Genomic DNA, 230,686 nt, shown 5'->3' with positions numbered 1-230,686 from the left:
AAGGCAATGGCGGCGGCATCCTGGCGCTAAAATGATCTTTACTGGCGCTGCGGCCTCAACCAATCCGGTCAGCAATGCTGCCGTAGCGGCGCGGGTTGCGATCTCTTTAGGCGTGCCGCCTGCGGATATTATCCAGCTCGATCGGCCACGGGATACGGACGATGAGGCGCTGGCGGTGAAGCGGATCGTTGGGCAACGCGCTTTTTTGCTGGTGACCTCGGCGAATCATATGCCGCGCGCCATAACCTTTTTCCATCATCAGGGCTTAATGCCGATTGCTGCTCCGGCTAATCAGATGGCGATCGACTCGCCGCTAAACGGGTGGGAAAAAGCACTGCCCGCGCCGATTTGGCTCAGTCATAGCGAACGCGCGGTTTATGAAGGGTTAGGCACACTGTGGCAGAGCCTGAATGGGAAAACCACGACGGATGAGACGACTTCGCAGCAGGCCGCGCCCTTAAGCGATCAACGCGAGTAGATGGCTGGCAAACCCCTCAGGATTTAATCACGCATTGCGCCCGGGTCGGTTAAGGGAGAAACCCGCAGGTTTCTCCCTTAACCGACAAGCACGATTTAACGTAACGCTTCTCGCACGCGGGCCAGATCTTCAGCCGTATCGACGCCCGCTGCGGGCGTGGTTTCCGCCACATCGACATGGATTTTTTCGCCGTACCACAAGACGCGTAGCTGCTCCAGCAGCTCGATCTGTTCCAGCGCACTGGGTTCCCAGCTGACATAGCGACGAATAAACCCTGCCCGATAGGCATAAATACCAATGTGACGCAGCAGGCTGGTGCCAATGCTGTCGCGCGACTGCGCAAAGCGCTCGCGATCCCAGGGAATAGTGGCGCGCGAGAAATAGAGCGCATAGCCCTGCGCATCGCGTACAACCTTCACCGCGTTAGGATTAAATGCCTCTTCCGCATCGGTAATCGGCACCGCCAGCGTAGCCATACCCGCCTCAGAACCGGCCAGGTTGTGTGCAACCTGACGGATAATGCCCGGCGGAATTAACGGCTCATCGCCCTGCACGTTCACGATGATAGCGTCATCGGCAAACTGGTAGCGCTCGATGACTTCGGCCAGCCGCTCGGTGCCGGACTGATGATCGGGGCGCGTCAGGCAGACTTCGCCACCGGCCGCCGTTACGGCTGCCGCCACGTCAGGATGATCGGTCGCCACTATCACACGATCGGCGCCGGATTGCAGCGCGCGCTCCATCACATGCACCACCATCGGTTTACCGTGAATATCAACCAGCGGTTTACCAGGTAAACGCGTTGAGGCAAAACGAGCCGGAATGATGGCGATAAAACTCATGGATGTATCTCGTCTGCGGATAGCGTGCGGGCTTCGTTTTCCAGCAGCACCGGAATGCCGTCGCGCACCGGGTATGCCAGGCCATCTGGCTTGCAGATAAGTTCCTGCTGCTCTTTGTTGTAGTAGAGCTTGCCGTTACAGACCGGACAAGCAACGATTTCAAGTAAACGGTGATCCATGTTTCCTCCGTAATGGACCGAAGCCTCAGGATGGCAAGCATAACACAGCCGCGGAATGGGCGATAACCTCAGGCGTCATTCCGCAGCGACCAGCGGCTGCCGGTGAGCGATAACAGCTTAGCAGGCCCTTTTTCGATGCTGACCTGCTCCGCGCCCTGCCAGCGGGCAAAGCGTTCGATGGCTTTACGCAGATCGCTCGCCAGCCCGGCGCCTACTCGGGTCGTCTCTTCCAGCCACAGATTTTTAATCTGCAGGCAGCCTTCGCGGCGCAGCATTTTTGCATCCAGCCGCGCTTTTAATGCGCCACGATGCAGCAGCGGCAAGGTGAAATAACCATAACGCCGCTTTGGCGCTGGCGTATAACACTCCAGCCGATAGTTAAAATCGAATAATGCCTGCGCACGGCGACGATCCCAAACCACCGGATCAAAAGGAGAAAGAATAGCGGTGTGTGTGGCATTAAGTGGCTTTTCCAGTAACGCCAGCCCGGCATGATGCAGCCACATCTCGCCCAAATGTTCTACGCTGACCGGGACGATAAAGCCCTCTTCCTGCCAGCGCGCCAGCACCGCTTTCAGCGCCACGCGTTTTAAGCGGTAATAGTCCGGCAGCCACTCGGCGCGAAACAGCCCCAGACTGCGGGCGCTGTTGCGCAGCATCTGTTCCTGCGCCGCCTCTTCGCTGAGCATGTGCAACGCATCATCCCACGCCGGCAGCACCCGCTGACGTAGATCGTAAATGCGCTGAAAATTTTGACGGCCAATAACCATCAGCTCGCCAGCGGTAAAGAGATTTTCCAGATGGCGCTTATGCGGCTTCCATGACCACCAGCCCGGTTGATGCCCGGGTGCCGTGGCGAAATCCGCTGAGCGTACCGGGCCGTGCGCGGCGATATGCTGCAACAGGTGCGCCACCTCGTCGGCATGCTCCGCCATCCATGCGGCGCTGTATTTCCAGCCCATTTTTTCCGGCTGCAGCATGCGGTGACGCAATAACGGGTAATCTTCAGCAGGAATAAAACAGGCTTCATGCGCCCAATACTCAAACAGGCTACCCGATGCCAGCGCCTGTTCCAGCCAGCCAGTGGGATAGTCGCCCAGACGACTAAACAGCACCAGATAAGGGCTACGTGCGACAACATGAATAGTATCGATTTGCAGCAGCGACATGCGTCTGATGGTCGCCAGCAGATCGCTGTAGGTGGCATGGCGTTTAGGCGGGTTTAGCAAGCCCTGCGCCGCAAGATGCAAATTGCGGGCGGTTTGTATGGAAAGAGAAACGGGTGCCATCAGCTTTTCCTTCTATTCAGATAGCACCAGTGTAGTGGCTGCGCTCAGCGCCGTTAAACCGCTAGCGGCACAGCGCAATAATTTTTTTCAGTAAAGGCTCGGCAGCGGCGGATAAGCGTGCTTCAACCGGTAAATACCACCAGTTGTCATGCGCAAAAGCCCGGCATTTTACCGCGTCTTTTTCCGTCATGATTAAGGGTTCATTGGCCGGCGTCAGCGCCGTTAAGCTTGCTTCGCTGTAAGCCTGGTGGTCGGCAAAAGGTACGGTCTGAGCCACCTCAACGCCATGCTGGCGCAGCGTGGCGAAGAAGCGCGGCGGATGACCGATGCCCGCCATCGCCACCACTGGCGATAAGGCGGACGCTGGAGAACTGACGCCCGTTTTCAGGTTTATCGCCTCGCCTGGCTGTAGCGCCATGGCAATTTCGCCTTCTGCCGCCGCGCCGCCGTTAACAATCACGGCATCAACCTGCTTCAGACGGCTGGCACGCTCACGCATCGGGCCAGCAGGCAGCCACCAGCCGTTGCCGAAGCGCCGCTCGCCATCCACCACGACAATTTCTGTATCGCGTGCCAGCGCGTAATGCTGTAGACCGTCATCGGTTACGATCAGATCCAGCGGCCCGGCGGCCAGCAGGGCTTTCACGGCATCGCTACGCACCGGCGCGACGGCAACCGGTGCGCCGGTGCGCTGAGCAATCAGCACCGGCTCATCGCCCGCTTCCTGCGTCGAGGTCGCCGCGTTCAACAGCAGCGGATAATGGCTGGACTTACCGCCATAGCCGCGGGAAACCACGCCCACGCGCAGCCCGCGCTGCTGAAGCTGCTCCACCAGCCAAATCACCACCGGCGTTTTGCCGTTACCGCCAGCAGTAAGGTTGCCTACCACCACTACCGGCACCGGCGCCCGCCAGGCGCGACGCAGACCCAGCCGATAGCTAAGCCGGATCAGGTTGGCGATAAGCCCATACAGCAGGCTGAACGGCAGCAGCAGCAGATACAGCGCCGAGCGGCCGCTCCAGATGCGCTCAATCATTGACCAAACTGCATCTTATGCAGCTGCGCATAGGCGCCGCGCTGGCTGAGCAGCTCATCATGCGTACCGCGTTCAATGATCTGTCCGTCTTCAACCACCACGATCTCATCCGCTTTTTCGATAGTAGAAAGGCGATGGGCGATAACCAGCGAGGTACGATTTTTCTGCAACTCATCCAGCGCCGACTGAATAGCGCGCTCAGATTCGGTATCCAGCGCCGACGTTGCTTCATCCAGGATCAATACCGGGCTGTCACGCAACAGCGCGCGAGCAATCGCGATACGCTGGCGCTGACCGCCTGAAAGCAGCACGCCGTTTTCACCAATAATGGTATCCAGGCCGTTGTCCATTTTGCGGATAAAGTCCATGGCATGCGCCATTTCAGCGGCTTTTTCGATCTCTTCGCGGCTGTAAACATCGTTACGCGCATAGGCGATATTGTTGGCGATGGTATCGTTAAACAGATGCACATTTTGCGAAACCAGCGCCACCTGATTACGCAGGGAACGCAGCGTGTATTCACGCAGATCGTGACCATCCATCAGAATTTCACCCTGCTGGATATCATAAAAGCGCGTCAGCAAGCTGGCGATGGTGGATTTACCTGAGCCAGAGCGCCCAACCAGCGCCACGGTTCTGCCTGCCGGAATATTAAGATTAATATTACGCAGCGCCGGAACATCACGGCCAGGATAGCTGAAGGTAACGCTACGGAATTCAATATCCCCTTTCGCCCGTTCAACTTCACGCGTACCGGTATCAACCTCCTGCTGGCTGTCGAGAATAGCGAACAGCGTCTGGCAGGCCGCCATGCCGCGTTGAAACTGCGCATTGACGTTGGTTAATGATTTCAGCGGGCGCATCAGCGCAATCATGGAAGAAAACACCACGGTAATGGTGCCTGCCGTCAATGTTTCCATTACGCTGGGAAAGCTGGCGGCGTACAGGACAAAAGCCAGCGCCAAAGAGGCGATCAGCTGAATAATAGGATCGGAAATGGAGGAGGCAGAAACCAGCTTCATTCCCTGGTGGCGCATGCGGTTGCTGACTTTATCAAAACGCTTTGCTTCGACATCCTGCCCGCCAAAAATCAGCACTTCTTTGTGGCCTTTCAGCATCTGCTCAGCGCTGGTGGTGACCTGCCCCATGGTGTTCTGCATATTCTTGCTGATGCTGCGGAAACGCTTGGAGACGGTACGAATCGCCATTGAGACAACCGGCGCCAGTACGATCAGAATCAGCGACAGCTGCCAGCTGTAATAGAACATCATAATGAACAGGCCGATAATCGACGCGCCTTCGCGTACCACGGTAACCAGCGCGCTGGAAGACGAAGAGGCAACCTGTTCAGAGTCATAGGTGATGCGTGACAGCAGCGTCCCGGTGGACTGCTGGTCAAAAAAGGAGACCGGCATTCCCATCATGTGTGAGAATAAACGGCGACGCATATTCATCACTACATTACCTGAAACCCATGAAATACAATAGCTTGAGGCGTAACTGGTGACGCCGCGAACCAGCATCAGACCAATAACCGCCAGCGGCATCCATATTAAGACCGACTTATCGGCTTTACCAAAGCCTTCATCCAGTAAAGGTTTCAGCAATGACAGCATGAGGGTATCGCCTGCCGCGTTGATGATCAGCGCTACGGCTGCCACAATCAGTCCCGCTTTATGTGGTGCGATCATCGGCCAAAGGCGACGAAAGGTCTGCCATGTTGAGAGATCTTTATCTTGATGCATTATTTAACCAGCATTGTTTGAAATAGCCGCTTATTTTACCTGGATTCACCCTCTACGCCAAACCACTGATGATACCAGCGGGGCATTATTTGTTCTCTTAACCCCTTGACTTGCCATCCATCACGATAAAAAGCCACGCTAAGCTGCCCGGAATGTGCGGTATCACGCCACTGATAGCCATTTTTACGGTAGCGCTCCATAACCTGGGCAGAGGGCAAACGCCAGGCGTTATAACGCGCTACCGAAGCCAGCGCCAGGCTGCCTTTAACGTTGCGTAACAGCACGGCAGTGGATGACGTTTTACTGCCGTGATGCGGCACCTGGATAATATCGGCCTGTAACGCTGCACGATCGCGGCGCAGTAAGGCTTGCTCAGCTTGCGCCTCTAAATCTCCCGTTAACAATAGTCGGTAGCGACCATCATCAATACGCAGCACACAAGAATCGTTGTTATGACCTTGCGGGCTGGTTTCCAGCGGCCAAAGTACCTTAAAATTCAGCGCCTGCCATTGCCATTGCGTACCTGCAACGCAGGGTTGATGAGCCAGATCGGCGAGCGCACTGCGTAACCTTGCTTCAGGCCAGGCGTGCTGCATATCGGTTAATCCTCCGATATGATCGAGATGCTGATGGCTGATAATGATTTCATCTACCAGCAGGCCGTGCCAGTTTAACCAGGGCAGCAGACTTTGTTGGGCGGCGCTCCCGCCCGGCCAGCGGTTGCCGGTGTCATAAACCATGGCGTGGCCGTTACGCGAGATAACCATTGCCAGCCCATGACCGATATCTATCATATCCAGCCGCCATTCAGGCTCCTCGCGCGTGAGATGCCACAATACAGGCAGGCAACAGGCGGCGATTAATGCTGTCGGCGTACGTCGCCACCCGTCCAGACGAAAGGCGATCAAAAGCAGCCATACGATAAGGCTGGCGACCAACGATGCCTTTCCCAGTCCTAACCACCCTTGCGGCAGCAATGCTAACAGCGAGAAGATCAGTGCCAGCGAGCGATCCGCTATCCACCAGAACGGTAAAGCAAGTCCGTTAACCGGCATCACCGTCGCTAACAGCAGCGCCGGAACCGTAATAAAAGAGACCACCGGTATGGCAAGGATATTCGCCGGAAGCGATGTCAGGCTTATGCCATGAAAAATAAAAACCTGGATGGGAATCAGTAACAGCATCATCCCTAATTGCAGATGGGCTAGCTGTAAAAGCATCCAGCGCTTTCGATAGCGCCAGCGGGCAGGCAAGGGAAACCAGCGAAACCAAAATAGCAAAATGGCTACGGCGCTGACTGAAAGCCAAAAACTGTCCGACAATACTGCTATAGGATCAATAAACAGAATGCCGCCAAGACAAATCAGCCAAATCTGCCAGCTGCTGCAGTTGATGCTCTGCAAGCGCACCAGCGCCCATAATGTTAACGCGGTCATCGCCCTGATGGATGGCGGACTGCTTCCCGACAGCCAACAATAGGCTGCGGCTACGCCAAGGCTAAACAATAACGGCAACGGATAACGTATACGCCATGCTGGCAACAAAAATTGAAATGCTCTTGCCGCCATCCATCCCAACGAGGCGGCCAGCCCGATATGCATACCGGAAATCGCCATTAAATGCGCAATGCCGGTATCCCTTAGCAGCGCGCGTGTTTCAACAGTCACTCCTTGTCGATCGCCAAACAGTAAGGCGGTCATGACGCTGTGCCAGGAAAAATGCTGATATTGCTGCTGAGCATAATTAATCAGCCGCTGACGCCATGAACAACTTTGACTGAGCGGGCTGGCGGCAAGCAGCCTGCCCTGCAACGGCGTGTTGTTCGCAAGGGCGAAACGCTGGGCGTCAAAACCGCCCTCATTTAACCGTGCATGTATCGGGCGCAGACGGAGCGTCATTTTCCACTGCTGCCCCGCGCACCATTTTTCCGCAAATTTTTCCGCCGTTAAGCTGGCATGAACTGGAGGAAACAGCCGCTGATTATCATGCTCAACTATTTTAACCACCAGCCGCCCCTTGTCGTGCAGCACCTGGGTAATTTCGGTACGCACGTCTATGGCCCTTGCGGATAAGGCAGCGATCGGTTCGATGGCCTGGCGCGCGGTCAACAATGCCCAGACCAGCAGCACGCCGCCGATACCTGTATAGCGCAAAGCCCGCTGCGGCAGCAGCGTCAATGCCAGAGCCGCAACAAGCACCATGACAAGGCTGCGGTGTTCTGGCAGCTGCGATAAAAAAAGCAAAGGAAGCGTCGCAAACGTAGTTAACAAAGCCAGTACGGGAAGAGGATATGGCATGAGTTCATCCTTAGAAACGAAGGACAAGTATGCCGAATGGATACGTTTAGCGCAGAGGTGGCGGAGGGTATCGGAAGCGATGGCGCAAAGAGATTTTATTGTTTACATGCGTTGGTATTTTGTTGTGAACAGGCGCGCATTCGCTGAATTTAAGGCAAAAAAAACGACACAGCGTGTCGTTTTTTATCTATCGTCATTTTGCCTTAGCCGTAAATATTCGCACGGTCGCGCAACTCTTTCCCAGGTTTAAAGTGGGGAACGTATTTACCTTCCAGTTCCACTTTATCGCCTGTTTTTGGGTTGCGACCTACGCGTGGCGCACGGTAATGCAAAGAGAAACTGCCAAACCCCCGGATTTCGATGCGTTCACCCTGAGCCAACGTAGTGGCCATATGCTCAAGCATCTCTTTTACCGCATCCTCTACGGCTTTCGCCGGGATATGAGTTTGCTGGCCCGCAAGTCTTTCAATAAGTTCTGACTTGGTCATTAGTCCTCCGGTTAATCCCTGTGGGAATGGTCTGACAGCTTGCTACGGGCGCCGGGCGCCAAAAGGCAGCCCGGAGCCCAAAGACGATTATTCGCCTTTAGCGGCTTTAAATGCTTCAGCCATAGCGTTAGAGAAGTTGCTTTCTTCCTGTTTGTTGTTAACAGTAGCAATAGCATCTTTCTCGTCAGCTTCGTCTTTAGCACGAACAGACAGGCTTACAACGCGGTTCTTACGATCAACGCCGGTGAATTTGGCTTCAACATCGTCACCAACATTCAGCACCTGAGTCGCGTCTTCGATACGGTCGCGTGAAGCTTCAGAAGCACGCAGGTAGCCTTCAACGCCGTCTGCTAATTCAACTGTAGCACCTTTAGCGTCAACTGCAGTTACTTTACCAGTAACAATTGCACCTTTCTTGTTCAGAGAGATGTAGTTGTTGAACGGGTCTTCTGCCAGTTGCTTAACGCCCAGGGAGATACGCTCGCGCTCTGCGTCAACCTGCAGAACCACAGCGGCGATTTCGTCACCTTTCTTGTACTCACGAACCGCTTCTTCGCCAGTCGCGTTCCAGGAGATGTCAGACAGGTGAACCAGACCGTCGATGCCGCCTTCCAGGCCGATGAAGATACCAAAGTCAGTGATTGACTTGATTTTACCTTCAACACGGTCGCCCTTGTTATGGGTTTCCGCAAACTGCTGCCACGGGTTGGATTTGCACTGTTTCAGGCCCAGAGAGATACGACGACGTTCTTCGTCGATATCCAGAACCATCACTTCTACCACGTCGCCAACGTTAACAACTTTAGACGGATGGATGTTTTTGTTGGTCCAGTCCATCTCAGACACGTGTACCAGGCCTTCAACGCCTTCTTCGATTTCAACGAAGCAGCCGTAGTCAGTCAGGTTGGTCACGCGACCGGTCAGTTTAGTACCTTCCGGATAACGTTTAGCGATAGCTACCCACGGATCTTCGCCCAGCTGTTTCAGGCCCAGAGATACACGGGTACGCTCGCGATCGAACTTCAGCACCTTAACGGTGATTTCGTCGCCAACATTAACGATTTCGCTCGGATGCTTAACGCGTTTCCATGCCATGTCGGTAATGTGCAGCAGGCCGTCAACGCCGCCCAGGTCAACGAAGGCGCCGTAGTCAGTAAGGTTCTTAACGATACCTTTGACTTCCATGCCTTCCTGCAGGTTTTCCAGCAGCTGGTCGCGTTCTGCGCTGTTTTCAGATTCGATAACGGCACGACGAGAAACAACAACGTTGTTGCGCTTCTGATCCAGCTTGATTACTTTGAACTCAAGCTCTTTGCCTTCCAGGTGCAGCGTATCGCGCACTGGACGCACGTCAACCAGGGAACCTGGCAGGAACGCACGAATACCGTTCAGCTCAACAGTGAAGCCGCCCTTGACTTTGCCGTTGATCACGCCAGTTACAGTTGCAGCTTCTTCGTAAGCTTTTTCCAGCATCAGCCATGCTTCGTGACGCTTCGCTTTCTCACGAGACAGCAGGGTTTCACCGAAGCCGTCTTCTACTGCATCCAGAGCAACGTCAACTTCGTCACCAACCTGGATTTCAAGCTCGCCCTGTGCGTTTTTGAACTGCTCCGCCGGAATGGCAGACTCAGATTTCAGACCGGCGTCAACCAGTACGATATCTTTGTCGATAGCAACAACAACACCGCGAACGATGGAACCCGGGCGGGTTTCGATTTCTTTCAGGGATTCTTCAAACAGTTGAGCAAAAGATTCAGTCATATTTAATCTTTAGATAGGTAAATTTAACGTCCACCTGACTTCCTGTTGGATGGGGTTGTTTAACATGCCTGATGACGTTCCTTATCACCAGGTTATTACATCTGTTCTGCCGCTGGCCTACGATAATGCCAGTTTTTCGCGGGCATAATTGAGCGCGGTATCAATTACCTGCTCAATACTCATGCTGGTTGAATCCAGCACTAGCGCATCTTGCGCGGGCACCAGCGGCGCAATAGCCCGATTACGGTCACGCTCGTCGCGTTCCTTTATCTCGGCTAAAAGGCGTTCAAAGTTAACACTAAAGCCCTTCTCCTGCAACTGTAGCATACGTCGGTGCGCACGCTCTTCGGAGCTGGCGTCGAGAAAAATCTTTACTGGCGCATCGGGGAAAACCACCGTGCCCATATCGCGACCGTCGGCAATCAGGCCTGGCGCATCGCGAAACGCGCGTTGACGACGCAGTAAAGCTTCGCGCACGCGTGGAAATGCCGCCACTTTTGACGCTGTGTTGCTTACTTCCTGCGTACGGATTTCGCCCGTTACGTCTTCGCCTTCAAGAATGACCGCCATTTCACCGTCGGTTGAAATAAAACGTACATCCAGATGCGCGGCAATAGGCACCAGCGCTTCTTCTGACTCGATATCTACCTGATGGTGAAGGGCCGCCAGTGCTAATACGCGATAAATAGCACCAGAATCAAGCAGATGCCATTGCAGCGCCTCAGCCATTGCCTTACAGAGCGTGCCTTTGCCCGCACCGCTTGGACCATCAATGGTAATTACCGGGGCTGTTGCCGTCATTTTATTCTCCTGTCGCTGCTGGTCGTTCTTATGGCTGCCTGCACTCATTTACAAGTCGCGGCATATTATACGCTGCAATTATTCAGAACGTTATCTTTAAGCGCAGGCCGCTGCCAAATATTCTTCTTTTTAAGAACTTCCGCTAAAAAATAAAATGCCGTAATGGATCAGCCGCTACGCTGTAAACCAGCAGTAGCGGCGTTTTTTCAGGCTAATGTGCTGATGGCCGCCAGACGTTCAAAGTAGTCCGGGAACGTTTTAGCGGTACATTTCGGATCCAGAATGGTGATGGCCGTATCCGAGAGCGCCACCAGCGAGAAACACATCGCCATCCGGTGATCGTTGTAGGTACCGATATTTGCTGAGGTCAGGTGTTGCGGAGGGGCGATACGGATAAAGTCATGCCCCTCTTCCACTTCAGCCCCAACCTTACGCAGCTCGGTAGCCATCGCTGAAAGCCGATCGGTTTCTTTAACGCGCCAGTTATAAATATTACGTAATACCGTAGTGCCTTCAGCAAAAAGTGCCGCTGTGGCAATGGTCATTGCCGCATCGGGAATATGGTTCATATCGAGATCGACCGCGTGCAATTCATCGCGCGTACACGCGATATAATCATCGCCCCACTCAATTTTAGCACCCATTTTTTCCAGCACGTCAGCAAAACGGATATCGCCCTGAACGCTATTACGTCCCACGCCGGTGACGCGCACCGTGCCGCCTTTGATTGCAGCGGCAGCAAGAAAGTAAGAGGCGGAAGAGGCATCGCCCTCCACCAGGTAGCTGCCAGGTGAAATATAACGCTGCTGCCCACGGATCGAAAAGCGCTGGTAACGATCGTTTTCTACCGTTACGCCAAAAGCCTTCATCAAATGCAACGTAATATCGATATAGGGCTTCGACACCAGCTCGCCTTTAATCACGATCTGCGTGTCCTGCGGCGCCAATGGCGCAGCCATCAGCAGAGCCGTCAGGAACTGGCTGGAAACGCTGCCGTCGACGCTGACTTCTCCACCGGTGAAGCCGCCGTGAATGCGTAATGGGGGATAGTTGTCCTGTTCCAGATACTCAATCTGCGCGCCGCCCTGACGCAGCGCATCAACCAGATGACCGATGGGACGCTCTTTCATACGCGGCTCGCCGGTCAGGATTATGTCATTATCGGCCAGGCAGAGCGCAGCAGCCAACGGACGCATCGCGGTTCCGGCATTGCCAAGAAACAGTTCCAGCGCCTTCTCTGCTTTTAGCGGCCCACCGCGGCCATTCACTTCACAGACGGTACGATCCGCTGACAGCTGATAGCCGACGCCTAATGCCTCAAGCGCATTAAGCATATGTTTAACGTCATCGCTGTCTAAAAGGTTAGTCAGACGTGTCGTTCCCTGCGCCAGCGCTGCCAGCAGTAAAGCGCGATTAGAAACGCTTTTTGAGCCAGGTAAATTTACCGTGCCGTCAACGTGTGCAATGGGTTGTAGTGTCAGGGATTCCTGCATGTAAAAACGTCTCTCCGTAAAGCCAGTACAATAAAACCTCGCGCCAGGGCGAGGTTTCTAAAAAATAGTAAACAGGGAATCAGCCGTGCCGACGCTCAAAATCAATCATAAATTCGGTCAGAGCTTTAACGCCCTCCAGCGGCATAGCATTGTAAATGGAGGCGCGCATACCACCAACCACGCGATGCCCTTTCAGAGCATGCAGCCCGGCGGCAAAGGACTCTTCCAGGAAAACCTTATCTAACGCGGCGTCGGCCAGCTGGAAAGGCACATTCATGCGTGAACGGTTGCTGGCGGCCACGTCATTACGATAGAAATCGCTGGCGTCGATAACGCTATACAGCAAATCGGCCTTTGCCTGATTGGTTTTATCCATTTCGCCGATTCCGCCGCGCTCTTTCAGCCACTTAAACACTAGCCCTGAAAGGTACCAGGCAAAGGTCGGCGGGGTGTTGTACATGGAGTCATTTTCCGCCAGTGCTTTATAATTCAGCACCGTTGGCAGCGCCTGCTGCGCTTTACCCAACAGGTCGTCACGTACAATCACCAGCGTCAGGCCAGCCGGGCCGATATTCTTTTGCGCTCCGGCATAGATAACGCCGTAGCGGCTGATATCAAGCGGACCAGAGAGAATAGTGGAAGAGAGATCGGCCACCACGACTTTATCGCCAAAGTCAGGTTGCTCATTGATGGCCAGGCCATCGATGGTTTCATTCGGGCAAAAGTGGAGATAAGCCGCATCGTCGTTTAATGCCCAGTCGCGCATAGGCAGTAACGCGCGTTTGCCGTCGATCTGGATTTTCGCGTCAAACACATTAGGCGTGCAATACTTATGCGCTTCCTGAATCGCGCTATGCGCCCAGTAGCCGCCATCGATATAGTCTGCGGTTTTCGCCGCGCCCAACAGATTCATCGGCACCGCCGCAAACTGCGCGCGCGCGCCGCCCTGGCAGAATAAAACTTTATAGTTATCGGGAATTTTCAGCAGATCGCGTAAATCTTTTTCCGCTTCTTCTGCAACCTGAATAAACTCTTTGCTGCGATGGCTGATTTCCATTACTGACGTACCCAGCCCATTCCAGTTGCAAAGCTCTTGTTCTGCACGACGAAGCACTTCTGCCGGCAGCATTGCCGGACCGGAGCTAAAATTATAAATCTGCGTCATTTCCCGTCACCACTGTCAGATCTGTTGATTATGAATAGGCTATCGGTTTTATCACTGCCCTTCGTATGCTGCAAACATTTATCCGGCCGCGCTCCCATTTTCTCGCGACCTGCCGCAACAGCTTGTATGGCGAAAGCAAAGCGGTACGATATTTTGTGAGGTTTCTCGCTTTACGAAATAATAGAACCAGAAAGAAAGCGACCGTTTTGCCACAATGCCCAATATCAATTCACTGCCCGCAGATAGCGCCAACGTTAGAAAATACGTATCATTGCGCGCTTTACGCTCAACCAACAAATAGTAGGCTACATGACTCAAACCTTTATCCCCGGCAAAGACGCCGCGCTGGAAGATTCCATCACCCGCTTCCAACAGAAGCTGCAGGATTTTGGCTTCAATATTGAAGAGGCCTCGTGGCTGAATCCCGTGCCCCACGTCTGGTCGGTGCATATTCGTGACCGCGACTGCCCGCTTTGCTTTACGAATGGTAAGGGCGCAAGCAAAAAAGCTGCGCTGGCTTCCGCGTTGGGTGAATATTTCGAGCGTTTGTCGACCAACTATTTCTTTGCGGACTTCTGGTTAGGCGAAACCATCGCCAATGGCGAATTTGTTCACTACCCCAATGAAAAATGGTTCCCGCTGCCGGAAGATGACAGCCTGCCGGAAGGCATTTTGGATCCCCGCCTGCGTCAGTTTTACGATGCAGAAAATGAGCTGAGCGCCAGCGATCTGATCGATCTGCAGTCAGGAAATGGCGAACGCGGCATTTGCGCATTGCCTTTTACCCGCCAGTCTGACGACCAGACCGTCTATATTCCAATGAATATCATCGGCAACCTGTATGTGTCCAACGGCATGTCAGCGGGTAATACGCGTAATGAAGCACGCGTACAGGGCCTGTCAGAAGTCTTTGAGCGTTATGTAAAAAACCGCATTATTGCCGAAGCGATTAGTTTACCGGCTATCCCACAGGATGTGCTGGATCGCTATCCAGGCGTGGTGGAAGCGATCAATAGCCTTGAAGCTGAAGGTTTCCCGATTTTTGCCTATGACGCCTCGTTAGGCGGCAAGTACCCGGTTATTTGCGTGGTGTTATTTAACCCGAGCAATGGCACCTGCTTCGCCTCCTTCGGCGCTCATCCTGATTTCGGCGTGGCGCTGGAGCGTACCGTGACCGAACTGCTGCAGGGCCGTAGCCTTAAAGATCTGGATGTCTTTACGCCGCCGACGTTCGATGATGAAGAAGTTGCGGAACATGCCAACCTGGAAACGCACTTTATCGATTCCAGCGGCTCTATCTCATGGGATCTGTTTAAAGAAGAAGCTGACTACCCGTTTGTAGACTGGCGCTTTGATGGCAGCACGGAAGAAGAGTTCGTCACGCTGATGGCCATTTTCAAAGATGAAGACAAAGAAGTTTACATCGCAGATTATGAGCATCTGGACGTTTACGCCTGCCGTATCATTGTGCCGGGCATGTCTGATATTTATCCGGCGGAAGATCTGCTGCTGGCCAATAACAGCATGGGCGCCGGTCTGCGTGAGACCTTGCTGGCGCTGCCTGACAGCGAGTGGGATCAGGCCGATTATCTGGCGCTGATTGAGCAGCTGGATGAAGAAGGCCACGATGATTTTACCCGCGTTCGCGAGCTGCTTGGTCTGGCTACCGGTAAAGATAATGGCTGGTACACCTTGCGTATCGGCGAGCTGAAAGCGATGCTGGCGCTGGCGGGCGGCGATCTCGATCAGGCCTTGATCTGGACTGAGTGGACGATGGAGTTTAACGGTTCAGTATTCACCGCTGAACGCGCAAACTACTATCGCTGCCTGCAAACGCTCCTGCTGCTTACACAGGAAGAAGAACGCGACCCAACCCAGTATTACCTCGCTTTCGTGCGCATGTATGGCGCTGACGCCGTTGAAGCCGCATCCGCTGCCATCAATGGCGAAGCGCCTTTCTATGGTCTGCAGCCGGTTGATCGTGAACTGAAGGCGTTTCCTGCCCACCAGGCCCTGCTTGCCGCCTATGAAAAGCTGCAACAGGCCAAGCGTCATTACTGGCAATAAATAATCTTACTCCGGTAAATTATAAGCCAGTTATTTAACCAGCTGGCTTTTTAGTTGCCCTAATGTTACCGACTAGTTATTTTATATTTCTTTTCGGTAACATTTAAATAAAAATATAACCTTTTATAATAATATTTCGTTGTGCATAAAATGCCACCTTCAATTTTAGATGTATAAATTAAAATAAATTTTATATAATAATATCAACAAGTTATTAGATAAAAACCACTTCCCACTCCCCTGCCGCCTTGTCAGGCACTTAGCAAATATGATCTAAATCAATTTTCGCTAAATACTCCTTTGTTAGTATCTCTACACGATATTTTATGGGAGCACGTTAGTATGAATACTGACAACCCTTTCAATTTATTACTACCGCATGCAACGGCGAAAGTTGCTGAAGAAGCCGGCGTTTATAAAGCGAATAAACATCCTCTCATAACCTTTTTTTTAGCCATTAACGCTGGCGTATTTATTTCTATTGCCTTCGTTTTTTATATCACGGTGACAACAGGCGCGGCGGATATTCCTTATGGCCTGGCGAAACTGATCGGCGGGATCTGTTTCTCTCTTGGCCTGATGCTGGTTGTCGTGGGCGGCGCAGATCTGTTTACCTCCACCGTTTTGATTGTTGTGGCGAAAGCCAGCGGGCGCATTAGCTGGGGCCAACTGGCACGCAACTGGATCAATGTTTATATCGGCAACCTGTTCGGCGCGCTGTTTTTTGTCGGCCTTATCTGGTTCTCCGGCGAGCATGAAGTGGCTAATGGCGCATGGGGATTAAATGCCTTACAAACCGCCGACCATAAAATGCATCACTCTTTTATTGAAGCCGTCTGTCTTGGCACGTTGGCTAACTTAATGGTTTGCCTGGCCATCTGGATGAGCTACTCAGGCCGCAGCCTGACCGACAAAATGCTGGCTATGGCTCTGCCGGTTGCCATGTTCGTGGCCTGTGGTTTTGAGCACAGCATCGCCAATATGTTCATGATTCCGATGGCAATTGTTATCCGTGATTTCGCTTCGCCGGAATTCTGGCAAGCCACAGGCGCTACCGCCGCTCAGTTCCCTAACCTGACGCTGAGTCATTTCATCATGGATAACCTGATCCCCGTCACCATCGGCAACATCATCGGTGGTGGCCTGCTGGTAGGGCTAACCTACTGGGTCATCTATCTGCGTGGTGACTATACGCACTAGCAACCATTGCACAAGAATTCGAACCCGCAGGCGTTTCCCTGTGGGCTCTAAAAAAGAACTTTTATCAGAAGGTAGGTATATTATGACCGAGCTCAATGAGAAACTGGCTGCCGCCTGGGAAGGTTTCACCGCAGGTGAATGGCAGAAATCAGTTAACGTTCGCGATTTTATTCAGAAAAACTATACGCCGTATGAAGGGGATGAATCCTTCCTGGCCGGTGCTACTGATGCCACCACCCAGCTGTGGAACAAAGTGCTGGAAGGCATCAAAATTGAAAACCGCACCCATGCGCCGGTTGATTTCGATACCAGCGTTGCGGCAACCATCACTTCACATGATGCAGGCTATATCGATCAGAGCCTGGAAAAAATTGTCGGTTTACAAACTGACGCTCCGCTGAAGCGTGCTCTGATCCCGTTTGGCGGTATCAAAATGGTGGAAGGTTCCTGCAAAGCGTATAACCGCGAGCTGGATCCGCAGCTGAAAAAAATCTTTACCGAATACCGTAAAACCCATAACCAGGGCGTGTTTGATGTTTATACGCCGGAAATCTTACGCTGCCGTAAATCAGGCGTGCTGACCGGCCTGCCCGATGCGTACGGCCGTGGCCGTATTATTGGTGATTACCGTCGTGTCGCACTGTACGGTATCGATTATCTGATGCAGGATAAATTTGCTCAGTTCACCTCGCTGCAGGAAGATCTGGTCAATGGCGTGAACCTTGAAGCAACGATTCGTCTGCGCGAAGAGATTGCCGACCAGCACCGTGCGCTGGCTCAGCTGAAAGAGATGGCGGCAACCTACGGCTGCGATATCTCTCGTCCGGCAAGCAATGCGCGTGAAGCGGTACAGTGGACCTACTTCGGTTATCTGGCTGCGGTGAAATCACAGAACGGCGCAGCGATGTCCTTTGGTCGCGTCTCTACCTTCCTTGATGTCTTTATCGAACGCGATATGCAGGCAGGTAAACTGAGTGAGCTGGAAGCACAAGAGCTGATCGACCACTTAGTAATGAAGCTGCGTATGGTGCGCTTCCTGCGTACCCCGGAATATGATGAGCTCTTCTCCGGCGACCCGATTTGGGCAACGGAATCACTGGCAGGTATGGGCGTCGATGGCCGTACGCTGGTAACCAAAACCACTTTCCGTTTCCTGAACACCCTCTACACCATGGGGCCGTCTCCGGAACCGAACATGACCATTCTGTGGTCAGAGCAGCTGCCGATTAACTTCAAAAAATATGCGGCTAAAGTCTCCATTGATACCTCATCTGTGCAGTACGAAAACGACGATTTAATGCGTCCGGACTTCGATAACGACGACTACGCTATCGCCTGCTGCGTTAGCCCGATGATTGTCGGCAAACAGATGCAGTTCTTTGGTGCGCGCGCCAACCTCGCCAAAACGCTGCTGTACGCAATCAATGGCGGCGTTGATGAAAAAATGAAAATGCAGGTCGGTCCGAAAGAAGCGCCGATCATGGATGAGGTGCTGGAATTCGATACCGTGATGGCTCGTCTGGATCACTTTATGGACTGGCTGGCTAAACAGTACGTTACCGCGCTGAATATCATTCACTATATGCATGATAAATACAGCTATGAAGCTGCGTTGATGGCGCTGCATGATCGTGATGTTTACCGCACCATGGCCTGTGGTATTGCCGGTCTGTCCGTGGCGGCAGATTCACTTTCCGCTATCAAATATGCCAAAGTAAAAGCGATTCGCGACGAAGATGGTCTGGCAACCGACTTTGAAATCGAGGGCGAATACCCGCAGTTTGGTAATAACGATCCGCGCGTGGACGATCTGGCCTGTGACCTGGTTGAACGTTTCATGAAGAAAATTCAGAAACTGACCACCTACCGCAACGCCGTACCGACGCAATCCGTGCTGACGATTACCTCCAACGTGGTTTACGGTAAGAAAACAGGTAATACCCCGGATGGCCGTCGTGCCGGTGCGCCTTTCGGACCAGGCGCTAACCCGATGCATGGTCGCGATCAGAAAGGTGCCGTTGCCTCACTGACCTCGGTGGCTAAACTGCCGTTTGCTTACGCTAAAGATGGTATCTCTTACACCTTCTCTATCGTTCCGAACGCGCTGGGTAAAGATGACGATGTACGTAAAACTAACCTGGCAGGCCTGATGGATGGTTACTTCCATCACGAAGCGGCGACGGCGATTGAAGGCGGCCAGCATCTGAACGTTAACGTGATGAACCGTGAAATGCTGATGGATGCCATGGAGCACCCGGAAAAATATCCGCAGCTCACCATTCGCGTTTCCGGTTATGCGGTACGTTTTAACTCGCTGACTAAAGAGCAGCAACAGGACGTGATTACGCGTACTTTCACCCAGTCGCTGTAATGCTTCTTGCGCTAATGAAAGGCTCCTGCGGGGGCCTTTTTACCAACAGCCTGATTTGCCAGAGATCTGGACTGAGGTCTCTGGCAAAGCAGACTTAACTTAACGCAGCAGCCTTTAAAGACTGCGTCACCTGCCAGGCAGGCTCAACTGGAGAACTCATCGCAATGTCATCATCCGTCGGTCGTATTCATTCTTTCGAATCCTGTGGCACCGTTGATGGCCCAGGCATCCGTTTCATCACTTTCTTTCAGGGCTGCCTGATGCGCTGTCTGTATTGCCATAACCGCGATACCTGGGATACGCATGGGGGAAAAGAAGTCACGGTAGAAGAACTGATGAAAGACGTTCTTTCCTATCGTCATTTTATGAACGCGTCCGGCGGCGGCGTTACCGCATCCGGCGGTGAAGCAATACTGCAGGCCGCGTTTGTGCGCGACTGGTTCCGCGCCTGTAAAGCGGAAGGCATTCATACCTGCCTGGATACCAACGGCTTCGTACGTCGTTACGATCCGGTGATTGATGAATTGCTGGAGGTCACCGATCTGGTGATGCTCGATTTAAAACAGATCAATGATGACGTGCATCAAATCCTGGTGGGCGTCTCGAATCATCGCACGCTGGATTTCGCCCGCTATCTGGCGAAAAAAGGCATCCGCACCTGGATACGTTTTGTCATTGTGCCTGGCTATACCGATGATGATGACTCGGCGCATCGCCTGGGTGAATTTACGCGCGATATGCAAAACGTCGAAAAGATTGAGCTGCTGCCCTATCATGAATTAGGCAAGCATAAATGGATCGCTATGGGTGAGGAATATAAGCTGGATGGCGTCAAACCGCCCAAGGCTGAGACCATGGAACGCATCAAGCATATTCTGGAAGGTTACGGTCATAAGGTGATGTACTAATCTACAAGCAATAAAAAGGGCGACGGTATGTCGCCCTTTTTATTCTGATTACGCCTGCGCCACAGGCGTAATATGATGGTCGGCTTTGCGCAGCAGCATCACTAAATAGATCAGCGACACGGCAGCGATCATGACAAACAGTACCCGATCGGAATAGTTCTGCATAAGCATTGCCGTCATACTCGGTCCCGCCAGGCTGCCAATGGTATAACTCAACAGCAGCGCCTGATTCATCGCAACCAGCTCATGGTGTTTCACCGTCTCGCAGGCCCATGACATGGCAACCGGATAGAGCGTAAAGCCAGCAGCACCAAGAATAAACAGCGCCGGCATCATCGCCATATTGCTGAGCATGGCAATTGAACCCAGAATGACGATAAAGACCTGCACGCGTAGCACCAGCAAACGTCCGTAACGATCGGCCATGCGCCCTACCGGCCACTGTCCCACAATGCCCGCGCTGACCAGCAGCGCCATCCAGTAGCCTACGTTCGCGTCGCTGATACCCTGATGAGAGAGGTAAAGCGGCATCAGGCCATACAGCGAGCCCAGCACAATACCGGAAATAATGCAGCCGTTAATGCCCAGGCGTGAGCTACGACGACGAAGCATCGGCCACATGCGACCCGGCGCGCCCTCTTCCTCATGCGCAGCAGCGGTGATTTTCATAAAGATAATCGGCAGCACGCCAGCCACGATCACGGCGGTAACCCATGGCAAAACATTCAGCAGCTCGGTAGAGACTTTGCTCACCAGCAGCTGACCGGCAACCGTACCGAGGTAGTAAACAATCATATACGCTGCCAGCAGCTGGCCACGATTGCGCAGCGTGCCGCTACAGAGCAATGCGCTCTCTACCACGACCCAAATCCAGGCGCAGCCAATGCCTGCCACCAGACGCCAAAGCGTCCAGCTCCAGAAACCTTCATTCAGACCCAGCGCTACCGTGGCGACAGCAAAAACCAGCGAAGCAAAATAGAAGCTGCGATTAAAGCCGTAGTGCTTGATCAGCCAGCCCGCCAGTAATGTCCCGATAAGGTTACCGGTGTAATAGGATGAGCTTACTATGCCTACCTGCCAGGTGGGCAAGTTATCGTGGGTCAGCCACAAAGGAACCAGAGTATTAAGCACAGCAATAGAAACCGTCAGCAGCAGCAGGCCGCAGAGCAACAGCACAACGGGACGAGACCAGGTAAACATTGGCTAAATCACAGGAAAGAAAGGAGAAAGTGCGCGAATATTGCCACTCTTGTTTTTAAAGTCAATCGGCCCAATTTACGCGCCGCACAATTTGCCCCGCTCCGATTTAATATTTTTATCCTGGAAAGATGTTTACCGGTTAAATAGCAACCAGACAATATTTTTCTTATTTATAAATCATCACCTTAGATGCAGAGGCATGCTGAATAACGATATATTTATTTTAATAAAAAAAAAGCCCGCCGGGAATAACGGCGGGCTGACAGTGCATGAGGGTCATTAACCGATTAGGGTTAAGCCGCCCATATAAGGACGCAGCACTTCCGGCACTTCAATACGGCCATCAGCCTGCTGATAGTTTTCCAGCACGGCAACCAGCGTACGGCCAACCGCCAGGCCGGAGCCGTTCAGCGTATGCACCAGACGCGGTTTCTTATCGTTTTTACTACGGCAGCGTGCCTGCATACGACGCGCCTGGAAATCCCACATGTTAGAGCAGGAAGAGATCTCGCGGTAAGTATTCTGCGCGGGCAGCCAGACTTCCAGATCGTAGGTTTTCGCCGCACCGGCACCCATATCGCCGGTACAGAGCAGCACTTTACGGTAAGGCAGATTCAGCAGCTGCAACACTTTCTCAGCATGGCCGACCAGCTCTTCCAGCGCCTGCATGGAATCTTCCGGGCGAACGATCTGCACCATTTCGACCTTATCGAATTGGTGCATACGGATCAGACCACGCGTATCACGGCCATAGGAACCCGCTTCAGCACGGAAGCAAGGGGTATGTGCCGTGAGTTTAATCGGCAGCGATTCTTCCTCAACGATCTCGTCACGCACCAGATTGGTCAGCGGCACTTCCGCCGTTGGGATCAGCGCATAGTTACTGCTGTCTGACTCTTCTTCCAATGGACGGGTGTGGAACAGGTCCTCGCCAAATTTCGGCAGCTGACCGGTGCCCAACAGCGTGGCGTGGTTAACCAGGTAAGGCACATAGGTTTCGGTATAACCGTGCTGCTGCGTATGCAGATCGAGCATAAACTGGCCCAGGGCGCGATGCAGACGGGCGATCTGCCCCTGCATGACCACAAAACGAGAGCCGGTCAGCTTAACGGCAGCGGCGAAATCCAGCCCTTTTGCCATCTCACCGAGGTCAACGTGATCGCGCACCGGGAAATCATACTCACGGGGCTCGCCCCAGCGCAGGATTTCCTGGTTTTCGGTCTCATCTTTGCCCAGCGGCACTTCATCTGCAGGCAGGTTTGGCAACACCAGAGAAAAATCACGGATTTGCTGCTGCAAGACATCCAGTTCGGCTTTTGCCGCATCCAGGCGTTCGCCCAGCGCGTTAACTTCCTGACGCAGCGGCTCAATATCTTCCCCGCGTGCTTTAGCCTGCCCGATGGATTTGGATCGTGCATTACGCTCAGCCTGCAGGTTTTCGGTTTCTACCTGCAGCACTTTACGACGCTCTTCAAGCGAGAGCAGCGTTTCCACATCCAGTTTAAATCCTCGGCGTGCCAGTTTTTCTGCGACTGCGTCTGGCTCGTTACGCAGCAGATTGGGATCGAGCATGCTTATCCTGTGCTTACTGTGATTAAAAAAAGGTTTTGAACCAAAGCGTTCCTTCAGGGCCCACCTGGCTTTGCGCTAACCTTACCGCAACGCCTGGGCTAGCGGTAGCGTTTTGTCGGGCTATTTTGATCCTGTTCCATAAGCCAGGCGAGCTTTTCGCCAATTTTCCCCTCCAGCCCGCGGCTGGTTGGCTGGTAATAACGCGTTTGCGCCATCTCAGCGGGAAAATAGTCTTCACCGGCGGCGTAGGCGTTCGGTTCGTCGTGCGCATAGCGGTACGCTTTGCCGAGCCCCATCTCCTTCATTAACTTCGTCGGCGCGTTGCGCAGATGCTCAGGTACGTCAAAGTCAGGTTTTTCACGCGCATCGCGCATTGCGGCTTTAAAGGCGTTATACACCGCGTTGCTTTTCGGCGCGCAGGCAAGGTAAACAATCGCCTGCGCGATGGCGCGTTCGCCTTCCGCCGGGCCGACACGCGTAAAGCAATCCCAGGCGGCAATCGCCACCTGCATGGCACGCGGATCGGCATTGCCAACATCTTCCGAAGCGATGGCCAGCAGTCGACGCGCGACATACAGCGGATCGCCGCCTGCGGTAATAATCCGGGCATACCAGTAAAGCGCCGCGTCAGGCGCAGAACCGCGCACCGATTTATGCAGCGCGGAGATCAGATCGTAATAGCGATCGCCTTTATTATCAAAGCGCGCGGCGCGCTCGCCGGACACCTCATTCAACAGCTGAGGCGTGAGTTCCCGCTTGCCCTGCGCATCGCTTTCGGCCATATCCGCCATCATTTCCAGCGTATTCAGCGCCCGGCGCGCATCGCCGTTTACCAGCTCGGCGATCATCCGGCGCGTGGCCTCAGGCAGCACGATATTTTCTTTGCCCAGCCCGCGCTCTTTATCCGTTAACGCCTGCTGTAATACCGTTTCGATATCTTCCACGGTCAGGGATTTCAGCAGATAAACGCGCGCACGTGATAACAGCGCCGAATTCAGTTCAAAAGAGGGGTTTTCCGTGGTCGCGCCAATAAAGGTAATGGTGCCATCTTCGATATGAGGTAAAAACGCGTCCTGCTGGCTTTTGTTGAATCGATGCACTTCATCGACAAACAGAATGGTGCGCCGTCCGGCCTGACGATTCTGCCGCGCGCGCTCAATCGCCTCGCGGATCTCTTTAATCCCTGAGGTTACCGCCGAGATGCGTTCAACATCGGCATTGCCGTAACGGCCGATAAGTTCGGCCAGTGTGGTTTTACCGGTGCCGGGCGGGCCCCAAAGGATCATGGAGTGCAGATGGCCCGCTTCAATCGCGCGCGTTAGCGGCTTCTCCGGGGCCAGCAGGTGTTGCTGTCCGATATACTGCTCAAGCGTGGTTGGCCGCATACGCGCGGCCAACGGCTGAAACTGTTCGGACGAAAAATCAAGGGAGAGATTACTCAACTCAACCTCACTGACGTTGATCGTCTACCGTCACCCCTTTCGGAGGCGTAAAGGTGAATTTATCCGCGCTGACCGGCCCGTTGTTCTGGCTTTTCAACACGTAGCTGCTGCGCTGACCATCTTGCTCGATGGCGCTGAATTGATTAATGGTGCCGTTACCCGAAACATTAATCACAAACTGCTTCAGGTTACCGGCGTCCGTTTTTGGCGTCAGCTCAAAATTGTCGCCCTGCTGTTTCACATTGTACTGTTTCCAGTCGCTGCCCTGATTACGGGCAATCAGCATAAACGGCGTATTGCTGGTGGCGCTGTTCAGCCAGGTGGCACTGACCTGCTCAACAAAAGGATTGTAAAACCAAAGGGTTTTACCATCTGAAATAATAACGCTTTCATCCGGCGCGGTCATATGCCAGTTAAACAGGTTGGGACGTTTTACCCACAGTTCCCCTTCCCCTTCCTGCACATTCGATCCGCTGGTGTCGGTAACCTTTTGGTTAAAGCTGGCATGGAAGCTGCTGACTTTATCCAGACGCTGCTGTAATTCACTGGAAGCATCGGCCAGCGCGCCAGCGGAGGTCAACGCTGAAAGTAAACCGCAAGCAAGGACTAATTTTTTCATGACTACCGATTCCTTTTTAAGTCGTTATATTCCGCATCAGGCGGCCTTATTACACATTAGACTGACAGCGCGCTTCCTGACAGGAGAAAATACTGAAAGCGCCGCGGTTAGCCGCTACTGATGCTTAAATAAACAACGGGCCGGTAAATTCCGGCCCGTATAACATCTGACAGCGCAAACAGCGTTTTATAACCGTCATACTTCAAGTTGCATGCACGTTGGCTTTCCTCGCTCACCCCAGTCACTTACTGCAGTAAGCTCCTGCGGACTCCCTGCGTCGCCGCCTTCCTGCAACTCAAATTATTTAGGGTATATTACATTTCGTGCGGCGGCGGCGCCAAAACCTCACGGTTGCCATTATGCCCAGGCGGAGAGACGATAGCCTGCACCTCCATCTGCTCAATAATGCGGGCTGCGCGGTTATAGCCGATACGGAACTGTCGCTGTACGCCAGAAATCGACGCACGCCGTTTTTCCACCACAAACGCTACGGCCTGATCGAACAGCGGATCCAGCTCTTCATCGCCGCCGTCTAAGCCCAGGCCGCCACCTTCACCTTCGTCACCCGCAGTAATGCTTTCAATATACTGTGGTCGACCGCGCGCTTTCCAGTCCTGTACTACCGCATGCACTTCCTGATCGCGCACGAAAGCCCCGTGTACGCGCACCGGAATCGAGGAATTCGGCGGCATATAGAGCATATCGCCCATGCCCAACAGCGATTCCGCGCCACCCTGATCGAGGATGGTACGCGAGTCGATTTTGCTGGATACGGTAAAGGCAATACGTGTCGGAATGTTGGCCTTAATTAAGCCGGTAATGACATCAACCGACGGTCGCTGCGTCGCCAGCACCAGGTGGATCCCTGCCGCACGCGCCTTCTGGGCCAAACGCGCAATCAGCTCTTCCACTTTTTTACCTACCGCCATCATCAGATCGGCAAATTCATCGACCATGACCACGATATAAGGCAGTTTCTCCAGCGTCGGCGGCAGCGTATCCATACTGTCGCCAGGCTTCCAGAACGGATCCGGGATCGGTCGACCCATCGCTTCCGCCAGTTCGATTTTCTCGTTATAGCCCGCCAGATTTCGTACGCCAAGCGCAGACATCAGCTTATAACGACGCTCCATCTCGCCAACGCTCCAGCGCAAGGCATTCGCCGCATCCTTCATGTCGGTAACCACTTCCGTCAGCAGATGCGGAATGCCTTCATACACGGAAAGTTCCAGCATTTTCGGGTCGATCATAATAAAGCGCACCTCTTCCGGCGTCGCTTTATACAGCATGCTAATGATCATCGCGTTCACGCCCACCGATTTACCGGAACCGGTAGTACCGGCAACCAGCAGGTGAGGCATTTTTGCTAAGTCGGCCACCACCGGCTGACCGGCAATATCTTTACCCAGCACCACGGAGAGCGGCGAAGGATTGTCACGGAAGCTGGCGCAGTCAAGCACTTCACGCAGATACACGGTCTGACGATGTTTGTTTGGCAGTTCAAGGCCAACGTACGGCTTGCCAGGAATCACCTCAACCACACGTACCGCCACCGCTGAAAGCGAACGGGCTAAATCGCGTGACAGGTTAGAGATGCGCGCAGCCTTCACGCCAGGCGCTAAATCAAGCTCAAAACGGGTAATCACCGGACCGGGCGAAATGCCAACTACTTCCGCTTTTACCCGATAATCAGCAAGACGCGCTTCAACCAAACGGGCCGTCTGCTCCAGCGCAAACATATCTACCGGCTCTTCCTCTTCCGGCGGCGAGGTTAACAGATCGAGCGTTGGCAGCGGCGTCGTCGGCTTATAGGTTGGCTGCTCATGTCGCATCAGGAACGGATGAATCAGGCTCTCCGTCAGTGATTCATGGCTTTCAGGCTGTGGCGCAACAACGGCCGCCGCAGGCGCAGGCGCCGTGCTGTTTTGCCATTGAGACGCGGGCGGCTCGACGGCGCGTTGAACCGGCTCAATCGGTTGTGAAACCTGCGGTGCCGGAACCTCCGTCGGCTGAGCGGCATAGCGCGGCTCAGGCGTTGGCTGCTGCCACTGCGGTTCCGTAGCAGGCATTTCCGGCTCAGGCGTAGCGGCAATGGTAAACAATGGCTCGCTTGGGCCATCATCAACCAGATCGTCCATCGGCGAGAAATCGAACGCGGCAGCGGGATCGAGGGTAAACGCAGGCACGTCACGCGGCGGCGTGCTGTGAACGCGCACGTCAGCCTGCGGTTCATGGCGCGTTTGCGGCGCACTCTGCTGCGGCTGATGCTGATACGTTACATCGGGCTGCGTTGGCTGAACATAACGCTGCTGCACGGGAGTTTCCGCTTCGGCCACAGGCACAGCCTCTTCAGGATGCGCGTAACGCTGCTGAGCGCCGTTAATTTGCTCAGCATCAGCCGTTGGCGCTTCAGGAGTCGTGTAACGTTGCTGAGCGTAGCTGGTTTGCTCAGCATCAGCCGTTGGCGCTTCAGAAGCCGCATAACGTTGCTGCTGCTGTTGCGCAAACTGCTGCGCCAGCGCTGCCTGCTCATCCTGCTGCAAAGCGTGCTCGTCCTGTTGCAAGCGCTGGGCATCCTGCTGCTGTGCATGTTCCTCTTCTTCCGCAGCATAGTCTGCGCCATAGCGCGCCTGCTGCTGCGCCATAAACGCATTGCGTAACTGGCTTTCGTCTTCGGCCATGGATTGCTCATCAGCCGGCTGAGACAGCGTCTGTTGCTGAGCCTCAGCCTCCTGCTTCGCTTTTTCCTCTGCCAGACGCTGAGAAGGCAGTTTAATGCCAAAGGAAGCAAGTTCACGGCGCGTAGGCAACTTAACCGGTTTCGGGCGCGGAAGCTCAGGCCCAATGCCCTGTTTAATCTGCGGATTGGTCTCTTCAGGCGCGCTGGCAGGCATAAAGGAAACGGCATCGGTTTGCGCAGCCGCGGCCGCGGCAACCGTACCCAGCGCTGGCGCTGTGGTTGATGCCGCTTGCCAGTTACCCATTTGCGGGCCATCGTCCTCTTCCGGCGACGTAAAGGCGGCGGCATGCTCAGGCATTTCAAAACGATAAAGCGGCGGCGCGCTGGTTGCGCGCTCGGTTTGAGCGGCTGCGCTGGAAACCATCGTGGCCGCCGTGGTTGCCGTGGTTGCCGCGTTATCCTGCGTTGGCGCAGCTGACGGCGCACGGTTCTGCTGCTCCACCGGCATTGATGCCGCAGCGGCCTGCGCTGCAACGGCAGGCTGTGCCGCAGCAGCAGCAACGACAGAAGGCTGAACAGGCACAGAGCCGGCGGTGGTCGGCGGCGTCACCGCGGCGCTGTCAGCCCCCGGTGCGTTAGCAAACAGCGGATCGATCTCTTCCGCGTCATCCTCCACCGGCTGTAGCTTACGCGGCGGCGACAACAGAATGTCATCGTCCTCATCCAGCTGAACCGCACGTTTAATGGTGGGGGCCGAATGTGCCTCTTCGTCGTCTTCATGCCAGGCTTCATCAGCGCGCGAGCGATTGCTGGCAAAAGTCAGCACGCCCATCACCACCGCGCCGATTTTCTCCGCGATGGTCAGCCAGGACCAACCGGTATAGAGCGTAAGCCCGGCGGCCCACAGGCAAAGCAAGGCCAGGGTTCCGCTCGCGCCGTTCAGCCAGGGGGCCATGGCATTACTCACCAGGCTGCCGATTACCCCGCCGGACGCGAAGTACCAGATATCATCCGCATTCAGCGCGGCGAGGCCACAGGTGGTCACCACCAGCGCCAGCACGCCGATCAGGCGCAGGCCGACGGCGAAATAGTCGATATAATCCTGGCGGTCGCGCTGCTGAAAGGTTATCCAGCAAAGACCCAGGATCACCGGCGGAATGGCATAGGCCATAATGCCAAAAATAAACAGTAACGTATCGGCCAGCCAGGCGCCGACGTTGCCGCCCAGGTTATGGATGGGTTCATGCCAGGCGGTCTGAGACCAACTGGGATCGGAAGGATTAAAACTAACCAGCGCCACCATCAGATAGACAGCGAACAGCGCAACAAGAATCAGCAACGCTTCGAGCAGACGGCGACCACTACTAAGCGGCTTAAGTGACACTTCTTTATCTTCTGTATATTCCTGGCTCAAGAGAACTCTCCAGGTATCTGTAAACTATGAAGGAAACAGCGCCGGGGTAACCGACGCTGTGCCTGTATGAATTCACAGGAGTGTACCGAATACCACCAGGTTTTGCACCTGTCCCGTGTTATCGCGTTTTAATAACCAGGCGGTTACTCTGTTTGACTTCTTCCATCACCACATAAGTCCGCGTATCGTTAACGCCTGGCAGGCGCAGCAGGGTTTCACCCAGCAGTTTACGGTAAGCGGACATATCCGGTACGCGCGTTTTCAGCAGGTAGTCAAAATCACCGGAAACGAGGTGACACTCTTGAGTTTCCTCAAGTTTTTGCACGGCGGCGTTAAATTGTTCAAACACATCAGGCGCGCCGCGATTCAGAGTAATCTCAACGAAAACCAGCAACGATGCGTCAAGATAGTGAGGGTTAAGCAACGCGGTATAGCCTAAAATAAAGCCCTGACGTTCCAGGCGGCGTACGCGTTCAAGACATGGCGTAGGCGATAAGCCAACGCGTTTTGACAGCTCGACATTAGAAATACGGCCATCTTTTTGCAGCTCATTCAGGATATTTCTGTCGATTCTGTCGAGGTCTTTTCCGGGGCGTTTTTTATTGTCTACCATTATTATTGTCTCTCTTCATTCCTTCCCTTTACCTGCCATACCCTGAACCATATCAATGTGCAGGGTCTTTCGTCAGTGAAGACATAGAGCCTGTTGCTATTGCAGCGCCCATCCGCATGACGCATGCTGTCTGTCCACACCATGCGTCATTACGAATGACAGACTGAGTTTATTCGGCGTTGTACGCAAAAGCTGGTACGAAACTCTGTTTACATAGCCCAAATATTCTCTGCTTCCCACAATGTTTTCGCAAAAGCGCAGGCGATTGTCAAAGCAAAACATTGAAAATCAGGAGAACATGCCAGCTGCTTGCTGACGCGACCGGTTTTAACCGCTTTTTTTGCCCGTTTTACCTGCGATTTATTTTCTGCGGCGCGTTTATTGACGTGTCGTTAGCATCTGCCCGCCGTTATCGGTGCCGCCTGTTGCATCAATTGTTAACAAAATCGTAGAACGCTTTTTTTGCTGCGCTAAATTCCCTACAATCTTGCTCCATGTTGCCAGTTAACTAATGAGGATCTCATGGGCACGGCCAAACACAGTAAATTGCTTATTCTGGGCTCAGGTCCGGCGGGCTATACCGCAGCGGTCTACGCTGCACGCGCTAACCTGAATCCGGTAATGATTACCGGCCTGGAAAAAGGCGGCCAGCTAACCACCACCACCGACGTAGAGAACTGGCCTGGCGATCCCAACGATCTGACTGGTCCGCTGTTGATGGAACGGATGCATGAACATGCGGTGAAATTTAATACCGAAATCATTTTCGACCATGTTCATACGGTTGATTTGCAAAATCGTCCGTTCCGTCTGGTGGGCGACAGCGGGGAATACACCGCCGATGCCTTGATTATCGCCACAGGCGCTTCCGCTCGCTATCTGGGCCTGCCTTCTGAAGAAGCGTTCAAAGGTAAAGGCGTTTCCGCCTGCGCCACCTGCGATGGTTTCTTCTACCGTAAGCAGAAAGTGGCCGTGGTCGGCGGCGGCAATACGGCCGTTGAAGAGGCGCTTTATCTCTCTAACATCGCCTCTGAGGTTCATCTGATTCACCGTCGCGACGCTTTCCGCGCCGAGAAAATTTTGATTAACCGCCTGATGGAAAAAGTCAGCAGCGGCAATATCGTGCTGCATACCGACTGCGAGCTGGATGAAGTGCTGGGCGATCAGATGGGCGTCACCGGTGTGCGTCTGCGTAGCACGCAGAACAGCGAAACCACCAAAGAGCTGGATGTTGCAGGCCTGTTTGTTGCTATCGGCCACAGCCCGAACACCGCGATTTTCGCCGGTCAGCTGGCGCTGGAAAATGGCTATATCAAAGTGCAGTCCGGCCTGCAGGGCAACGCCACGCAAACCAGCATTCCGGGCGTGTTTGCCGCCGGTGATGTGATGGACCATACCTATCGTCAGGCGATCACCTCCGCCGGTACCGGCTGTATGGCCGCGCTGGACGCAGAACGCTATTTAGACGGTTTGGTTAAAAACGATAAGTAAGTTGTTAATTAACTGATCTTATTTGTCTGCGGCGGCAGGAGAACTGTCGCCTTTTTTCTGCCTGCCATGCTACATTGCCTGCGCCTTTAACGGCATACTCTCTGGCGATATCGGCCAGCCTGTTTTTTCTGCGAAACGGCCCCGAATGGAAAAGAAACGTCAACAGCAACTCACCCGCTGGCTGCGTCAGCAACGCCTGTACGCGCGCCCCTGGACCACCCTTTCTACGCTGCTGGGCTTACTCAGCGCCTTGATTATCATCGCTCAGGCCTGGCTGCTGGCCACGCTGATGCATCAGCTGATTAGCGCACAACAGCCGCGCGCGCAATGCCTCCCCCTGGTGGGCCTGCTCCTGCTCTGTTTCATGGCGCGCGCGCTGCTCAGCTGGCTCCGTGAACAGGTGGGCTGGCGGGCGGGCGAGCAAATACGGCGTACGCTGCGCAAGCAGGTGCTCGATCGTTTGCAACAGCGCGGCCCCGCCTGGATTCAGGAAAAGCCCGTTGGCAGCTGGGCAAGCCTGCTGCTGGAACAGATAGAAGAGATGCAGGACTATTACGCGCGTTATCTGCCGCAGATGATGTTAGCCGTTCTGATTCCTGGCCTGATTTTGCTGGTGGTTTTCCCGATAAACTGGGCTGCCGGATTGATTCTGCTGGCGACGGCCCCGCTGATCCCGCTGTTTATGGCGCTGGTGGGCATGGGTGCCGCCGATGCCAACCGGCGTAACTTTCTGGCGCTGGCGCGTCTTAGTGGCGATTTCCTCGACCGGCTGCGCGGCCTGGATACGCTGCGTCTGTTTCATCGCGGCGCGGCGGAAACGCGATCGATTGCCGCCGCATCGGAAGATTTCCGCCAGCGCACCATGGAGGTGCTCAGGCTCGCTTTTCTCTCCTCCGCGGTGCTGGAGTTTTTCGCCTCGATCTCGATCGCTATTGTCGCGGTTTATTTTGGCTTCTCCTATCTTGGCGAACTCAATTTTGGTCATTATGGCGCCCAGGTGACGCTGTTCGCCGGTTTTCTGGCGTTGATCCTGGCACCAGAGTTTTTCCAGCCGCTGCGCGACCTGGGAACGTTTTATCACGCCAAAGCCCAGGCGATTGGCGCGGCCGACGCGCTGCATGACTTTCTCGCTTCCCCGCACGACACACCGGTAACAGAAGATCGGCCGCTGCTGCCTCATCAGCCGTTGCACATCGAAGCAAGCGAACTGGTGATTATGGCGCCGAACGGCGCAGTGCTGGCGGGGCCGCTGAATTTCACGCTGCCGCCGGGCAAGCGTGTGGCGCTGGTGGGCCAAAGCGGTGCGGGCAAAAGCTCGCTGGTTAATATGCTGCTGGGCTTTCTGCCCTATCAGGGTTCACTGCGCATTAATGGCTTTGAGCTGCGCGAGCTGCAACGCGACGGCTGGCAACAGCTTCTCGCCTGGGTAGGCCAGAATCCGCATCTGCCGGAGCCCACCGTGGGCGATAATATTCTCAACGGGCAGCAGGTTTCTGCGGCGCGTTTACAGCAGGTGCTGGCGCTGGCGGGCGTTGAGGAGTTTATTTCCCGTCTGCCGCGCGGGCTGGAGAGCGAAATGGGCGACCAGGCGGCGGGCCTCTCAGTGGGTCAGGCGCAGCGCATCGCCGTGGCGCGCGCGTTGTTAAAGCCTTGCCAGTTGCTGTTGCTGGATGAGCCGGGCGCCAGTCTCGATGCGCATAGTGAACAGCAGGTTATGCAGGCGTTGCTGACCGCATCGCATCAGCAAACCACCCTGCTGGTTACGCATCAGCTCAATGAGCTGGCGCAGTGGGATGAAATTTGGGTAATGCGCGCGGGTCAGATTATTCAACAGGGCAGCTGGCAACAGCTCACCAGCCAGCCAGGGCCGTTTGCCGCCTTGCTGACGCACCGTCAGAGGGAGATAACGCAATGAGCAAACTGCGTCCTTTCCTGCGGCTCTATCGTCGCCATAGCTGGCGTCTGCTGTTAGGCGTGTTGCTGGCGATTGTCACGCTGTTAGCCAGCACCGGCCTGCTCACGCTTTCGGGCTGGTTTTTGGCTGCTTCATCCCTGGCCGGTACGGCGGGGCTTTACAGCTTTAACTATATGCTGCCTGCGGCGGGCGTACGTGGCGCGGCGATTATTCGCACCGTTGCGCGCTATTTTGAACGTCTGGTCAGCCATGATGGCACCTTCCGCGTGCTGCAACACCTGCGCGTGTTTACCTTTGGCCGTCTGCTGCCGCTCTCGCCCGCCGGGCTTAATCACCTGCGCCAGGGCGATTTACTCAACCGTTTCGTTGCCGATGTCGATACGCTCGATCACCTTTATCTACGGGTTATCTCGCCGTTTTGCGGCGCGCTGGTGGTGATTGTGGTGGTCACGCTGGGGCTGAGCTGGCTGGATCTCTCGCTGGCGCTGACGCTGGGCACCAGTATGCTGCTGACCTTGCTGCTGCTTCCACCGCTGTTTTATCGCGCCGGGAAACCATCAGGCAAGATCATTACCGTGGAACGGGCGCGCTATCGCCTGCAGCTGACCCAGTGGCTACAGGCGCAGGCGGAGCTTTCTCTGTATGGCGGCATTGACGCGCGACGTTCCCGGCTGGATGCGGTGGAGCAGCGCTGGCAGCAGGCGCAGCGCAGGCAGGCCAGCCTGACCGGGCTGTCGCAGGCGCTGTTGCTGCTGGTAAGCGGCGCAACGGTCACCCTGCTGCTGTGGCTCAGCGCGGGCGGCGTAGGCGACTGGCCGCAGCCGGGGGCATTGATCGCTCTGCTGGTGTTTTGCAGCCTGGCGGCCTTCGAGGCGTTAGCGCCGGTTGGCATGGCCTTTCAGCACCTTGGACAGGTTTTTGCCTCCGCGGAGCGCATCAGCGAGATTATCGATCAGGTGCCTGCCGTACGGTTCCCTTCCGTGCAAGACGTTGAGACGCCAGCCCCCGGCACGCTGGCGTTAGAAGCGGTGACCTTTTCCTATCCGAACGCGCCTTCCCCTGCCCTCCAGCGCCTGACGTTAACGATTAGCGCCGGAGAAACCGTTGCGCTGCTCGGCCCGACCGGCTGCGGCAAAAGCACGCTGTTACAGCTGCTGACGCGGGCATGGGATGCGCAGCAGGGCGAGATTTGGCTCCAGGGCCGTGCGCTCAAACAGTGGAGCGAACCGGCGCTGCGCGCAGCGGTTAGCGTGGTCAGCCAGCGCGTGCATCTGTTTAATCAGACCTTGCGCGACAATCTCGCGTTGGCCGCGCCGGGCAGCCACGACGATACCCTGATCGCCATACTGAAACAGGTTGGCCTGGAAAAACTGCTGGCAGGCGAAGGGTTAAATGCCTGGCTGGGCGAAGGCGGCCGTCAGCTTTCCGGCGGCGAATTACGTCGTCTGGCTATTGCCCGCGCGCTGCTGCACAATGGCCCCATTATGCTGCTTGATGAACCCACCGAAGGGCTGGATGCCGAGACGGAGCGGCAGATCCTCACTCTGCTGCATCAGGTCACCGCAGATAAAACGGTGCTGATGGTTACCCATCGCCTGCAAGGCCTGGATAAGGTCGATCGCATTTGTGTTATGGACCAGGGTGAGATTATCGAGCAGGGAACGCACCGGGAATTAATCGCAAAAGGCGGTCGCTACTGGCATTTTCAGCAGCGGTTTACGCTATAGTCATAGCTTCTGAAACTGCGGGACCTTTGAGAAATGCGACTGATTCAGCTGTCACGTGAATCGCTTAACTTTCCGCCGCCGGAGATGGCGCTGCGCGAACCGAATGGCCTGCTGGCTATGGGCGGCGATCTTAGCCCTGCGCGTTTACTCAACGCCTATCACCGCGGTATTTTCCCCTGGTTTTCGCCGGGCGATCCCATTTTGTGGTGGTCGCCCGATCCGCGCGCGGTGTTACACCCAAATGCGTTTCATTGCAGCCGCAGCATGAAGCGCTTTCACCGTCATTCCCCCTATCGCGTTACGCTGAATCGGGCCTTTGCGGATGTGGTTGAAGGCTGTGCCAGCGATCGTGACGAAGGCACCTGGATTACGCCAGAAGTCAAACGCGCCTGGGGGCGTCTGTACGATCTGGGCCATGCGCATTCAATTGAGGTCTGGCACGATCGGGAACTGGTCGGTGGGATGTATGGCCTGGCGCTGGGGCAGATTTTTTGCGGCGAGTCGATGTTTAGCCGCCGTGAAAACGCATCGAAAACCGCGCTGCTGGTGTTTTGCCAGCACTTTGCCCAACAGGGCGGCCAACTGGTTGACTGTCAGGTATTGAATCCGCATACCGCATCGCTTGGCGCGCAAGAGATGGCGCGTACCGATTATTTGCTGGCGCTTAGCCAACTGGCAAACGCCCCGGTGAGCGACGCCTGCTGGTCAACGGAAACGCTTTTTGCTCCCGAACCGATGTTTTACACGCAACGGTGAGGAATGATGGTATAATAGGAAAGTTTGGTATGTTGTCCGTTTATTGCGTAAGCGCATCGGAATTACCAGGCTGGGAATCACCACGCATCTTCAGAACTGTTTTCTGGCTGTGGCCGGTTAACAAATTCTTAGCCGCTATTCCCCCTCGCTAACGTCATTGTCATCAGACGACGAAAGTTATGCTTGTATGCTGCGCTACAGGTGCATGCCGGCGTTGGTATAATAACCAACAATTCTTTACATAATTCGTGGAATTCGGCATTATCTTGCCGGTTCAAAACTTGGAAGTCCACCCAGAGGATTCGATGGCCAAAGAAGACAATATTGAAATGCAGGGTACCGTACTTGATACGTTACCTAACACCATGTTCCGCGTGGAATTAGAAAACGGACACGTGGTTACCGCTCATATCTCCGGTAAAATGCGCAAAAACTACATCCGCATTCTCACGGGCGACAAAGTCACTGTTGAGCTGACCCCGTACGACCTGAGCAAAGGCCGCATTGTCTTCCGTAGTCGTTAATAACGTTCTGCGTTAATCTGCACATTAACGCCGACTGATAATAAAGGCCAGTTAAGCTGGCCTTTTGCTTTTACGATGCGCTAATGCGTGCGCTGTTTTTTATCACGATACGCTGAAAAAAAAGGCCGGATGCTTATCCGGCCTTTTGCTTTTCTGCGACGCTTACTGCACGGAACCTTCCGTTTTACGCTTCTCAGCGCTAACAAAATGGTAGGCCAGCTGGTTTTTATCTTTATCCAGCGTGACCGACACCGATCCGCCATCCACCAGCGAACCAAACAGCAGTTCGTTAGCCAACGGTTTCTTCAGGTTTTCCTGCACGGCACGCGCCATAGGACGTGCGCCCATCGCCTTGTCATAGCCTTTCTCTGCCAGCCATGCACGCGCTTCGTCGCTGACCTCCAGCGATACGCCTTTCGCGTCCAGCTGGGCCTGCAGTTCCACAATGAATTTATCCACCACCTGATGGATAACCTCGCCAGAGAGGTGATCGAACCAGATAATGTTATCCAGACGGTTGCGGAACTCCGGCGTAAAGATCTTCTTGATCTCTTCCATCGCATCGGTGCTGTTATCCTGATGGATAAGGCCGATAGATTTACGCTCGGTTTCACGCACCCCGGCGTTGGTGGTCATCACCAGCACCACGTTGCGGAAATCGGCTTTGCGTCCGTTGTTATCGGTCAGCATACCGTTATCCATGACCTGCAGCAGCAGGTTAAAGACATCCGGGTGCGCTTTCTCGATCTCATCCAGCAGCACCACCGCGTGCGGGTGCTTGATTACCGCATCGGTCAGCAAACCGCCCTGATCGAAGCCAACGTAGCCCGGAGGCGCACCAATCAAACGGCTAACGGTGTGACGCTCCATATACTCCGACATATCGAAACGCAGCAGCTCAATGCCCAATGCCTTCGCCAGCTGCACCGTCACCTCCGTTTTCCCGACCCCGGTCGGACCGGCAAACAGGAACGAACCTACCGGCTTACGCTCATGTCCCAGACCGGCGCGGCTCATTTTGATCGCTTCAGTTAAGGCTTCAATCGCGTTATCCTGGCCAAACACCAGCATTTTCAGCCGTTCGCCGAGGTTTTTCAGCGTATCGCGATCGGTAGCGGAAACGCTTTTCTCGGGAATACGGGCGATACGCGCCACCACCGATTCAATATCCGCTACGTTAACGGTTTTCTTACGCTTGCTCACCGGCATCAGTCGGCTACGTGCGCCCGCTTCATCAATAACATCAATCGCTTTGTCAGGCAGGTGGCGATCGTTGATATATTTTACCGCCAGCTCAACCGCCGCGCGTACCGCCTTCGCGGTGTAACGTACGTCGTGATGCGCTTCATATTTCGGTTTCAGCCCGTTGAGGATCTGCACCGTTTCATCCACGCTTGGTTCGGTCACATCGATTTTCTGGAAGCGACGCGCCAGCGCACGATCTTTTTCAAAAATATTACTGAATTCCTGATAGGTGGTAGACCCCATCACGCGAATGCGTCCGCTCGACAGCAGCGGTTTAATCAAATTAGCCGCATCAACCTGGCCGCCGGATGCCGCGCCTGCGCCGATGATGGTATGGATCTCATCGATAAACAGAATGCTGTTCTCATCCTGTTCCAGCTGTTTCAGCAGCGCCTTGAAACGTTTTTCAAAGTCGCCGCGATATTTCGTACCGGCCAGCAGCGAACCGATATCCAGCGAATAGATGGTGCAATCTTTAATGATTTCCGGCACGTCGCCCTGCACAATGCGCCAGGCCAGGCCTTCCGCAATTGCGGTTTTACCCACGCCCGACTCGCCCACCAGCAGCGGGTTATTTTTACGGCGACGGCACAGCACCTGAACGGTACGCTCCAGCTCCTTGTCGCGGCCGATCAGCGGATCGATACCGCCAACGCGAGCAAGCTGATTGAGATTGGTGGTGAAGTTTTCCATACGTTCCTCCCCGCCTGCTTGCTCTTCATTCATTTGATTTTCCGGCCCAGGAGACTGGCCCGGTTCATCTTTACGCGTGCCGTGGGAAATAAAGTTCACCACATCAAGACGGCTGACTTCATGCTTGCGCAGCAGATAGGCGGCCTGCGACTCCTGCTCGCTAAAAATCGCCACCAGCACGTTGGCGCCAGACACTTCGCTGCGTCCGGACGACTGAACGTGAAAAACCGCACGCTGCAACACACGCTGGAAGCTGAGCGTTGGTTGCGTCTCGCGCTCTTCTTCCGTAACCGGCAGCACCGGCGTGGTTTGTTCGATGAAGGCTTCGAGCTCCTGGCGAAGAGCCACTATATCCACCGTACAGGCTTCCAGTGCCTCTCTGGCCGACGGGTTGCTGAGCAAAGCCAGCAGCAGATGCTCGACGGTCATAAATTCATGACGGTGCTCACGCGCTCTGGCGAAAGCCATGTTTAAACTGAGTTCCAGTTCTTGATTGAGCATTAGGCACCTCCCCCAATTATCGCCCTACGGTTCATGCCGGAATAGCACAACGCCGATCAGGCTTTTTCCAGCGTACACAGCAACGGATGCTCATGTTCTTTAGCATAGCGATTCACCTGCGCGACTTTGGTTTCCGCCACTTCGGCAGTAAACACGCCGCAGATCGCTTTGCCTTGATAATGCACTCTGAGCATCAGTTGCGTTGCACGCTCAATATCATAAGAAAAGAACTTTTGCAGAACGTCAATAACAAATTCCATTGGTGTGTAATCGTCATTGTTGAGTATAACTTTATACATCGAAGGCGGCTTCAGACCTTCGCGCAGTTTCTCTTCTGCAAGATGTTCAAAGTTAAGCCAGTCGTTAGTGTTTCCCATAATGTTCCGTCGTAATCTGTGTTGCGCACTGGCACTCAAGCCGCATGCCATCTTATCAGTGTAACACGCACCTCATCCGGCTTCGTCGCAGGTAAAAAATATCCATTTCGCTCCAGGCGCGACCGCTATCACAAATTTGGCAATAGCGTTAACTACCTCAAAGTTTAGCGATTTTCTTAATGCCTGAACCGGCCGATGGCTTGACGCTTACCCTTGTTTCTCTACATTCTACAAGCACAAGCTGATGGAGTTTTAAACAACTCACTACAGCTTCCACTACCTCACCTACCAGTAAAAAAACGTCTTGCGAGGGAACCAGAAGTATGGAGAAGGGTACAGTTAAATGGTTCAACAACGCCAAAGGATTCGGCTTTATCTGCCCGATCGACGGCGGCGATGATATCTTTGCCCACTATTCCTCAATCCAGATGGAGGGATACAGGACGCTCAAAGCCGGACAACAGGTGCAGTTTGATGTTCATCAAGGCCCGAAAGGCAACCATGCCAGCCTCATTGTGCCGGTGGAGGCAGCCGAAGCCATTCACGCCTGAACCTGTGTTAACACATTCTGTACAACCCGACTAAAAAATGCCAGCTACGGATGCTGGCATTTTTATTAAACAATTTGGTCACCGGTAAAAGATGGGGCTGACGAGCCTTTTTTCAACCCTGCGCAACGAGAATCGCTTCGCGATTAAGGCACGAAACCAAGAATAATCGTTGTACCATTTCCGGCTAAACCATTTGTGCCGCGCGGCATTAACCCGCTGTTGCCTATGATTTTTTAATTGCCTGGGTAAAAACAGCAAAAAGCCTGCGGGTCAGGCAGGCTTTTTCAGCGCAAGGGCTTAGCAGTTACTTATCGCCACGCAGCGCGCGTGGGTACAACAGATTGTTTTCTAAGTGGATATGCTGCATTAAGTCTTTGATAAACTGGTCGGTACCGCTGTAAAGCGCACGCCATGTGGTGCAGGCGCCTTCAGGCGGCGTCAAATTGTTGGTCAGCGATTTAATCACCTCCAGCTGCTCGCCCGCTTCATTATGTTCAAATTCCATCACGGCGATAGGATTACCGGCATGGGCGCCCATTCCCTGCTCAATCATCGGGAACAGCACACGCTCCTCTTTCATCATATGCTCGCTGAGATGCTGCCACACGGCCTGCAGAGTGCTGGCCATGCCGTGCGGACAGGTTGGTTTCGCGCCATGCACGCGCTCGACCTTTTCAGCCATCATAATCAGGTCAGGCAGCTGCTGGCGATGCACATTATGGTAACGCGTAATGATATGCTCAATCAGCGCAGCAAGCGGTGCGTCACGCCAGCTCTCTTGATTATTTTCCTGCTGCGTCAGCTGCTGTAACGCCTGTTCCAGCTGGTCGATATCCAGGCCGCGCTTCGCCGCCATCTCTTCCAGCGTATGTTTACCGCCGCAGCAAAAATCGAGATCGTATTGATGAAACAGCGCCGTTGCGCCAGGGATAGTGATAACCAGATCACCTAAAGACTGAGTGCGTAGGGACATTGCTTTTACCTTTTGCAGAAATCATAAGATGCATTTTAAATACATCTTTTAATGCAGGCCACTCTATTTTGTGTTTCGCTGTGAGAAAAGCTCTTATGGGAAAATAACGGGTTAACTTTTGCTCTGGCCAAATCCGTCGTTTTCTGCATCGCCAACAACAAATTACGCGTCGGGCTTTACGCTGTTATCTTTTTTGGTTAGCGTGAGGTTCGTTAAATTTATTTATGGATTTTACAAGGATATGTATTCAGGGCTGCTGATCATTCTTTTGCCGTTGGCTTTTGGCTATCTGTTACCGCTTAAATCTCCCGTTTTACACCGCCTGGTTAACCGCCTGCTGAGCTGGATGGTTTACGTGATTCTATTTTTTATGGGCATCAGCCTGGCATTTCTGGATAACCTGGCGGCTAACCTGCTAACAATTTTACATATCGCCAGCGTCAGCGTGATCGCCATTCTGGCCTGTAATCTGCTGGCGCTGCGCCTGCTGGAAAAGCGTCGCCCGTGGCAACATCAGCACCAGCAGGAAGCACTGCCTTCGCGTCTGCATATGGCGCTGGAATCGCTAAAGCTGCTTGGTGTAGTGGTGCTGGGTTTCCTGCTGGGTCTGACCGGCTGGCGCTTTTTACATCATGCCACTGAAGCGAGTGAATATGCGCTGTTTCTGCTGCTGTTTCTGGTGGGTTTGCAGCTGCGCGGCAGCGGCATGACGCTGCGTCAGATTGTATTGAACCGACGCGGCATGATCGTCGCCTTTGTGGTTTGCATCAGCGCCTTTGTTGGCGGCATTTTGGCGGCGCTGCTGCTTGGCCTGCCTTTAACTACCGGACTGGCGCTGGCCAGCGGCTATGGTTGGTACTCACTCTCCGGCATTTTAATGACAGAAAGTTTCGGGCCGGTTATTGGCAGCGCGGCATTCTTTAACGATCTGCTGCGCGAACTGCTGGCGATTATGCTGATCCCGCTGCTGATTCGTCATCATCGTTCGAGCGCGCTGGGCCTGTGCGGCGCCACCTCAATGGATTTTACCCTGCCCGTTTTGCAGCGTAGCGGCGGCGTTGAAATTGTGCCCGCAGCTATCGTTCACGGTTTTGCCCTTAGTCTGGCTGCGCCGGTATTAATCGCGCTTTTCTCTTCATAACCTGATGGCGGCGCAAAATCGGCCGCCTTGCGTTATCTTTTGCTTTAGATCAAGCGTCTCTTAATTAATTCAGGCGGTACTTGCCTGCCTGCCAGGCTTCTCTTTAAAGTTGCATTTAAAATACAACTTATAAAGGGTTACTACTATGTTTTGTGTACAATGTGAGCAAACTATCCGCACCCCGGCGGGCAACGGCTGCGCCTGGGCGCAGGGTATGTGCGGCAAGACCGCGCAAACGTCTGACTTACAAGATCTGCTGATCGCCGTGTTACAAAGCCTTTCCGCATGGGCCTTGCATGCGCGCGCCGGTAGCATTATCGATCATGAAATCGACAGCTTTGCGCCGCGCGCTTTTTTTTCCACGCTAACCAACGTTAACTTCGACTCCGACCGCATCATCGAATACGCCATGCAGGCGCAGCGCTATCGCGACAATTTAAAAGGCCGCTGTGCGGTGCTGGGCCTGGGCGAACCGCAGCATCCGCTGAGCGATTTACAGCTCAACGGCAGCTATGCTGACGTTTTACAGCAGCAGGCCTCCGCCTTTGCGCTCAACGCCGGGGACGATCACGAAGATGTCGTCGGCCTGCGCCTGCTGTGCCTGTATGGCCTGAAAGGCGCCGCCGCCTATATGGAACATGCGCATGTGCATGGCCGCTACGATAATGAAATCTACCAGCAATATCATCAGATTATGGCGTGGCTCGGTACGCGTCCGAATGATATTAATGCGCTGCTGGCGGAAGCGATGCATATCGGCAAAATGAATTTCTCGATTATGGCGATGCTGGATGAAGCGCAAACCACCACCTATGGCGATCCGCAGCCGGTTAAAGTCAACGTGCGTCCTACCGCCGGTAAAGCGATCCTGATTTCTGGTCACGATCTGAAGGATCTGCAACTGCTGCTGGAGCAAACCGTTGGGACGGGCATTAATGTCTATACCCACGGCGAAATGCTGCCCGCGCATGGCTATCCGGAACTGAATAAATATTCCCACCTGGCAGGCAACTACGGCAGCGGCTGGCAGAATCAGCAAAGCGAATTTGCCCGCTTCCCCGGCCCGATTGTGATGACCTCCAACTGCATTATCGATCCCAATCCAGGTGATTATCAGCAACGCATCTGGACGCGCAGCATTGTGGGCTGGCCGGGCGTGAACCATCTGGATGGCGATGATTTCGCGCCGGTGATTGCGCAGGCGCAAACCATGGCTGGCTTCCCGTGGAGTGAAATTCCGCATGAAATTACCGTGGGCTTTGGCCGTCGCGTGCTGCTGGATGCCTGCGATTCAATTATTGAACTCGCTACGCAGAAAAAATTGCGTCATGTCTTTCTGATTGGTGGCTGTGACGGCAGCCGCGACCAGCGCAGCTACTATACCGACCTGGCGACGGCGGTACCGGAAGACTGCCTGATCCTGACGCTCGCCTGCGGTAAATATCGCTTTAATAAACTCGACTTTGGCACGCTGGAAGGGCTACCGCGTCTGCTGGACGTCGGTCAGTGTAATGACAGCTACTCGGCGATTATTTTAGCGGTCAAACTGGCGGAAAAACTCAACTGCGGCGTAAACGATCTGCCGCTGTCGCTGGTGCTTTCCTGGTTTGAGCAAAAAGCGATTGTGGTGCTGCTGACCCTGCTGGCGCTGGGCGTGAAAAATATCCGCACCGGCCCGACCGCGCCGGCATTCCTTACCGATAACCTGATTGCCATCCTGGAAAAAGAGTTTGGCATGATCCCGGTTACCACTGTTGAAAACGATCTTGCTGCTATTCTGCCGCCACAGGAGTAATCAATGAACAGTACAACCCTTTGCCCCTGGCGCATGCAGGTTCACCACATTACCCAGGAAACGCCGGATGTCTGGACGCTGGCGCTGATCGATCACGATTTTTACCGCTGGCAGGCCGGTCAGTTTGCGTTGGTGCGCATCGGTAACAGCGATGAGGTGCGCGCCTACACCCTCTCCTCAACGCCGGGCCAAAGCCGTTTTATTACCCTGACGATTCGCTATATCGAACAGGGCAAAGGCTCCGGCTGGCTTACCCAACAGGTGAAGCCCGGCGACTTTGTCTGGTTGTCCGATCCGCAGGGCAGTTTTAGCTGCGAACAGCATCCCGCGTCGCACTATCTGCTGCTGGCGGCGGGCTGCGGGATTACGCCGGTGATGTCAATGGCGCGCTGGCTGCACAGCCATCGCCCGGAAACCGATGTACACCTGCTTTACAGCGTGCGCTCGCCGCGCGACGTTATTTTTGCCGCCGAATTGCAGGCGCTACGCCCCTGGCTGAAGCTGACCATTATTGCGGAGCAGCAGCCGCAAGCGCAGATGCTGGCAGGACGCCTGAACGCTGAGATTCTGGCGCAGCAGGTGCCGGACCTGGCGCAACGCACGGTAATGATGTGCGGCCCACAACCTTACATGGATCAGGCGGAAAGCGACGTACGGGCGCTGGGCGCGGTAAATATATTACGCGAACAGTTTACCGCCGCCGCGCCTGCCGAGGTAGAGGATAACGGCGTGCGTTATCACCTGAACAGCGCTGCGCATCCGCTGAAAAACGCAGCGTTTCCCGCGGGCTGGTCGCTGCTGGCGGCGATGGAGCAGCACCAGCTGCCGGTTGACGCCGTTTGCCGCGCCGGGGTATGCGGCTGCTGTAAAACGCGCGTGCTCAGCGGCGAATACCAAACCAGCAGTACGGTTGGCCTGACCGAAGAAGAGATCGCGGCAGGCTACGTTCTGGCCTGTAGCTGCCAGCCAGCGGGCGATATTGAACTGGCCTGACACTCTGTCAATCGCGGCAGAAACTCTCTGGCCTATGTCGGGCGGCGCGATCTGCGGTCTGGCATAAAACCCCAGGCTGCGGTAAAACATCCTTAAGTTATTTTCACGGGCGGCACGGCTGCCCGTTTTCTTAAGGAGCGTCTGAATGATAGATCTGCGCAGTGATACCGTCACCCGCCCATCCCCTACCATGCTATCAGCCATGGTTTCTGCCCGTACCGGCGATGACGTTTACGGCGACGACCCCACCGTTAACGCGCTGGAAGCGGAAGCTGCACGGCTTGGCGGCAAACAGGCGGCGCTGTTTTTACCGACCGGCACGCAGGCTAACCTGGTTGCCCTGCTTACCCACTGCCAGCGCGGCGAGGAATATATTGTGGGTCAGCAGGCGCATAACTATAAATATGAAGCGGGCGGCGCGGCGGTGTTGGGCAGCATTCAGCCCCAGCCGATAGAGACGGCGGAAGATGGCTCATTGCCGCTGAAGAAGGTGGCAGCAGCCATTAAACCTGACGATATTCACTTCGCCCGCACCCGCCTGTTAAGCCTGGAAAATACCATCGGCGGTAAAGTTTTGCCGGTGGAATATCTCGCTGAGGCCTGGCATTTTACGCGTCAACATCAGCTGGCGCTGCATATCGACGGCGCGCGTATTTTCAACGCTGCCGTGGCGCTGGAACTGCCGCTGGAATCCCTAACTCGCTATTGCGATACCTTCACTATTTGCCTGTCGAAAGGGTTAGGTACGCCGGTCGGCTCACTGCTGTGCGGCGATGCGGAATATATTGAGCAGGCACGACGCTGGCGTAAAATGACCGGCGGCGGGATGCGTCAGGCAGGCATTCTGGCGGCGGCCGGGCTGTATGCGCTGGAACATAACGTGATGCGTCTGAAAGAGGATCACGACAATGCCCGCTGGCTGGCGGAGCAGCTTGGCGAGCTGGATATTAATGTCAGTCAGCACACCAATATGGTATTCGCCCAGCTGCCGCCGGAACAGGCCGCGCCATTAAAAGCCTGGATGCAGGCGCGCAATATCCTGATATCAACCGGGCCGGTCACGCGACTGGTAACGCATATGGATGTCGATCGCGCCGCCCTGCAGCAGGTGGTTAAGCAGTGGAAAGCGTTTCTCGCCGCCCGCTAAGCCACACCGATCGCCTTAGCGCCCATACTTCTCTACCAGCGCCTGGGCGATCGCCAACGTTTCTGCATCTGCGGTGCCGCGATAATCCGCCGGGCGGAAGTGCATCTGAAAGGCGGCGATTAATCGGCGCTGCTGCTCAGGCGTTACCGCCGCCTTCACCTCATAACCATAGCGCGCCAGCAACGCGAGTACCGCCTCCGGCTGCACCGGCTGAAAACGATCGCGTCCCTGCAAACGCGTTTCTACCCGCAACGCATCGGGCCAGGCACCGATGCCCTGTGCGGCAAGCTGCGCCCAGGGAAAGCGCGGCCCCGGATCCTGCTTACGCTGCGGCGCGATATCGCTGTGTCCGACAATGTTTTGCGGCTGAATATGGTAACGGCTGATGATATCGCGCAGCAGCGGCACCAGCGCGTCAATCTGCGCGGCCGCAAAGGGATAAAACTGGCGCCCCTGCGGCGTGTTGCGGTAGCCGGGATTCACCAGCTCGATACCAACAGAGGTATCGTTAAGCCGCGTCGTGCCGCGCCAATAGCTGATTCCTGCATGCCACGCCAGCTCGCTCTCCGGCACCAGCTGCGCAATCAGCGGCGTACCGCGATGCTGCGGCGGCTGCATGGGAATCAGATAATGAACGCTTACATCTTTATCGGTGAGCGTCGCCAGCGAGGTAGGATAATCTTCCGCGGTATAATGGATCACAATGGTTTTCACGCGCGGCCTGGCGCCCTGCGCCGCCAGGCGGGTATCAACGCTATAGCCCTGCCGCTGCTCCAGACCCGACGTACAGCCTGCTAACAGCAACAGCAGCAGGCTGAGTCCGAAACGCGCCTTCACCGGGTTTTCACCGCCGTACCGCTGACGCTGACCATCAGCATGCTGCTATCTTTGCCTACGGTTTCGTAATCGATATCAATGCCGACTACCGCATCAGCGCCCAGCGCTTTCGCCTGCGCCTCCAGCTCGGCAAAGGCGATTTCACGCGCCTTGCGTAACTCTTTTTCATAGGCGCCGGAACGCCCGCCAACAATGTCACGAATACCGGCGAAGAAATCGCGGAAAATATTCGCGCCGAGGATCGCTTCGCCGGTAACGACGCCGCAATATTCAGTAATGGTTTGACCTTCCAGCGTAGGCGTAGTGGTTAATTTCATTCTCTTCTCCTGTTCCGATTCAGCGATAGTTTAGCCCGTGCAGCTAAAAAGCGCGGCTATACTTTATGCTAAAACAAAGCGTTACCCGTTGACCATAAGGAAAATGAGATGAAAAACCAAGCGTTTGCCGCCCTGCTACCGGCGGTTCTGCTACTGAGCGCCTGTACCACCGTGGAGCCTGCCTATAAAGATATCGGTACGCGCGTAGCCCCTTGTGTGGATGGCGGACCCGATACGGTAGCGCAAAAGTTCTACGATCTTCGCATCGCGCAGCCCAGCCAGGGTCTGCCGGACAGTCAGCAGCTGGCGCGTTATCGTCCCTGGCTGAGCGAGAAACTTTATCAAAGCCTGCTGAAAGCCAATGCGCAACAGGATAAACCGGCCGAATGGCGTCAGGGCGATCTCTTCTCCAGCCTGGCGCAAGGCCCAACCGAGGCGAAAGTGGCCGATGCCTCGCGCATTCCTAATACCGACGCGCGCAATATTCCGCTGCGCGTTGAGCTAACGCGCGAAATGGAAAAAGATAAAAGCGTGAGCTGGCAGGATGAAGTGCTGATGGTGCGTGAAGGCACCTGCTGGACGGTGGATGATGTCCGCTACGTCGCTAACTGGCAGCGTGCGGGCGGCGGTGCGTTGAGTCAGCTGCTGGAAAAATAAGCGGCCAGGCCCGACATTCTTACGCGCTATGCATAGCACCGCACGCCTGCGGTGCTATGGTTATCCGACTGACCTCACATCTTCCTTCTTATTCACTTCTTCTGCGTGGCAGGCCAGGATCATGTGCTACGCTTTAGCCATTCTGCTATTCATTAATAAATTTTAACGCACAATGATTGCATAACTATTCTGTGGGCGTTAAGATTCGCGACATCAATTGCTATTCATTTTTGGCGCATGAGTATTCAACTTAACGGTATAAATTGCTTTTATGGCGCCCAACAGGCGCTGTTCGATATCCAGCTAACCTGCCCGCAGGGCGAGACGCTGGTGCTGTTGGGTCCCAGCGGCGCCGGTAAAAGCTCACTGTTGCGCGTACTCAACCTGCTGGAAACGCCGCGTTCCGGTACGCTCAGCATCGCCGGTCACGCTTTCGACTTCAGTAAAAAGCCCGGCGACGACGCGATCCGCGAGCTACGGCAAAATGTCGGCATGGTGTTTCAGCAATATAATCTCTGGCCGCACCTGACGGTTAAGCAGAACCTGATCGAAGCGCCCTGTCGCGTGCTGGGGCTATCGAAAGCGCAGGCCCACCAGCGTGCCGATAAGCTGCTGGAGCGTCTGCGTTTGACGCCGCACGCCGATCGTTTTCCGCTACAGCTCTCGGGCGGGCAGCAACAGCGCGTCGCCATTGCCCGCGCGCTGATGATGGAACCCGCCGTGCTGCTGTTCGATGAGCCAACCGCCGCGCTCGATCCGGAAATCACCGCTCAGATCGTCACTATTATTCGTGAGCTGGCACAAACCAACATCACTCAGGTCATTGTTACCCATGAGGTCGACGTCGCCCGTAAAACGGCCAGCCGCGTGGTGTATATGGAAAATGGCTATATTGTTGAACAGGGTGATGCCAGCCGATTTACACAGCCGCAAACCGAGGCGTTTGCCCATTATCTCTCGCACTGAGTAAGGCCATAAAGATGAAAAAAATTGTTCTTGCTGCTCTGTTAGCCGGTATCAGCCTGAGTGCTTCCGCTGCTGAAACCATTCGTTTTGCTACGGAGGCCTCTTACCCTCCGTTTGAATTTGTCGATGCCAATAACAAAATCATGGGCTTTGACGTCGACCTGGCTAACGCTCTGTGTAAAGAGATGAACGCCACCTGTACTTTCACCAACCAGGCGTTTGATAGCCTGATCCCCAGCCTGAAATTCCGTCGTTTCGATGCGGTAATGGCTGGCATGGATATCACGCCAGAGCGCGAAAAACAGGTTCTGTTCAGCAAGCCTTACTATGACAACTCGGCGCTGTTTATCGCCCAGAAAGACAAGGCTGCGGATGTCGCGGCACTGAAAGGCAAACGCGTTGGCGTACAGAACGGCACCACCCATCAGAAATACCTGATGGATCAGCACAGCGACATCACCACCGTGCCTTACGACAGCTATCAAAATGCGATTCTCGATCTGAAGAATGGCCGTATTGAGGCGGTCTTTGGCGACACGGCGGTGGTCAACGAATGGCTGAAGCAGAACCCGAACCTGGCGGCGGTTGGCGAGAAAGTGACCGACAAAGCCTACTTCGGTACCGGTCTGGGCATTGCGGTGCGTCAGGGCAACAGCGCGCTGCAGGAGAAATTCAACGCCGCGCTGGATAAAGTCAAAGCGGACGGTACCTATAAAACCATCTACAGCAAATGGTTCCAGCAGTAATTAAATGAACGAATTCTTTCCTCTTGCAAGCGCCGCCGGGATGACCGTCGGCCTTGCCGTCTGTGCGTTGCTGGTAGGCCTGGCGTTGGCGATGCTGTTTGCCGCCTGGGAATCGGTGCGCTGGCGGCCATTCGCCTGGGTTGGCACCGCGCTGGTGACGCTGATTCGCGGCCTGCCGGAAATTCTGGTGGTGCTGTTTATCTATTTCGGTGCGTCCCAGCTGCTGATTACCCTCTCTGACGGCTTTGTAATCGACTTAGGCATCGTGTCGCTGCCGATACAGATGCAGATCGAGAATTTCGACGTCAGTCCTTTCCTGTGCGGTGTGATTGCGCTGTCGTTCCTCTATTCCGCTTACGCTTCGCAAACGTTACGCGGCGCGCTGAAGGCGGTACCGGTCGGCCAGTGGGAATCGGGTCAGGCGCTGGGCATGAAAAAATCAGCGATTTTCTTCCGGCTGATTATGCCGCAGATGTGGCGGCATGCGCTGCCCGGCCTGGGCAATCAGTGGCTGGTGCTGCTGAAAGATACGGCGCTGGTTTCGCTGATCAGCGTGAACGATCTGATGCTGCAAACCCGCAGTATCGCCACACGCACCCAGGAGCCTTTTACCTGGTATCTGGTGGCGGCGGCGATCTATCTGATTATTACCCTGCTGAGCCAGGCGGTGCTGAAACGTATCGAGCTGCGCACCACGCGTTTTGAACGGGGGAATAGCTGATGCTGGCCTATCTTCCTGAACTATTGAAAGGGTTACAGACCAGCCTGACGCTGACCCTCGCTTCGCTGGCGGCGGCGCTGGTGCTCTCGCTGCTGTTTACCATGGTGCTGGCGCTGAAAACGCCGGTGATCAACCTGCTGGTGAAGGGCTATATCACGCTGTTTACCGGCACGCCGCTGCTGGTGCAAATCTTTTTGATCTATTACGGTCCGGGGCAGTTTCCCGCGCTGCAAAAAATCGACTGGCTGTGGCAACTCCTTTCCGAACCATGGCTTTGCGCCCTGCTGGCCCTGTCGTTAAACAGCGCCGCCTATACCACCTTGCTGTTTTACGGCGCGGTACGCGCTATTCCTGCCGGTCAATGGCAATCCTGCGCGGCGCTCGGGATGACGCGCCGTGACACCATGCGCATTCTGCTGCCTTACGCCCTGAAGCGCGCCCTCTCCTCCTGGTCTAACGAGGTGGTGCTGGTGTTTAAAAGCACCTCGCTGGCTTACACCATTACGCTGATGGAGGTGATGGGCCACGGGCAGTTGCTGTATGGTCGCACCTATGACGTGATGGTTTTTGCCGCCGCAGGACTGATCTATCTCTGCGTCAACGGCCTGCTTACGCTGCTGATGCGTCTGATTGAGCATCGCGCGCTGGCTTTTGAGCGGCGCAACTAGCGCTCGATGGTCACAACGCTGTTTGCTGAAAGGTGGGGAAACCCACCTTTTTTCATTATTTATCCACTTCTGTTGCATAATAATGCATTCGATGGCATCTTGTTTCTCGCCGCTGGGCAAAAATCATAATGAGAAACAGGAGCATTCCCGATGAAAAAATGGTTACTGGCCGCCGCGCTGGCAGGCATCGCGCTTAACGCAAGCGCAGCGGAAAAAATTCGTTTTGCCTCTTCGGCCACTTATCCGCCGTTTGAATCACTGAATAGCGAAAACAAAATCGTTGGCTTTGATATCGATTTAGCGCAGGCGCTCTGTGAGCAGATGAAGGCGGAGTGTACCTTTACCAATAACCCTTTCGATAGCCTGATCCCGGCGCTGAAGTTCCGCCGCTATGACGCAGTAATCTCCGGCATGGACATTACCCCGGAGCGCAGCAAACAGGTCGCCTTTACCCAGCCCTATTACGCCAACTCTGCGGTGGTGATTGCGGAAAAAGGAAAATATAGCGATATGGCGGCGCTGAAAGGGAAACGCATCGGGATGGAAAACGGCACCACCCATCAGCGTTATCTGCAGGATAAACATCCTGAAGTGAAAACCGTGGCCTATGACAGCTATCAGAACGCGATTCTCGATCTGAAAAATGGTCGTCTCGATGGCGTCTTTGGCGATACGGCGGTGGTTAATGAGTGGCTGAAGGCGAATCCGCAGCTGGGCACCGTTGGCCAGGCGGTGACCGATCCGCAATACTTCGGCACCGGTCTTGGCATCGCGGTGCGCCCGGACAATCAGGCGCTGCTGAACAAACTCAACGCCGCGCTGGCGGCGGTAAAGGCGAACGGCACGCTGCAAAAAATTAACGATAAGTGGTTTGCCCACTAAGTGAAAAACTGGCGGGTCGGAGAGGGGCTTTCCCGTGGGTTCTGCATGCTCCCGGGAGACGGGAAAGCTTCTCCGACCTGCTACTAACGTCGCTGTAACAGCGTCAGCACCTCGTAATGCGCGGTATGCGGAAACATATCAAACAGCTGCACCCGACGAATCGCATAATGCTCAAGGCGCGCAATATCCTGCGCCATGCTCTCAGCGTTACAGCTGGAATAGAGCAGCCAGGCAGGCGCCATTCGGTTCAGGTAATCGCACAGTTCAGCGCCAATGCCACGGCGCGGCGGATTAACCAGCACCAGTTCCGGCACCTCCCCTTCCCCGGTGGCAAAGCGCGTGGAGTCCAGCGCCGCAAACTGCACCTTTTCCAGCCCCAGCTGCTGGGCTGAACGCTGCGCGCAGGCGATCGCCTCGGCGCTGATCTCAATGCCGGTCAGCTGCATCTCCGGCGTCGCGCAGTGCAGGCCAAAGCCGCCCACGCCGCAGAACAGATCCCACATCGCCTTGACCTGTAGCTCGCTGACCCACTGGCGCGCAGTATCATACAGCCGCGCCGCCACCGCAGGATTAGTTTGAAAGAAACTGCGCGGCCGGATCCAGAGCGGCACATGGTTAAGCTGTTCCGCCAGCAGCTGGTTTTCCGTCAGGGCAATCTCCTCTTCCCCTTCTAGGATCGCCATCGGCACCGGCTGGATATTGGCGGAGATCACCGACAGCTGCGGCAGTTGCTGCTGGAGCCACGGCAGCGCGGCGCGCAGCTGTTGCAGTTTGGCGGTCGAGCGCAGCACAAAGCGCAGCATCAGTTTGCCGTCCAGCGCGCTTTCGCTGAGCAGCAGAAATTTTAATTCACCACGGCGGCGCGCCACATTGTAGGGCGTCAAACCGGCGCGGGCGATAAACGGCTTTAACAGCGCAAACACCGGCGCAAAGCTGGCGGGATAAAGCGGACAGGCGGTTAAATCCACCGGGCCGTCAGGCTGCATAATGCCCAGCACCGGACGCTCCACGCTGCCGCTGACCACCATTTTGGCTTTATTGCGAAACGCCTGCTGTGCGGAATCCACCGGCGGCTGCCAGTCGTCAACGGGAAAGGCCTGCAGCAGCGCCTGCAAATGCGTCTGTTTGTTTTGCAGCTGCTGCGGATAAGGGGTTGTCAGCCACTGACAGGAACGACAGCGGTCTGCATCGTAAAGTGCGCAATGCATGTTTTAGCCTGTGATGAAGTGTGGTGCCAATTGCGGGGCTGGATTGTAGCACCCGTTGCTCAGCGGCGCTGGAAAAATTGCCGACTGCTGACAGGCAGAAACAGCAACAGCAGCACCAGCAGATCGGGCAACTTATGCATGATCAGGCGTTGGAGGATTTCTATATTGTTCGCGCCGCTGATGCTGAAAATCTCTGGGTAGATCCAGCCAAAAGAGGCAGCCGCCAGGTAAAACAGCACGATAGCCTGCGTTAACGCATAGAGCAGGCGACCACGACGCGAGCCGCGCATCAGCGTCAGCGCGCAGCGCAGTTCGATAAAAAACAGCATCTGGCTGGCGACAAAAATAAGGGTCGAATCCCAGGCCTGAGCGCTACGATGCATAAAATCGGCCAGGCCATCATAGCCCAGCTCATTCACCAGCAGCAGCACGCTGATACAGCGCGTAGCAATAATTGCCTGACCGGCAATCATCACCGATACCGGAGCCTGCCGGGGCGCGCGCACCGCCGCCTTACCGAATCTGAACACGTCCGACATTCACCGTACCTCTCCCGTTGCGCCTGGGCAATAACCCAGGCGATTAGCCGGAGCGAAACTGCACCGAACCGGCTAACCGCCTGTGAACCCTGTAATAATAGTGGCAAAGGTTACGGAATTTAGCTACGTTTCGCTTTCTGAATCTCCCGCACGCGCTGCTTTTCCTTGTTTGCCATCAGCCGCCAGGCGATAAAGCCCACCAGACCAACCACAAACAGAATCAGCGACGCCAGCGCGTTGATTTCCGGATTGACGCCGCGGCGCACGGTGGCGAAGATCGCCATAGGCAAGGTGGTGGCGCCAGGACCGGTCACAAAGCTGGCGATCACCAGATCGTCCAGCGACAGGGTAAACGCCAGTAGCCAGCCGGTCACCAGCGCCGGTGCGATCATCGGCACGGTAATCACGAAAAAAACCTTCAGCGGCGTCGCGCCAAGATCCATCGCGGCTTCTTCTATCGAGCGGTCCAGCTCGCGCAGGCGTGAGCTAATCACCACCGCGACGTAGGCGGTACAGAATGTGACATGCGCCAGCCAGATGGTGAGCATGCCGCGATCGCTGGGCCAGCCGATAGCGTGTCCCATGGCCACAAACAGCAGCAGCAGCGACAGACCGGTGATCACATCCGGCATCACCAGCGGCGCGGTCAGCATAAAAGCGAAGCCGGTAGAGCCTTTAAAACGACCAAAGCGCACGATCACCACTGCGGCGATGGTGCCCAACACCACCGCCATGGTGGCGCTGAACGCGGCAATGGTCAGGCTAAGCGTCACCGCGCTTATCATCGCGCTATCCTGAAACAGCACCCGATACCAGTGCAGCGAGAAGCTCTCCCAGACGGTGACCAGCTGCGAACTGTTAAAGGAGTAGATCACCAGCAGCAGCATCGGCGCATAGAGAAAGCTAAAGCAGAGCAGCAGGATCACCCACCGCCACGGAGAGCGAACCGCGGGCAGATTACTCATGCCTTTTCTCCCAGAGTCTTATTTTGATGCTTATGGAACCAGATAATCGGCAGGATCAGAATCAGCAGGATAATCACCGCCAGCGCCGAGGCAACCGGCCAGTCGCGGTTATTGAAAAACTCCTGCCAGAGAATGCGGCCGATCATAATGCTGTCCGGCCCGCCCAACAGTTCCGGGATCACGTACTCGCCAACCGCCGGAATAAACACCAGCATCGATCCGGCAATAATGCCGTTTTTGGTCAGCGGCACAATCACGCTAAAAAAGGTTTTTAGCGGGCGCGCGCCGAGATCAAGCGAGGCTTCCACCAGCGAATAGTCGATACGCGTCAGCGCGGTGTAGATCGGCAGCACCATAAACGGCAGATAGCAGTAAACGATGCCGATATAGACTGCGGTATTGGTATAAAGGATCGCCAACGGATGATCGATGACCCCCAGCCACAGCAGAAAACGGTTAAGGATACCGTTGCTGTTCAGTAGTCCCATCCAGGCGTAAACGCGCACCAGAAAAGAGGTCCATGACGGCAGCAGCACCAGCAGCAGCAAAATATTGCGCATCGAGGGTTTGCTGTGCGCCACCGCCCAGGCGAGCGGATACCCTACCAGCAGGCAGATCAGCGTAGAGATGGCCGCCACCTTCAGCGACTGCAAATAGGCCTCAATATAGAGCGGATCGTCCGTTAACTGAAAGTAGTTCGCCAGGTTAAACACCAGCGTTAATTGATCGTCCGCCCAGGAGAGCAGCTCGGTGTAAGGCGGAATCGCACGTGCGATCTCCGCAAAACTGATTTTCAGCACGATCAAAAACGGCAGCAGGAAAAACAGCGCCAGCCAAAGGTATGGCAGCGCAATCACCAGTTTGCGTCCGTGAGCGGTTTTGAGCCGGGTCAGCGTACGGCTCAGATTGCCGGAATGCGCGGCGGCAGCGGGTTGTTTCATCTCTGCTCTCTCAGACTGTCAGCACGACGCAGCTATTGGCGTCCCAGCTCAGGCGGACTTCATCGCCCCAGGTCGGCGCGCCTTCCCGGAAGCGATGCGCGTTTTGCAGCTGCGCGCTGATCATCTGCCCGCTATGCAACCGCACATGATAAATCGACAAATCGCCCAGATAGGCGATATGCACCACCTCGCCCACGGCAAAGTTACAGCCGTCCGCGGGCACCTGATCGCACAGCATCACTTTTTCCGGGCGCAGCGCGATAGAGACCGGCACGTTATCCATCACCGAAACGTCAGACGCCACTTTCAGCGGATGCACCAGACCTGGGCTATCGATCACCAGGCCGTCCGCCCGTCGCTCACGCAACAGGCCTTCAAACACATTGACCGAGCCGATAAACTCGGCGCTGTAGCGGCTGGTGGGATGCTCATAGATCTCTTCCGGCTCGCCGATTTGCACGAACTTGCCGCGGTTCATAATGGCGATACGGCCCGCCATGGTCATCGCCTCTTCCTGATCGTGGGTCACCATTACGCAGGTCGCGCCGACGCGTTCCAGAATATCCACCACTTCCAGCTGCATCCGATCGCGCAGCTTCTTATCCAGCGCGCCCATCGGCTCATCCAGCAGCAGCAGTTTCGGTCGCTTCGCCAGGCTGCGCGCCAGCGCCACACGCTGACGCTGGCCGCCGGAAAGCTGGTGCGGCTTGCGTTTGGCAAACTCCTGCATATGCACCAGCGCCAGCATCTCCGCCACACGCTCGGCGATATCGCCCTTCGGCAGCTTATCCTGCTTCAGGCCGAAAGCGATGTTCTGCTCTACCGTCATATGGGGAAACAGCGCATAGGACTGAAACATCATATTAATCGGGCGCTGATAAGGCGGCACGTGCGAGAGATCCTGACCGTCCAGCAGAATCTGTCCGTGGGTCGGTGGCTCAAACCCCGCCAGCATCCGCAGCAGGGTTGATTTACCGCAGCCCGAGGCGCCCAGCAGCGCAAAAATCTCGCCTTTGTAGATGGTCAAACTGACATCATCGACGGCGTGCTGCCCTTCAAATGACTTGGTCAGGTTACGGATTTCCAGCAGCGGCGTCAGGGCCTTTGCGGTTTTATGGGGATGACGAGGGATCGCGTCGTTCACTAACATCTCTCTCCGGCACTTAGCACAAACGCGCGGCACGCGGCCGCACAAATGAGACAACAGAGGCCGATACCGCGCCTCTGTTGCTGTTAACCTGCAGGGAAATTCGCGTTAAACGAATTACTTACCGCTTTTCACTTTGGTCCATGCACGCGTACGTACACGATCAAGCTTAGGTTCCTGTACTTTCAGTACGAACAGTTTGGACATCGCTTCCGGCCCTGGGAAGATGCCGGGGTTATTGCGAATATCTTCACTGATCAGCGGCAGCGACGCCTTGTTACCGTTAGCGTAGAACATCTTGTCGGAAATGTGCGCAATCACTTGCGGATCCATGATGTTGTTCAGCCACTGATAAGCAGCATCCAGATTTTTCGCATCTTTCGGAATCGCCATCATATCGAAGAAGGCCAGCGCCCCCTCTTTCGGGATGCTGTAGGCGATATTGACGCCGTTTTTCGCTTCCGCCGCGCGGTTTTTCGCCTGCAAAATATCGCCAGCCCAGCCGATCGCCACGCAGGTATTGCCGTTCGCCAGATCGTTAATGTACTGCGAGGAGTGGAAATAACGGATATTAGGACGCAGCTTTAACAGCAGATCGGTCGCTGCGCCGGAGTAATCTTTCGCATCGCTGCTGTTCGGATCTTTGCCGAGGTAGTTCAGCACGGTGGCGAAAATCTCTTCTGGCGCATCAAGGAAAGAGACGCCGCAGCTTTTCAGCTTCTCCAGGTTTTCCGGCTTCAGCACCAGATCCCAGCTGTCTACCGGGGCATCTTTGCCCAGCGCCGCTTTGACCTTTTCGACGTTATAGCCGATACCGGTGGTGGCCCAGAGATAAGGAATCGCATATTTGTTACCCGGATCGTGCTGCTCTACTTTTTTCAGCAGCTCAGGATCGAGGTTTTTGTAGTTGGGCAGTTTGCTTTTATCCAGTTCCTGAAACACGCCCGATTGCAGCTGACGCGCGAGGAAGCTGGAGGATGGCACCACGACATCATAGCCGGTGCTGCCCGCCATGAGTTTGCCTTCCAGCACTTCGTTGGAATCAAAAACGTCATAAACCACTTTGATCCCGGTCTTTTTTTCAAAGTCCGGCACGGTATCCGGCGAAATATAGTCTGACCAGTTATAGACATGCAGGGTATTCTCTTCCGCCATCGTGCCAGCGGAAACCGCCATCAGCGCGCCAGCGATCACACCAGACAACCATTTTTTGCCGTGGTTGTTTAACATGTTTTCCTTCCTCCAGAAACGGGGTCAATCTTCAGATACGGAACCAAAGAAACCGAACGGCTTCCTGCATGTAAAAAAGAGAGAGTGCATGGTTATTCATCGTGCGCCCGAGCGCAAAAGCGGCCAGCTCCGACGCATTTACCGCATGCCTTATGCAGCCCCGCAAGCATAGCCGCAGCGCGGCATTCAGGCCAGACCTTAGCGTAAAAAACGCCTTTTATCGATTATTTATGCAGGTTTCATCTATGTGATACGCCAAACAGGGCATAAACGGCGAGAAATATCTGGCATTAAAGGGCAAAGTGCAGAATAAAAATGTGAATTGTGCCGCTTGCCCGGTAAAAGTATCGGGAAGCGGCGCACAAAAGGAAAGCAAGCGCGTGCAATGCGCCTTAGTGCAGCATCGGCAGGCGGCTGCCGGGCACCACCGGCTCTTCATCTTCCGCTTCGCCGTTCATCAGCAGGTTGTTGGCGAACGCTTCCATGATCACCATGGAGATCTGCTCTTCGCTCTGGCGCAGGAAGTGCGCAAACTGACCATAGGTAATCCCTGCGCTGACAATCAACGACTGGCAGACAATCAGCTTCGGCAGATTATCGTCCTGAATATCGAGAAAGGCTTTTACCGTTAACGACGCGGCGTTGATTTGTGAAAGATCGCCCACCAGCGGGATCAGCGCCGTCGGCTTAACTTCCGCGAGGGCGGAGAAAAGAATGACATTATCGACCAGATCGATTTTGGCATCGAAAACGCCATCGAAATTCTGCATGTGCGGCAGATGCAGCGCCTGACAGGCGTCACATTCAAACCAGGTAATGCTCTGCTGATCCAGCCAACGTCGTAATACGTCTAAGTCTGGAACGACGAGTGAATCCATATGCTACTGCCCTATACCGCGATGAAATAAGCGCAATAGCTTACGGAAAAAGCAACCTGAAAACCACGTCCGGGGATCAAAAACAGGGCTTAACCACCGGTTTTCAGACTGAAACCGGGACGGGCGTGTTGCTCTATCCATTCAATCATCATGGTGGCGATATTTAAACCGGTGGTTTTTTCAATGCCTTCCAGCCCCGGCGAGGCATTCACCTCCATCACCAGCGGGCCGCGCTGCGCGCGCAAAATATCCACCCCCGCCACATCCAGGCCGAGCGTGGCGGCCGCCCTGACCGCCATCACCCGCTCGCGCGGCGTAATCTCAACGCAGCGGGCACAGCCGCCGCGATGCAAATTAGAGCGGAAATCGCCCTCTTTTGCTGCGCGCTCAATGGCCGCCACCACCCGATCGCCGATCACCAGGCAACGGATATCGCGCCCCTGCGCCTCTTTAATAAACTCCTGCACCAGAATATGCGCATTCAGTCCGCGAAAGGCATCAATCACGCTTTCCGCCGCCTGCCGCGTTTCCGCCAGCACCACGCCGATGCCCTGCGTGCCCTCAACCAGCTTCACCACCAGCGGCGCGCCACCCACCATCTCAATCAGATCGTGGGTATCGTCCGGGGAATGCGCAAAGCCGGTTACCGGCATATCGATGCCCTGACGCGCCAGCAGCTGTAGCGAGCGCAGCTTATCGCGCGCGCGGGTTATCGCCACCGACTCATTCAGCGGATAGCTGCCGCACATTTCAAACTGGCGCAGCACCGCGGTGCCGTAAAACGTGGTTGCCGGGCCGATACGCGGGATCACCGCATCGAAATGCGGCAGTAGTTCGCCACGGTAATGCACCGCCGCCGAGGCGGGATTGATATTCATGTAACAGGAAAGCGGGTCGACGATCTCAACCTGATGGCCGCGCGCCAGCGCGGCCTCACGCAGACGCCGACAGGAGTAGAGCGTAGCGTCACGGGAAAGGATGGCAATTTTCACCCAACGGTCTCCGCGTCCCGTTATCGCGTTGCCCAGCCCTGTTTGTGCAGGTAATCAAGGATAAAGGGACGACTCTCACGCACAATAGTGCGACGAATATGATTACTGAAATTATCGCTGCGCTGATTGCTGTCGCGCTGCTGATAGTACGCTTCCAGCTGCCGATCGTACCCGTCAAGCTGTTGCTGATCCAGCGGCTGATAGCGATTTTCATGCACCAGCATGGTGGCGGGCATGCGCGGCTTGACATCCGGTTCCTGCTGCGGCCAGCCCAGGCACATACCAAACAGCGGCAGCACGTGCTGCGGCAGACCCAGCAGCTCGGTGACCTGCTCAATGCTGTTGCGGATGCCGCCAATATAGACGCCGCCCAGCCCCAGCGACTCGGCGGCCACCATCGCATTCTGTCCCAGAATCGCCGTATCGACGCAGCCTAACAGCAGCTGCTCCGCCAGCCCCAGCTGCGCCTCAGGGCAAATTTGCAGATTCCGCTGGAAATCAGCGCAGAACACCCAAAACTCCGCCGCCTGCGCGATATATGGCTGACCGCCGCTGAGCGTAACCAGCTGCTCACGCAGCGCTTTATCGGTGACACGAATAATAGAAGAGCACTGTAAAAAGCTGGAGGTGGAAGCCGACTGCGCGGCGGCGATAATCGCCTCACGCTGTTCATCGCTAATCGGTTGATCGGTAAAGGCACGAATCGAACGATGCGCACGTAACAGTTCAATGGTCGGCGTCATGTAAATCTCCGAAAGAGTTAATAAGGTGACGAGTGTAAAACGTAACGCGTGCATTAGCGCATAGCCTGTTTGGATTGTACCAACAGGCAGAGCCTTCTTTACAAGAGGGAAGGTTGCGGTTCATGATGCGTTTACTTAGCGTAAAAGTGTGACATAATTCACACAAAAATGTGACATAAAGGAGATAACAATGCTTGCAGTGATTTTTGGTCGCCAGAGCTGCCCTTACTGTGTGCGTGCAAAAGAGCTGGCGGAGAAGTTGACCGCAGAGCGCGACGATTTTAATTTCCATTACGTCGATATTCAGGCGGAAGGCATTACCAAAGCGGATCTGGAGCAAAAAGTCGGTAAGCCGGTAGAAACCGTGCCGCAGATTTTTGTTGATCAGCAGCATGTTGGCGGCTTTACCGAATTCAACGCCTGGAGCAAGGCCAACCTGGGCGTTGCGCTGTAATTCGCGCATGTAAAAAACCGGCACGCCGTCAAGCGCGCCGGTTTTTTTGTGCCTGCGGCTAGCGTGCAGTGCGCGAGGCGGCCAGCGTACGCCACAGCATCACCAACAGCGCGCCAAAGCCGCACCAAAAGATGGCGCTGGTCAGCCAGGCAACCTCCTGCCACGGCGTAAATGGCATAACCACACCGTTGATATCGATCAACAGGCAGCAAGGCGTGGCGGCGACCGCGCTCAGTAATGCCTGCACCAGCGGCGTCTGACGGTTAATTAACGCCGAGATGATGCCCGGCACCATAAACAGCAGCAGGCCGGTTTGCTCTGAGTTTTGCCCTGAAACAGCTTCAGCGCCGCTATAACGAGCCAGGAAAAAAGTTACGCAGTAAAGCGTCATACAAATCATTACGCCCGGCCAGCGGACGCTATACAACAGCATAATTTTTCCTCGTTTATTTCTACTAACCAGGAGAATCAAAAAAAATAACTTTCACGCCAGCGGCTGTTAAAGAATTAACGGTTAAAAGTTAATAAATATTTTGTTTTAACATGGCTTTCTGCTGGAGGTCTGTGGAATAAGTGAATAAAATGAAGCGCGCTCTATCCTGACTCCTGAATACATTTTTCCAGACGGTAACCTGACCAGCTTGCCATAGCAATTACAGGAATAAACGTTAGCCTGGAATTTCAGGTCTTTCAACAAGTTACTGGTAAACAAGAAGTTAATACGTGAATATAAACGTCGCAGATTTGTTAAGCCGGAATGATATATTGTTATTATTCGTTGTGCTGGCTTTAGGACTTTGCCTGGGCAAACTCCGGCTGGGTTCAGTGCAACTGGGTAATTCCATTGGTGTTTTAGTGGTTTCACTATTGCTGGGCCAGCAACATTTCTCCATTAATACCGATGCGCTTAGTCTGGGCTTTATGCTTTTTATTTTTTGCGTAGGCGTCGAGGCGGGTCCCAATTTCTTTTCTATTTTTTTCCGCGACGGTAAAAATTATCTGATGCTGGCGCTGGTGATGGTCTCCAGCGCCATGCTGTTAGCCCTGGCGTTAGGTAAAGCATTCGGCTGGGATATCGGGCTGACGGCGGGCATGCTGGCCGGGGCGATGACCTCGACGCCGGTGCTGGTCGGCGCCGGCGATACGCTACGGCAATCAATGAGCGACCCGGCTTTACTCGGTCAGATGCAGGATCATCTCAGCCTGGGCTACGCCCTGACCTATCTGGTTGGCCTGGTGAGCCTGATTTTTGGCGCACGCTACCTGCCGCGTCTGCAGCATCAGGACCTGCCGACCTGCGCCCAACAAATCGCGCGCGAGCGCGGGCTGGATACCGATAGCCAGCGCAAAGTTTACCTGCCGGTGATTCGCGCCTATCGCGTTGGCCCGGAGCTGGTCGCCTGGGCCGATGGGAAAAACCTGCGTGAGCTGGGGATCTACCGGCAAACCGGTTGTTATATCGAGCGTATTCGTCGCAACGGTATTCTCGCCAGCCCGGACGGCGACGCGGTGTTACAGCTGGGCGATGAAATTTCCCTGGTGGGGTATCCCGATGCGCACGCGCGTCTCGATCCCAGCTTCCGTAACGGGAAAGAGGTTTTCGATCGCGATCTGCTGGATATGCGCATCGTTACCGAAGAGATCGTGGTCAAGAATAACAACGCGGTGAATCGCCGCCTGAGCCACTTAAAGCTGACCGATCACGGCTGCTTTCTTAACCGCGTGATTCGCAGCCAGATAGAAATGCCGATCGATGAAAGCATTATGCTGAACAAAGGCGATGTGCTGCAGGTCAGCGGCGAAGCACGGCGCGTTAAAAGCCTGGCGGATCGCATCGGCTTTATCTCGATTCACAGTCAGGTTACCGATCTGCTGGCCTTTTGCGCCTTCTTTATTATCGGCCTGATGATCGGCATGGTGAGCTTTCAGTTCAGCGCCTTTAGTTTTGGCATTGGTAACGCGGCAGGCCTGCTGTTTGCCGGTATTATGCTGGGCTTTCTGCGTGCTAACCATCCGACCTTCGGCTATATCCCGCAGGGCGCGTTAACCATGGTAAAAGAGTTTGGCCTGATGGTGTTTATGGCGGGCGTCGGCCTGAGCGCAGGCAGCGGCCTTGGCAAGGGGCTGGGCGAAACCGGCCTGCTGATGCTGCTGAGCGGTCTGGCAGTCAGCCTGGTGCCGGTGGTGCTCTGTTATCTGTTTGGCGCTTACGTGTTGCGCATGAACCGTGCGCTGCTGTTCGGCGCGATTATGGGCGCACGTACCTGCGCGCCCGCCATGGAGATCATCAGCGATACGGCGCGCAGCAATATCCCGGCGCTGGGCTATGCCGGCACCTATGCCATCGCCAACGTTCTGCTGACGCTGGCGGGGACGCTGATTGTGATTATCTGGCCCGCACTGGGCGGTTAAAAAATATTTAATTCGGCTGCGAACTTCTCTCCTGAGGGGCAGTCTGAATAAGTGCCACTGCTTTTCTTTGAAATCCCAAATTGTGGAGCCCGTTAATCAATGATTAGCGGGTTTTTTTATGCCCGCCTGCCGCCTCTTAATGTTTCCTTAAGCGCCGCTTTGCACTATAGCGCCTCTGTCATACGCTATGGGAACGGTCATGCAATTGTCTTCAAAGTTAAACCAACGCGAAACACGCCCCCCGATTAGGATTAACGCGATTTACCCGTTATCCACGCGCTTTTACGCTATCCATGCTGTTTTACTGATGTTTTTTGGCCTGCTGTTTTTATGGCTCGCGCGTGACGGCAACCTGGATAACGCGCTAACCGGCTACTGGTTCGATCCGCTGACCCAGCGTTTTCCCTGGAAGGATAATCGCTGGCTGGATCTGATTAATCACCGTTTATTGAAGGATTGGGTGATTGGCGTCGGCGTAACGTTACTGGTTGCCGGGCTGGCGCGTCGCCAGCCGCGCTGGATCATGGTGGCGCTGTTGATCGGTATCGGCCCGTTGGTGGTGGGCGTACTTAAGGCGACCAGCGCGCACTCGTGTCCGTGGGATCTGGTCGCGTTTGGCGGCCAATCCCAGGCCTGGCCGTTGCTGGGCATGGAACCGCATGACAGCGGCCCGGGCCACTGTTTTCCTGGCGGTCACGCTTCAAGCGGCTTCAGTTTAATGGCGCTGTTTTTTCTTTACTGGCCAACGCGTCGCCGCCTTGCCTGGCTGTGCTGGAGCGGAGCGATATTGCTGGGCTTAGTAATGGGTTATGGACAGATGATGCGCGGCGCGCACTTCCTTTCTCATAATTTATGGGCTGGCTGGTGGGTTTGGCTGACGCAGCTGTTGACTTACGGATGCGTAACGTATCTGACGAACAAGATGAGGAAGAAATAATGATGGAAGAGTTGAACCGGACGCTGTTTCTCTGGATCAACGCCACGCCGCAGTCAGCGGCCTGGTCACTGGAGCTGGCAACCTTTATCGCCAAAGATTTAATTGCTATCGTGCCGCTGCTGATCGTCGGGCTCTGGTTTTGGGGGCCGCATAACGGGGTGCGGGCTTTGGTGTTAAAAACCGGTATCGCCCTGCTCTGTGCGATGACGATCTCCTGGGGCGTGGGCCAGCTGTTTCCGCATCCGCGCCCTTTCGCGATCGGGCTGGGCCATCAGTTTCTGACGCATGAGCCGAATGAATCCTATCCCAGCAACCACGGCACGGCGATTTTTACCTTTGCGCTGGCGTTTATCTTTTGGCATCGCGTCTGGTCCGGCCTTATGCTGCTGGCGATCGGTACGACAATTGCCTGGTCGCGGGTTTACCTTGGCGTACACTGGCCGATGGATATGCTGGGCGGCCTGCTGGTGGGCGTACTGGGCTGCCTGTTCTCGCAAATGGCCTGGCCGTGGTATGGCGAGCCGCTAATGAAATTACTGCATCAAATTTATCGTCAGCTCTTTTCCCTACCGATCAGAAAAGGCTGGGTGCGCAATTAATTTCCCCTTTCCCACAGGCCTGTTTATCAGGCCTTTTTTACGCCTTGTTATTTATTGCCTGTTTTTTCCAGACTGCGCTTTATTGCGCAAACCCGCTGCTTTTTAATTAAGGTGGTTGCGCAAACGGTATAAACTCCAGGCAGTTAAAAATTAATCCATTGATTTAAAACATAATAAAATTAGCGTTGATTAAAAATCAAACATAAACCCGCACTATTTACAACCAGCTAAAAAAGCAAATAACAGCCTTATTCACTATGATTTATAACAAACTTAGAGAATTAAATTATAAATAATTAAACATCCAGCTTATCAAACCTGATTTATTGTTTGGATTGTGATCGTTATCACCCGCCAGCGCGTTACGGGTACTTTTAACTTATTCGGATGGTGGTAGAGTGTGCCGCGAAAATGGAATATTCCAATATTCATTCTGTTTACCGGCGGCGGAAATTTCGTAGGTTTTAAGTGAGCGCTGACGGTTTGATATTCATACGTTACTCATGGAGATGGTAATGGCTTCACAGCAAACCGCAATCCAGAACGGCCAGGCGGCAACAGGCGTTAGCAGCTGGCGTAAAACCGATACCATGTGGATGTTAGGGCTGTACGGCACCGCCATTGGCGCAGGCGTACTTTTTCTGCCAATCAACGCAGGCATTGGCGGGCTAATTCCGCTGATTATCATGGCCCTGCTGGCTTTTCCCATGACCTACTACGCGCATCGCGGCCTGTGTCGCTTTGTGCTCTCCGGCAGCAAGCCGGGCGAAGATATTACCGAGGTGGTGGAAGAACATTTCGGCGTCGGTGCCGGTAAGATCATCACGCTGCTCTACTTCTTCGCCATCTATCCTATTCTGTTGGTTTACAGCGTGGCGATCACCAATACGGTAGAAAGTTTTCTCACTAACCAGCTGCATATCCAGCCGCCGCCGCGCGCGCTGCTGGCGCTGCTGTTGATTGTTGGCCTGATGATCATTGTCCGCTTTGGTAAAGAGGCGATCGTTAAGACCATGAGTCTGCTGGTGTTTCCGTTTGTGGCGGTGCTGATGCTGTTGGCGCTGTGGCTGATCCCGAACTGGAGCACCGCGATTTTCCAGCACGCGTCGTTAAGCGGCAGCGGTCTGGGAATGACGCTGTGGCTGGCGCTGCCGGTAATGGTTTTCTCGTTTAACCATTCGCCGATCATCTCTGCTTTTGCCGTGGCTAAACGCCAGGAGTATGGCGAGGAGGCGGAGGCGAAATGCTCACGCATTCTGGCGCTCAGCCATTTGATGATGGTGCTGACGGTGATGTTTTTCGTTTTCAGCTGCGTGCTATCGCTGTCACCGGCTAATCTGGCGGAAGCCAAGGCGCAAAACATTTCCATTCTTTCTTACCTGGCTAACCACTTTGATACGCCGATGATGGCGTGGATGGCACCGATTGTGGCTATCGTGGCGATCACCAAATCGTTTCTCGGTCACTACCTTGGCGCACGGGAAGGTTTTAACGGGATGATGATTAAATCGCTGCGCAGCCGTGGCAAAAGCATGGACGAGAAAAAGCTGAACCGCTTTACCGCGCTGTTTATGCTGCTGACCACCTGGCTGGTTGCGACCTTAAACCCAAGCATTCTTGGCCTGATTGAAACGCTGGGCGGCCCGATTATCGCCATGCTGCTATTCCTGATGCCGATGTACGCCATCAATAAAGTACCGGCGATGCGTCGCTACAGCGGTGCCCTGAGCAATATCTTTGTCGTACTCATCGGCGTGATCTCCATCTCCGCGATCCTTTTCTCTCTGCCGTTTTAACCCGCCGCACACAAGGCCAGCCACTGCTGGCCTTAACTCACACAGAACCCAAAGCGCAGGCAGTGCGGGCCAAGGCTATCCCCAACACGTAAGGCGCAGGCAGTGCGGGCCAAGGCTATCCCCAACACGCAAGGCGCAGGCAGTGCGGGCCAAGGCTATCCCCAGGACTAAAGGCGTGGGAAGTGCAGGCCACAACCATCACCAACACAACACGCAAGGCGCAGGCAGTGCGGGCCACAACCATCACCAACACGCAAGGCGCAGGCAGTGCGGGCTAAGGCTATCCCCAGGACTAAAGGCGTGGGAAGTGCAGGCCGAAGAGTAAAGCGTCCCGCGCCATGGATGGCGCGGGACGAGCTGTCAGGGATGACGTTGTTTGCGTCTTTACGATCGGCCTGCACTTCCTGCGCGGGCACCGTTCACTCGGTTTCTATGCGCGCAGAAACCGGCCCGCAATTCCTGCGCAAACACCGTGCAACATGCAAACATCAACCGGCCCGCAATTCCTGTGCGAGCACCGTGCAACATGCAAACATTAACTGGCCCGCACTGCCTGCGCGAACACCGTACAACATGCAAACATCAACCCGCCCGCAATTCCCGCGCAGACCCTTACGAAAACCACTGACCGAACCAGCCGTTCAGCTTCATCATCACAAAATCGAAAATCCGACTGAAAAAACTGCCCTCTTCCACCGGCTCCAACACTACCAGCGGCCGTTGCGCAATTGTCTTGCCATCCAGCTGGAAATCAATCGTTCCCACCGCCTGATCCTTCTTCAGCGGCGCTTCAAGCTGCGGCGTACTCAGCGTAAAACTCGCCTTCAGATTTTTCATCTGCCCTTTCGGAATCGTCAGCGAAACATCCTTCGCCACGCCAAGCGCCACCTCATCGCGATCGCCAAACCAAACGCGCTGACGGGTAAAAGGCGCATCAGCCTTAATCGGCGTCACCGTCTCAAAAAACCGGAAACCCCATGTCAGCAGCTTCTCGCTCTCACGGAAACGAATACTATCGGTCTCGGCGCCCATCACCACCGAAATCAAACGCATATCGCCTTCCGTTGCCGAAGCGACCAAATTATGGCCCGCGCCCGCGGTATGACCGGTCTTAATACCATCAACATGCAGATTACTGCTCCACAGCAGACGGTTACGGTTGCGCTGGGTAATATTATTAAACGTAAACGACTTCTCTTTATTTAGCGCGTACTCATCCGGCACATCACGAATCAGCGCCTGCCCCAACAGCGCCATATCGCGCGCGGTACTGTACTGCCCCTGCGCATCCAGGCCGTGCACCGTCTTAAAATGGGTATTTTTCAGCGCCAGCGCATGGGCGTAATTATTCATCAGCCCGACAAAGGCATCCTGACTGCCAGCCACGTAATCGGCCAGTGCAATACTGGCATCATTACCTGACTGAATCACAATACCTTTATTCAGCTCCGACACCGGAATACGGTCGCCGGGCTTGATAAACATCAGCGAAGAGCCTTTAAGAATCGGGTTGCCGGTCGCCCAGGCATCACGCCCAACGGTCACCATATCATCGCGGGTAATTTTGCCGCTCTTTAACGCCTGGCCAATCACATAGCTGGACATGATTTTCGTCAGGCTGGCGGGATCGAGCCGCTGGTCAGCGTTGGCTTCAGCCAGCACATCACCGCTGGCGTAATCCATCAGCACCCAGGCTTTGGCATCAATCTGCGGCGCAGCAGGCGCCTGTTCGGCATTAACAACAACAGGAAGCAGCAACAGCGTGCCACATATCGCCAGCGAACCAACGCCGGCGTAAAAGCGCATTTTTTTCATGATTAAATCGGATAACCTGTGGAAATATCATAAGTTTCATAAAGATAAGAAACGCAGCGTCCTACGCTAACCTGTCAGGAGACTGATTAAAACGGCTGCATCGTAAAGTTTCTTAGAGTTTATTAGATAAACCTTAGCCCGCGCCTTAACGCAAATCATAGCGACTACGGCTGATTCTGATTTTGCGTAAATCAATTAAGACGATCACAAAACTCCGCTAATCTGAATAAACCCGCTCCGAGGAGAATCACCATGGATTTAGCGCTTTTCGATCTTGATGAAACGCTGATTTGTGCAAACAGCAACAGCCTGTGGATGTGCTGGCTGGTATCGCAGGGCTACGCGCCGGAGACATTAATCGGCGAAGAACAGGCGTTAATGGCGCAGTATCGCCAGGGGGAGATCCCGCTGGAAACCTATATGAACCGCACGCTGGCGCCGCTCACCGGGATGGCAACCCTGACGGTCAGCGGCTGGGTTCGTCGTTTTATTCAGCGTGATATTGTGCCGCGCGTCTATCCTGCCGCCCGCGAACGCCTTGCCTGGCATCAGCAGCGCGGCGACACCATTATGCTGATTTCCGCCGGTGGCGAGCACCTGCTAACGCCCATTGCTCAGCGTCTTGGCCTGCATGGCGCGCTGGCGATCGGCGTAGAAATTATTGACGACCGCTACAGCGGCCAGCCCTGCTGCTCGCTCAACGGACAAACCGGCAACGCGTCGCACCCGGCTGACTGGCAAGCGCTGCGGCAGGAAGCGCGTTTTCATCACACCTGGGCCTACAGCGATTCCATCAGCGATCTTTCGCTGCTCGAACAGGCGGATCACGCCTGCGCCATCAACCCTGACGCACAGCTGTTGCAGGAAGCGCGACAACGTGGCTGGGAAGTTTCCCGCTGGGTAAGATAACCGGCTCACCTGGAAAGTTTGCCGCTGGGTAAGATAACCGGCGTGCCTGGCCCGCGGTGTCGGACCAGGCGGCCTTTGTGGCTTAAGGCTGCAACCCCACCTTCAGCAGCTTGCCGTTACGCTCGTCGGTCAGCACATAGAGATAACCGTCCGGCCCCTGACGCACATCACGAATACGCTCGCCGCGATCCTGCAACAGACGTTCTTCTTCAATCACCTTATCGCCGTTCAGGCTCAAGCGAATTAAATTCTTCTCTTTCAGCGCGCCGATAAACAGTGAATTTTTCCACGGCTGAAAACGTGCGCTGTTATAAAAAGCCATGCCGCTAATGGCCGGGGAATTTTTCCACCAGTACACCGGCTGCTCGGTGCCCGGCGCTTCGCCGCCCTGCGCTTCCGGCACCTTGTCGCCGCTATAGTCAACGCCCCAGGTCGCCAGCGGCCAGCCATAATTTTTTCCTTTGCGTGGAATATTCACCTCATCGCCGCCGCGCGGGCCATGCTCGCTTTCCCACATCTCCTGCGTCCAGGGATTCAGCGCCAGCCCCTGCGGATTACGCAGGCCGTAAGCCCAGATCTCTGGGCGCGCATTTTGTCGTTTAACAAAAGGGTTATCGTCAGGTACCGTGCCATCCTCTTTCAGACGCAGCAGCTTGCCCGTCAGCTTATTGAGATCCTGCGCGCTGGCGCTGTGAAAGTTATCGCCAAAGGCGATCCACAAATAGCCCTGGCGATCGAAGGCCAGGCGGGTGCCCAGGTTTGCGCCGCCGGAGAGCTTCGGCTGCTGACGCAGCACCACCTTAAAATCCGCCAGCCGACCGCCATCCTCGCTTAGCCTGCCGTAGCCCACCACCGCGCCAGCACGGCCGCTGCTATCCGCTTCGGTATAGCTGAGCCAGACGCGGCGGCTTTGGGTAAAATCAGGCGCCAGCGCCACATCCAGCAGGCCGCCCTGACGCTGATCCCATACCTTCGGCACGCCTTCGACCGGCGGCGACAACCCTTTATCCGGCTGCCACAGGCGCAACGCGCCTGAGCGCTCGGTCAGCAGAATAGTTTTATTATCCGGTAAGAAAGCCAGTGACCAGGGGTGATCGAGCTTATCCTGTAGCTGCTGCACCGTTACCTGTAGCGCCTGCGATGAGGCGGAAAACAGCAGCGCCCCGCTCAGTACCAGAGAAATTAATGGACGAGACATCACACACTCCTTCAGGAAACAGAAAATAAATTCAGACGGCTGATATGTCTCAAAGGCGGAGGAGATGGACCAATGAGCAAGGCGTCCCACGCCAGGGAGGGCATGGGCCGAGCCGCAGGGACACCGTTTTTTGCGTCGTTGCGAATTGGCCATATCCTCCGACAGATCACGTCGTCTACAAGCTGAATCTGTGATTATTTTCACGCTTTCGCGCTTAAAAACGCTAAAAACTTGTCCGAAAGTCAAAGCAAACTAATCTATTAACAGGCGTTAACATTTAGTTTCCCTGGTGTTTGGCCCGTCTTGCTGACGGGCTTTTTTTTGTCCTACTCCTGCTCCGCCGCTAAATTAGTACTGACGCGCAGCTTATATAAATCGATCGCTTTATCCCGAATCACATTCAGTTTGGCTTCAGCCGCCACCAGCGGCCATATGCTGCCCTGCTGCTGCTGATAAAACGTGGCGATCGCCTCATTGTAGCTATCGCGGTAGCGCAGCCAGCTACGCTGCGCGGAGACGATTTTTTGCCTGACGCTTTTCGGCTGTTCGTTAAGCAGCAGTTGATATTGCTGATTTAATTCGCTGTCCCACTGCTGTATCGCGCTGCTGTAGCACTGCGTATTATCAAGGGTGCTGTTGGCGTGCAGCTTGCACGCCTGTAGCTGCTTATCGATCTGCTCGCCCGGCGGTGCCGCCAGGCCGATAGCGGGAAACATCAGCGGCAGCAGCAATAACGCGGTTGGCCTCATGTCGTGTCCTTAATGATTGCGGCGCAGCCCGAAGCGAACCCGCCCGCGCGAATGTCAGGATTCAAAGGGAAAACGGATGCCCCAGCGCTGGCGAATAGCGGTCATCAGCGCCACAACATCATTGGTCAAATAGTGCAACGGATTAGTGCCGTTGGCGGCATACTCCTCCAGCGCCAGAATCTCATACTGCAACGCGCGGTCGGTTTCGCCCGCTCTAATGGTTTCCGTGCTGCCGTCCGTCCAACTGAGCTGCGCCTGCTGCGCCCGCGGGAAGTCATCAACGGTGATAAAGCCCTTTTCGCAGGCGACGATGCCGCGCTTCGGCATTTTGGCGCGAAATGCCAGCGAAATGGTGGCCATTTCGTTATGGCTATTTTGCAGCAGGATGCCGCACTGCTCGTCAACGCCGGTGCTGAATTTACTCACCGTGGTGAAAAGTTGATCAGGCTGTTCGCTGAGGAAAAAGCGCGCAAACGAGAGCGCATAGGTGCCGATATCCAGCAGCGCGCCGCCCGCCAGCTCTGGATTAAAGAAACGGTTGGTGGGGTCATCTTCTTTCAGGGTGCCAAACGAGACCTGGATCATTTTCAATTTGCCCAGCCTGCCGCTGTCGAGCAGCTGCTTCAGCTGCCGGAACAACGGCATATGAAACAGCGTCATCGCCTCAGCCACGATCAGCTGCTTTTCCGCCGCCAGGCGGTTAATCTCATTCAGTTCGTCACTGCTGACGGTAATCGCCTTTTCCACCAGCAGATGCTTGCCCTGCTCCAGCGCCTGTTTCATCCAGCTGAAATGGCTGGCGTGCGGCGTAGCGATATAGACCGCTTCTACCTGCGGATCGGCCAGCAGCTGAGGAATATCATCAAAAACCCGTTCAATCCCGTAGCGTTGCGCAAACGCCTCGCCTTTCTGGCGATTTCGGGCGCCTACCGCGTAGATTTGTCGGCCCAGCGCGCCTTGCGCGGCGGCAAACTGATGCGCAATCGCGCCCGGTCCAATAATTGCCCATGTTAACGGCTTCATTTTCCCTCCCTTTTCGCTCGGTGAAGGGTAAGTGTAGACAGCGAAAAGGCGTGACGGGTAAATTTGCCCGTCACCCACGGCGTTAACTTTTTAGTTTCGGATCGAGCGCGTCGCGCAGACCGTCGCCCAGCAGGTTAAAGGCCAGCACCGTGAGAAAAATCGCCAGGCTGGGGAAAATCGCCACGTGCGGCGCCATCACCATATCCGCTCGCGCCTCATTGAGCATCGCGCCCCACTCCGGCGTCGGCGGCTGCGCGCCTAACCCCAGAAACGACAGGCTGGCGGCGGTGATAATCGAGGTGCCGATGCGCATGGTGAAATAGACCACAATCGACGAGACCGTGCCGGGCAGAATATGGCGCACCATCAGGGTCCAGTCCGATGCGCCGATGCTGCGCGCCGACTCAATAAAGGTTTGATGCTTCAGCACCAGCGTATTGCCGCGCACCAGGCGGGCAAAGGCGGGCACGCTAAAAATCGCCACCGCCACGATAACGTTGGACATGCCGCTGCCCATGATCGCCACCACCGCAATCGCCAGCAGGATGCCTGGAAAGGCAAACAGCACATCGCAGATGCGCATAATAATGCGATCCCACCAGCCCTCGTAGTAACCGGCCAGCAGGCCAAGCACGGTGCCGATCGCCCCGCCGATGGCCACGGAAACAAAACCCGCCAGCAGCGAAATGCGCGTGCCGACCAGCACCCGACTAAAGATATCGCGACCAAGGGAGTCGACGCCAAACCAGTGCATGGCGGAAGGGCCTTCCGTCAGCCGGTCATAGTCGAAGTAATTTTCCGCATCGAAGGGCGCCAGCCACGGCGCAAACGCCGCCAGCACAATCAGCAGCAGCACAAAAACGCCGGCCGCCAGCGCTACATGCTGACGGCGAAAGCGACGCCAGAATTCTCGCCACGGCGTGCGCACCCGATCGCGCTGTTGCAGAGGCATTGCTTTCAACGCGGCCTCGCGTCGCCAGTTTTTCATTGCCGCTCCTTATTTGTAACGTATCGCCGGGTTAATGGCGGCATACAACATATCCACAACCAGATTGATCAGGATAAACTCCAGCGAAAACAGCAGCACTTCCGCCTGTATCACCGGGTAGTCGCGCATCTCCACCGAATCCACCAGCAGGCGTCCCAGGCCTGGCCAGTTAAACACCACTTCCACCACAATCGAGCCGCCCAGCAGAAAGCCAAACTGCAGGCCCATCATGGTCACCACCGGGATCATGGCGTTGCGCAAACCGTGCTTGATGACCACCAACGATTCGCGCACCCCTTTGGCGCGTGCGGTGCGCATATAATCTTCCTGCATCACCTCAATAAACGAGGCGCGGGTAAAGCGCGCCATAATCGCCGCCACCGCCGCGCCCAGCGTGATCGACGGCAAAATATAGTGCTGCCAGCTCGCGGCACCCACGGTGGGCAGCCAGCCCAGCTCCACGGAAAAAACCTGCATCAGCAGCATACCGAGCGCAAAGGCGGGAAAAGAGATACCCGATACCGCCAGCGTCATGCCAATGCGATCCGGCCAGCGGTTACGCCACACGGCGGAAACGATGCCGATCGCCATACCAAAAATCACCGACCAGACCATGCTGGAGAGCGTCAGCCACAGCGTAGGCAGAAAGCGCGAGGCGATCTCCTGCGCAACCGGCCGTTTCGAGACCATTGAGGTGCCAAAATCGCCGCGCAGGGCGTTGGTGATAAAATGCAAAAACTGCTGCGGCAGCGGCTTATCGAGTCCTAAGTCCTCGCGCACCAGCGCCACAACGCTGGCATCCGCTTCCGGCCCGGCCACCAGCCGCGCCGGATCGCCCGGCAGTAAATGGACAAACAGAAACACCAGCACCGCCACAATCAGCAGCGTGGGAATTAACCCCAGCAGACGTTTTAGGAAATAGTTCAGCATGCGTTTCCCTGCGCCGCAGACGCCAGCCTCAGCGGCTGGCGACGCGGACATTACTTCAGATCGGCTTCATCAAAATTAAACGAGGTATCGGGCATCATGTAAAAACCGCTCAGCGATTTGCTGTGCGCCGATACCAGTTTCTCGACCACCAGCGGCGCCCAGGGGCGATCGTTCCAGATCCGATCCTGCGCATCCTTATACAGCTGCGCTTTTTTCGCCGCATCGGTGGTTTTCAGCGCATCGTTCAGATCTTTATCCACCTGCTCATTGCTGTAAAACGCGGTGTTAAAGATGGCTGGCGGCCAAGAGGCGGTGGCGAACAGCGGCGTCAGCGCCCAGTCCGCTTCGCCGGTCGAGGCGGACCAGCCGGTATAGAACATGCGTACGCCGCTCTCTTTTTGCCCTTTACCTTCCACTTCCGCCGCACGCTGACCGGCATCCATCGCCGTGACCTTCACTTTGATGCCCACCTGTGCCAGCTGCTGCTGGGTAAACTGCAACACTTTCTGCGCGGTGCTGTGGTTATGAGAAGACCAGAGCGTCGTGCTGAAGCCGTCAGGGAAACCGGCCTCTTTCAGCAGCTGGCGCGCTTTTGCCGGATTATATTCGATCGCCGGATAGCTCTGCGCATACTCAATAGAAGGCGGCACGATACCGGTGGCGGGGGTGGCGTAACCGGCAAAAGCCACTTTGCTCAACGCCTGGCGGTTGATGGCGTAGTTGATCGCCTCGCGCACTTTCGGGTTATCGAACGGCTTCTGCGTAACGTTGAAGCTGATATAGCGCTGCATAATCGACGGCGTGCTGACCAGATCGAGCTTGCTGTTTTTCTCCAGCCGTTTTGCCTGCTCATAAGGGATCGGGAAGGCAAAGTTGGCTTCGCCGGTTTGCAGCATCGCCGCGCGGGTATTGTTATCCACAATCGGACGCCAGGTAATGCTGTCCAGTTTCGGATAGCCCTGTTTCCAGTAGCCTTCCCACTTTTTCACTTTGACAAAATCGGTCTGGTTCCAGGTAACAAACTGATAAGGCCCGGTGCCGACCGGATGGAAACCGATCTCTTTACCATACTTTTTCAGCGCGGTAGGCGAAATCATCGCCGCCGCCGGATGCGCCAGAATATTAATAAAGGCGGAGAACGGCTGCTTCAGGGTGATTTTCACCGTGGTAGGATCGACAACTTCCGTGGTGGCGATATGTTTAAACAGGTTATAGCGCTTCAGGTGATTATTTTCATCGCTGGCGCGATCGAGGTTCACCTTCACCGCATCAGCGTTAAAATCGGTGCCGTCCTGAAATTTCACGCCGGAGCGCAGTTTGATGGTCCAGGTCAGGCCGTCGGGACTGGCGTGATAACTTTCCGCCAGCACGTTGACCAGCTTCATATCCTTATCAAAGCCAAACAGCCCCTGATAGAAAGATTTCGCGACCGCCTGCGACAGCGTGTCGTTGGCATCGTAGGGATCGAGCGTGGTGAAGTTAGAGCCCACGGCGATAACCGCATCCTTTGCTGCCCAGCCGGGCGCAGCGGCGAAACTGCTGAGCAGACCGGCGGCGATCAGCCATCTGCGGGTGGTGAGGGTAGTCATATTGCTGTTCTCCTTAGTCCCTTACGGGTTATGCAAAAGCCGGACCGTCAGGCACCGCTGATGGTATGCCGGGCCACGTAGTGATCGGTGCCAACCTGAACCAACGGCGCAACGGCGGGCTCATCGCCGGGCGTGCGCAGCGGGCTGGGTAATTCATCTACCAGCAGCGCCCGCTCGCGGCGGCGGTGGCCCGGATCGGCAACCGGCACCGCTGACATCAGCTTGCGCGTATAGGGATGCTGGGGGTTTTCAAATACCGCCTGGCGCGGACCGATCTCCACAATCTGCCCCAGGTACATCACCGCCACGCGATGGCTGATGCGCTCTACCACCGCCATATCGTGCGAGATAAACAGGAAAGCGATGCCGAATTCGCGCTGCAAATCGAGCATCAAATTGATAATTTGCGCCTGAATCGACACATCCAGCGCGGAAACCGACTCATCGGCAATCACCACTTTCGGGTTCAGCGCCAGCGCGCGGGCGATACAGATGCGCTGACGCTGGCCGCCGGAAAACTCATGCGGATAGCGCTGGGCATGCTCCGGCAGCAGCCCCACTTTCTCCAGCAGCCAGGCGACGCGCTTTTCCGCTTCGGCGCGCGGCATCACCTTGTGGATCAGCAGTGGCTCCATAATGGAAAAACCAATCGTCAGGCGCGGATCGAGCGAAGCGTAAGGATCCTGAAAGATAAACTGAATATCCCGCCGCAGGTGCGCCAGCTGATGCGCCTTCAGCCGATCGATACGCTGGCCGTTAAAGGTAATGCTGCCGCCCTGGCTCTCTACCAGCCGCAGCAGCGAGCGGCCAGTGGTGGATTTGCCGCAGCCCGACTCGCCGACCAGCGCCAGCGTTTCACCGGCATGCAGATCGAAGCTCACCTTCTCTACCGCGTGTACCCGCCACTTCACGCGGTTCAGCAGACCGGCGCGAATATCAAAGCGCGTCACTAAATCACGTACTTCCAGAATCGGCGCCTGCTGGCGTTTTACCGTATCCGTTAGCGTTTCGCTGCTCTCCTGCTCGCCCGGCAGCGGGAACTTACGCGGCGCAGGCTGGCCGTGCATCGCGCCCAGGCGCGGCACCGCCGCCAGCAGCGCGCGGGTGTAAGGCTGCTGCGGCGCGCTGAACAGCGTGGCGGTATCCTTGTTCTCCACCACTTCGCCGTGGTACATCACCTGCACCCGATCGGCCATCTCCGCCACTACGCCCATATCGTGGGTAATAAAAATCACCCCCATCGCCATCTCTTTCTGCAGCACGCGGATCAGCTGCAAAATCTGCGCCTGAATAGTGACATCCAGCGCGGTGGTGGGTTCGTCGGCAATCAGCAGCGCCGGGCGGCAGGAGAGCGCCATGGCGATCATCACGCGCTGCCGCATACCGCCGGAGAGCTGATGGGGATAGCGCGTCATTACGTTTTGCGCTTCGGGAATACGCACCAGATCGAGCATGCGCCGCGCCTCCGCCAGCGCCTGCTGATGGCTTTTGCCCTGATGCAGCCGCACCGATTCAGCGATCTGCTCGCCCACCGGAAACACCGGATTCAGCGAGGTCATCGGCTCCTGAAAAATCATCGCCATATCTGCGCCGCGAATGGTACGCATCTGTGACTGACGCAGCTGCGCCAGATCCACCAGCGAATTATCGCGCCGCCGCAGCCATAGCTCGCCGCTATCCAGCTGGCCGCCGCTCTGCTCAATCAGGCGCATCAGCGCCAGCGAGGTCACCGATTTGCCTGAACCCGATTCGCCCACCAGCGCCAGGGTTTCACCGCGCCGCACCTCCAGCGATAGCTGACGTACCGCCTGGGTCACCTGATCCTGCTGGTGAAAACTCACGCTGAGGTTACGTACCGCCAGCACGCACGCGTCGTCGATGGGCGGAGAAGAAGGCTGTTGCATGCTGGCTCCTTAAGCTTGCCGGTAGATCTCTGCTACCGGCGGTTCATCCAGATAACCGTAGCCGCGATACATGCCTTCGGTATTGAACGGCAGCACGATGTTGCCTTCGGCATCGATAGCGATCAGGCCGCCGCTGCCGCCCAGCGCCGGGATCTTCTCGAAAATAACGCGATCGCTGGCCTGTTGCAGGCTAAGCCCGCCATACGCCATCAGCGCGGCAACGTCACCGGCCGCCAGCGTACGCATAAAAATTTCACCGGTGCCGGTGCAGGAGACTGCCACGCGCCGGTTGCTGAAGCAGCCCGCGCCCGGTAACGGCGAATCGCCAATGCGTCCGACCCGTTTATTGGTCATGCCGCCGGTGGAGGTGGCGGCAGCGAGATTGCCCGCAAGGTCGCAGGCCACCGCGCCAACCGTACCCAGCTTGCGGTCGGCATCCAGCGGAGCGCCTTCCTGCGCCGCGCCATCATGGTCCAGCAGTGTCTGCTGGCTGGCCCGCGCGCGCGCCAGCTGTTGCCAGCGCGCATCCGTGGAGAAGAAATCCGCCGCCACCGGCGTCAGGCCCTGCTCTTCAGCAAACTGCTCCGCGCCGCTGCCGCACAGCAGCACGTGCGGGCTATGCTCCATCACCGCGCGCGCCGCCAGAATCGGGTTGCGAATATGCGCCACGCCCGCCACCGCACCGGCATCCTGGCTGCGTCCATCCATGATGCAGGCATCCAGCTCGTGCGTGCCCTGTTGGGTAAAAACGCTGCCCTTCCCGGCGTTGAACAGCGGGCACTCTTCCAGCAGGCGCACCGCTTCGGTAACCGCATCTAACGCGCTGCCGCCCGCGGCAAGTATCGCCTGTCCGCAGGCAACAATGTCGCGTAGCGCCTGCAGGTAATGTTGCTGCTGTTCCGTGCTCAGCGCCGAACGTGCAATCGCGCCTGCGCCGCCGTGAATGGCAATGGCTGCTCTGCCCATCATGATTTACCCTGTGCTCTGAATCCGCCGGAAACGGCTGAATAGATGTGATGTTATGATTTTATGGCGATTTTTGACTATAGGTAGCGGCAGAGACGATGTAAAGCGTAAAGCCCGTTAAGGCTTAATAACAAAGCGTTATATCTCATAACCAAAAACGTCGCCTTAACCGCAGGTGCGCGCGTAGGATGATCGTTACCTGATTTCGCGCCATAATAGGCGTCATCTGTGGTAGCTGGCCGGAGGCCAAATGGAAAGTTTTACTGCGGGACTCATCTCCCTTGAAGAAGCCCGGCAAAAAATGCTGGATCAACTCTCTGCGCTGAGCGAGCGCGAAACCCTGTCAATCTACGCGGCTGCCGGACGGATTACCGCCGCGCCGGTGATCTCGCCGCTTGACGTGCCGCCGTTTGATAATTCGGCGATGGATGGTTATGCGGTGCGCATGGCCGATATCGCGCACGGCGAGGCGCTGCCCGTCGCGGGCAAAGCCTTTGCCGGTGCGCCCTTTAGCGGCGAATGGCCTGCGGGCAGCTGTATCCGCATTATGACCGGCGCGCCGGTGCCGGAAGGCGCGGAAGCGGTAGTCATGCAGGAGCAAAGTGTCGAGGAAAACAGTGGCATTCGCTTTACTGCTGAAATAAAAGCCGGACAAAACATTCGCCGCGCCGGAGAAGATATCCGTCAGGGCGACAACGTACTGGCGGCAGGCGTGCGCCTCGGTGCGGCAGAGCTGCCGCTGATCGCCTCGCTGGGCATTGGCGATGTCGAGGTGGTACGTCGGCTGCGGGTTGCCGTTTTCTCTACCGGCGATGAGCTACAGCCGGTCGGTCAGCCGCTGGCGGCGGGCCAGATTTATGATACCAACCGCTTTACCGTACGCCTGATGCTGGACCAGCTGGGCTGCGAGGTGATCGATCTCGGCATCATCCGTGATGACCCGCAGGCGCTGCGGGCTGCCTTTGTGCAGGCCGACCGTGAGGCGGATGTGGTGATCAGCAGCGGCGGTGTCTCGGTGGGTGAAGCGGATTACACCAAAGCGATGCTGGACGAGCTGGGTGCCATCACCTTCTGGAAACTGGCGATCAAGCCGGGCAAACCGTTTGCCTTTGGTCGCCTGAGCAACAGCTGGTTCTGCGGCCTGCCGGGCAATCCGGTTTCCGCCGCTGTGACCTTTTATCAACTGGTGCAGCCGCTGCTGGCGAAGCTGAGCGGTCAGCAGCATGCCGCCCTGCCGCCGCGCCAACGCGCACGCGCCGCGACGCGCCTGAAGAAGACGCCAGGGCGCCTTGATTTTCAGCGCGGCGTGGTCAGCCGTGGCGCCGATGGCGAGCTACAGGTGGTCAGCACCGGTCACCAGGGTTCGCATGTGTTTAGCTCGTTCAGCCAGGCCAACTGCTTTATCGTGCTGGAGCGCGAACGCGGCCACGTGGAGCCGGGCGAATGGGTAGAGATCGAGCCGTTCAATACTTTGCTGGGAGGCTAAGATGCTGCCAGAGCTGACCGACAACGAAACCCTGCGTTATAACCGACAAATTGTGCTGCGCGGCTTCGACTTTGATGGTCAGGAGCAGCTGAAGGCCGCCAGCGCGCTGGTGGTGGGGCTCGGCGGGCTGGGCTGCGCCGCCAGCCCTTATCTGGCTTCGGCTGGCGTCGGCACGCTCACGCTGCTGGATTTCGATACCGTTTCCCTCTCTAACTTACAGCGTCAGGTGCTGCACAGCGATGCGGAAATTGGTGAGCCGAAGGTAGAATCGGCCCGGCGGCGGCTGGCGCAGATTAATCCGCTGATCCAGCTGCGCGCCGTTAACGCGCAACTGGATGACGCCGCGCTGGATGCGCTGATCGCCGAGCATCAGGTGGTGCTGGACTGTAGCGATAATGTCGCCACGCGCGAACAGCTGAACCGCCTCTGTTATCAGCGGCGTATTCCGCTGGTCTCGGGAGCGGCCATTCGCATGGAAGGTCAAATCAGTGTCTTCAGCTGGCAGGATGAACAGATGCCCTGCTATCGCTGTATCAGCCGCCTGTTTGGCAGCGAGACGCTAAGCTGCGTCGAGGCGGGCGTGATGGCACCGCTGGTTGGGGTGATCGGTACGCTACAGGCGATGGAAGCGATTCGCCTGCTGACGCACTACGGCGCAGCGGTGAGCGGTAAACTGCTGATGTATGACGCGATGACGCTGCAGTTTCGTGAAATGAAAGTGGCAAAAGATCCCGGCTGTGAAGTATGCGGCCACCCATGCGCTTAACAGCTGATTATTCAGCAACTTCCCTTTCCCTGGCTATAGTTGAAACATGGAAAATGGAAAAGCGCCTCAGGCGCAGGCGTTGAATAAAGCAGAGAGCGAGAGCCGCGCTGCAAAACCGATGCTGCGTCAGATGATGCTGGTGTTTCTGTGCGTCATCAGCAGCGCGGTGATTGCAATCAATGGCTGGAGCCTGTGGAGCAGCTGGCAGCGAACGCTGCATCTGACCGAAGAAAATGCGCGCAACCTGTCGGTGTCGCTTTCACGTCAGGCAGAAGATACTTTTTTGCAAATCGACCTGACGCTGCAGGATGTGCGCGACCGCATTAACCAGAACGGTATTGAGCAGCAGGCCGATAATCTGCATCAGCTGCTGATGGCGCGAAAGGCCGCCCTCTCGCCGCTGGACAGCATGGTGATTTATCACGCTTCCGGCTATCCCGCCATCTCTTCATCCAGCGCGCCCTTAATCGCCACCAGCGTCGCCGATCGGGAATATTTCCGCTTCCATCAGCGCTCAGAAGATAACCAGTTGCATATCGGCGACGTCATCCGCAGTCGCGTTAGCGGCAATATGGTGATTCCGGTATCGCAACGCCTGAGCCGCCCGGACGGCAGCTTTCTTGGCGTGGTAATGGCCTCCATTCGTCTCGACTATTTCCGCCAGGTTTATGATTACTACAACCTGGGCGATCGCGATCTGATGGCGCTGATGAAGGCAGACGCAAAACTGGTTTATATCCGGCCTTACAGCGAATCACTGATTAACCGCAGTATCTCGCTCAGCCCGTTATTTACCCAACTGTTGACCACCTCCGCCAGCGGCGCCGCCATCTATCGCGCCGCCGTTGATGGGCGACCGCGTATTTTCGGCTACGCCAGTCTGCGAAGCTATCCGCTGGTGGTGACCGCGGGCTACGACTTACAGGAAGTGCGGCAGGCGTGGTTCGCCGATTCGATCGGTTTTGTGCTACTCAATCTGGTGCTGCTGGCGCTGCTGTTTTTGCTGGGCTTTATCGTGCTGCACCATATCCGCCTTAACCTGCGTAATCAGCTGGAGCTGACGCGGGTACACGATCAGCTCACCCATATGAATCGTACGCTTCAGGGGTTGGCGCTGATGGATGGGCTAACCGGGCTGGCTAACCGGCGTCAGCTGGACTGGTTTATGCCAAGGGCGATGGAACGGGCGATTAAGCTGCGTACGCCGTTAACCATTCTGCTGATCGATGTCGATTCGTTTAAGCCCTATAACGATACCTATGGTCATCTGGCGGGCGACGAGTGCCTGCGTAATGTCGCGGAATGTTTAAAACGGCTGCCGCTGCGTCATGAGGATCTGATTGCCCGTTACGGCGGCGAGGAGTTTATGGTGGTACTGGCGGATAAAACGCAGCCGGAAGCACAGCTTATCGCCCGGCAGGCGGTGCAGGCGGTCGCGGCGCTCAGAATGCCGCATGAAACCAGCAGCGTGGCGGAAAAAGTGGTTACCATCAGCGTGGGTATGCACTGGCAGCCGCGGGTGACGGCGGGCACGGCGCCAACAGCATTTATCGATAAAGCGGATGCCGCGCTCTATCAGGCGAAGCATCAGGGTAAAAACCAGGTCTGGTTGAGTGACCAGGCGCCTGCTACTGAGTAACAACAGGGCCGCCATTGCGGCGGCCCTGAGTGGCACAACGTCGTAAGCGCTGCGGCCTGATTACTGCACGCCTTTGCTGCGCAGGTAATCTTCATAGCTGCCGCTGAAGTCGATGACCTTCTCCGGCGTGATTTCCAGCACGCGCGTCGCCAGCGAGCTAACGAACTCACGGTCGTGAGAAACAAAGATCAGCGTGCCCGGATACATCTCCAGCGCCATGTTCAGCGCCTCAATCGATTCCATATCCAGGTGGTTGGTCGGCTCATCCATAATCAGGATATTGGGGCGTTCCATCATCAGCTTGCCAAACAGCATGCGGCCCTTTTCGCCACCCGATAACACTTTCGCTGGCTTTTTGATCTCATCCTGACCGAACAGCAAACGGCCCAGCACGCTGCGTACCGCCTGCTCATCATCGCCTTCCTGTTTCCACTGGCTCATCCAGTCGAAGACGTTCAGATCGTTATCGAACTCTTCGGCATGATCCTGGGAGTAGTAGCCGATACGCACGTTTTCTGACCACTTCACCGTGCCGCTGTCAGGCTGCAAATCACCCACCAGCGTTTTCATCAGCGTGGTTTTACCCACGCCGTTGGTGCCCAGCACCGCCAGCTTTTCACCCACTTCCAGCAACAGGTTCATATCGCGGAACAGCGGGCCATTATCAAAGCCTTTGGTCAGCGCTTCCACTTCCAGCGCGTTACGGAACAGTTTTTTGTCCTGCTCGAAGCGAATAAACGGATTCTGACGGCTGGAGGCTTTGACCTCATCCAGCTTGATTTTATCAATCTGTTTGGCGCGCGAGGTCGCCTGACGCGATTTCGAGGCGTTGGCGCTAAAGCGGCTAACAAAGGATTGCAGCTCGGCAATCTGCGCTTTTTTCTTGGCGTTATCGGAAAGCAGACGCTCACGCGCCTGGGTAGCGGCGGTCATATATTCGTCGTAGTTGCCCGGATAGATACGCAGCTCGCCGTAATCGAGATCCGCCATATGGGTGCAGACCATGTTCAGGAAGTGACGGTCATGCGAAATGATGATCATGGTGCTGTTGCGGTCGTTCAGCACCTGCTCCAGCCAGCGAATGGTATCGATGTCCAGGTTGTTGGTTGGCTCATCCAGCAGCAGGATATCCGGGTTAGCGAACAGCGCCTGGGCCAGCAGCACACGCAGCTTCCAGCCCGGCGCGACTTCGCTCATCAGGCCGTAGTGCTGCTCCAGCGGAATACCCACGCCCAGCAGCAGTTCACCGGCGCGCGCTTCGGCGGTATAACCATCCATTTCGCCATACAGCACTTCCAGATCGGCGACCTTATAGCCATCCTCTTCGCTCATTTCCGGCAGCGCATAGATGCGATCGCGCTCCTGCTTCACCTGCCACAGCTCATCATGTCCCATGATGACGGTATCCAGCACGCTGAATTTTTCAAATGCGAACTGGTCCTGGCGCAGCTTACCGATGCGCTCATTGGGATCACAGGAGACGTTGCCGGCGGTCGGCATCAGATCGCCGCCCAGAATCTTCATAAAGGTTGATTTACCGCTACCGTTCGCGCCGATCAGACCGTAACGGTTGCCGCCGCCAAACTTAACGGAGATATTTTCAAACAGCGGTTTGCTGCCAAACTGCATGGTAACGTTGCTGGAAACTAGCACAGGGATTGCCTTACTTATGCGGGGAATGTTCCCGTTATAGTTCAATTAACAGAGACATTAACGCTGGGCGCTTACCGTGGCCGGAACCTGCGAGGCGCGCGTCTGTGGTCTTGCTGCGAATTGAATTATTTTAGGGGATAACGAAATTTGGCGGGCATTGTGCCATAAAAAAAGGCTGGCGAATACCGCCAGCCTGACGTAATCCTGTTAGCTGCCGTGCTGTTCCGCTTTCTGCTTCAGCGCCGCAGGGCGTGGCGGCGTGTCCCGATCGGGCGAGAGCCAGTCGCGCAGATAGTGTTCAATCTGCTCCAGGCTACGGTTGCGCGTTTCCGGCACGCATTTAAACACAAAGAACGCGCCGCCGATGCCGATAGCGCCAAAGATAAAGAAAGCGCCCGCCAGGCCAACCGAGGCCAGCATCATCGGGAACATCAGCGAGATAAGGAAGTTGGCGATCCACATGGCGAACACCGCGCCGCCCATAAAAATACCGCGCAGGCGCGTCGGGAAAATTTCCGACAGCAGCAGCCAGGTCACCGGCGACAGCGCGCCCTGCTGGAAACAGAGAAACATCAACATACCCAGCAGCACCATATAACTGCGCAGCATATCAGGCTGACCGTTTATCGTTTCAGGCATCAGCCAGCTTATTGCGCCGATAAAGAATAAACAGGCGGTACAGCCAAACTGCCCGATCATCGTCATGGTACGGCGGCCGATTTTGCCCAGCAGCCAGATGCCGAAAAAGGTCATCAGCACCGAAATAACGCCGTTGGCGATGGTGGCGAACAGCGCGGCGCTGTTGCTCATCCCGACGCTGGTTAATACTGTCGGCGCGTAATACATAATGGTATTGACGCCGGTCAACTGCTGAATCACCGCCACGCCGATGCCGATCAAAAACAGCTTAAACAGCCAGGGTTTTTTCAGCTCGGCAAGCCGTGGTTTCCCCTGGTTTTCCTGCTCTTGCAGCGTCTCTTCAATTTCTGTGAGTTCCCACTCAACATCATCTTTGGCGCGGGTGCGTTCCAGCACGCGGCGCGCCTCCGCCAGACGGCCTTTCATGGCATACCAACGCGGCGTATCGGGCATAAACATCATGCCGAACCACAGCAGCACCGCCGGTACGGTCGCCACCACCAGCATCCAGCGCCAGGTATCTGCCCCGCTCCAGATCGCATTAAACGAGGCGTTAGAGATATAGGCCAGCATCTGACCGGAGACGATCATTAACTCTTGCAGGGTCACCAACTGCCCGCGCTTGTTCGCCGGGGCGATTTCCGCGATATAGACCGGCACCGTTGCTGCCGCGCCGCCCACCGCCACGCCCAGCACCAGGCGGAAAAACACCATCCAGTGCACGTCAGGCGCCAGCGACGTGCCCAACGCACCAACGGCAAAAATCACCGCCAGCACCATAATAATTTTTCGCCGTCCGGCGGCGGAGGCGAAGTGACCGGCAAGCAGCGCACCAAAGGCGGCGCCGAACAGCAGCGAGCTGGTCACCAAACCGGTGGTAAAGGGAGTGAGATGCAGTTCGTCGCCCATAAACAGCAACGCGCCGGAAATCACGCCGGTATCGTAGCCAAACAGCAATCCGCCCAGCGTGGCGACCAGCGCGATCACTTTAACGAAGGGTTCAGCGGGTGTACTGCTGTTTGGCCCGGAGGCTTTGCTCAGCGTAAGGTATTGTTCTTTTGTCATGATGACTCCAGCAACCTGGTTGAAATGAAAATCGGAGCTGTACGCTGCTGCCAGCGCACAAACCGTTCACTGCACAACATAGATTATTTTTTTCATTTTCAATAATAGTGAAATATCAATTTTGTGTTGATGGTCATAATATTCTGCTTAAAGCCTGACCATTATCACACTATTCTGTTTTCAGGGTTGTTAAACAGGCCGGCACGCGCTTAATAGTCATCAGCGTGCTGAGTTTCATTTTATGAATAAAAGGAAATGTTAATTTCAAAAAGACCGCAAAAACAGAATGGCTTACCGGGCGGCAATAAGATCATAAAAAAGCCGTCGGTTGAGAGCCGACGGCCTGAAGAGAGCCAGGGATGCAGCGTTTTCTGCGGGCGTTGTTTGCGCCCTGGCGACGCTAACCGGCGGAGGTTGCCGGGCCAAACACCGTAAACTGCGGCAGCGTGACGTTTTGATAATTTTCCCAGCCGCCGCCAAGCGCTTTATACAGCGCAACCAGATCAAGGCTGCTTTGCACGCGCGCCTGCTCCGCCTGCTGTTTGGCCTGCGCCAGCTGGCGCTGCGCATCCAGCACCTCCAGGAAGGTGGAAAGGCCTTTTTTATAGCTGTCGCTGGCTAAATCAAAGCTGCTTTGCAAAGCGCTGACGGTTTCATCCAGCTGGGTTACCTGCTCCTGATCGGTGCGGTAACTCACCAGCGCATTTTCCACATCCTGCAGCGCGGTTAATACCGTTTGTCGATAGTTTAACGCCGAGCTGGCCTGTTCAGCGCGCGAAAGCTTCACGCTGGATACCAGCCTGCCGCCCTGAAAAATGGGGATCGAGAGCGCGGGGCCGTAGCTGTAGAAATGGCTGCTCCAGTTATCCAGATAGCTGACGTCGGTGTTGCGTACGCCCAGCTGGCCCGTTAATGAGAGGCTGGGAAACAGCTGCGCGACCGATACGCCGATATTGGCGGTCGCGGCATGCAGGTTCGCCTCCGCCTGGCGGATATCGGGGCGACGACGCGCCAGCGTTGACGGGATGCCCACCGGGACGGCGGAAGGCAGCGCGGGCAACGCTTTTTGGTTCATCAGCTCGCTATCCAGCGCGCCGGGTGTTTTGCCCATCAGTACCGCCAGCCCGTTCATCGCCTGACGCGCCTGCGCCTGATACTGCGGCAGCTGCGCGCGCAGCGAGCTTAACTGCGCACGGGCGTTTTCCACATCCAGCTGCGGCGCCAGGCCGTTACGCTGCTGGCTTTGCGTCAGTTCCAGCGTCTGCTGCGCCACCTCGATCTGCGTTTGCAGCGTGCGCGTTACCGACTGCGCGCCGCGCAGTTGCAGATAGGCGCGCGCCACCTCCGCTTCCAGCGAAACCAGCGCATCGTTACGGCTCTCGATCGACGCCTGCTGCTGCGCGTTGGCGGCTTCCGTCTGGCGACGTACTTTCCCCCACAAATCCAGCTCCCAGGCGGCGTCGAAACTGCCCTGGTAGAGGTTGATCGGCTGCGTCAGGCTATCCAGCGACGAACGCAGCTCCGGGGCTTCCTGATCCAGTCGATCGTAGGCTCCGCCTGATTCCAGCAGCCCTTCCGCGCCCAGCTGTTGACGTCGGGCAGAGACGTTACCATTAAGCGACGGGAACAGCCCGCCACGCGCCTGCGAGAGCTGCTCACGCGCACCGGCGATACGCAATACCGCCTGCTGTAGCGTCAGGTTACCGGCAATAGCGCGTTCGATCAGGCTATTGAGCTGCGGATCGTTAAAGCTGCGCCACCAGCTGGGCTGCGTGGCGCTGGTCTGCGGCTTTGACGCCGCCTGCGAAGCGAGATCGCGCCAGCTGCCGGGCGTTTGCGGCTTCGGCGGCTGGTAATCAGGCCCGACCGCGCAGCCCGCCAACAGCAGAGCCACCGCCAGCAGCGCCGGGCGCGAAGCGGTTATCCCTTTGGTAACGTTCATGTCAGTGTGCTCCTGCACTGCCTTCGCTTTTAACCGGCGAAAGCAGAAAACATAAAGGAATCAGAATAAAGGCAACGATACCCAGCCCGACAAAGACATCGACATAGGCCAGGATACGCGCCTGCACAATCATTTCCTGATAGAGCTGGCCGGTCGCCAGCGTCAACGGATCGCCTGCGGCCGAGGTAAAGTCACGAATACTCTGCGCCCAGCGCTCGACGGTGAGATTAAACTGTTCATTTAACGGCGTCATGTTATGCACCAAATGCGCGCTGCGCACCTGCTCGCGCTCGGTTATCGCCGCGGTAGAGAGCGAAATGCCTATCGATCCGGCGACGTTGCGGAACATGGTAAACAGCGCCGAGGCGTCGGCATTCAGCCGCTGCGGAATGGTGGCGAACGCGATGGTGGTGAGCGGTACAAACAGAAATCCCAGGCCGATAGACTGCGCGCTACGCATCAGCACCAGCGTAGTAAAATCCACCTGCGGCGTTAAACCGGAAGAGTAGAACATCGATACCGCCAGGCAGGTGAAACCAAAGGCGATAATCCAGCGCGTTTGCACCAGCGGCATCAGTTTCAGCACCAGCGGAATGGTCAGCACAATTAAAATCGCCCCTGGTGACAGCACCAGCCCGGACCAGGTGGCGGTATAGCCGAGATCCTGCTGCGCCAGCTGCGGCAAAACCACCGAGCTGCCATAAAGAATCATCGCCATGCCCGCCATCAACAGGCCGGATACCCAGAAATTACGATCGCGCACCACGCCGATTTCCACCACCGGCTTACGCGCGTAGATCAGCCAATAGACGGCGCCAACCAGGCCGATAAAGGTCATTACCGCAAAGAACTGAATAAAATGCGAGGCGAACCAGTCTTCATCTTCGCCGCGATCCAGCATCACCTGCAGGCAACCCAGCCCGAGGGTAATCAGGCTGATACCGATATAGTCGATAGTGAGTTTGCCTTTCGCCCAGCGTCGCTCCCAGGGCGGATCTTCCAGCAGCTGATAGATCGCCAGCGTGGCCAGAATCCCCACCGGCACATTAATAAAGAAAACCCAGCGCCAGCTGTAGTTATCGGTAATCCAGCCGCCAAGCGTCGGCCCAATCACCGGCGCAACGATGATGGCAATCGAAGAGAGGCCAAACGCCTTGCCGCGATCTTCCGCCTTAAAGTAATCCAGCAGCACCGACTGCTGTACCGGCTGTAGCCCACCGCCAAAAAAGCCCTGCATAATGCGGAACAAAATGATTTGCCACAGTTCGGTGGCGATGCCGCACAAAAACGAGCAGACGGTGAACATCACAATACAGATCAAAAAGTATTGTTTACGGCCAAACAGGCGGGAAAAGAAAGCGGAGATCGGCAGTACGATGCCGTTTGCCACCAGATAGGAGGTCAGCACCCAGGTGGATTCGTCGTAGCTGGAGGAGAGCGTACCGGCGATATGCGGCAGCGCCACGTTAACGATGGTGGTATCCAGGATCTCCATGAATACCGCCAGCGTTACCGTGATCGCCACCAGCCAGGGGTTACTGGCTGGCCGCCAGCTTTGGCTGTGGCTCATTCCACCGTAACCTTAGGCACCACGGAGAGTCCCAGCGGCAGAGGTTTGTTCGGATCCAGCCCTTTATCGATCACGATTTTAACCGGCACGCGCTGCACGATTTTCACAAAGTTGCCGGTGGCGTTTTCAGCCGGGAAAGTAGAAAAGCGCGAGCCGGAACCCATCTGGATACTGTCAACATGCCCTTCCAGCTCCATGTCCGGCCAGGCATCCACGCCAATCGTGACCCTGTCACCGGGCTTCATGCGCTCAAGCTGCGATTCTTTAAAGTTGGCGGTGATCCAGATATCAGGCGAAACCAGCGAAAAGAGCGAACTGCCCGCCTGCACCAATGAACCCGGCTGTACATTGCGTTTGGTGACAAAGCCGTCGTAGGGCGCGCGCACCTCGGTATAGGAAAGGTTCAGCTCCGCGACATTAAGCTGCGCCTGCGCCTGCTCCACCTGCTGGCGACGCGCTTCAACGTTGGTTTCCTGCTGACGAATTTGCAGCGCCACCTGCGAGGCCACTTCCACCTGCGCCTTTGCGCTTTGCAGCTGCGCCTGCGCGGAGCGCAGCTGTGCGTTGGCGGTATCGATATTACGTTGCGAGGTGGCACGCGGATCCACACCGCGCAACCGGCGATAGTCAGACTGGGCATTCAGCAGATTAGCCTCGGCCTGCGTCTGCTGCGCCCGCGCCCGATCACGCTGGGCCGGATACTCTACTTTCGCCAGCGCCAGCTGCGCCTCAGCCTGATGTAGCTGCGCCTGCGCCAGCCCCAGCTGCGCTTTCGCCTGATCGCGTTGCGCCTGGGTATCACGCGGATCGATCAGCAGCAGCAGATCGCCTTTTTTCACCCGCTGATTATCGTTCACCAAAAGCTTTACCGCGTAGCCGGAGGTTTTGGCGGCTACCGTAACCGCATTGCCTTCGGTAAATGCATCATCGGTGGTTTCTTCATTACGCGTGGTCAGCCAGAAGAAAAGCGCCACGACGATCATCACTACTACCACCGCTCCCAATATAATCAGCGGTTTTTTCCCGGGGCGTTTGCGTGGCTGTTCCTTTTCCTGTTCCTGCTGGCTTTCGTCCCGATCCTGATGCGCTTTATTATCATCGGTCGAGGGGTCGTTTGCATGAGTCATAGGTTCCATTTTCCTGCGGTATAGATCCTGAACTTACGATTTGAGATTAACCATAGAAGTAAAAATTACAAATGCCAGGGTTAATTGACAAATTGCCGCTAACGGGAAATGCATGAGAATTAAAGAAGGCAGGCAGCAAGTAACCTCGTGCAGAGGATGCAGCGGCCAGGCCCGACCACCTGCGGCGCGGAAAACGCGCCGCAGGTGTAACCTTGATCGGGAAGGCCGCAGCTAAAGCAAAAACGGGGGATGCCGCCTGGCTGGCCGTTATGGCGCGGTAACTATTGGCGGCTTTCGTAGAACTGGCGAAAAATGCTCAGGGTTTCATCGCTAACGTGATGCTCGATACCTTCGGCATCGCGCCGGGCGGTATCGGGGCTGATGCCCAACGCCAGCAGGAAGGTCTCAACCACGTGGTGGCGCGCGCGGCTCTCTTCAGCGAGCTTCTCCCCTTCGCTGGTAAGAAACACGCCCCGATAAGGCACCTGCTCCACCAGCCCAACGCTGCCAAGCCGCTTCAGCATTTTTGCCACCGTGGGCTGTGACACGCCCAAACGCGCCGCCATATCTACCTGACGCGCTTCACCAAACTCACGAATCAAATCTGAAATCAGCTCAACATAATCATCAATCAACTCACGACGATGCGCCTCGCGGACCTGTCGAAACCCTTCGACATGTTCTTCAATCTCTTTTAATGGCCCATTAATCCTGGCAGGAGCGGGCTTTGCGCGACGACTCATTCAGCTTCCTCTTATTCTTCAACCGGTCATTATCAGACATTGCCGGCGTGTTAGCGCCTCATTGTAAACCATCAGCAACGAAGCACAAATTTTAGCTGATTAGCATTGGCTAAAGGATATAGCCAGTGCTATATTTGTTGATAAAGTAGTCAGCCCAATCTCACAGCAACGGGCCAGCATCAACGAGCCTCGCCTGTTGTTGTTAATGTTTTTGCTACTATTACAGGGCTGTGTCTCTTCATCGTCAGACGTTAAACCGGAGGTTCACATGAGCACAATGAAACGCTGTCTGGACTGTGGCAAATGTGTTCAGCGCACGCGCCAGGCAAATGTTAGCTGGAGAGCGATCCTCTGCCTGTTGACCCTCTCGCCTTTTCGTCTGCGTTTGATGCTGCTGGAACGTCTGGCAGGTAGCTGCGCGGAAGGCGTGCACTGCCCACGCCTTATCTGGCGCGGTTAAACGCGCTTTTGCGGCGCTGAGCCATACGGGCTTTATCTGAAAAGCACTTTTCTGTTGGTAACAGCCATAAAAAAACGGCCCTTCAAAGGGCCGTTTTTGTTATCCTGCCGATGGCAAGATTAGAAGCTGTAGCCAACGCCTGCAACCCAGGTGCCAACGTCAACGTTGCGGATACGGCTCTGCTCGTAACCTACGTCGATAGCGAAGCTTTCATACGGGTTGAACTGCAGACCAGCACCGTAAGAGAAGCCAACATCGCTGGAGTCAGACTTGTTACGTACATCCTGCTCGTTCTGCTGGAATTTACCGTAGCCGATACCTACTACGCCGTAGATGCTGGCCCAGTCGTTCAGACGGTAAGCAGGACCACCGGTGATGCCGTAGTACTGGCCTTTGTTATAGAAGCCATCTTCGCTACGGTCTTTCTCGGTGTAGGTGAAAGAACCGATCCAACCCAGCGGGTTAGAGCCGTCTTCGTAACGGTATTTCAGGTTGAAGCCGTTAGCTTTGTTCGCAACGCCCTGCATATCGCTCTGAGCGTAACCGCCAGTAACGGTGCTTTGAGCCATTGCGGAACCGGCTGTTACAGCCAGTACACAAGCCAGTGCTGAAAGACATGCAATTTTTTTCATAACCACCTCAAATGTGATAATACTTCTCTCCTGACAACGCTAAAAATATAACAAAAGTTCGCGGGAAACTCTGCCTTGAAATGGTTGTCTAACTGCCTGTTTGGTGTAACAGAAAGTTAATGAATTTTCTTATGTCATTCTTTTTTCTTATGAAATTCCGCTTTTATTGCCACTGATTTATGGGATCAAAAAAAGGTTCATTAAGATTCTTCTTAAATAAATTTGACACTTCTTTACGTTAAAACCGCGTGATTGGTTAATTATTGCTCAGTTTTTTCTCATTGTTTTTTAGCTGACCGACAAAATATTCTCCCGCCGATGACTTTTTTCTGCCCCACGGTACACTGATGCTCCAATTTTTCCCGAATGGATAGTTAAGGCTGGTCACAGGATGTTGCGTATCTGGCAAAAAAAACTCTCATCTTCCCAAACGATTATGTCGGTTATGGTGCTTTTGATCTCCATGACCTCAATACAATGCGGCGCGGCGCTGGCCAAAACGCTTTTTCCCAGCGCTGGCGCAACCGGCATCACCGCGCTGCGGCTGGGTTTCGGCACGCTGATCCTCTGCCTGATTTTTAAACCCTGGCGGCTACGCTTTTCTCCTCAGCAGCGCAAGGCGCTGATTCTTTATGGCATTGCGCTGGGAGCGATGAACTATCTCTTCTATCTCTCTATACGTACCGTTCCGCTTGGCGTGGCAGTCGCGCTGGAGTTTACCGGCCCGCTGGCGCTGGCGCTGTTTGGCTCGCGTCGCGCGACCGATTTTATCTGGGTACTGCTGGCGGTGCTGGGGCTGTGGTGGCTGCTGCCGCTGGGTCATAGCCTGAGTCATGTTGATCCGCTGGGCGCGGCGCTGGCGGTTGCCGCCGGGGTATGCTGGGCGATCTATATCCTGGCAGGCCAGCGGGCCGGTGCCGATCACGGCCCGGCAACGGTAGCGATGGGCTCAATTATCGGTTCGCTGATTTTTGTGCCGCTGGGATTGGTTTTTGCCGCTGAGGGCATTTGGCAGCTCTCTATTCTGCCCGTAGCACTGGCGGTAGCCGTGCTTTCCAGCGCGCTGCCCTACTCGCTGGAAATGGTGGCGCTGACGCGCTTACCGGCACGCACCTTCGGCACGCTAATGAGCCTGGAGCCGGGAATGGCAGCGATCTCTGGGATGCTGTTTCTTAACGAGTCGCTGACGCGGTCTCAGTGGCTGGGATTACTGGCGATTATTCTTGCGTCCGCCGGTTCCACTATTACCAGTCGCCCGCGCCAGGCAGTAGTAACAGAAAGCGGCAAAGCCATTGATTAGCTAATGTGAGAATAATCTTATTCAGCCAGCGTTAACTGGCTGAATAAGCATTCATTTATTTATTACGCTTATTTATCGGGCCAGGATATTATTGAGTTGTTTATATTTTGTTATATTTAATAAAACTTATTATCAATTATCGATCTCAAAAAAATAGCGCGACATTAATACCTTAAATTCAAGATGTTAAATAATATCAGCATGAGCCAGCTATTTCTCTACATCAGGTTCTCCTGCTTTTCGCGAAAATTTTTCTTATGCCGCAATGTGATCAACGCTATTTGTTCAATAGCCAGCAACTTTCCTGCAAACCTTAAATCCGGTGCTATACTTAATTTCGTGCTTAATTAGGACATACGACATTAGAGGATATTAATGATGAGTACCGCAAAACTGGTTAAAACGACATCTTCCGATCTGATCTATACCCGTAATGACGTGGCAGAGAGTGAGAAAAAAGCCACCATCGAGGTACTTAATCGTCTGGTTGTCGAATTCATCGACCTGTCGCTGATCACTAAGCAGGCGCACTGGAATATGCGTGGCGCAAACTTTATCGGCGTGCATGAAATGCTGGATGGTTTCCGTACCGCGATTACCGATCACCAGGATACCATGGCAGAGCGTGTGGTACAGCTGGGCGGCGTGGCGCTGGGTACAGCGCAGGTAGTGGTAGATAAAACCCCGCTGCAAAGCTACCCGCTGAATATTCACAGCGTACAGGATCACCTGAAAGCGCTGGCAGATCGTTATGGCCTGGTGGCTAACGACGTGCGCAAAGCAGTGAGCGAAGTCAATGATGAAGACACCGCGGATATCTTTACCGCCGCTTCACGCGACCTGGACAAGTTCCTGTGGTTTATCGAATCTAACATCGAATAATCGAGAGTTAGTCAGCAAACAGGCGGATGGTTACCATCCGCTTTTTTTTGCTTTTTTAACACCGCTTTATGACTTATTTAACAAATTAAACACTTCCTGGTTCACCTTCCCCGCTTTTTCTGGCTCAATCCCTGAGGCGTTCTGCACCAAATAATGGCAACGCACCAAAACGGATCACCCTTTTAGTGCATCGACAGAATTATCTGAATCTTTGCCGCTATCCTGTCCGTTAACTACTGGTTTCGTTTTGTTAAATAAAGTTGGCATAGATTTTTCATATGACTACCAGCAACAGCGGCGCATCGCGTGTCGCATCGGTAATAAGGATAAAATGATGAAGTCTGTTTTTAAGCTTTCCCTGGCTGCTTTAGCATTAACGTTTGCCGTTTCCGCCACCGCCGCGGAGAAAAAACTGGTGGTCGCCACCGATACGGCCTTCGTCCCGTTTGAATTTAAGCAGGGCGACAAGTATGTCGGTTTCGACATTGATTTATGGGATGCCGTCGCAAAACAGCTCAACCTTTCCTACAGCCTGAAACCGATGGATTTCAGCGGTATTATTCCTGCACTGCAAACGCGTAATGTCGATCTGGCGCTGGCGGGCATTACCATCACCGACGAACGCAAAAAAGCGATTGACTTCAGCGATGGCTACTACAAAAGCGGCCTGATGGTGATGGTGAAAGCCAACAATGATGAGGTCAAAGGCATCAACGATCTTAACGGTAAAGTGGTGGCGGTGAAGAGCGGCACCGGCTCGGTGGACTATGCCAAAACGCATATCAAAACCAAAGACCTGCGCCAGTTCCCCAATATTGACAACGCCTATATGGAGCTGGGCACCAATCGCGCAGACGCCGTGCTGCACGATACGCCAAACATTCTCTATTTCATCAACACCGCAGGCCGCGGACAGTTCAAAGCGGTAGGCGACTCGCTTGAAGCGCAGCAGTATGGCATTGCGCTGCCGAAAGGGAGCGACGAACTGCGCGAGAAAATCAACGGCGCGTTGAAAACCCTGCGTGATAACGGCACCTACAATACCATCTACAAAAAATGGTTCGGCAGCGAGCCGAAATAAACCTGACTGTTACGCGTTAACCACGACAGGGATGCCCGTGCATCCCTGCGTTTCGCTATTGCATTAATGACGGATTTTTTCCGGAGAAAACACCATGGAATTTGACTGGAGCGTGATCTGGCCAGCCGTTCCCCTTCTGCTGGAAGGGGCGAAAATGACCCTGCTGATCTCAGTGCTGGGTCTGATTGGCGGCCTGGTAATCGGCGTCATCGCCGGTTTTGCCCGCGCTTACGGCGGCTGGCTCACCAATAATATCGCGCTGGTCTTTATTGAGCTGATTCGCGGCACGCCGATTGTCGTGCAGGTGATGTTTATCTATTTCGCCCTGCCGATGGCGATTCCCGATTTACGCATCGATCCGTTCACCGCCGCGGTGGTGACCATTATCATCAACTCTGGCGCTTATATCGCGGAAATTACCCGTGGCGCGGTGCTGTCGATTAACAAAGGTTTCCGTGAAGCGGGTCTGGCGCTGGGTCTGTCGCGGCGGGAAACGCTGCGCTACGTGATTATGCCGCTGGCGCTGCGCCGTATGCTGCCGCCGCTGGGCAATCAGTGGATTGTCAGCATCAAAGATACCTCGTTGTTTATTGTTATCGGCGTTGCCGAGCTGACCCGTCAGGGACAGGAAATCATTGCCGGTAACTTCCGCGCGCTGGAAATCTGGAGCGCCGTTGCGGTGATCTATCTGGTTATTACGCTGGTGTTAAGCTTCGTGCTGCGTCGCCTGGAAAAGAGGATGAAAATCCTGTGATTGAATTTAAAAATGTCTCCAAGCACTTTGGGCAAACTCAGGTGCTGCACAATATCGATCTGAAGATCAACCAGGGCGAAGTGGTGGTGATTATCGGCCCGTCGGGTTCAGGTAAATCTACCCTGCTGCGCTGTATCAACAAGCTGGAAGAGATCACCAGCGGCGAGCTGATCGTCGATGGTTTGCAGGTGAACGATCCTAAAGTGGATGAGCGGTTGATACGTCAGGAAGCGGGTATGGTTTTCCAGCAGTTCCATCTGTTCCCGCAGATGACCGCGCTGGAAAACGTCGCGTTTGGCCCAATTCGCGTCCGCGGCGCCAAAAAAGAGGCGGCGCACGAACTGGCGAAAACGCTGCTGGCGAAAGTGGGGCTGGCGGAGCGCGCGCATCACTACCCTTCCGAGCTTTCCGGCGGTCAGCAGCAGCGCGTCGCCATTGCGCGCGCGCTGGCGGTTAAGCCGAAAATGATGCTGTTTGATGAGCCCACCTCCGCGCTTGATCCGGAGCTGCGTCACGAAGTATTGAAGGTGATGCAGAATCTGGCGGAAGAAGGCATGACCATGGTTATCGTGACGCACGAAGTCGGTTTTGCGCAGCAGGTGGCCTCACGCCTGATCTTTATTGATAAAGGCCGCATTGCGGAAGATGGCCCGCCCGATGCGCTTATCGCTAACCCGCCCAGCGAGCGTCTGCGCGAATTTTTACAACACGTTTCCTGATAGCAGGCGCGCCCCTGACGAACCAACGACTCAGACGCCAGGGCGCGGAAAGCCCAGGCAGAAGAGTAAAGCCTCATACCAGGCACAAACCTGACTAACCAACGACTCAGAAGCCAGGGCGCGGGGAGCCCAGGCAGAAGAGTAAAGCGTCCCGCGCCATGGACGGCGCGGGTCGAGCTGTCAGGGATGACGCTTTTTGCGTCTTTACGATCGGCCTGGGCTCCCCGCGCAGGCGCATTTCGTTAGCCACGCTCCCCACGCTGGCAACTTTTTGTCAGCCAGCCTCCCGATACAGGCACTTTTTCAGTTTTCTGTCAGCCGCCCCGCCCTTCCCGCACATTCAAATTATACGTTTTAGTATTAACGTCTATACTTTTTAGATGCAGCTGCCGTGCCGGTTGTGATTGGGGAACAACATGCTGGGAACAAACACTGTCTGGACTTGCCTGCGTCAGGGCATCCTTGGTTTACTCTTATTTGGCCTGCTCCCGACAGCGCAGGCCGTTTCTCCGCCCGCCGCAATAGCCAGCCAGCAGGCGCAAAAACCTGCGGACGAAACGGCGAAGCCAGAGCCATCGGTTGAAGACAGAAAAGCGGCCAGGCTGGCGCTGGCGACCATTCTGGAAAACGATGAATCGCGCCAGACATTAATCAAACAGCTGCGCGACACTGCCGCCAGCCCTTCCGCCACTGACGAGCCAACGCTCACGCCGTCAGAGGCGGTCGCCCAGAAAGATGAAAGAACCGTCCTGCAAAGCGTCACCAAAATCACGCGTGAATATGGCGGTCATTTCGCCGCCAGCGTCATGCGCCTCTATAACAACATCGTCTCGATGCCGCACAACGCTTTCAACAAAGCCGCCTTCTTCAACGCGCTAAATCATTTCATGATGTTGGCCGTTGCGCTATTCACCTTTTACTGGACGATACGCAGAATAATGGTGCCCTTTTATCGGCGTATGGGCTACTGGGCGCGCGAAAAAAGTAACCAGCCGGGCAACTGGCTGCATCTGCCGCTCACCATCCTCATCGCGTTTGTTATTGACCTGTCGCTGCTGGCGCTGGCGCTCTTTGTCGGCCAAATATCAAGCAATAACATGAACGCGGGCAATCGCACTATCGCCCATCAGCAGGGCCTGTTTCTTAACGCCTTTGCGCTGATTGAATTTTTTAAATCGGTGCTGCGGCTGATTTTCTCGCCGAATTTTCCTGAACTGCGCCCGGTTATCGTTAACGACGATCGCGCGCATTACTGGAATACCCGTCTTAGCTGGCTCAGCGGCGTCATTGGCTACGGTTTAATGGTGGTGGTACCGATTGTTTCTAACCGGGTAAACGTACAGACCGGTGCGCTGGTCAACGTTATCATTATGGCTCTGATGACCGGCTGGGCGCTGGTGCTAATATTCCGTAACCGCCGCATCGTCCAGAATAAACTGAATGAGCAGGCCAATCGTTCATTATCCTTCTTTGCCCTGTTTATTCGCGCTTTCTCCTTTGTCTGGCAATGGGTCGCCAGCGCCTACTTTATCGTGCTGTTCTTTTTGTCGATTTTTAACCCCGGCGGCAGCCTGCAATTTATGATGTCGGCGACGGTCAACAGCCTGATCATTATCAGCATCGGCGCGGTGATTTCCGGCATCCTCACGCGCTGGATCGATAAAACTATCACCCTTTCCCCGGAGACGCGCCGCAACTACCCGGAACTGCAAAAACGGGTCAACGGCTGGGTCTCCGTTATGCTGAAGGCGACACGTATTCTTACGGTGCTTTCGGTACTCCTGCTGCTGCTGAACGCCTGGAGCCTGTTCGACCTCCGGGCCTGGCTCACCGCGGGCGCGGGCGAACGGCTGGTGGACGTTTTGATCCGCGTCTTTATGATTCTGTTCTTCTCTGTCGTAGGCTGGACCTTGCTGGCCAGCCTGATCGAGAGCCGTCTTTCTTCCGATATTAATGGCCGCCCGATGCCCAGCGCCCGTACGCGCACGCTGCTGACGCTGTTCCGCAACGCGCTGGCGGTGGTCATCAGCACCATCACTATTATGATTCTGCTGTCGGAAATCGGCGTCAATATCGCGCCGCTGCTGGCGGGGGCCGGTGCGCTGGGGCTGGCGGTCTCGTTTGGTTCTCAAACGCTGGTTAAAGATATTATCACCGGCGTGTTTATTCAGTTTGAAAACGGCATGAACACCGGCGATCTGGTGACCATCGGGCCGCTTACCGGCACGGTAGAGCGCATGTCGATCCGTTCGGTCGGGATACGGCAGGATACCGGCGCTTACCATATTATTCCCTGGTCTTCGATCACCACCTTCGCCAACTTCGTGCGCGGTATCGGCTCGTTTGTGGCTAACTATGAGGTTGACCGCAATGAAAACAGCGACAACGCCAATGCCGCCTTGCGTGCCGCAGTGGATGAGCTGCTGGCGCGGGAAGATATGCGTGAATTTATTATCGGTGAGCCGAACTTTGCCGGGCTGGTTGGGCTAACCGAGCGCGCCTTTACCGTGCGCGTATCGATTACCACGCAGCCGCTGAAGCAGTGGACGGTGCGCTTTGCGCTGGATGAACTGGTGAAAAAACATTTTGATGCGGCAGGCATCAAGGCCCCACGGCAAACGGTACAGGTGGTCTCGCCCAGGGATGAATCCAACGACGCGGCAGTGCTACGCCTGCCGCCGCCGGAGACGCCTTAAGGGCGCGGTTTCATCAGCCGCGTACGCGCGGCGCTCTCGTGAAACGTCCAGGCGATAAAGCGGCTCTGCTTCTGTCCCTGCGCCATATCTACGATACGCACCTCAAGCGCGCCCGCGTCGGTTAACGCCTGACGCAGCGCGGGCAGATGCTCGCGGCGCGACACCAGCGAGGTAAACCAAACCACCTGCCGCGCATAGCTTACGCTTTCGCTTATCATCTGGCCGATAAAGGCTTTTTCACCGCCTTCGCACCACAGTTCCGCCTGCTGGCCGCCAAAATTAAGCGGCGCATCTTTCGCCAGCCCTAAATTGCGTACCTTACGGGCGCTGCCTTCGGCTGCCTGTTCGCTGGAGGCATGGAACGGCGGATTGCAGACCACCGCGTGATAGAACTCATTTTTATGAATAATGCCCTGAAACATACGATCGCTGTTGGGCTGACGACGCAGACGAATTGCGCGACGCAGCGTCGGGTTCGCCTCCAGAATGGCACCGGCGGCTTTCATCGCCTGTTCGTTCACTTCAGAACCGGTAAAACGCCAGCCATACTCACGGCAACCAATCAGCGGATAGATACAGTTCGCGCCGCAGCCGATATCCAGCACGTTAATATCGCGCGGCACCTGCTCGCCGTTGTCGCGCGCCAGCAGATCGGCCAGCCAGTGCAGATAATCAGCGCGTCCCGGCACCGGCGGGCAGAGAAAGCCGTCGGGAATATCCCAGCCTTCGATCTGATAAAAATATTTCAGCAGCGCCTGGTTCAGCGTCTTCACCGCCTGCGGCTCGGCAAAATCGATGGAGCTGTCGCCACGCGGCGTGGTGATAATAAAAGAGTGCAATGGCGGATGCGCCGCGCACAGCGCAGGAAAATCGTAACGCTCGCGATGACGGTTGCGGGGATGCAGTTGGTTTTTAGTGGCAGGCTGTTTCATCAGGCTCTCTCTTGGGTAACGGCGCGTAAGATACCCGCTCCGGAAAAAACCGTAAACAATTGACGCGCATTTTTTCACGCCGAAGCGGCTAAGATGAAGCTATCGCTTAACAACAAGGATTATTATGTCTCGTCAACGTTATTCCTATCAACCGCGCGCAGGGCACGGTCTGCCGCACGATCCCTTTAATGCCATTGTTGCGCCGCGCCCTATCGGCTGGATCAGTTCGCTCAGCGCCGCAGGCGTACCCAACCTGGCACCTTACAGCTTCTTTAACAGCTTTAATTACCAGCCGCCGATTATCGGCTTCGCCAGCCTGGGCAAAAAAGATAGCGTGCGGAATATCCTGGAAACCAAAGAGTTTGTCTGGAACCTGGTGACGCGTCCGCTGGCGGAAGCGGCTAATGAAAGCTCGGCTTCGGTGGCGCAGGATGTGGATGAATTTATGTTAGCGGGCGTGACGCCGGTAAAAGGCGATCTGGTACAGGCGCCGATGGTGGCGGAAAGCCCGGTTAACTTTGAGTGCCGCCTGACGCAGCATCTACAACTGCAAAATGCCGACGGCGCGCCGCTGGATAGCTGGCTAATTCTCGGCGAGGTGGTAGCGGTGCATATCGACGATGCGCTGCTGGAAGCGGGCATTTATCAAACCAGCAAGGCGCAGCCGGTGCTGCGTGCCGGTGGCCCCAGCGCCTGGTATGGCATCAGCGATGATCAACGCTTTGATTTGCAACGCCCCGACGCTCGCAACAAATAACCCGCAGCCGGGCATTTGCCCGGCCTGCTTTTCACCGCGCGCGCGATAAAACCATCCACACTCCCCTGCCGTAAAGCACAAGGAATTTTCCGGCATGGCCGATAGACTGCGCCGGTTCTCTCTTCTAGAGTGAAGTTATTCCGCCATGCACAGAGGCGTGGCCCGACGTGAGGATCGCTATGAGATTACCCGCAGCGTTAATTGAACAGGCGGTGCAATGGCGTCGCCAGCTGCACGCTCAGCCAGAGCTGGGCTATCAGGAACAGCTTACCGCTCAATTTGTTGCCGACCAGCTGCGCAGCTTTGGCTTGCAGGTGGCAACCGGACTTGCCAAAACCGGCGTTATCGGCACGCTGGAGTGTGGGCCAGGCCCCACCATCGGCCTGCGCGCCGATATGGATGCGTTACCGATCACCGAACATAGCGACGTCCCGTGGCAATCGCAGCGTCCGGGGGCGATGCATGCCTGCGGACATGATGGCCATACCGCCATTCTGCTGGCCAGCGCAAAATGGCTGGCGCAGACGCGCCGTTTCAGCGGCACCGTGCATTTTATCTTCCAGCCTGCGGAAGAGAACCTCGGCGGCGCACGTAAAATGGTGGAAGAAGGGCTATTCCAGCGCTTCCCGATGGATGCCGTTTATGCGCTGCACAACTGGCCTGGCCTGCCTTTAGGCACGCTGGCGGTCAACGATGACGCCATAATGGCCTCTCTCGATTCGTTTGAAATTACCCTTACCGGCAAAAGCTGCCACGCCGCTATGCCGGAGTGCGGCGCCGATCCGGTTGTGGCGGCGGCGCAGCTGATTCTGGCGCTGCAAACCATCCCGGCGCGGCGGCTGTCGCCGCTGGCCTCGTCGGTGGTCAGCGTCACCCAGATTCAGGGCGGCGAAGCGATTAATGTCATCCCGGAAGCGGTCACGCTGCGCGGCACGGTGCGCTGCTTACAGAGCGACGTCAGAGAGAAAGTGCGCGGGCTAATCGATTCGTTTGTAGAGGTGCTGCCACAGCCGTTGGGCGTCACGGGAAAAATCTGCTGGTATCCCGGCTATCCGGTTACCCGCAATCACGCCCAGCCAGCCGCACACGTGCGTGATTGCGCGACTGCGCTGTTTGGCGCGGAGCAGGTGCGCTGGCAGGTGAACCCGTCGATGGCCTCTGAAGATTTCGCCTGCATGCTGGAAGCCTGTCCCGGCGCCTATTTCTGGCTCGGTGCCGACGGCGACACGCCCTCGCATGCGCTGCACAATGCCAGCTATGACTTTAACGATGCGCTGATAGAGCCTGCTGTCGCCTTCTGGCAGCGACTGGTTGAAAGCCAGTTGCCGCTGCCGTTAAATCAACGCTAGCCGGGCAGGTTAGTAGCCTGCTGCCGCCAGCGCCGCCAGCCCTTCATCCAGCGAAGCGCTGCGCCCGCTGGCCTGATAGCAGCAGGCGATTTGCAGCCGCAACGATTGCGGCACCGGACGCGTTTTATCCAGCACCTGCTGGATCCAGGCGGCCGTCACCGCGGCCTCTTTGCTTGTCGGCAGATCGCAGGTGACCTCTTCCTGACGCGCCACCAGCTCTTGCGGCTCCGCGCCTGCGCCATCGATCAGGCTTATCGCCGGACAGCGCAGCGGATTGGCGTAAACTTCCCCTTCCGTGCCGTTCAGCAACAGCGCCTTGCCGCCCTGCGCGCTGAAAAATTTCGCCACGCGCGGAATATATTCGGGATGTGAAACGCTGGCAAAGCGCAGCGCCGCCGCCTCGTCAAAAGGGGTAATCAGCTTAGCTAACGTGTGCGCACTGTTGCGCACGCCCATGCGCCAGCGCAGCCCCAGCTGTTTCGCCAGCGGCGCGCAGAGATGATCGATGCTGATAAACACCGGCTCGCCCTGCTCCAGTTTCGCCTGAGCGCTGGGCGCATCGTTGACGGCGGCAACGCCCAACGCCTGAAAAACCGTTTCGCTGGTCACGCGTGTGGCATCTTCGCTGACGCCATGCACCAGCACCGGAAAACCAAGGCGGGAAAGCAGCAGCGCCAGCAGCGGCGTCAAATTGCCCTGACGGCGTGCGCCGTTATAGCTGGGGATCACAATCGGCAGCGGCTTGTCGGCGGGCGGCGTCAGCGACAGCACCCGCTCCTGCACGGCGCGATAGAAACCGCGCATTTCCCCCTCGCCTTCGCCCTTGATACGCATCGCAATCAGCAGCGTACCCATTTCCAGATCGGGCACCTCATCGTTGAGCATCGCGCGATAGAGCTGATACGCGGTCTCTTCATCCAGATCGCGCGCATGGTTTTTGCCACGGCCGACTTCTTTAATCAGTTTGTTGTACTGCAACATTTAACGCTTTTCCTTTTTTCGACGCCGCGCCGCCGGTGCTGGTTTGCTGCTTACCGGCGCTATCGCCCCTTCAGGCATCGGCGGCTGCTCTATGGGAAAAACCGGCAGGGCTTTTAACAGGCGCGCACCGTATGGTTTGGTGATCAGCCGCCGATCGTAAATGACAATCTCACCAAAGCACTGATGGCTACGGATCAATCGTCCCACCTGCTGGATCAGGCTAAATGAGGCGCTGGGCAAACTTTGCACCTCAAACGGGTAGCGCTTCAGGCTCTTCAGCCACTCCCCTTCGGTCAAAATTACCGGACTGTCCACCGGGGGAAAAGCAATTTTGTGAATATGTACCTGAGAAAGCAGCTCGCCTTTTAAATCCAGCCCTTCGGCAAAAGATTGCAGGCCCACCAGCACGCTCGCTTCGCCCTGTTCGACCCGCTTGCGATGCAGCTCCACCAGCCGGTAACGCGGCTGATCGCCCTGCACCAGCAGCATCAGCCGCAGATCGGTCAGATGGGTGAGAAACTGCTGCATGGCGCGATTGCTGGCGAACAGCACCAGCATCCCTTTATGTTGCCCCGCTTTCACCTGCTGACGGAAGAAATGCGCCATCTCCGCGATATGCTGCGCTTCATTGGCCATCAGCGGCTCATAGCGCATCTGCGGAATGATCAGCTTGCCCTGCTCCACATGATTAAACGGCGAGCCGAGCGCCACAAAGCGATCGCCTACGTTTTCGCGCAGCCCGGAAAGCTCCTGCAAACGGTTAAAACTGTTCAACGATTGCAGCGTCGCCGACGTCAGCACCACGTGCGGCACTTTCCGCCACAGCAATTTTTCCAGCTGTTCGCTTACGCGGATACCGGCGCAGTGGAAAAAGAGGTGCGGCTGGCCCTCCCGCAGTTCACGGCTGACCCATTTCGACACCGGCGCGCCGGAAGCCTGCTCCATCGCCGCCAGCCGCCACAGCTTGCTGATGCCTTCAAACCAGCCAAACGCACGATTCATCTGCAACATGGTACGGTGCAGGCGCACCACATCATACTGCCCGCTTTTTTCACTGAGATCGTTTAACAGCCCTTCCGCCAGCCCGCGCAGCCCGTCGCTCAGCTTAAACAAGCGGGCGCACAGCGTTTGCATCTCTTCCGGCAGCTGCCCCATCTCGAAACGGTATTCGCCTTCCTGCGGCTCCGGCGGCAGCCAGAGCGCCAGGATACGCGTCAGGCTGGCAAGATGCTCGCGCCATTCGTCGCAATGCGCTTTCAGCCGTTCGGGATTCGCCAGCGGCGGCGGCGATTTCGGCCGGAACTGCGCCATACAGGTTTCCACCAGGCGCACAAACAGATCGAGCTGCAGGCTGGTCCAGGCAACGGTGATCTCGCCGCTGGTTTCCAGCGCGTCGCGCGCGACCTCCGGCAGATGATGGCCCTCATCCAGCACCAGCAATAGCTGCTTCGCGGGCGGCAACACCGATTCGCTCTCCAGCGCCGCCATGACCAGCGCATGGTTAGCGACCACTACATCCGCCTGCTCGATCTCGCGCCGGGCGACAAAAAAGGGACATTCACGATACCAGTGGCAGTTACGCGCCAGGCAGTTGGCCTTATCGGTGCTTAAGCGCTGCCATAGCGTATCGTCGATCGCCTCTTCGCAGTGATCGCGCAGGCCGTCCCACTGATGCCGATCCAGCGATTTCTCCAGCTTCGTACAGAGTTTGCGCTCATCTTTATTCGCCACCAGGTTGTCATCTAGGAACAGCAGCAGATCGCCCTGCTTTTCGCTGTCGGTCGCCAGCGCATTCAGGTTACGCGGGCAGACATAACGCCCACGGCCAAAGGCGGCGGTAAATTTCAGTTCGGGAATAATTTTCTGTAGCAGCGGCAGATCTTTACTAAATATCTGGTCCTGCAGCGCCACGTTCGCGGTGCTGATCACCAGCGGTTTTTCTTCGGCACGACCAACGGCAATGCCGGGAATCAGATAGGAAAGGGTTTTGCCCACGCCGGTCGGCGCTTCAATCGCCAGGTGCCGCCCCTCATCACCGGCCAGGGTTTTCGCCACTTCGGCAATCATCTGCCGCTGCGGCGCGCGGGGAATAAAATCGGGAACCTGCTGTTGCAGCGCTTTATACCATGCGCCGATTTGCGCTTTTAACGCTGCGGTTAATGCCATCTTGCTCTCTTCCTGCGTTGATAACCTGTATTTTTACACAGTATGAGGCTGACGTCAGCCGCTTATCGGCGAATTTGGAAACAGGCTTCCGCTATTGCCATATCCGTAGCAAGCGGTGGCCTGCCGCCGCATCAGGCCAGCCGTTTATACATCACGGTAGTGGCATCCAGCGCGCCCTCGGTTGACTGCGCATAATAAGGAATGGCTCCGGCGATTTCCCAACCCAGCGACAGATAAAGCAGGCTGGCGATATCGCCGCTGCGGGTATCCAGCACCATCAGGCTGCGCCCTGCCTGTTTAACCTGCTGTTCCGCCAGCGCCATCAGCTGCCGGGCAATGCCCTGCCGCCGCGCCGCGGGATGCACCAGCAGCTTGCTGATTTCAGCGCGATGGCGTCCATTGGGCATCATGTTCCACAGCACCATCACCGTGGCGACGATACGCTGCTCCTGACGCGCCACCAGCAACAGCCGATCGCCCTGATCGAGCCCCGCCAGCGTATCCTGCCAGAAATTTCTCATCACTGGCCGGTCAGCAGGATCGATAAATCCTACGCTGGCACCCGCACTGACGCACCCCTGTAACACATCGGTTAATGCGTCCAGCTCGCTTAGCGCCTGTTGCCGGTTAAGAACCTGATATTCAATCATTGTTGCTCCCTTAGTCAGCGATATGCGCCTTGCGCGCAGCCCATGCAGAAACCAAAAACCGACCCCTGAGAGTTACCGGCTTTGCGGTCTGGATCAAGTTGTACAACTAAAAAAAGCATGTACAAGTTAATCCGGCTCCGCTAAGGTTAATGCAGATAATGTATCTACCAGGTAAGTTGAGGCAGCAAATGGCCCTGTACAGCATCGGCGACGTCGCCGAACGCTGTGGTATTAACCCTGTAACGTTACGCGCATGGCAGCGTCGCTATGGGCTACTTAAGCCGCAGCGCACCGAAGGCGGGCACCGACAGTTTGATGATGAAGATGTGCAGCGTATTGAAGAGATCAAGCGCTGGATAGAAAGCGGCGTGCCGGTCGGCAAAGTAAAAGCGTTGCTGGAAGGCGAGAATATTGACAGCCATGACGGCTGGGTCGCGTTGCAGGAAGAGGTAATGGGCGTGCTGCGTCACGTTCGGCCCGCAAAGCTGCGGGTTAAAATCGCCAATATCGGCCGTGAATATCCGGTGGATGCTCTGATCGATCATGTGTTTGTGCCGGTACGTCAACGGCTGGGGCTGGATCAAAACACCGCGAAAGCGATGTGCAGCCTGCTGGATGGCGCGCTGATCGATTACGTCGCCTTTTGTCTGACCGGCGCACGTAAAAAGGCAGGCAAAGATGCGCTGCTGATTGGCTGGGGCGTAGAAGATCGTACCCGTATCTGGCTGGAGGCCTGGCGGCTGTGTCAGCAGGGCTGGCGCATCGATGTGCTGGCGGAACCGCTGGATCACCCGCGACCGGAGCTTTTCCCCGGTCAGCAAATCTTTATCTGGACGGGTAAAAAACTGACCCGCCGTCAAATGGAGCAGTTTGCTCACTGGCATGAGCAGGGCTTCTCAATTAGCCTGCACGGGCCGAACTAAAAATGGCGCAAATTGTTTGGTCGCCAGAGAGGGATCGGGGTATGATCCGCTCTCTTGTTATCGTTACAGGCAGTATTATGAACTGGCAAAAACTTCTGTTTGGTACCCTCTTTTTCATCATGGCGGTCGGCGGCACCGGCGGTCTGATGTTGGTGGGTTACACCATTATTTTACACTCCCGCTAATTGCGCGCTGCAGGCGCTCAAACAGCCGGTCCACCACCAGCGCAAGTAGCGCCGTCAGCACGGCTCCCTGAATCACATACGCCGTATTAAACCCGCTCAGGCCGATAATAATCGGCGACCCAAGGCTTTTCGCGCCAACCGTTGAGGCGATGGCGGCGGTGCCGATATTGATAATCACCGAGGTACGCACACCGGCGATAATCACCGCTGCCGCCAGCGGCAGCTCAACGCGTATTAAACTCTGCCAGCGACTCATCCCCACGCCCTGCGCCACTTCTTTGACGCTGGCGGGCACCGATTCGATTCCAGCCAGCGTGCCCTGTAATACCGGCAAAATGCCATAGAGCAGCAGCGCAATAACCGCGGGCTGTTCGCCAAAGCCGATCACCGGCACCGCGACCGCCAGCACCGCCACCGGCGGAAAAGTTTGCCCGGCGGCGGCCAGCGTTTCCACCAGCGGACGAAACTCCTGTCCGGCGCGGCGCGTTACCGCGATACCCGCGCCAAGGCCGATCAGCGTAGCGCCCAGGCTGGAGATGGCCACCAGACGCAGATGCGCCAGCGCCAGCTGCAAAAAGCTCTCTTGCTGATAGACCGGGCGATCCAGCTGCGGGAACCAGTGAGCGAACAGCGGGCCGCTCCACGGCGTCAACAACAGCAGCGCGATAAACAGCGCAATCAGCCACAGCAGCGGATCGCGCGCCAGCTGTTTCATGCGCCCTCCCGCTGACGCAGCAGATCGCTGAAGTGCAGCACGCCCAGCGGCTCGCCCTGCGCATCGGTGACCGGCAGCTTATCGGTTTGCCGCGCGATAAACAGCGACAGCGCCTCACGTAGCGACATCTCGGCCGCGATCGGCGTTTCCTCCAGCCATTCGCCGCGCCGCGCCGCGCTGCCCGCGTTGCCCAGCGCCAGCAGACGTACGCCCAGCTCGCTGCGGCCAAAAAAGTCACGCACAAAATCATTGGCGGGACGGGTGAGCAGCTCCACCGGTTTCCCCTGCTGCACAATGCGCCCGTTATCCATCAGCACAATGTTATCCGCCAGCGCCAGCGCCTCATCAATATCATGGGTCACCAGCACAATGGTTCGTCCGGAAAGGCGATGAATGCGCAGCATCTCCTGCTGTAACGCGCCGCGGGTAACCGGATCGAGCGCGCCGAACGGCTCATCCATTAGCAGCACTTCGGGATCGGCCGCCAGCGCCCGCGCCACGCCGACCCGCTGCTGCTGCCCGCCGGAAAGCTGATGCGGATAGCGCTGTCGCAAGGTTTCATCCAGATTCAGCAGCGTTAACAGCTCGCTGATGCGCGCCTGTTTTTTCGCCTGCGGCCATTTCAGCAGCCCCGGCACGGTGGCGATGTTTTTTTCCACTGTCCAGTGCGGAAACAGCCCGATCGACTGAATGGCGTAGCCCATCCGCCGCCGCAGCGCCTGCGGATTAAAGCTGCGAATCTCCTCACCGGCAAACTGAATGGTGCCTTCATCGTGCTCAATCAGCCGGTTGATCATTTTCAACGTGGTTGATTTACCCGAGCCGGAGGTGCCAATCAGCACGGTAAATTCACCGGCGGCGATATGCAGATCGATGCTGTCCACCGCCGCCTTACCGGCAAAATATTTACTCACCTGGTTAAACTGAATCATAAGGCGTTCCTTTGCAGCAGGGAGATAGCGATTTTAAACAGGGCATCCACCAGCACCGCCAGCGCGATAACCGGAATAACCCCCAACAGCACCAGCTCCAGCGCGCTGCTGAGCAGTCCCTGAAAGATAATGGCGCCGAAGCCGCCCGCGCCGATCAGCGCCGCAATCACCGCCATGCCCACCGTCTGGATGGTTACCACGCGCAAACCGCTGAGCAGCACCGGCAGCGCCAGCGGGATTTCCACCTGCCAGAAAATTTGCCCGCGCGACATGCCCATGCCACAGGCGCTCTCGCGTACGCCGTCCGGCACCTGTTGCAGACCCGCCACCACGCTGCGCACCAGCGGCAGCAGCGCATAGAGCACCAGCGCAATCAGCGCCGGGGCCAGACCAATGCCGCTGATGCCAAGCCGTCCCAGCCAGGGAAACTGCGCGGCCAGCCCGGCCAGCGGCGCGATCAACAGGCCAAACAGCGCCACGGAAGGCACGGTTTGAATAATATTCAGCACGGAAAAAACCAGGCTTTGCCAGCGCGCGCGGCGATAACAGAGCAGACCCAACGGTACGCCCAGCAGCAGCGCGGGTAACAGCGTCGCCAACAGCAGCAGCAGATGACGCGACAGCGCCTGGTCAAACACCTCCTGACGGGTAGCGTATTCTTTCAGCAGGGAGAGCTGATCGAGCTGGCCGCCGAGCAGCAGCGCCAGCAGCGGCAGCCAGACCTGCGCATTCAGCAGCAACCGCAACGGCGCGCTGCGCGTCAGACGCATCACGCTGTCAGCGGCGATCAGCAGGCAAAGTGCGCCAGCCGCCCAGAGCCCGCTGCCAAAGCCGGTACGCGCCAGCGCGCTGCCCTGCCCGGCCAGCGTTTGCGCCGCATGACCGCCCAACGCCACCAGCAGGGCGAGCAGAATTTCGCTCAGCAAAAGGGTCAGGATTAGCGTGGGACGATGCAGCGGCTGCCAGGCCAGCAGCAACAAGAGCGGAAGAATAAGCAGAATCAGCCAGCCTGCGCCCTGTAGCAGCTCAGACAGCATAACCGGCTGACCAGATACCAGGCGGTTAGGCGCATAGCTAATAAAGGGCAAGGCGAACAGCGCCGCTAGCAGCAGCGCCGTCAGCAACAGCAGCACGCGATTGCGTGGAAACAGGCGCGGCACGGTTTTACTGCTGCGGATCACAACAGTTTTTGCTGTTGCAGCCATTCAGCGGCCACCTTTTTCGCATCCTGACCTTCCACCGCAATTTTGGCGTTTAGCGACTGCAGGGTTTTCTCATCCAGCGCGCTAAACACCGGCTTCAGCCAGGCGGCGATTTCCGGATACTGTTTCAGGGCTGCCGCGCGGATCACCGGCGCAGGCGCGTAAATCGGCTGTACGCCTTCCGGATCGCTGAGCGTTTGCAGCCCCAGTGCCGCAACCGGCCCGTCGGTGCCGTAGGCCATCGCCGCGTTCACGCCGGAGGTTTGCTGCGCCGCCGCCTTGATGGTAACGGCAGTATCGCCGCCCGCCAGCGACAGCAGCTGATCCTGCTCCAGCTTAAAGCCATAGGCTTTTTCAAAAGCGGGCAGCGCGTCGGCGCGTTCAATAAATTCGGCGGAGGCGGCCAGCTTAAAGGTACCGCCCTGCTGCAAATAACGGCTCAGATCCGCCAGTGAAGCAAGCTGGTTTTTCTGCGCCAGATCGCCGCGTACCGCGATAGTCCAGGTATTATTCGCCGGTGCCGGTGTCAGCCAGACCAGCTGGTTTTTCTGTGCGTCCAGCGTTTTCACCTTTTCATAGCCCGCCTGCGCGTTTTTCCATGCCGCATCGCCTGCCAGGTTAAAGAAGAATGCGCCGTTGCCGGTGTATTCGGGATAGATATCCAGTTCGTCTGCGGTAATCGCGCCGCGCACCACCTGGGTATTGCCCAACTGGATTTTGTTAACCGTCGGCACGCCATGCTGATTTAACACCTGCAAAATAATGTTGCCCAGCAGCGAACCTTCCGTATCGATTTTTGACCCCACGCGCAGCGCATCGGCGGCCTGCGCGGTGCCAGCCAGCGTCATCATTGCGGCAGCGACCAACAAAGCGCGACGCGCAGTAGCAAAAGCCATGGCAATTTTCCTTTTAAGCAAAGTTATTCTGTCAAAGCGTAGCGCAAATCCCTGCGCGCGCTGCACAAATAGCACATTTCTGCGAGACGCGACGCAAGCTTAAGGCAGATGGAAAGAATGGCGGGCGGCACTCGGGCGCAGAGCGGCGCACGGGCTACCGCCGTAAGCCTGGGCACGGCGGCAGAAGGCTAGGCTTTTAGCGCATCGGCCTGCTGAAGAAAACGCATAAGCTGCGCGCGAATGCGCGGGAAGGTGTGCAAAAACCAGGGGGTAAAGCGCGTCGGGTCGAGAGTTATCTCTTGCTGAATCCTCTCCAGCGAGAGCCAGCGGCACGCATCCGCCTCATCAGGATTCAGCTGCGGCGAGGCGTCGCTAACCGCGAAAAATATGTGGCCAAATTCATGCTCGATCAACCCGTTGCTCAGCGACAGGTTATAGCTCAGCGTAAACATCGGCGTCAGGGTTAAAGCCAGCCCCATCTCTTCGCGCAGGCGTCTTTCGGCAGCGTGCTGCGTCGCTTCATGGGGATAGGGGTGACCGCAACAGGTATTGCTCCACAGGCCGCCGCAGTGATATTTATCGTTAGCGCGACGCTGTAGCAGCAGCTGGTGTTGATGATTGAAGACGTAAACCGTTACCGCGCGATGCAGTAAACCTTTTTCATGCGCCTCCAGCTTTTCCATTTTGCCGATGGGGCGATCAAGCTGATCAACAAGGATAACTTCAATAGCGGACATACAGGTTCCTTCGGATTAATCTCAGCTATTGTGTCATATCCGCTGCGTCTTATGCCGGAAAAACCGTTGCTTATTCATCTCAATATGTACAAAAAAGTAACCTGATTCATTGCTTTGCTCTGCTGCCCGCTAAGACAGCAGAGCCTGTCGGCTTAACGCTTACAGTTTGAAACGGGTAACCACCTGCTCCAGCTGCACGCTCTGCTCTTCCATCGCCTGGGCGGCGGCGGAAACCTGCTGTACCAGCGCGGCATTCTGTTGCGTGGTGCTATCCAGCTGGTTAATCGCCACGTTCACCTGATCGATGCCCATGCTCTGTTCACGGCTGGCGGACATGATCTCGCTCATCAAGGTGGTTACGCTGCTGACGCCCTGCATCAGTTCATCCATGGTACGGCCTGCTTCGTTGACCAGCTGGCTGCCCGCATCAATGCTGGCTACCGAGGTTTCGATCAGCTTTTTAATTTCACGCGCTGAGTTGGCGGAACGCTGCGCCAGATTACGTACTTCACTGGCGACCACCGCGAAACCGCGCCCTTGTTCGCCCGCCCGCGCCGCTTCTACCGCCGCGTTCAGCGCCAGAATATTGGTCTGGAAGGCGATGCTGTCGATCACGCTGATGATATCCACCACTTTACGGGAGGAGGCATCAATTTCCCCCATCGTCGCGACAACCTGCCGCACGACGCCGGTGCCGCGCACGGCCACTTTCGCGGCTTCGCCCGCCAGCTGGTTGGCGTGGGTGGCGTTGTCCGCATTCTGCCGCACGGTGCCCGTTAACTCTTCCATTGACGCGGCGGTTTGCACAATGGAACTTGACTGATCTTCGGTACGTGAAGAGAGATCAAGGTTGCCGCTGGCAATCTGGCGCGAGGCGGAGGTAATCGCCAACGCGCTGTCACCCACCTGGCGCATCAGCCCCTGCAGATAGCTGATAAACTGGTTAAAGCTCTCGGCAACGGCGTTGAATTCCGGGCTGTTGCTGGCGGGCAGGCGCTGGGTTAAATCGGCACCGCCGGTAGAGAGCGCCAGAATGTTGTCGTTAAGCAGGCTCAGACGCTTCATCATGCTGCGAATAAAGCCCAGCAGCACCAGCAGCAGCACGACAGCTAACGGGATCTGCACCATGCCGAGGCGGGAAATCATCGCGTGCGTTTGCTGCGTCAGCAGGCTGGTCGGCACATCGCTGGCAAGGTACCAGGGGCTGCCGCTGATCGGCTGAACAAACAGCGTACGGTCGCCCTCTTCACTCTGGTACTGGCTCTCGACCGGCTGCTTACCGACATTTGCCAGCAACGCCTTCAGCGGCGCGGCCATCGGCAGGTTAAGCTCGCTGAGATATTGCAGCTTCGGCGTGCCCTCCACCAGCGCCGCATTGCCGACCACTTTGCCATCGGCCTCAACGATCAGCACGCGCCCCTGAATGGCGGCGCCCATTTCTTGCGCCAGATGGTTAAAGAATCCCAGCGTGACGTCAATGGTGGCGACGCCCCAGGCGCTGCCGTTGCGGTAGATCGTCATGGCGCAGTTGGTGCGCGGCTGCGGGCTGGCGGCATCCTGATAGGCGTTAGCCCAGGCGCACTGCCCTTTACTGGCGGCAAGGCCCGCCTTATACCACGACTGCTCGTAGTAGCGATCCGCTTCTGGCGAGTTCCAGAACGTGTTTACCTGGAGCTGATTGCTGGCGTCACGGGCAAAAAAGGTGCTGAACTTTTCCCGATCGGCGGCGCGCATGTTCGGCAACGGCCAGATGCCGCCGCCAAATACGTTACTGTCATTATATTGATTCACCAGCGTCGGCAGCAGGCTGTCGATGGCGTTACTCTCCAGCACGCTGACCGTTTCGGTGATGGTGCGCTGCTGGGCCTGCACGCGGTTCATCTGTTCGATGATGCGCGCAGCGAGCGAATCGACTTCGTAGCGCACCAGGCGCTCTTCATTGGTTTTTAGCTGTGGGGCAACAAAAAGATTGATGACCACCACGGTGATCGCCATCAAAACAAGAAAAAATGCCACGATTGCGGCGGTAAAGCGTGCCTGCGTTGTTTTTAACATGTCCACACCACGTAACAGGAAGGGCATTATTGCCCTTCTCGTGTTAACGGCATGTAAACGGTTTCCTTGAGGCGATCGCCATCACACTTTACAAAACTTACACGCGGCCTGGCGGATGCTATTAGCTGACAACAGAAAGCGTTACGAAAATTTCTACTCTTCCTGCTCGACTACCTGCTGACGCGGACGGAAGATATGATTTGCGCCATATTGCTGCAGGCGCGTAACCAGCTGAATCCCCCCGTCGTCATCGGCCTGAGCAAAGGCCTGTTCGGCGGCGGTCACCGGCGTGGTCCACAGTAAATTTACCCGCTCGCCTTCGCGTTTCGGCAGCGTAAACTGCCCGCCTTCCGCGCCCAGCGTGGCGGAGAGCAGAAAGCCTTCAAAGCCCACCGGCGCCACGGATGACGGCAGCGTATGGCCTTCGCCCAGCCAGTTCAAACTGCTCCAGGGATAGTGCGCGTAGTTTGCCAGCGCGCTGGCCATTTGAATCGCGTTGTCTTCCGTCATCACTTCCGCATCGATCGCCATCGCCAGTTCCGTACGCCGATACTGCGGCGCCAGATCTTCATAGAGAAAATCGACCCACGGCATCGGACGAATGCACATGCCAAGGGTAAAGAAATACCAGACGCCCTGATGATAATGCTGCGAAATCGCCATCGGCGGCCACTGGCCTTGATCGATCGAGTAATATTTTAGCGACGGACCGTAGTGGGATTCGTAACATTGCAGCAGATCGTGCTGCACCGGCTGCCAGAGATGGCCATCGTGCCAGTCGCGCCAGAACTGGCGATGCGCCAGCGCCTGAGCGTAATAGCTATTGGTCGAGGCGGAGCCAAGCGGCGCGGTCAGGCGGTTTTCCCTGATGCAGCCCGCCGAGAAACTGACCTGCTTGTTTTGATAAAGACTCCAGCCGGGGATCACCGCCAGCAGCTGTCCCTGATACCACACCGCCGCGCCATCGTCAGTCGGCTCCCAGATAATTTGCAACCCGGCCGCATCAAGCGGCGGCTCCGCCTCCAGCGTACGACAACAGTCGGCGCTCAGCAGCGGCGCGATGCCCTGCTCTATCGCTTCGCGATCTTCTTCAAACGGCGCAGGCAGCAGATTACGCAGCCAGCAGCCGCGCACCGCAAAACGAGAGCGGAATGGCTCGGTGGGCCAGATGTAAAAATAGGCGGCCCGCTCGGTCTGTTCGATGATGGCGGTTAACGTCTGTTGCTGATTAGTCACCTCAGCAATCAACTGCGAATATGTCATAGTGCCTCAACGCAACGTGGAGGAATCCAGCTTCCCCGAGAATAGAGCAGGATCCCTTTTATTGCGACACAGCGGCAAGGGTAATAATCTCAAAAATCGCGCCCTACGCGCCGCATGGCACGCGGCAAGGCCCCGCCAGGCGCCGCCCAACGCAGCGTTTTCGCCAGCAGGCGGATACGTCGATCGAGGGCCGCCTGACGCTGCGCGCTGATGGTCAGGTCGCTCATCTGCTGCGCCCACTCCGGCAGCAGCCCCATTCCCGCTTCCATCAGCGTGCCCATTACCAGCTTTGCTGGCCTGCTGGGTGCCGGTGCCTGCCGCAGGAGCCTGATGACCTCCTGCGTACGCGCATCGCAGCACAGCTGCGGCCGCATCTGTTGCAGCCACGCCTCTACCGCCTGCACGCTTTTCGGCACCTGACGCGCCCCCAGCGCCTCCGCCACCCGCGCCGCCTCGGCATAATAGCGATCCTGTTCGGCCAGGCTGAGCGCCGGGTTTTTATAACGCAGATGGGCAGCAAGAAAGCAGCTGGATTCGGCGACATGCACCCAGGTTAGCAGCTCAGGATCGCTGGCGGCATACGGCTTGCCGTAGGCGTCAACGCCGTTTACCTGTAAATGGATGCGCTTAACCCGTTCAATCAGCGTCAGCGCATCGGCGCGATTACCGAAGGTGGTGACGGCGATAAACTGGCTGGTACGGCGTAAACGGCCCAGCATATCCTGACGAAACGAGGAGTGATCCCAGACGCCCGCCAGCGCCGACGGATGCAGCATTTGCAGCAGCAGCGCGCTGATGCCGCCGCACAGCATTGAAGTAAAATCGCCGTGTACCGGCCAGACCACGCTGTCCGGCCCGAACAGCCCCGGATCGCCCGGCGGCTGCGACAGATCGAACTCATTGAGCGCCAGCCCGTTGACCCGAAAAACCTGCTTCTCAATGCGTTTGCGTAAAAATTCCATTACATATCCGTGGTTTCTTAAGCTGCCGCTGCGTTCTGCAATAAACAAACACACTCTTTTACGCAGAATTACCACTTCGCCAGTCTATTGATTAATAAGGTTAATATTTAATAAGCAAAGTACAAATGTGCATAAAGCGTTAACTTTCATCTACTTGTAAGCGAAACGCAGATTATTTGCCTGCTTTCACTCCTTCTACCAGGCTTTTATGGCAACCGCAGCACACCAACACCTAATTAATAGGGAGATAAGCGTTATGACTATGCAATCGTTAAACGATCTGTTTGTTCATACTCTATGCGATGTTTACAGTGCTGAAGTTCAGTTAACCAAGGCACTGCCGAAAATGGCCGAAGCCGCCACTGAAACTCAACTTGCCGAAGGGTTCATGCAGCATCTGGAAGAGACCAAAGGCCATATCGAGCGCCTTGATCAGGTTATCCAGGCGCTTGACGATGTGGAAATGGAAAATGTCACCTGTGTGGCAATGGAAGGGCTGATTAAAGAAGGCGAAGAGATTATTCAGGAAGTGGAAGAAGGGCCAGTACGCGATGCGGGCCTGATTGTTGCCGCTCAGAAAGTAGAACATTATGAAATCTCCACCTACGGCTCGCTGATGGCGTTGGCGAAAAATCTGGGCTACGACAACGTTATTTCTATCCTGCAAAATACCCTGGATGAAGAAAAAGCGACCGATGAGAAACTTACCATGCTGGCTGAGCAACAGGTTAATCAGCACGCCGCCTGACGGCGGCGATCATGAAGTGATCTTATTGGGCGTTTTGAACAGAGCATGAATGAGCCGATCGGTTGGCTGCCGATCGGTTTTTTTATGGGTCTCATAGCAGGCTACGGTTTTCCAGCAGAAATTCAATCAGCGCCCGACTTTTGCGCGGCAGCGGCGCACCGCCGGGAAACACCAGGCTAATCGGCTGCTCCGGCAGCGTCCATTCAGGAAACAGCACCGTTAAACGCTGCTGCGCCACCTCTTCACGAATCATCCACTCCGGTAACAGCGCCACGCCCAATCCGGCCAGCGCCAGCGCACGCACCGCCGCCGCATTATTAGCGCTATAGCGCGCCTTGCCCTGCACCCTTACCGCGCCATGCTGCGGATGCCTGAGCGTCCACTGAAGCGGCGAGGCGAGATGGCTATTGGCAATCCATTCCACTTCCGCCAGCGCCTGCACGTGGGTTAACGGATGCGCCTCAAGCCAGTCAGGCGTCGCCACCAGCTGAATGGCATAGCTGCCCAGGCGGCGACTTTTCAGCGATGAGTCACGCAGTGTACCCAGCCGCACCGCCAGATCAAGCCGCTCGGAGAGAAAGTCGTTGAGCGAGGAATCGGCATAGTAACTGACGTTAAGCTGCGGATGCAGCGCACAAAACTTCCCCAACAGCGGCAGTAAAAAATGGTTGCCGAATTCGGCGGTGGAGGTGATGCGCAAAGTACCCGCCAGCGCCTGCTGACGGCTGGCGGCGCGGTCGAGCGCCCGATCGACGCGCTGAAAAATGTCGCTAAAGTCATGATAAAGCGCCCGCCCCGCTTCGGTGAGCGCGACCCCTTTGGCGCTACGGATCAGCAGCGGCGCATTTAAGGCGGTTTCCAGCGCCTTTACGTCAATGCTTACCATGGCTTTACTGATAAACAGCCGCTCCGCCGCGCGGGTAAACGAGCCGCAGTCAACCACGGCCATAAAAGTGCGAATACGTCCAAGATGGTTTTGCATAAAGTTTAGTTTTGTTAAATTCCAGGTTTGATTTTATTAAATCGATTTATGGTCGTCACGCCTCTTACACTGCGCCACGGAGGAATGCCATGACCTATCGCTATCGTATCGCCCTGATTTTTCTTGCTGGTTTCTTTATCGACTGCATCAATATTTTTATGTCCACCATCGCCCTGCCTGATATTGCGCTGCGGCTGATGGTGTCGTCCGCTAACGTAGTCTGGGTTGCCAATAGCTATATCCTGGGCCTGACGCTGGTCATCCCCGTCAGCCCGTGGCTGGCTGGTCGCTTTGGCGCGCGTAACATTATCGTTGCCTCAATGCTGATTTTTTCCGCAGCGGCGCTGATGTCCGGGCTGGCCGGGCACTTTATTACGCTGACGCTGTGGCGTTTTTTGCAAGGTCTCGGCGGCGGGATGTTGATCCCGGTGGGCCAGGCGCTGGCCGTTAATTTATTTCAACAACAAGAACGCGCCCGACTCTCGACGCTGATTATGAGCGTAGCGTTGATTGCGCCAGCCATTTCGCCTGTTGTTGGCGGCGCGATAGTGGATAGCGCGTCGTGGCGCTGGGTAATGCTGGCGCCGTTGCCCTTTAGCCTGGCGACGGCACTGCTGGCGGCGCTTTGGGTAAAGCGCCCGTTTCCCGCCAGCGCCCGACCCGATTTGCTCGGCCTGCTGCTGGTGAGCCTGACGCTGGCGCTGATTTTGTGCGGTCTGTCGGGTTACGCCGACGCCGCAACAAAAACGCTGCCGCTGCTGACGCTGCTGGTCGGCATGCTTTGCGGCGTGGGCTACCTGCGTTACGCCCGATCGCGGTCTGATGCGCTGATTGATGTGCAACTGATGCGCTATCCGCGTATGGCCTTTTCACTGGTGGTTTATTACGCCATTCCCGGCCTGTTTACCGGGGTCAATGTGCTGGCCGCCTTCTGGCTACAGCACTATTTTGGCTGGTCAGCGGAAAAGACCGGCGCGCTGATGCTGCTTTACGCGGCGGGCGCGCTGGGGGCGATTCTGGCCTGCGGACGCGTCTATAACCGGCTCGGCGCGGCGCGTCTGTTTGCCCTCGGACTGCTGTTGCATGCGGCAGGCATCGCCTTGCTGGCGCTGGCGCATCCGCACGGCGGCGTGTTCTGGTTGCCGATGGCTTATCTGTTGATGGGCGTCGGCGGCGGCATTGGCGCCAATACAGCGCAAACCACCGCCCTGCTCGATTTTACCGGCGAGGCGCTTGCCCGCGCCAGCGTGATATGGAACCTTAACCGGCAGATTGCCTTCAGCTTCGGCGCGGCGCTGCTTACCCTGATTTTCAGCGTCACGCGGCACTATGGCTCGCCCACTACCGCCTGGCCGCTGACGTTTATTATCAGCGCGGCGCTGGGCCTGCTGCCGTTGCTGGCGCTGTTACCGTTAACAAAACAGAGGATCCCCCATGCAAACTGAAAACGAAGCCCTTGCCTGCCAAAGCGTCTATCTGCTGCACCAGTGGATAGAAACCGTTTTTACCCAGCCGCGGTCAGAGGCGGTTTTGCAGCAGCTGCTGACCAGTTTCCATCCGGCCTTCACTATGGTGACCACCGCGGGCAATACCGTTACGCTGGATGCGGTACAGGCGCTGTTTCATCAGCATGCTGGCAGCCGTGAGGGGTTACGCATTGAAATCGATGCCTGTACGGTGCTGGCTACTACGCCTGATAGCGTGCTGTGCCGCTATCGGGAAACGCATCATCAGGCAGGTATCGCTCAGGCGCGCTGGTCGGTGGCGCTGATAGAGGTGGTGCAGCAACAGGCGCGCTGGCGTTTTTTACAGGAAACGGCGATTGCCTGACGCCAGCGTTTAACCGCAGGCGATGGCACACCAGGCATAAGACCTTTATCAGACAGCGTCGCCCGGCCTGGAGATTATCGCTATGCTGTGAATAACGAAAACAGAGGCAAGCGCTTCGGGAGCATTGGATGAAAAACAGGATTACCTTGATTACCGGCGCAAGTCGCGGGATCGGGCGTGCCACCGCGCTGCTGCTGGCGCAACAAGGCCATACGCTCTGTATCAACTATCGCAGCCAGCAGGCGCAGGCTGACGAGGTGGTGGCGCTGATTCGGCGCAACGGCGGCAACGCTCTCGCCGTCGCGGCGGATATTGCTGAGGAACAACAGGTGGTGGCGATGTTTCAACGCATCGATCGCGACCTCGGCCCACTTACCGGGCTGGTGAATAATGCCGGCATCCTGCAACAGCAGGCCTCTATTGAGCAACTGGATGCGCAGCGTATCGCCACGGTTTTTGCCACCAACGTCAGCGGCAGCTTTATCTGCGCGCGCGAAGCGGTAAAGCGCATGGCGCTGCGCCATGGCGGACAGGGCGGCGCGATTGTTAATGTCTCTTCCGCCGCCTCGCGGCTTGGCGCGCCGCATGAATATATTGACTATGCCGCGTCGAAAGGGGCGATCGATACGCTGACCACCGGCCTGTCGCTGGAGGTCGCGGCGCAGGGCATCCGCGTCAACGCCGTGCGGCCGGGCCTGATTTACACCGACATGCACGCCGACGGCGGCGAGCCGGGACGGGTGGATCGGGTGAAGGCGCATCTGCCGATGAAGCGCGGCGGTCAGCCCGAAGAGGTGGCGCAGGCGATCGCCTGGCTGCTCTCCGATGCGGCTTCTTACGTTACCGGCAGCTTTATCGATATGGCGGGCGGCAAATAATCACGCCACGCAGGCATAAAAAAACCGACCCGGTTCAGGGTCGGTTCTGCGTGGAATGTCAGGAGGGCATCAGGCTTGCGCAGCGCTTAATACCCCTTTCCTGCGGCATCGCCTTTACAGATAGGTGAACTCCGCATCCTGCGTTCTCACTGAATCCAGGCCAATCATCACCTTAAATTTGCCTGGCTCTGCGACCTGCTGCATCTGCTGATTCCAGAACGTCAGCGCATCGACATCAATCGGGAAACGCACGGTTTGCGACTCGCCCGCCTTCAGCATGATGCGCTTAAAGCCGCGCAGCTCTTTTACCGGACGGCTGACGCTGGCGACTTTGTCGTTCAGGTACAGCTGCACCACCGTTGCGCCATCGCGCTTGCCGCTATTGGTCACCGTGACGCTGGCCTCAACCTTGCCGTTACGCGGCATGGTCGGCGAGGAGAGCGTGACCGGCGAAACGCGGAAGCTGGTGTAGCTCAGGCCGTAACCAAAGGGATAGAGCGGACCATTCACTTCATCATAATAGTGTGAAGTATATTTGTTCGGCTTCGCGGCATTATAGGGTCGACCGGTTGGCAAGTGATTGTAATAAATCGGGATCTGCCCTACCGAGCGTGGGAAGGAAACCGGCAGCTTGCCTGACGGGTTATAGTCGCCAAACAGCACGTCGGCGATGGCGTTGCCCCCTTCGGTGCCGCTAAACCAGGTTTCCAGCAGCGCATCGGCCTGCTGATCTTCATGCACCAGCGCGAGCGCGCGGCCGTTCATTAGCACCAGCACCAGCGGTTTGCCGGTGGTTTTCAGCGCCGCCAGCAGCTTTTTCTGGCTTTCCGGCAGCGTCAGGTTGGTACGGCTGGAGGCTTCATGCGCCATGCCCTGCGCCTCACCTACCGCGACCACCACCACATCTGATTTTTTCGCCGTCGCCACCGCCTCGTCGATCATCTGCTGCGGCGTACGGCTATCGACGCTCACCGCCTGCTCATAGAGGTTCAGGAAATCCTGAATCCCTTTATGATCGGTGATATTCGCGCCTTTGGCATACAGCAGCGTCGCTTTGCCCGCAGTGGCGTTTTTCATCCCCTGCAGCAGCGTCACCGACTGCTTCGCCACGCCCGCCGCCGACCAGCTGCCCATAATATCGCGCTGGCTGTCCGCCAGCGGGCCTACCAGCGCGATGGTGCCGGATTTTTTCAGCGGCAGCGTGTCCAGCCGGTTTTTCAACAGCACCATGCTGGCGCGCGCCACGTCACGCGCATCTTCACGATGCAGGCGGCTTTCCGCATTGGTATCCGCCGGATCGCTGCCTTTCGGCCCTAAATGACTGTAGGGATCGTTAAACAGCCCCATATCATATTTCACGTTCAGCACGTGACGCGCCGCGTCGTCAATCTCCTGCTGCGAGACCACGCCGCGTTTCACCAGCCCCGGCAGATACTGACTGTAATAGACATCGCTCATGCTCATGTCGATACCGGCTTTTAACGCAACCCGTACCGCATCCTCAGGATCGCTGGCGACGCCATGCTTGATCAGCTCTTTGATGGCGCCGTGATCGCTGATGGTGATGCCTTTGAATTTCCACTGGTCACGCAGCAGATCTTTCAGTAGCCAGCTGTTGGCGGTAGCCGGTACGCCGTTGATGGAATTCAGCGACACCATCACGCCGCCGCTGCCGGCGTCCAGCGACGCTTTATACGGCGGCATATAATCCTGGAACATGCGCTGCGGACTCATGTCCACGGTGTTGTAATCGCGTCCGCCCTCAACGGCGCCATACAGCGCAAAGTGCTTAACGCTGGTCATCACCGCATGGCGATCCGCCGGGCTTTTGCCCTGCATCGCCGCAACCATGGCGCTGCCCATTTTGGCCGTCAGGAACGTATCCTCACCAAAGCCTTCCGAGCCGCGGCCCCAGCGCGGTTCGCGCGTGACGTCCACCATCGGCGCCCAGGTCATGTTCAGGCCGTCGTCCGCCGCCTCATACGCCGAGACGCGCCCCACGCGGCTGACCGCATCAAGATCCCAGCTGGCCGCCAGGCCTAACGGAATCGGGAAAATCGTGCGCTGTCCGTGTACCACGTCATAGGCGAAAAACAGCGGAATTTTCAGGCGGCTTAGCTGCATCACCTGATCCTGCATCACGCGAATATCGGGACGGGTAACGGTATTGAAAATCGCCCCGACCTGCCCTTTTTCGATCATGTCGCGGATCGCTTCTTTTGGGTTATCCGGGCCAACGCTGATCAACCGCAGCTGACCAATTTTTTCATCCAGCGTCATTTTCGCCAGCAGATCGGTGACAAACGCATCGCGCGCTTCGGGCGTCATGGCATGGGGACCGAACAGATCGTCAGCGAAGGCGGGCTGCACCGCCAGAGAAACAGCAAGACTCAGGGAGTAAATCCATTTCATCAGATTGGGCTCTCAACAAAGACGCAGGACGGGTGTTATACCCTAAATAAGTGCGGATAACATAGCGAACAGGCGCAACAGCAACAGAATAGCAGGAAGTTTTACTATTGAACGCTTTTGTGTCGAAGCTGCTACAGTAAATTTGACTCACATAACAGGACAATGGATATGCACCCACATACTCACTCTGGCAGTCAACCTCTGATTAACGAACTGCGTCGCATCGTCGGCAGCAGCCATTTGCTGACCGATCCACGTAAAACCGAACGCTATCGTAAAGGCTTCCGCTCCGGCCAGGGCGAAGCGCTGGCGGTGGTTTTTCCCGGCTCGCTGCTGGAGCTGTGGCGCGTACTCAAAGCCGCCGTCGAGGCGGATAAAATTATTTTGATGCAGGCGGCCAATACCGGCCTGACCGAAGGCTCGACGCCGAACGGCAACGATTATGACCGCGAGATCGTGATTATTAGCACCCTGCGCATGGATCGGATTCAGCTGCTGGATAAAGGCAAGCAGGTGCTGGCGTTCCCCGGCAGTACGCTGTTTCAGCTGGAAAAAATCCTTAAGCCTTTAGGACGCGAGCCGCATTCGGTGATCGGCTCTTCCTGCATTGGCGCCTCGATTCTCGGCGGCGTGTGTAACAATTCCGGCGGCGCGCTGGTGAAACGCGGCCCGGCCTATACCGAAATGGCGCTCTATGCCCAGCTGGATGAGCAGGGGCAGCTGAAGCTGGTTAACCATCTGGGGATTGAACTCGGCAGCACGCCAGAGCAGATCCTTGGGCGGCTGGATGATGAAACCTGGCGCGACAGCGATGTGCGCCACGATGCGCGTCAGGCGTCCGATCACCACTATGTAGAGCGCGTGCGCGATGTCGAGGCGGATACGCCGTCACGTTTTAACGCCGATGCCAGCCGCCTGTATGAGGCTTCCGGCTGCGCCGGTAAGCTGGCGGTGTTTGCCGTGCGACTGGATACCTTCGAGGCGGAGAAAAAGCAGCAGGTGTTCTATATCGGCAGCAACGATACCGCCGCGCTGGAGGATATTCGCCGCCATATTCTTGCCCATTTTAAAAACCTGCCGGTAGCGGGCGAATATATGCACCGCGATATGTATGACATCGCGGAAAAGTATGGCAAAGACACCTTTATTATGATCGACCGGCTGGGCACCGATAAGATGCCGCGTTTCTTTACCCTGAAGGGGCGTATCGATGCGATGCTGAGCCATATTCCGCTGTTCAGCCCGCATTTCACCGACCGTATGCTGCAAAAGCTGAGCGCGCTGTTCCCAACGCATCTGCCCAAACGCATGAAAACCTGGCGCGATCGCTATGAGCATCATCTGATGCTGAAAATGTCCGGCGAGGGCGTAGAAGAAGCACGCGAGTATTTGAAAGACTTTTTCCGCGAAGGCGGCGGCGACTACTTTGAATGTACCGATGACGAAGGGTCGAAAGCCTTTTTACATCGCTTTGCCGCTGCCGGTGCGGCGGTGCGCTATCACGCGGCGCATCATGATGAGGTAGAGGATATTCTGGCGCTGGATATTGCGCTGCGCCGTAACGATCGCGACTGGTTCGAGCAGCTGCCGCCGGAGTTTGACGATAAGCTGACGCACCGCCTCTATTATGGGCACTTTATGTGCCATGTTTTTCATCAGGATTACATTGTGAAAAAAGGCGTGGATGCGCATGCGCTGAAAGAGCGGATGTTGGAGCTGTTAAACCAGCGCGGCGCAGAATACCCGGCGGAGCACAATGTTGGCCATCTTTATCAGGCGAAGCCGCAGATGAAAGCCTTTTATCAGCAGCTTGACCCGACCAACAGCTTTAACCCCGGTATCGGGAAAACCAGCAAGCTGAAGCACTGGGCTGGCTGCGGCTGCGATGAGCATCATCCGGCGGAGTAATCATTAAAAGCCGCCCTTCCCTGTGGAGAGGCGGCGTTGAGACCACTTAGCTCTGCTGCGGCTCCTTCACCACTACTTCGCCATTCTTTTGCTCGATAATCATGGTTTGCGGACGCGACAGCACAATGCCTTCTTTGCGCAGGCGCGTCAGAATATCAAACAGCAGATCGCTTTTCGCACCAGCAATTTGCCGTTGGTTAGAGACATTACCGGTGACGCTCAGCACGATACCCTGCGGCGTCAGATCCTTAAAGCTGACCGACGGCTCTGGCGTCTCGAGGATGCGTTCGTTGTCGTTATAAACCGACAGTAAAATCTCGCGCACCTGTACCGGATCGATATCCAGCGGGAAGGTCAGCGTAATGGTGACCACGCCCTGCGCGTTGCCCATGGTAGCGTTACGCACGTTTTGCGAGATCAGCTGCGAGTTCGGTACGATGACCGTGGATTTGTCGCCCAGCTGAATCTCCGTGGCGCGCACGTTGATACGGCGAATATCGCCCTCGATGCCGCTGATGCTCACCAGGTCGCCTACCTTAACCGGACGTTCGGTCAGCAGAATCAGGCCGGAGATAAAGTTTTTCACGATCTCCTGCAAACCAAAACCAATCCCCACCGACAGCGCGCTGACAATCCATGCCAGCTTGTTCCACTGCACGCCCATGGTAGAGAGCGTCAGCAGAATCACCAGCACGTAGCCGATATTGCTGAACAGCGTCACCAGCGACACGCGCATGCCGGTATCCATGGTGGTTTTCGGCAGGAAATCGTTATCCAGCCAGCGACGCACCACGCGCAGCACATAAATCCCTACCGCCATGCACAGCAGCGCATTCACCAGATGCGCCGGGACAATATTCAGCGATTCCAGCCCTTTGCCGCCCCAGAACTCCACCGCTTTTTGCAGCAGCTCAATCGGCGTCGAGGTCCCGAAGGTGCCATTCAGCACCGCCACCACCGCAAACAGCAGCAGAATGGTTTTGCCCAGCGCCGACAGCAGCGCCGCCGCCTGTGACAAATGCCGCTCATCAATGTTCAGCGAGGTTTGCAGCTGTTTGCCGGTTCGGCTGTTGACCGATAGCAGCGTTTCACAGCCGTCGCTGACCAGATGGCTAAGGAAATAATAAGCGCCACAGACAATACCAACCCAGATCAGCTCATAGCTCAGGAAGCGCGCCAGGGTAACGTAGCCGATAATCAACGACAGCATAATCGCCAACCCGATCAGCGTAATCGCCATCTGGATCAGGCCGACCAGGGTCGATTTCGCCTCCGGCACCTGTCCTTCCTGTACCAGTCGGCGGCGTACCCGGCTGGAACGGAAGCTAATAGAGAGCGCCGTGGCGCCAACCAGCAACGCCGTCAGGCCGTTCGCCAGAATGGTGGTGCCGACGCTGGTGCCGACGGTGCTGTTCAGCGCCTCGACCATCTGAAAGACAAAGACCAGCGACGCGGTGAGCGGCGGGTAAGGCTTCAGCGCCTGCGCCACCTCGTTGGAGATCGCTGGCAGCCGCCATGAAGTGCGACGCGTTGAAAGGAAGGCGCGTCCCAGCCCGGCAATCAGGCCGCAGAACACGCTAAGCTCGACCAGACGATCGACAAAGCCCTGCACATCATCTGAGACCGCTTCCCGACGGGTAAAGGCCTGGTCAAGAAAGTTAAACGCCAGCACCACCGCCACCAGCGTGGTCAGGGCGGTCGCGGCCGCCAGGAAGCTGCGCCGCAAACGCCCTTCCGGCAATTTGTGAATGCTGACCCAGGCGAGAAACTCTTCCCCGTAGCGACGGCCCAACGTAGCGACCAATGCTGCGGCAACCAGCCACAAAACGGTGCCGAGCCGCCAGCCTGGCTCCCACGCCAGCGCCACGGAATCCGCCAGCTCATCGCGGAAGTTAGCCAGCTTATCGCCATCCCGTTGCTGCATCCCAAACAGCGGCGACCAGAAGCGCGGGCCGAAAATGCTGCCGGAATTCAGCGCCAGCTGCGTTTTCAGATTATCGCGCCGCAGGTTAACGATCTGCGCGCTGAGGTTCAGCGAGCCGCTTTTGATCGTCTCCGCCTGTTTAATTTGCTCATCCAGCTTCTGCTTTTGGTTTTCCAGCGTGTTGCGCTTGCGGGTTACTTCCGGCGTCTCTTTAACGCCGCTGTCCGCTTGCGGTGCCGGCCCTAATACCGCCAGCTGCGCCAGTAGCTGCTGGCGCTGCGGAATCAGCGCCTGACCCAGCGTATCCGCATTGCCCGACAGTTCCAGCGCCATATCGTTGAGCTGAGAAAGCTGTGCGTCATTAGTGTCGCCGGAAATTTGTCCTTTGATTTTATCGAGGATTTTTTGCATCTTCGGCAGTTCAACCGAAGCATTCACTTTTACTACGGCCTCTTCACCCACCGCCGCGCTATCTTCCGCGTTTTCCGCCGCGTGAAGAGCAAACGGCGCCACTACCAGCAGCGCCAGCAGGCTTGCCCGCATTAATCGTAACCACTTTGACATCGAAAGTCGTTCCACTCAGTTTCTGTTCCACGGCCTCGCCGCGATCGCGCGCCAGTTTATGCTTTTGCCTACGGCTTCACTATAGGAAAGCGTGAAGAAAAATCCCCGATCGAAGATAAGAATAGGTGATGAGATGCGCCGCCGCCCGATGTGGCGGATATGCAGCGCGGGCCGGGCTGTGCGGCGCGCGCTGCGGAAGGATAACGCGTTATTCCACTGCGCTGTCGTTAAGGTTGTTGCTGGCGGTCAGGCCGGTTTTTTGCTTTTTATAGGCCAGCGCCGCCGCCGGAACCGGCGCGGATTTGCCGGTCTCCAGCCAGTCGCGCAGCCGCCTGGCATCGGCAAAGTGGGTATACTTGCCGAAGGCGTCCAGCACCACCAGCGCTACCGGGCGCTGTTTAATCACCGTACGCATCACCAGGCAGTGCCCCGCCTGATTAGTAAAACCGGTTTTGGTCAGCTGAATATGCCAGTCCGGCTTATAAACCAGATGATTGGTGTTACGGAACGGCAGCGTATAGTCCGGGTTGCTGAAGCGCGCCATCTCCTCATGCGTGGTACTGAGCTGGCCCAGCAGCGGATAGCGTTTGGTGGCGATCAGCAGTTTGGTCAGGTCGCGGGCGGTGGATACGTTATGAATCGACAGGCCGGTTGGCTCGACATAATGCGTGTTGGTCATGCCCAACGAACGCGCTTTGGCGTTCATGGCGCGAATAAATGCTTCATACCCGCCGGGATAGTGATGCGCCAGGCTGGCCGCCGCGCGGTTTTCCGATGACATCAGCGCCAGCAGCAGCATATTTTTGCGGCTGATGGCGCTTTTCAGGCGTACGCGGGAAAATACGCCGCGCATTTCCGGCGTATGGCTGATATCGACATTCAGCATCTCATCCAGCGGCTGATGCGCATCCAGCACCACCATCGCCGTCATCACTTTGGTTATCGAGGCGATGGGCCGTACCCGATCTGGATGGCTGGCGTACAGCACTTTATTGGTATTCAGATCGACAATCATCGCGCTGCCGGAGGCGATTTGCGGCTGAGAGAGCGGCGCGGGCGTGCTTAATGGCGACGCGGCAACGGCCTGCCCCACCATGCCCGGCGCAGAAAAAAGAAAAGCCAGGCTCAACAACGAATAACGAAATTTTGCGGGCATCGTTTAACAACTTACCGTTTCAGGATTGCGCGCTGTGCGTAACACAGGCTGCCGTCGCAAGAGTCAACAGGTGCGGCGGCTGGCAAGCAGCATAATACGCCGGGCACTCAGTAAATTCCTATCAGAGATTCGTTTCTGCGCGTAAACAGAAAGATGATCCATTCAGGGGAAAAATAGCCCAATGCACTTGAGCACAGTGCAAATGTGCGTTAGCATTATCAAACGGTGATTAACAAGGTAACAAGGGAATGTTAAATAGCATCGGAAGCTTTCGCGATCCCTGGCTGGCAGCGTTCTTTTATCACTCAACACCAGCCAGGAAAATACCCGCGGACATCCAGACTACGCTTGCACGCAAACTTGATATGATCAATGCGGCGGCCTCGTATCTCGATTTGCGCTCGCCCCCCAGTAACCGCTATGAAGAGTTGTCAGGGAAATTAAAAGGCTATTCGTCGATTCGGGTAAATAAAAAATACCGATTAATATTTAAATGGGTCAACGGAAAGGCAGAAGACCTTTACCTTGATCCGCATAATTACTAAAAATATTTTATTGCGCCCCGTTTTCCAGGCCGCTTTTCCTCTTAATGACCGGTTAATATGCAATGGGATTTAGCTATGAAACAAGCGACAAGAAAGCCAACTACCGTTGGAGATGTGCTTCAGTATGAATATCTGGAGCCGCTTAACCTGAAAATTAACGATCTGGCTGAAATGGTTAACGTTCACCGCAATACGGTCAGTGCATTAGTTAATAATAACCGCAAACTCACTACTGATATGGCGTTTCGCCTGGCAAAAGCGTTTGATACCACCGTTGATTTTTGGCTTAACCTGCAGGCGGCCGTCAACGTATGGGAGGTAGAAAATGATGCCCGTACTCAGGAAGAACTTAACCGCATTTGTACTGCACATGACTTTTTGGCCCGCCGTGAAGAGATGCTCAAAGACACCGCATAACCCCAGGCAACCTTGCCAGTAAGCCACCCGCAGGTGGCTTACTGAGGCCGCGCCCGTTACACAAAGCGCGCTTTATCCCATGCGGGAACCATAGCCCCACAGCAGCACCGTCAACGCCAGCAGCACTTCAAACAGCAGAATGCCGATGGCAAGCGTAGAGCCAGAAAAACGCAGGCTCTCGTCGCGGTCGATATTCAGCAACTGCGGAATGCCGACATAGAGCAGATAGCCGGTCCAGGCCAGCGCCACCGCGCCTGCCAGTACGCAGAGCCAGACCACCGGATAGAGCGCGATAACACCGCTCAAAAACAGCGGCGTGGCGACATAACCAGCAAATACCGTACAGCGCTGGATGCTGGGGCGCTGGGGATAATCGCGCGCCATCCAGTGGATCACGCGGCCCATCACCGCCACACCGCCCAGAATCAGCAGATAAAACAACACGGCCAGCATCAGTCCGGTAGAAAGCGCAAGCGGAACCGTGTGTCCTCCGCCGAGATACCAGCCCATTTGCGTGGTGCCGATCAGCGAGCAGATCACCGGAATCGCCGCCATCAGTAAAACGTGGTGAGTATAGTGGTGGGAAACGCTTTCATTTTCCCGTTCGATTGCGCGCATCTCCTGATTGGGATGCGCCAGAAGTCCCCAGACATGGTTCATGATAGAGCCCTCAGCGACCTGCCGCCGACCCGGCGGCGTTCACTCAAGTATACGTCACCTGGCTACTTTTCCACCAATCAGCGCCACAACCTTTTCTGCTTACGGCGTTTATTCGCAAGGCGCGGTTAACGGGGTGTACACTTACCCTGACGCTAAGGATAAAAGGGACGGTACGTTTTGCAATTTGATATCAACCAGTTCATTGAGCAGTATGGTTATCTGGCTGTGGTTATTGGCTGTATTGCTGAAGGAGAGACGTTCGCGCTGCTGGGCGGCGTCATGGCGCACGAGCAGCTGCTGCGCTACAGCGGCGTGGTGCTGGCGGTGATGCTTGGCGGCTTTGTGGGCGATCAAATACTTTTTTATATTGGCCGTCAGTTCGGCTCCCGTATTCTGCGCCGCTTCAAAAAACATCAGGGCAAGCTGAAGCGCGCCAATCAGATGATCCGTCGCCATCCGGTACTGTTTATTATTGGCGTGCGCTTTATGTATGGTTTTCGCATTATCGGCCCGGTGATTATCGGTGCCAGCCGCCTCAGCCCGCTGAAGTTTCTGATTTTTAACGCTATCGGCGCCTGTATCTGGGCGCTGGTGTTTGTCACACTCGGCTATTTTGCCGGTGAGGTCATCACGCCGTGGCTGCACCGCCTCGATCATCACCTGAAACATCTGCTGTGGCTGGCCGTGGCGGTGGGCTTTGTTTTGCTGTTGCGCCTGGCGTTTCGCCACTGGTCACGGCGGCATGAGGATTAAATCACCAGCTGCGCCCGGGCGTTGTAAAAGCGGCGATAGCCCAGCCAGGCGGCGATAATCGTCGAGATCGCCGCCGTGCCCAGCAGCATAAAGGTCACCATAATCTGATACTTAATCGCCAGCATCGGATCGATACCGGCAAAGATCAGTCCTGACATCATCCCCGGCAGGCTGACCAGCCCCACGGTTTTCGCCGCATCCACCGTGGGACTCATTGCCGCACGAATGCTGTCGCGTACCAGCGTCGCCGAAGCCTGTTTAACCGACGCGCCGAGGCTCAGCATCTCTTCCACTTTTTGGCGGTTATCCGCAAAGCGCTGATTCAACTGGGTATAGCACAGCCCCACCGCGACCATCGCGTTACCGGCGATCATGCCGGAAACCGGAATCACCTGCATCGGCACAAAGGCGATCGCGCCGCTCAGCACCAGGATAGTCAGCGTCAGCGCGGTGCCGGAAGCGATAGCGACAAACGAGATCACAAACGCGTTGCCGATGCGTTTACTGCGCTTGCGGGCGTGCAGCGCCGCGTTAACACAGATAAACAGCACCATTGAGAGCGTCAGCCAGCGGTTATTGAAATCGAACAGCGTGTGCAGCAGGTAGCCAACCAGCGTGAGCTGGATAATGGCGCGCACCACGCTCCATAAAATATCTTTATGCAGCCCCAGTTTCTCTTTCTGGCTGACGATCAGCGCCACCAGCACCAGCATAAAGGCCAGCGCCAGCGAGGTATTGCTGATTTCAGGATGATTCATTGTGCGGCTTCCGTGCGGGTTAAAGAGATAATGCGTGCGCCATCGTCAATTTCCTGCGGGTCGTGACTGATCCACAGCACGCTCATCGCCTGCTGCTGCGCCGTTTGTTGAATATGCTGTTTGACCCGCGCTTTGTTCTCACTGTCGAGCGCGCTGGTGACCTCATCAAGCAGCAACACCGCCGGAGGAAACTGTAAATTACGCAGCAGCGCCACCCGCTGCCGTTCGCCGCCGGAAAGCGCGGCGATAGGCTGCTCCAGCATCGCCGGCGCTAAATTCAGCTGCGCCAGGCTGGCACGCAGCGCCTGCTTGTCCGGCCGCTGTTGACGAATTTGCCAGGGAAACGCCAGGTTGTCATACACGCTTTCACCAAACAGCTGCGGCGTCTGGAAACAGTAAGCGATCTGCCGCCGCCAGGCTTCCGGCGCCATGGTTCCGATCGAAGCGCCGCGAAACGCGATGTTGCCGCTGGCGGGGGTTAACAGGCCCGCCAGGATTTTTAATAAGGTGGTTTTACCGCTGCCGGAAGGGCCGGTGAGCCAGGCGAATTCATGCTGCTGCAAAGTAAAAGAGAGAGGAGCCAGCAGAACTTTATCCGCCAGCCGATAGCTGACGTCACGTACCGCCAGCGCGGGAATATCCGTTGCCATACATGCTTCCTTTTTGATTGTGCGGCCAATCATAGCGCGGAAGGCGGCAGAACGGAAAAGCAAAACGGGGCGACGGCGGCCCCGTTAATCGCCTGAAGCAGCCAAACTGGGGTTACCGATCGTTCTGCTGTTGCGCAGCGGCAAACTGTGGGTTAGCGAGCATAAAGCCGCCATCGATCACAAATGATTGACCGGTGGTGTAGGTTGACCACTCGGAGCAAAGCCAGGCGACCATGCTGGCTATTTCGCGCGTGTCGCCAGGGCGACCGGCAGGAATATGCGGCAGCGAAACGTTATGCGCATCCTCATTATCCATGTCGTTCATCGGCGTGGCGATAGCGCCTGGTGCCACCGCGTTCACCAGAATCTTGTGCGGCAACAGGCTAAGCGCCATCGACTTGGTCAGTCCGCCCAGCGCATGTTTGGCGGCGGTGTAGGTCACCGACCCTGGCAGCGGCGTATGTTCATGCACCGAGGTGATATTAATAATGCGTCCGCCCTCGCCCTGCTTAACCATCTGGCGCGCGGCAATTTGTCCGCAGACAAAAGCGCCGTCGACATCCACGGTAAAGACCTTGCGCCAGTTATCAAAAGCGATATCAAGAAATTCGCCCTCAATATTCGTGCCCGCATTATTCACCAGCACATCGATGCGGCCCAGCTGCGCAATCAGCTTCTCCAGCGCCTGACCGCCCTGCTGCGGATCGGAAAGATCGAGCTGGATCAGCTGCGCCTGACGTCCCAGTTTGCGTACCTCTTCGGCGGTGCCCTGCGCGCCCTTTTCATCGGAACGCCAGGTAATGCCAATATCGTAGCCCTGCTGCGCCAGCATGATCGCGCAGGCTTTCCCGATACCGGAATCCGATGCGGTCACCACCGCCGTTTTGTTGCTCGCCATCGCTTCACTCCTCTGTTGCGCTTAATAAATGAACAGCAAGTATAGCGGTTTTGTCCATCTGCGCCGCCACGTCGGGTGAGGTTGACTATAGTAATAGTTCACACAGCGCAACCGGGGAACGGCATGGCTGAGATCAAACGACCTATCGGGAACCACGGCGTTATTGGCGATTTGCGCACCTGCGCGTTGGTCGCCGATGATGGCACCATCGACTATTTTTGCTGGCCCAATCTGGATAGCCCTTCCATCTTTACTGCCCTGCTGGACAGCGATGAGGCGGGCATTTTCAGCCTGACGCCGGAATGGAAAGCGTGTCGTCGCCAGCAGCTTTACCTGCCGGATACCAATATTCTGCAAACGCGCTGGCTGGCGGCCGAAGGCGTAGCGGAAATCACCGATTACATGCCGATCTGCCAGCGGGAAGATACCAAGCCGCGCATTATTCGTCGGCTGAAAATGGTGCGCGGCCAGGGCCGTTTTTCGCTGCGCTGCGCGCCGGTACATGATTATGCACGCGCCACCACTAAAGCCAGGCTGCGCGATAACGCGGCGCTGTTCAGCGCCGAGGGAGAGCCGGAGCTGCGCCTGACCTCCAGCGTACCGCTGACGATCGATCGCCATGCGGCGGTGGCGACGTTCACCCTGCAAACCGGTGAGCACGCGGAGTTTATTTTTGGCTGCGCGCAGGATGAGCATCTGGATAACCTGCAAACCGACGTCTGTTTTCAGGAAACGCTGCGTTACTGGCGCAACTGGTGCCATCAAAGCAACTGGCGCGGACGCTGGCAGGAGATGGTGAAACGCTCATCGCTGGCGTTAAAGCTGCTGACCTCATGGCAGCACGGCTCTATTGCCGCCGCCGCCACTTTCGGCCTGCCGGAAGAGCTGGGCGGCGAGCGTAACTGGGACTATCGCGCCTCCTGGATTCGCGACGCCTCTTTCAGCGTCTATGCGCTGATGCGCCTCGGCTATATCGACGAGGCGAAACGCTTTACCCACTGGGTGGGTCACTGCGTGGAGAACAGCCATCAGGACAAAGAGCGGCTACAGGTGATGTATCGCCTCGACAGCGCCACCGAACTGCATGAAAGCGAGCTGTCGCATCTTTCCGGCTATGGCGATTCGCGTCCGGTACGTATCGGCAACGATGCGTGGCGGCAGACGCAGCTCGATATTTATGGCGAGCTGATGGATGCGGTTTATCTTGCCAATAAATATGGCGAGGCGATCTCTGAGCGCGGCTGGCGCAACGTTTGCAGCACCATCGATTATCTCTGCGATCACTGGCAGGAGCCGGATGCCGGCATTTGGGAGATGCGCGGTGAACCGCAGCACTTTCTGCATTCGCGCCTGATGTGCTGGGTGGCGCTCGATCGCGCGTTGCGCCTCGGCGTCAAGCGGTCACTGCCGATGCCTTACGAGCGCTGGGATCGGGTACGCAGCGAAATTCGTCAGGAAATCTGGCAAGATTTCTGGGATGCTGACCTGGGCCATTTTACCGCTACGCGCCACGGCAAATCGCTGGATGCCTCTATGCTGCTGATGCCGCTGGTGCGCTTTGTCGGCGCGACCGACCCCGACTGGCTCTCTACGCTGGATGCGATTAAGGCGAAGCTGGTACGTGACGGCATGGTTTGGCGCTATGACCGCGAAGAGACGCCCGCCGATGCGCTCAGCGGCCGGGAAGGATCCTTTGTCGCCTGCTCTTTCTGGTACGTAGAGTGCCTGGCGCGCGCCGGACGGGTGGAAGAGGCGCATTTTGAGTTTGAAAAACTGCTGAGCTATGCCAATCCGCTAGGCCTCTACGCTGAGGAGTTCGATTTCCACGGTTTCGCGCTGGGCAACTTCCCGCAGGCGCTCAGCCATCTGGCTTTGATCAGCGCCGCCTTTTTTCTTAACCGTAAACTGGATGGCGACGATCCACACTGGCAGCCCTGACGATAAAAATCGCCTTCTGACCAGGCAAGATTGTGTTAAATGACATACAGTTATGGAAAGAAGGCGTGGTTCCGAAAATTCCTGGTTCCACAATCAGAGGTTATGCACATATAATGTGCAGCCGGTCACACTGACCGCACCTGGGTCGACTCTCTAACAAGCCATTTAATGGCATTAATCAATTGAAATAAGATGAAAAAGAGCATTCGCGCGATCGCTTCACTGGCAGTAGCACTGGTGGCATTTAGTCAACAGGCGCTTGCTGTGGTTTATCCTCTGCCTCCGGCGAACAGCCGTTTGACGGGAGAAAACCTGGAAATTACCATCCCGCAGGACAGCAAACTTCCTCTGGAAGCCTTTGCTGCGCAGTATCAAATGGGCCTGAGCAATATGCTCGAAGCCAACCCTGGCGTTGACGTTTATCTGCCCCAGGCTGGTTCAAAATTAATTATTCCTCATCAGTTGATTCTGCCTGACGCGCCGCGCGAAGGGATTGTGATCAACAGCGCCGAAATGCGTCTTTATTACTATCCGAAAGGCACCAAAACCGTGGTGGTGTTGCCTATCGGGATTGGTGAGCTGGGCAAGGATACGCCGGTAGACTGGACGACCACCGTGCAGCGCAAAAAAGCGGGCCCGACCTGGACGCCAACCAAAAAAATGCATGAAGAGTACGCCGCGCGCGGCGAGTCGCTGCCTGAGGTGTTCCCGGCCGGTCCGGATAACCCGATGGGGCTTTATGCGCTTTATATCGGCCGCCTGTACGCGATTCACGGTACTAACGCCAACTTCGGTATCGGCCTGCGCGTAAGCCACGGCTGCGTGCGTCTGCGTGCGGATGATATCAAATGGCTGTTCGATAACGTGCCGGTTGGCACGCGCGTACAGTTTATCGATCAGCCGGTGAAGGCGACGGTAGAGCCGGATGGTTCGCGCTATGTCGAGATCCATAACCCGCTTTCCACCACGGAAGAGCAGTTTAAATCGCGTGCGCCAGTGCCGATTACATTGACGCCAGCCGTCAGCAAAATTACCGCTGATGCCAGCGTCAATCAGGCGATTATCGATCAGGCGATGCGTACGCGTTCCGGTATGCCGGTGAAAATCAACGGACCTGCGGAAGAGACGCCGGTTGAGCCGATGGCGACGCAAAGCGCTGATGCTCAGGCGCCGAATCAGACGCTGCCGATGAATGCCGCCGAGCAAAACGGCAACCCGGCACCGGTTGACCAGGCGCAGCCTGCGGCACCGGTTGATCAGGCCCAGCCTGCGGCACCGATCGATCAGGCTCAGCCTGCGGCACCGGTTGATCAGGCTCAGCCTGCGGCACCGGTCGATCAGGCCCAGCCTGCGGCACCGGTCGATCAGGCCCAGCCTGCTGAAGAAAACAGCGGCTCTTGAGCGTCAGCCACGTAAAAAAAGGGCGATTTCTGTCGCCCTTTTTCTTTGTTACCACTTCACGCCCAGCCCGGTAGTAAAACGCCGTTCATTCAGCGTATCGCGCGTGCCGCTTACCAGGTTACGTCCGTAGCCGATATTCAACGTTGACCAGCTGGTCAGGGCATAACGCAGGCCCACCTCCGCATCCAGCGTAAAAATGCCATCGTCATCCAGCGAATGCCCGACTTCGCCATGAGTGAACAGAGTCACATCCTTACCGCGCAGATAGCGCTGATAATCCCAGCGCACGGAGGAGCCAAAATGGCTGTCAATCGTGCCGTCGCTGTAGCCATAGCTGAACGCGCCGGTCAGTAACGACAGCGAAAAAGCACCGCGCTCATCATCCCAGAATTGATAGCCAGGCCCGGTACCAATCAACGCCTGATGCGCCAAATCCTCAACCCAGTCGCGCTTGTAGCTGGCGCGTCCCTGCCAGAAAAACTGTTCGCGAAAGGTGTAATCGATCGCATAACGCAGGCTGTAATTATGGGTATTCACGCTGGAATCTTCTTTTTCCCGATTCCAGGCGGCACCAAAGTTGTGACGCCATTTGCCCTGGTTAATTTTATTGTTAAAGGCAACATGGGTATCCTGCGTTTCGGTTGAGGCGTGCTTCAGGTTGATGCCTACATCCACATTGCCGTTCCAGTCCAGGCGATCGTTTTTCACTTTCGCTTTCATAAAGTCATCGATATGGTCAACCGCGACCTTTTCTTCCTGTTGATTGCCGTCGATCACCGTCAGCCAGCCCGGCTCCGCCGCTGCCAGGCGCACGCTGTAATTTTCTCCGCTCTGACTATCGCGCAGGGTAATAAGATGCTTACTGTTCAGGGTACTGACGGCGTTCCAGTTTAGCGACAGCGTGCCGCCCCAATCGGTATCCACAATTAATTTGCCATCGTTCAGCGAACGTACCGTGCCGCTTAAGCGATCGCCATTTTTTAGCCAAACGGTATCCGCCGCCGCCGCGCTACACCACAGGGCAAGCAGCCAAACGGCGGGGAGAAAAAAACGGGAAATTTTAAAATAGAACATGGTCTGGTGTTTTGGTATTCCTGGCGGGCAAAGGAATAAGCCTGGCAGCGAACCGGCAACAGTAAAAGAGAAGATAAATCCGAAACTTACCCTGGCGGGCTCGCATTTTCTGGCCGCAGAAGAAGAGGAAACCTATGCCGAACCGTTTTAATATTGAAGCAGGTGATGATTTGAGTGCTGATTATTAAAATTAAAAACAGAATTAATTTATATATATTTATTAACTAATCATTTTATTGCTATATAAAACCCGCACTGTAACCGCAAAAATATATTATTATTGCGTTGACGTCCGATAAATTTTTATTAATAATCACGTTGTCATCTGAGCGGTAAACCATAAATACCTTCTGTTCTTTTTGCCACACCAGGGAATGTTATTCCGCTCCACCCCGCAGCCCGCCAAGGCGTAATCCGGCGGGCTGTACTTAATTCTCCCTCTTTTCATTGTTTTCTGCTGTCGCTATTTTTCCCGCTGGCGAATGCGCCGCTAATACGGTAAAGATGCCCGTAATGAAGCGTAATAATATAAAGCCTGCTTACTATTATTACCGTACCGCTGACAGGCTTGCCGATCTTGTTATTAATGCTGCGCACCGGCTTTTCCTGCGCGGCATGCGCCGCTATCCATAAATTGTGAGTACGTCGCACACGGTTATCAATGCCAACACGTCATTTATTTGTCATATAAAAAGCGTATTACCACCAAAGCATCCTTTCATTTTTCGGTGTGATATGAGTGATTACAGCACCTTCGCCCGCTACGTCTCGCGCTTTCCCACGCTTTATCCGGCGCGATCCGGTCGGCGACAGCGGCTGCTGGCGGCAATGCTCGGCCTGCTGTTATTGGTGGCTATCAGCTGGATGATGACGCAGCTGTCAGCAGAAATCAGCGCCAGCGGAAGTAACATTTCCCCGCCCTTGTTGCTGAGCTGCGCACTGCTGCTGGCGTTAGGCTTTGTTTTTGTCAACGGCATGCATGATACCGCTAATGCCGTTACAACAGTGATCTATACCGGCACGCTCACCCCGGGTCGGGCGGTGCTGATCTCCGCTATAGCGAATATGCTGGGCGTGCTGCTGGCAAGCGGCGTGGTGGCATGGGGTGTGATGTCGCTGTTGCCGCCAGAGGGGCTGCTGCACAGGGATGCCCGTGACGGTTATGCGCTAATTTATGCTCTGCTGCTGGCGGCGATGAGCTGGAATCTTGCCAGCTGGTACTTCGCGATTCCCTCTTCTTCTTCTCATGCGCTGTTGGGAGCGATGTTAGGCGTCGGTTGCGCCAGCAGCTTACTGAATGGCAACGGCGCACTGAGCGGAATCGACTGGCATCAGGCTTACCGGGCAGGCTGGGCGCTGCTGCTCTCGCCCATACTGGGTTTTATCGCCGCCGGGCTATTGCTGCTGGTGATGAACATGCTGTTAGCGAACCGCCAGCTTGTTCAGCCCGCTGATGTGCGTCGCCCTCCTCCGCTCTGGCTGCGCGGTATGCTGCTGCTGACCAGCAGCGGCGTCTCTTTCGCGCACGGTGCCAACGATGGGCAAAAAGGCATGGGACTGATCATGGTGATCCTGCTGGTGGCGCTGCCAGGCGCGTTTGCGTTAAACCGCACGTTGCCAGAGCGCGACCTGGCCTATTTAACGGTGCTGACCGCTCAGGCACAGGCGCAACTGCCGCAGCGCAGCGATCTTACCCTGCCGAAGGCGGAACAAACGCTGCAAGATTATTGCCAGCAACAGCGCTGGCAACCCACGGTATTGCCCGCGCTGGGTCGCGTCACCGGCAGCCTGCACCAACAGCTCAGCACGTTAACCCGTCTCGATCGGCTTTCACCCGGTGAGGCAACGCGCCTGCGCCTGCAAATGTCGCTGATCGGTCAAACCCTGCATCAGCTGTTAAGCCATCCGACGTCGCTGACGCAGAATGAACGCTCGCTGTTGACGGCGCTGGCTGAACAGCTAAGGCATGCCAGCAGCGTCATTCCCTGGTGGGTAAAAATCATGGTCGCGCTGGCTATGGGCCTGGGCACCTTAACCGGCTGGCAACGCATCGCTATCACCATCGGCGAACGCACCGGGAAAGCACCGCTTAGCGCGGCACAAGGCGCCAGCAGCGAGCTGGTAACCATGACAACGCTGGGCGTGGCGGAGCAGTTTGGCCTGCCGGTCTCCACCACTCAGGTGCTGACCTGTGGCGTCGCAGGCAGCATGGTGGCAAACCGCAGCGCGCTGCGATGGTCAACGCTGAAGCGCATGGGATTGGTATGGCTACTGACGCTGCCGGTTTGCGCGCTGATGGCCGCGCTGTTTTATATGCTGCTGGCGGCGTTATAACGCGCCTTTTGCCACAGCCCCAGCGTCAGCAGCATCGCCGCCAGCACCACCAGCGCAGCGGCGGGCCAGACAGAAGCGATGCCAACGCGGCTGATCAGCAGGCCCGCCAGCGGGCCGGTTAGCCCCAGCGCCAGATCGAGAAACGCTGAGTAAACGCCCAGCGCCGCGCCCTGGTTGGGCACCTCAACCTGTTTCACTGCCTCGACACCCAGCGCCGGAAACACCAGCGAAAAACCCGCGCCGGTGCAAAACGCGCCCAGATCCACCAGCCAGGCGCTCTCTGCCTGCCAAATCAGCAGCAGACCAACACACTCCAGCGCAAACGAGCAGGCTGAAACCGGCAAACCGCCGTAGCGGGTGATGGTACGACTAAAGCTCAGGCGCATCAGAACAAAACCGATGCTGAACAGGCTGAGCGCATAGGCCGCGCCCTGCCACTCCCGGCTGGCGAAATAGAGGGTAATAAAGGTAGCGATGGCGCCGAACCCAATGGTGCCCAGCCCCAGACCCAGCCCGTAGGCCCAGACTTTGGACACCACATGATGGAACGCAATGCGCGTGCCCACCGCAACGCTGACAGCAGGTTTGCGGCTGGCCAGCAGCAGCCCGACCACCGCCATCAGGGTAACCAGCGCCGCAAAGCCATGAATCCCCATCAACGCATTAAGCGCCACACCGGCTGGCGCGCCCAGCGCCATCGCCAGGTAAGTCGCTACGCCGTTCCATGAGATCACGCGCGCCGTCTGCATACTGCCCGCAATTTTCATCCCCCACAGCGTAGCGCCAGTGCTGCTGAAGCTCTCGCCGACGCCAAGGAAAACGCGTCCGGCCGCCAGCAACGCCAGACTTAGCACCGGCGTGGCCATGGCAAGGCCTGCCAGAATAGTCAGAACGCCGCTGAAACCGCAGCAGATCATGCCCAACATCACCACTTTTTTGGGCCCCAGCGCGTCAGCCAGACGCCCCGACTGAGGGCGACTCACCAGCGTGGCGAAATATTGCACGCTGATAATCAGTCCGGCCATAAATGAGCTATAGCCCAGCTGGTTATGCACAAAACCGGGCAGCACCGCCAGAGGCAAACCAACCGAGAGGTAACAAAAGAAGGTAAAAATGATAACGGAAAGTATGCGCCGGTTAAGCTGGGCATTGGTTAAAGCGGGAGTCATCGCGTCCATGAGCCTTTAAAAAACAGGAAAGAGACAAGCCTGCATCATACGCCAGCCCCATCAGCGAAGCGCATATATTATCATTATGTTACAAAACACCCGCCAGCTGACACTGACGGTCGATCGCCGCCGCAATCTCTGCAGAGCTTTTCAGCGTGCGGACGGTGGTAAACAGCGTGTCGGCCTGCGGGTAGGCCTTACGCAAATAGCCAAGCCACTGTTTGATACGTGCCACATGATACATGCCAGTATCACCCTGCTTTTCCAGCCGGGTATAACGATGCAGCAGCGCCATCACCTCTGTCCAGGGCATCGGCGGCGCGTTCTCTTTGATCACCCGGCTCAAATTCGGCACATTCAGCGCGCCGCGCCCAATCATTACCGCATCGCAGCCGGTGGCCGCCATGCACGCCTGCGCGCTTTGCCAGTCCCAAATTTCTCCGTTGGCGATCACCGGAATCGACAAACGCTGACGGATTTCCCCTATCGCCTGCCAGTTAATCGCCTCGGCACGGTAGCCCTCTTCTTTGGTACGGCCATGCACCGCCAGTTCGCTGGCGCCCGCCTGCTGTACCGCGTCGGCAATCTCAAAACGTCGATCGCCGGAATCCCAGCCCAGACGCACTTTTACCGTGACCGGCAGCGTATCCGGCACCGCCTCACGCATCGCTTTCGCCGCGCGGTAGATCAGCTCCGGGTCTTTCAGCAGCGTCGCGCCGCCGCCGCTACCGTTCACCAGCTTTGACGGGCAACCACAGTTGAGATCGACGCCCCAGGAACCCAGCTCTACCGCACGCGCCGCGTTTTCCGCCAGCCACTGTGGATGCTGACCCAGCAGCTGAATCCTGACCAGCGTGCCGGAAGAGGTACGGCTCTGGTGCTGTAGCTCTGGACAGAGACGCAGAAACGATTTTACCGGCAGCAGCTGATCCACCACGCGAAGAAATTCGGTGATGCAAAGATCGTAATCATTTACTGAAGTCAGTAATTCACGTACCAGAGAATCCAGTACGCCTTCCATCGGCGCCAGTAACACCCGCATGACAGATACCTTCCAAAAAATTGACGCGCAAGTTTACGCCTTTTGGCGAAAGGTGAGAATCACCTGAGCAGGCGTTTATTGCAGAAGCGGATAAAAAACCAGGGGAAGAAGCTAAGTCACCAAAAAAAACGGCCACCTCTGGGGGTGGCCGTTTGCAACAAAGCGAGATTAACGATTGCCGGAAGGCTTATCGCTGCGCGCCTGCGCCGGACGCTGACCGGCGGTACGACGCGGCTGATTGCCGTCGCCGGAGAGACGGCGCGGACGGTTGTTATCGCCGGAAGCGCGGCGCGGCTGATTGCCGTCACGCTCGCCCGAGGCACGGCGCGGCTGGTTGCCGTCACGCTCGCCGGAAGCGCGGCGCGGCTGGTTACCGTCACGCTCGCCCGAGGCACGACGCGGCTGCTCGCCGGAGGCGGCGCGACGCTGACCTGAAGGCTGGCGATCGCCGCCCTGAGCGCGACCGCCCTGGCTACGTCCGCCACCGCCACCACCGCGCTGCTGGCGACCGTTGATGATTGGCTCCGCTTTAATGCTTGGGTCCGGCTCAAAGCCCGGCTGCGCGATACGCGGGATCTCGCGCTTCAGCAGGCGTTCGATATCACGCAGCAGCTTGTGCTCGTCGACGCAAACCAGGGAGATTGCTTCGCCGGTAGCGGCGGCACGACCGGTACGGCCGATACGATGCACGTAATCTTCCGGCACGTTCGGCAATTCATAGTTAACCACGTGCGGTAGCTCTTCAATATCCAGACCGCGCGCGGCGATATCGGTGGCGACCAGGACGCGGATCTGACCACCTTTAAAGTCGCTCAGGGCACGGGTACGCGCGCCCTGGCTTTTGTTGCCGTGGATGGCAGCGGCAGTGATGCCATCTTTATTCAGCTGTTCGGCTAAATGGTTAGCGCCATGCTTGGTGCGGGTAAACACCAGCACCTGCTGCCAGTTGCCCTGACCAATCATCAGCGACAGCAGTTCCCGCTTGCGCTTCTTATCAACAAAATGCACATGCTGGGTAATCTGCTCAGAGGCGGTATTGCGACGCGCAACTTCCACCTGGCTTGGGTTATCCAGCAGCTTCTCCGCCAGAGATTTAATCTCATCGGAGAAGGTCGCGGAAAACAGCAGGTTTTGGCGCTTCGCCGGCAGGCGCGCCAGCACGCGGCGAATATCATGAATAAAGCCCATATCGAGCATGCGATCCGCTTCATCCAGCACCAGGATTTCCACCTGTGACAGATCGACCGCATTTTGCTGCGCCAGATCGAGCAGACGGCCCGGCGTTGCCACCAGCACATCCACGCCGCCGCGCAGTTTCAACATTTGCGGGTTAATGCTGACGCCACCAAACACCACCAGCGAACGCAGGCTAAGATATTTGCTGTAATCACGCACGTTTTCGCCCACCTGCGCCGCCAGTTCACGCGTCGGGGTGAGAATTAAAGCGCGTACCGGGCGACGGCTTTTTGCCGCCAGCGGCTTCGCGCTCAGGCGCTGCAGGATCGGCAGCGTAAAGCCTGCCGTCTTGCCGGTGCCGGTTTGCGCGCTGGCCATCAGGTCGCGGCCTTCCAGCACGATCGGGATCGCCTGGCGCTGGACAGGGGTAGGCTCGTTATAGCCTTGCTCGGCAACGGCACGCAAAATATCGGCGTTCAGGCCGAGAGAATCAAAGGACATAGGGGTTCAACTCCGGTTCCGCCCTGACCGTCGTTAACGGTGCAGTTTCCAGGGGGGAGATCATGACGCTTGTTGAGCAAGCGGTTGAAAGGGCACAAACTACGGTGCGTAATGAGATCAGTGTAACAGTTTACCGGACAGGGGGATAGCGGCGCGCCGCTGTGATGTAAAAAAGCGTCCGGCAGCAGAAAAAACCAGGGCCGCACGCGGCGGCCCTGACGATAGAAACAAACAAAGAACTAGCTGCGTTTCTTTTCAATGCGCGGCGGCGGCTCTTTCGCCAGCAGCGACACCAGCGCCGGACCCGCCAGCATCACCAGCCCCAGGCAGGCCAGCAGCAGATTGTTATGCAGAATACGTGAGACTAAAAACAGCAGCAGCATCGCCGCGCCGAAATAATAGGTGGTGGTTATCTCTTCCAGAAAATCACCGGTACGCCGCAGACGCGGGATACGCTGGGTCAGTAGCATAGCGATAAACACCGCGCCATAGGCCGCAACCAGTACGCTGCTCACTTCAACCAACGCCCTTTCTCGCCAGCCCCAAACCAGAGCGACAAACATCAACAGATGCAAAGAGATGTGCAGACAGGGTTGGCCAGTGGCAATCTGTATACGGTTAAACCATTTCATTCTTTTCTCCCGATCGCGTTTAAGGGCGATCCAAGTTGCCGGCAAAGCCAGCGACGAATGTCCATAATGTAACGCAGTTTTCAGACAATGCCGCAAAACGCGGCGGAAGTCAGCGCCCTTTTGTGACAAAGACTACACTTTATCGAAAATCAAAATCAAAAGGAGAGCGCCCCCAGTATGTCACAAAAAGCGCAAGGATTTTCCTTTAAAGTACTGACAATTAATACACATAAAGGTTTCACCACATTTAACCGACGCTTTATTTTGCCTGAATTGCGCGAAGCGGTACGCGCCACCTCGGCCGATATCGTTTTTTTACAGGAGGTGATGGGTACCCATATTACTCATCCGCTGCAGGTGGAAAACTGGCCGGACACCCCACACTATGAGTTTCTCGCCGATACCATGTGGAACGATTACGCTTACGGGCGCAACGCGGTCTATCCTGAAGGGCATCATGGTAACGCGGTGCTGTCTCGCTTCCCGATCCTCGAATATCAGAATCGCGATATTTCCGTCGAGGGCACCGAAAAGCGCGGTGTGCTGCACTGTCATTTACAGCTTCCCGACCGCGACCAGACGCTGCATGTGATGTGCGTTCACCTTGGCCTGCGCGATGCGCATCGCCATGCGCAAATGCAGATGATGTGCGAGATGATCGCCGCCCTGCCCCCGGATGCGCCGCTGGTGGTGGCGGGCGATTTTAATGACTGGCAGCTGCGCGCCAATAAAATGTTGAAGCGCTGCGCCAATCTTGATGAGGTGTTCAGCGTGAAACACGGGCGTCCGGCGCGAACGTTCCCGGCGCGTTTTCCGCTGTTGCGCCTCGATCGTATTTATGTGCGTAATGCCAGCATCAGTCACCCCTGGGCATTACCCATGCGGCCCTGGTCTCACCTTTCCGATCATGCGCCACTGGCGGTGGAGATTCACTTATGACGATGAGCTGGCGCGATGGTAACCGTATCCAGCTATTGGAAAACGGTGAACAATTTTTCCCGCGCGTGTTTGGCGCCATTCAGCGCGCGCAGCAGAGCGTGCTGCTGGAAACCTTTATTCTGTTTGAGGATGACGTCGGCAAAGCGCTGCACCGTGAGCTGCTGGCGGCGGCCCAGCGCGGCGTGAAAATCGAACTCATGGTTGACGGCTACGGCTCGCCCGACCTGTCGGACGAGTTTGTTTCCAGCCTGACCTCTGCTGGCGTGCGCTTTCTCTATTACGATCCGCGCCCGCTGGTGATGGGCATGCGCACCAACCTTTTCCGCCGGCTGCACCGTAAAATCGTGGTGGTCGACGGCGTCATCGCCTTTGTCGGCGGCATAAACTTTTCCGCCGAACACAATTCCGATTATGGCCCACAGGCCAAGCAGGATTATGCCATTGAGGTGAAAGGGCCGATTGTCGACGATATTGGCGCGTTTGTGCTGGAGGCGTTTGGCAGCGAAACGAATACGCGCCGCTGGTGGGGGCACCGCTCGCATCGGCCGGCGCATAATCAGCAGCCGGGCGATGCGCAGGCGCTGTTTGTTTTCCGCGATAATGACGAACACCGTGACGATATCGAACAGCATTATCTGGAGATGCTGCGCAACGCGAAACAGGATGTGATCATCGCCAACGCCTATTTTTTCCCTGGCTATCGTCTGCTGCGCGAAATGAAAAATGCCGCTCAGCGCGGCGTGCGTGTACGTTTGATCGTGCAGGGCGAACCCGATATGCCGATTGTTAAAGTAGGCGCAGAGCTGCTTTATAACTATCTGGTGGAGGGCGGCGTAGAGGTCTATGAATATATTCGCCGTCCGCTGCACGGCAAGGTGGCGGTGCAGGATCAGCAATGGGCGACTGTTGGATCCAGCAACCTCGACCCACTGAGCCTGTCGCTGAACCTTGAAGCTAATCTGATTATTCACGACCGGCAGTTTAACCAGACGCTGCGCGATAATCTGGAGCATCTGTTAGAACATGACTGCGTGCGCGTGCAGGAAGAAAAGCTGCCGAAGCGCACCTGGCTACAGCTGACAAAAAGCGTGTTCGTGTTCCACTTCCTGCGCCATTTTCCCGCGATCGCTGGCTGGTTGCCCGCTCATACACCAAAAGTAAAGCAGGTGCCGCCGCCGGTTCAGCCGGAACTGGAAACCCAGGATCGCGTAGATAGCGATAAACATGGAGTGAAATCCTGATGTCAAAAGCCCATCCTAAATGGAAACTGGCGAAAAAGATCCTGACCTGGCTGTTCTTTGTGGCGGTGGTTGTGCTGTTGGTGGTCTACGCGCGCAAAGTCAACTGGGAAGATGTCTGGCAGGTTATTGTTAACTATAACCGTATCGCGATCCTCAGCGCGGTAGGCCTGGTGATCCTGAGTTATCTCGCCTACGGCGGCTACGACCTGATTGGCCGCGCTTACTGCGGTCATAAGCTGGCTAAGCGTCAGGTGATGCTGGTGTCGTTTATCTGCTACGCCTTTAACCTGACGCTCAGTACCTGGGTTGGCGGCGTGGCGATGCGCTACCGGCTTTACTCGCGCCTGGGACTCAGCGGCAGCACCATTACCCGCATTTTCTCGTTGAGTATCGCCACCAACTGGCTTGGCTATATTCTGCTGGCGGGGATCATTTTTACCGCCGGAATGGTGCCGGTACCGCCGGGCTGGTTTATTGGCGAAGGAACGCTGCGGCTGATCGGCGGCGTGCTGGCGCTGCTGGTGATCGCCTATTTAGCCGCCTGCGCGTTCTCGAAACGGCGGCGCTGGACGGTTAAAGGGCAAAAGCTGGCGCTGCCTTCGTTGCGTATGGCGCTGTTTCAGTTTGTTATCTCCAGCGCTAACTGGATGGTAATGGGCGCCATTATCTGGCTGCTGTTGGGACAGGAAGTGAGCTATCCGGTGGTGCTGGGCGTGCTGCTGATCAGCAGTATCGCCGGGGTAATTGTGCATATCCCGGCCGGTATCGGTGTGCTGGAAGCGGTGTTCCTGGCGCTGCTGCGCGACGAACACGCCGGTCACGGGCAGATTATCGCCGCCCTGCTCGCCTATCGCGTGCTCTATTTTATTCTGCCGCTGCTGCTGGCGCTGGTGCTTTACCTGTGGCTGGAAAGCCGGGCGAAGCATTTGCGTGTAAAAAACGAGCAGAAAATGCAGCAGGAAGAGCATAACGATTCAACTGAACAGAAACAGCAACACAGCGACGAGACAGTGCATCAGCACAGTTAGCGGGTTCAGTGATAATAAAGCCCGGCATCGCGCTAATGATGTCGGGCTTTTTACTGCGGCGCTCATGCGTCTTCGGTTCAGCCTGAAACCGTTTTTATAAATCCGCAAACGTCCGCAGCCGATACCCCCGTTCGGCGATAGCATATTTCAACGACGGTGAAGTGAGCACCTGCAATTCATCCAGCCGGGGCCAGCAATAGGCGCTGTTAAGCAGGGTTCGATCGATAAAGGCGGGATGACACATCATCTCCAGCGATTGCACGCCCTGCGCGGTTGCGCGATCCAGCGTCTCCAGCAGCAACGCTTCGCTAATGGCTTCGCCGTAAAAATCGCTGGTGAAATCCTGTGTGCTTTTGGCACCCTGCAGGCTGATGCTGCGCGCTTTTACCACCTGACGATCGATGCGTATCGCCACACCTTTTTCTTGGGCGAACGCTTCAACCAGCGGGAAAATTTGCGGGATCATATGCACATGATGATGGCTGTCGATATGCGTTGGCGCCCGGCCAAACAGCGTAACAAAGCGCGCAAACTGCCAGACCAGCTCTTGCTGAATCTCCTCCAGCGGTAAGGTATTCGCCTCCGCGCGCTGCCATATTCCTTTATCCAGTTCGCCCTGGGCATTGACCAGATGCGGCATTGCCGAAAGCGGTTTTCCCAGCGTTAAAACAAAATGCATTCCCACGGCCAGCTTCGGATGCGCCTTGCTTAAGGCCGCGGCGTGTTCTGCTGCTGCCGCGTTCATCATCGCGGTGGTTGAGGTCACGATGCCGTGATTAAAGGCGTCGATAATGCCGTAGTTTTGCGCCTTGCAGAGGCCAAAATCATCGGCGTTGACGATCAATATTTTATTCATAAGCGCTTCCTGAAAGCGCCTTCCCGCAGGAAGGCAGCGGCGTCGGTTATTTCAGCCGGGCAATCGACTGCGCGAAGTTGGGCAGATACGCTTCATGCGCCAGCAGCAGATCGCGCGCCAGGTTTTCCGCGTCCTTATCGGAATGAATAAGCGGATTCAAATTCAGCGCCAGCAGCAGATCGTCAAATTCACCGCTCAGCGCCGCCTTGCTGGCCGCAACCTCAAAGCTTTTGATGGTGTAAATCAGCCCCAGCACTTTTTCGTCAAACTGGGTGATGCGCGGCGTAGGCGTGGCGCCATCGCGTCCAATGGTACAGGTCATCTCAATCGCCCAGTCGGCGGGAATATTATTGACATGGCCGTGATGCGGGAAATTAACGTAGTGCTCGCTTTGCTTGTCGTTATAGATAGCGCTAATCACTTCGCACGCTGCATCGGAATAATAGGCGCCGCCGCGCAGCTCAAGCTCCTGGGGCTTCACGTCCAGCTCAGGATTTTTATACAGCTCGAAAAGCTGCTTCTCAACCTGTTGCACCACCGTGGCGCGTGCGCCGCCCTTGTAGAACTCACCCATTTCAATCGCCAGCATCTCTTTTTGCTTAAAGTAGTAAAGCAAATAGGAACAGGGAATCAGTTTCAGCGAGCGGATCAGCCCGGCGCTGAACGGCAAATCGAAAATATTTTTTACGCCGCGCGCCTTCAGCGTGCCGGATGCCACCCCTTCCAGCAGTTCGGCAAAGCGCGAGGTGCCGTTAACCAGCACATCTTTGATAAACACCATATGGTTTAAGCCAAACAGATCGAGCGACAAACTCTCCTGCGGCGCAACATTCAGCACATCACGCACAAACATTTTCATCCCTACCGGGATATTGCACACGCCCAGAAAACGTTTAAAGCCGGTATGGCGGAATACCGCTTCGGTCACCATACCTGCCGGATTAGTGAAGTTGATCACCCATGCCTCAGGGCAAATCTCTTCGACATCTTTAATAATGTCGAAAATCACGGGAATGGTGCGCAGCCCCTTAAATAACCCACCGGCGCCGTTGGTTTCCTGCCCCAGATAGCCATAGCGTAGCGGAATGCGCTCATCCAACTCGCGCGCCTTTAACTGCCCCACGCGCAGCTGCGTGGTAACGAAATCTGCATTAACCAGGGCGGCACGCCGATCGAGCGTTTTATAAAGCATAATCGGCAACCCGGCGCGCTTAATCATCCGCTGGCAGAGATCGAAAATAATATCCAGTTTCTCTTGACCCGCCTCTACATCCACCAGCCATAATTCACTAATGGGTAGTTCATTATAACGTTTAATAAAGCCTTCAAGTAATTCGGGGGTATAACTACTGCCGCCACCAATCGTAACGACTTTCAGTTTTTTGCTCACAGCAACTCCTGTACAGTGGCGCAGCACTGCAAATTAAAGGGAAAGATATAAAGCGTTTAAGAAGATTCCTCTAACGCCAGGCTAATTCATACGACAAAGCTGTTTGCGATAATGTTTCGGCGTAAACGAGGTGAGCCGTTTAAAATTTTTAATAAAAAGACTGGGGCTGCTATAGCCAGATTCAAAAGCGATATCGGTAACGGAATAATTGGTTATCTCCAGCTGTTTTTTAGCAAAGTCGATGCGTATATCGTTAATGATTTGCATAGGTGTTTTGCCATAATAGCGCTGGGTGGCACGGGTCAAGTATTCCTGCGATTTCCCGGAAAGCGCTACCATATTCGCCAGCGCATTATCGCTGAACCAGGTTTTATCATGCATTTTCTCTACCGTTGCCTCCAGCCAGTCGGGAATATGCGTAATGACTTCCGTTTCGCGGTAGTGGCGCAGCCGGTTTATAATATAAAAGGTGACCATCTCCAGAAACTCACTGAATTCGCCGTTGCGGAAATTTAGCGAAGAGACCATTGCCTCGATATAATTAAGAAATTCAATTTTTATCGGGTAAGCCTGCGAAGCGACAAAATGAGGCGGCAGCAGGCGCAGATAATGGTCATCAAAAAAACGTTTACTGATGCCGACATTCAATATTCTGGCGGTGCCAAAATCATAAAAACTCTGATGGTTCGATCCCAGTGGAATAAATACAAAGTTGCCACGCTCTAACAGCACCCTTTTTCCGTTTATTTCCTGATAATAGCGCCCGGTAAGCACGATGGTAAATTCATAATAGTCATGCTGATGCAGCCCAGAGATACTTTCGGTTTTGTTGTAGATAAAAACGTGAAAGTTTTGCCCATCAAACAGTTGGCTTTCATGTGCTGTTTTAATTCCCATACCCACTACCGCTGGCTGCATCATCCTCTCCACACGTTATTTTATTTTTTCATGCAGCTCAATGAGTTCGGTCACAAGCTCACGCGCCAGCATCGCCGTCATGAGATGATCCTGCGCATGGACCAATACCAGACTGACGCGCGTTTTACCGCTCCCCTGATCCTCTTCAATCAGCTGGGTCTGTACCCGGTGCGCCTCGTTCAACGCCAGGCGGGATGAATCCATCAACGCCTGCGCCTGTTCAAACTTCCCGACTTTTGCCTGTTTTAGCGCAGCGTACGCCAGGCTGCGCGCCTGTCCGGCGTTAATAATTAACCCCATCACCACCTCTTCAAGATCCGACGTTTCATCTACGGCTTCGCTCAGGCTATTGGCATTAAACATGTTTACCTCGCAACGTTAAGGGAGTTGGCGCGGGCTGACGTCCTGTCAGCCCCGTTTGTCAGAATTTCAGGGCGTTAGCGATATCTTCTTCGCTCTCTTGCTCGGCAATCACGCTGTTCGCTTTGTTGGCAACCACCACAAATGGCAGATAAATCAACGTCGCCATGCCCAGGTTGAACAAGGCCAGCAGCAGAGCCGCAACACTGCCGTTGGTGTTAAAGAAAGCGCCCAGGCCTGTTGGCATGGTCCACGGCGCAATATTGGTGACTGGTGGGATTAACCCTACGTAGTAGGCCGCCAGCGTTATTGCCGCCAAAACCGGCTGAACCAGCATAAAAGGAATAAACATCACTGGATTCATGATAATCGGCAGGCCGAAAAGCACCGGCTCGTTAATCTGGAAGATACCGGAAGGCAGCGCCAGCTTTGCCACCTGACGATGATCGGCACGACGCGAGCCTATCAGGATAGCGATAATCAGGCCCAGCGTAGCGCCCGTGCCGCCGAGGAAGATATAGGAATCAAGCATCGGTTTAGCCCAAACATGGAAGGTTTTACCCGCCGCCAGCGCCGCCTCGACCGAACCATATTGGGTATAGATAGCCACGTTTTCCAGCGCCCACGGCGTCATGATGCCGCTGTCCAGCGCCGCCAGCGCCAGCGAGCCATGGACGCCAAAAAACCATAGCAGCGAGGTGAAAATAACATAGGCCCAGCCCACTACCGCCCCCATCGATGCCAGCGGCGTAGAGATGGAGTCCATAATAATTTGATGGAAATTGTTACCGTAAAGCGCCAGCGCCCAGGCGATAACGCCGAAAATAGACAGAATGATAAAGCCGGGAATTAACGCCGAAAATGAACGCGATACAGATTCAGGCACGCTTTCCGGCAACGTAATCACCCAGTTACGGCGGATGATGAAGGCAAACATTTCAGCGGCAACCAAACCAATAACAATGCCCGAAATAATATTCGCGCCGCCTAACCAGTTAGCGCCAACGGCATAAGCGCCGCCTGCGTTATAAGGCGTGACGGTCATAAAAGCCGCAACCGCCAGCACGCCCGCTGCCAGCGCATCCACTTTACGTTCTTCCGCCAGCGCGGCGCCGATAAAAAAAGGCGCCATCAGCGACATGATACCCAGCGTACCGTTATAAACATTACCGCCGATACCTTTTAACCCATTCAATGTCTCAATCGTGGCGGGATCCAGGCGAATACCCAACGAGTAAAAGAAAGAACCGGCACCAAAGCTAAGAAAGACGTTATTAATAAGGACAAACATTGCTCCGGCAAGGGTCAGCGGCATTAATTTAATAAATCCATTTTTAATCGCATTAACGTGCGGTTGCTTCCCCAGTTTTATGGCAAAGGGAAGCAGCGCCTTTTCAAGCGTACCAATGACTTTACTCATTTTTATATTCCTTGCACGCCGCCAGTCTGGCGGCCAGGTGTAGAAAGCCTTGCTTTAACAGAAAAGCAAACAAGAAAATAGCGCTAATGGGCAGCTGCTTTTTTGATAGACGCGACAGCAGCTTTCAGTACGCCTAATCCATCTATTTTGCCATACAGTGTTGAATCAATAACCTCGACCGGCTTATTGGGTAATATTTTTTGGATATCCGCCAACATCCAGGCTATTTGCGGCCCTAACAGGATAAGATCCGCTTCCGGGCCTTTTTCAGCCGCCAGCGACTCCGGGAAAGCTTCAATAACTACCGGAACCTCGTACTTCAGCGCCTGCGCCTTCATTTTAGAAACCAGCAACGAAGTAGACATTCCTGCGGAACAAAACAAGTAAATTATTTTCTTTTCCATAACAAACCCCTCATATTCGGAATAAATCCCAGACCGGAAAATGCCCTCTTTACCCGTTAATCTAAAGAAGCATGCGTTAAATAAATAAGCTTCATGTTGGCCGGAGAGAGTATACGCCATCACTTAATGAGGAAATATTTATTACGAATTAAAAATTGTCTCTCCTTGACCTGCCTTAATGACTCCCTTCACATTTTAGTGAATTAATCGGCAGCGATAGCGCAGAGCGGATTGCACTATTTTTGCGCCAAAAAATAAAGCACCGAAAAGAAGATCTTTCGGTGCTTTATTCCGTCTTCACACGGTAATCCGTTAAGGCGGGTTGTTACCTTACTAGCGACGGTTGCCGAAAATACGCAGCAGCATCAGGAACAGGTTGATAAAGTCCAGATAGAGCGTGAGCGCGCCCATAATTGAATAGCGGCGCAGATTCTCTTTATCACGCGTATCGATATTTTCCCCAATCGCTTTCAGCTTTTGCGTGTCATACGCCGTCAGGCCAACAAACACCAGCACACCAATATAGGTAATCGCCCACATCAACGCCGGGCTTTTCAGCCAAAAGTTAACCAGCGACGCCAGCAGCAGACCAATCAGCGCCATAAACAGAATGCTACCCATTTTACTGAGATCGCGTTTGGTGGTGTAACCCCAAAAGCTCATGGCACCGAACATACCGGCAGTCACAAAGAAAGTGCTGGCTATCGACGAGTAGGTATAGACCAGGAAAATACTGGCTAAGGTTAAACCGGTCAGCGCGGAATAGAGCATAAACAGCGCGGTAGCCACTGCCCCGCTGAGCTTATGCACCAGACCTGAGAGAACAAACACCACCGCCAACTGCGCAATAATCAGTCCGAAAAAGGTGATGCGATTAGCAAACACCAGTTCCATGACCGCAGGCGTATTCGCCGCATACCAGGAAATGAACGCGGTAAGCAGCAGGCCGCAGGTCATCCAGCCATAAACCTGCGCCATGTAAGTTTGCAGGCCGGTACCGGCGCGCTGCCCGATGGTCTCTTGAGAGTGTGGAAATCGGTTCATAATCCCCCCGAATGATATTAAGTAACAGGTTATCCAAGTGTGGCATAGATTTGGCCAGTTAGACTATGGCTGCGCGGCAGTTACCTCCGAAACGTTTGCCAACGGTTGAAAAACCGGGCACACGCCGCAGCAATAGCGATGCCGTTTTGGGATTTTCTTCGCCCGGCCTCCCGGATCGCCCCGGCCCAGCCTAAGTTTGCCAACCGCTTAATTAAGCTTGAGCACTGCCGAAGTGAGCTTTTTAAAAAAACAGGCCAGTTTTTTTTCGATTAATTAATTAAATAGTTACGGAAAACGCTTCCTTGATTTTATATCTTTTGCGCGGTTTGGCATAAGGTTATTAAAACCCTCTCCCATCCTCTTAAATTACTATTACACACTATTTTTTGCGCTGGTATGTTTAGCAAGAATGGTTATTTACACCTAAAGGAAAAACAATGAAATTAAATAAAATTACGTCAGGGCTTTTAGTCGCATTCTGCGCTATGGCTACCGTTTTTTCAGCAAACGCAACCGTTCAATCTTCCTGGCAACCCGAAAAAACATTATCGATGGATGATGATCTAAATATCATTCGGGGATTAGATTATAAACATATGATTTCCATCGACGGTGGCAAAACATGGGAGCGCTATATCGATCAGGAAAGCTGGCAGAATCATACTGCACCGGATAAAGAATTTTTAGGCCAGGTCACCGTGCAGGTTGCCGAATTAAATGAAAAAGTAATAGACAGCGTGGCTTATAATGAAAGCGCCGCCTATGATAAACCCGGAACAGTAGTTGTGCATGATGGCTATTTCTGGACCAATGGTTGGTGGGCGAATCCGGGAGAAAAGCCGGGTGAGAACGCCGTCTGGAAGCGCGGCGAAGCGGTCAAGGTGACGATGCTGGCTACCTTCGAGTTCACGCCCTTCAAAGGGCAGAAAGCGCTCGATCACCAGAAAAAGCTGAAAGCAGCCGTGGCAAACCAACGTAAAGTTATCGGTTATTTCCCTGAGTGGGGCGTTTATGAAGCGCATAATTACTTTACGCCAGATAAAGTCGCTTACGATCAGCTTTCTCATCTCAACTATGGTTTTGCGGTGCTGACGAAGGATGGCATTGTTGCCATGCACGATACCTGGCGCGGCGCGACAAACATGCAGGAGATTGCGAAACGCACGAAACAAGCGGGCGTGGCGAATATCATCTCTATTGGCGGTTACACTAACTCTCAGGTTTGCGTCATCAATTGCGATCAGAGTGGAAAAGAAGTTAAGATGTTCCAGGCCGCCACCGCCACGCCAGAAAAGGTTGAACGTCTGGCAAACAGCATCGTTGAATATATGCTTAAGTGGAAATTCGATGGTGTAGACATCGACTGGGAATATCCAACCACTGAAAAAGAAGCTGATCAATATACCCAGCTGATTAAAAGCCTGCGTACTAAACTGGATACGTTAGGCCAGCAGAACGATCGTTATTATCAGCTCTCTTCCGCCGTAACGGCGAACCACAATAATATTAAATTTACCAATCCAGCCGAGACCGTTCCGCTGCTGGATAGCGTCAATGTGATGACTTACGATTATCATGGCGCATTTGATCCCATCACCGGTCATAACTCACCGCTGTATGGTCACTACAACGACACCGATGCGAAATTCAATATTGATTCCACCATGAAGGAATATAACCTCGGCTGGAATATCCCGAAATCCAAGCTGCTGGTAGGGCTGTCATGGTATGGCCGGGCATGGGGCAACGTTGAGGGAACGGAAAAAGTGCCAGGCTCGCCCGGCTTGTTTAACCCCGGCTCAGCGACAATCCATGGTCAGTGGGATGATAAAAATGAATATACCGGCACCAACCCTTATCATCTGCTGAAAGAGATGGCGCTGGATAAGCAGTATCAGCGTTACTGGGATACTCAGTCCCACGCGCCTTACCTGTATAATGCCAGCACAAAAACCTTCTATACCTATGATGATGTGCAATCTATTCGAGAAAAAGTAGATTACATTAAAAATGAAGGCTACGGCGGCGCGATTATTTGGGATCTGAGCGGTGATATCGCCGATCACGAACTGGGTGCGATCTCGGCTGAATTGCTGGGGCAAAATAATTCAATTAACCTGGATATTGGATTTATCCAAAGACCGGGCGGCAAATTAGCGATTAAAAGTATACTTGATAAAGAAATTTTTAATGCCAAAAACCGCATCATAACTTACGTTAATGACATTTATCAGGGTGAAATCTATAATGGCAAAGCCTATTATTCATCTAAAACCTTTAATGATGATGGCACGGTAACAGTAAGAACTGATTTCAGTCAGGTATCGAAACCAGGGGATAAAATAAAAATCATCCTGTCAGAAGGGAAGCCGGGCAGTGCTCACAATGTGGATGCTGGTGAAGTGTTATATGAAAAAACGGTTACTGAAGCAATGCTTCAGATGGATGAGACTAATCTTAAGTTTAAAATTGGCCGCCAGACTGATGACCGGATCGCCATCTTAACCACAATGAATAATGAAACTTTTAACGCTGAAAAGCGCATCATGATTTATATTAATGGTTTTTATGAAGGTGAGATCTATAACGGCAAAGCCTATTATTCATATAAAACCTTTAACAACGATGGTACGGTAACCATAAAAACTAATTTTACCAAAACGCCGAAATCAGGAGATAAGGTAAAAGTTGTGCTGGCTGATGGTGAACCGGGCTGGAAACACAGCGTAGAAACCGGTGAACCGTTATATGAAATGACCATCACTGCAGATATGCTCAAATAATATAACGCTGCATTTATTATCAAGCCGCCCGCCCTGTTGCAGGCGGCTTTTTTTAATCTGTAAATCTCCTCTCCAGCTACGTTTCACCTGACGCGGCAAGCTTACGCCCCGTGCGCAATTTATCGCCTCCCGCTCTGAACTTTCTCTGCCTGCTGCCGATAATCTGTACAGAAGGAGATTCGCTGACAGGAGGTTATTGGAGTTTTTAACCTTTTCCGGGGAATGTCATGACCACTTTTACTGCCAGCCGACGCAAAATGCGTACCCAAACCCTGATGCTGATAACCGGCATCGTTACCATTTCTCTGGGTTTTATCCTTACCATCGGCCTGCTTAGCAGCCAGGCGCGACAACAACAGCGTGAGCTGGCGCAGAATTATCTGCAGCAAATCGCCAAAGCTAATGCGTCACAGGTGCAGAACAAGCTTAATGAGGCATTACACACCGCACGCGGGCTGGCCAGCAGCGCCTGGAGCTTAACAGCGGCGGGCATACCGGAGCGCCGGGCGCTGGATGAAATGCTGAAAGCATCGCTGCTTTCGCATTCGGATTATCTCTCGCTCTCGCTAGCGTTTGAGCCGAACGCGTTTGATGGCAAAGATGCTGAATTTGCCGGTCAGCCGGAACATGCTGATGGCGGGCGCTATGCGCGCTATATCGATCATAATGGCGACGGGCAGCCTGCGCTGCATAACCTGGTGACCCTCGAGAAACCAGGCGAGGGTGACTACTACCTGCTGCCGCGCCAGCGTATGAAAGAGGTGATCCTCGAACCTTACATTTATCCTTATAACGGCGTGCAAGTCATGCTGACCTCGATCGCCGCGCCGATTATCATCAATGGTCAATTCAAAGGCTCGGCCACCACTGACCTGTCATTGCAAATGCTGCAAAAAACCATCGGCGCGATTAAGCCGTGGCAGGGTAAAGGCTATGCGCTGCTGCTGTCGAATCAGGGCAAGATTATCGCCAGCCCTGATGCCTCGCTGGCGGGTAAAACCTGGCAGGGTGAAAGCGGAGAAAACCTTGCGGTGCATGAATATCAGGATGCGTTTCTGAAAGAGGACGCTTTTATCAGCTGGCAGCCGATTACCATCGGCAACAGCGAAACGCCGTGGCGTCTGGCGATTGTCGCGCCGGTGAGCGAAGTCATGGCCGCCGCCAACCGCCAGCTGGTCTGGGCGTTGATCCTGATGGTGGTGAGTATTGTGGTGGTATGCGGCGTGCTGGGTTTGATCTTCAGCCGTAAAATCTCGCGCCCGGTCGGCGGCGAACCGGCTGAAGCCGCCAGCCTGGCCCTGGCGGTCGCCCAGGGGGATTTAAGCCGCACCATTGAGGTACAGGCCAAAGATCAGCAAAGCATTTTCTATGCCATGCAAACCATGCAGCAGCAGCTGCGTAATATGGTGAGCGAAATCATGACCGCCAGCGCCTCGGTGCGCAGCGGCGCTAGCGAAATCGCCAGCGGTAACCTCGATCTCTCTTCCCGCACCGAAGAGCAGGCGTCAGCGCTGCAGCAGACCGCAGCCAGCATGGAAGAGTTAACCGCGACGGTAAAACTGAATGCGGATAACGCACACCAGGCAACGGAGCTGACCAGCAACGCCACAGCGGTAGCCGATCGTGGCGAGGAGCTGGTTCATCAGGTGGTGGAAGTTATGGCGCAAATCGATGAAAGCTCACGCAAAATCGGTGATATCACTAGCCTGATCAACAGCATCGCCTTCCAGACCAATATTCTGGCGCTGAACGCGGCGGTAGAAGCCGCCCGCGCCGGTGAACAGGGTCGTGGCTTTGCGGTGGTCGCCTCTGAAGTGCGTAATCTGGCGCAGCGCTCCGCTAACGCGGTAAAAGAGATCTCTGCGCTGATTGATGAGTCCGCTGCGCGCGTCAGCACCGGTGTTTCACTGGTCAACGAAACCGGCAAAACCATGAAAACCATGACCGAGTCGGTGGCGGCGGTGCAGTCGATTATCGATGAAATCGTTAATGCTTCCGATGAGCAGTCGCTGGGCATCAGCCAGGTAAGCGTGGCGGTCAACCAGATGGATGGCGTCACGCAACAAAACGCCGCGCTGGTACAGCAGATGTCGGCCGCCGCCGCCTCGCTGGAGGATCAGGCGCGTCAGCTGGCCGATACGGTTTCCACCTTCCAGCTGGAGCAGCACGGCTAAGCCCAGCGCGCCGCCCGCCTGATACTACGCCGCCCGTGACGTTAACGCGTCACGGGCTTTTTTAGCGCCGCGTTTTTTTCCAGACCAACAGCGGATAAATGAAGATAAAAATGAAGGGAGCATGTGCATTTTGTATACTAACCGGTCGGTTTTTACTTTCTGAAACGCTCTGCCCCTTTTAGCCCTGCTGCATGTTGCCTGCGTCTCCGGTCGGCGGTTACAATTTACTTTTATTGCACAACAAGCTAGCTTATATAAGCGATATAATCTCAACGACAAGGTATCAGGTATGGATATGACAGAAAATGAGAAGCAGACTGATGTTCAGTCTCCTTTGAGTGAAAAATATCAGGAACATCTGATAAAATCGCGTAAGATCTTCATCACGGGCGAAATCAATCAAAAAATGGCGGAACTTAAAGTTCTGCAACTCCATGCTCTTGCGCACATCAGTGATGACCCGATTTACCTGTTTGTCAGTTCTCCTGGTGGGCACGTTGAGTCTGGGGATATGATTTACGATACTATCCGCTTTATTAAACCCAAAGTTTTTGTTATCGGCTCCGGCTGGGTTGCCAGCGCAGGCGCATTGATTTTCGTTGCTGCTGAAAAAGAGAACCGTTATACGTTGCCTAATACCCGCTTCTTATTACATCAACCGTCTGGCGGCTATCAGGGACCGGCAACCAACCTGAAAATCTATATGGATGAAATTCTGACCATGCGCGAGCGTTTGAATAAGATCTTCGCTGACGCAACCGGACAGCCGATCGAGAAAATCCGTCAGGATACTGAGCGTGATTTCTGGTTATCTTCCCAGGAAGCGGTCGAGTATGGCCTGGCCAGCAAAGTTATTCTTAGCGAAGCTGAACTGCCGCGTCAATAAAGCCGACAGGCTGGCTCATTAATATTGAGCGTGAATATCACGCTCAATCTGTGGCTTAACCGGCTACCCCATGACCTCTTCCGTGGTATAAATCTCCTGACAGTAGCGCTGTACCACCTCTTTTGCCTCGGCTTCAAACAACATTGTCATGTGATTAGCCACATTAAGATCAATAACGTGTAAACCCGGCATCGCCTGTTGCCACTCCTGCCAGTAATTAACCTGGTCCAGGTCAAAAATGGTTGATCGGGTTTGAAAGTTATTTTTTAACGCCCCAAGGAAATAACCATTTTTATTGCGAAAATAGAGTGATTTTATTTCTTCAGGCGCAGGTAACGGCTGGATTTTATAGGCATTCAGCTGATAGGCAACTTGCACTTTTATATTACGGCGGATAAACGCGCAGGCGTTAACCGGGTCAATATTTGCCCCTTTTTCATTAACCTTATTGCCTAAGTCGATAATAAAATCTTCATCACTTAGCGACTCATCAACCTCATCCTGATGGATCATTCGCTGCGGGATTTGCGAAATTTCAGTGACGTTACCTGGCCACAGCAAAGTATTCGCGACCTGTAGCGCCGCATTTTTCAGGGGAATATTGGCCGATCTCGCGGCTTTATTAAACCCCTGGTTATCGGGAGAATCGATCAAAACCAGCGAATTTACCTGTTCATTGTTCATCTGAAGCTTACGGCTTATTTCATAGGCGATAATGCCGCCCAGGCAGTATCCGCCAATATCATAAGGGCCCACAGGCTGAACCGTTTTAATGATTTGTAGATAGTAATCAGCAATGGCCTCAATGCCTTCAAGCGGTTCGCTCTCGGTCATTGCGCCGCGTGCTTCAATACCATAAAACGGACGCGCGCAACGGGCGGCCAAAAACTGATAGGCCTCAACGCTGCCAAGCGCTCCATGAATCCAAAATATTGGCGTCCCCTGCTGAATCCCATTGAGGTGGATTAATTCCGGAAAACGCGCGGGGTCTGAGGTGACCGCATCATGCGGTCGCAGCTGAGATATCAGGTCACGCAGCGGCATATCTATTTTTAACTGAAGCGTTTCGTTCACCACGGCGAATTTGCTGAGCTGCTTGCAGATAACCATGAACATCAGTGAGTTAACGCCATAATCTGCTAACGATTTACTGAAATCCAGCGCCTCGCGGCTTACGCCCAGCTGATTTATCAGCCAGTTTAACGCCCCCTTGTTTATGGTATTTTGCGCCGACTCGTCACACCATTGCTGCTCGCTGCCGGGTATCTCATCAATCCAACAATCTATCTGCTCAAATGGGTAGCCCGGCAGAGGCACTTTACAATAATCATGGTTATTTAAAAGGTGCCAGTTAACTGAAGCGCCAGCACACCAGTAGTTTAAGATCTCCTCAAGCCGATTTTGTAGCAACAGCGTATTGAGTATTTCTGCCCCCGCCTCGCCAGAAAAAAGCGCTGCCAACGCGCTGTTTTTTTCGCTATGGCTGTAACTTGCCTGGCTTTCATCCTTTTCCTGCGCCAGATAGCGGGTAAGCTGCTCAATTAAATCGCTCAGCGAGGAGACGATAAGCGCAAAGCGGACAGGCATCATGGTACGACCAAACTGTAGCGTGCCCGCGATATCCGCTAAACAAGCGTGTGGATGGTGCTGGCAAAAATCCCTTAATGAAACAATGCGTTGCCGCAGTTGGGCTTGAGTGCGCGCAGAAAGTATAATGATTTCATCTTTATCCGCTGCCGCTGAATTGTTACGCGCGGGCGCTTCTTCAAGAATCAAATGCGCATTGATGCCGCTGATACCAAAACTGTTAATCGCCGCCCGTCTGGGCGAAGCCAGAGCGCCTGTGTTTTCATCCCTTCGCCATGGCACACTTTTATCCGCCATGACAAGACGCGTTCCCTGTAAAGAAATCTGTTCGTTAAGCTGAGTAAAGCCGCTGATAGCGGGAATAGTTTGGTGCTTCATGGCCATAATGGTTCTGAAGAGGGCCGCCAGTCCGGAAACGACCTCCGTATGACCAAGGCAAGGCTTTAGCGAGGTGATATAAAGCGGTGTAGATAACCCTTCGTCATATCGGCTTTTTAGTGCGGCTATTTCCGCGCTATCTGCCAGCGTCGATGCCATGCCATGCGCCTCAACATAAGAGACTGAAGCGGCACTAACTCGCCCGTTTTCCAGCGCTTTTTGTATCGCCGATTTCATCCCCTGAATATTAGGTGCGGTCAGAGAAACACCCTTACCACCATGCGCGACGCCGACGCCTTTAATCACCGCCTGAATATTATCCTTATCCGCTATAGCCGCCTGGAGAGATTTGAGCAATACGGCCCCCACCCCTTCGCCACGCAGGGTGCCTGTCGCATTTTGCTGAAAAGGCATTACCTTACCCGCCTGGCTTAACATCCCGACTGCATCCAGATTATCAAACCCTTCAGGCGACATAATCAGGTTAATGCCAGCGACGATGGCATAATGGCACTCTCCTTTGCGTAATGACTCAACCGCATGCTGAAGCGCCACCAGCGCAGATGAACAGGTGGTATCAAAATATTCACTCGGCCCACGCAGATTAAAGTGGTAAGAAATGCGGTTTGGCGTCATCGCCTGACCAGGAATATTTATCAGGCCATCCGCGCTTCCTCGCGACTTAACGATATGATGGTATTCACCCGGCCCGGCCGCAACAAATACGCCGGTGATATCAGCGGAAAGCGTTTTCATCGCATAGCCAGCCTGCTCTACCGCATTCCAGACGGACATTAATAGCAGACGTTGCTCAGGTGGCATAAGCTTCGCTTCTGCGAGCGGAATAGCAAAAAAGGCGGGATCGAAAGTATGAACATGCTGGAGAAAACTTCCCGTTACCTTTCGCTGATGCAAAGACCATTCACGACGCTCCGTGGGTAAAGAGCTAATAGCACAGTGACCGGCCTCAAGGTTTTGCCAGAGCCGTTGCGGATTTTCTGCTGCGGCGAACTGTCCGTCTATGCCAATGATGGCAATATCATCCGCAAAAGACGGAGCGTTAACGATTAGCGTATCCGCCTCACCCGCTGAAGACGGAGCGTTAACGATTAGCGCATCTGCCTCACCTGCTGCCGCGATGTTATTGCGCGCATCCGCTTCATCCGCTGCCGCGATGTTATTACACGCATCAGCTGGATCCGCTGTAGAGGGCGGTTCCACGGCGTTTTCATTTGCCGTGGTTAATCTCTGCAACTCCGCCGGGAATGTTGTTAGCATATGCGCGCTTAACTGCTCTACCGTGGTATGTTCAAACATGGCGGTGACGTCAAGCTCGATCCCCAGCTGTTCATTAATGATTTTGATAATGCTGACGGCCAAAATGGAATCAACGCCATAGGATGAAAAGGGCTCGTCGATCATAATTTTGTTTTTATCGATACGCAGCGAGCGAGAAAGCTCGTCGGTTACCACCGTATAAATCGCATCAGAACGCGGAGACTTATCCTGCGCGATTGTGCCTGTCGCCCTGGCGGCTGACGGTTCGCTGATTACCGGAGCTGCCTGTCTGATCAGCCCATCGCTTTCGGCAATAATAATCTGTTGTTCAAATGACTGCGCCTTATCCACCATAAAGGAAACCGAGCGAAATCCTTCCGCTTCCAGCACATATTTCCAGTTGGCTTCATTGAGCCCTGGACTGCCAGGGATCCTAAGATATTCATCGTCGTAATACCACCACCCTTCCAGCATGCCGAAAGTCATATGACTAAAAAGATTATTCAGGCAAAACTCATTGAGAAAAATCAAACCATTCTGTTTAAGCAGCGCTTTTACATTTCGCATGGTATGACGCATATTTTTTGTGGCGTGTAACACATTCGCCGCAATGACAATATCAAACTCGCCTGGAGTAAACCCCTGCGATTCGATATTTTTCTCAATATTTAAGATCCTGGTTGTCAGCCAGGGATTTTGCATCGCATAACTTTTTTCCGCATGGTTCAAGAAAGCGTTTGAGATATCGGTGTAACAATACTCTTTTATCGCAGCGCCATAATTAGCCAGTTTATTAAACAGTAACGCGCTGGTCGCCCCTGTTCCGGCCCCGATTTCGATAATGCGTATCTGCGGGTTTGGCTCATTGCTGATGCGCCAGGAGATATATTCCATTACGCTATCAGTCAGCGTTTGGTTAAAATAATTAGCCACAGGGCTGGTTTTATAAATCTCTTCTACCAGCGCCAGCGATGAGTCAGGGAAAAGTATCTCTGTAGCCAATACTCTTCCGGTCAGAATGTCAGGCAGCACGTTGATAACGCTACTCAGCACTGTAATTTGCGCTTTCAGGCAGCGGTTACGCTCCCACCGCCTTTTTTCATGCGCCCAACGATGTTCTATTTCTTGCGGCAAGATAGTGGGAGGATTTAACAGGTTAACCTGCGCTTGCTTAAGATTAATGTAGCCCTCCAGCTGGAATAATCTTAGCCACTCTTTTACCCAGCGTTGATAAAGCGGGATAATGCCCGCTTCAGCGATCATCTGCTCAACCGGCTGCTGCGCGCGCTGAAACATGCCCATCGATTTTAATTCCAACCAGACGATGTCAGTTAATAGCTTTTTCATCAGAGCGCCTCCTCCTGGTTAGTAATGATTAATGCATTTTGCGCATCAAGCGCATTATTCACTTCAACATCATGTCGGGCGATATCAAAATTAGCGGCCGGTTGCGCCAGATGGCTTATAAAAGAAGGTAGCGTTTTCTGCGCATGAAGAAAGGTCTCTTTCGCAAATAACATGCCCAACGTACTCCATTTAGGCGAAAATTTCATAACGCTCATCTGGTTAATTCCGCTACAGATAAACGCGTTAAGGATCTGCTGGAATTCATCGCGCTCAATAAAATGCATCAGCTGGGCTGTATCAACATTGCCCTCATCATCTTCGATATTATTAAAGCAATATCCCAGATTAATCACTTTCACATTATAAGGTCTGGTTTTAGCCAGATAACCTGCCAGGGCATCTTTGAAGGTGCAACCGGCGCTGTAATTACTTTGCCCCATCGCTTTCATGTAGCTATTGATAGTTGATAAAAACAGCACCAGCTCCAGCGCAGGGTTCGCAAACGCTTCTACCAGCCGGACGCTGACATCCATCTTCGCCTGCCAGGCCGCGTTAAACTGCTGACGCGTCATTTTATCCAGCGAGGCGGGGCTCAATACCATCGCTGACTGCACCACCCCATTTACCGGACCAAATTGCGCTGTGATGTTGGCACACGCCGCTTTTAGCGCGACGCTGTCCATGACATCAACCTGCACATAATGAGGCGCTTTGCCCCACTTAGCCTGCTGCTGAATTTTTCGCTGAATGCGCGCGTCGATCGCCCTTCGTCCTAACCAGATTACCTGCGCGTCAAACTGCCTGATGAGCATTTCACTTAACGCCGATCCCAACCCACCAGCGCCACCCGCAATAACCACCACACCTGACTGACGCAGCGGGCGTTCGGCAGCTGGCGTTAGCTCGCCGGATAAGGGAATCAGCGTCTGCTGATACCATGCGCCTCGCCGCAGTAGCAGCGTATTGCCTAAGCGATCGGGAGGCAGTTGAAGCGTTGCATTAAACATATCCGCATTGAGACAGTCCACATCGACACAGCGTATCTGCCATTCCGGTACCTCTTTTGCCAACGAGCCGATAAAGCCGCTGACGCCAGCATGCGTCGGATCGGCATTATCGCCAGCAAATAAAGCGTGGGTCCCCTGCAATATCACCGTCCAGCTAAGCGGGCGTTGTGCATAGCCACAGGCCAGTAACGATTTATAGATAGCAAACAGGTTGTAGATACCTGAATCCTGCTGTTCAATCATCTGCTCGCCGCTGCCTACCGCGCCTGGCGCCGGTGCAATCCAGACAACATGGCTGAAGGTATCCATCGCGGCAAAGCGTGCGGCAAGATGATCGCTCGTTTCACCCGCCGAGAGCGGACAGATTTCCGCCTCGCGCATTTCACTGGCTAAGTGTTCAAGCGTAGCGCTGTCGTTGCCAAGAAAAAGCGTTTTTCCCTGCGTTTTGCTGCCGCTGTTATCGAGCGGGACATCCAGGCGCTCACAGGCGGGCAACAAGCAGACTGGCGGATAAGCGGGCGATTGCGCCACCGGCGCTATTGTTCGCGTGGTAATGCCACTAAAACGGGCGCATACCTCCCCCTGACGATTAAGCAGATCGGCATCATATTTTGTGCGGATAAATTCGCCGTTTTTATTTTTACCGTAGCGTATCCAGACCCACATTTCCGCTTCGCAGGGCTGGCAAAGCCTCAGCTCGTTGATAGCGAACAAAAGCTGCGACTGCTCCGGCTCGCCCGGCGTAACCAGACATTTCATACTCTGCATAGCGCAATCCGCCAGGACAGGATGAAGCTGGAAATCCTGTAGCGTATTACGCACTGTTTCAGGTAATACGAGTTGTACCAGCGCCGCGCCCGGCTGTTTCCAGGCCCGCACTACGCCCCGGAAAGCGGGACCATAATCGATCCCCAGTTGGGCGAATTCCTGATAAAACCGCATCTGTTCTTCATGGCCTGGACGGGCGCGCTGTTGTATCGCGACGATATCAATCGCTTCCGGCGTAGCACAATGCACGCTAATTTCGCCACGGCAGTGCGTCGTGCGCTTTTCGTCTTCGTCAGTAAATATTTCGAAACTGCGTCGCTTCTCTTTGCCTGGCGCGCCGATAGTAATCATTACCGTGATGGCATCGTTGCGTTGCTGTAACGGTGCCAGAAAAGTGACGTTTTGCAGCGCAAGCGAGCCGGTATCTTCCGTGCCGCAGGCGTGAAACGCCTTGCGCGCCAGTTCGAAATAGACTGAGCCGGGCAGGATCGATTTTCCCTGCACCAGATGATCTTTCAGGAAAAACTCTTTGCCGGTTAAGGTCAGCGCATAGCAGGCTCCGCCCGGCTCAGCGAGGCTGCTACAGACCTTAAGCTCAGGCAGGCTACCTGATGCCGGGCCAGGCGCGCCGGTGTAAAAGAGCGCGCTGTTTTGCTCATCCAGCCAGTAATGCTCATGGGTAAACGGATAGAGCGGCAATGAAACGTGATAAGCAGGGCTGGAAGCAAAATGCGCGCTCAAATCGATCGCCTTGCCCTGCAGATAATCCTGCGCCAGCGTGCTGAAGGCTGCCGGTATTTCCTGCGGCTGTTCCAGCCAGCACGCCAACGCTTCAACCGCCGTAGCGATCGAATCCGCCACCAGAAAAGCGCGCTGAGTAAAATGCCGCCGTCCGGCCCATAAGGTATAGGCGACATCCCTGAGATTAAGGGTCGCGTGGCGCGTCAAATGATCGCGCAGCTGCACTATCTGCTGGCGTAGCTGTTCAGGGCTGCGGGCCGAAACAAGCAGACAGTGCCCCTGTGGCGGTGAAGAGACCGTCACTGGCGACGCGACATCCTCCAGCACCACATGCGCGTTGGTCCCCCCTACGCCAAAAGAGCTGACAACGGCGCAACGGCGCTGCCCTGCGGCGACCGGCCAGGCGCGCAGCGTCTTGTTAATATAAAAGGGACTGCCTTCCAGCACGATTTTGCTATTGGTCTGCTGGCAATGGATCGTAGGGGGAAGCTGCTGATATTTCATCGCCATGAGCACCTTAACCATGCCGATCACCCCCGCCGCCATCTGTGCATGACCCATATTGGATTTACTCGAACCCAGGGCGCAGTAGCCTGTTTTGCCTGTTTTTTCTGCAAAGGCTTTCAGCAGCGCCTGATATTCGATTGGATCCCCCAGAGGGGTGCCGGTGCCATGCGCCTCTACCAGCTGGATAGCTTCAACATCAATCTCATATTTGTTATAAATCTCCTGCAATAACGCATACTGCGAATTGGCGCTGGGCGCGCTAATGCCATTGCTGGCGCCATCCTGGTTCACCCCCACGCCGCGAATAACGCCATAAATACGATCGCCGTCAGCCTGCGCCTGCGACAGCTTTTTCAGCACCAGCGCCGCCGCCCCTTCTGCGGGCACAAAGCCATCTGCCTGCTCATCAAACGTTTTACAACGACCGCTGGGCGACAGCATCCCCGCGTTAGAACCTGCCTGGTAGAGACGCGGCGAGCATTGAAGATAAATACCACCGGCAAGCGCAACGTCAACATCGCCATTCCAGAGCGCTTTACAGGCATGATCCACAGCGACCAGAGAACTGGAGCAGGCGGTATCAATCGCCACCGCAGGCCCCTTGAGGTTAAGAAAATAGGCTACCCGCGCAGGCACCACAGCGCTCATGTTGCCCCACAGCGCCTGTGCCGGATAGGGGTTTTCACTATTAAGGTTAAGGTAATCGCCCGCCGCGCAGCCCACATAGACGCCGCAGCGCTGCGTATTCAGCTTAGCGCCTGCATGACCGGCATCTTCCAGCGCATGCCAGGCCACCTCAAGGAAAATGCGCTGCTGCGGCTCCATGTTCAGCGCTTCGATGCCGGAAATATTGAAAAAAAGCGGATCAAACCCGCCGGGATCGTTAATAAAGCTGCCCTGATTGCACTGCACATTTAGCGCGCTGAGATCCCAACGTTTGACGGTCTCAACTAAATCATCGCCATTAGCAATATGTTGCCAAAAGCTCTCAATATCATCGGACTGCGGAAAACGCCCAGCCATACCAATTACGGCGACCGGTTCCTGCGCTGTGGGTAATGGCGGTGCGGTCGTCATTGGCCGTTCCGCTATCTGAGTGGCAGGCAGTATCGGCGATGCCTCATGTTTATTTTCCGGCGTCGGCAAAGGCGTCGCCAGCGGTGCCCCGCTGGTCTGGACAATATACTCCGCCAAACGTCTTACGGTGGGATAGTCAAATATACGGGTAACATCGATCGCCAACTGCATGGCGGCATTGATCTGCGAAATCAGTTTTACCGCGCTTAATGAGTTAAGGCCGTAATCGGAAAAGGAGACATCATCATCCAGTTGCGTGGCATCAAGCTTAAGCAGCTGACAAAGCGCGTGGCGAATAATGGCTGCAACCTGATGCGGCGAACCGGTCGCCGTCGGCGTCACGGCGGGTTCGGGGCGGGGTGGCGCAGCGGCTAATGGGCTTTGCGGTGGCGCGGCGTCGGCATCAAGCCAAAAGCGCTGCTGCGCAAAAGCGTATCCCGGCAAGCTAATACGTTGATATTGCTCCCCGGCGTTTAGTGCCCGCCAGTCAATATCCACGCCTTCTACCCAAGCGTGGGCGATCTTGCCAGGCTCGCCAGCCGCTTTCCACTGCGACAGCCGCTGCTGGATATCCCCGGCGCTCATAAACAGACCCAGCACGCTATCGCTGACGGTTTTAATTGTGCCGCTCAGGATGGTCTGATCGTGTTGATCGCCGGACAAATAAGCTGACAGCTTAGCGCTAAGGTTATTGATATCGCTAACGACCATCGCCAACCGGCAGGGCATCGCTTTTCTACCGCATTGCAGGGTATAGGCCATGTCTGGCAATGACACCTCAGGATAGCGACGCAGAAAATCGGCCATATTACGCGCCAACTGCTGTAACCGCTCTTGATTCTGAGCAGACAGCACAAACAAATAGCCTGCTGGCGTCGATGGTGTAGCTGGCGGGGTCAAACGCTCTGCCTGCTGCAAAATAGCATGGACGTTGCTGCCGCCAATGCCAAAAGCACTGATTGCCGCCAGCAAAGGCTGTTGCGCATTTTTGATCAGCGTTTCTTTACGTTTAGCGACATAGAAAGGCGAATTGCTGAAATCAATATCGCGGTTTTCACTCTCGATATTAAGGCTGGGCGGTAAAACCCCATGCTTAAGCGCCAGCGCACTCTTAATTAATCCCACCAGCCCGGCGGCGGTATCCAGATGGCCCACATTGGTTTTCACCGAGCCAATCGCACAATATCGCGTGGCGGAAGTATAGTCACGCCAGGCGGCGGTAAGCGCAGCCACTTCAATCGGATCGCCAAGGCGCGTCCCCGTCCCATGCGCTTCAACGAAACGGATATCTTCCGGGTTGATCTTCGCCTTACGGATCGCCTGTTGAATGGCGCTCCGCTGGCCGTTTATACCGGGCGCGTAGAAGCCCACTTTATCAGCGCCATCATTATTAACGGCGATCGCGCGGATCATGGCGTAGATATTATCACCATCGCGAAGGGCATCCTCTGCTCGGCGCAGTAAAACCGCCGCCACGCCTTCACCGCCGGTCATGCCGTCAGCGTTATCAGCAAAAGCTTTGCAGTGTCCGTCGGCCGAGAAGTTGAGGCCGGGTTGATAAACGTAGCCAAGCGTAGTCGCAGGCAGCAGCGAAGCCGCCCCCACCAACGCAAAATCGCAATCACCGGCCGCCAGGCTCTGGCAGGCTAAATAGCTGGCAGAAAGCGAAGATGAACAGTTGGTATTGACGAACATACTGGGGCCGGTAAAGCCCATACGATGTGATATCAGACCGGGAATGGTGCCGCCCTGCGCAAAGATCCAGGCGTTATATTCTTCGGTATCCTGTAACAGGCGCTGCTGCGTCATATTAGTGACAAACTGTGACCACAGCGCCTGATAGAAATTATTACTGGCTGAGGCATAAACTGCCGTATCAGGGATGTCGTGCGGATTGTAACCCGCATCTTCAATCGCCAGCCAGCTCTGTTGCAGCAGTAGCCTGGCCTGAGGATCCATTACCTCCGCATCACGCGGCGAGAGATGGAAAAAAGCGGCATCAAAGCGATCTTTATCCTGAATCGTCGCCCGCTGGGCGATAAAGTTCGGATCGGCCATCATAGCTTCCGTGATGCCATATTGCCGTAGCTGTTCACTGGTCAGGAGTTCAATGCTCTCTTTGCCTGCGCAAATATTCTCCCAGAACTCACGGTGATCCTGCGCGCCTGGAACCCGACAGGACAAACCCACAATGGCGAAACACCCGCTGTAACGCGCTTGTTGGTCTGAGCAATCGGCCGCCAGTTCTGGCGTGCGGCCGGGCGTAGGCATACTGTCCTGCTCATGGTGGCAAGCCATATCAGGATGATCGCTACGTAAATAGCGGCTCAGCGTTTCAACGCTGGGATATTGAAAAATCAGCGTCACTTTTTCGTTGAGATTAAAGCGTTTATTCAACCGTGAGATAAGTTCCACCGCTTTAAACGAATCCCCGCCAATATCAAAAAAGGCCGCCTGGCTGGAAAAACCGCTATAGCCTAAAACCTCAGCGAACAACGTACGCAGCGGCCCTGAGAAATCAGGGCTGGTAGCAGGAGAGGAAACTGGCGTTACGCCATGTGCGCGTTTGTCCGCTTGTCGGGCGAGCGCCTGACGGTCAACTTTACCGTTCGGCGTGAGAGGAAAATCCGCTATTTCATGCCAGGCGTCGGGGATCATGTAAGCTGGCAGATGACGATTTAGATATTCTCTCAGGCTTGGTACCGTTGGCTTTTGGCCTTTAGCAATATAAAAAGCGGCCAGCGTTGCGGCTGCGCCATCGTGTCGGCACAGCACAACACAATTTTCCACATCGGGATGCTGACTGAGCCGGGACTCAATTTCCCCTAATTCCACACGATAGCCACGAATTTTTACCTGATTATCCGCGCGTCCAATCAAATCAAGCTCACCTGTCGCCAGCCAGCGAACCCTGTCGCCCGTGCGATACAAACGCTCCCCTTCAGCAAAAGGGTGATCGATAAACTTCGCCTGCGTCAGGTCATCTCTTTTCCAGTAACCGAGCGCAACGCCCTGACCGCCGATATAAAGCTCTCCGGTGATGCCCTGCGCAACGGGTTTTTGATTGTTATCGAATATATAGACTTGGGTATTAGCGATCGGCTTACCGATATTAACGGCTACACCAGGCTTTAATTTGGTGCCGGTTGAATAGATAGTGGTTTCGGTAGGGCCATAAAAATTCCATACCTCGCATGAATAGCGATCAAATTTTTCTTTGAGATAGTTCGATATAGGCTCACCGGCGCAAATGATTTTCACCTTCTCCTGATTTTTCCAGTTAAGTTTAAACATCAGGGTGAAAGTAGCGGGCGTACCCGGGACAAAATCTGGCTTCAGTTCGGCAATCGTTTCCACCAGCCGCGACGCATCGCGCGTAGTGGCATCATCTGCGATTACGCAGCAGGCACCAGAAATTAACGGCAGGAAGAGTTCAATCGCAGAAATATCAAAACAGTAGGTGGTCAGCGCTAATAAAGTGTGATCGCGCTGAAAGCCCACCCACTCCTGCACCGACAGCAGCGTATTAATGACGGCGGCCTGGCGGATCATGACGCCTTTGGGATTTCCGGTACTGCCGGAAGTGTAAAGGATATAGCAACAAGGCTGATTGATACGTTTTAATTTTTTCAGCGCACTTTTATTAACGGCAGCCTCTTCCACATAAATTGTTATGATATCAGATGAACAAATTTTCTCTACGCGTGCTTTAAGTTTGCGTTGCGTAACAATAACCTGGCACTCGGCATCATTAAGCACATAGCAGACTCGCTCTTCCGGATGCGCCGGGTCGAGCGGCACATAGGTTGCTCCACTACCAAGCACGCCCAGTAACGCCACCACCATCTCCGCACTGCGTTCAACATAAATGCCAACCCTGTCACCCGGGCCAATGCCCTGTTGTTGCAGGCAAACGGCCAGCGAGGCCACGCGCAGGTTTAACGCGCGGTAGGTAAGCTTTTCATCTTTAAAACAGATCGCTGGCGCATCCGGCTGATGTTTAGCTTGCTCATTAAATAGATCATAAAGTGACTTATTCTCTGGCCATTTTCGGGCTGTGTGATTCCACGTGTCTAAAAACCGTATTTTTTCATCGTGCGTTAAATAATCAATATCTGCTAAGGCTGTTTGTGGCGAAGCCACTACCGACTCAAGCAGTTTTTGATAATGACGCGCCATGCTTTCGATAAAACAGACGTTATATCTGTTTGCGTCATATTTAATAACAAAGCGGTTCTCCGGCGTAACATCCAGACTAAGGGGATATTCGCCAACCTGATAAATTTCATCGATTAATGCACAGGGAAAGTGCTGAGCATACTCAGTAACAACACCCTGAATACCTTGCGCTAACGCGGTGCTTTGATAATTAAAGGTCACAGAAAAAAGCGGATACAGGCTATTCCGGCTTTCTCCCTGCACGTTTTTCACCATATGGGAGAACGGAAAATTACCATGATCGATTCCCTGGAAAATCGCCTTATTAACCTGCAACAGCGTCTCGGTGAATGTGTATTCTCCGTTAAGCTGATGACGTATAGGCAGCATATTGATAAAATGACCAACCGTATTATCAAACTTTGCTTCCCCGCGTACGGAAAAGGGAACGCCAGTGGTCATATCCGTTTGCCCGCTATAGCGAAACAGCAATACCACAAAAGCCGTTAAATAAAAGGCAGCCGGTGTCGCCTGGTTCTCTGCGCAGTAGTGCGTAATTGCGTCACGGAGATCCGTCGAGAGTGCGAAGGCGGTAAACTTTCCTGAGCTGGTCGGTTGCACCTGCCGCTCGCTGTTCTGCGGCAAGTTATCTGACGGCATAAGGTTGCTTAACTTACCCTGCCAGAATTGATCATCAGCCTGATACGTATCTTCTGTCAGCAGCGCCTTTTCTGCTGCCACAAAATCGCTATAAGGCGCCAGCGTATAATCTATGGCAAGCTCACGACCCTTTACCAGGGCATGGTAAAAGCGTAACAGATAGCTCATCAGCAACGTCGCAGAGTGGCTATCAACAATAATGTGATGAACCGTAATCAATAAATGGACATCTTCACCATCGCTGAAAATTTGTAGCCGCGTAAGCGGTTCGGACTGAAGATCAAAACACCGTAACGCCTGTTCCCTGATAAGATTAATACGCTCATGCTCAGGCAGTCCGGCTACGTCGGTTTCTTTAATGGCCAGTTTTTCCTGCCTGTTTACCAGAAACAGCGCCTGCGTTTTTTCTTCTATCCGGCTGTTCAGAATAGGGAACTGTTCAACCAACGCGGTTAAAGCCGCCTTGAGTTTATGATGATCACACTGTTGCAGCCTGATACAAAGAGGGACATTATAGCCACTGCTTTCCGGTGCCATTCTTTGAGCGACCCATAAACCCTTTTGCATTTCGGAAAGCGGAGTATCAGCAAATGTTGTCAGTAAAGATAATAATTCACCGGTAGATATCTCTCCCCTTTCATATTTTTCTAACGCATTATCGACTGACATTTACACTCCCTCTTTAATTTTTTCAATCAGATAATTCAATGAAAGCTTTTGTTCCTGATATGAGCGGATATAACGTAACACCGTGCTATCACGATAGGTTGCATACCGAGCCGAATGATGACGCGGCTGCCGTGTCGGCGCATGGCTGGAAATATAATCCATCAGCTGCAACATATTACGGCAGGTGAAAAGAACGCCGGTTTTAAATGAAGGTATATTGAAGGTTTGCTTTATTTTTCCGGCGATACGAATAGAGGCGATGGAATCCAGTCCAAGGCTGGAAAAATCGGTTTCCGGCGCCAGGTTTTTACTGGCGCATTTTGCTTCTTGCTGAATAATGGCGCGTAATATCTCCTGCATTTCCGTATCGGAAATCGCCTTGCTGCCGGATGATGAAAGATCATTTTTTTCTCGTCGCCAAACAACCTCTAACTGCTCAAGGTAATATTTTTCACGTACGCGGCCTCGTTGTACCTTTCTGCTACCTGTAACAGGCAGGCCACCGGGAGGAATGAAAATAATATCATCCACGCGCAGTGAAACGTGATGAGAAAGTACCGAAACTATGTCACTGGCTACGCCCTGATAAAAACCTTCATGTTCATCCTCTTTTATCTCCTGCACCACAACAATAATAGTTTCATCATTCTTTTCAGCTGCGAAAATGGTTCTGGGCAAGGCGCAGGCGGCAATATTTTCCCCTAACAGTATTTCCAGATCTTTTGGATGATATTTTTTACCATTAACCACAAGCGTTTCTTTCAGTCTGCCAATAACATAAAGATGGCCATCTTGCATAAATCCCCAGTCTCCGGTACGCAGATAGCCCTTCTCGCCGCTAACAGGGTGGCAATTAGCGAATATTTCCTCAGACTCGACAGGATGATTAAAATAGCCAGCGCCCTGACAGGGGGTTTTTACCCATATTTCGCCAGGCGTCAATGGCGGGCAAAGCGCCCCTTTTTCAGGTTCGACAATCATGATATGGGTGTCAGGCGCAGCGACGCCACAACTGATAATAATCTTGCTGTTATCTGCCGAAGAGAGCGTTATTGCGCCTTGTTCGCTGCTATTAACAGGTGCAATACTGACAGAGCGAAACGCCTCGTTCTGCGGCTTTTGCGTTAGCGGTGCCGCCTCCGACATACCGTAATTAGGGGAAAGTATTTCTTTCTTTAAACCGGTCGCCGAAAACTTATGGTAAAAGGCGCAATAAGCAGAATGAGAAATAATGTCTCCGGCACAAGAAAGCGAAAGCAGAGAAGAAAGATCATACCCACTGACCGTATCGGCATCCGCCTGCTGAAGCATATATTCAAAGGCAAAACCGGCAACGCCGGAATGCGTGGCCTTTACCTTATCAATTAGCTGAAACCAGATCTCCGGCTCGCTGATAAACCTTTCGGTCGGCAAAATAAATGCAGCGCTACCCTGCGCTAACGGTGCCATGATACTATAGAGCAGGCCAAAAGCATGATGCTGCGGTAACCACGAAAGAACGCGACTATCACGAGTATAGCCCCACAAAGGTGAAGTAGCAGCATGGAAAAGCCCCTGATGGCTAATAACAACGCCCTTAGGATCGGCAGTCGAGCCGGATGTATATAGCAGCATCGCGCTATCCAACGGGGACTGTAAAGCGCGCGGCGCAGCATCAGCCCCTTCCCACTGCTGAGCCAGCAGACGATCAATATTAATCGTTTTGATCGCGTAACTTCTGGCAAGCGGTTTAATCGCCTGTTCAAAATCATCGTTGGTAATAAAATATTGGCACTGGCTATCACGCACGATACTTTCCAGCTGTTTATATCGCTGCTGTATCTGTGAGCTATCCGTTACCGGGGTTGGAACAGCGATAACATTAGCGTACCAGCATGAAAATAACGCCTGCGTATAGCCTGCACACTGAGGTAAAAATATCACCGCGCGTTGCTGCGCCGGAATAATATCGGCAAGACGCTGCCCTAACTTTTCGATTTTTTTCGTCAGGTCTTGAGTGGTAACGGTATACCACGCATCATTTTCCCAAAAGGATTGAATCACCCGATCCTCGTGTAAAATGTGGTTATTACCTGCCAGGTTTAATAATATAGAGCAAGCGGGCTCATTCTTTTTTTGTGGCGGAGACGTCACAGCAACCGGCTCAGGCGAGGCTCTCTTTACTGGCGCGCTCTTCTCATAAATATTAGTTATCATATTCGTTAAAATATGACTACCGCTTGCCTCATGATACTTTTCGACGCCTTTGCTGCGCATATATTGCACAGAGTCATACCATAAAACCTGAGAGGTAATTTGCCGTGGCAGTAATATTTTAATCATATCGCTGCTGAACTCGCGCGCCGTCACGTTAGAAATAACCGGCCGTGCTAAAACGTTAAAGTCAAACCCTTCAATAAACTGCGCAAATTCGATCTCTGCCCTGCCCATATATTTTGAATGAAATGCGCCACTGGTTTTCAATACATGAAACAGTGTTAAGGAAGGTTCCTTTTTTAGTCGGTTATTTAGCAGCGTTATCTCATTTTCAGGCCCGGATACCACAACCTGCGTAGCGGTATTATAATTTGCCACACCAATATTTTCGAATCCCTTCTCCATGAGTACGGACTCAATTTCCTTCAGCGTAAGGCCAACCACAGCGGCCATACTGCCGCCTGTTAATTCAGACATCAGTTCTGCTCTTTTTTTTACCAGTTTTAATCCGGTAACAAAGTCAAAAGCGCCTGCCGCCTGTAACGCATTAAATTCGCCCAGGCTATGTCCGGCAAAAAAGTCAGGTATTGGCATACCTTGCTCAAGGGAATCAAGGTAGCTCAGGGCGTTAACGATATAAATGGCGGGTTGGCTATAAAGCGTAAAGTCTAGTTTTTCCGTATCTGACGCGAGGCAAATATCCTCGAGCGCATACCCAAGGATCTGGTTAGCTTGCTGAGTTTTTTCTGAATATTTACGAAACAGCGCCTCCCCCATTCCTTTTCGCTGGCTGCCCTGGCCCGGAAATACAAAAGCGTGCATGTCCCCACCTCCCTGAGAATATAAAGCGTATTAAAACAACGAAACGCCTTAAACCTATCACTGATGGCAAAGTAAAAACAACAGCAAACAACAAATAACACTTATATGTTTATTCAACTAAAAAACCATTTTTTATGCGGATAAACCACATAGTTCACATGGGGTTATTGCTATGTTATTGTTTAATAAAGATTAAATAATGTGGTGCAGGATTTTATTACGCAAGCACAAAAACAGATCCATTAAAAATGATTACCATGGTTAATATTTAAAGACGAAAAATAAGTTCACTTGCCGGCCCGATAAATATAATATCTTAATAATTAAGGAGAATTACTTAATGCAAAAAATCGCGCACGGTTACTACATCGCTTCAGGCTGCTTTTTCCCGCGGTACGCATTCGGCGCATGTCCATTCATTTTCCAGCGATCTATGGCGTAAGCAGCTCAGGAGATTGTGAGGACATTCTGGAGGAAGGCGTAACATGAAGTGTTTTGCGTTTGGGTATGCAGGCAGCAGCGATCATGCTTTTTCTGCGCTGGCGAATGCATGGCCTGCCAGTATGGGCTTCGAACAATGGGTTTACCCCGGCCGGGGAAGCCGTCAGGCTGAAAAATTTGCTGGCTCACTGCAACAGCTGGCCTATCAGGCGGCAGAGAAAATAGCCGGGCAGCATGACATTATTTTATTTGGCTATAGTCTGGGGGCGTTAGTTGCCTTTGAAACCGCTCAGATTCTGCAACGTCATGGTTATCCTGCATCGGCGCTGGTGGTTGGCGCGATGAACGCCCCTCATCAGCTACGGCCTTCGCAACACGTGCATACCATGTCACAATCTGATCTAGTAAAGTGGATGACGGAGTTGGGCGGTACCCCGCCAGAAATCCTCGCTTCTCCTGCCCTTGTCGCCTGGTTCGCTCCCGTTATTCAGGCCGACTATGCCCTTTTAGATAGCTACCGTCCATTGATGCTTACCCCGCTATCCTGCCCGATTGTGGCAATATATGGCGAGCAGGATGCGCTAACCAGCCGCGCTGAAATGGCTGGCTGGCAAAAACATACGCAGGCCCCCTGCCGCTGCGCAGGCTTTGCAGGAGGACATTTTTTTCTTCACCAGGCAAGCGCAGAGATAGTGTCAGTTATCACTGAAACATTGCACCTCAAGTAACAGGGTTACGCCTGGCACGCCGCGCTATAGCCATAAGTTGGCCAGACAGGGCTAGCGCCGCGCCATACATTGCTGCCAGCGACTGTTTACCCGCTGGGCAAACCAGGCGGTGGTCAGATTGCGGGTAATTTTGGGGCTTTCCAGCTTAATGCCGGGCAGCATTTCACGTGGCATCCGCCGTCCGGCCTGCTTATCCGCCAGTGCAAAAACCTGCTTCCACAGTTCGCTTTCCTCAAACTCTGGCTTATCGCCCTTCTCCAGATCGCGCCGGATCGCCCGTGGGCGCATATCGATTTGCGTCGCCAGCGTACGTACCGCCAGCTCCGTTGCGCCCGCTTTATCGGAGCCATAGATAATCAGATCGCCGTCCAGCGCCAGTTTCATACCGGTCGTCCGCGCCACCGCGGCCTGAAACGCCGCGTTGCGGCTGGCATACCAGCCTGCGTTAAAGTCGGCGAAGCGGTAAAGCGGTGTGCTGTAGTTAACCGGATAGCCCAGCAAATGTTTCACGCCAAACCAGATGCCGCCGTGCCGGGTAAACACTTCCTGACGCAGCGAGGTCTCAACCGGCCACGGATAGCCCTGTTCATTCGCTTCGGCGAAAGCGATGCTGACCTGCATCGGGCCGCCGGTATGGATCGGGTTCAGATTGCCAAACAGCGTCTGGCCCATCGGCACGATATTGATAAAGTCATCAAAAATAGCGCTCAGCTCTTTCTCGGTGCGCACGCTATCCAAACGGTCGGCGTAGCTGCGCCCGTTAGGCGACTTAATCATCAGCGCGGTGCGCACCAAAAAGGCAGGAATATGCAGCCGTGCCGCGCGCTTATCGATTTCGCCCCAGGCAATTTTTGGCAAACCGGGTACCGGTGAGTCGGCGTTGAAATTGGTTTCCTGATCGGCGACGGCGATCACGGCGCAAATATTACTGTCGCTGGCCTCGATCTGCTGCGTACGAAACGCGGTGGCGATATCGCTGGCCCAGTCTGACTTCTGACGCACGTCGCCCGGCATCAGCGCGATAATACGAGCCTGCATCTGCTGCGGCGTTTGCTGCGGCGTTTTTGGCTGTTTACTGGTACAACCCGCCAGCGCCAGCAGCGCAACCAGCGGCAGCAGACGAAATAACTGAGATGACATGCCTGTCCCTGTCTGTTTTGAAGATAAGCGCACCTTAACCACTGCCGTGCTGAAATGCCAGCCCCGCTCCGTTTTCATTTCGCGCCTTTGCGCCTTTCACTTTGCTATTTATAGACTAACGTTAAGTTTTGTTAATTATTATGACAGGAGTTAGCGATGAAAAACTTATGGTTACCGTTGGTTGCAGCACTGGCGCTGGCTGGCTGCGGCGGCAATAACACCCCCGCGCAGGTCAATACTCCCGGCGCACCGACCTCAACGAAAATGAAGCTGCTCGATACCGGTGCCGCCGCCATGCAGTCGCGCCCGCCGATTGATGCCATCAACGCCTACCTTGATGGCTTTCACTTTTACAACGGCGATAAAAACGGCCAAATGGAAGCGCACCATTACGTCACGATCCTGAACGATGACGTGATGCAGGCGCTGATTTATGACGGCAACACGCGCGACGCGCGCTTAATGGGCGTGGAATATATTATCAGCGAGCGGCTGTTTAAAACGCTGCCGCCGGAAGAGAAAAAACTGTGGCACAGCCATGATTATGAGGTGAAATCGGGCTCGCTGGTCGCGCCGGGATTACCGGACACGGCGGATAAGGCGCTGATGACCAAACTGGTGAACACCTATGGTAAAACCTGGCATACCTGGCACACCGATCGCGACAAAACATTGCCGTTTGGCATCCCGGCGCTGATGATGGGCTTTACCGCCGACGGTCAGCTTGACCAGCAGCTGTTAACCGATCGTGATGCTCGCATGGGGATTGATACGCGGAAAATACGTCAGCAGCGGGCGGATATCATCGCGCATCCGGTGGTAAAAGGCGCTAACGCCTGGCAGGATGGCGAGGTGATTCAGCTCCAGCGCGTCGAAGGCGGCGGCGAGCACGCCCACGGCAGTACGGCATTTGGCCCGTCAGAGCAGACCAAACGCGATAAAGCACATCACTAATCCCAACGGCCAGCGGCCTGCTGGTCGCTGTCGCGTGCCTCAACCCAGCGGTCGCCTTCGGGCGTCGCTTCTCGCTTCCAGAAGGGCGCGCGCGTTTTCAGATAGTCCATAATAAACTCGGCGGAGGCAAACGCCGCCGCGCGATGCGCGGCGCTCACGCCGACAAATACAATCTCATCGCCGGGGAACAGCGCACCAACGCGATGGATCACGCTTATCCGTTGCAGCGGCCAGCGCCCGCGCGCCTCTTCCACGATTTCCGCCAGCGCTTTTTCCGTCATGCCGGGATAGTGCTCCAGCGTCAGGGCGGAAACATGCTCGCCCAGATTATGGTTACGCACTTTACCGGTGAACGTGACTACCGCGCCATCATCGTTGCAGGCGGCGAGCCACTGATACTCTTCAGCCATGCTGAATGGCGGCTCGCCTACGCGAATACGGGTTGTCATATTAACCTCCGGTCACTGGCGGGAAGAAAGCGACCTCGTCGCCATCCTGTAATGGATGTTGTAACGAAACCAGCGTTTGGTTAACCGAGGCCAGCAGCTTCCCGGCGCTGAGCGCCAAATCCCAGCGATCGCCGCGTGCGGCCAGCGCAGCGCGCAACGCTTCCACCGTGGCATACTCTGCCGGAAGCGCTAACGAAGAGGTTGCCACCAGCTCGCGCACCTGCGCGAAAAACAGCACATTAATCATTATCCACCGCCTGAAAATCGCCCGATTTGCCGCCGCTTTTGTGCAGCAGACGCACGGATTCAATCACCATATCTTTCTGCACCGCTTTACACATATCGTAAATGGTCAGCGCCGCCACGGACGCCGCGGTTAACGCCTCCATCTCGACGCCGGTTTTGCCGGTCAGCCGACACACCGCTTCGATGCGCACCCGATTTTTCTCCGGCTCGGCGGTGAGTTCAATTTCCACTTTACTGAGCATCAACGGATGGCAGAGCGGAATCAGATCCCAGGTACGCTTCGCCGCCTGAATCCCGGCGATACGCGCGGTAGCAAACACGTCGCCCTTATGGTGACGCCCTTCGATGATCATTTGCAGCGTAGCGGGCGCCATCACGACGCAGGCTTCCGCGCGCGCTTCACGCAGCGTTTCTGTTTTGGCAGAAACGTCCACCATATGGGCAACGCCCGCAGCATTAATATGAGTTAATTGCGACATAGTTAGGCTTTTTTCAGATGTGATACGAACTGGCAGGGGCGCGTACGGGCGTCCAGCTGCTCACAGATAATGCGTTCCCAGGCGGTACGGCAGGCGGAGGTGGAGCCCGGCATGGCAAAAATCAGCGTTTGATTCGCCAGCCCTGCTACCGCGCGCGACTGCAATGTGGCAGAGCCAATCTCCTCCCACGACAGCATACGGAACACCTCGCCGAAGCCGTCGATTTCGCGGTCAAACAGCGGCAGCAGCGCTTCCGGCGTACTGTTTTTGCTGTTAAAACCGGTGCCGCCGTTGATCAGGATAACCTGAATGTCCTCGCTGGCGATCCAGCTGGAAACCACCGCCCGGATCCGATAGAGATTGTCAGCAACAATCGCGTGGTCGAGAACCTGATGACCCGCTTCGGTCACCGCCTCGCGTAAGTAGTCGCCTGAGGTATCGTCTGAAGCGTCGCGACGATCGGAAACGGTCAGTACCGCAATCTGTAGCGCCTGAAATTCCATTGTGGCTTTGCCCATGCTTTGCTCCGCGTTTAGCCGCCGATAAATGAGAGATTTTGCGTAATGCCGGTATTGCCCTGATGCAGGAAGTGCGTCTGTTTTTTATGCCCCAGGCTGGCGGCGATGCGCGCCTGCAGCTCAGGCTGCTGCGCATCGGAAGCCAACAGGTCACGCAGCGGCACCCCACCGTCGCCAAACAGGCAGAGATGCAGATTGCCGACGGCTGAGACGCGCAGGCGATTGCAGCTGGCGCAAAAATCGCGCTCGTAGGGCATAATCAGGCCAATTTCGCCCTGATAATCTGGATGGCTGAACACCTGCGCCGGGCCGTCGCTGCGCGCCCGACTCTGACGCTGCCAGCCCTGCATAATCAGCTGATCGCGGATCACTTCACCGGAAATATGGTGGCGGCGAAACAGATCGCTGCCCTCGCCGGTTTCCATCAGCTCAATAAAGCGTAGCTGAATCGGACGGTGTCGAATCCAGTCAAGGAAGGTTTGCAGGCTGTGATGGTTTACATCACGCATCAGCACGCTATTGACCTTCACCTTGCTAAACCCTGCCTCAAAGGCAGCGTCGATACCGCGCATTACCTGGTGAAATTTATCCTGGCCGGTAATGGCATGGAATTGACGCGCATCAAGGCTGTCGACGCTAACGTTAATAGAGGTCAGGCCTGCGGCACGCCAGCGGGCGACATCGCGTTCCATACGGTAACCGTTGGTGGTGACGGCCAACTGACGGATTCCTGCATTTTCACGCACGGCGGAGATGATATCGATAAAGTCGTGGCGCAGGCTCGGCTCGCCGCCGGTCAGGCGGATTTTTTCCGTACCGGCATCGGCAAAGGCGCGCGTAACGCGCTTAATTTCATCAAGCGAAAGGAAACTTTTGTTTGTCGCGCCCTGCGGCTTATAACCATCCGGCAGGCAATAGGTGCAGCGAAAATTGCACACATCTGTGATCGACAAACGCAAGTAATAGAACTTGCGGGCATAAGAATCAATAAATTGGGTCACCAGAACACCTTTCCAAATGGGAGATGCAGTCATTTCTTTCTGCACCCTGGCAGCGCATGGCTGCGGCCAGTGCGCCCTATCTGTCGACGTAGGCGTAAAGGCTTGAGTGTGGTTTTGCCTGTTAAACAGGAGTCTGCAAATAGTAACGCTATTTATCCGGGTATGCCACGTGCAATTTCGCTATATAAACCGATATATATCGAAATTTAACCGCATTTTGCTGCACGATCGCCGCCTTTTTCTGCACGATGGTTTTCGTTACCAACAAGCGCAGCCTGAACGATGATTGTGATAACTTATTTCTACGCGCTTTTCGCCCGGTAGCCAGCGCCCGGCGCGGTCATAGAGTGTTAAACGCTACCAGAAACGATTATCCTGTGCCGACCCGACGGTTAAGGTTACCGTCACTTATTGTCAGGAGAATTATGCGTAATCGTACCCTTGCGGATCTGGATCGGGTGGTCGCCCTGGGCGGCGGACACGGACTGGGGCGCGTGATGTCGGCTCTTGCTTCGCTGGGCTCGCGCCTGACCGGCATCGTGACCACCACTGATAACGGCGGCTCTACCGGCCGTATCCGCCAGTCGGAGGGGGGCATTGCCTGGGGCGATACGCGTAACTGCCTGAACCAGCTGATTACCGAGCCGGGCGTGGCGTCGGCCATGTTTGAGTATCGCTTTGCCGGTAACGGTGAGCTGGCCGGGCACAATCTCGGCAATCTGATGCTAAAAGCGCTCGATCATCTTAGCGTGCGCCCGCTGGAGGCGATTAACCTGATACGCAATATGCTGAAGGTGGATGCCTTGCTGATCCCGATGTCGGAACAGCCGGTGGATTTAATGGCCACCGACAGCGAAGGTCATATGGTGTATGGCGAAACAGCGATCGATACGCTGGCGCGCGTGCCGCAGGATTTGATGCTCTATCCCAACGTAGCCCCCACACATGAAGCGATAGCGGCGATTGCCGAAGCTGACCTGATTCTGATCGGCCCCGGCAGCTTTTTTACCAGCCTGATGCCGCTGCTGCTGCTGGATGAAATGGCGCAGGCGCTGCGTCGCACCTCTGCCCCGCTGGTTTTTATCGACAATCTCGGTCGGGAGCTTAGTCCTGCCGCCGCCGCGCTGCGGCTGGAAGATAAGCTGGCAATGATGGAAAAGTACATCGGCAAAAAGGTGATTGATGCCGTGGTGGTCGGCCCGCAGACGGATGTACAGGGCGTGCAGGATCGGCTGATTGTGCAACAGCCGCTGGAAGCGGCGGATATTCCCTACCGTCACGATCGCCAGCTGCTGCGTCTGGCGCTGGAACAGGCAATGCAGAGGACTGGCTAAGCGCCAACGCCTGCCCGTCATGCCCCGGTCGGGGCAATAAAAAAGCCGCGCCTTTTCAGGCCGCGGCTTTTTTGCTGTGCGTGATTTATGAAGCGGCGATAAACAACTCGCGCAGCTGATGTAGCTGATCGCGCACGTTGGCGGCCTCTTCAAACTCCAGATTCTGCGCATGCTGCTGCATCTGGGTTTCCAGCTGATGGATTTTCTTCTGCAGCGCCTGCGGCGTAAGCGCCAGATAGTTGCCATCCGCCTCGGCGGCAACGCCACGGCTGCTGCTCTTGCCGCGCGTTTTACCTTTGGTATTGCTTTTGCCCAGCTCAAGAATATCGGTGATTTTCTTGTTCAGGCCCTGCGGCACAATACCGTGCTCGGCGTTGTACTCTATCTGCTTCTCGCGGCGGCGCTCGGTTTCGCCAATCGCTTTCGCCATCGATGGCGTAATGCGATCGCCATAGAGAATCGCCTTGCCGTTGACGTTACGCGCCGCACGGCCGATGGTCTGGATCAGCGAGCGTTCTGAACGCAGGAAGCCCTCTTTATCGGCATCCAGAATCGCCACCAACGACACTTCCGGCATATCCAGCCCTTCACGCAGTAAGTTAATGCCCACCAGCACATTAAACTCGCCCAGACGCAAATCGCGAATAATTTCCATACGCTCGACGGTATCGATATCAGAATGCAGATAGCGCACCTTCTCGCCGTGCTCCTCCAGATATTCGGTAAGATCTTCCGCCATGCGCTTGGTCAGCGTGGTGACCAGCACGCGCTCGTTGATTTCAACGCGCTTACGGATTTCCGACAGCAGATCGTCCACCTGGGTGGCGACCGGGCGCACTTCGATAATCGGATCGAGCAGGCCGGTAGGACGCACCACCTGGTCAATGACTTCGCCTGCGGATTTTTCCAGCTCATAGTTGCCCGGCGTGGCCGACACATAGATGGTCTGCGGCGCCAGCGCCTCAAACTCTTCAAACTTCATCGGGCGGTTATCCAGCGCCGACGGCAGGCGGAAGCCATACTCTACCAGCGTCTCTTTACGCGCCCGGTCGCCGCGATACATGCCGCCGATTTGCGGGATCGTTACGTGCGACTCATCCACCACCAGCAGGCCATCCGCCGGTAAATAGTCAAACAGGGTCGGCGGCGCTTCGCCCGGCCCGCGCCCGGAGAGATAACGGGAATAGTTTTCGATGCCGGAGCAGTAGCCCAGCTCATTCATCATCTCCAGGTCGAACTGGGTGCGCTGCGTCAATCGCTGCTCTTCCAGCAGCTTGTTGTTCGCCAGTAAGTTCTTACGGCGGTCGGCCAGCTCAACTTTAATCTCTTCCATCGCCTGCACAATGCGCTCGCGCGGCGTAACGTAGTGCGTTTTCGGATAGATGGTAAAGCGCGGCACCACGGAATCGATCTGGCCGGTAAGCGGATCAAACAGCGACAGCCGCTCCACTTCCTCATCAAACAGCTCAACGCGCAGCGCCATGTCATCCGATTCCGCCGGGAAAATATCGATCACTTCGCCGCGTACGCGGAACGTACCGCGCTGAAACGCCTGGTCGTTACGGCTGTACTGCAGCTCAGCCAGGCGGCGTAAAATACTGCGCTGGTCGATGATCATGCCGCGCGACAGATGCAGCATCATTTTCAAATAGAGATCGGGATCGCCCAGGCCGTAAATCGCTGACACCGAGGCCACCACAATCACATCCCGCCGCTCCAGCAGCGCTTTGGTGGCGGAAAGTCGCATCTGCTCGATGTGTTCATTCACCGAGGCGTCTTTTTCGATAAAGGTATCGGAGCTGGGCACGTAGGCTTCCGGCTGATAGTAGTCGTAGTAGGAAACGAAATACTCGACGGCATTATCGGGAAAGAACTCTTTCATCTCACCATATAGCTGCGCCGCCAGCGTTTTGTTGGGCGCCAGCACCATCGTCGGCCGGTTAAGATCGGCAATCACGTTGGCAACGGTGAAGGTTTTCCCGGAACCGGTCACCCCCAGCAGTGTCTGGTGTGCCAGACCGTCTTCAAGCCCCTCCTTCAGACGGCGTATCGCCTCTGGCTGATCGCCGGAAGGCTGAAAGGCGGAGTTAAGTTTAAAGGCTTTACTCATTAGGCATGATCTCTGCTGAAGAATTGCACGGACAGGAGGATAATTTTACTCCGCTTCGATGATTTTTCCAGCACGTGACACTGGATAAATAATCAGTTATTTTGCCTGATGCCCATGGAAAAGGCAAAGCGACAATTTTAAGGCTTATCATTACATGGGGATAATATTAAGGGACACAAGGTTATCCCCAAGCAAGCGCGCTATTTAACATTTGTCAATAGGCGCAGCGCAAAAGCAAGCGTGCGAAAAAGCATGGGATATCGCAGGCTTGATTTTAACTAACTTACTGAAATTAAATTAAATATAAATAAAGCCCAGTTTCGCGCCAGTTCAGGAAAAAGCCGCGCCCGCTCTGGCCTGCACGTTGTTTTCACTGGGTAATGCACATGGTTATCCACAGGAATAGTGGATAACTGTTTACAGGCCCCGCAACATCGGGGGTGAATAAAATTCCTCCCGACGCCGTAACAGAGATGAAATATTTTTTTTTCGCCTTTTTCACTCTGACCTGTTCCTGAATTTTCCTGTTTAGCACCGGCTATTCGGCGTTATCAACGCTTTTCCGAGGTAAACGTCAAGGCGTTATTAATTAATTTCTCCGCCTGATAGCGGTTCCGCTGCACCATAACCGTGATCGCCGGCACTGCCAATGTGCAGCCGTTTTATTACCGGGTTAAATCATTAAGCATTGTTGACCATTCCCTGCGGTGAACGGCATACCCCCGCCCGCTTTTTATGCGTTGCTCCTGTTCTGGCCTGCGGATTGCAAGAGATCCGCAATCTCCTGTCACCGCTGTTTGTGCGGCCCCACGGGAAAAGACGGTGATATCACGCCGTCGATAGCTGTTAGCGGCCCCGCTTAAGGCCGACGGCAGAGTGTTTTGAACGGTACAGGAGAATATCCGATGCTGCGTTTACGTTCGGTCAATCAGTTCTACGGCAACCATCATATCCTGTGGGATGTGGATCTTGAGCTGTCGCCAGGCAGCTGCACCGGTATTATCGGCCAGCCCGGCATGGGGAAAACCACCCTGGTCAACTGCATTATGGGTCATCTGCCGGTTAACAGCGGCAGCATGATCTGGCAGCAGGCGGGATCGCCACCGGAAAATTTGTTGATGCAGCCAGCGGCCACGCGCGCCCGGCTGGGAATCGGCTATGTCCCGCAGGGACGGCAAATATTCTCTCAGCTCAGCGTGGAGGAAAATCTACAAATCGCCCTGCTGGCGGGTCAGCAGGGGCGTCACTGCGCGATTCCATCGCTGGTTTACGACCTGTTTCCCATGCTGTGGCAGCAACGCCATCAGCGCAGCGGCATGTTGTCGCTGGAACAGCAGCAGCATCTGGCGCTGGCGCGGGCGCTGGCGTTACAGCCGCAGCTGTTGATGCTGGATGAGCCGACCGAAGGGATGTCGCCGTGGCTGGAGGAAGAAACCGGTAATTTGCTGCATCGTCTGAACCGCGAGTTCGGCCTGACCATTCTGCTGCTGGAACAGCGCGTTTCCGTGGTTCGTCACGTGGCGCGCAATTTTCTGCTGCTGCATCGAGGACGCAACGTGGCACAGGGGCACGTTGCGCAGCTGGATGAAAATATGGTGGATAAATGGCTGGCGGTCAGCTGAAACGCTCCGTCAGACGGGCAGACGCAGATAGTCGCCCAGCGCCGCGTCGTCGATCTGCTCCAGGAAAGGAATTTCCCCCAGCAGCGGCGCTGGCAGGCGCTGTTGCAGGGTCGCCATATATTCCTGATGACGGCGGCCCGGCGGCTGAATATCGTTGGCAATCCAGCCCGCCAGCGGCAGCCCGGCGTTACGGATCGCCTCGGCGCTGAGCAATGCATGGTTGATACAGCCCAGTTTAATGCCCACTACCAGAATCACCGGCAGCTGCTCCTGGCGCACCCAGTCAGCGTAGGTTTGCTGTTCCGACAGCGGCGTATACCAGCCGCCTGCGCCCTCCACCAGCACCCAGTCCGCCTTGTCGCGCAGCGCCTGCAATCCGCTGGAGAGCCGGGCAAACTCAATCGGCTGGCCGGTATCGGCGCTGACGATGTGCGGCGAGGTTGGCTCCATAAACACCAGCGGATTGACCTCTTCATAGCTCAGCGTCAGGCTGCTGTTACGCTGTAGCGCCAGCGCATCGCCGTTGCGAATGCCATCGGGCGTCATTTCACTGCCGGAGGCCACCGGCTTGTAGCCCGCGGTACGCAGACCTGCGCGGTTAGCGGCCTGCAGCAATGCGCTGCTGGCGACGGTTTTGCCCACTTCAGTATCGGTTCCGGTCAGAAACCAGCAGTTACTCACAATCAATTACTCCAATAACCAGTTGATAAGAGAGGCGATAGCCGCGCGCATCCTGCGGCCAGTGCTGCGCCAGCTGTTGCAGGCGTTGACGCGTCAACAGCCCGCTGGCGCGTCCCTGATGAATATGGGTCGCGCCGATGCCTTTTAATGACTGCAACGCGCTGCGCACATCGGGAAAATGCTGCTCCACCGTTTCGCTGCTCAGCCGCAGCTTCAGACCCGCGCCAGCCTGTTGGATCGCCGCCTCGGAAAGAAATGTATTAACGTGTTGATAATCATCCAGCGCCTGCCATGCGCTGCGTACCTCATGCAGCGAAGGTTCAGCCAGGGTAGAAAACAGCACCCGCCCGCCGGGCCGGGTAACCCGACAGAGTTCGCGTAGCCCCTGCGCCAGATCGTCACACCACTGGATTGCCAGATTGCTCCAGCTCACATCCACGCTCTGCGCGCGCAGCGGCAACGCTTCGATATCGCCCAGTAGGTAGTGATGCGCCGTTTCATCGCGCCGCGCCTGCGCCAGCATGCCCGCCGAGAAATCGAGCGCGATCACCTGATGCCCCAGCTCGCGCCAGCGACGGCTGAACCAGCCGGTGCCGCAGCCCGCGTCCAGCACGGTTGCGGCGCATAAACCAGGCTGGTGCGCCATTAACCGCTCGCCGCTGTAGCGTTGCAGTTCGGCAAAGCGATCGTAACCGTTGGCCGCGCGACCAAACGCCTGCGCCACCGCCTGTTTATTCACTTTGTGCGTCATACAATGCCTCCAGTAACCGATCGATATCTTCTGCGGTATGGCGTGCGGTTAAGGTAATCCGCAGCCGGGCGGTGCCGGGCGGCACCGTTGGCGGGCGAATCGCCGTTACCCAGCAGCCGCGCTGGCGCAGACGATCGGCCAGCGCCAGCGCCTGGCTATCGTCGCCCACCAGCAACGGCTGAATCGCACTGGAGGAAGGCATTAAAGTCAAAGAGAGCTGTGCCGCGCCACGGCGGAAGCGGGCAATATTGGCCGCCAGTTGCTCACGCAAATCATCGCCCTGCTGTACCGCGTGCAAGGCTGCACGCAGCGCCTGCGCCTGTGCGGGCGGCATCGCAGTGCTGTAAATCAGGTGGCGGGCGAACTGCAGCAGATAATCGGCGGTGTCGCTGTCGCACAGCAGCGCCGCGCCGCTGATGCCAAACGCTTTGCCAAAAGTGACGATCAGCAATTCCGGCCGCACGCCCTGCTGCCAGCAGCTGCCGCGCCCCTGCTCGCCCTGCACGCCGATGCCGTGCGCATCATCCACCAGCAGCCAGCCGCCCGCCTGCTGCGTTAGCTGATGCAACGCTGCCAGCGGCGCGCTGTCGCCATCCATACTAAAGATGCCTTCCGTCACCACCAGGGTTTCGCCCGTTTCCTGCGGCGTTAGCAGCCGTTGCAGCCCTGCAGGTTGATTATGGACAAAACGGCGCAGCGTAGCCGGACTCAGACTGGCGGCCTCCAGCAGTGAAGCGTGCGACAGCTTGTCCGCCAGAATGCGATCGCCCGCGCCTGCCAGCGCGCCAATTGCCGCCTGATTCGCGGCGTAACCGGAATTAAACAGCAGCGCGCAGGGATAGCCCAGCCAGTCAGCCAGTTCGGTTTCCAGTTGGGCATGCGGCAGCGCATAGCCGGTAACGTGACCCGATGCCCCGGCGCCCACGCCGTAGCGTTCAGCGCCCTGCTGCCAGGCCTGCACCAGCCGCGCATCGGTGCTGAGTCCGAGGTAATCGTTGCTGGCGAAGTTGCGGTAGCGTTTGCCGTTATGCAGCAGCCCGCCCGCGCCTTCCGGCGTCACCAGGCTGCGCTGACGTAAACGCTGCTGCTGCCGACGCTCGGCCAGCGCCGTCGCGATGCGATGTTGCCAGCTCATTAATGGGCCGCGTTGTAATACTGCGCGGTATCGGCGTTAACCAGCTGCTGCGCCAGTGCCTGCTGCTGCTCGTTATCGCCTGCACGAGTATGGGTATGTTCAGGATTCAGGCCCAGCTTGCGGAACAGCAGCAGATCCTTATCCTCTTCCGGATTCGGCGTGGTCAGCAGTTTGCAGCCGTAGAAAATGGAGTTCGCGCCCGCCATAAAGCACATCGCCTGGGTCTGCTCGCTCATCTGCTCGCGACCGGCGGAAAGACGCACGTGCGAGCGCGGCATCATGATGCGCGCCACGGCGATGGTGCGGATAAAATCAAACGGATCGACATCGTCGTTATCCGCCAGCGGCGTGCCCTTGACCTTAACCAGCATGTTGATCGGCACGCTTTCCGGCGGCGTCGGCAGATTCGCCAGCTGGACCAGCAGTCCGGCGCGATCTTCCACCTCTTCGCCCAGCCCGATGATGCCGCCAGAACAGACTTTAATTCCCGCTTCACGCACTTTCTCCAGCGTATCCAGTCGTTCCTGATAGCTGCGGGTGGTGATGATATTGCCGTAAAACTCCGGCGAGGTATCCAGGTTGTGATTGTAGAAATCAAGCCCGGCGCTGCCCAGCCGCTGCGCCTGCTCATCGTTCAGCGTGCCCAGCGTCATACAGGTTTCCAGCCCCATCGCCTTCACGCCCTGCACCATTTTTTCCAGGTAAGGCATATCGCGATCGTTGGGGTTTTTCCATGCCGCGCCCATACAGAAACGGGAGGAGCCTGCCGCCTTCGCCTTGCGCGCCGAGGCCAGCACCTCTTCCACTTCCATCAAACGCTCCGCTTCCAGCCCGGTTTTATAGCGGGCGCTTTGCGGGCAATATTTGCAATCCTCCGGGCAGGCGCCGGTTTTAATCGATAACAGCGTACTGACCTGTACCTGACGCGGGTCGAAGTGCTGGCGATGTACCTGCTGCGCCTCAAACATTAATTCAAGAAAAGGTTTATTAAACAGGGCCTGAGCCTGTGCCAGGGTCCAACGCATTGACATTGCTTACTCCAGAAGGGGGTCGTTTTTATCATGTAATCTGATGTAGACTTGTAAACTAAATCTTTTTATTTTGGTTTACAAGTGATCATGACTTCTGACGACCTCGCTTTCGACCGCGACCATATCTGGCATCCTTACACTTCCATGAGCGAACCGCTGCCCTGTTATCCGGTGGTCGGCGCGCTGGGCGTTCATTTGCAGCTGGACGATGGCCGCCAGCTGGTGGACGGCATGTCTTCCTGGTGGGCGGCGATTCATGGCTATAACCACCCGCGCCTGAATCAGGCGCTGCAACAGCAGATGGCGCAAATGTCCCACGTGATGTTCGGCGGCATTACGCATCCCGCCGCCGTGGCGCTCTGCCGACGTCTGGTGGCGATGACCCCCGCGCCGCTGGAATGCGTCTTTCTGGCGGATTCCGGCTCGGTGGCGGTGGAAGTGGCGATGAAAATGGCGCTGCAATATTGGCAGGCGCGTGGGGAAAAACGGCAGCGCTTTTTAACCCTGCGCCGCGGCTATCATGGCGATACCTTTTCCGCGATGTCGGTCTGCGATCCTGAAAATTCCATGCACAGCCTGTGGCAGGGCTATCTGCCCACGCATCTGTTCGCGCCCGCGCCGCAGTGCCGCTTTGATGACAACTGGGATGAGCAGGATATCGCGGAATTTGCCGCCCAGATCGCAGCCCATGCCGACAGCATCGCCGCAGTGATCCTTGAGCCGGTGGTCCAGGGCGCGGGCGGCATGCGTTTTTATCATCCGCGTTATCTGCAACGGGTGCGCGAGCTGTGTGACCGCCATCAGGTGCTGTTAATTGCCGATGAGATCGCTACCGGCTTTGGCCGTACCGGCAAACTGTTCGCCTGCGATCATGCGGCTATTACGCCCGATATTCTCTGCCTGGGGAAAGCGCTGACCGGCGGCACCATGACGCTTTCCGCCACGCTGACCACGCGTGACGTAGCGAATACCATCAGCAACGGCGCGGCGGGCTGCTTTATGCATGGGCCGACCTTTATGGGCAATCCGCTGGCCTGCGCCGTGGCCGACGCCAGCCTGGCGCTGCTGCAGGAAGGCCACTGGCAGACGCAGGTTGCGGCCATTGAACAACAGCTGCGTTCAGCGCTGCTGCCGCTGGCAGATCATCCGCAGGTGGCGGATGCGCGCGTGCTGGGCGCTATCGGCGTGATTGAAAGCCGTCAGCCGGTGAATATGGCAGCGATTCAACGCTTCTTTGTCGAGCATGGCGTCTGGATCCGCCCCTTCGGCAAGCTGATTTATTTGATGCCGCCTTATGTGATTACCCCGCAGCAGCTGAGCCTGCTAACCGATACCATCAAAGCGGCATTAGATCGGGCCGATCTGTTTTTGCCAGGCTGATGCTGACTCGCCGTCGGGCACGGGACCACAGGATAAACTACGCTTTTAACATGCCCATTAGCCAAGGAGTGAATAATGTCACAGCAAAAAGAGCATAATCGTCGCGTAATTTTAGTCTCGCGTCCGCACGGCGCGCCCACCGCCGAAAACTTTCGTCTTGATACCGCATCGGTTCCCACGCCTGGTGAGGGAGAGCTGCTTCTGCGGACGGTGTATCTCTCACTCGACCCTTATATGCGTGGCCGCATGAGCGATGCACCTTCCTACGTCGAACCTTATAAGGTGGGAGACGTGTTAGGCGCTGGCACGGTGGCGATTGTTGAGCAGTCGCAGCATCCCGACTACCAGCAGGGCGACTGGGTCGTCAGCCAGAGCGGCTGGCAGGATTATGCGCTGTCGGACGGCAGCGGGCTGTTTAAGCTACAGGGTCCGGTGTTAAAACATCCGTCATGGGCGTTAAGCCTGCTGGGGATGACCGGTTTTACCGCCTATATGGGGCTGCTGGATATTGGTAATCCGCAGCCGGGCGAAACCGTGGTGGTCGCCGCCGCAACCGGGGCCGTAGGCTCGGTGGTGGGGCAAATCGCCAAACTGAAAGGCTGTCGCGTGGTTGGCATCGCCGGTGGCGAAGAGAAGTGCCGCTACGCGATGGAAAAACTGGGCTTCGACCATTGCGTGGATCACCGACGCGACGATCTGGCGCAGCAGCTGAAGCAGCACTGCCCTGACGGTATCGATGTCTATTTCGAAAATGTCGGCGGCAAAGTATTCAAGGCGGTATTGCCGCTGATGAACAGCAAAGGACGTATTCCGCTGTGCGGCCTGATTGCCGACTATAACAGCACCGACCTGCCGCAGGGAGAAGATCATCTGCCGCTGTTCCAGGGCGCGATTCTGCGTAAGCGCCTGCGCGTGCAGGGTTTTATTATCACTCAGGATTACGGCGATCGCTTTGAGGAGTTTTTCCGTCAGATGAGTCAGTGGGTGGCGGAAGATCGTCTGGTATTCCGCGAACATATCGTTGATGAGCTGGAAAATGCGCCGGAAGCCTTTATCGGCATGCTGGAAGGTAAAAACTTCGGCAAGCTGGTTATCCGGGTAGCAGCGGATCAACCGGGAGAGCAGTAATGAAAATTTTAATGGTCATAACGTCTCACGATCGGCTGGGCGACACCGGCAAAAAAACCGGCTTCTGGCTGGAAGAGTTTGTCGCACCTTATTACATCTTTAAAGATGCCGGTATCAGCGTGGTGCTGGCTTCGCCGCAGGGCGGGCAGCCGCCGCTGGATCCGAAAAGCGACGCGCCCGATGCGCAAACGCACGACACGGAACGTTTTCGCCACGATCTTGCCGCGCAACAGGCGCTGGCAAATACGCAACGGCTGGAAACCATTGATGGCAGCAAGTTCGACGCGGTATTTTATCCCGGCGGCCACGGTCCGCTCTGGGATCTGGCCGAGGACAAGCACAGTATCGCGCTGATTGAAAACCTGTTTGCCAATGGCAAACCGGTTGCTACCGTTTGCCACGCGCCTGGCGTGCTGCGCCACGTGAAGAAACCAGACGGCACGCCGCTGGTCGCCGGTAAACGCGTCACCGGCTTTACCAACAGCGAGGAGCAGGCGGTCGGGCTGACCGATATTGTGCCTTTCCTGGTGGAGGATGAGCTGAAGAATCAGGGCGGCCTGTTTGAGCGCACGCAGGATTGGGGCGTCTGGACAGTGACCGATGGCCATTTAATCACGGGCCAGAACCCCGCCTCTTCGGCCGCCACCGCAGAAGAATTACTGAAACTGTTGCATCAATAAAATGGAGAGGCGATGAGGGTTTACAGTCACAATTTTAACGACGGCGACAAGATGCCGGAGCGCCATGTCTTTAACGGCATGGGTTATCAGGGCGATAATATTTCCCCGCACCTTGCCTGGGATGAGGTGCCGGACGGCACGAAAAGCTTTGTGGTGACCTGTTATGATCCCGATGCGCCAACCGGTTCCGGCTGGTGGCACTGGGTGGTGGCGAATATTCCGGCTAACGTCACGGTGCTGCCGCAGGGCGCAGGCTCTGGTCAGGCGTCGCTGCCTGAAGAGGCGATTCAGACGCGTACCGACTTTGGTCAGGCGGGCTACGGCGGCGCGGCACCGCCGCAGGGCGAAAGCCATCGCTATATTTTCACCGTGCATGCGCTGGACGTGGATAAAATCGAGGTTGATGAAAACGCCAGCGGCGCGATGGTAGGCTTTAACGTCCATTTCCACCGCCTCGCCAGCGCCTCGATCACCGTGCTTTACAGCTAATTAGACCGGGCGGAGCGTTATTGCGCTTCGCCCGCTGGGTGATGTCCGCCCTGCTGCGGGTTTTGCTAATCGGATATATAATGCAATTTCTGCAACTGGAATGCCCACGGGTGCTGTGTCAGCCCGAGCGGCAGAATGGCGATACAGATGAAGTCAGCGTGTGCCTTCGATGAAATTTCGGGTAATCGAGGCAGATTATCCTGTAAATTTCCATTCACCGTTGGATGTTTTTTTCCATATATCGCTAGCACTTTCAGGGCGTAACTGCATATCAAGCACGGATCCGGAAGCAGTGAATCCTAATTTTGCGTATACACTAGCTGCATCAATATCCATCACATCGAGATTTATTATACCTTTTTCCCCAAAGTACTCAGACATATTAACAAGATGCTCCATCAAGGCCGTGCCGGCTCCCCGCGCTCCCGGATGGCTAAAAATAGAACTAATATAAAGTCCCGGTATTCCTGGTTCCTGTGTCCATGCCATCACGCCAATCACTTCCTCGTTTATAAAACAAGCAGTAAACTGATTGTCTGACTCTCCTTCTATGACCTCCGCAGCGGTTTCTGAGACCAAATCTGCGACTTCCCATGACGCTGCCGCTTTTTTATTCCAGAGGAAAACGTCATCTGATCCAGACTCTGTTAACTGCCAGTTATTTTTAATATCAGCCTTAATTTTATCGATGTGTTTTTGTGCATCCTGAGGATCTATATCGCGAATAAAACTTTTATTTTCCTGGCTAAAACGATCAGAAAAATTTTCGGTTTTATATGTGTGAAGATTTGCGCCTATTTTCATGGACTTGACGTTTAAAATTTAAAACCTGGAGTATATATAGGGTATTTCAGGATCGCTTTCATAAAACGATTCTCTATTTTCGCCAATCTCCAGCCCGCGCCGCAAAATTTCCTGCTGACGCGCCGGATTGATCTCCGCCGTTAACACAACGCATCGGGGAAAGAAAAACAACAATGAGAGCGCAATAGTTTGATCTAATCAGGTTAAATTGCCGCAGCGCAGCCGAAACTGCGCTGCGGCATCAGCGTTACAGCGCGTGGATCACCACCCACATCGGCCCCTGCCCAACCGCGTAGCGCGCCAGCGGCGTCAGCAGCCCCTGTTCGCCACCGATGCGATAAACTTCGATATGGTGCGATTTCTGCCCCGCCGCCACCAGATACTGGCCGCTGTGGTCAACATTAAAGCCGCGCGGCTGCGTTTCCGTTGGCTGATGCCCTTCCAGCGTTAACAATGCGCCATCTTCGCTGACGCTGAAGATGCTCAGGGTGCTGGAGGTGCGATCGCAGGCGTAAAGATGACGGCCATCCGGCGTCAAGTGAATATCTGCCGCCCAGCGGGTATCGGCAAAGTCAGCGGGCTGCATATCCAGGCTCTGTACGCACTCCACTTCGCCATGAGCGTTGCGCAGCTGCCAGACATCAACGGTGCTGTTCAGCTCGTTCACGCAATACGCGTACTGTTGATTAGGATGGAAAACCATATGGCGCGGGCCTGCGCCCTCAACGGTGGTAACCTGCGGCTGCTGATGCGGCGTCAGTTTGCCGGTGGCATGCACATCAAACAGGCAGATGCGATCCTGCTTCAGCGCCGGTACAAACAGCGTCTGGTTGTCGCTGCTGATATTCGCCGAATGGCAGCCTTCCAGCCCGTTAATCACCTGGCTCGGCTCCAGCGGCACGCCGTCCGCGCCGATTGGGCTGATGCTGACGCAGGCGTCGTTATAAGAGCCGCAGAACAAAAACCGGCCCTGACGATCGGTAGAGATATGCGTCGGGCTGCCCGGTAGCGAGGCCTGGCCCGCTTCGCTCAGCGTCCCGTCTTCCGCGATACGATAGGCGATGGTGCGAAACTGCGGGCGCACGCCGACGTATAAAAAAGGCTGACCCGGATTGACCACCATCGGCTGCACCTGACCGGCGACATCTACCACCTGCAGCAGCGTCAGCGCGCCGTCCTCATTCATACGCCAGACGTGAATCTGTTGGCTTTCCGGACTGGCGGTATACACAACTTGCTTCATGAATTCTCCTTGTCTGATTACCTGTAATTGTTGGCCTGTGGCAAAGGGTAGCGTGTTTTACCTTTCACCGACGGATTGTTTATGCCGCAGCGGTTTGGCGACCAGCGCCGCAAGGTGTAACATCGCTGCTTTGCTAATAATGACTGGCGGAATTAACCATGAGCTATCGCGTGATTGCCCTCGACCTTGACGGTACGCTGCTAACGCCGCGTAAAACCATTCTTCCTGAATCGCTGGCAGCCCTTGCCGAAGCCCAACGGGCCGGGGTGAAAGTCCTGATTGTTACCGGACGCCATCACTGCGCTATTCATCCTTTTTATCAGGCGCTGGCGTTAGATACACCTGCAATCTGCTGTAATGGCACCTATTTGTATGATTATGCAGCGAAAAAGGTGCTAGCCGCCGATCCGCTGGCATCAATGCAGACGCTGAAAGTGATCGACATGCTTGAGCAACAGGCGATTCACGGCCTGCTGTATGTTGATGACGCCATGCTCTATCACACGCCGACCGGCCATGTCGAACGCACCCTGCTGTGGGCGGAATCGCTGCCGCCGCATCAGCGCCCGCGCTTTTTACAGGTGCCCGATTTAGCCGTTGCCGCGCAGCAAGCGCAGGCGATCTGGAAGTTTGCCCTCTCCCATCCCGATACGCGCGCGTTGCAGCAGTTTGCTGAACTGGTTGAGCAGGAGCTGGGGCTGGCGTGCGAATGGTCGTGGCACGATCAGGTCGATATCGCGCAGGCAGGCAACAGCAAAGGCAAGCGTCTGGCGCAGTGGGTTGAAGCGCAGGGGCTGGAAATGAAAGATGTGCTGGCGTTTGGCGATAACTATAACGACCTCAGCATGCTGGAAACCGCCGGGCTGGGCGTGGCGATGGGCAATGCCGATGACGCGATAAAAGCGCGCGCTAAACGGGTTATCGGCACTAACCTGGAGCCGGGTATCGCAGAAACCATTCGTCGCGAAGTGCTGTAACGGCACGATCGGTGCGGGCGGGCGGCGATATGCTCAGGCTTGGCCTGACCACGCTATCGTCTGACTGCTGTCTCGCCTGGCAGGCAAAAAACGGAGCCTATCCGGCTCCGCGTTTTCAGGGGGTAATGGAGACGCTTTTGATCTGGGCGAAGAGCCACATGCCCGGCTTGATCGACAGCTCATCGCGCGCCCACGGCGTAATGCGCGCCCACAGCTCGCTGGAGCCGATGCGCAGCTTTACTTCTACCTGTTGATTAGAGACCTCAATGAGCTCGCTGACCTGTGCGGGCAGCACGTTGCGAATGGTGCTGTTCAGCGGCGGCTGTAGCGTTAACGACACATCCGACGACTGAATGCGAATACGCAGCGGCGTTTTCAGCGGCGCATCCACCCGGCTGACCCAGATATGCTGATCGCCAAGCGACAGCGCGGTCATGGCATAATCGGGATGCTGCTCCAGCACCTGTACGCGCAGTACGCTGCTCTGTTCGCTACGCGGCAGCCACGGGCGCAGCGCGCTGCCGTTCCACACCTCTTCCAGCGTCCCGAACGCCTTAACCTCGCCGTTATCCAGCACCAGCACCCGATCGGCCAGCTGCAGAATCTCATCAAGGCTGTGCGACACATACAGCAACGGAATATCCACCTGCTTCGCCAGCTTCTGCAAATAAGGCAGAAGCTCACGCTTGCGCAGCAAATCCAGCGCCGCCAGCGGCTCATCCATCAGCAGAATATCGGGCGCGGTCAGCAATGCGCGGCCAATGGCGACCCGCTGCTTTTCTCCACCGGAAAGCGACCAGGGAAAACGATCCAGCAGATCGCCAATGCCCAATAAATCAACCAGCGCGTTAAACTGCGGCTGACGGCTTTTCGCCATGCCGTAGCGCAAATTGCCGCGCACGCGATAATGCGGAAAGAGGCGCGCTTCCTGAAAAACGTAGCCAACGCGCCGTTTCTCCGGCGGCAGCCAGACAGCCTGCTCCGCATCGCTCAGCGTCTCGCCGTTCAGGCGAATATAGCCCTGCTGCGGCGCAGCCAGCCCGGCGATAGCGTTAATTAACGAGGTTTTCCCGGCGCCGGAGACGCCAAAAATCGCGGTAATGCCGCTGGCGGGCAGTTGGGTATCGATATGCAGCGTGCTGTCGCCCTGCTGCAAGGTGAAATTAAGCTCCAGCATTAGCCCCCCAGACGCTTACGGCCCCAGCGGGCCAGCCATTCCGACAACAGTAATGAAAGCAACGCCAGCGCAATAGCGATCAGGCAGAGTCGGGCGGCATTCGCTTCGGCGCCCGGCGTTTCCAGCAGGGTAAACATCGCCAGCGGAATGGTGCGGGTTTCGCCAGGAATATTAGAGACAAAGGTGATGGTCGCGCCAAACTCGCCGAGCGAGCGGGCAAACGCCAGTACCGTACCGGCGATCAGGCCCGGCAGCGTCAGCGGTAGCGTGATGGTAAAAAACACGCGCCAGCGCCCGGCGCCCAGCGTACGCGCCGCCTGCTCCAGTTTGGGATCAACCGCCTCCAGCGCCAGACGAATAGCGCGTACCATCAGCGGCAGCGCTACCACGGCGGCGGCCAGCGCCGCGCCGCGCCAGCTAAAGGCAAAGCTGATACCGAACCAGTCATAAAGCCAGGCACCCAGCCATCCGCGCCGTCCAAGCGACAGCAGCAGCAGATAGCCCACCACCACCGGCGGCAGCACCAGCGGCAGGTGAATCAGGCTATCCAGCAACGCTTTGCCACGGAAATGACAGCGCGCCAGCACCCAGGCGAGAAAAATGCCAAAAGGCAGGCTGAACAACACAGCAACAGCAGACACTTTCAGGCTGAGTTCAACAGCCTGCCATTCAACATCACTCAATATCATTAGCGTGGCGTAAATCCATATTTTTTAAATATTACTGCCGCTTCCGGCCCTGTCAGATAGTCATAAAACGCGCTGACGGCGGGATGGCGATGATCTTTCACAATGGCCATGGGATATTCTACCGGCTTATGGCTGTTTTCCGGGAAATGCCCCACCACCGTGACTTTTTGGCTGGCGACGGCATCAGAGCCGTACACAATCCCGTAGGGCGTTTCATTTCGCTCCACCAGCGCCAGCGCGGCGCGGACATTATTTGCGCGCGCCATAACCGGCGACAGCGTATCCCAGGCGCCTAAATTTTGTAAGGCCTCTTTCGCATAAATACCGGCCGGAACATGATCCGGATCGCCGGTGGCGATACGCTGGCCTTTTAACAGGTTTTTCCAGTCAGTGTTTTTATCAATGGTCACCGCTTTTGCCTGCGTATCGGCGGGCGCGATCAGCACCAGTTCATTACCCAACAGCGTGTAGCGCGAATCGCTTTCAACGCTGTTTTTCTGCGCCGCGTAATCCATCCACTGCTGGTCGGCGGAGATAAACAGATCGGCCGGTGCGCCCTGCTCTATCTGGCGCGCCAGCGTTGAAGAAGAGGCGTAAGAGGCGACGATTTTAATCTCATGCTTGTTTTTTTCATACTGGCTGACGATATCCTGCAACGCGTTAGTCAGCGAGGCGGCAGCAAATACCGTGACGTTTTCCGCCGCGACGGCATGCCCTGATACGCTCAGACTCAGGGCGGCAGCGCCCAACCAGTGGCTCCATTTAATAACAGACATAGCTTTTCTCCAGGTTACGTTATGTAGCGCATAATATAACGAGACGGGAAGAGGGAGCCATATGTTTGATCAAAAGTGGGCGTTGGGCAAAAAGCAGCAGGACCGACATCATGTCGGCCCTGTTAAGAGAAATGCACGGTGAGCTTACTGGCGATGTTTCGCCGGTTGGTCGTTACGATGACCGAACTTTGAAATGACGTTAAACACTTCGCCCAAGCCATAAATCAGGCCCAGAATAATCGCCATTACGATCGGCACCATGATCACGGCGACAGCAAGGCTTTTTAATAACTCCAGCATAGTTGCCTCGTTTATTACGCTAAAAAAAACCATTCTAACCAGCGCGATGAAAAACGCACTGCTATTTTGTGCGCTTTACCTTTCCTTAAGCTGTGCCGCTTAACGCCGTGACACCCTCGGCCGCCTCTTTTACAATCCGTGAATGACCACTTTTTGGGGCTTAGCATGCAGGCTGATATTTCTCTGATTATTCGACTTCAGCAGAAGCTGTTCGCCGATCCGCGTCGGATCGCGCTTTTGCAGCAGATTAAACACACCGGCTCCATTAGCCAGGGCGCGAAACTGGCTGGCATCAGCTATAAAAGCGCCTGGGACGCCATTAATGAAATGAACCAGCTGGCGGAACGCACGCTGGTTGAGCGCGCCACGGGCGGTAAAGGCGGCGGCGGCGCGCAGCTTACCCGCTACGGTGAGCGTTTAATTGAACTGTTTCGCCTGCTGGAGCAGATCCAGCAAAAGGCGTTTGATGTGTTACAGGATGACCAGCTGCCGCTGGATAGCCTGCTGGCGGCCATCGCGCGTTTCTCGCTGCAAACCAGCGCGCGCAACCAGCTGTTCGGCACCTTGATTCACCGTGACGACGAGCAAGTTCAGCAGCACGTTGAGGTGCTGCTGGCGGATCGCCAGACGCGCCTGAAAGCTGCGCTGACGCGCCAGAGCGCCGATCGCCTGCAGCTCAGCGCCGGTAAAGAGGTGCTGCTGTTAATCAAGGCGCCGTGGATTGATGTGAGCCGTTCCCCTTCCGCTGCCGATAATCAGCTGCCCTGCACCATTAGCGCGATTGAGCGCGGCGAACAGCAGAGCGAAGTGCTAATGCGTCTGGCCAGCGGCGAAACGCTCTGCGCCACGCTCAGCAATCAGCAGGTCATGCAGCAGGATCTACAGCCAGGTGCGGCGGTGCTGGCACATTTCAATGCCGATCGGGTAATTATCGCGACGCTGCTCTGAATCGGTCGCGGTGGTTTGACAAGCTTGCAGCCAGCCATTAAAAAATCTTTTCACGCTGCAAAAAACGGAATGAAAAATGGCTACGTTGCAAATTTCGCAAGGCACGTTTCGTCTTAGCGATACCCGAGTCCTGACTCTTAATGATTTAACGCTGCACAGCGGCGAAAGCTGGGCCTTTGTCGGCGCGAATGGCAGCGGGAAATCGTCGCTGGCACGCGCCTTAACGGGTGAACTGCCGCCGCTACAGGGCCAGTTTGTCAGTGACTTTGTGCGCCCGACGCGCGTGTCGCTGGAGAAACTGCAAAAGCTGGTCGAGCAGGAGTGGCAACGTAACAATACCGATCTTCTGAGCGAGGGCGAAGAGGATACGGGACGCACAGCAGCGGAGATGATTCAGCTTGAGGTGAAAGATGACGCGCGCTGCCAGCAGCTGGCGCAGCTGTTCAACATTGAATATTTGCTTGAACGCCGTTTTAAATATCTTTCTACCGGCGAAACGCGCAAAGCCCTGCTCTGCCAGGCATTGATGGCGCAGCCGGATCTGCTGGTGCTGGATGAGCCTTTCGACGGGCTGGATGTCGCCTCACGCGCCAGCCTTGCCGCGCTGCTTGAGCAGCTGCATCAGCAGGGTTACACCCTGGTGCTGGTGCTGAACCGCTTTGATGATATTCCCGCTTTTGTCGATCGCACCGGCGTGCTGGCAGAGTGCAACCTTACTCATGTCGGCGCGCGTGAAACGGTGCTGGCACAAGCGCTGGTCGCGCAGCTGGCGCACAGCGAACAGCTGGCGGGCATGGCGGTGCCAGAGGCGGATAATCCTGACCAGCAGCCGCAGCTGGCAGCAGATGCGGCGCGTATTGTGCTGAAAAACGGCGTAGTCAGCTATAACGACAAACCGGTTTTACACGGCCTGAACTGGGAGGTGAAACCGGGCGAGCACTGGCAAATCATCGGGCCGAACGGCGCGGGTAAATCAACCTTGCTCAGCCTGGTGACCGGCGATCATCCACAGGGTTACAGCAACGATTTAACACTGTTTGGCCGTCGGCGCGGCAGCGGCGAAACCATCTGGGATATCAAGCAACATATTGGCTATGTCAGCAGCAGTCTGCATCTGGACTATCGCGTGGCAATCAGCGTACGTAACGTGATCCTTTCCGGTTACTTTGATTCTATTGGTTTGTATCAGGCGGCGTCCGATCGACAACGTAAGCTGGCGGACGCCTGGCTGACACTGCTGGGGATGGCGACGCAGGGCGATACGCCGTTCCATAGCCTGTCGTGGGGACAACAGCGTCTGGTGCTGATTGCGCGTGCGCTGGTTAAACATCCGGCGCTGCTGATTCTGGATGAACCCTTGCAGGGGCTGGATCCGATTAACCGCCAGCTGGTACGGCGCTTCATTGATATCTTGATCGCGCAAGGCGAGACGCAGCTGCTGTTTGTTGCGCACCATGCGGAAGATGCGCCGCACTGTATTACCCATCGCCTGAGCTTTGTCCCGCAGGACGATGGCTACCGTTACGATATTACTGCGCTGAACTGATCAAACGGCCCGGACAAGCCGGGCCAGAAAACCATGGCGCGCAGGCTGGGCCAGTTATTCCTCATCACCCTCCTCCCTTATGTTTAGCTCACTAAACAAAACAGTAACTTTCTGTGTAACCGCTACCACTAATGAATCTCTTTAAGGACTTGGGCTGCCTGAGCAATGCGCCGGATGACGGTAAGCTGTGAGGGGCAATTAAACAGCGACTTTCCTGTCTGACTTGCCCTTTCCGGGCTTTTAGATAAGGGAAATATGTACTACGTGAAATATCCACCAATATTACAACCAGTCTTAAAGTAAAAAACTATAATGTTCACGTCTGTAAAGCAGATTACCACCCCAGTTCCTGCACAGAGAAAAATCATTCTACTATCGGAACATAACTTTTCCTCTTACAAATCAGAATAACAAAACCAGTTGCTGCCATAATAAAAGGCAAACCCCAGAATAGTTGCCAGCCATGTGCATCATCCCCTTTCATCACGTGATTATAAGCATGACCGCAAATTAAAGATGATAAGGAGACGCCCAAGCCGTTAATAAAAATGACTTTGAGCCCTTGCATTTGATGTAAATTGTAATCAAAGGATATTTTTTTGATATACATATCAAAGGAAATAAAGAAGATTACCCATGACACCCCATTCAGGATCAGCACAGTAATCATAAGAGGAAAGTTAGTATTCTCTATATAAATGGTCAAAAAGCTACGTAATGCATAGGTAAACGTACCAATAAGCATAAGGGATTCAATGCTTATTTTTATCATCATTAATGGTAAAAAAAGCATAGAAAGCAGTTCTGCTATAACAGCAATCTGCATAAGTATTGCGGGAGAACTAAATTCCATGTCATCGAGATAAACCGGCATATAGGCACTATAAGAAAGCTGAGATATCATCATAAGCAGGGCACAAACCAGAAAAGGCATAGCCTTCTTGTTTTGAATAAGCACTGCTGCATTCTTTAAATTTTTTAGTATTGAATGTGATTGGTTTTTGATTAAATCATTTTTTTTCAACGGAGCCATTAATGCAACGATTGACACGATAAAAGAAACGGCTGATGCAGATATATAAAGTAAATTGCTGTTTTCAATATTATAAAAACCCATAAAAAACCCGAAATCATAAAACCAAGAGTGCCTGACGCTCTGATAACAGGAAAAATTGTATCAGATCGAATATTCTGAAAGGTCAATGAACTTATTAGTGCTGTGGTTGGATAAAATAATACCCCTGCAATAAAAAAAAGTAAAATAATTAATAATTCATTGGCATACATAAAAGAAAAGTACAAACCAATCATGTTAACAGCATTAATGAAATGGAGTGATGAAAAAATTTTTTTAGGCGATGCCGATTTATCTGATATGTATCCTATAAACAGAGGGGATATTACTGTGGCGACTCCCAACAAAAAGAACACAGTCCTGATATGTTCTCCCATGCCATTACTGCTTAATACTATTCCAAGAGTCATACTCCATGAACCCTGAATAAAGAATTGTAAAGCAGTAATTGTTATTAAGCATAAGGACCCTTTATCAATCTTTGTCATTATGTGATCTCCCTAACATCAAGTTACATTTACTCAGGAATATCATTGTTTCAATTTCATTACAAGGAGTAAGTAAATCATGCATACAGGAATTTGCGGGATGGGATACTGGGGCAAAGTTATTCTTCGTCATCTTCTACAATTTGAAATAGTGAGCAAGATAACTATTTACGATCCAGCGGGTTTTTCTGCAGATTTGGAAATATTGTTATCAAACTCTAAAATATGCTGTACAACAACCGCTACTGATATTACAAAAGATCCAACTATAGTGGCAGTGTTCATAGTAACTCCAGCCGAAACTCACTTCCCCATAGCCTTAAATCTTCTTCAGGCGAGGAAACACATTTTTATTGAAAAACCAATAACAACCCGCCTTGATGAACTGAAGATACTCTTACATTTAGCTAAGGAAAATGGCAGAATTTTATATCCAGATCACACTTATCTTAAAACAGCCGAAATCAAGAAACTTAAAAAAATCATCGGCAGTGATAATCTGTTAGGAAGACCATTTCTTTATCAGTCTAATCGTTCCAATTTTGGACGATTTCGTTCAGATAAAAGTGTAGCGTGGGATCTTGCGGTACACGATATATATATAATTAAGCATCTTTTCTCTCAAAATCCAGTAGCCATCTCTGCCAGATGGATTAAATATGACAACAGTTATCCTGAGATAATGTGTAATATCAACATTACCTATGATGAGGGTCTAAATGCATCTATTATTACTAGCTGGGTCAGCCCAAAAAAATTCCGTGACATTGTTATTGTCGGTTCGAAAGGATCTTTTATTTATGATGATTGCCTTGAGCATAATAAGTTAACTTATTATTGCAAAGCAATCCCCAATAATTTAAATGAAGTTGTTTATGATACGACAGATATCAAAAAACAAATTACTGTTGAAAAAAACGATGCAATTACAGACCAAATTTCTTATTTTTTTACACTAATAAATAGTAATAACCTTGAAAACGATGAAGCTTCACTTTCTGTGGATGTTATAAAAACGTTAGAGGCTATTGAATATTCCGTTCGTAATAATGGCCGCATGTATTACTTCATCGAGGAAAATGATAATGTTAATAAAGTACCTTGACCTGACTGCTCAATACAGGAAAATCCAAAGTCAAGCTGAACCGGTGATTCTTGATATACTAAAGTCTGGGAATTATTGTTTAGGTGAATATGTTGCGTCATTTGAAAATGACTTTGCTGCGTATTGTGATACAAAATTTTGCGTAACCTGTAATTCAGGAACCAGTGCTTTACATATGGCTCTTCTGGCTGCAGGCATCAAAGAGGGTGATGAAGTTATCACTACCACCAGTACGTTTGTAGCAACTGTTGCAGCCATAAGACTCGTGAAAGCCACTCCTGTTTTACTGGATATTTCACTGAAAACTTTAAATCTTTCAACTGACTCAATTGAACCACATATTAATCATAAGACTAAAGCTGTTATTGCCGTCCATCTCCATGGAAACCCATGTGAAATTGATGAAATTAATCGTATATGCCGAAAATACAATTTAATTTTAATTGAGGATGCAGCTCAGGCCCATGGAAGTACATTTAAGGGCGTTAAAATTGGCTCAGTTGGAGATATGGCTTGTTTTAGTTTCTATCCCGGAAAAAATCTTGGTGCATGTGGTGAGGGCGGAGCGGTAATAACAAATAACAGTTTTTATGCTGAAAAGTTGCGTATGATAAGAGACTGGGGGTGTGAAAAAAAATATATCCATCTGTATGAAGGCTACAATTACAGAATGGACGCTATCCAGGGCGCGCTTCTTGGGATAAAACTACAATATTTAGAAGAGTGGACAGAACTCAGAATTCAAAAAGCAGAGTTATATAAAAAATCATTGGCAAAAAAACCTTTGAGATTGACGCAGGTTCTTCCCGAAGCCAGACATGTTTATCACGTTTTCGCTGTTATGACTGAGTTCAGAGATGAGCTGAAGAAATATTTATATCAACACGGCATTGAAACGGGCATACATTATCCTGTACCGGTACACAAACAACCGATATTCAGTGGGGTTTGTAAATCAAGCAACAATATGTCGAACTCTGAAACCGCTTGTGGTCAATTACTTTCATTACCCATCTATCCGGAACTGGATGATAACAAAATTATTTATATAGCAGATGTAATAAATGAATTTTACATAAGGACATAACATGAGCTTCGAATTCATAAGCAACGCTACGCAAAATAAATTAAAAAATCGTGAACCCTGGCTGGCTCAGAAAAATAACCATAACATAATTGATGTTAGTTTATGCGCCGGGCAGATGATAATACCCGGCAGCGATGATAAGCATTTTTTTCCATTGGCAGAGCGCCTGCATTTATTTAATAAAGAGTTATCACGCTTATTTCCTTACATTACCTTTTATGGGGTTGATTACCTGCATTCAACGTTGTTGACGCTATTTAATGATAGTGAAACAGCCTTTACAAACGCTCGTTTTGAAATAAAGAAACTATGCCAAAAAACCCTCGCGCACTTTATAAGATACCAGCCAATAAACATTGCGCTTCAGGATGTATTGCTAACCCCAAATGGCAGCATAATTCTGATGGGGAAATCCCAAGAGCTTCTTGATTTTAGGCAGGAAATTTATAGCACATATAATTTCCCTGATTGTCTGAAGAAAGATATTATTCATATAACGCTGGGAAGGTTATTACAAAACGAAACCGTAGAAAATATGGAGGCCATTAACAACTATCTCACCATTCAAGGAACCTTACATCTGCCATCGGTGACGGTAAATTCCCCTAAAATCATCATCAGCCGGGATACCCACTGTTTTAATATTGATACTGAGCTAACGCTTGACTTTAATTCAGCCATAGAGTCTGTCTCTTTTTAAACGCAAACTCAGGTACGCAAGCGCTTTTAATAAAGCTGAACGCGCATCAATAACTGAACAGTATTGCGGCGAAAGCATAGCAGGCGGGCTGATAAGCACTGGCTTTGCGGTCAGAACGCAACCTTTTGTACAAAAAAAACATCTTACCGGCCAATACTTGTACTTTTTCTAGCCGCTCCTGCCGCTGCTAAAAACCAGGAATTTTCAGCTTGTGTAAACGCTTCCATTTATCCAGACTGGATCACGCTTTACGTTTTTACCCTGTGCTATTTTTTATTCTGCGATTTCCGCTTTAGTCAGCTATCAGGACACAACATGGAAAAATTTAATCCGGTCGATCATCCACATCGCCGTTATAACCCGCTGACCGATCAGTGGGTGCTGGTTTCCCCACATCGTGCGAAACGCCCATGGCAGGGCGCGCAAGAGGCACCCGCCGTACAGCAACTGCCAAAACACGATCCCGACTGCTTTCTCTGTCCGGGCAATACCCGTGTCACCGGCGATAAAAATCCCGATTACCCCAGCACCTATGTGTTTACCAATGACTTCGCGGCGCTGATGGTGGATACCCCCGAAGCGCCGCAGAGCGACGATATGCTGATGCGCTGCGAAAGCGCGCGCGGCACCAGCCGGGTGATCTGTTTTTCACCGGATCACAGCAAAACCTTGCCGGAGCTGAGCCTGTCGGCGCTGGAAGAGGTAATCACCACCTGGCAGCAGCAGACCGCCGAACTGGGCGAGCGCTATCCCTGGGTGCAGGTGTTTGAGAATAAAGGCGCGGCGATGGGCTGCTCTAACCCGCATCCGCATGGCCAGGTCTGGGCCAACAGCTTTCTGCCCAACGAAGTGGCGCGCGAGGATCAGCATCAGCGTGCTTACTGGCAGCAGCACGGCTCGCCGATGCTGGTGGATTATGTGGCGCGTGAACTGAAAGATGGCAGCCGCACGGTAGTAGAAACCGAACACTGGCTGGCGGTAGTGCCCTGGTGGGCGGCCTGGCCGTTTGAAACGCTGCTGTTGCCGAAAGCCGCGATCAAACGTCTGACGGATCTGAGCGAAGCGCAGCGCAGTGATTTGGCGCTGGCGCTGAAAAAGCTCACCAGCCGCTACGATAACCTGTTCCAGTGCTCATTCCCCTACTCCATGGGCTGGCACGGCGCGCCGTTTAACGATGAAGAGAACGCGCACTGGCAGCTGCATGCGCATTTTTACCCGCCGCTGCTGCGTTCGGCAACGGTACGTAAGTTTATGGTTGGGTACGAAATGCTGGCAGAAACCCAGCGTGACTTAACCGCGGAGCAGGCAGCGGAGCGCCTGCGTTCTGTCAGTGATATTCATTTCCGCCAGACGGGAGATTCAGAATGACGTTAAAAACCACCACCGACCAAATTTTCCAGCAGCAGTTTGGCTATCAGCCGACGCACACCATTCAGGCGCCGGGCCGCGTCAATCTGATTGGCGAACACACCGATTATAACGACGGTTTTGTGCTGCCCTGCGCCATTGATTACCAGACGGTCATCAGCTGCGCCAAACGTGACGATCGTCAGGTACGGGTTATCGCGGTTGATTACGATAATCAGCAGGACAGCTTCTCGCTGGACGAGCCGATTATGAGCGTGCAAGAGCCAATGTGGGCCAACTACGTACGCGGCGTGGTCAAACATTTACAGCAGCGCAGCGGCGATTTTAACGGCGCGGATCTGGTGATCAGCGGCAACGTGCCGCAGGGCGCCGGACTCAGCTCCTCCGCCTCGCTGGAAGTGGCGGTCGGCACCGTGTTTCAGCAGCTTTATCATCTGCCGCTGGATGGCGCTGAGATCGCGGTAAACGGTCAGGAAGCGGAGAACCAGTTTGTGGGCTGCAACTGCGGCATTATGGATCAGCTGATTTCCGCGCTGGGTAAAAAAGATCACGCCATGCTGCTCGACTGCCGGACGCTGGGTACGCGCCCGGTGCCGATGCCGCAGGATGTCGCGGTGGTGATTATCAACTCTAACTTCCGCCGCAACCTGGTCGGCAGCGAGTACAACACGCGTCGCGAGCAATGTGAAATCGGCGCGCGCTTCTTTAGCCAGCCTGCGCTGCGCGATGTGGATATTGAGCAGTTCAAAGCGGTGGAACATGAGCTGGATGCGCAGGTGGCAAAACGCGTGCGCCATGTGTTAACTGAAAATGCGCGCACGCTGGAAGCGGCGGATGTGCTGAGCCGCGGCGATCTGAAACGCATGGGCGAACTGATGGCGGAGTCGCACGCTTCCATGCGTGATGATTTCGAGATCACCGTGCCGCCGGTGGATCATCTGGTAGAGATCGTGAAAGCTGTGATTGGCGATCGGGGCGGCGTACGCATGACCGGCGGCGGCTTCGGCGGCTGCGTAGTGGCGCTGATGCCGCTTGACCTGGTAGAGCCGGTAAAAGCCGCGGTCGCCAGCCAGTATGAAGCCAAAACCGGCCTCAAAGAGACTTTTTACGTCTGTAAGGCGTCGGAAGGAGCAGGACAATGCTAAACGAAGCGACTTCCCTGGCGCCCGACGGGCAGCCGTGGCGCATTACCGTGCTGCGCAACAGCCACGGCATGGTCGCCACCTTTATGGACTGGGGCGCGACCTGGCTTTCCGCGCGCGTACCGATGAAAGATGGCAGCGTACGTGAAGCGCTGCTGGGCTGCGCGACGCCTGCCGATTACCTCCAGCAAACCGCTTACCTGGGCGCGACCGTCGGCCGCTACGCCAACCGCATCGCCAACGCGCGTCTGGATGCGGCTGGCATTACGTTAACCGCCAATCAGGGCGCGCATCAGCTGCATGGCGGGCCGGAAGGCTTCGACAAACGCCGCTGGCAGATTGTCAGCCAGAGCGAAAACAGCGTGCATTATCGCCTTAACTCTCCGGATGGCGATCAGGGCTATCCGGGAAATCTTATCGCGCAGGTGGAATATCGTCTGGATGATAATAACTGCCTGTCGATTAACTGGGAGGCGCAGGTCGATCGCCCCTGCCCGGTTAATCTCACTAACCATGCCTATTTCAATCTGGACGCGCATCACGGCGACGCGCGCCAGCATCAGCTGCAGCTCAGCGCCGATCGCTATCTGCCGGTGAGCAGCGAAGGTATTCCGCGCGCGCCGTTACAGACGGTGGCAAACAGCGGCTTTGATTTCCGCCAGCCGAAAGCGATCGGCCGCGACTTTTTGCAGGATGAAGATCAGCGTCTGGTGCAGGGCTACGATCACGCCTTTTTGCTGAATGAGCGTGATGCAGAGCAGTCTGCCGCGCAGCTGTGGTCATCAGACAGCAAACTGAAGCTGACGGTGCATACCAGCGCCCCGGCGCTGCAGTTTTACAGCGGCAACTATCTGGAAGGTACGCCTGCGCGCGACCAGGGCAGCTATAATGCTTTCCAGGGCATCGCGCTGGAAAGCGAGTTTTTACCCGACTCGCCAAACCATCCGGAATGGCCGCAGCCTGACTGCTGGTTACAACCCGGCGAAACTTATCACAGCGTTACCCGCTATACGTTAACGGCGGAATAACATCAGGCTGAAAAACAGGCATCGCGCAGGCTGAGGTCTTACGCCGTGCGTCGATTTCCGTTATGGTAGGGCACTATCGATTGCCGTGCCGCGCGCGACGGCAATATAATGGTTTCATTATCATACGAGCGTTAAGGAGTTAAGCTATGGCTGTAACTAAGCTGGTTCTGGTGCGCCACGGCGAAAGCCAGTGGAACAACGAAAACCGCTTTACCGGATGGTACGATGTTGATCTGTCTGATAAGGGCCGCACAGAAGCGAAAGCAGCAGGTCAGCTGCTGAAAAAAGAGGGTTTCACCTTCGATTTCGCTTACACCTCCGTGCTGAAGCGCGCTATTCACACGCTGTGGAACATTCTGGATGAAGTGGATCAGGCCTGGCTGCCGGTAGAAAAATCCTGGCGTCTGAACGAGCGTCACTACGGTGCGCTGCAGGGCCTGAACAAAGCGGAAACCGCAGAAAAATACGGTGACGACCAGGTAAAACAGTGGCGTCGCGGCTTTGCCGTTACGCCGCCGGAACTGGATCGCAACGATGAGCGTTTCCCGGGCCACGATCCGCGCTATGCGAATCTGACCGCAGAACAGCTGCCTACCACTGAAAGCCTGGCGCTGACCATCGAACGCGTGATCCCTTACTGGAATGAATCTATTCTGCCGCGCCTGAAAAGCGGTGAGAAAGTGATCATTGCCGCTCACGGTAACTCACTGCGCGCGCTGGTGAAATACCTGGACGACATGAGCGAAGATGAGATCCTCGAACTGAACATCCCAACCGGCGTGCCGCTGGTGTATGAGTTCGACGAAAACTTCAAGCCGCTGAAACGTTACTATCTGGGCGACGCCGACGAAATCGCTGCGAAAGCCGCTGCGGTAGCGAACCAGGGCAAAGCGAAGTAATTCGTGATGCGAAATCATTCGTGATTTGCCAAAAACCCGCCGCCTGGCGGGTTTTTTATCGGCGTTTGTTGCGTACCCGCTATAGCAAATAAGCATGGGGTTTAACAGCGCGTTGCTGTTGCCTAATTAACGATTTTCAGGAATGTTGCCACTGGCTAATTAACGATTTGCAGAAGTATATATAAAAACCAGTTTGTGTAGGCAATAGTTTATTAGCTTTTTATTCGCAGTTAATTTATAAGCCCGACTTGCTTATTTATTAAATCATTAATTAGCCAATAAATAAAAACTTGTTAATAATTCCATTGTTTTCCCACCTCTCTCGTTAATGCCACCAGCAGATAATTTTCCTCTCTGCCAAAATAGTGGTCACTCTCCCTGCCAACTATTACCAGGCGCCTATTTTATCGCTTTTTTTTTAATTAAGCGCGCCCGTACCCTTCTTTAGTGCTATTAAAGTTATTAATATGCGTTCAGTTAATGCAATATTACCTTAGCAATGAAAATAGTTAGCAGAAAAACGCTCCGCTGCTGGCGGATTGGCTTTTCTGCGTTTTGGCACCCGAAAAACATCCCCTTTCCTACCTCAACCTGATAAAGGAATTATCATGAATAAAGTCACTACGCTATCCTGCGCGCTGTCGCTATTAACAATCCTGCCTGCCTCGCTGGCTGCCGCACCGGCTGCTGAATTAAAAGTAACCGGCACCATTGTGCCTTCCGCCTGTCAGCTTACATTGGATAATAATGGCCTTGTTGAATATGGGAAGATCCCAACTACTACTCTGAACAGAAATACATTCACACCTCTTGCACTTAAGGGAATGTATTTTAATATCAAATGTGAGGCACCGGCGCGCGTGGCTATTCTCGCTAAACCGGCGCGGGGTGTCAGCGCAGTAAATAAAGATGGTGCCTTAGGTGAGCTGGCAGATTCAGGCATCACCCTGGGTGGAATTAATGTTCCCGGTAAGGCCACTGCCGCCGGGCTGGGACTGCATAATAGCAAAGGCATTGGCGGCTATGCCTTAGTTATACACCCTACTTTCCATAAGGCGGATAATAAAGCTGTTAAGCTTATATTATCGGATAATACCGTCAGTTGGGCTGGGGTAAGCACAATACAACCTATGTTTTATGAATCCCGGACCTTACATTTCAGTTGGTCAAGCGATGGTAAGCAGCCCAGCAGCCATACCAATTTTGTGGGTGCATTTCAGATACAGGCCTATATAAACAAATCCACAGAACTGGACCTGGGCAAAGAAGTGAAGCTGGATGGGCTGGCGACCCTGGAACTGTTCTATCTGTAATGGTGCTGCTGGTCGGTGATTTTTCGCGGCCAGCCATCAATGAAAACACAGCTATTTTAATCACGGCTGGCTATCATTACTGCATAATTAATAGTCCAATTAAAATTAATTAGCTTACAATCCTAATTATATTTATATAACTCCTCTGTCTATTATCTAAACTATTAATTAGCCAATAAACAAAAACCCATTAATAACGCTATTGCTTTTCAATCGCCTCCATCAGAGCAACCAGCAGAAAAATGCAGCCCTGGAAAAAATAATAGGCTCATATCCCGCCCGCAATTAATAACGCAACACTTTCTCGCTTTTTATCATAACTTTCTCTTACGCACTTCTTTAACGTCATTAAAGTTATTATTCTGTGTTCGGTTAATGCAACATTACCTTAGCAATAAAGAATATTAACCAGAAAAAGCGTTATTACTTCTCTACCTCAACCCGATAAAGGAAATATCATGAACAAAGTCACCACGCTATCCTGCGCACTCTCGCTGCTGGCTATGCTGCCCGGCTCGCTGGCCGCCGCACCAACCGCAGAAATAAAAATAATCGGCACCATTGTGCCTTCCGCCTGCCAGCTCGCCCTGACGAATAACGGCCTGCTTGATTATGGCAAAATTGCTGCGTCCAGCCTGAAAAAAGATGCCTTTACGCCGCTTGGAGCATTGGACATGAACATTAATATTACCTGCGATGCCCCCATGCGCGTCGCTATTATCGCGAAATCGGGACGCGGAGCCAGCGCGGTAAATAAAGAGGGGGGCTTGGGCGAGATGGTGGATCCCGGTATCACGTTGGGCGGAATTAGCCCCGGTAAGGCTATTGCCGCCGGGCTGGGCGTGCATAATGGCGTCGGTATAGGCGGCTATGCAATGGCGATCCTTCCTGCTTCTCATGAGGCGGATAATAAACCCGCCAGGCTGTTAGCCTCAAGCGATGCTTCTGGCTGGGCGGTGGCAAATATCAGGCAACCTCTGCTTTATGAAAAAACATCCTATTTCAGCTGGACAAACGATGGTAAACAGCCCACCAGTCATACCGTTTTTACAGGAGGAATTTCTGTTCAAGCCTATATAAACAAAACCTCTGAGCTGGATGTGAGTAAAGAAGTGAAGCTGGATGGCCTGGCAACGCTGGAACTGATCTATCTGTAATCGCATAGCAGACCGGCGCTGTTCTCCGGTCTGCTGCTGGTCACGACGCGGCGGTTTCCGCCGCTGTTCAGGGATGAAAATGATGAAACTTACGGCTTATGGCCTGGCTGCCATTATTGCGCTAATGCTGCTCTCCACCAGCGCGCTGGCCACCGGCATTCAGCCGGAAACCTCGGTAGTGATCGTGGAAGAAAGCGACGGCGAAGGGGCCATCAATCTGAAAAATGACGATCCCTTTCCGCTGCTGCTGCTGACAACCTTGCAGGATGTTGAACAGCAGCAGGAAAAATTGCTGAGCGTCCTGCCGCCGGTGGCGCGCGTGGAACCCGGTAAAGTCCAGCGTATACGCTTTATCGTTACCGCTAAAGCGCCGCTTAAAACCGAACGCCTGATGCGCGTGGTTTTTGAGGGGGTGCCTCCCCAGCAGAAAGATAAAAACCAGGTGCGCCTGACGGTGCGCCAGAATCTGCCGGTAATTATCCGCCCTGCGGGCCTGCCACCCGATGACGCGCCCTGGAAACGGCTGGAATGGCGCTTTCACAATGGTCAGCTGAGCGTTAATAACCCCTCCCCCTACGTTATTCGTCTTGAGCAACGCGTTATCGCGCTGCCGCAACGTGCCGACTGGCAGCTGAACCATCCCTATATTCTGCCGGGGCAGCGGTTAACCTTAAGCCGCCAGGCGCCGCAGCAAAGCGGCACACCCCGTGCCGTTCGCCTCGCGCCCGCAACGATGTGGGGATACAGCGCCGAAAATTATGAAGCGCCGCTGGTGCCCTGAGACAGGCAATGCCGCACGGGCACGGCTGGCGACGCTCCTTGCTGCTGGCGGCGATGGCCTGCGCTGAGGCAGCCGGCGCGGCCTCTAACATGGCGCATAGCGACGATATTATCTTCGATAGCGGCCTGCTCAGCGGACGCGGCGTGGATCCTCAGATAGCAGAACTGTTCCGCCACGCGCCGCGTTTTATGCCCGGCGTTACGGCCGTTCAGCTGACTGTCAACGGTGAGGCACGCGGCATGGTGCAGGTTAAGTTTGATGATCAGGGCACGCTATGCGCCGACCGCACCTTTATGCAGCAGGCAGGGCTGCATATTCCCTCTGATTACGACGAGGATATCGCCTGTTTCGACCTGCGCCGTGCCTGGCCCAGAGCCGCCGTTCATCCTGAGCCGGGCGAGGGAAAGATTCGGCTGCTGGTGCCAACTGAAGCGCTCAGCCCGGCGGCGCAAACGGACAGTTGGCAGCATGGCGGCGTCGCGGGCATGCTCAATTATGATGCGCAATATCAGCACTCAGCAGGCAACGGCAACAGCGCCGATTACATCCGGCTCGGCACCGAGGCGGGATTCAACGCAGGCGATTGGATCCTGCGCAGCCGCCAGTTCTTTGCCGAGTTCAGCGGCAAGAAAAACATCACGCACGATGCGATCTATGCGCAGCGCACCTTTACCAGGCAGCAAAAAGTTATCCAGATTGGTCAGATCGGCCTGGGTGGTACGCTGCTCGGCGGTGGTCAGGTACTGGGATTGCACGTTTTCCCTGAATCTGCCCTGCTCGCGGAGCCAGCGGGTGCCGGGCGGGTCGAGGGCGTAGCGGAGAGCGAGTCGGTGGTGGAGGTCAGGCAGTCCGGCATGCTGATTTACAGCACTACCCTGCCCGCAGGCCCTTTCCTGCTCAGCGGATTGCCGCTGCTTAACACGCGCAGCGATTTGGAGGTAACGTTGACTGACAGCAGCGCTCAGCGGCGAGCGTTTACCGTGCCCGCCGCCGCCCTGCAGGCTTACGCTCCGCAGGCCGTGTCTGGTCTGCGGTTTGGCGCGGGTCGCCTTACGCAACAAAGCGGCAGCTCGCCGCTGGTAGGTTTGCTGGAAAACGGCTGGCTGCTCGCGCCGCAAACCAGCGTTACCGCAGGTCTGTCAGGCGCGCGTTTTTATCAGGCCGGGGCGCTAAAAGTGGATACGCAGCTTTTCAGGCTGGCCCGGCTTGGTCTACAGGGCATCATGGCGCAGGATAGCGCGCACGGCAGCAGCGGGATACTGCTCTCTACCTATCTCAGTCGCCAGCTGAATCCGCAGTTAAGCATCAATATCAGCGGACGCCAACAAACCTCCGGCTACCGCGAGCTGAGCGAGGCGCTACAGCCGGAAGCGCGCAGCAAGGCGAGCGAGCAGGCGCGTAATCACTATCAATGGGGTACCGGTATCAGCTGGCTGGCTAATCCGGCAGGCATGTTCTCTTTCTCCTGGGCGCAGAGCACGGCGTTTAGCGGCAAACGCAGCAATTATCTGCGCGGCAGCTGGGGCTATCAGTACGCAAAGGCCAATCTTAGCCTGAGCGTGGAACAGAGCAGCGCCCAGGGGGATAAAAAAGAAACCCGGCTCTACTTTTTACTGACGCTGCCGCTGCGTGATCAGCACAGCCTCAGCACAACCCTGAGCGCCTCAGGGCAACATATCCGTAGCGGCCTGCGCTACAGCGGCCGCAGCCGCCAGGGAGAAAGCTGGAGCCTGGCCAGCGACTGGGATCAACAAAGCAGGGTGACCTCAGTAAGCGGCGGCATCAACGCGCTAACCAGAACCAGTCAGCTGAGCGCGACGCTTAGCCGCAACAGTCAGCACTTTACCAGTTGGTCAGCCGCCGCCAGTGGCGCAGTGGTTATCCATCGGGATGGCTTTACGCTCTCGCCTTATGCGCTGTCCGATACGTTTGCCATTGGTCGCGTAGGCGAAGAGCGCGGCGTACGATTTGATACGCCAGCAGGCCCGGTCTGGACAGACGGACGCGGTTTTGCCGTATTGCCGGGACTGAGCGGCTACCGCCGCGTCGGTATTCAAATTGATACCCGTACGCTGGGGAAAAAAATAGATATTGGCAATGCCTGGCAGGAGCTTGAGTTAGCGCGCGGCGCTGTCGGACGGCTTGATTTTGCCGTGATCCGCACCCGCCGCGTCCTGATTGAGGCAAAACGGCCGGACGGCGCTGCTCTGCCCTATGGCGCCAGCGTCTTTGCTGAGGACGGAACGCTGGTGACCGTCGTCGGTGAAGCAGGCGCAACGTTCATCCCCAATGCCGCGCCCGATATGCAACTGGAGGTGCAAATGGCGGGTAAGAAACTCTGCGCGATGACGTTGGCCTTACCGCAGGAACCCGCTGCTGCACTTCTGTATGAAACCGCCACGGCAACCTGCCGGTAAGGAGAGCTATGCTGGTTTTGCGAAAATGGCGGCTGGCACTGTTAAGCGTTTTTTTTGTTACGGCTCCCTTTGCGCTCGCCCAGCGCACGGAAACCACTCGTCTCTCTTCAGAGCAGCAGTGTGGGCTATTTATCAGCAGACCGGTGATTGATTACGGCTCCATGTCGCGCGGCCAGCTACGTCTGCTGCCGTACGGAACATTCAGCCCCGGCAGGCAAGCGCTGAGGCTAAGCGTGACCTGTCCCTCTTCTCGCCTGATAAAGCTGGAAGTAACAGGACAACGCGGCGTAGAGGGCCGTTTGCGCTACGGCGTGCACGGGTTCGTCAGGCTGCGGCTGATGGATATCCAGCTTGATGGAAAACCCGTTGTGTTGCAGCCTCTAACGCCTGCGGGAATAGCGACAACGGACGCGGATCGGCGCCCTTTTCTGCTGCCGGGAGAGCAACGTGTCCCGGTACGGCAGGGAGAACAGATCGAAAGAAAAAACCTGACGGCGCGACTGGAAATTGAGCCGGTGATGGCAGCAGCGGATCTGCGAGGCAATCGTCCGCACACCAGCGAGGCGCGGTTAACGCTGACGGTTATTGATTAAAACGCGAATGCTTCAGCGTTAAAAAACTGCATCTGCGTTGCGCGCAACGTTCAGATGCAGTGGGTCACGATGTTTCTTATCTCAGAGGATAGGCGATGGCGGTTGAGCGCAAGCGTTAACCGCGACGCGCTTTTACCGCAGCCGCCAGCTGGCGCAACACATTTTCCGTGTCTTCCCAGCCGATGCAGGCATCGGTTACGCTCTGGCCGTAAACCAGCGGCTCGCCGCTTTCCAGGCTCTGATTGCCTTCCACCAGATGGCTTTCGATCATCACGCCGATAATGCCCTGCTCGCCGCCGCTAATCTGCTGCGCGACATCATCAGCCACCACCATTTGACGCTGGAATTGCTTGCTGCTGTTGGCATGGCTGAAATCGATCATTACCTGCGCGGGCAGGCCCGCTTTTTCCAGCCCTGTTTTCACCGCGCTGACATGCTGTGCGCTGTAGTTTGGCTCTTTACCGCCGCGCAGAATAATATGGCAGTCGCCGTTACCGCTGGTTTCAACAATCGCCGAATGACCATATTTCGTCACCGACAGGAAGCAGTGCGGCGATCCGGCAGCATTAATCGCATCAATCGCCACCTTACTGGTGCCGTCAGTGCCGTTTTTAAAGCCCACCGGGCAAGAGAGGCCAGAAGCCAGCTCACGATGCACCTGCGATTCGGTAGTGCGTGCGCCAATTGCGCCCCAGCTCATCAGGTCAGCCAGATATTGCGGCGTGATCATATCCAGAAACTCGCCTGCCGTCGGCAGACCAGTGTCGTTGATATCCAGCAGCAGCTTACGCGCCATGCGCAGGCCGTCATTGATCTGAAAGCTGCCATCCATCAGCGGATCGTTAATCAGCCCTTTCCAGCCGACCGTGGTACGCGGCTTTTCAAAATAGACGCGCATCACCACTTCTAACTCGCCGCTTAGCGCTTCGCGCAGCGTTAACAGGCGAGCGGCATATTCTGTGGCCGCGTCAACATCATGAATCGAGCAGGGACCGAGCACCACCAGCAGGCGGTCATCTTCATTTTTCAGAATTTTGTGAATCGCCCGACGAGAGGCGGCAACGGTCGCAGCGGCTTTTTCCGTAGCGGGAAATTTTTCCAGCAGCGCAACCGGGGGAAGTAATTCTTTTATCTCTTTGATTCTTAAATCATCATTCTGGTAATTCATAAGCTATCCATTTTATTTTTGCCTGGCCTGCAGCGGGCACAACCTGCCCAATTTATCCCGTCACTGCCGCGCTGTAAATCGCGTTTCCGTTCGCGAAGCGCGTTCGAGATTTGCGTTTCTTTGGTTCCTTACTACACTTTTAACCGTTAGTTCTTAAAAAATTATTATTTTCATCACATGTTTTCGTCATACGTTGATGTGGCGATATATTGTTTCGCCCTTATGAAAAGATGATTTAAAGGTTCTATCCGATTTCCAGCAACTATCAATAATTAACGGGAGCATAATTATGAATAAGTTTGCAATTGCAATTCTGACAGCAGCAATGACTCTGGGTAGCGGCGCCGCACTGGCCGCAGAAGGAGGAAACAACGGCACAGCGAACCAGGCAGCGGATGCAGGCGCGGTAGCTCCAGGCGCAAAAGAGAATCTGCCGCCGAATAATGTTGATAACAGCCAGATTAATAATTCCGGCATCAACAGTAATACCAGCAGCACGCCAACGGCGGGCAGCAACGGCATGAGTGCCGATCAAATGGATAAAAATGCGCAGTGTAAAGACGGTAAATGCCCTAACATCAACGAAAAAGTTGAGACCCAGCAGGGCGGCGGTGATGTAGACCGTAAAACCGACGGCACGTCGCAATAACATAACGCCTTCAGGTGAATAAATAAGAGAGAGCTACGGCTCTCTTTTATTTTATCTGGCGTCTGACGCCCTTTACCGTTATTCCCTTCGCTTTCCGCCACGGTTTTACCGCTTTATCGCCTGCTGGTCATTGCTTCCATTACGGTTTTCGCTATGCTAAAGCGCTGTAATAAAGCAAATAAGAACCATTGAAAAAGCTATGGCGCATCTGTTACTTATTGACGATCATCCGCTGGTGCAGGTTGCGCTGGAGGCCGCTCTGGCGACGGCGCCAATCACCTTAACCCTGACGGCAGTGGATAACGAGCCTGCCGCGTTTCAGGCTTTGCAGCAGCGGCTTCCGCAGCTGGTTATCCTCGATATCAGCCTGCCAGACAGTAACGGGCTGGAGATGCTCAAGCTGATCAGGCGGCGCTTCCCTGACCTGCCGGTGCTGATCTATTCCGCGCAAACCGAACGCCTCTATATGCAGATGGCACAGGCGGCCGGTGCGGCTGGCTATATTGTTAAAAGTCAGAGCATGCCGCAGCTGCTTAGCGCGATTCTGGCGGTACTGGGCGGCAAGCGCGTTTTCGCCGCCGATATTGCCGACAGCGGCGCGCTGCCGTTAACCGGCAAAGAGCAGCAGGTACTCTCGCTGCTGGCGCAGGGGCTGTCTAACCTGCAAATTGCCCAGCAGCTGCATATCAGCAATAAAACGGTCAGCACCCATAAAAAGAACATTCTGGAGAAAACCGGAGCCCATTCCGTGCTGGATCTCGCCGCGTTATGGAAAGCACAACAATAGCGCGCCTGCTGCTGCTGCTGGCGCTGCTGTTCAGTGCCCAGGCAAACGCCGTGTGGCGGCCAGTCAGCAGTATGCCGCTGCCACAGGAGCTGATGATGCCGGGCGGCGAAATGCTGCCCTGGCAGGGGAAAACGCTGCGCGTCGGGGTGTTGCAGGCCAGCAGCGCGCCGTGGAACATGTTTGTCGGTCAGGATCTTTACGGCATCAACGCCGACTATCTGGTGGCGCTCGGCAATCTCACTGGCGCACGCTTTGCTATCAGCAGCTATCCCACTAACGCCGCGCTGCTGGATGCGCTGCGTCAGGGCAAGGAAGATCTTGCGTTTGGCATACCGCAACAGGCGATCGCCGACGATCTTTATGCCACGCGTCCCTGGTTTACCACGCCGCTACGCATCTATCGCAGCCGCCAGAACCATCGCCCGGTAATGTTCAATTCGCAGGAAGCGCGCATTGCCGTGAGCGCCAGCACGCTGCAGCAGGTGAGTCCCGACTTCGCCCATCTTCATCGCTGGGCCACTTACAGCAGTGATTTGCAGGCGCTCTATACCCTGTTTAATCGGCAAAATGATTATGTGGTGGCGGATGAAACCAGCGCCGGTTTTCTGCTCAGCCAGCTTCAGCAGGGCGAGATTTATCAAATCGCCTCCACGCTTGACCCCGGCGAGCTTAGCCTGTACGCCGTGACGCCGCAGGCGGCGCTGCGCGATGCGCTGAATCAGGCGATTCGTCAGCTACCGGTTGAAGTAATTAACGGTATTCAGAGTCGCTGGAGCATGCAGCTGCCGCGCTATTCCGATACTAATACGCTGCATCTTACCGCGATGGAAAAAGCGTGGCTGGCGCAGCATCCACAGGTGGTTTACAGCGCGCTGGCGGATAACTATCCCTGGAGTTATCGCAGTGCCAGCGGTGAAGCGCGCGGTTACAGCGTCGATTTGCTGAATGCGATTGGACAAAGTACCGGGCTGCGCTTTACGCCGCTGTGGGTCAATAATCCGCAGCAGGCGCGGGAACGCGTCGCCACCGGTCAGGCGTTGATTGAGCTGGTGCAGCCGCTAACCGGCAGCAATGGGATGGAGAGCAGCACGCTTCCGGTATGGCGCGCGCTTTGGGGCGTTTATGTTGGGACGCTGTCGCCTGGCGTGACGCGCTGGCAAGATTTACAGGGTAAACGCGTGGGGATCCGACGCGGCGATCTCGCGCGCCAGCTGCTTCCTGCCGGACTGACCGTACAGCCCTTCGACGATGGGCCTTCGCTCTATAATGCGCTGGCCAACGGGCAGCTGGATGCGGTGGTGGATAATGTGCTGTCGGCACGCTGGCTGATACAGAGCCGCTATGGCGAGGCGGTGCGCTTCGCCTTTGCCGCCAGCGATATCGCCTGGCCCATCGCCATGGGCGTCAGCCAGCAGCAGCCGCTGCTGCGCGCTATTCTGGATAAAGGATTACAGCAGATCCCGCCCGATACTCAGCAGCGCATGCGCGCCGCCTGGAGCAATGAAAATCAGCCCGGCGGCGCGGAACGCGGCGCGATGCATCCGCTGATCATGGTGCTGCTGATGGTGGCGCTGGCGGCCATTGTGCTGTTGCTGGCGCTGCTGGTGCGCCGCTGGCGGCAACAGCGCCAGGAGGCGCGGCAGCGTTTGCAGCTGGAGCAGGAGCGCGAAGCGGCAGAACAGGCCAACCGCATGAAGAGTCAGTTTATCGCCAGCGTCAGCCATGAGCTGCGTACGCCGATGCAGGCGATCCTCGGCCTGCTGGAACTGGAGCTGGCCCACCAGCGGCAAACGGGCAATCTGTCATTGATTCACAGCAGCGCGACCTCGCTGATGACGCTATTGAACGATCTGCAAGATCATGCGCGCATCGAAAACAATACCTTTAGCCTGCAGCCCACGCCGCTGGATCTACAGCGCTGGCTGGACGATCTTTCCCGCTTTTGGTCGCCTTTGATGCGTGCCGACGGCCCACATTTTAGCGTGAAGGCGCTCTCTGCCCTGCCCCAGCGCGTGTTGCTGGATGGCGGCCGCCTGCAGCAGATCGCCACTAACCTTATCAGCAATGCAGTGAAGTTTACCGCTCACGGCACCGTTACCCTGACGCTGAGCGCCAGCGACGATCGGCTTACGCTCTGCGTTAGCGATAGCGGCAGCGGTATTCCGTTACATGAGCAGGCGCGGCTGTTTGAACCCTGGTATCAGACGCCGTCAGGACGTTCCCGCTCGGTTCAGGGGAGCGGACTGGGCCTGTCGATTTGTCGTGAAATTGCGCGGCGCATGGGTGGCGATATCGCTCTGCACTCGGCGCCGGGCCAGGGCACGCGGGTAACGGTGACGCTTCCACTCACCCTGACCAGCGAAGCACCGCTTATTACCGCATCCGCCGCCGAAGAGCGCCCGGACTTTCAGCATGTGAAGGTGGCGGTTGTTGACGACCATCCCACCAATTTGCTGGTTATTCAGCAGCAGCTCAGTTGGCTGGGTGCGCAGGTTGAGGTATTTGCTGAAGGGCGAGCGCTGTTGCGGGCGGCAGAACAGACCCGCTTCGATATTATTTTGATCGATTACAATATGCCGCATCCTGATGGCCCAACGGTGGCGCGCATTTTACGCCGCCGTGAGCGGCGGGCAGCAAAACGCACGCGGCTGATCTTCTGTAGCGCCGATGTGCAGCTGCTTCAGCAGCCCGCCGCCTGGCGCGCAGCGGACGAGGTGATGCTAAAACCGGTCAGCCTGAGTGCGCTACGCGCCGCGTTAAGCGACCTGCCGCCCACAGAGGCGCAGGACGGGCTGGCGCAGCAGCTCTGGCAGCTGGCCAATCAGGATGCATCCTTTTTGCCGCGCATCATTGCTACGCTGCGCCGGACGTTGCAGGAAGATAGCGAGGCCATTCAGCAGGCGCTTAAGCAACCGGCGTGGACACAGCTGGAGAAGAGCGCTCACCGTATGAAAGGCAGCTGGCTGCTGTTAGGCATAGCCGAAGGCGAGCAGCTTTGTCAGCGGTTAGGCGCTCAGGCGCAGGCACGGCAGGATTGCAGGGAAACAGGCCATTTACTGTTATTATTAACCCAGGATTTATTAGCCAGACTGGAAACCTATGACGCATCAACATTCGCACACGGAACATGACGGCAACCGCTCGCGGTTGCTCGCTGCCTTTATTGTGACCGCCCTGTTTATGCTGGCAGAAGTGGCGGGCGGCCTGATCTCCGGCTCGCTGGCGCTGCTGGCTGATGCCGGGCATATGCTGACCGATGCCGCCGCGCTGCTGATGGCGCTGTTGGCTGTACAGTTTGCGCAGCGCAAGCCGAACGCCAGCCATACCTTTGGCTGGCTACGCCTGACCACGCTGGCCGCTTTCGTTAACGCTATCGCGCTGTTTGTGATCACCGTGCTGATTGTCTGGGAGGCGGTGCAGCGCTTTTATCAGCCGCAGCCGGTTGCCAGCGGAATGATGCTGGTTATTGCCGTCGGGGGCCTGCTGGCTAACCTGCTTTCGTTCTGGCTGCTGCATCGCGGCAGCGGCGAAAGCAATCTGAACGTGCGGGCGGCGGCGCTGCATGTGCTGGGCGATCTGCTTGGTTCAGTGGGCGCGATCGTCGCCGCATTGATTATTATGTTTACTGGCTGGACGCCCATCGATCCCATTTTATCGCTGGTGGTCTCGGCGCTGGTGCTGCGCAGCGCATGGGCGTTGCTGAAAGAGAGCCTGCATGAGTTGCTGGAGGGCGCGCCTGCGGCGATCGATGCAGACAAGCTGAAGCGCGATCTAACGCTGAATATCCCGGAAGTGCGTAATGTGCATCATGTTCATCTTTGGCTGGTGGGCGAAAAGCCGATTGTGACGCTGCATGTTCATGTGGTGCCGCCGTACGATCACGATGCCCTGCTGCAACGTATCCATCACTATCTGCATCAACGCTATCAGATTGCTCACGCCACGGTACAGATGGAATATCAAGCTTGTGAAGGGGAAGATTGCGGCCTGACGCTGGGCGCGCCGTCGCACGCCCATCATCATCACCATCATCATTAATGTTTCAGGCGCGCGTCTGATGCTGACGCGCGCTTTTGATCCACAGCCAGCTGCCGTTCAACGCAATCAGCGTTAAAATCAGGTATTCCAGCGACATCGCGTATACGCCCTGGCGGGCAAAAATCCACACGCTGATCACATCAATAACCACCCACAGCAGCCAGTTCTCGACATATTTCCGCGTCATCAAAATCATCGCCACAATCGATAACACCATCATGGTGGAATCCCAGAACGGGAAAGCGTCAGGCTGCAGTTCCGGCATGGTGACCTGTAACCCCAGCGTCTGCATCAGCATCACCGCCAGCTCGGTAAGAAAGGCAAACACCGGATCGATCCACAGCGTCATCAAAGCAATCGCCACCAGACTGCCCACGCCCCAGCCCAGCGCTTTTTTGCGTGGCAGCCAGCGGATTTGCAGCGCTGCCCGATCGCCCTCCTGGCGACTCCAGGCATACCAGCCGTAGAGATTGGCGGCAAAGAAAAACAGCTGCAGCAGCAGGCTGGCGTAAAGCTGAATCTGGAAAAAGATAATGGCGAACAGCGTGACGTTAATCAGCCCGAAGAGGTAATTAATGATTTTTTCCCGACTCGCCAGCCAGATACACAGCAGGCCCGCCAGGGTGCCGATCGCCTCAATCCATGATAAGTCGTAGCCGCCTTTACCCAGCGGTATGTGAACCAGAATGTTTTGCGTGCTGAAAAAATCCATATTGGCACCTTAAGTAAGCCGTTCAGGCATTACCCTTGACGTTAAGTTTACGTTCCGCTGCAAAAGATAGCATACGGTTCAGCGGCAGTAGCGCCCGCCCGCGCAGCGCGCTATCCACCTGAATTTCATGCGCCTGACCGCCCTGCTCCAGCCCGTCTGCAATCGCCTGCAGGCTATTCATCGCCATCCACGGACAGTGCGCGCAGCTGCGACAGGTCGCGCCTTCGCCCGCGGTCGGCGCTGCCAGCAGTTCTTTTTCCGGCACCGCCTGCTGCATCTTATAGAAAATCCCGCGATCGGTAGCCACGATCATTTGCGGATGCGGCAAGTTTTTTGCTGCCTGGATCAGCTGGCTGGTAGAGCCCACGGCATCGGCCAGCGCCACAATCTCCTGCGGCGACTCCGGGTGAACCAGCACCGCCGCCTGCGGATAAAGCGCTTTCATCTGCCGAAGCGCCTGGGTTTTAAACTCATCGTGCACGATGCAGGCGCCTTGCCAGCACAGCACATCGGCTCCGGTTTGCTGCTGCACATAACGCCCGAGATGACGGTCCGGCGCCCACAGAATTTTTTCCCCAAGGCTGTCAAGGTGCTCGATCAGCTCAACGGCAATGCTGGAGGTGACCACCCAGTCAGCGCGCGCTTTTACCGCCGCTGAAGTATTAGCATAAACCACCACGGTGCGGTCAGGATGCTGGTCGCAAAAGGCATTGAATTCGTCAATCGGGCAGCCGAGATCCAGCGAGCATTCCGCACTGAGGGTTGGCATCAGAATCGTTTTTTCCGGGCTGAGGATTTTCGCCGTTTCGCCCATAAAGCGCACGCCAGCGACCAGCAGCGTTGAAGCGGGATGGGTGCTGCCGAAACGCGCCATTTCCAGCGAGTCGGCAACGCAGCCGCCGGTCTCTTCCGCCAGCGCCTGAATTTCCGGATCGGTATAGTAATGCGCCACCATAACCGCATTGCGTTCGCGCAGCAGGCGTTTAATCTTAGTGCGATAGTACTGCTTCTCATCAGCGGAGAGACGGCCCGGCTTGGGCGGGAAAGGATAAATGTCATTGAAATCGGACAACAGGCTCATTCAGCGCTCTCGTTTTATCAACTTAACTTATTTGGCCTTGTTAAGGGTGTTAAACGCTTTAAAAGGCGATATATGTTTTCTATGCTAAACAAGATAATGGAAAACGAGGCCGCTGTCGCGCATTTTTCGCGGCGCGCGCTGCAAGCGTCGCGCCACCCTTGTTACTGGCTCAGCAGGTCAGGCTTTTCAATCGCCAGCAGAAAGGCTTTCGCCTCCAGCCCGCCAGCAAAACCGGTCAGCTTGCCGTTAGCACCGATTACCCGATGACAGGGCGCAATAATAGAAACAGGATTTCTGCCGTTGGCAGCGCCCACCGCCCTTACCGCCGCAGGATGGCCTATCGCCCGCGCGATTTCAGCGTAGCTGCGCGTTTCGCCATAGGGAATCGCCACCAGCGCCTGCCAGACCTTTTTCTGAAATTCGGTACCGACAAAATCGAGCGGCACGGTGAATTGCCGTAGCTCGCCGTTAAAGTAGGCGTTAAGCTGCCGCTCCGCTTCCAGCAGCAAGGGGTGCTGCGGATCTTCCGTAACCGGCGTCAGCCGAAAGCGCCGCAATTCCTCAGGCCACAGCACCGCCGCCAGGCCGCGCTCGCTGGCGAATAAGGTTAATTCCCCCACCGGCGACGCCATTTTTTTGCTGTAATAGCTCATATTTTTTCTCCGTTCTCCTGCACATTCTGCTTATTATCACGCTTTTTTACGCGCTGACCGGCTGTTTTCGGTCAACGCAGCAAAAAATATCCCTGTCCGAAAACAGCGAGTTTTATCCCGCTTCTGCGCTTAAGATAAGATTCATGACCCGCAGCGGAGCAAGACGATGATCAATGACGATACTGCTTATCAAGCCCTGACCTCGAAAGATACGCGCTTTGACGGCCTGTTTTATGTCGGCGTCACCTCCACTGGCATCTACTGTCGTCCTGTTTGTCCGGTGAAAGCCCCGCGTCGGGAAAACTGCCTGTTTTTTGCCAGCGCTGAAGCGGCGGAAAAAGCCGCTTTTCGCCCCTGCCTGCGCTGCCGCCCTGAACTGGCACCAGGTAACGCGCCGGTTGATCATGTTCATCGCGTCACCGAACTGCTGTTACAGCGTATTGATGAGGGCATGCTCGACGACGTAAACAGCCTGGAAGAGGTCGCCGCCTGGTTCCATCTTAGCCTGCGTCAGCTACGCCGCATCGTCCAGCAGGAGCTGGGCGTTTCGCCGCTTGAACTGAAACAGACGCGCCGCCTGCTGCTGGCTAAGCAGCTGCTGACCGAAACGCGCCTGCCGATTACCGAGATCGCTTTCGCCAGCGGCTTTAGCAGCCTGCGCCGCTTCAACGATGTGTTTAATGCACGCTATCGTATGCCGCCCAGCCGCCTGCGTAAAGAAGCCGCGAACGGAGAAAAAGCGCTGAACCATCTGGATTCATCGACGTTATTACTGAGCTATCGACCGCCCTATAACTGGCAAACCATGCTTGATTTCCTGCGGCTGCGCGCGTTGAAGAATGTCGAGTGGGTTGATGACAACCGCTATCTCAGGACCGTGCAGCTGGGACGCTATCGCGGCTGGATTTGCGTGACGCATGTTGCGCAGAAAAATGCGCTACAGGTAGAGTTTTCCCACGCGCTGACCGGCGCGCTGCCCGCGCTGCTGCGTCGCCTGCGTAACTTATTCGACCTTAATGCGCACCCGCAGTGCATTGACGAACATTTGCGTCAGGATCCCTTGCTCAGCGAGAGTATCGAACGCGATCCCGGCCTGCGCGTGCCGGGCGCATTTGACGGCTTTGAGATGACGGTACGCGCCGTGCTGGGCCAGCAGATTACGGTGAAGGCCGCGACCACGCTGGGCGGACGTTTTGTCAGCGCCTTTGGTGAAGCGTTTGCCACGCCCTTCCCTGAGCTTACCCGGCTCGCACCAACGCCGCAGCGTATTGCCGAAGCGAACGTTGACGAGATCGCCTGCCTGGGGATTGTCAGCGCACGGGCGCGCTCGATTCTGGCGCTGGCCGCCGGTTGTGCTGGCGGTGACCTGCAGCTGGATGCCTGTACCGATCCTGAAGCGATGATGCAGAAACTTAAGCAGCTGCCCGGCATTGGTGACTGGACGGCGGCCTATATCGCCATGCGCGCGCTACGCTGGCCGGACGCCTTCCCCGCTGGCGATATCGTGGTACGCAATAATCTGGGTAAAATAAGCGCGAAGCAGGCGGAGGTGCGCTCTGCGGCCTGGCAGCCGTGGCGTAGCTATGCGGTGATGCATATCTGGAAGAATTTAACGGCGAAGAAGTAAGGTGGCGCTGGCAACGGTCTCGCTACGCTCGGCCCGAACCTGCTAGCGTCTCATCCTGCCGATTTCGCATAGCAAAAAGGCGCCTTTAGGGCGCCTTTTTACATTGGTGGGTCGTGCAGGATAACTCGGCTTCGCCTCGCCCTTCGGGCCGTTGCCTGCGGCAACGTTGTCTCGCTGCGCTCGGCCCGAACCTGCTGCAGGTTCTCATCCTGCCGATTACGCATAGCAAAAAGGCGCCTTTAGGGCGCCTTTCTACACTGGTGGGTCGTGCAGGATAACTCGGCTTCGCCTCGCCCTTCGGGCCGTTGCCTGCGGCAACGTTGTCTCGCTGCGCTCGGCCCGAACCTGCTGCAGGTTCGCTTCCTGCCGATTTTGCATAGCAAAAAGGCGCCTTTAGGGCGCCTTTCTACATTGGTGGGTCGTGCAGGATTCGAACCTGCGACCAATTGATTAAAAGTCAACTGCTCTACCAACTGAGCTAACGACCCGATGGTGGGTGATGACGGGTTCGAACCGCCGACCCCCTCCTTGTAAGGGAGGTGCTCTACCAACTGAGCTAATCACCCGCAATGCGGTTACTGCTGTTAAGGAAAAAAACCTGGGTTCGCTTCCTGCCGATTTTACACCGGTTACTGCTTAACGCTTGGTGGGTCGTGCAGGATGACTCGGCTTACGCCTCGCCCTTCGGGCCGTTGCCGCTGGCAACGTTGTCTCGCTTACGCTCGACTCGAACCTGCTGCAGGTTCGCTTCCTGCCGATTTTACACCGGATACTGCTTAACGCTTGGTGGGTCGTGCAGGATTCGAACCTGCGACCAATTGATTAAAAGTCAACTGCTCTACCAACTGAGCTAACGACCCGCAATGCGGTTACTGCTGATAAGGAAAAAAACCTGGGTTCGCTTCCTGCCGATTTTACACCGGTTACTGCTTAACGCTTGGTGGGTCGTGCAGGATTCGAACCTGCGACCAATTGATTAAAAGTCAACTGCTCTACCAACTGAGCTAACGACCCGCAAT

190 protein-coding genes, 4 tRNA genes, 3 other RNA genes, 2 pseudogenes and 1 riboswitch (1 of these 200 cut by a window edge) are annotated in these 230,686 nt (G+C 55.2%); of the genes and pseudogenes, 86 read left to right on the top strand and 113 right to left on the bottom strand.

All coding sequences use genetic code 11. The features are described 5' to 3' along the window. Nucleotides 1–478 carry the 3' portion of an envelope biogenesis factor ElyC gene (elyC, locus tag J2X14_RS00995; protein ID WP_352409361.1) on the top strand. The gene continues 338 nt to the left of window position 1, outside the view, so the window shows 478 of its 816 coding nt (coding positions 339–816); its start codon lies off the left edge, out of view; the stop codon is at nucleotides 476–478. 95 nt (nucleotides 479–573) lie between these two features. Here the strand turns inward: elyC and kdsB are convergent, their stop codons facing one another. From kdsB to serC, 11 genes are all read right to left on the bottom strand, one after another. After that, a complete protein-coding gene (gene kdsB / locus J2X14_RS00990; protein ID WP_352409360.1) occupies nucleotides 574–1,320 on the bottom strand; it encodes a 3-deoxy-manno-octulosonate cytidylyltransferase in 747 nt (248 codons plus the stop codon). Then, the gene (locus J2X14_RS00985; RefSeq protein ID WP_038627028.1) at nucleotides 1,317–1,499 is read right to left on the bottom strand and encodes a Trm112 family protein; all 183 of its coding nucleotides are present in this window, start codon (nucleotides 1,497–1,499) and stop codon (nucleotides 1,317–1,319) included. Before J2X14_RS00985 ends, kdsB begins: the two co-directional genes overlap by 4 nt. A gap of 68 nt (nucleotides 1,500–1,567) precedes the next feature. Further along, complete coding sequence (locus J2X14_RS00980; RefSeq protein ID WP_352409359.1) at nucleotides 1,568–2,788, bottom strand: winged helix-turn-helix domain-containing protein; 1,221 nt, start codon at nucleotides 2,786–2,788, stop codon at nucleotides 1,568–1,570. A gap of 61 nt (nucleotides 2,789–2,849) precedes the next feature. Further along, nucleotides 2,850–3,824 (bottom strand): tetraacyldisaccharide 4'-kinase, encoded by a 975-nt coding sequence (lpxK, locus tag J2X14_RS00975; protein WP_352409358.1) that lies wholly within the window; start codon nucleotides 3,822–3,824, stop codon nucleotides 2,850–2,852. Further along, entirely contained in the window at nucleotides 3,821–5,569 is a 1,749-nt protein-coding gene (msbA, locus tag J2X14_RS00970) for a lipid A ABC transporter ATP-binding protein/permease MsbA (protein WP_352409357.1), read from the bottom strand. The genes lpxK and msbA overlap by 4 nt, the downstream gene beginning before the upstream one ends. Before the next feature lie 35 nt (nucleotides 5,570–5,604). After that, on the bottom strand, nucleotides 5,605–7,866 hold the full coding sequence (locus J2X14_RS00965) for a ComEC family protein (RefSeq protein ID WP_352409356.1): 2,262 nt from the start codon (nucleotides 7,864–7,866) through the stop codon (nucleotides 5,605–5,607). 203 nt (nucleotides 7,867–8,069) lie between these two features. Continuing rightward, entirely contained in the window at nucleotides 8,070–8,354 is a 285-nt protein-coding gene (gene ihfB / locus J2X14_RS00960) for an integration host factor subunit beta (protein WP_352409355.1), read from the bottom strand. 87 nt (nucleotides 8,355–8,441) lie between these two features. After that, nucleotides 8,442–10,115, bottom strand: coding sequence for a 30S ribosomal protein S1 (rpsA, locus tag J2X14_RS00955; protein WP_352409354.1), 1,674 nt, complete (start codon nucleotides 10,113–10,115; stop codon nucleotides 8,442–8,444). Between the two features lie 117 nt (nucleotides 10,116–10,232). Then, complete coding sequence (cmk, locus tag J2X14_RS00950; protein ID WP_085067419.1) at nucleotides 10,233–10,916, bottom strand: (d)CMP kinase; 684 nt, start codon at nucleotides 10,914–10,916, stop codon at nucleotides 10,233–10,235. 206 nt (nucleotides 10,917–11,122) lie between these two features. Continuing rightward, on the bottom strand, nucleotides 11,123–12,409 hold the full coding sequence (gene aroA, locus J2X14_RS00945) for a 3-phosphoshikimate 1-carboxyvinyltransferase (RefSeq protein WP_352409353.1): 1,287 nt from the start codon (nucleotides 12,407–12,409) through the stop codon (nucleotides 11,123–11,125). A 79-nt stretch (nucleotides 12,410–12,488) separates the two neighbouring features. Then, a complete protein-coding gene (gene serC, locus J2X14_RS00940) occupies nucleotides 12,489–13,574 on the bottom strand; it encodes a 3-phosphoserine/phosphohydroxythreonine transaminase (RefSeq protein ID WP_352409352.1) in 1,086 nt (361 codons plus the stop codon). 309 nt (nucleotides 13,575–13,883) lie between these two features. Here serC and ycaO point away from each other — a divergent pair, with 309 nt between their 5' ends. From ycaO to pflA, 4 genes are all read left to right on the top strand, one after another. After that, nucleotides 13,884–15,641 carry a 30S ribosomal protein S12 methylthiotransferase accessory factor YcaO gene (ycaO, locus tag J2X14_RS00935; protein ID WP_352409351.1) on the top strand — a complete coding sequence of 586 codons (1,758 nt, stop codon included), beginning with the start codon at nucleotides 13,884–13,886 and terminating at the stop codon, nucleotides 15,639–15,641. A gap of 342 nt (nucleotides 15,642–15,983) precedes the next feature. Beyond that, nucleotides 15,984–16,841: a formate transporter FocA gene (gene focA / locus J2X14_RS00930; protein ID WP_352409350.1), complete on the top strand. Its 858-nt coding sequence runs from the start codon at nucleotides 15,984–15,986 to the stop codon at nucleotides 16,839–16,841. An 82-nt stretch (nucleotides 16,842–16,923) separates the two neighbouring features. Then, nucleotides 16,924–19,212: a formate C-acetyltransferase gene (pflB, locus tag J2X14_RS00925; RefSeq protein WP_352409349.1), complete on the top strand. Its 2,289-nt coding sequence runs from the start codon at nucleotides 16,924–16,926 to the stop codon at nucleotides 19,210–19,212. Between the two features lie 164 nt (nucleotides 19,213–19,376). Further along, nucleotides 19,377–20,120 carry a pyruvate formate lyase 1-activating protein gene (pflA, locus tag J2X14_RS00920; RefSeq protein WP_352409348.1) on the top strand — a complete coding sequence of 248 codons (744 nt, stop codon included), beginning with the start codon at nucleotides 19,377–19,379 and terminating at the stop codon, nucleotides 20,118–20,120. A 48-nt stretch (nucleotides 20,121–20,168) separates the two neighbouring features. Here pflA and J2X14_RS00915 read toward each other — a convergent pair whose 3' ends face one another. The 6 genes from J2X14_RS00915 to lrp form a co-directional block, all read right to left on the bottom strand. Beyond that, nucleotides 20,169–21,320, bottom strand: a complete 1,152-nt coding sequence (locus tag J2X14_RS00915; protein ID WP_352409347.1) for an MFS transporter — start codon at nucleotides 21,318–21,320, stop codon at nucleotides 20,169–20,171. Nucleotides 21,321–21,599: 279 nt separating this feature from the next. After that, the gene (serS, locus tag J2X14_RS00910) at nucleotides 21,600–22,892 is read right to left on the bottom strand and encodes a serine--tRNA ligase (protein WP_352409346.1); all 1,293 of its coding nucleotides are present in this window, start codon (nucleotides 22,890–22,892) and stop codon (nucleotides 21,600–21,602) included. A gap of 98 nt (nucleotides 22,893–22,990) precedes the next feature. Then, a complete protein-coding gene (locus J2X14_RS00905) occupies nucleotides 22,991–24,334 on the bottom strand; it encodes a replication-associated recombination protein A (protein ID WP_352409345.1) in 1,344 nt (447 codons plus the stop codon). Between the two features lie 7 nt (nucleotides 24,335–24,341). Further along, nucleotides 24,342–24,953: an outer membrane lipoprotein periplasmic chaperone LolA gene (gene lolA / locus J2X14_RS00900; RefSeq protein ID WP_352409344.1), complete on the bottom strand. Its 612-nt coding sequence runs from the start codon at nucleotides 24,951–24,953 to the stop codon at nucleotides 24,342–24,344. A 314-nt stretch (nucleotides 24,954–25,267) separates the two neighbouring features. Further along, on the bottom strand, nucleotides 25,268–29,047 hold the full coding sequence (locus J2X14_RS00895; protein WP_352409343.1) for a DNA translocase FtsK 4TM domain-containing protein: 3,780 nt from the start codon (nucleotides 29,045–29,047) through the stop codon (nucleotides 25,268–25,270). 118 nt (nucleotides 29,048–29,165) lie between these two features. Then, nucleotides 29,166–29,660 carry a leucine-responsive transcriptional regulator Lrp gene (gene lrp / locus J2X14_RS00890; protein WP_017347019.1) on the bottom strand — a complete coding sequence of 165 codons (495 nt, stop codon included), beginning with the start codon at nucleotides 29,658–29,660 and terminating at the stop codon, nucleotides 29,166–29,168. A gap of 522 nt (nucleotides 29,661–30,182) precedes the next feature. Here lrp and trxB point away from each other — a divergent pair. The 5 genes from trxB (at nucleotide 30,183) to infA (ending at nucleotide 36,073) form a co-directional block, all read left to right on the top strand. Then, complete coding sequence (trxB, locus tag J2X14_RS00885; RefSeq protein WP_352409342.1) at nucleotides 30,183–31,151, top strand: thioredoxin-disulfide reductase; 969 nt, start codon at nucleotides 30,183–30,185, stop codon at nucleotides 31,149–31,151. A 145-nt stretch (nucleotides 31,152–31,296) separates the two neighbouring features. Beyond that, nucleotides 31,297–33,066: a heme ABC transporter permease/ATP-binding protein CydD gene (cydD, locus tag J2X14_RS00880; RefSeq protein ID WP_352409341.1), complete on the top strand. Its 1,770-nt coding sequence runs from the start codon at nucleotides 31,297–31,299 to the stop codon at nucleotides 33,064–33,066. Further along, nucleotides 33,063–34,793, top strand: coding sequence for a heme ABC transporter ATP-binding protein/permease CydC (gene cydC / locus J2X14_RS00875; protein ID WP_352409340.1), 1,731 nt, complete (start codon nucleotides 33,063–33,065; stop codon nucleotides 34,791–34,793). Before cydD ends, cydC begins: the two co-directional genes overlap by 4 nt. Before the next feature lie 33 nt (nucleotides 34,794–34,826). Continuing rightward, nucleotides 34,827–35,549, top strand: coding sequence for a leucyl/phenylalanyl-tRNA--protein transferase (aat, locus tag J2X14_RS00870; RefSeq protein WP_352409339.1), 723 nt, complete (start codon nucleotides 34,827–34,829; stop codon nucleotides 35,547–35,549). A 305-nt stretch (nucleotides 35,550–35,854) separates the two neighbouring features. Next, entirely contained in the window at nucleotides 35,855–36,073 is a 219-nt protein-coding gene (gene infA / locus J2X14_RS00865; protein WP_002211347.1) for a translation initiation factor IF-1, read from the top strand. 162 nt (nucleotides 36,074–36,235) lie between these two features. Here infA and clpA read toward each other — a convergent pair whose 3' ends face one another. Continuing rightward, nucleotides 36,236–38,512 (bottom strand): ATP-dependent Clp protease ATP-binding subunit ClpA, encoded by a 2,277-nt coding sequence (clpA, locus tag J2X14_RS00860; RefSeq protein WP_352409338.1) that lies wholly within the window; start codon nucleotides 38,510–38,512, stop codon nucleotides 36,236–36,238. 56 nt (nucleotides 38,513–38,568) lie between these two features. After that, the gene (gene clpS, locus J2X14_RS00855; protein ID WP_352409337.1) at nucleotides 38,569–38,889 is read right to left on the bottom strand and encodes an ATP-dependent Clp protease adapter ClpS; all 321 of its coding nucleotides are present in this window, start codon (nucleotides 38,887–38,889) and stop codon (nucleotides 38,569–38,571) included. A gap of 323 nt (nucleotides 38,890–39,212) precedes the next feature. On the opposite strand from clpS, the gene cspD reads away from it, so the two are divergent. Further along, the gene (gene cspD / locus J2X14_RS00850; RefSeq protein ID WP_352409336.1) at nucleotides 39,213–39,440 is read left to right on the top strand and encodes a cold shock-like protein CspD; all 228 of its coding nucleotides are present in this window, start codon (nucleotides 39,213–39,215) and stop codon (nucleotides 39,438–39,440) included. Between the two features lie 304 nt (nucleotides 39,441–39,744). Here the strand turns inward: cspD and ytfE are convergent, their stop codons facing one another. Then, nucleotides 39,745–40,413, bottom strand: coding sequence for an iron-sulfur cluster repair protein YtfE (gene ytfE, locus J2X14_RS00845; protein WP_352409335.1), 669 nt, complete (start codon nucleotides 40,411–40,413; stop codon nucleotides 39,745–39,747). Between the two features lie 241 nt (nucleotides 40,414–40,654). Between ytfE and J2X14_RS00840 the strand changes: the two genes are divergently transcribed. The 4 genes from J2X14_RS00840 (at nucleotide 40,655) to ltaE (ending at nucleotide 45,489) form a co-directional block, all read left to right on the top strand. Next, the gene (locus J2X14_RS00840; RefSeq protein ID WP_352409334.1) at nucleotides 40,655–41,554 is read left to right on the top strand and encodes a LysO family transporter; all 900 of its coding nucleotides are present in this window, start codon (nucleotides 40,655–40,657) and stop codon (nucleotides 41,552–41,554) included. Between the two features lie 145 nt (nucleotides 41,555–41,699). Next, nucleotides 41,700–43,349: a hydroxylamine reductase gene (gene hcp / locus J2X14_RS00835; RefSeq protein WP_352409333.1), complete on the top strand. Its 1,650-nt coding sequence runs from the start codon at nucleotides 41,700–41,702 to the stop codon at nucleotides 43,347–43,349. Between the two features lie 3 nt (nucleotides 43,350–43,352). Then, on the top strand, nucleotides 43,353–44,342 hold the full coding sequence (gene hcr / locus J2X14_RS00830) for an NADH oxidoreductase (RefSeq protein WP_352409332.1): 990 nt from the start codon (nucleotides 43,353–43,355) through the stop codon (nucleotides 44,340–44,342). A gap of 145 nt (nucleotides 44,343–44,487) precedes the next feature. Beyond that, on the top strand, nucleotides 44,488–45,489 hold the full coding sequence (gene ltaE, locus J2X14_RS00825; RefSeq protein ID WP_352409331.1) for a low-specificity L-threonine aldolase: 1,002 nt from the start codon (nucleotides 44,488–44,490) through the stop codon (nucleotides 45,487–45,489). A gap of 15 nt (nucleotides 45,490–45,504) precedes the next feature. On the opposite strand, the gene J2X14_RS00820 is transcribed toward ltaE, so the two are convergent. Both J2X14_RS00820 and J2X14_RS00815 read right to left on the bottom strand, forming a co-directional pair. Then, a complete protein-coding gene (locus J2X14_RS00820) occupies nucleotides 45,505–46,326 on the bottom strand; it encodes an N-acetylmuramoyl-L-alanine amidase (RefSeq protein ID WP_352409330.1) in 822 nt (273 codons plus the stop codon). Beyond that, nucleotides 46,323–46,643 carry a heavy metal-binding domain-containing protein gene (locus tag J2X14_RS00815; RefSeq protein ID WP_352409329.1) on the bottom strand — a complete coding sequence of 107 codons (321 nt, stop codon included), beginning with the start codon at nucleotides 46,641–46,643 and terminating at the stop codon, nucleotides 46,323–46,325. Before J2X14_RS00815 ends, J2X14_RS00820 begins: the two co-directional genes overlap by 4 nt. 108 nt (nucleotides 46,644–46,751) lie before the next feature. Between J2X14_RS00815 and J2X14_RS00810 the strand changes: the two genes are divergently transcribed. The 6 genes from J2X14_RS00810 to J2X14_RS00785 all read left to right on the top strand — a co-directional run bounded on the left by J2X14_RS00810 (nucleotide 46,752) and on the right by J2X14_RS00785 (nucleotide 51,283). Beyond that, nucleotides 46,752–47,300 carry a lipoprotein gene (locus tag J2X14_RS00810; RefSeq protein WP_352409328.1) on the top strand — a complete coding sequence of 183 codons (549 nt, stop codon included), beginning with the start codon at nucleotides 46,752–46,754 and terminating at the stop codon, nucleotides 47,298–47,300. A 237-nt stretch (nucleotides 47,301–47,537) separates the two neighbouring features. Beyond that, complete coding sequence (artP, locus tag J2X14_RS00805; protein ID WP_352409327.1) at nucleotides 47,538–48,266, top strand: arginine ABC transporter ATP-binding protein ArtP; 729 nt, start codon at nucleotides 47,538–47,540, stop codon at nucleotides 48,264–48,266. 14 nt (nucleotides 48,267–48,280) lie between these two features. Next, entirely contained in the window at nucleotides 48,281–49,012 is a 732-nt protein-coding gene (gene artJ / locus J2X14_RS00800) for an arginine ABC transporter substrate-binding protein (protein ID WP_352409326.1), read from the top strand. Between the two features lie 4 nt (nucleotides 49,013–49,016). Then, the gene (gene artQ / locus J2X14_RS00795) at nucleotides 49,017–49,733 is read left to right on the top strand and encodes an arginine ABC transporter permease ArtQ (protein ID WP_352409325.1); all 717 of its coding nucleotides are present in this window, start codon (nucleotides 49,017–49,019) and stop codon (nucleotides 49,731–49,733) included. Continuing rightward, a complete protein-coding gene (gene artM / locus J2X14_RS00790; RefSeq protein ID WP_352409324.1) occupies nucleotides 49,733–50,401 on the top strand; it encodes an arginine ABC transporter permease ArtM in 669 nt (222 codons plus the stop codon). Before artQ ends, artM begins: the two co-directional genes overlap by 1 nt. A gap of 150 nt (nucleotides 50,402–50,551) precedes the next feature. Beyond that, the gene (locus tag J2X14_RS00785; RefSeq protein WP_352409323.1) at nucleotides 50,552–51,283 is read left to right on the top strand and encodes an arginine ABC transporter substrate-binding protein; all 732 of its coding nucleotides are present in this window, start codon (nucleotides 50,552–50,554) and stop codon (nucleotides 51,281–51,283) included. Nucleotides 51,284–51,366: 83 nt separating this feature from the next. Here the strand turns inward: J2X14_RS00785 and rlmC are convergent, their stop codons facing one another. From rlmC to nfsA, 9 genes and pseudogenes are all read right to left on the bottom strand, one after another. Beyond that, nucleotides 51,367–52,491: a 23S rRNA (uracil(747)-C(5))-methyltransferase RlmC gene (rlmC, locus tag J2X14_RS00780; RefSeq protein WP_352409322.1), complete on the bottom strand. Its 1,125-nt coding sequence runs from the start codon at nucleotides 52,489–52,491 to the stop codon at nucleotides 51,367–51,369. A 59-nt stretch (nucleotides 52,492–52,550) separates the two neighbouring features. After that, nucleotides 52,551–53,030: a YbjO family protein gene (locus tag J2X14_RS00775; protein ID WP_352409321.1), complete on the bottom strand. Its 480-nt coding sequence runs from the start codon at nucleotides 53,028–53,030 to the stop codon at nucleotides 52,551–52,553. A gap of 119 nt (nucleotides 53,031–53,149) precedes the next feature. After that, nucleotides 53,150–53,995: a putrescine ABC transporter permease PotI gene (potI, locus tag J2X14_RS00770; protein ID WP_352409320.1), complete on the bottom strand. Its 846-nt coding sequence runs from the start codon at nucleotides 53,993–53,995 to the stop codon at nucleotides 53,150–53,152. A 14-nt stretch (nucleotides 53,996–54,009) separates the two neighbouring features. Then, a pseudogene (gene potH / locus J2X14_RS00765) lies at nucleotides 54,010–54,936 on the bottom strand (putrescine ABC transporter permease PotH); the annotation flags it as partial. 10 nt (nucleotides 54,937–54,946) lie between these two features. Further along, nucleotides 54,947–56,080, bottom strand: coding sequence for a putrescine ABC transporter ATP-binding subunit PotG (potG, locus tag J2X14_RS00760; RefSeq protein ID WP_352410105.1), 1,134 nt, complete (start codon nucleotides 56,078–56,080; stop codon nucleotides 54,947–54,949). A 120-nt stretch (nucleotides 56,081–56,200) separates the two neighbouring features. Then, nucleotides 56,201–57,313: a spermidine/putrescine ABC transporter substrate-binding protein PotF gene (gene potF, locus J2X14_RS00755; RefSeq protein WP_352409318.1), complete on the bottom strand. Its 1,113-nt coding sequence runs from the start codon at nucleotides 57,311–57,313 to the stop codon at nucleotides 56,201–56,203. Between the two features lie 392 nt (nucleotides 57,314–57,705). After that, on the bottom strand, nucleotides 57,706–58,191 hold the full coding sequence (locus J2X14_RS00750; RefSeq protein ID WP_352409317.1) for a YbjN domain-containing protein: 486 nt from the start codon (nucleotides 58,189–58,191) through the stop codon (nucleotides 57,706–57,708). Between the two features lie 89 nt (nucleotides 58,192–58,280). Beyond that, complete coding sequence (rimK, locus tag J2X14_RS00745) at nucleotides 58,281–59,183, bottom strand: 30S ribosomal protein S6--L-glutamate ligase (protein ID WP_352409316.1); 903 nt, start codon at nucleotides 59,181–59,183, stop codon at nucleotides 58,281–58,283. 20 nt (nucleotides 59,184–59,203) lie between these two features. Continuing rightward, entirely contained in the window at nucleotides 59,204–59,926 is a 723-nt protein-coding gene (gene nfsA / locus J2X14_RS00740; protein WP_352409315.1) for an oxygen-insensitive NADPH nitroreductase, read from the bottom strand. A 190-nt stretch (nucleotides 59,927–60,116) separates the two neighbouring features. Here nfsA and J2X14_RS00735 point away from each other — a divergent pair, with 190 nt between their 5' ends. Further along, on the top strand, nucleotides 60,117–60,380 hold the full coding sequence (locus J2X14_RS00735; RefSeq protein WP_352409314.1) for a GrxA family glutaredoxin: 264 nt from the start codon (nucleotides 60,117–60,119) through the stop codon (nucleotides 60,378–60,380). 58 nt (nucleotides 60,381–60,438) lie between these two features. Here the strand turns inward: J2X14_RS00735 and ybjM are convergent, their stop codons facing one another. Next, nucleotides 60,439–60,813, bottom strand: coding sequence for an inner membrane protein YbjM (gene ybjM / locus J2X14_RS00730; protein WP_352409313.1), 375 nt, complete (start codon nucleotides 60,811–60,813; stop codon nucleotides 60,439–60,441). Between the two features lie 290 nt (nucleotides 60,814–61,103). On the opposite strand from ybjM, the gene J2X14_RS00725 reads away from it, so the two are divergent. From J2X14_RS00725 to J2X14_RS00710, 4 genes are all read left to right on the top strand, one after another. After that, complete coding sequence (locus tag J2X14_RS00725; RefSeq protein ID WP_352409312.1) at nucleotides 61,104–62,792, top strand: aspartate:alanine antiporter; 1,689 nt, start codon at nucleotides 61,104–61,106, stop codon at nucleotides 62,790–62,792. Nucleotides 62,793–62,991: 199 nt separating this feature from the next. Further along, on the top strand, nucleotides 62,992–63,729 hold the full coding sequence (locus tag J2X14_RS00720; RefSeq protein WP_352409311.1) for a phosphatase PAP2 family protein: 738 nt from the start codon (nucleotides 62,992–62,994) through the stop codon (nucleotides 63,727–63,729). A 2-nt stretch (nucleotides 63,730–63,731) separates the two neighbouring features. Further along, a complete protein-coding gene (gene ybjG / locus J2X14_RS00715) occupies nucleotides 63,732–64,328 on the top strand; it encodes an undecaprenyl-diphosphate phosphatase (RefSeq protein ID WP_352410104.1) in 597 nt (198 codons plus the stop codon). Nucleotides 64,329–64,843: 515 nt separating this feature from the next. After that, on the top strand, nucleotides 64,844–66,124 hold the full coding sequence (locus tag J2X14_RS00710) for an HAAAP family serine/threonine permease (protein ID WP_352409310.1): 1,281 nt from the start codon (nucleotides 64,844–64,846) through the stop codon (nucleotides 66,122–66,124). A 612-nt stretch (nucleotides 66,125–66,736) separates the two neighbouring features. Here J2X14_RS00710 and J2X14_RS00705 read toward each other — a convergent pair. Then, nucleotides 66,737–67,939 carry a serine hydrolase gene (locus tag J2X14_RS00705; RefSeq protein WP_352409309.1) on the bottom strand — a complete coding sequence of 401 codons (1,203 nt, stop codon included), beginning with the start codon at nucleotides 67,937–67,939 and terminating at the stop codon, nucleotides 66,737–66,739. A gap of 252 nt (nucleotides 67,940–68,191) precedes the next feature. On the opposite strand from J2X14_RS00705, the gene J2X14_RS00700 reads away from it, so the two are divergent. Then, nucleotides 68,192–68,848, top strand: a complete 657-nt coding sequence (locus J2X14_RS00700; RefSeq protein WP_352409308.1) for an HAD family hydrolase — start codon at nucleotides 68,192–68,194, stop codon at nucleotides 68,846–68,848. An 82-nt stretch (nucleotides 68,849–68,930) separates the two neighbouring features. Here the strand turns inward: J2X14_RS00700 and J2X14_RS00695 are convergent, their stop codons facing one another. From J2X14_RS00695 to J2X14_RS00660, 8 genes are all read right to left on the bottom strand, one after another. Continuing rightward, nucleotides 68,931–70,046, bottom strand: a complete 1,116-nt coding sequence (locus J2X14_RS00695; RefSeq protein WP_352409307.1) for a PQQ-dependent sugar dehydrogenase — start codon at nucleotides 70,044–70,046, stop codon at nucleotides 68,931–68,933. A gap of 326 nt (nucleotides 70,047–70,372) precedes the next feature. After that, nucleotides 70,373–70,795, bottom strand: a complete 423-nt coding sequence (locus J2X14_RS00690; RefSeq protein ID WP_352409306.1) for a lysozyme inhibitor LprI family protein — start codon at nucleotides 70,793–70,795, stop codon at nucleotides 70,373–70,375. Nucleotides 70,796–70,849: 54 nt separating this feature from the next. Further along, nucleotides 70,850–71,818, bottom strand: coding sequence for a Gfo/Idh/MocA family protein (locus J2X14_RS00685; RefSeq protein WP_352409305.1), 969 nt, complete (start codon nucleotides 71,816–71,818; stop codon nucleotides 70,850–70,852). A gap of 82 nt (nucleotides 71,819–71,900) precedes the next feature. After that, a complete protein-coding gene (gsiD, locus tag J2X14_RS00680; RefSeq protein ID WP_352409304.1) occupies nucleotides 71,901–72,806 on the bottom strand; it encodes a glutathione ABC transporter permease GsiD in 906 nt (301 codons plus the stop codon). 9 nt (nucleotides 72,807–72,815) lie between these two features. Continuing rightward, nucleotides 72,816–73,736 carry a glutathione ABC transporter permease GsiC gene (gsiC, locus tag J2X14_RS00675; protein ID WP_352409303.1) on the bottom strand — a complete coding sequence of 307 codons (921 nt, stop codon included), beginning with the start codon at nucleotides 73,734–73,736 and terminating at the stop codon, nucleotides 72,816–72,818. 50 nt (nucleotides 73,737–73,786) lie between these two features. Then, the gene (gene gsiB / locus J2X14_RS00670) at nucleotides 73,787–75,325 is read right to left on the bottom strand and encodes a glutathione ABC transporter substrate-binding protein GsiB (RefSeq protein WP_352409302.1); all 1,539 of its coding nucleotides are present in this window, start codon (nucleotides 75,323–75,325) and stop codon (nucleotides 73,787–73,789) included. A gap of 47 nt (nucleotides 75,326–75,372) precedes the next feature. Further along, nucleotides 75,373–77,229 (bottom strand): glutathione ABC transporter ATP-binding protein GsiA, encoded by a 1,857-nt coding sequence (gsiA, locus tag J2X14_RS00665; RefSeq protein ID WP_352409301.1) that lies wholly within the window; start codon nucleotides 77,227–77,229, stop codon nucleotides 75,373–75,375. A gap of 9 nt (nucleotides 77,230–77,238) precedes the next feature. Further along, nucleotides 77,239–78,195, bottom strand: a complete 957-nt coding sequence (locus tag J2X14_RS00660; protein ID WP_352410103.1) for an isoaspartyl peptidase/L-asparaginase family protein — start codon at nucleotides 78,193–78,195, stop codon at nucleotides 77,239–77,241. 250 nt (nucleotides 78,196–78,445) lie between these two features. On the opposite strand from J2X14_RS00660, the gene moeA reads away from it, so the two are divergent. The 3 genes from moeA to J2X14_RS00645 are packed head-to-tail and all read left to right on the top strand — an operon-like array spanning nucleotide 78,446 to nucleotide 82,086. Further along, complete coding sequence (gene moeA, locus J2X14_RS00655; protein ID WP_352409300.1) at nucleotides 78,446–79,681, top strand: molybdopterin molybdotransferase MoeA; 1,236 nt, start codon at nucleotides 78,446–78,448, stop codon at nucleotides 79,679–79,681. Nucleotide 79,682: 1 nt separating this feature from the next. Continuing rightward, a complete protein-coding gene (moeB, locus tag J2X14_RS00650; RefSeq protein ID WP_352409299.1) occupies nucleotides 79,683–80,447 on the top strand; it encodes a molybdopterin-synthase adenylyltransferase MoeB in 765 nt (254 codons plus the stop codon). 46 nt (nucleotides 80,448–80,493) lie between these two features. Further along, on the top strand, nucleotides 80,494–82,086 hold the full coding sequence (locus J2X14_RS00645; RefSeq protein WP_352409298.1) for a sensor domain-containing diguanylate cyclase: 1,593 nt from the start codon (nucleotides 80,494–80,496) through the stop codon (nucleotides 82,084–82,086). 60 nt (nucleotides 82,087–82,146) lie between these two features. Here J2X14_RS00645 and J2X14_RS00640 read toward each other — a convergent pair whose 3' ends face one another. The 6 genes from J2X14_RS00640 to mntR all read right to left on the bottom strand — a co-directional run bounded on the left by J2X14_RS00640 (nucleotide 82,147) and on the right by mntR (nucleotide 90,825). Then, the gene (locus J2X14_RS00640) at nucleotides 82,147–83,739 is read right to left on the bottom strand and encodes an ABC-F family ATPase (protein WP_352409297.1); all 1,593 of its coding nucleotides are present in this window, start codon (nucleotides 83,737–83,739) and stop codon (nucleotides 82,147–82,149) included. A 207-nt stretch (nucleotides 83,740–83,946) separates the two neighbouring features. Next, the gene (locus J2X14_RS00635) at nucleotides 83,947–85,443 is read right to left on the bottom strand and encodes a sugar porter family MFS transporter (RefSeq protein ID WP_352409296.1); all 1,497 of its coding nucleotides are present in this window, start codon (nucleotides 85,441–85,443) and stop codon (nucleotides 83,947–83,949) included. Between the two features lie 400 nt (nucleotides 85,444–85,843). Beyond that, the gene (locus J2X14_RS00630) at nucleotides 85,844–87,385 is read right to left on the bottom strand and encodes an efflux transporter outer membrane subunit (protein WP_352409295.1); all 1,542 of its coding nucleotides are present in this window, start codon (nucleotides 87,383–87,385) and stop codon (nucleotides 85,844–85,846) included. A gap of 1 nt (nucleotide 87,386) precedes the next feature. Next, nucleotides 87,387–88,955 carry a DHA2 family efflux MFS transporter permease subunit gene (locus J2X14_RS00625; protein ID WP_352409294.1) on the bottom strand — a complete coding sequence of 523 codons (1,569 nt, stop codon included), beginning with the start codon at nucleotides 88,953–88,955 and terminating at the stop codon, nucleotides 87,387–87,389. Continuing rightward, entirely contained in the window at nucleotides 88,952–90,082 is a 1,131-nt protein-coding gene (locus J2X14_RS00620) for an HlyD family secretion protein (protein ID WP_502889925.1), read from the bottom strand. The genes J2X14_RS00625 and J2X14_RS00620 overlap by 4 nt, the downstream gene beginning before the upstream one ends. 281 nt (nucleotides 90,083–90,363) lie before the next feature. Beyond that, nucleotides 90,364–90,825, bottom strand: coding sequence for a manganese-binding transcriptional regulator MntR (gene mntR / locus J2X14_RS00615; RefSeq protein ID WP_352409292.1), 462 nt, complete (start codon nucleotides 90,823–90,825; stop codon nucleotides 90,364–90,366). Between the two features lie 268 nt (nucleotides 90,826–91,093). On the opposite strand from mntR, the gene J2X14_RS00610 reads away from it, so the two are divergent. Continuing rightward, entirely contained in the window at nucleotides 91,094–91,285 is a 192-nt protein-coding gene (locus tag J2X14_RS00610; RefSeq protein ID WP_352409291.1) for a hypothetical protein, read from the top strand. A 119-nt stretch (nucleotides 91,286–91,404) separates the two neighbouring features. On the opposite strand, the gene ompX is transcribed toward J2X14_RS00610, so the two are convergent. Continuing rightward, nucleotides 91,405–91,917, bottom strand: a complete 513-nt coding sequence (gene ompX / locus J2X14_RS00605; RefSeq protein ID WP_352409290.1) for an outer membrane protein OmpX — start codon at nucleotides 91,915–91,917, stop codon at nucleotides 91,405–91,407. Between the two features lie 391 nt (nucleotides 91,918–92,308). Between ompX and rhtA the strand changes: the two genes are divergently transcribed. From rhtA to ybiO, 6 genes are all read left to right on the top strand, one after another. Beyond that, the gene (gene rhtA / locus J2X14_RS00600; protein WP_352409289.1) at nucleotides 92,309–93,217 is read left to right on the top strand and encodes a threonine/homoserine exporter RhtA; all 909 of its coding nucleotides are present in this window, start codon (nucleotides 92,309–92,311) and stop codon (nucleotides 93,215–93,217) included. Nucleotides 93,218–93,595: 378 nt separating this feature from the next. Continuing rightward, on the top strand, nucleotides 93,596–94,099 hold the full coding sequence (dps, locus tag J2X14_RS00595; protein WP_352410102.1) for a DNA starvation/stationary phase protection protein Dps: 504 nt from the start codon (nucleotides 93,596–93,598) through the stop codon (nucleotides 94,097–94,099). Between the two features lie 334 nt (nucleotides 94,100–94,433). Further along, nucleotides 94,434–95,180, top strand: a complete 747-nt coding sequence (glnH, locus tag J2X14_RS00590; protein WP_352410101.1) for a glutamine ABC transporter substrate-binding protein GlnH — start codon at nucleotides 94,434–94,436, stop codon at nucleotides 95,178–95,180. Nucleotides 95,181–95,274: 94 nt separating this feature from the next. Then, nucleotides 95,275–95,934, top strand: coding sequence for a glutamine ABC transporter permease GlnP (glnP, locus tag J2X14_RS00585; protein WP_352409288.1), 660 nt, complete (start codon nucleotides 95,275–95,277; stop codon nucleotides 95,932–95,934). After that, nucleotides 95,931–96,653 (top strand): glutamine ABC transporter ATP-binding protein GlnQ, encoded by a 723-nt coding sequence (gene glnQ, locus J2X14_RS00580; protein ID WP_352409287.1) that lies wholly within the window; start codon nucleotides 95,931–95,933, stop codon nucleotides 96,651–96,653. The genes glnP and glnQ overlap by 4 nt, the downstream gene beginning before the upstream one ends. A 416-nt stretch (nucleotides 96,654–97,069) precedes the next feature. Further along, nucleotides 97,070–99,349: a mechanosensitive channel protein gene (gene ybiO, locus J2X14_RS00575; RefSeq protein WP_352409286.1), complete on the top strand. Its 2,280-nt coding sequence runs from the start codon at nucleotides 97,070–97,072 to the stop codon at nucleotides 99,347–99,349. On the opposite strand, the gene rlmF is transcribed toward ybiO, so the two are convergent. Then, nucleotides 99,346–100,281, bottom strand: coding sequence for a 23S rRNA (adenine(1618)-N(6))-methyltransferase RlmF (rlmF, locus tag J2X14_RS00570; protein WP_352409285.1), 936 nt, complete (start codon nucleotides 100,279–100,281; stop codon nucleotides 99,346–99,348). The two genes, ybiO and rlmF, sit on opposite strands and share 4 nt — an antisense overlap. Before the next feature lie 124 nt (nucleotides 100,282–100,405). On the opposite strand from rlmF, the gene J2X14_RS00565 reads away from it, so the two are divergent. Beyond that, nucleotides 100,406–101,038: a flavin reductase family protein gene (locus J2X14_RS00565; protein ID WP_352409284.1), complete on the top strand. Its 633-nt coding sequence runs from the start codon at nucleotides 100,406–100,408 to the stop codon at nucleotides 101,036–101,038. 179 nt (nucleotides 101,039–101,217) lie between these two features. Continuing rightward, nucleotides 101,218–102,387: a M20 aminoacylase family protein gene (locus J2X14_RS00560; RefSeq protein WP_352409283.1), complete on the top strand. Its 1,170-nt coding sequence runs from the start codon at nucleotides 101,218–101,220 to the stop codon at nucleotides 102,385–102,387. Between the two features lie 9 nt (nucleotides 102,388–102,396). Here J2X14_RS00560 and ybiB read toward each other — a convergent pair whose 3' ends face one another. The 3 genes from ybiB to J2X14_RS00545 all read right to left on the bottom strand — a co-directional run bounded on the left by ybiB (nucleotide 102,397) and on the right by J2X14_RS00545 (nucleotide 106,184). Next, on the bottom strand, nucleotides 102,397–103,365 hold the full coding sequence (gene ybiB, locus J2X14_RS00555; RefSeq protein WP_352410100.1) for a DNA-binding protein YbiB: 969 nt from the start codon (nucleotides 103,363–103,365) through the stop codon (nucleotides 102,397–102,399). A 3-nt stretch (nucleotides 103,366–103,368) separates the two neighbouring features. Continuing rightward, nucleotides 103,369–105,534, bottom strand: a complete 2,166-nt coding sequence (dinG, locus tag J2X14_RS00550) for an ATP-dependent DNA helicase DinG (protein ID WP_352409282.1) — start codon at nucleotides 105,532–105,534, stop codon at nucleotides 103,369–103,371. 131 nt (nucleotides 105,535–105,665) lie between these two features. Further along, nucleotides 105,666–106,184 (bottom strand): GNAT family N-acetyltransferase, encoded by a 519-nt coding sequence (locus J2X14_RS00545; protein ID WP_352409281.1) that lies wholly within the window; start codon nucleotides 106,182–106,184, stop codon nucleotides 105,666–105,668. Nucleotides 106,185–106,372: 188 nt separating this feature from the next. Between J2X14_RS00545 and J2X14_RS00540 the strand changes: the two genes are divergently transcribed. Further along, nucleotides 106,373–107,107, top strand: a complete 735-nt coding sequence (locus tag J2X14_RS00540; protein WP_352409280.1) for a MerR family transcriptional regulator — start codon at nucleotides 106,373–106,375, stop codon at nucleotides 107,105–107,107. Nucleotides 107,108–107,148: 41 nt separating this feature from the next. Continuing rightward, nucleotides 107,149–107,292, top strand: a complete 144-nt coding sequence (locus tag J2X14_RS00535; RefSeq protein ID WP_352410153.1) for a YohO family small membrane protein — start codon at nucleotides 107,149–107,151, stop codon at nucleotides 107,290–107,292. On the opposite strand, the gene J2X14_RS00530 is transcribed toward J2X14_RS00535, so the two are convergent. The 8 genes from J2X14_RS00530 to J2X14_RS00495 all read right to left on the bottom strand — a co-directional run bounded on the left by J2X14_RS00530 (nucleotide 107,273) and on the right by J2X14_RS00495 (nucleotide 116,054). Next, complete coding sequence (locus J2X14_RS00530) at nucleotides 107,273–108,007, bottom strand: ABC transporter permease (RefSeq protein ID WP_352409279.1); 735 nt, start codon at nucleotides 108,005–108,007, stop codon at nucleotides 107,273–107,275. The genes J2X14_RS00535 and J2X14_RS00530 overlap by 20 nt on opposite strands. Next, entirely contained in the window at nucleotides 108,004–108,939 is a 936-nt protein-coding gene (locus tag J2X14_RS00525; protein WP_352409278.1) for an ABC transporter ATP-binding protein, read from the bottom strand. The genes J2X14_RS00530 and J2X14_RS00525 overlap by 4 nt, the downstream gene beginning before the upstream one ends. Then, complete coding sequence (locus J2X14_RS00520; RefSeq protein WP_352409277.1) at nucleotides 108,936–110,144, bottom strand: ABC transporter permease; 1,209 nt, start codon at nucleotides 110,142–110,144, stop codon at nucleotides 108,936–108,938. Before J2X14_RS00520 ends, J2X14_RS00525 begins: the two co-directional genes overlap by 4 nt. Beyond that, complete coding sequence (gene osmF, locus J2X14_RS00515; protein WP_502889954.1) at nucleotides 110,117–110,992, bottom strand: glycine betaine ABC transporter substrate-binding protein OsmF; 876 nt, start codon at nucleotides 110,990–110,992, stop codon at nucleotides 110,117–110,119. Before osmF ends, J2X14_RS00520 begins: the two co-directional genes overlap by 28 nt. A gap of 233 nt (nucleotides 110,993–111,225) precedes the next feature. Then, nucleotides 111,226–111,774 carry an isopentenyl-diphosphate Delta-isomerase gene (gene idi / locus J2X14_RS00510; RefSeq protein WP_352409275.1) on the bottom strand — a complete coding sequence of 183 codons (549 nt, stop codon included), beginning with the start codon at nucleotides 111,772–111,774 and terminating at the stop codon, nucleotides 111,226–111,228. Nucleotides 111,775–111,933: 159 nt separating this feature from the next. After that, nucleotides 111,934–113,829, bottom strand: a complete 1,896-nt coding sequence (locus J2X14_RS00505) for a methyl-accepting chemotaxis protein (protein WP_352409274.1) — start codon at nucleotides 113,827–113,829, stop codon at nucleotides 111,934–111,936. Between the two features lie 153 nt (nucleotides 113,830–113,982). Continuing rightward, on the bottom strand, nucleotides 113,983–115,092 hold the full coding sequence (locus tag J2X14_RS00500) for a suppressor of fused domain protein (protein ID WP_352409273.1): 1,110 nt from the start codon (nucleotides 115,090–115,092) through the stop codon (nucleotides 113,983–113,985). An 89-nt stretch (nucleotides 115,093–115,181) separates the two neighbouring features. Further along, on the bottom strand, nucleotides 115,182–116,054 hold the full coding sequence (locus J2X14_RS00495; RefSeq protein WP_352409272.1) for an oxygenase MpaB family protein: 873 nt from the start codon (nucleotides 116,052–116,054) through the stop codon (nucleotides 115,182–115,184). 256 nt (nucleotides 116,055–116,310) lie between these two features. Here J2X14_RS00495 and J2X14_RS00490 point away from each other — a divergent pair, with 256 nt between their 5' ends. Beyond that, nucleotides 116,311–116,802: a YciE/YciF ferroxidase family protein gene (locus tag J2X14_RS00490; protein WP_352409271.1), complete on the top strand. Its 492-nt coding sequence runs from the start codon at nucleotides 116,311–116,313 to the stop codon at nucleotides 116,800–116,802. Between the two features lie 91 nt (nucleotides 116,803–116,893). Here the strand turns inward: J2X14_RS00490 and J2X14_RS00485 are convergent, their stop codons facing one another. After that, nucleotides 116,894–117,784, bottom strand: a complete 891-nt coding sequence (locus J2X14_RS00485; RefSeq protein ID WP_352409270.1) for a LysR family transcriptional regulator — start codon at nucleotides 117,782–117,784, stop codon at nucleotides 116,894–116,896. A gap of 89 nt (nucleotides 117,785–117,873) precedes the next feature. Between J2X14_RS00485 and J2X14_RS00480 the strand changes: the two genes are divergently transcribed. From J2X14_RS00480 to J2X14_RS00470, 3 genes are all read left to right on the top strand, one after another. Continuing rightward, entirely contained in the window at nucleotides 117,874–119,229 is a 1,356-nt protein-coding gene (locus tag J2X14_RS00480; protein ID WP_352409269.1) for an MFS transporter, read from the top strand. Beyond that, nucleotides 119,219–119,614 carry a hypothetical protein gene (locus J2X14_RS00475; protein ID WP_352409268.1) on the top strand — a complete coding sequence of 132 codons (396 nt, stop codon included), beginning with the start codon at nucleotides 119,219–119,221 and terminating at the stop codon, nucleotides 119,612–119,614. Before J2X14_RS00480 ends, J2X14_RS00475 begins: the two co-directional genes overlap by 11 nt. A 128-nt stretch (nucleotides 119,615–119,742) precedes the next feature. Then, the gene (locus J2X14_RS00470; RefSeq protein WP_352409267.1) at nucleotides 119,743–120,492 is read left to right on the top strand and encodes an SDR family oxidoreductase; all 750 of its coding nucleotides are present in this window, start codon (nucleotides 119,743–119,745) and stop codon (nucleotides 120,490–120,492) included. 114 nt (nucleotides 120,493–120,606) lie between these two features. On the opposite strand, the gene bglX is transcribed toward J2X14_RS00470, so the two are convergent. After that, complete coding sequence (gene bglX / locus J2X14_RS00465; protein WP_352409266.1) at nucleotides 120,607–122,904, bottom strand: beta-glucosidase BglX; 2,298 nt, start codon at nucleotides 122,902–122,904, stop codon at nucleotides 120,607–120,609. Nucleotides 122,905–123,072: 168 nt separating this feature from the next. Here bglX and dld point away from each other — a divergent pair, with 168 nt between their 5' ends. Then, entirely contained in the window at nucleotides 123,073–124,812 is a 1,740-nt protein-coding gene (gene dld, locus J2X14_RS00460) for a D-lactate dehydrogenase (protein ID WP_352409265.1), read from the top strand. A gap of 46 nt (nucleotides 124,813–124,858) precedes the next feature. Here the strand turns inward: dld and J2X14_RS00455 are convergent, their stop codons facing one another. Together J2X14_RS00455 and pbpG are read right to left on the bottom strand one after the other, a co-directional pair. Continuing rightward, the gene (locus tag J2X14_RS00455) at nucleotides 124,859–127,300 is read right to left on the bottom strand and encodes a DUF3772 domain-containing protein (RefSeq protein ID WP_352409264.1); all 2,442 of its coding nucleotides are present in this window, start codon (nucleotides 127,298–127,300) and stop codon (nucleotides 124,859–124,861) included. 208 nt (nucleotides 127,301–127,508) lie between these two features. Continuing rightward, on the bottom strand, nucleotides 127,509–128,456 hold the full coding sequence (gene pbpG / locus J2X14_RS00450; RefSeq protein WP_352409263.1) for a D-alanyl-D-alanine endopeptidase: 948 nt from the start codon (nucleotides 128,454–128,456) through the stop codon (nucleotides 127,509–127,511). 248 nt (nucleotides 128,457–128,704) lie between these two features. Between pbpG and J2X14_RS00445 the strand changes: the two genes are divergently transcribed. Both J2X14_RS00445 and J2X14_RS00440 read left to right on the top strand, forming a co-directional pair. Continuing rightward, complete coding sequence (locus J2X14_RS00445) at nucleotides 128,705–129,001, top strand: type II toxin-antitoxin system RelE/ParE family toxin (RefSeq protein WP_352409262.1); 297 nt, start codon at nucleotides 128,705–128,707, stop codon at nucleotides 128,999–129,001. Nucleotides 129,002–129,076: 75 nt separating this feature from the next. Next, the gene (locus J2X14_RS00440; protein ID WP_352410099.1) at nucleotides 129,077–129,418 is read left to right on the top strand and encodes a HigA family addiction module antitoxin; all 342 of its coding nucleotides are present in this window, start codon (nucleotides 129,077–129,079) and stop codon (nucleotides 129,416–129,418) included. Between the two features lie 72 nt (nucleotides 129,419–129,490). Here J2X14_RS00440 and J2X14_RS00435 read toward each other — a convergent pair whose 3' ends face one another. Next, entirely contained in the window at nucleotides 129,491–130,078 is a 588-nt protein-coding gene (locus J2X14_RS00435; RefSeq protein ID WP_352409261.1) for a Yip1 family protein, read from the bottom strand. Between the two features lie 177 nt (nucleotides 130,079–130,255). On the opposite strand from J2X14_RS00435, the gene J2X14_RS00430 reads away from it, so the two are divergent. Beyond that, on the top strand, nucleotides 130,256–130,831 hold the full coding sequence (locus J2X14_RS00430; protein WP_352409260.1) for a DedA family protein: 576 nt from the start codon (nucleotides 130,256–130,258) through the stop codon (nucleotides 130,829–130,831). On the opposite strand, the gene fetB is transcribed toward J2X14_RS00430, so the two are convergent. From fetB to J2X14_RS00415, 3 genes are all read right to left on the bottom strand, one after another. Further along, on the bottom strand, nucleotides 130,828–131,589 hold the full coding sequence (fetB, locus tag J2X14_RS00425; protein ID WP_352409259.1) for an iron efflux ABC transporter permease subunit FetB: 762 nt from the start codon (nucleotides 131,587–131,589) through the stop codon (nucleotides 130,828–130,830). The genes J2X14_RS00430 and fetB overlap by 4 nt on opposite strands. Continuing rightward, nucleotides 131,586–132,239 carry an iron efflux ABC transporter ATP-binding subunit FetA gene (gene fetA / locus J2X14_RS00420; protein WP_352409258.1) on the bottom strand — a complete coding sequence of 218 codons (654 nt, stop codon included), beginning with the start codon at nucleotides 132,237–132,239 and terminating at the stop codon, nucleotides 131,586–131,588. Before fetA ends, fetB begins: the two co-directional genes overlap by 4 nt. Before the next feature lie 112 nt (nucleotides 132,240–132,351). Beyond that, nucleotides 132,352–133,137, bottom strand: coding sequence for an SDR family oxidoreductase (locus J2X14_RS00415; protein WP_352409257.1), 786 nt, complete (start codon nucleotides 133,135–133,137; stop codon nucleotides 132,352–132,354). A 123-nt stretch (nucleotides 133,138–133,260) separates the two neighbouring features. On the opposite strand from J2X14_RS00415, the gene J2X14_RS00410 reads away from it, so the two are divergent. Both J2X14_RS00410 and J2X14_RS00405 read left to right on the top strand, forming a co-directional pair. Next, on the top strand, nucleotides 133,261–135,075 hold the full coding sequence (locus J2X14_RS00410; RefSeq protein WP_352409256.1) for a glycoside hydrolase family 15 protein: 1,815 nt from the start codon (nucleotides 133,261–133,263) through the stop codon (nucleotides 135,073–135,075). A gap of 192 nt (nucleotides 135,076–135,267) precedes the next feature. Then, nucleotides 135,268–136,476, top strand: a complete 1,209-nt coding sequence (locus tag J2X14_RS00405; protein ID WP_352409255.1) for a L,D-transpeptidase family protein — start codon at nucleotides 135,268–135,270, stop codon at nucleotides 136,474–136,476. Nucleotides 136,477–136,524: 48 nt separating this feature from the next. Here J2X14_RS00405 and J2X14_RS00400 read toward each other — a convergent pair whose 3' ends face one another. Continuing rightward, a complete protein-coding gene (locus J2X14_RS00400) occupies nucleotides 136,525–137,550 on the bottom strand; it encodes a DUF481 domain-containing protein (RefSeq protein WP_352409254.1) in 1,026 nt (341 codons plus the stop codon). A gap of 444 nt (nucleotides 137,551–137,994) precedes the next feature. Then, nucleotides 137,995–138,147, bottom strand: a complete 153-nt coding sequence (locus J2X14_RS00395) for a hypothetical protein (protein WP_352409253.1) — start codon at nucleotides 138,145–138,147, stop codon at nucleotides 137,995–137,997. A gap of 138 nt (nucleotides 138,148–138,285) precedes the next feature. Between J2X14_RS00395 and J2X14_RS00390 the strand changes: the two genes are divergently transcribed. Next, the gene (locus J2X14_RS00390; RefSeq protein ID WP_352409252.1) at nucleotides 138,286–139,884 is read left to right on the top strand and encodes an inorganic phosphate transporter; all 1,599 of its coding nucleotides are present in this window, start codon (nucleotides 138,286–138,288) and stop codon (nucleotides 139,882–139,884) included. Here the strand turns inward: J2X14_RS00390 and J2X14_RS00385 are convergent. The 4 genes from J2X14_RS00385 to J2X14_RS00370 form a co-directional block, all read right to left on the bottom strand. Continuing rightward, nucleotides 139,860–141,053 (bottom strand): MFS transporter, encoded by a 1,194-nt coding sequence (locus tag J2X14_RS00385; protein ID WP_352409251.1) that lies wholly within the window; start codon nucleotides 141,051–141,053, stop codon nucleotides 139,860–139,862. The genes J2X14_RS00390 and J2X14_RS00385 overlap by 25 nt on opposite strands. Before the next feature lie 88 nt (nucleotides 141,054–141,141). Next, on the bottom strand, nucleotides 141,142–142,095 hold the full coding sequence (gene dusC / locus J2X14_RS00380; RefSeq protein WP_352409250.1) for a tRNA dihydrouridine(16) synthase DusC: 954 nt from the start codon (nucleotides 142,093–142,095) through the stop codon (nucleotides 141,142–141,144). A 168-nt stretch (nucleotides 142,096–142,263) separates the two neighbouring features. Continuing rightward, a complete protein-coding gene (gene rhlE / locus J2X14_RS00375) occupies nucleotides 142,264–143,772 on the bottom strand; it encodes an ATP-dependent RNA helicase RhlE (protein ID WP_352409249.1) in 1,509 nt (502 codons plus the stop codon). A 239-nt stretch (nucleotides 143,773–144,011) separates the two neighbouring features. Then, complete coding sequence (locus tag J2X14_RS00370; protein ID WP_352409248.1) at nucleotides 144,012–144,404, bottom strand: YbhQ family protein; 393 nt, start codon at nucleotides 144,402–144,404, stop codon at nucleotides 144,012–144,014. 177 nt (nucleotides 144,405–144,581) lie between these two features. Between J2X14_RS00370 and J2X14_RS00365 the strand changes: the two genes are divergently transcribed. From J2X14_RS00365 to J2X14_RS00355, 3 genes are read left to right on the top strand one after another with little or no spacing between them, the layout of a single operon-like run. Further along, the gene (locus J2X14_RS00365; protein ID WP_352409247.1) at nucleotides 144,582–145,343 is read left to right on the top strand and encodes an endonuclease/exonuclease/phosphatase family protein; all 762 of its coding nucleotides are present in this window, start codon (nucleotides 144,582–144,584) and stop codon (nucleotides 145,341–145,343) included. Beyond that, nucleotides 145,340–146,584 (top strand): cardiolipin synthase ClsB, encoded by a 1,245-nt coding sequence (clsB, locus tag J2X14_RS00360; RefSeq protein ID WP_352409246.1) that lies wholly within the window; start codon nucleotides 145,340–145,342, stop codon nucleotides 146,582–146,584. Before J2X14_RS00365 ends, clsB begins: the two co-directional genes overlap by 4 nt. Further along, the gene (locus tag J2X14_RS00355) at nucleotides 146,584–147,612 is read left to right on the top strand and encodes a lysylphosphatidylglycerol synthase transmembrane domain-containing protein (protein ID WP_352409245.1); all 1,029 of its coding nucleotides are present in this window, start codon (nucleotides 146,584–146,586) and stop codon (nucleotides 147,610–147,612) included. The genes clsB and J2X14_RS00355 overlap by 1 nt, the downstream gene beginning before the upstream one ends. 94 nt (nucleotides 147,613–147,706) lie before the next feature. Here the strand turns inward: J2X14_RS00355 and chbG are convergent, their stop codons facing one another. The 7 genes from chbG to J2X14_RS00320 form a co-directional block, all read right to left on the bottom strand. Then, entirely contained in the window at nucleotides 147,707–148,468 is a 762-nt protein-coding gene (gene chbG / locus J2X14_RS00350) for a chitin disaccharide deacetylase (protein WP_352409244.1), read from the bottom strand. A 46-nt stretch (nucleotides 148,469–148,514) separates the two neighbouring features. Continuing rightward, the gene (locus tag J2X14_RS00345; protein WP_352409243.1) at nucleotides 148,515–149,858 is read right to left on the bottom strand and encodes a 6-phospho-beta-glucosidase; all 1,344 of its coding nucleotides are present in this window, start codon (nucleotides 149,856–149,858) and stop codon (nucleotides 148,515–148,517) included. Between the two features lie 81 nt (nucleotides 149,859–149,939). Next, a complete protein-coding gene (gene chbR / locus J2X14_RS00340) occupies nucleotides 149,940–150,779 on the bottom strand; it encodes a transcriptional regulator ChbR (protein WP_502889921.1) in 840 nt (279 codons plus the stop codon). Nucleotides 150,780–150,791: 12 nt separating this feature from the next. Beyond that, entirely contained in the window at nucleotides 150,792–151,139 is a 348-nt protein-coding gene (chbA, locus tag J2X14_RS00335; protein WP_352409242.1) for a PTS N,N'-diacetylchitobiose transporter subunit IIA, read from the bottom strand. 58 nt (nucleotides 151,140–151,197) lie between these two features. After that, the gene (gene chbC / locus J2X14_RS00330; protein WP_352409241.1) at nucleotides 151,198–152,556 is read right to left on the bottom strand and encodes a PTS N,N'-diacetylchitobiose transporter subunit IIC; all 1,359 of its coding nucleotides are present in this window, start codon (nucleotides 152,554–152,556) and stop codon (nucleotides 151,198–151,200) included. Between the two features lie 83 nt (nucleotides 152,557–152,639). After that, the gene (locus J2X14_RS00325) at nucleotides 152,640–152,960 is read right to left on the bottom strand and encodes a PTS sugar transporter subunit IIB (protein ID WP_352409240.1); all 321 of its coding nucleotides are present in this window, start codon (nucleotides 152,958–152,960) and stop codon (nucleotides 152,640–152,642) included. Nucleotides 152,961–153,293: 333 nt separating this feature from the next. Continuing rightward, on the bottom strand, nucleotides 153,294–154,004 hold the full coding sequence (locus tag J2X14_RS00320) for a Bax inhibitor-1/YccA family protein (RefSeq protein WP_352409239.1): 711 nt from the start codon (nucleotides 154,002–154,004) through the stop codon (nucleotides 153,294–153,296). A gap of 437 nt (nucleotides 154,005–154,441) precedes the next feature. Here J2X14_RS00320 and J2X14_RS00315 point away from each other — a divergent pair, with 437 nt between their 5' ends. The 3 genes from J2X14_RS00315 (at nucleotide 154,442) to J2X14_RS00305 (ending at nucleotide 159,847) form a co-directional block, all read left to right on the top strand. After that, nucleotides 154,442–156,787, top strand: coding sequence for a glycosyl hydrolase family 18 protein (locus J2X14_RS00315; RefSeq protein WP_352409238.1), 2,346 nt, complete (start codon nucleotides 154,442–154,444; stop codon nucleotides 156,785–156,787). 227 nt (nucleotides 156,788–157,014) lie between these two features. After that, on the top strand, nucleotides 157,015–158,961 hold the full coding sequence (locus tag J2X14_RS00310) for a methyl-accepting chemotaxis protein (protein ID WP_352409237.1): 1,947 nt from the start codon (nucleotides 157,015–157,017) through the stop codon (nucleotides 158,959–158,961). A gap of 289 nt (nucleotides 158,962–159,250) precedes the next feature. Beyond that, nucleotides 159,251–159,847 (top strand): ATP-dependent Clp protease proteolytic subunit, encoded by a 597-nt coding sequence (locus tag J2X14_RS00305; protein ID WP_352409236.1) that lies wholly within the window; start codon nucleotides 159,251–159,253, stop codon nucleotides 159,845–159,847. 63 nt (nucleotides 159,848–159,910) lie between these two features. On the opposite strand, the gene J2X14_RS00300 is transcribed toward J2X14_RS00305, so the two are convergent. The 3 genes from J2X14_RS00300 to fabD are packed head-to-tail and all read right to left on the bottom strand — an operon-like array spanning nucleotide 159,911 to nucleotide 177,042. Continuing rightward, nucleotides 159,911–164,437 (bottom strand): beta-ketoacyl synthase N-terminal-like domain-containing protein, encoded by a 4,527-nt coding sequence (locus J2X14_RS00300; RefSeq protein WP_352409235.1) that lies wholly within the window; start codon nucleotides 164,435–164,437, stop codon nucleotides 159,911–159,913. After that, entirely contained in the window at nucleotides 164,437–174,024 is a 9,588-nt protein-coding gene (locus J2X14_RS00295; protein ID WP_352409234.1) for a non-ribosomal peptide synthetase, read from the bottom strand. Before J2X14_RS00295 ends, J2X14_RS00300 begins: the two co-directional genes overlap by 1 nt. Next, nucleotides 174,025–177,042 (bottom strand): ACP S-malonyltransferase, encoded by a 3,018-nt coding sequence (fabD, locus tag J2X14_RS00290; RefSeq protein ID WP_352409233.1) that lies wholly within the window; start codon nucleotides 177,040–177,042, stop codon nucleotides 174,025–174,027. 485 nt (nucleotides 177,043–177,527) lie between these two features. On the opposite strand from fabD, the gene J2X14_RS00285 reads away from it, so the two are divergent. Then, nucleotides 177,528–178,211: a thioesterase II family protein gene (locus J2X14_RS00285; protein ID WP_352409232.1), complete on the top strand. Its 684-nt coding sequence runs from the start codon at nucleotides 177,528–177,530 to the stop codon at nucleotides 178,209–178,211. A 51-nt stretch (nucleotides 178,212–178,262) separates the two neighbouring features. Here J2X14_RS00285 and J2X14_RS00280 read toward each other — a convergent pair whose 3' ends face one another. Then, on the bottom strand, nucleotides 178,263–179,351 hold the full coding sequence (locus tag J2X14_RS00280; RefSeq protein WP_352409231.1) for a DUF1615 domain-containing protein: 1,089 nt from the start codon (nucleotides 179,349–179,351) through the stop codon (nucleotides 178,263–178,265). Between the two features lie 156 nt (nucleotides 179,352–179,507). Here J2X14_RS00280 and J2X14_RS00275 point away from each other — a divergent pair, with 156 nt between their 5' ends. Continuing rightward, nucleotides 179,508–180,305 carry an OBAP family protein gene (locus J2X14_RS00275; protein ID WP_352409230.1) on the top strand — a complete coding sequence of 266 codons (798 nt, stop codon included), beginning with the start codon at nucleotides 179,508–179,510 and terminating at the stop codon, nucleotides 180,303–180,305. Here the strand turns inward: J2X14_RS00275 and moaE are convergent. The 5 genes from moaE to moaA all read right to left on the bottom strand — a co-directional run bounded on the left by moaE (nucleotide 180,302) and on the right by moaA (nucleotide 183,031). Beyond that, nucleotides 180,302–180,754: a molybdopterin synthase catalytic subunit MoaE gene (gene moaE / locus J2X14_RS00270; RefSeq protein WP_352409229.1), complete on the bottom strand. Its 453-nt coding sequence runs from the start codon at nucleotides 180,752–180,754 to the stop codon at nucleotides 180,302–180,304. The two genes, J2X14_RS00275 and moaE, sit on opposite strands and share 4 nt — an antisense overlap. Nucleotide 180,755: 1 nt before the next feature. Then, complete coding sequence (moaD, locus tag J2X14_RS00265; protein ID WP_352409228.1) at nucleotides 180,756–181,001, bottom strand: molybdopterin synthase sulfur carrier subunit; 246 nt, start codon at nucleotides 180,999–181,001, stop codon at nucleotides 180,756–180,758. Beyond that, nucleotides 180,994–181,479: a cyclic pyranopterin monophosphate synthase MoaC gene (gene moaC, locus J2X14_RS00260; RefSeq protein ID WP_352409227.1), complete on the bottom strand. Its 486-nt coding sequence runs from the start codon at nucleotides 181,477–181,479 to the stop codon at nucleotides 180,994–180,996. Before moaC ends, moaD begins: the two co-directional genes overlap by 8 nt. A gap of 2 nt (nucleotides 181,480–181,481) precedes the next feature. Next, nucleotides 181,482–181,997, bottom strand: a complete 516-nt coding sequence (gene moaB / locus J2X14_RS00255; protein WP_352409226.1) for a molybdenum cofactor biosynthesis protein B — start codon at nucleotides 181,995–181,997, stop codon at nucleotides 181,482–181,484. A 14-nt stretch (nucleotides 181,998–182,011) separates the two neighbouring features. Continuing rightward, the gene (gene moaA, locus J2X14_RS00250) at nucleotides 182,012–183,031 is read right to left on the bottom strand and encodes a GTP 3',8-cyclase MoaA (RefSeq protein ID WP_502889920.1); all 1,020 of its coding nucleotides are present in this window, start codon (nucleotides 183,029–183,031) and stop codon (nucleotides 182,012–182,014) included. Next, nucleotides 182,988–183,119, bottom strand: a riboswitch (molybdenum cofactor riboswitch). It overlaps the preceding gene by 44 nt. Nucleotides 183,120–183,423: 304 nt before the next feature. On the opposite strand from moaA, the gene J2X14_RS00245 reads away from it, so the two are divergent. Continuing rightward, nucleotides 183,424–184,332 (top strand): gluconeogenesis factor YvcK family protein, encoded by a 909-nt coding sequence (locus J2X14_RS00245; RefSeq protein WP_352409225.1) that lies wholly within the window; start codon nucleotides 183,424–183,426, stop codon nucleotides 184,330–184,332. 85 nt (nucleotides 184,333–184,417) lie between these two features. Here J2X14_RS00245 and uvrB read toward each other — a convergent pair whose 3' ends face one another. Then, nucleotides 184,418–186,442, bottom strand: a complete 2,025-nt coding sequence (gene uvrB, locus J2X14_RS00240) for an excinuclease ABC subunit UvrB (protein WP_352409224.1) — start codon at nucleotides 186,440–186,442, stop codon at nucleotides 184,418–184,420. A 905-nt stretch (nucleotides 186,443–187,347) separates the two neighbouring features. On the opposite strand from uvrB, the gene J2X14_RS00235 reads away from it, so the two are divergent. Continuing rightward, nucleotides 187,348–188,064: an ATP-binding cassette domain-containing protein gene (locus J2X14_RS00235; protein ID WP_352409223.1), complete on the top strand. Its 717-nt coding sequence runs from the start codon at nucleotides 187,348–187,350 to the stop codon at nucleotides 188,062–188,064. 9 nt (nucleotides 188,065–188,073) lie between these two features. On the opposite strand, the gene bioD is transcribed toward J2X14_RS00235, so the two are convergent. From bioD to bioB, 4 genes are read right to left on the bottom strand one after another with little or no spacing between them, the layout of a single operon-like run. Further along, nucleotides 188,074–188,745: a dethiobiotin synthase gene (gene bioD, locus J2X14_RS00230; protein WP_352409222.1), complete on the bottom strand. Its 672-nt coding sequence runs from the start codon at nucleotides 188,743–188,745 to the stop codon at nucleotides 188,074–188,076. Then, nucleotides 188,738–189,496 (bottom strand): malonyl-ACP O-methyltransferase BioC, encoded by a 759-nt coding sequence (gene bioC, locus J2X14_RS00225; RefSeq protein ID WP_352409221.1) that lies wholly within the window; start codon nucleotides 189,494–189,496, stop codon nucleotides 188,738–188,740. The genes bioD and bioC overlap by 8 nt, the downstream gene beginning before the upstream one ends. Continuing rightward, entirely contained in the window at nucleotides 189,477–190,631 is a 1,155-nt protein-coding gene (gene bioF, locus J2X14_RS00220) for an 8-amino-7-oxononanoate synthase (RefSeq protein ID WP_352409220.1), read from the bottom strand. The genes bioC and bioF overlap by 20 nt, the downstream gene beginning before the upstream one ends. Continuing rightward, a complete protein-coding gene (bioB, locus tag J2X14_RS00215; protein ID WP_352409219.1) occupies nucleotides 190,631–191,662 on the bottom strand; it encodes a biotin synthase BioB in 1,032 nt (343 codons plus the stop codon). The genes bioF and bioB overlap by 1 nt, the downstream gene beginning before the upstream one ends. A gap of 87 nt (nucleotides 191,663–191,749) precedes the next feature. Between bioB and bioA the strand changes: the two genes are divergently transcribed. The 4 genes from bioA (at nucleotide 191,750) to J2X14_RS00195 (ending at nucleotide 195,339) form a co-directional block, all read left to right on the top strand. Next, the gene (gene bioA, locus J2X14_RS00210) at nucleotides 191,750–193,042 is read left to right on the top strand and encodes an adenosylmethionine--8-amino-7-oxononanoate transaminase (protein WP_352409218.1); all 1,293 of its coding nucleotides are present in this window, start codon (nucleotides 191,750–191,752) and stop codon (nucleotides 193,040–193,042) included. 75 nt (nucleotides 193,043–193,117) lie between these two features. Next, nucleotides 193,118–194,170 carry an NADPH-dependent curcumin/dihydrocurcumin reductase gene (curA, locus tag J2X14_RS00205; RefSeq protein WP_352409217.1) on the top strand — a complete coding sequence of 351 codons (1,053 nt, stop codon included), beginning with the start codon at nucleotides 193,118–193,120 and terminating at the stop codon, nucleotides 194,168–194,170. Further along, complete coding sequence (locus tag J2X14_RS00200) at nucleotides 194,170–194,850, top strand: type 1 glutamine amidotransferase domain-containing protein (protein WP_352409216.1); 681 nt, start codon at nucleotides 194,170–194,172, stop codon at nucleotides 194,848–194,850. Before curA ends, J2X14_RS00200 begins: the two co-directional genes overlap by 1 nt. Before the next feature lie 12 nt (nucleotides 194,851–194,862). Beyond that, nucleotides 194,863–195,339 carry a kinase inhibitor gene (locus J2X14_RS00195; RefSeq protein WP_352409215.1) on the top strand — a complete coding sequence of 159 codons (477 nt, stop codon included), beginning with the start codon at nucleotides 194,863–194,865 and terminating at the stop codon, nucleotides 195,337–195,339. A gap of 195 nt (nucleotides 195,340–195,534) precedes the next feature. On the opposite strand, the gene J2X14_RS00190 is transcribed toward J2X14_RS00195, so the two are convergent. Together J2X14_RS00190 and pgl are read right to left on the bottom strand one after the other, a co-directional pair. After that, the gene (locus J2X14_RS00190; protein WP_352409214.1) at nucleotides 195,535–196,143 is read right to left on the bottom strand and encodes a GNAT family N-acetyltransferase; all 609 of its coding nucleotides are present in this window, start codon (nucleotides 196,141–196,143) and stop codon (nucleotides 195,535–195,537) included. 247 nt (nucleotides 196,144–196,390) lie between these two features. After that, on the bottom strand, nucleotides 196,391–197,386 hold the full coding sequence (pgl, locus tag J2X14_RS00185; RefSeq protein ID WP_352409213.1) for a 6-phosphogluconolactonase: 996 nt from the start codon (nucleotides 197,384–197,386) through the stop codon (nucleotides 196,391–196,393). Between the two features lie 158 nt (nucleotides 197,387–197,544). On the opposite strand from pgl, the gene J2X14_RS00180 reads away from it, so the two are divergent. After that, the gene (locus J2X14_RS00180) at nucleotides 197,545–198,363 is read left to right on the top strand and encodes a pyridoxal phosphatase (protein WP_352409212.1); all 819 of its coding nucleotides are present in this window, start codon (nucleotides 197,545–197,547) and stop codon (nucleotides 198,361–198,363) included. Between the two features lie 115 nt (nucleotides 198,364–198,478). On the opposite strand, the gene modC is transcribed toward J2X14_RS00180, so the two are convergent. From modC to J2X14_RS00160, 4 genes are all read right to left on the bottom strand, one after another. Continuing rightward, a complete protein-coding gene (gene modC, locus J2X14_RS00175) occupies nucleotides 198,479–199,540 on the bottom strand; it encodes a molybdenum ABC transporter ATP-binding protein ModC (RefSeq protein WP_352409211.1) in 1,062 nt (353 codons plus the stop codon). After that, a complete protein-coding gene (modB, locus tag J2X14_RS00170; protein WP_352409210.1) occupies nucleotides 199,540–200,229 on the bottom strand; it encodes a molybdate ABC transporter permease subunit in 690 nt (229 codons plus the stop codon). The genes modC and modB overlap by 1 nt, the downstream gene beginning before the upstream one ends. Beyond that, nucleotides 200,229–201,005 carry a molybdate ABC transporter substrate-binding protein gene (gene modA / locus J2X14_RS00165; RefSeq protein WP_352409209.1) on the bottom strand — a complete coding sequence of 259 codons (777 nt, stop codon included), beginning with the start codon at nucleotides 201,003–201,005 and terminating at the stop codon, nucleotides 200,229–200,231. The genes modB and modA overlap by 1 nt, the downstream gene beginning before the upstream one ends. A 144-nt stretch (nucleotides 201,006–201,149) precedes the next feature. Then, complete coding sequence (locus J2X14_RS00160; RefSeq protein ID WP_085067555.1) at nucleotides 201,150–201,305, bottom strand: AcrZ family multidrug efflux pump-associated protein; 156 nt, start codon at nucleotides 201,303–201,305, stop codon at nucleotides 201,150–201,152. 165 nt (nucleotides 201,306–201,470) lie between these two features. Between J2X14_RS00160 and modE the strand changes: the two genes are divergently transcribed. Together modE and modF are read left to right on the top strand one after the other, a co-directional pair. Continuing rightward, nucleotides 201,471–202,253: a molybdenum-dependent transcriptional regulator gene (gene modE, locus J2X14_RS00155; RefSeq protein WP_352409208.1), complete on the top strand. Its 783-nt coding sequence runs from the start codon at nucleotides 201,471–201,473 to the stop codon at nucleotides 202,251–202,253. A 76-nt stretch (nucleotides 202,254–202,329) separates the two neighbouring features. Next, the gene (gene modF, locus J2X14_RS00150; protein WP_352409207.1) at nucleotides 202,330–203,799 is read left to right on the top strand and encodes a molybdate ABC transporter ATP-binding protein ModF; all 1,470 of its coding nucleotides are present in this window, start codon (nucleotides 202,330–202,332) and stop codon (nucleotides 203,797–203,799) included. A gap of 364 nt (nucleotides 203,800–204,163) precedes the next feature. Here the strand turns inward: modF and J2X14_RS00145 are convergent. Then, a pseudogene (locus tag J2X14_RS00145) lies at nucleotides 204,164–205,251 on the bottom strand (MFS transporter). A gap of 190 nt (nucleotides 205,252–205,441) precedes the next feature. Here J2X14_RS00145 and J2X14_RS00140 point away from each other — a divergent pair. From J2X14_RS00140 to J2X14_RS00085, 12 genes are all read left to right on the top strand, one after another. Beyond that, nucleotides 205,442–206,467, top strand: coding sequence for a Gfo/Idh/MocA family protein (locus J2X14_RS00140; RefSeq protein ID WP_352409206.1), 1,026 nt, complete (start codon nucleotides 205,442–205,444; stop codon nucleotides 206,465–206,467). Beyond that, the gene (locus J2X14_RS00135) at nucleotides 206,448–207,554 is read left to right on the top strand and encodes a DegT/DnrJ/EryC1/StrS family aminotransferase (RefSeq protein ID WP_352409205.1); all 1,107 of its coding nucleotides are present in this window, start codon (nucleotides 206,448–206,450) and stop codon (nucleotides 207,552–207,554) included. The genes J2X14_RS00140 and J2X14_RS00135 overlap by 20 nt, the downstream gene beginning before the upstream one ends. A gap of 1 nt (nucleotide 207,555) precedes the next feature. Then, nucleotides 207,556–208,254: a hypothetical protein gene (locus J2X14_RS00130; RefSeq protein WP_352409204.1), complete on the top strand. Its 699-nt coding sequence runs from the start codon at nucleotides 207,556–207,558 to the stop codon at nucleotides 208,252–208,254. 315 nt (nucleotides 208,255–208,569) lie between these two features. Further along, the gene (gene galT / locus J2X14_RS00125; protein ID WP_352409203.1) at nucleotides 208,570–209,622 is read left to right on the top strand and encodes a galactose-1-phosphate uridylyltransferase; all 1,053 of its coding nucleotides are present in this window, start codon (nucleotides 208,570–208,572) and stop codon (nucleotides 209,620–209,622) included. After that, nucleotides 209,619–210,767 (top strand): galactokinase, encoded by a 1,149-nt coding sequence (gene galK / locus J2X14_RS00120; RefSeq protein ID WP_352409202.1) that lies wholly within the window; start codon nucleotides 209,619–209,621, stop codon nucleotides 210,765–210,767. The genes galT and galK overlap by 4 nt, the downstream gene beginning before the upstream one ends. Beyond that, nucleotides 210,761–211,792 (top strand): galactose-1-epimerase, encoded by a 1,032-nt coding sequence (gene galM, locus J2X14_RS00115; protein ID WP_352409201.1) that lies wholly within the window; start codon nucleotides 210,761–210,763, stop codon nucleotides 211,790–211,792. Before galK ends, galM begins: the two co-directional genes overlap by 7 nt. Nucleotides 211,793–211,938: 146 nt before the next feature. Then, nucleotides 211,939–212,691 carry a 2,3-diphosphoglycerate-dependent phosphoglycerate mutase gene (gene gpmA, locus J2X14_RS00110; protein ID WP_352409200.1) on the top strand — a complete coding sequence of 251 codons (753 nt, stop codon included), beginning with the start codon at nucleotides 211,939–211,941 and terminating at the stop codon, nucleotides 212,689–212,691. A gap of 608 nt (nucleotides 212,692–213,299) precedes the next feature. Continuing rightward, entirely contained in the window at nucleotides 213,300–214,004 is a 705-nt protein-coding gene (locus J2X14_RS00105; RefSeq protein ID WP_352409199.1) for a DUF1120 domain-containing protein, read from the top strand. Between the two features lie 458 nt (nucleotides 214,005–214,462). Further along, a complete protein-coding gene (locus tag J2X14_RS00100; protein WP_352409198.1) occupies nucleotides 214,463–215,161 on the top strand; it encodes a DUF1120 domain-containing protein in 699 nt (232 codons plus the stop codon). An 82-nt stretch (nucleotides 215,162–215,243) separates the two neighbouring features. Next, nucleotides 215,244–215,942, top strand: a complete 699-nt coding sequence (locus tag J2X14_RS00095; RefSeq protein ID WP_502889953.1) for a fimbria/pilus chaperone family protein — start codon at nucleotides 215,244–215,246, stop codon at nucleotides 215,940–215,942. An 8-nt stretch (nucleotides 215,943–215,950) separates the two neighbouring features. Beyond that, nucleotides 215,951–218,359, top strand: coding sequence for a fimbria/pilus outer membrane usher protein (locus tag J2X14_RS00090; RefSeq protein ID WP_352409196.1), 2,409 nt, complete (start codon nucleotides 215,951–215,953; stop codon nucleotides 218,357–218,359). Between the two features lie 8 nt (nucleotides 218,360–218,367). Continuing rightward, on the top strand, nucleotides 218,368–218,952 hold the full coding sequence (locus tag J2X14_RS00085) for a DUF1120 domain-containing protein (protein ID WP_352409195.1): 585 nt from the start codon (nucleotides 218,368–218,370) through the stop codon (nucleotides 218,950–218,952). 115 nt (nucleotides 218,953–219,067) lie between these two features. On the opposite strand, the gene aroG is transcribed toward J2X14_RS00085, so the two are convergent. Further along, complete coding sequence (gene aroG, locus J2X14_RS00080; protein ID WP_352409194.1) at nucleotides 219,068–220,120, bottom strand: 3-deoxy-7-phosphoheptulonate synthase AroG; 1,053 nt, start codon at nucleotides 220,118–220,120, stop codon at nucleotides 219,068–219,070. Nucleotides 220,121–220,406: 286 nt separating this feature from the next. Here aroG and J2X14_RS00075 point away from each other — a divergent pair, with 286 nt between their 5' ends. The 4 genes from J2X14_RS00075 (at nucleotide 220,407) to zitB (ending at nucleotide 225,594) form a co-directional block, all read left to right on the top strand. Continuing rightward, entirely contained in the window at nucleotides 220,407–220,769 is a 363-nt protein-coding gene (locus tag J2X14_RS00075; RefSeq protein WP_502889952.1) for a YbgS-like family protein, read from the top strand. A gap of 199 nt (nucleotides 220,770–220,968) precedes the next feature. Continuing rightward, complete coding sequence (locus J2X14_RS00070) at nucleotides 220,969–221,556, top strand: response regulator (RefSeq protein ID WP_352409192.1); 588 nt, start codon at nucleotides 220,969–220,971, stop codon at nucleotides 221,554–221,556. Continuing rightward, nucleotides 221,538–224,687, top strand: a complete 3,150-nt coding sequence (locus J2X14_RS00065) for an ATP-binding protein (protein ID WP_352409191.1) — start codon at nucleotides 221,538–221,540, stop codon at nucleotides 224,685–224,687. Before J2X14_RS00070 ends, J2X14_RS00065 begins: the two co-directional genes overlap by 19 nt. After that, nucleotides 224,656–225,594 carry a CDF family zinc transporter ZitB gene (gene zitB / locus J2X14_RS00060; RefSeq protein ID WP_352409190.1) on the top strand — a complete coding sequence of 313 codons (939 nt, stop codon included), beginning with the start codon at nucleotides 224,656–224,658 and terminating at the stop codon, nucleotides 225,592–225,594. Before J2X14_RS00065 ends, zitB begins: the two co-directional genes overlap by 32 nt. A gap of 4 nt (nucleotides 225,595–225,598) precedes the next feature. On the opposite strand, the gene pnuC is transcribed toward zitB, so the two are convergent. From pnuC to J2X14_RS00045, 3 genes are all read right to left on the bottom strand, one after another. Then, nucleotides 225,599–226,306, bottom strand: a complete 708-nt coding sequence (gene pnuC, locus J2X14_RS00055) for a nicotinamide riboside transporter PnuC (RefSeq protein ID WP_352409189.1) — start codon at nucleotides 226,304–226,306, stop codon at nucleotides 225,599–225,601. A 22-nt stretch (nucleotides 226,307–226,328) separates the two neighbouring features. Next, a complete protein-coding gene (gene nadA, locus J2X14_RS00050) occupies nucleotides 226,329–227,387 on the bottom strand; it encodes a quinolinate synthase NadA (protein WP_352409188.1) in 1,059 nt (352 codons plus the stop codon). 161 nt (nucleotides 227,388–227,548) lie between these two features. After that, a complete protein-coding gene (locus J2X14_RS00045; RefSeq protein ID WP_352409187.1) occupies nucleotides 227,549–228,040 on the bottom strand; it encodes a methylated-DNA--[protein]-cysteine S-methyltransferase in 492 nt (163 codons plus the stop codon). A gap of 166 nt (nucleotides 228,041–228,206) precedes the next feature. Here J2X14_RS00045 and J2X14_RS00040 point away from each other — a divergent pair, with 166 nt between their 5' ends. Next, nucleotides 228,207–229,667, top strand: a complete 1,461-nt coding sequence (locus tag J2X14_RS00040; RefSeq protein ID WP_352409186.1) for an AlkA N-terminal domain-containing protein — start codon at nucleotides 228,207–228,209, stop codon at nucleotides 229,665–229,667. A gap of 104 nt (nucleotides 229,668–229,771) precedes the next feature. Here J2X14_RS00040 and J2X14_RS00035 read toward each other — a convergent pair. The 7 genes from J2X14_RS00035 to J2X14_RS00005 all read right to left on the bottom strand — a co-directional run bounded on the left by J2X14_RS00035 (nucleotide 229,772) and on the right by J2X14_RS00005 (nucleotide 230,681). Next, nucleotides 229,772–229,896, bottom strand: a non-coding RNA gene (locus tag J2X14_RS00035) — RtT sRNA. A 29-nt stretch (nucleotides 229,897–229,925) separates the two neighbouring features. Then, nucleotides 229,926–230,050: non-coding RNA, RtT sRNA (locus tag J2X14_RS00030), on the bottom strand. Between the two features lie 29 nt (nucleotides 230,051–230,079). Beyond that, a tRNA-Lys gene (locus J2X14_RS00025) sits at nucleotides 230,080–230,155 on the bottom strand. A 2-nt stretch (nucleotides 230,156–230,157) separates the two neighbouring features. Beyond that, nucleotides 230,158–230,233: transfer RNA gene (locus J2X14_RS00020), tRNA-Val, on the bottom strand. A gap of 78 nt (nucleotides 230,234–230,311) precedes the next feature. Continuing rightward, nucleotides 230,312–230,438, bottom strand: a non-coding RNA gene (locus tag J2X14_RS00015) — RtT sRNA. 13 nt (nucleotides 230,439–230,451) lie between these two features. After that, nucleotides 230,452–230,527, bottom strand: a tRNA-Lys gene (locus J2X14_RS00010). Between the two features lie 78 nt (nucleotides 230,528–230,605). Next, nucleotides 230,606–230,681: transfer RNA gene (locus J2X14_RS00005), tRNA-Lys, on the bottom strand. Nucleotides 230,682–230,686: the final 5 nt, after the last annotated feature.

Origin of the sequence: Mixta sp. BE291 (genome assembly GCF_031457955.1) — a bacterium.
GTDB lineage: Bacteria > Pseudomonadota > Gammaproteobacteria > Enterobacterales > Enterobacteriaceae > Mixta.
This window is presented reverse-complemented; position numbering and strand designations above follow the sequence as displayed.

What these genes read in the sequence shown, in the direction of transcription:
- lrp (WP_017347019.1), bottom strand. Translation starts at nt 29,660, where the DNA reads ATGGTAGACAATAAAAAACGCCCCGGAAAAGACCTCGACAGAATCGAC.
- hcp (WP_352409333.1), top strand. Translation starts at nt 41,700, where the DNA reads ATGTTTTGTGTACAATGTGAGCAAACTATCCGCACCCCGGCGGGCAAC.
- J2X14_RS00440 (WP_352410099.1), top strand. Translation starts at nt 129,077, where the DNA reads ATGAAACAAGCGACAAGAAAGCCAACTACCGTTGGAGATGTGCTTCAG.
- clpS (WP_352409337.1), bottom strand. Translation starts at nt 38,889, where the DNA reads ATGGGAAACACTAACGACTGGCTTAACTTTGAACATCTTGCAGAAGAG.
- J2X14_RS00180 (WP_352409212.1), top strand. Translation starts at nt 197,545, where the DNA reads ATGAGCTATCGCGTGATTGCCCTCGACCTTGACGGTACGCTGCTAACG.
- J2X14_RS00840 (WP_352409334.1), top strand. Translation starts at nt 40,655, where the DNA reads ATGTATTCAGGGCTGCTGATCATTCTTTTGCCGTTGGCTTTTGGCTAT.
- moaE (WP_352409229.1), bottom strand. Translation starts at nt 180,754, where the DNA reads ATGACAACCCGTATTCGCGTAGGCGAGCCGCCATTCAGCATGGCTGAA.
- ltaE (WP_352409331.1), top strand. Translation starts at nt 44,488, where the DNA reads ATGATAGATCTGCGCAGTGATACCGTCACCCGCCCATCCCCTACCATG.
- J2X14_RS00245 (WP_352409225.1), top strand. Translation starts at nt 183,424, where the DNA reads ATGCGTAATCGTACCCTTGCGGATCTGGATCGGGTGGTCGCCCTGGGC.
- J2X14_RS00390 (WP_352409252.1), top strand. Translation starts at nt 138,286, where the DNA reads ATGAGTGATTACAGCACCTTCGCCCGCTACGTCTCGCGCTTTCCCACG.
- bglX (WP_352409266.1), bottom strand. Translation starts at nt 122,904, where the DNA reads ATGAAATGGATTTACTCCCTGAGTCTTGCTGTTTCTCTGGCGGTGCAG.
- J2X14_RS00720 (WP_352409311.1), top strand. Translation starts at nt 62,992, where the DNA reads ATGCAATTGTCTTCAAAGTTAAACCAACGCGAAACACGCCCCCCGATT.
- chbC (WP_352409241.1), bottom strand. Translation starts at nt 152,556, where the DNA reads ATGAGTAAAGTCATTGGTACGCTTGAAAAGGCGCTGCTTCCCTTTGCC.
- nfsA (WP_352409315.1), bottom strand. Translation starts at nt 59,926, where the DNA reads ATGACGCCGACCATTGAACTGTTACGTGCGCATCGTTCGATTCGTGCC.
- J2X14_RS00065 (WP_352409191.1), top strand. Translation starts at nt 221,538, where the DNA reads ATGGAAAGCACAACAATAGCGCGCCTGCTGCTGCTGCTGGCGCTGCTG.
- J2X14_RS00045 (WP_352409187.1), bottom strand. Translation starts at nt 228,040, where the DNA reads ATGAGCTATTACAGCAAAAAAATGGCGTCGCCGGTGGGGGAATTAACC.
- J2X14_RS00545 (WP_352409281.1), bottom strand. Translation starts at nt 106,184, where the DNA reads ATGATTGAATATCAGGTTCTTAACCGGCAACAGGCGCTAAGCGAGCTG.
- J2X14_RS00610 (WP_352409291.1), top strand. Translation starts at nt 91,094, where the DNA reads ATGAGCACAATGAAACGCTGTCTGGACTGTGGCAAATGTGTTCAGCGC.
- bioB (WP_352409219.1), bottom strand. Translation starts at nt 191,662, where the DNA reads ATGTCAATGCGTTGGACCCTGGCACAGGCTCAGGCCCTGTTTAATAAA.
- uvrB (WP_352409224.1), bottom strand. Translation starts at nt 186,442, where the DNA reads ATGAGTAAAGCCTTTAAACTTAACTCCGCCTTTCAGCCTTCCGGCGAT.
- gsiD (WP_352409304.1), bottom strand. Translation starts at nt 72,806, where the DNA reads ATGAAAAACTGGCGACGCGAGGCCGCGTTGAAAGCAATGCCTCTGCAA.
- J2X14_RS00475 (WP_352409268.1), top strand. Translation starts at nt 119,219, where the DNA reads ATGCAAACTGAAAACGAAGCCCTTGCCTGCCAAAGCGTCTATCTGCTG.
- J2X14_RS00470 (WP_352409267.1), top strand. Translation starts at nt 119,743, where the DNA reads ATGAAAAACAGGATTACCTTGATTACCGGCGCAAGTCGCGGGATCGGG.
- galT (WP_352409203.1), top strand. Translation starts at nt 208,570, where the DNA reads ATGGAAAAATTTAATCCGGTCGATCATCCACATCGCCGTTATAACCCG.
- aat (WP_352409339.1), top strand. Translation starts at nt 34,827, where the DNA reads ATGCGACTGATTCAGCTGTCACGTGAATCGCTTAACTTTCCGCCGCCG.
- artM (WP_352409324.1), top strand. Translation starts at nt 49,733, where the DNA reads ATGCTGGCCTATCTTCCTGAACTATTGAAAGGGTTACAGACCAGCCTG.
- J2X14_RS00195 (WP_352409215.1), top strand. Translation starts at nt 194,863, where the DNA reads ATGAGGGTTTACAGTCACAATTTTAACGACGGCGACAAGATGCCGGAG.
- J2X14_RS00095 (WP_502889953.1), top strand. Translation starts at nt 215,244, where the DNA reads ATGAAACTTACGGCTTATGGCCTGGCTGCCATTATTGCGCTAATGCTG.
- J2X14_RS00540 (WP_352409280.1), top strand. Translation starts at nt 106,373, where the DNA reads ATGGCCCTGTACAGCATCGGCGACGTCGCCGAACGCTGTGGTATTAAC.
- chbG (WP_352409244.1), bottom strand. Translation starts at nt 148,468, where the DNA reads ATGAATAAAATATTGATCGTCAACGCCGATGATTTTGGCCTCTGCAAG.
- dusC (WP_352409250.1), bottom strand. Translation starts at nt 142,095, where the DNA reads ATGCGGGTGTTACTGGCGCCGATGGAAGGCGTACTGGATTCTCTGGTA.
- focA (WP_352409350.1), top strand. Translation starts at nt 15,984, where the DNA reads ATGAATACTGACAACCCTTTCAATTTATTACTACCGCATGCAACGGCG.
- J2X14_RS00415 (WP_352409257.1), bottom strand. Translation starts at nt 133,137, where the DNA reads ATGGCGAGCAACAAAACGGCGGTGGTGACCGCATCGGATTCCGGTATC.
- osmF (WP_502889954.1), bottom strand. Translation starts at nt 110,992, where the DNA reads ATGATGACGCTGGCTGGCACCGCGCAGGCCGCCGATGCGCTGCGCGTG.
- clsB (WP_352409246.1), top strand. Translation starts at nt 145,340, where the DNA reads ATGACGATGAGCTGGCGCGATGGTAACCGTATCCAGCTATTGGAAAAC.
- ybjG (WP_352410104.1), top strand. Translation starts at nt 63,732, where the DNA reads ATGGAAGAGTTGAACCGGACGCTGTTTCTCTGGATCAACGCCACGCCG.
- J2X14_RS00310 (WP_352409237.1), top strand. Translation starts at nt 157,015, where the DNA reads ATGACCACTTTTACTGCCAGCCGACGCAAAATGCGTACCCAAACCCTG.
- modB (WP_352409210.1), bottom strand. Translation starts at nt 200,229, where the DNA reads ATGATATTGAGTGATGTTGAATGGCAGGCTGTTGAACTCAGCCTGAAA.
- J2X14_RS00135 (WP_352409205.1), top strand. Translation starts at nt 206,448, where the DNA reads ATGTTAATAAAGTACCTTGACCTGACTGCTCAATACAGGAAAATCCAA.
- dld (WP_352409265.1), top strand. Translation starts at nt 123,073, where the DNA reads ATGCACCCACATACTCACTCTGGCAGTCAACCTCTGATTAACGAACTG.
- J2X14_RS00505 (WP_352409274.1), bottom strand. Translation starts at nt 113,829, where the DNA reads ATGTTAAAAACAACGCAGGCACGCTTTACCGCCGCAATCGTGGCATTT.
- fabD (WP_352409233.1), bottom strand. Translation starts at nt 177,042, where the DNA reads ATGCACGCTTTTGTATTTCCGGGCCAGGGCAGCCAGCGAAAAGGAATG.
- J2X14_RS00235 (WP_352409223.1), top strand. Translation starts at nt 187,348, where the DNA reads ATGCTGCGTTTACGTTCGGTCAATCAGTTCTACGGCAACCATCATATC.
- J2X14_RS00525 (WP_352409278.1), bottom strand. Translation starts at nt 108,939, where the DNA reads ATGATTCAGTTTAACCAGGTGAGTAAATATTTTGCCGGTAAGGCGGCG.
- fetB (WP_352409259.1), bottom strand. Translation starts at nt 131,589, where the DNA reads ATGAATCATCCTGAAATCAGCAATACCTCGCTGGCGCTGGCCTTTATG.
- J2X14_RS00645 (WP_352409298.1), top strand. Translation starts at nt 80,494, where the DNA reads ATGGAAAATGGAAAAGCGCCTCAGGCGCAGGCGTTGAATAAAGCAGAG.
- pbpG (WP_352409263.1), bottom strand. Translation starts at nt 128,456, where the DNA reads ATGCCCGCAAAATTTCGTTATTCGTTGTTGAGCCTGGCTTTTCTTTTT.
- J2X14_RS00100 (WP_352409198.1), top strand. Translation starts at nt 214,463, where the DNA reads ATGAACAAAGTCACCACGCTATCCTGCGCACTCTCGCTGCTGGCTATG.
- J2X14_RS00530 (WP_352409279.1), bottom strand. Translation starts at nt 108,007, where the DNA reads ATGAAACAGCTGGCGCGCGATCCGCTGCTGTGGCTGATTGCGCTGTTT.
- J2X14_RS00620 (WP_502889925.1), bottom strand. Translation starts at nt 90,082, where the DNA reads ATGACTCATGCAAACGACCCCTCGACCGATGATAATAAAGCGCATCAG.
- J2X14_RS00685 (WP_352409305.1), bottom strand. Translation starts at nt 71,818, where the DNA reads ATGAAGCCGTTAACATGGGCAATTATTGGACCGGGCGCGATTGCGCAT.
- cspD (WP_352409336.1), top strand. Translation starts at nt 39,213, where the DNA reads ATGGAGAAGGGTACAGTTAAATGGTTCAACAACGCCAAAGGATTCGGC.
- ihfB (WP_352409355.1), bottom strand. Translation starts at nt 8,354, where the DNA reads ATGACCAAGTCAGAACTTATTGAAAGACTTGCGGGCCAGCAAACTCAT.
- bioC (WP_352409221.1), bottom strand. Translation starts at nt 189,496, where the DNA reads ATGACGCACAAAGTGAATAAACAGGCGGTGGCGCAGGCGTTTGGTCGC.
- artJ (WP_352409326.1), top strand. Translation starts at nt 48,281, where the DNA reads ATGAAAAAAATTGTTCTTGCTGCTCTGTTAGCCGGTATCAGCCTGAGT.
- J2X14_RS00200 (WP_352409216.1), top strand. Translation starts at nt 194,170, where the DNA reads ATGAAAATTTTAATGGTCATAACGTCTCACGATCGGCTGGGCGACACC.
- J2X14_RS00305 (WP_352409236.1), top strand. Translation starts at nt 159,251, where the DNA reads ATGGATATGACAGAAAATGAGAAGCAGACTGATGTTCAGTCTCCTTTG.
- moaA (WP_502889920.1), bottom strand. Translation starts at nt 183,031, where the DNA reads ATGACTGCATCTCCCATTTGGAAAGGTGTTCTGGTGACCCAATTTATT.
- J2X14_RS00190 (WP_352409214.1), bottom strand. Translation starts at nt 196,143, where the DNA reads ATGAAAATAGGCGCAAATCTTCACACATATAAAACCGAAAATTTTTCT.
- J2X14_RS00400 (WP_352409254.1), bottom strand. Translation starts at nt 137,550, where the DNA reads ATGTTCTATTTTAAAATTTCCCGTTTTTTTCTCCCCGCCGTTTGGCTG.
- zitB (WP_352409190.1), top strand. Translation starts at nt 224,656, where the DNA reads ATGACGCATCAACATTCGCACACGGAACATGACGGCAACCGCTCGCGG.
- cydC (WP_352409340.1), top strand. Translation starts at nt 33,063, where the DNA reads ATGAGCAAACTGCGTCCTTTCCTGCGGCTCTATCGTCGCCATAGCTGG.
- J2X14_RS00535 (WP_352410153.1), top strand. Translation starts at nt 107,149, where the DNA reads ATGATCCGCTCTCTTGTTATCGTTACAGGCAGTATTATGAACTGGCAA.
- artP (WP_352409327.1), top strand. Translation starts at nt 47,538, where the DNA reads ATGAGTATTCAACTTAACGGTATAAATTGCTTTTATGGCGCCCAACAG.
- bioF (WP_352409220.1), bottom strand. Translation starts at nt 190,631, where the DNA reads ATGAGCTGGCAACATCGCATCGCGACGGCGCTGGCCGAGCGTCGGCAG.
- J2X14_RS00700 (WP_352409308.1), top strand. Translation starts at nt 68,192, where the DNA reads ATGGATTTAGCGCTTTTCGATCTTGATGAAACGCTGATTTGTGCAAAC.
- J2X14_RS00690 (WP_352409306.1), bottom strand. Translation starts at nt 70,795, where the DNA reads ATGAGGCCAACCGCGTTATTGCTGCTGCCGCTGATGTTTCCCGCTATC.
- J2X14_RS00445 (WP_352409262.1), top strand. Translation starts at nt 128,705, where the DNA reads ATGTTAAATAGCATCGGAAGCTTTCGCGATCCCTGGCTGGCAGCGTTC.
- J2X14_RS00160 (WP_085067555.1), bottom strand. Translation starts at nt 201,305, where the DNA reads ATGCTGGAGTTATTAAAAAGCCTTGCTGTCGCCGTGATCATGGTGCCG.
- msbA (WP_352409357.1), bottom strand. Translation starts at nt 5,569, where the DNA reads ATGCATCAAGATAAAGATCTCTCAACATGGCAGACCTTTCGTCGCCTT.
- ybjM (WP_352409313.1), bottom strand. Translation starts at nt 60,813, where the DNA reads ATGCTGTTGTATAGCGTCCGCTGGCCGGGCGTAATGATTTGTATGACG.
- J2X14_RS00405 (WP_352409255.1), top strand. Translation starts at nt 135,268, where the DNA reads ATGAAAAAGAGCATTCGCGCGATCGCTTCACTGGCAGTAGCACTGGTG.
- chbR (WP_502889921.1), bottom strand. Translation starts at nt 150,779, where the DNA reads ATGATGCAGCCAGCGGTAGTGGGTATGGGAATTAAAACAGCACATGAA.
- moeB (WP_352409299.1), top strand. Translation starts at nt 79,683, where the DNA reads ATGCTGCCAGAGCTGACCGACAACGAAACCCTGCGTTATAACCGACAA.
- mntR (WP_352409292.1), bottom strand. Translation starts at nt 90,825, where the DNA reads ATGAGTCGTCGCGCAAAGCCCGCTCCTGCCAGGATTAATGGGCCATTA.
- modF (WP_352409207.1), top strand. Translation starts at nt 202,330, where the DNA reads ATGGCTACGTTGCAAATTTCGCAAGGCACGTTTCGTCTTAGCGATACC.
- bioA (WP_352409218.1), top strand. Translation starts at nt 191,750, where the DNA reads ATGACTTCTGACGACCTCGCTTTCGACCGCGACCATATCTGGCATCCT.
- pflA (WP_352409348.1), top strand. Translation starts at nt 19,377, where the DNA reads ATGTCATCATCCGTCGGTCGTATTCATTCTTTCGAATCCTGTGGCACC.
- J2X14_RS00500 (WP_352409273.1), bottom strand. Translation starts at nt 115,092, where the DNA reads ATGACATATTCGCAGTTGATTGCTGAGGTGACTAATCAGCAACAGACG.
- J2X14_RS00635 (WP_352409296.1), bottom strand. Translation starts at nt 85,443, where the DNA reads ATGACAAAAGAACAATACCTTACGCTGAGCAAAGCCTCCGGGCCAAAC.
- J2X14_RS00070 (WP_352409192.1), top strand. Translation starts at nt 220,969, where the DNA reads ATGGCGCATCTGTTACTTATTGACGATCATCCGCTGGTGCAGGTTGCG.
- J2X14_RS00695 (WP_352409307.1), bottom strand. Translation starts at nt 70,046, where the DNA reads ATGTCTCGTCCATTAATTTCTCTGGTACTGAGCGGGGCGCTGCTGTTT.
- J2X14_RS00625 (WP_352409294.1), bottom strand. Translation starts at nt 88,955, where the DNA reads ATGAGCCACAGCCAAAGCTGGCGGCCAGCCAGTAACCCCTGGCTGGTG.
- J2X14_RS00295 (WP_352409234.1), bottom strand. Translation starts at nt 174,024, where the DNA reads ATGTCAGTCGATAATGCGTTAGAAAAATATGAAAGGGGAGAGATATCT.
- J2X14_RS00710 (WP_352409310.1), top strand. Translation starts at nt 64,844, where the DNA reads ATGGCTTCACAGCAAACCGCAATCCAGAACGGCCAGGCGGCAACAGGC.
- J2X14_RS00915 (WP_352409347.1), bottom strand. Translation starts at nt 21,320, where the DNA reads ATGTTTACCTGGTCTCGTCCCGTTGTGCTGTTGCTCTGCGGCCTGCTG.
- J2X14_RS00105 (WP_352409199.1), top strand. Translation starts at nt 213,300, where the DNA reads ATGAATAAAGTCACTACGCTATCCTGCGCGCTGTCGCTATTAACAATC.
- J2X14_RS00385 (WP_352409251.1), bottom strand. Translation starts at nt 141,053, where the DNA reads ATGACTCCCGCTTTAACCAATGCCCAGCTTAACCGGCGCATACTTTCC.
- artQ (WP_352409325.1), top strand. Translation starts at nt 49,017, where the DNA reads ATGAACGAATTCTTTCCTCTTGCAAGCGCCGCCGGGATGACCGTCGGC.
- clpA (WP_352409338.1), bottom strand. Translation starts at nt 38,512, where the DNA reads ATGCTCAATCAAGAACTGGAACTCAGTTTAAACATGGCTTTCGCCAGA.
- J2X14_RS00300 (WP_352409235.1), bottom strand. Translation starts at nt 164,437, where the DNA reads ATGAAAAAGCTATTAACTGACATCGTCTGGTTGGAATTAAAATCGATG.
- cmk (WP_085067419.1), bottom strand. Translation starts at nt 10,916, where the DNA reads ATGACGGCAACAGCCCCGGTAATTACCATTGATGGTCCAAGCGGTGCG.
- glnP (WP_352409288.1), top strand. Translation starts at nt 95,275, where the DNA reads ATGGAATTTGACTGGAGCGTGATCTGGCCAGCCGTTCCCCTTCTGCTG.
- J2X14_RS00630 (WP_352409295.1), bottom strand. Translation starts at nt 87,385, where the DNA reads ATGAACGTTACCAAAGGGATAACCGCTTCGCGCCCGGCGCTGCTGGCG.
- galK (WP_352409202.1), top strand. Translation starts at nt 209,619, where the DNA reads ATGACGTTAAAAACCACCACCGACCAAATTTTCCAGCAGCAGTTTGGC.
- curA (WP_352409217.1), top strand. Translation starts at nt 193,118, where the DNA reads ATGTCACAGCAAAAAGAGCATAATCGTCGCGTAATTTTAGTCTCGCGT.
- modE (WP_352409208.1), top strand. Translation starts at nt 201,471, where the DNA reads ATGCAGGCTGATATTTCTCTGATTATTCGACTTCAGCAGAAGCTGTTC.
- dinG (WP_352409282.1), bottom strand. Translation starts at nt 105,534, where the DNA reads ATGGCATTAACCGCAGCGTTAAAAGCGCAAATCGGCGCATGGTATAAA.
- J2X14_RS00810 (WP_352409328.1), top strand. Translation starts at nt 46,752, where the DNA reads ATGAAAAACCAAGCGTTTGCCGCCCTGCTACCGGCGGTTCTGCTACTG.
- lpxK (WP_352409358.1), bottom strand. Translation starts at nt 3,824, where the DNA reads ATGATTGAGCGCATCTGGAGCGGCCGCTCGGCGCTGTATCTGCTGCTG.
- J2X14_RS00355 (WP_352409245.1), top strand. Translation starts at nt 146,584, where the DNA reads ATGTCAAAAGCCCATCCTAAATGGAAACTGGCGAAAAAGATCCTGACC.
- J2X14_RS00410 (WP_352409256.1), top strand. Translation starts at nt 133,261, where the DNA reads ATGGCTGAGATCAAACGACCTATCGGGAACCACGGCGTTATTGGCGAT.
- modA (WP_352409209.1), bottom strand. Translation starts at nt 201,005, where the DNA reads ATGTCTGTTATTAAATGGAGCCACTGGTTGGGCGCTGCCGCCCTGAGT.
- rhlE (WP_352409249.1), bottom strand. Translation starts at nt 143,772, where the DNA reads ATGTCCTTTGATTCTCTCGGCCTGAACGCCGATATTTTGCGTGCCGTT.
- potI (WP_352409320.1), bottom strand. Translation starts at nt 53,995, where the DNA reads ATGAGTAATCTGCCCGCGGTTCGCTCTCCGTGGCGGTGGGTGATCCTG.
- rhtA (WP_352409289.1), top strand. Translation starts at nt 92,309, where the DNA reads ATGTTGCGTATCTGGCAAAAAAAACTCTCATCTTCCCAAACGATTATG.
- J2X14_RS00495 (WP_352409272.1), bottom strand. Translation starts at nt 116,054, where the DNA reads ATGGAATTTTTACGCAAACGCATTGAGAAGCAGGTTTTTCGGGTCAAC.
- fetA (WP_352409258.1), bottom strand. Translation starts at nt 132,239, where the DNA reads ATGGCAACGGATATTCCCGCGCTGGCGGTACGTGACGTCAGCTATCGG.
- pgl (WP_352409213.1), bottom strand. Translation starts at nt 197,386, where the DNA reads ATGAAGCAAGTTGTGTATACCGCCAGTCCGGAAAGCCAACAGATTCAC.
- J2X14_RS00280 (WP_352409231.1), bottom strand. Translation starts at nt 179,351, where the DNA reads ATGTCATCTCAGTTATTTCGTCTGCTGCCGCTGGTTGCGCTGCTGGCG.
- J2X14_RS00090 (WP_352409196.1), top strand. Translation starts at nt 215,951, where the DNA reads ATGCCGCACGGGCACGGCTGGCGACGCTCCTTGCTGCTGGCGGCGATG.
- ycaO (WP_352409351.1), top strand. Translation starts at nt 13,884, where the DNA reads ATGACTCAAACCTTTATCCCCGGCAAAGACGCCGCGCTGGAAGATTCC.
- kdsB (WP_352409360.1), bottom strand. Translation starts at nt 1,320, where the DNA reads ATGAGTTTTATCGCCATCATTCCGGCTCGTTTTGCCTCAACGCGTTTA.
- J2X14_RS00435 (WP_352409261.1), bottom strand. Translation starts at nt 130,078, where the DNA reads ATGAACCATGTCTGGGGACTTCTGGCGCATCCCAATCAGGAGATGCGC.
- J2X14_RS00705 (WP_352409309.1), bottom strand. Translation starts at nt 67,939, where the DNA reads ATGAAAAAAATGCGCTTTTACGCCGGCGTTGGTTCGCTGGCGATATGT.
- rpsA (WP_352409354.1), bottom strand. Translation starts at nt 10,115, where the DNA reads ATGACTGAATCTTTTGCTCAACTGTTTGAAGAATCCCTGAAAGAAATC.
- moaD (WP_352409228.1), bottom strand. Translation starts at nt 181,001, where the DNA reads ATGATTAATGTGCTGTTTTTCGCGCAGGTGCGCGAGCTGGTGGCAACC.
- J2X14_RS00315 (WP_352409238.1), top strand. Translation starts at nt 154,442, where the DNA reads ATGAAATTAAATAAAATTACGTCAGGGCTTTTAGTCGCATTCTGCGCT.
- J2X14_RS00320 (WP_352409239.1), bottom strand. Translation starts at nt 154,004, where the DNA reads ATGAACCGATTTCCACACTCTCAAGAGACCATCGGGCAGCGCGCCGGT.
- J2X14_RS00370 (WP_352409248.1), bottom strand. Translation starts at nt 144,404, where the DNA reads ATGAAATGGTTTAACCGTATACAGATTGCCACTGGCCAACCCTGTCTG.
- gpmA (WP_352409200.1), top strand. Translation starts at nt 211,939, where the DNA reads ATGGCTGTAACTAAGCTGGTTCTGGTGCGCCACGGCGAAAGCCAGTGG.
- lolA (WP_352409344.1), bottom strand. Translation starts at nt 24,953, where the DNA reads ATGAAAAAATTAGTCCTTGCTTGCGGTTTACTTTCAGCGTTGACCTCC.
- J2X14_RS00565 (WP_352409284.1), top strand. Translation starts at nt 100,406, where the DNA reads ATGTCTCGTCAACGTTATTCCTATCAACCGCGCGCAGGGCACGGTCTG.
- moaB (WP_352409226.1), bottom strand. Translation starts at nt 181,997, where the DNA reads ATGGGCAAAGCCACAATGGAATTTCAGGCGCTACAGATTGCGGTACTG.
- J2X14_RS00130 (WP_352409204.1), top strand. Translation starts at nt 207,556, where the DNA reads ATGAGCTTCGAATTCATAAGCAACGCTACGCAAAATAAATTAAAAAAT.
- moeA (WP_352409300.1), top strand. Translation starts at nt 78,446, where the DNA reads ATGGAAAGTTTTACTGCGGGACTCATCTCCCTTGAAGAAGCCCGGCAA.
- pnuC (WP_352409189.1), bottom strand. Translation starts at nt 226,306, where the DNA reads ATGGATTTTTTCAGCACGCAAAACATTCTGGTTCACATACCGCTGGGT.
- cydD (WP_352409341.1), top strand. Translation starts at nt 31,297, where the DNA reads ATGGAAAAGAAACGTCAACAGCAACTCACCCGCTGGCTGCGTCAGCAA.
- rlmC (WP_352409322.1), bottom strand. Translation starts at nt 52,491, where the DNA reads ATGCATTGCGCACTTTACGATGCAGACCGCTGTCGTTCCTGTCAGTGG.
- hcr (WP_352409332.1), top strand. Translation starts at nt 43,353, where the DNA reads ATGAACAGTACAACCCTTTGCCCCTGGCGCATGCAGGTTCACCACATT.
- J2X14_RS00775 (WP_352409321.1), bottom strand. Translation starts at nt 53,030, where the DNA reads ATGTCGGACGTGTTCAGATTCGGTAAGGCGGCGGTGCGCGCGCCCCGG.
- J2X14_RS00785 (WP_352409323.1), top strand. Translation starts at nt 50,552, where the DNA reads ATGAAAAAATGGTTACTGGCCGCCGCGCTGGCAGGCATCGCGCTTAAC.
- moaC (WP_352409227.1), bottom strand. Translation starts at nt 181,479, where the DNA reads ATGTCGCAATTAACTCATATTAATGCTGCGGGCGTTGCCCATATGGTG.
- rlmF (WP_352409285.1), bottom strand. Translation starts at nt 100,281, where the DNA reads ATGAAACAGCCTGCCACTAAAAACCAACTGCATCCCCGCAACCGTCAT.
- potF (WP_352409318.1), bottom strand. Translation starts at nt 57,313, where the DNA reads ATGTTAAACAACCACGGCAAAAAATGGTTGTCTGGTGTGATCGCTGGC.
- gsiC (WP_352409303.1), bottom strand. Translation starts at nt 73,736, where the DNA reads ATGCTGAACTATTTCCTAAAACGTCTGCTGGGGTTAATTCCCACGCTG.
- J2X14_RS00485 (WP_352409270.1), bottom strand. Translation starts at nt 117,784, where the DNA reads ATGCAAAACCATCTTGGACGTATTCGCACTTTTATGGCCGTGGTTGAC.
- infA (WP_002211347.1), top strand. Translation starts at nt 35,855, where the DNA reads ATGGCCAAAGAAGACAATATTGAAATGCAGGGTACCGTACTTGATACG.
- ybiO (WP_352409286.1), top strand. Translation starts at nt 97,070, where the DNA reads ATGCTGGGAACAAACACTGTCTGGACTTGCCTGCGTCAGGGCATCCTT.
- modC (WP_352409211.1), bottom strand. Translation starts at nt 199,540, where the DNA reads ATGCTGGAGCTTAATTTCACCTTGCAGCAGGGCGACAGCACGCTGCAT.
- J2X14_RS00965 (WP_352409356.1), bottom strand. Translation starts at nt 7,866, where the DNA reads ATGCCATATCCTCTTCCCGTACTGGCTTTGTTAACTACGTTTGCGACG.
- J2X14_RS00980 (WP_352409359.1), bottom strand. Translation starts at nt 2,788, where the DNA reads ATGGCACCCGTTTCTCTTTCCATACAAACCGCCCGCAATTTGCATCTT.
- J2X14_RS00660 (WP_352410103.1), bottom strand. Translation starts at nt 78,195, where the DNA reads ATGGGCAGAGCAGCCATTGCCATTCACGGCGGCGCAGGCGCGATTGCA.
- pflB (WP_352409349.1), top strand. Translation starts at nt 16,924, where the DNA reads ATGACCGAGCTCAATGAGAAACTGGCTGCCGCCTGGGAAGGTTTCACC.
- J2X14_RS00480 (WP_352409269.1), top strand. Translation starts at nt 117,874, where the DNA reads ATGACCTATCGCTATCGTATCGCCCTGATTTTTCTTGCTGGTTTCTTT.
- J2X14_RS00085 (WP_352409195.1), top strand. Translation starts at nt 218,368, where the DNA reads ATGCTGGTTTTGCGAAAATGGCGGCTGGCACTGTTAAGCGTTTTTTTT.
- J2X14_RS00490 (WP_352409271.1), top strand. Translation starts at nt 116,311, where the DNA reads ATGACTATGCAATCGTTAAACGATCTGTTTGTTCATACTCTATGCGAT.
- serC (WP_352409352.1), bottom strand. Translation starts at nt 13,574, where the DNA reads ATGACGCAGATTTATAATTTTAGCTCCGGTCCGGCAATGCTGCCGGCA.
- J2X14_RS00140 (WP_352409206.1), top strand. Translation starts at nt 205,442, where the DNA reads ATGCATACAGGAATTTGCGGGATGGGATACTGGGGCAAAGTTATTCTT.
- J2X14_RS00285 (WP_352409232.1), top strand. Translation starts at nt 177,528, where the DNA reads ATGAAGTGTTTTGCGTTTGGGTATGCAGGCAGCAGCGATCATGCTTTT.
- J2X14_RS00560 (WP_352409283.1), top strand. Translation starts at nt 101,218, where the DNA reads ATGAGATTACCCGCAGCGTTAATTGAACAGGCGGTGCAATGGCGTCGC.
- trxB (WP_352409342.1), top strand. Translation starts at nt 30,183, where the DNA reads ATGGGCACGGCCAAACACAGTAAATTGCTTATTCTGGGCTCAGGTCCG.
- J2X14_RS00750 (WP_352409317.1), bottom strand. Translation starts at nt 58,191, where the DNA reads ATGGATTCACTCGTCGTTCCAGACTTAGACGTATTACGACGTTGGCTG.
- nadA (WP_352409188.1), bottom strand. Translation starts at nt 227,387, where the DNA reads ATGAGCCTGTTGTCCGATTTCAATGACATTTATCCTTTCCCGCCCAAG.
- J2X14_RS00455 (WP_352409264.1), bottom strand. Translation starts at nt 127,300, where the DNA reads ATGTCAAAGTGGTTACGATTAATGCGGGCAAGCCTGCTGGCGCTGCTG.
- J2X14_RS00520 (WP_352409277.1), bottom strand. Translation starts at nt 110,144, where the DNA reads ATGGCTGCAACAGCAAAAACTGTTGTGATCCGCAGCAGTAAAACCGTG.
- dps (WP_352410102.1), top strand. Translation starts at nt 93,596, where the DNA reads ATGAGTACCGCAAAACTGGTTAAAACGACATCTTCCGATCTGATCTAT.
- J2X14_RS00040 (WP_352409186.1), top strand. Translation starts at nt 228,207, where the DNA reads ATGATCAATGACGATACTGCTTATCAAGCCCTGACCTCGAAAGATACG.
- J2X14_RS00325 (WP_352409240.1), bottom strand. Translation starts at nt 152,960, where the DNA reads ATGGAAAAGAAAATAATTTACTTGTTTTGTTCCGCAGGAATGTCTACT.
- aroG (WP_352409194.1), bottom strand. Translation starts at nt 220,120, where the DNA reads ATGAATTACCAGAATGATGATTTAAGAATCAAAGAGATAAAAGAATTA.
- J2X14_RS00985 (WP_038627028.1), bottom strand. Translation starts at nt 1,499, where the DNA reads ATGGATCACCGTTTACTTGAAATCGTTGCTTGTCCGGTCTGTAACGGC.
- ytfE (WP_352409335.1), bottom strand. Translation starts at nt 40,413, where the DNA reads ATGTCCCTACGCACTCAGTCTTTAGGTGATCTGGTTATCACTATCCCT.
- J2X14_RS00275 (WP_352409230.1), top strand. Translation starts at nt 179,508, where the DNA reads ATGAAAAACTTATGGTTACCGTTGGTTGCAGCACTGGCGCTGGCTGGC.
- chbA (WP_352409242.1), bottom strand. Translation starts at nt 151,139, where the DNA reads ATGTTTAATGCCAATAGCCTGAGCGAAGCCGTAGATGAAACGTCGGAT.
- galM (WP_352409201.1), top strand. Translation starts at nt 210,761, where the DNA reads ATGCTAAACGAAGCGACTTCCCTGGCGCCCGACGGGCAGCCGTGGCGC.
- aroA (WP_352409353.1), bottom strand. Translation starts at nt 12,409, where the DNA reads ATGCAGGAATCCCTGACACTACAACCCATTGCACACGTTGACGGCACG.
- ompX (WP_352409290.1), bottom strand. Translation starts at nt 91,917, where the DNA reads ATGAAAAAAATTGCATGTCTTTCAGCACTGGCTTGTGTACTGGCTGTA.
- J2X14_RS00735 (WP_352409314.1), top strand. Translation starts at nt 60,117, where the DNA reads ATGCTTGCAGTGATTTTTGGTCGCCAGAGCTGCCCTTACTGTGTGCGT.
- idi (WP_352409275.1), bottom strand. Translation starts at nt 111,774, where the DNA reads ATGTCCGCTATTGAAGTTATCCTTGTTGATCAGCTTGATCGCCCCATC.
- serS (WP_352409346.1), bottom strand. Translation starts at nt 22,892, where the DNA reads ATGCTCGATCCCAATCTGCTGCGTAACGAGCCAGACGCAGTCGCAGAA.
- gsiB (WP_352409302.1), bottom strand. Translation starts at nt 75,325, where the DNA reads ATGACTACCCTCACCACCCGCAGATGGCTGATCGCCGCCGGTCTGCTC.
- J2X14_RS00815 (WP_352409329.1), bottom strand. Translation starts at nt 46,643, where the DNA reads ATGAAATTAACCACTACGCCTACGCTGGAAGGTCAAACCATTACTGAA.
- gsiA (WP_352409301.1), bottom strand. Translation starts at nt 77,229, where the DNA reads ATGCAACAGCCTTCTTCTCCGCCCATCGACGACGCGTGCGTGCTGGCG.
- J2X14_RS00365 (WP_352409247.1), top strand. Translation starts at nt 144,582, where the DNA reads ATGTCACAAAAAGCGCAAGGATTTTCCTTTAAAGTACTGACAATTAAT.
- glnH (WP_352410101.1), top strand. Translation starts at nt 94,434, where the DNA reads ATGAAGTCTGTTTTTAAGCTTTCCCTGGCTGCTTTAGCATTAACGTTT.